Source organism: Rummeliibacillus sp. SL167 (genome assembly GCF_007896505.1).
Taxonomy (GTDB): Bacteria; Bacillota; Bacilli; order Bacillales_A; family Planococcaceae; genus Rummeliibacillus; species Rummeliibacillus suwonensis.
Genome location: NZ_VCBM01000004.1, coordinates 1 through 230,686 on the forward strand (window position 1 = coordinate 1; position 230,686 = coordinate 230,686).

The window sequence follows — 230,686 nt, forward strand, 5'->3', positions numbered from 1 at the left end:
TTCGTCCTGAGCCAGGATCAAACTCTCCATAAAAGTTAAGTTTGAAAGCTCATTTGCTTTGCTAGCGTATCATCCGAAGATGATATCTATTTTATCTTTGTCACTAACGGAGGTTAGTGAACAAATTTTATTGATTAACGTCTTGCTTGTTCAGTTTTCAAGGTTCATATTTGCCGGTATTTCGGCAACTCATATATCCTATCATTTTCAATTTCTTTTGTCAATCATTTTATTGGAAAAGTTTTTCTGGAATTGAAAGGATTATGTATTGTTTTTTGTCGTATGTCTTAACGACATATATTAATATAACTTATCTTTTTCAATAAATCAACTGTTTTTTTGAAATAATTTTTTTATTTTTGATTCATCAATAACAAACAGTGCAATTCCAATGATTACAATAGCTCCACCCATTACCTGAGTAACGACTAAATGTTCATTGAATACAAAATACGCAAGAATAGATGCTCCTACTGGTTCGAACAAAATAGCTATTGAAATAACATTTGCTGACACCCATTTAATTGCCCAATTAAATAAATTATGTCCTAAAAGATTAGGAACAATCGCCAATAATGCAAACCATACCCAACTCATCATTGGATATGAGCCAAATGATTCTCCCTTAAAGAGGACATAAAAGAATAATGTAATAGTACTTGCTGTATACACAATGATGGTATATGTAGTAAGCGAAACCCTTTTCCTCACTTCTTGTCCAAATAACATATAACCTGTTACTAATGCACATGCAATTAGTGCTAATATATCTCCGTAAAACGCCATTCCACCAACATGAAAATCACCCCAGCTAATAAGTACGCTGCCTGCAATGGCAATCATTCCTGAAATAACTGTTTTATAAGCAATTGGTTCTTTAAAGCAAAAATATGTACCTGCAATCGCAAATAATGGTTGTAGTGTTACAAGAACCGTGGAGCTTGCTACAGATGTATAGCGTAGAGATTCAAACCATAGTATAAAATGAAACGCTAAAAAAATTCCGGCAACAATTGAAAAAATCCAGTCTTTCCTCACAATATTGAATATTTCTTCGCGAGAATACATTAAGAAAGATGGCATCATCAGCAACACTGAAAACAACATCCTATAAAAAGCAACTACTCCCGAGTCTGCATCCGCTAGTTTCACTAATATAGCAGATGTTGAAACGGAAATAACCCCAATTAGTATTGCCACTAATGGGGGGATTTTAGGCTTATTCATTCTCCCACCCCCAAAATCATATAGCACTTTTTTAAAACAAAGTTGTACAATACGAATATGTCATTGTCTATCATTTTTGCATTATATATATTCTATCGCAAGTTAAATTTACGAAAGGAGGAGATTTTTTGCATTCTTTGGTAGAAAATTCACTTACATACGAAACAATTATAAAGCTTGGTATTGCAGCTGCTTTAAGTTTAGCTATAGGGATTGAAAGAGAGTTAAAAAGAAAGCCGATTGGATTAAAGACCAGTCTCGTCATTGCAACATTTAGTTGCCTTTTAACGATCATATCCATTCAATCTGTGCTTAACGCCAAACCAATACCTGGTATTACTGTTTCGACGGACCCTCTTCGATTAGCAGCTCAAATCGTGAGTGGAATTGGTTTTTTGGGAGCAGGTGTTATTTTTCGGAGAGACAACGATAGTATTAGTGGATTAACAACTGCAGCAATGATTTGGGGATCTGCAGGTATTGGCATCGCTGTTGGTGCAGGTTTTTACCTTCAAGCGATAGCCGCTGTCATACTTGTTCTTCTTGGTGTAGAAGTAATTGCTCCTCTCTTCTTTAAAATAGGTCCTAAACGCCTGCACACAAAAGATGTTTCCCTTTTACTCCATCTGAAAGATGCAAATGATATCCAAAATATATTAAAATATCTTCATAACAACAACATGGAAGTGGATAATATTCGTATAAGGGATATTCGATTATCGAACAATGAAATGCAGCATCAAGTAAGGCTTAAATTTTCAGGATTATCAGCAAAGCTTGACACGCTTTCTCTATACAACGAAATTAAGAAACTTCCTTATGCAGAAGAAATAGAAATTGAAATATTACCTTAAAGGAGTTCATCATGAAAAATATGTGGAAACTTTTAAAAAACGGAAACAAACCCTCTCTACTCGCAGCATTTGTTAACTTATTTTTAGGCATCGTGAAAGCCGTTGCTTATTTCTTTACAGGAAATGTGGCCATGTTCGCAGAAATGATGCATTCACTTGGTGATGCAGCAAACCAATTCTTTGTATATGTTGGCTCTGCTCTTTCCAAAAAGGCTCCAACGCGACAATTTCCTAAGGGATTTGGACGTGTTGTAAATTTAGTTTGTTTAGGCGCCGTATTAATTGTTGGGATCTTATCATACGAAACGGTGTTAGAAGGATGGCATCAAATCCAACATCCTGCTGAATCTTCTAAGATGTGGATCAGCTTATTAGTATTAGGTATTGGCATTGTCATGGAAGGTTCTGTTTTATTAAAAGCCTCCACAGAAATTGCCCACGATGCCGGTATACAAGCCAACCCTATTACAGCTATTCCAAAAGCATTTACACATTTAGATAGCGCGAAACCTGCTACAAAATTAGTATTTATGGAAGACTTAGTTGCCACATCAGGCGGTGTACTTGCATTTTTAGCAGTCATCATTTCACATTTCACTGGCTTTTTGCAAGCTGAAGGAATAGCCTCTATTTTAATTGGTTTGATGATGTTCTATGTAGTTGGTGTCGTATTTTTAGAAAATGCACGTGGTGTAATTGGCGAAACAGATGAAGAAATGCTCAACCATATTGCTCATTTAGTTTTGGATGATCCGAACATCCACGATATTAAAAAGCTGGTTGTTCTAAAAGAAGGAGAATTCCTTCATGTTGAACTGATTGCTGAAATTGAACCTACATTAAGTTTTGCTTATGTAGATGATATCCGCGATCACTTAGTAGAACTTATACTTTCACAAAAAAATGTTTCAAAAGTTCACATCTCATTTGATGAGGATAATGGTGTTCAAGAATGGAAACATATTAGCGACAGACCTGAGGAATTAAAATAAATAACTTTGATGCGAAGAGAGATATTTAGAACTCTTCGCATTTTTATTTTTTATGATTGAATGAATTTCAGATTTATACCACAAACTATTTGTGGAGGTGAGATTTGATGAACGGTATACAAAGATTTGCTCTCTTTCTAACTATCATCGGAGCACTTAACTGGGGGCTTTTAGGCTTATTTCAATTTGACGTTGTAGCTACTCTATTCCGTGATGGTCAAGCTAGTTTTGGAGCAAGAGCCATTTATACAATAATAGGCCTAGCAGGGCTTATTTCTTTAGGTCTATTATTTGCACCAAATAGAACAGCACGACGTGTAACGAAAAAGGATAATGTTCGTCCACTAAAAAGTGTATAAGGTGAAACTTCATAAGGTGGGGGTTTCTTCATCCCCTACCGAGTGAATTGAACTAATGGGGATTTTATAGGCAGTCACCCCTTACTTATCCTTCGCTTTTACTTGAGGCTTAAAGCTAAAGCAGGAGACATACTGTCCGTTAGTGTACACTAAAAAACTGGAGAACATTATTTTGTCCTCCAGCTTTTTAAATATTAGCATTACACCCAACCTCTAAAACGCGATGCTTCAGCAGTTTTGCGTACACCTACCATATATGCAGCCAAACGCATATCCACATGACGTGTCATCGCTACATTATAAACATTATGAAAGGCTTCTATCAATTTCTTCTTCAGTTTTTCCGTTACCTCTTCTTCTGACCAATAGTAACCTTGATTGTTTTGAACCCATTCGAAGTAAGATACTGTTACACCACCAGCACTTGCCACTACGTCTGGAACCAATAAAATACCTCGTTCATGGAGAATTTTTGTTGCCTCCGTTGTAGTAGGACTATTGGCGGCTTCCACTACGATTTTGGCTTGGATACTATGTGCATTTTCTGCTGTAATCTGATTTTCAATGGCAGCTGGTACAAGAATATCACAGTCTAGCTCTAATAACTCTTGATTGGAAATGGAGTTTTCAAACAAAGTGGATACTGTACCAAAACTATCACGACGATCTAGTAAATAATCAATATCCAAACCATCTGAATCATACAATGCACCATATGCATCTGATATACCAATAACTTTTGCTCCCAAGTCATTCATAAATTTAGCTAAAAAGCTACCAGCATTACCAAACCCTTGGATAACAACTCGTGCATTTTTAATATCAATATCGCGACATTTCGCAGCTTCTTCAATAGCAATCGTAACACCTTGTGCGGTTGCACGATCACGACCTTGGGAACCGCCAAGTACAATAGGTTTTCCTGTGATAAAACCTGGTGAATTAAATTCATCAATTCGGCTATATTCATCCATCATCCAAGCCATGATTTGGGAATTAGTAAATACATCAGGAGCTGGGATATCCTTTGTAGGACCAACAATTTGACTTGTCGCTCGAACATAACCTCTACTTAAACGTTCTACCTCACCCATTGACATTTGACGTGGGTCACAAATGACACCGCCTTTACCACCACCATATGGTAAATCAACGATACCTGCTTTTAAAGTCATCCACATAGATAAAGCTTTTACTTCTTCCGCTGTCACTTGAGGGTGGAAGCGAACACCTCCTTTGGTAGGACCAACAGCATCATTATGTTGTGCACGATAACCTGTAAAAATTTTCACAGAACCATTATCCATTTTTACTGGTATACGTACTTCTAACATGCGTAGTGGCTCTTTTAAAAGTTCATACATAGCTTCGTCATAGCCAAGTTTTTGAAGTGCTTCTTTTATAACAGCTTGTGTAGATGTAAACAGGTTTAGATTTTCTGCCATTTAATTTTCTCGCCTCTTTTATTCTTAATAATGGTTAACATAGTAACTATTTTGCGTTCATTGTAACATAGTTTCTATGGCTGTGTTGACTATTTCTAATTATTTTTTAAAGACTTTCCTAATTTTATCCAACGCCCAATCCAATTCTTCTTTTGAAATGACCAATGGTGGAGCAAAGCGAATAACAGATTCATGTGTTTCTTTACATAATAAACCATATTCCATCAATTTTTCACAAAATGGTCGTGCTTCTATATTTAGTTCCATCCCAATAAATAACCCACGACCACGGACCTCCTTAATCGTTTCGTTTTCAATTTTTCTTAATTCTTCAATAAAATATTGTCCTAGTTTCAACGAACGTTCGGCGAGCTTTTCATCACGTAAAACGTTTAATGACGCAATAGAAACCGCACATGCCATTGGATTACCGCCAAATGTTGAACCATGAGAACCCGGATTAAATACTCCAAGGATTTCTTTGCTAGACACTACGCATGAAATCGGGAATACGCCACCACCTAACGCTTTTCCTAAAATATACACATCAGGATTTACATCTTCCCAATCACAGGCAAACATTTTACCTGTTCTCCCAAGACCTGCTTGAATTTCGTCCGCAATGAATAATACGTTATTTTGTCGACAAAGCTCACGAGCAGCCTTTAAATATCCAGCCGGTGGTATGATGATCCCCGCTTCTCCTTGAATAGGTTCAACAAGAAATGCTGCTGTATTTGGGGTAATAGCCTCTCTCAATGCTTCTAAATCGCCATAGTCAACAAGTTTGATACCTGGAAGTAGTGGTCCAAAACCACGGCGATATTCAGGATCAGATGTCAAGGAAACCGCCATCATTGTACGACCATGGAAATTTCCATTACAAGCGATTACCTCCGCTTTGTTATCTTCTACACCTTTGACATCATATGCCCAGCGACGCGCCGCTTTAAATGCTGTTTCAACTGCTTCTGCACCTGTATTCATCGGTAGCACCATTTCCTTACCCGTAACTTCACACACCAATTCATACCATGGACCAAGCTGATCGCTATGAAAAGCTCTAGAAGTCAAGGTTACTCGATCCGCTTGTTCTTTTAAGGCTTGAATGATTTTAGGATGCCGATGACCTTGATTAACAGCTGAATAGGCTGATAACATATCCATATATTTATTCCCCTCTGGATCCTTTACCCAGACGCCTTCTGCTTCAGAAATAACAATCGGAAGTGGCAGATAGTTTTTGGCACCATATTTATTTGTTTGGACAATGATTTTTTCGGAACTTGTTGATAACATTTAAACTTCCCCCTTGTGTTGTTATGAAGATAAAGTGAAACTCCATCAGTGGCCCCCACTGATGGTTAGCTGAACCAATCGGACTTTTACGGGCAGTTGTTTCCCCACCTATCTTTCTCGTTTCTCTCTATATCTTGAGACAGGAGTCTTACTGCCTGTTAAAGTTAGATAAAGTAACTTGATTATTAAATACTATCTTTGAACATTGTTGTCTTACTGCCCGTTAAAGCGGGATAAAGCCCCTTTACATGACATATGAATGATCACTCTTTATGACAATATAAGATCAAGGTTTCTATTAATAAAGCAGGCAAAATGAGAAAATTCTTTGCCTGCTTTATAGTCAATCTATTAAAGTGTTTCTGCTACTGATTTAGATTGCATGTGTAATAGCAAGAAATCTGGACCACCTGCTTTAGAGCAAGTACCGGACATATTGTAACCGCCAAATGGTTGATAACCAACGATCGCTCCCGTACAACCACGATTAATATAAAGATTTCCTACAAAAAATTCTTCACGAGCTTTTTCTATGTGTTGCCGATTGGTAGAAATAACTGCCCCTGTCAAACCATACTCAGTATTATTGGCAACTTCAATAGCTTCATCAAAATCTTTAACTTTAGAAATCGCAACGATTGGGCCAAAAATTTCTTCTTGCATTAATCGTGCATTGGGTGCTACATCCACTACTACTGTTGGGTTGACGAAATAACCGACTGAATCGTCTGCAGTACCCCCTGCCACAATACGGCCTTCCTCATTGGCTACTTCAAAGTAGCTTGTTACTTTTTTAAAGGCTGCTTCATCGATAACTGTTGCCATAAAGTGATGATAATCTGTTGGATCTCCAACTGTTAATCCATTTGTCAGCTCGACTACTCGCGCTACTACTTGATCGTAAACATCCTCTACAATGACTGCACGGGAACAGGCTGAACATTTTTGACCACTAAAGCCGAACGCAGATTTCACAATCGATTGAGCTGCTAATTCAAGATCTGCTTCTTTATCCACAACGATTGTATCTTTTCCCCCCATCTCAGCGATTACACGTTTAATCCAAAGTTGGCCTTTGTTTTGAACGGCTGCACGCTGATTGATGCGAAGTCCCACGTCACGAGAACCCGTAAAACTTACAAAACGTGTACGCGGATGATCGACCAAATAGTCCCCGACTTCCGCTCCTGAACCCGGTATGTAGTTTACAACTCCAGTGGGAAGTCCTGCTTCCTCTAAAATTTCTATAAATTTATAGGCGATGATTGGTGTTGTAGAGGCGGGTTTCAGTAATACTGTATTTCCTGTGACAACCGCTGCAACTGTTGTACCTGCCATAATCGCGAATGGGAAATTCCAAGGGGAAATAACAACACCAACACCTAGAGAGATATATCCAAATTGATTGTTCTCACCAGGACGACTTTGAACAGCTTTGCCATCCTTCAATTCAAGCATTTGTCGGCCATAGTATTCCATAAAATCAATGGCTTCCGCTGTATCTGCATCTGCTTCTACCCACGGTTTACCCGCTTCAATCGTCATCAGTGCTGACATTTCATGACGACGCCTTTTTGTAATAGCAGCCGCTTTGAAAAGAATATCCGCACGCACTTCAGGCTTTACCTTACTCCACGTTTTAAATGTTTCATCAGCAGTCTTCATTGCTTTTTCAGCCAGTTCTTGGTTTGCTTTTGACACATTCCCTACAACCTCCGTTTTCTTAGCTGGATTGTAGGATACTATCTTATCTTTTGTTAAAATACGTTCTCCGCCAATAATCAATGGATAATCTTTGCCAAGCTCACTTTGCACTTTTTCTAAAGCCTCTTGGTATGCTTGACGATTTTCCCCCTTTGAAAAGTCTGTTAATGGTTCTGTTGTATACGGAATCATTTCATATCCTCCCTTGTGATCGAAGTGCAAAAAATATTTGCATTTCTATATTGATTACACCTATAATAATGCAAAAGATCATTGCATTTTTCAAGTGCAATTATCAAAAAAATCTAAAAATTTTTCAGGTGATATAAATGAAAGGGAATAAAGAAAATTTATTACCGTTTTATAAATTCGCAACTGAACACGCTTCCGTTGGCATACATGCAGTGGATAAAAGTGGTAATACTATTATCTATAATGAAAAAATGATGGAGATTGAAGGGCTTTATCTCACAGATATACGTGATCGCTCGATTGTAGAACTTTTCCAATTTGAAAAAGAAGATAGCACTTTGCTTAAAGTATTACAAACAAAGAAACCCATCCAAAATATCAAACAAACATATTGGAATCAAAACGGACAAGAAATTACGACCATCAATGATACGTTTCCCATCATAGAAGAGAATGAGCTGATTGGTGCGATCGAAATTGCCCGAGATATTACAACATTAGAAAAACTCATGTATCAACCGCTGAGACGTTATGGTGAGTCGATTACATTCAATGTCATCACTGCAGTTTCTGAACCTATGCGCAAAGTAATTGAAACCGCTAAAAAAGCTGCTATTACTAAACTTCCTGTTTTGCTGATTGGTGAGTCAGGTACTGGTAAGGATTTAATCGCAGAAGCCATACATCATTCCGCAACTCCCGCCACAGAAAACTATATGACGTTTTTTTGTCATAAATCAGATGGATCGACAGTTGAGCGATTAAAAAAACACTTACATACAAATGACAGGAGTACAATCTTTTGCGAACGCATTGAATATTTGTCACTTGAACTACAAAAAGAATGTTTGAGATTGCTCGAAGAACATCGACAAGATTCACATCTCTTTATCGCAAGTATCGGCGGAGATCCTATTGACTTGATTGCATCTGGAGAATTATTAAAAGAGTTGTATTATTTCTTTGCAGCGGTTTCGATCAATGTTCCGCCACTACGTGAACGAAAAGAGGATATTCAGCCATTCGTTGCTGATTATCTAAAACGCTATGAAAAACGCTTTGGTGTAAAGTTAAAAGGAATGTCAAAAGAAGTGCAACAGTTGTTTATGAGCTATGATTGGCCTGGAAATTTAAAGGAGTTAGAAATTTTACTGGACGATGTGATGGCTTTAGTAACAAATGAAGAGGAAATTACTGATGAGCTATTACCACTCCATTTCAAATGGAAGTTGCAAGCATATAATGTTTCTGCAAAAAAAACTGATTCTTTTGTCTTTCAAAATGATAAAGAGCTTTTGCCACTTGATGGTTATTTAAGGAGAGCGGAAGAATATTATTTAAATAAAGTGCTTAATATGCATCATCATAATATTACGAAAGCTGCGGAAGCACTTGGTATGAGCCGACAAAATTTACAATACCGTATTCGAAAAATGAAAAAATAAAGTGAAACTTTAATCAGTGGGGTTTTCTTCATCCTCCACTGAACTAGAGGAACTCAGGTGAAAAGCGCCACGTCCTGTGACAACACCTGAGTGACCAACATCATGCCCGAACCAATCGGGCTTTGACAGGCAGTTTATCTCCAACCTAACTTCTTTCCTTTCGCTGAATTTTGAGGTGGGAGTATTACTGCCCGTTAATGCGGGATAATTTGTTGAATGAATATTTAGGCTTTATAGGTAGCCATTCCTCCACTTATCCGCCTTTACTTTTATCTAAGTCCTGAAGTGAGCTCTTACTGTCCCTTAATAATGTAGGATAAAAAAGTTTGTTTACAACCTGATTGCCCTTAAATTTCAACATGAAATTAGAGTAGTCTACAAACAAAAACTATTTCGTCAAAATGAGCGAAATAGTTTTTATTTTACTTAATACCTGATTCTTCAATCCAATCACGCAGTTTAACCTTTAATGAATTAAAACCTACAGAATCTTTTTCATCTACACGATCTTGAAGTGATTTACGAGGTTGTTGTAAATCTTTTCTTTTCATTGGTGGGCGTTCTTGCAAAGCACGGATTGATAAACTAATTTTTTTGGCATCTGCATCTACTTCAAGCACCTTTACTTGAACTACATCGCCGACATTCAAAAAATCAGTAATGTTCTTTACAAAACCGTACGTGATTTCAGATATATGCACAAGACCTTGTGTCGTTTCATCTAATGCGACAAATGCGCCATATGGCTGGATACCAGTAACTTTTCCTGTAAGCACATCTCCTACTTCATATTTTTTTGCCATTTTGCCCTTCCTACTTTCCGTTACTTCTATATACGCTTTTTCACGTAAATTATAGCATAGTCCTAAAACTCGGGCAAAAAATCACTGGGCAAAAAGTTATTTTTCCTAAAATGTTTCATGATTTTGATCCGGCAAAAATATATGATCATTTTTTGAATAAATAATATAAATATTCTTACTTTTTTAAAGAATACATAATTTTCTACTTCAAAACATGCTATAATATAAAAACACATCGATAAATCAATTTCATAAATACTTTTTGATTAAAAAATGCAAACGTTTTTATTTTTTACGTGAATCAATTTCACAATGCAAAATTCAGATAAAAAACACGAACATTTTAAATCAACATGAACATTAATATTCAGAAATTTTTGTTCCACTCCAGACGGCGCTTTCCACGGGCTTGGCTTCAATCTCCTCGGGTCGACACGATGTTGACCCCGAAGCCGTTGCCACAGGACGTGGCGAACTTAGGCTTTGTCCCTTAAATTGTTCCTGCGGGGCTTTCAGCTCAAGCTTTTCCCGTAGGACTTTGAATAAGCCTCCTTGAACTCACACCGCACGAAGAAAATGCGCAAGCCTAATCGAGGAGTCGCCGTCTTCCGCTCCACAACTATCAAATTAGTTATGATTAAATGTTCGTATTTTTTAAGAAGAAAATGATTGATGAAATTGATTCACGTACATTAGCATTCGGAATAACATCAAATTTTACATTATGAAATTGATTCAAATACGTAAATTTGAAGGGGTGCTTTATATATGATGAAAGAGAATCTTCATACTCAACTAAGTATGTTACGAAAAGAACGTAATCTTACTTTAGATGAACTGTCTTTAAAAGCTCGAGTAGGTGTTGAAAAATTGGCTCGATATGAATCTGGTGAAGATATACCTTCAGAACAAACATTATTAAAGCTTTCAAATGCCCTTGAGGTGCCAGTTTCTAATTTGTTAGATGGCATACCCAAACATGAATAAAAAAGAGCATGCTGTGTCCTAAAAGATGTTACTTTGAAATCTTTTAGGGCACTTTTTTTGTTGCGTAGGATTTGCTTTCTATAGAATACTGCTATTTCCAAACAGGAACTTGAGAAGTGAAAGGCGACAGCTTCTGTTGAAAAAAGCAAGTACATCGAGAGAACTCCTGCTAATTACTAATCCTTTCAAATCCGATTCAATCGTATCTCTTCCTTCATATTATTACAATATACATTTTGCCTCGAATTTGATTGCTAATAGTTTGTAAGATATATCGATACATTTCTCAATTGGAATCCATTGTTCAAATGATTGTTCATAAATAATTTGGATGACTTTTCCTAGTTCTGAAGGGTCATCGATATATTGTAATGCCGCCACAACATCCGCTGCCTCTGTATCATATGTAAAATCAGTCATTTCAAAAGGATTCCAATCTTCTAAAGTGTGTATGGCTTTTCTATTCATTTCAATACTTCTCATTCATTTTCACCTTATTGCTTTCCTATTATAATCGTTATGATAACATAATTGATAAAAAAGGAAAGAGGGATATGCTTGAACAACTTCGATTATGTAGAAAATAGAGTACAAACCAATTCTATCAAATGGGATAAAATCTCTTCTGCTTTTCACTTAAAAGAGGCAACAGATATACTCCCAATGTGGGTTGCCGATATGGATTTTTCAGCTCCTGAAGTTCTCATCGATTCGCTCAAAAAACGCCTAGATCACCCTGTATTTGGTTATTCTTTTGCAAGCGAGTCTTGTACAAAGGCTTTTACAAATTGGGTAGAAAAACGTCATGGTCTGCATGTCGAACCTAGATGGGTTTTATACCATCAAGGTGTTGTACCAGCTATAGCTTCCATTATTGAAACCTTTACAGAAGAAGGGGATGCAGTGCTTGTTGCACCGCCCATTTATCCTCCCTTATTTATAGTTCCCCAAAAATTAAAGCGCGTTGTGAAAGAATGCCCTTTACTTGAAAAAGAAGGTATCTATTCTTTTGATTTTGAAAACTTTGATGCCCTCACAAAAGATGAAAATGTGAAACTATTCATCCTATGTCATCCACATAATCCTGGTGGCATTGATTGGTCAGTAGATGTTCTCCAAAAAATTGTCCAAATATGTGTGAAAAACGATGTTCTGATAGTATCTGATGAAATTCATGCAGATCTAATGATAGATGGACATAAACATATGCCGCTTGTAAAAATAGCTGGAGATTTTCAAGATCACATCATTACTTGTATGGCTCCTACAAAAACATTCAATATTGCAGGTATTCAAGCAGCTATGATGATTGTGCCAGACAACAAAAAACGATTGCAATTGAAAAGAAATGCCAATATGCATGCGGCACTTGGACTATCCGTTTTCGCTATCACAGCCATTGAAGCCGTCTATTCGTCTAAAGGTGAGGAATGGCTAGATGAGCTATTGCCATATATCTCATCTAATATGGACCTAGTTATTCATCGACTGACTACATCGATTCCCGGCATTAAAATCCATAAGCCTCAAGCCACTTATCTATTATGGATTGACTATAGAGATACTGGATTGAAGGAGGAAGAAGTAATGGTTCGGTTACTCACTATAGGAAAATTGGCGCTTGAACCTGGAACAAAATACGGAGAGCAAGGCAGAGGTTTTTTACGTATGAATGTAGCTTGCGCACGTTCAACAGTTGAAGACGGCATAGATCGTTTTATCAAAGCCTTCAAAAATTGATAGATGATATTTTTATTCAAATCAATTTAAATGATATCCAACAAAACTTGGGGGATGTGTGACAGGCGCTGACTTTCAAAAATGCAATCGCACTTTCTTCATACGAATTTTCGTTTCGCATGAGGCAGCAGTATATTCTCCACTTCAAAATTGTAGTTAAAGGAAGGGAATAAAGAGCGATCAACGGTCTGTAGTTCTACTAACACATAATGTCAAATGAAAAACTTGTTGCCCAACGGAAGACAAATCGAGCTGTAAACTCTACTAACACATAATGCCAAATGAAAAACTCTCCCCTACTCTGAAAAGTTTTACTTTATCTGCTTTTAAACAAAAAAGAAATTCTCGCCTTCTAGACAAGGAGGCAAGAATTTCAAAACGGCTACTTATTATGCAAAGATTGTTTTTCCTTTAAAATTTTTTCTTCTAATTCTTTCGTTTTCTCTAAATCTTTTCTCGCTTTTCTTCTAAAAAAATTAAAAACAAGGATACATAAAACGAGGAGGATCGCCATTTCAATTGCTGCTGGAATATACTCTGATTTATCATCGGGAAAATATAGGAATTCGTTTAAAATCCAAAGATTCATGGTTCATACGTCTCCTTATTATTTTTCAATAACTTTAATTGCTTCAATCACTACATCTTCAAGAGGTTTGTCTCGGAAATCCTTTTCAACATTGGCGATTTCATCAACAACATTCAAACCTTCAACTACTTGACCAAATACAGTGTGTTTTCCGTCTAACCATGGAGTGCCACCATGTTCTTTATAAGCATCAATAACTTCTTGTGGGAAGCCAGCATCTTGCATTTGTCCAATCATATTGGCAGGAATTTCAGCCATTTGAACAATAAAGAATTGACTACCATTTGTATTTGGTCCGGCATTTGCCATTGAAAGTGCACCGCGAAGATTCATCAATTCAGGGGCAAATTCATCTTCAAAAGAATGTCCATAGATACTTTCGCCACCCATACCTGTACCAGTAGGATCACCACCTTGGATCATAAAATCTTTAATAACACGATGGAAGATGATTCCTTCATAATAACCGTTTTTCGCATGTGTTAAAAAATTCTCAACTGTTTTTGGCGCTTGTTCAGGGAACAATTTAATTTTGATAGGACCCAATGTGGTCGTCATTTCTACTAATACTTCATTGTCTGCTACTTCATTGGATAATTGTGGATACATCATTGCATCTCCTTTAAAATAATAATTTTATTCCCGCATTAACGGATTTGAAGAACTCATTCAAGATTCTACTACAACTAGACAAATAATGGGCATCATCCGAATGGAAAGACCGATTGGTTCGACTAACATATAGTGGAAGATAAAGAATCTTCCGCTATGTGAAGTTTCAAGCTACCGTGAAAAGTGATGCTATCGTCTTCTAGCGTCATGAGTATTACGAATATATTCTTTTCTTAACTATAACATACCGTCCTAGTCTAACATAAAGGACCATATTTTTCATTTACAAGACACACATGATGTACATTTCAATAACACTAGTACGCTAGTATATATCATAAAACAATACAAGGATATCCACCATTCTATTATACATTGAAATGGATAGCTCATTTTTGAAAAAGTTATGGCAAAATAGAGCATACTAAAGAATTCATACTGTTTTTAAAAGAAAAACCCTGAATTCTTTTAAAATATTCCTTTACTCTCACTCTCCTGATAAAAATGTGCTATTCTGTTAGTTGATAGTGTCATTTGCTATCTATACATAGAACTAAAGAGGAGGATATTTTTGAGAAAAGTAGTAGGCAGCCTTATCATAATTTGTAGTCTTCCTCTGCTATTTTTTCTTTTTGAAAAAATTTCAACAGAATTACAAACGGCTAAAGCCTTTGAAAAACAATTTACAGCCAATGTTCAATTAGATGATCCTAATGTGATGGTCCCTACTATTCTTAGGGATCGCCATCAAAAAGTCTTTTCGGAAGAATACACTGAATGGAGAAAACCATTAGAACTCGCTGATATTCCTAAATTTGCGCAGCAACTATTCATTTATAGTGAGGATGAAGACTTTTATCAACATATAGGTTTTGATTTATCCGCTATTGCTCGAGCTTTCATGGCAAATAATACGAGTGGAGAATCTTCACAAGGTGGTAGTACAATTACCCAACAACTTGTTCGTATGCGGTATCTATCTACAGAAAAAACCTATGAACGCAAAATGCTTGAGATCTTCTACTCTTATGAACTGGAACGCAAAACGACTAAAGATGAAATTTTAAATATGTATTTAAACGAAATGTATTTTAGTAATGGTACCTATGGGATAAACGGTGCCGCAACCTATTATTTCAATAAACCTGTTTTCCAATTATCCAAAGCACAGATGGCATTTATAGCAGCTATTCCTAATAATCCATCACTTTATGATCCATTAAGACATTTCAAGTATACAAAAAAAAGGCAAGAACGTTTAATTGATAAATTAGTGGAAAAAAATGTTTTATCTAAAAGTGAAGCTGATAAAATTAAAAAAGAAAAAATTATCATCAAATTGAAAAAGAAAAAGCAATTGTATCCCGCTTATAGCACATATGTGATGAATGAATTTCGTTCACTTATCGCAACAAAAGAGGGTTATCAAAACCAGTTACGATCTGCTAAAACAGCAAAACAAAAAAAGGCTATCCAAGCAAAATTTGCTAAACGTATCAATCAATTATTGAGGCAAGGTCTAACCATTGAAACGGCATTATCGCCAACAAAACAGGCCGCTGACAAAACGAATATCGATCAGATTTTGACAAACAGAGGGAAATTACAAGCCTCTGCTGTTGTGATTGATAACAGCAAGCGAGAAATCATTAGTATATACGCTGGGAAAGGCTATCAAAAATATGATTATAACCGTGCTTTTCAGGGTTATCGTCAACCTGGTTCGGCTTTTAAGCCTTTAATAGATTATGCCCCTTACTTCGAAGAAACGAATGCCACCCCCCAAACATATGTGAGTGGTGCACCTTTCTGTAAGGAAAACTATTGTCCCGAAAACTATAAAGGTCAAATCATTGGAAATGTAACCATCCAACAAGGTTTCCGCAACAGTTATAACACAGTAGCCATGAGATTGTTCGATCATATTGGGATAAACAAGGCGTTTTCTTACTTAAAACCATTTCAATTTGATGCATTAACCAAACAAGATCGTACCTATTCTGCAGCAATTGGCGGATTGACTCATGGGGTTACAACAGCTGAATTAGCTGATGCTTATACAAGTTTTATCGATGGCGATTATTCCCCTGCCCATACAATACGCAGTGTAAAAGATAGCCATGGAAATGTCCTTTATAAATGGGGCAAGCAGTCTCGACAAGTTTGGTCCACCAGTACTGTGTCGCAGATCCGCTTCTTAATGTCTGATGTTGTTCAGCATGGTACAGGTGTCGGCATACATATTAATGCCCCTTACGTTGGTGCCAAAACAGGAACAACAAATGATTACCGTGATTACTGGCTTGCAGGTTTAACCAATCGTTATACCGCTGCTGTATGGATTGGTTTTGACCGACCACAAAACATGGAAAGTCTTGAAGATGCCAAGATCCATCATCGTATTTTTTCAAGTATTATGAACAACTAAACGAACAGGTCATATGAAAATAAAGTGAAGCTTCCATCAGTGGGGGTTTTCTTCATCCCCCTACTAAGCTAGAGGAACTCAGGTTAAAAGCGCCACGTCCTGTGGCAACATCTGAGTGACCAACATCCTGCCCGCCCGAACCAATCGGACTTTTACGGACAGTTGATCCCACCTATCTTTCTCGTTTCTCTCTACATCTTGAGGTGAGGGTCTTACTGCCCGTTAAAGCGGGATAAAAATAGTATGCTAGGGATATCCCCAGCATACTATTTTTGATATGCAGGTAAAATTGGAGAGAGGATCATGTACATTCTGCCCTGCATCAACAAATCGTATGAAGTTTTACTAAATCTGTGTAAAAAACCTTTTCAAGTATGGGCGCAATCGCTTATGAAAGTTTATTTTGAAAACGGTAAGCTGGAGACAATCCCATTATACAGTTTAAATACGACATAAATGATCAATGTTAAAAGGACAAACCATATGACAATTTCAAATAGCATCACACCAACCGTAGCACCTAATGTCATATAATTACTCAGCTTATAAATAACATATACAAAATAAATAAACGTCGTAGCCATAAAAATAGCGAGCAAGATCCAAAACGATTGAATCCCCGCCGCTGAGGCTAATGCCCCGAAGAAAAAGATGACATTCCCACCGCGTGCCTCATGTACTGTTTTTCCATCTAAATCTTTTGAGAAAAAAAGCATCGCAAGCTCATGAATGGTCTCTCCGATCAATTTCAATGCTGAGAATAGCATGAAATAACATAATGCAAAGATAATCAATAAAAAGATTCGCATTTGTATTTCAGATAAAAATTCTCGCATTCCCGAATATACGCCAATAGATTTGAATAGTTCAATAGATTCTGTCACCGTATATAAGCCAAACGTTAAACTAAACAAAATAATTGTGATTAATGGCAAATATCCGTAGATATATGGATTTTTCATTACTAAAATTCCTCTTTTTTAATAGTATTTCCTATTACATAATAGCTAAAAACAATGCTCACTATCAAGAGCAATCGAGTAATATATCCTAGTTACAGGAAAATTTCTAGTTTAAGCGAGAGCAATTCAAAAAGCCTTTACCCAAATTGAAGTAGGTAAAAGCTTTTTTATTTTACCAATAAGGTCTATATGGTGGATAGAATGGTCTTCTATAAAACGGGGGATAAAATGGTCTTCTATAATAATTATACGGTGGAAATGGACGAAATGCTGATCCGACTAATCCTCCTAAAAAGCCGCCTACGAATGGTCCACCAAATCCTCCAAACCCTCCACCATATGGATATGAATAATATGGATACATCGTCAACCTCCTCTCGCTCTATCCTATGTCAAGGAAGTGAGCTAAAATAGGAAGTTGCCTATTATTTTAAATCTTCCTGTGCTAAACGTTCGACAAATGTAGCAAGTGTTCGTACCATTACCCCTGTACCGCCTTTTGGTCCTAAATCATAATCGCTCAACGCATCTGAAGTACCTGCAATATCTAAGTGAATCCAAGGTGTATCTCCTACAAATTCACCGACAAAGCCGCCACCAAAGATCATATGTCCATCACTACCTGGAGAATTGTTCAAGTCAGCTATATCACTTTTACGGATACGTTTTTTATCATTTTCTGTTAGAGGCAATTGCCATACAAATTCACCTGTTTCAGCAGATGCTTTTAAGAACGCATCAAAAAATTCCTGATTATTTGTTAAAGCGCCTGTTTTGTCATAGCCGAGTGCTGTAATCACACCACCAGTCAAGGTAGCCAGATCAATCAAATAATTTGCACCTTGTTGTTTCGCATAAGTAACTGCATCTGCTAAGACTAAGCGCCCTTCAGCATCCGTATTTAAAATTTCAACCGTTTTGCCGCTATAGGTCGTAATGACGTCATCTGGTTTAAAAGCACCGCCAGAAATCATATTGTCTGTCGATCCGATTACCCCCATTACATTTTTGTTTGGACGTAATTCACCGATAATTCGCATTGCCCCTAAGACCGCAGCTGCTCCGCCCATATCACCTTTCATCCCTACAAGACCTGCTTTCGATTTAATGGAATAACCACCTGTATCAAACGTTACTCCTTTACCGACAAAGCCAATGACATCTTCCCAATTCTCTTCCCCCTGATATTTCAAAGTAATCATACGTGGTTCTTCTTTAGAGCCTTTATTGACAGCGAGGATCGCCCCCATTCCGAGCTCTTCAAGCTGTGCTTTATCTAAAATTTCAACCTCAAAATCATATTGTTTCGCAAGCTCAACAGCATACTCTGCTAATTTAGAGGAAGTGAGCATATTTCCAGGCTTATTGATCAATGAGCGCGCTTCGTTTACTGCAGTAGCATAGATTTCCCCAACTTCAAAACCAGCTGCAATCTCTTCTATATCTTGATGGGTGATGAAGTTCACTTCTTCTAGCGCAACTTCCGCCACATTTGATGTTGTTTTATAATTTTCCACTGTGTAAGCGCCCATCATAATTCCCTCAGCAGCCATGATAACCGCGTCAGATGCAGGGATCTCTTCTGTTTCAAATGAATCCACCCACAAGGTCATCGATACTGTTCTTGTTTTTTGAAGTGTCTTTCCAACTAATCCAAATGCTTCACGTAGTGTATCAGGTGTTAACGTTTTACGATTTCCTAAACCGACAAATAGAAGTCGTTTTACTTTTGCTTTAGACGAATATACGGGAATCTTCGTAATCGCCTTTGCAGTTGTTTGAATATCTCCATCTTTAATCCATTGTTCAATTGGTTGGCCAAAGAATTCTATGAATTGATCCCAATTAGCCATATTATTTTGGTTTTTGGATACACCGACGATTAAAACATCTGTAGCCACTGAGTCAAAATTCGGGATATTTTTATTGATATACATTGTTTTACCTCTTTTCAACCTTATTATCATTATTATATCAAATTCATTCGATACCCAAAGGATTTAAAACCATTTAACTTAGAAGATGATTACTGATTGCCTTCTGTGCTATAGTAAAAGTAAGTATCATATAGTGTTGCGTCAAGATTTTTGGAATAATCGAATGAAAGATCTCCATTCAAAATCTTGTTCCAATACCAAAAAAGCTGAATAGATTAAAAGTAAAGGCTGAAAGGTGCTGATTATGATGGAATTTTTTCACAATACCCCTTTGATCGCTGCATTGCTCGGTATTTTAATCGCACAATTTGTGAAAATCCCTATTCATTTTATTGCAACAAAAGAAATCGATTGGAAACTTTTCACCTCAACTGGCGGAATGCCAAGCTCTCATTCAGCAGCCGTTTCTGCTTTAACAACGGCCATTGGATTCGAATCCGGGATATCTTCTCCATTATTTGCTGCTTGTATTATTTTTTCGGTTATTGTCATGTTTGATGCAACTGGAATTCGTTATCAGGCAGGACAACAAGCAATCGTCATCAATCAAATGCGCAAAGACTTTCAAACCCTCATCATGATGACCAAAGAATTTCCCGATAAAAAACCTGAAGAAAAAATTGAAGATTTAAAAACCTTATTGGGTCACCGACCTATTGAAGTTTTTTTTGGCTGTTTAACAGGTATACTTCTTTCCGTTGTTATTTATATTTAGAATTTCCTGTTTCATAGCTGTACATATTCCTTCCAAAGAAAAAAGTAGTGAGGTAAACACCACTCACTACTTTTTTCTCGTATTAACAAACTGTCAAATTCTCACTTCAAAACATAAGAAAACACGGGTTGCTAAGCAGAAGCTGCTGTCTGCATAAGCCCGATTGATTCGACTAATACACAGTGAGCAATAAAAACCCCCGCGCTGCGTAAAGCTCCATTATGTCAAAACATTTGGTAACCCATTTTGCGTAAGATTTTCATCACTATACCGGAAATAATAGCTCCTACAAGGCCACTCGCAAGAATAAGAATATCCGCAGGCTGTAATGATACTAATTTATGTCCTAAAGCAGAAAATGCCGTCCCTGCTTTAAAGAAATAATCTAGGAAACTAACATCGTCCACAATAAAAATGACTACAATAGGATACAGAATAGCCATAAACCATGTAGATCGAAGCAACATATTCAATAAGAATCCAATTCCAAAGAACATGACTAAAAAAATTAGCATGGATAGGATTAATTGGATAATAGAAAATCCACCAGTCATATGTTCGAAACCTCCATATTCTCTCACATAAGTGTAACTGATTGAGGCAACGCTTTCAATGACTAGGTATGTTTTTCTATCAGTTTGTCGAAAATCTGTCAACTAGAAGAACAATTTATAATCAGTATAGCCAAATATATTATCTCGATCCATGCCTTCCAATGTTGCTGGTCTTGTTTTTAATGGCAAATCTACTAATTGAAGCAATAGCAGTGATGTACGCGGATCTTCTTTTAATGCCTGTGGAGACATCCAGCATGCTTCATATAATTCATCTAGTTGAACTTGAATTTGCTGCTCTTGTGTATGAGCGGTTAAATAAAAAACGACCATATTATCACTAATATCATATTTGATAACACCGGTTCTTAAACCTAATAGTCCCTGCATAGAAGCCTTAATCCCTGTTTCCTCCAATAATTCACGTTGACAGGCTTGATCAACGGTTTCTCCAGGTTTCACAAAACCAGCTGGTATCGACCACATACCATCTAATCCGCCATATCGTTTCATCACAACTAGCCATTCACCATTTTCGTTTTCGACTAAACCAGCTACACCAAGCCAAACTCTTGTACGTTCTTCGCTTTTTATGTAAATCACCTCTTCATCTAAGTATTTTTGTTTTCCTATATCTTATTTCATCCATTAGTCCTGTGTGATGAAGTATGTTTAGCTAAGAAAAAACCTCTTTAATCCATATTATATGAACAATATATTATGAATCAAAGAGGATATTGACGATCCAAATTCACAATTTTAAGGTCGTTATCATGTGTATTTGAGATCCTATACATATAATTTATAATCAATCCTATCTATTGACATTCCAAACTTATTTTACTCACTTGCTCATCAGCATTCTTCTGGTGTACCAGCATTCTTCGCTGTCCTAAAAGAGCTTCCACATCCACATGAGGCAATGGCATTCGGATTGTCAATGGTGAATTAGAATACATACTTCAAAGAATGGAAAATGTTGATTTATCAACGTTTATAAGTATTTTATAGGATTATTAATCACAAATAAGAATGTAAATTGCATTCTCTCGTGATTGTAAATGTTGTTAACTTATTAGTACCATTATAGTGAAAGTTATTATATTTGTCTATTATACTTATTTTTGCAATTTATAAATCAACAATCCATTTTTAGTATTATCAATACCAATACATGTTAAATTTGTATCTTTATAATTGATTGTAGAGTTTACTGTATACTGTTGTCTAATAGCTTCATTATCTTGTATAGTCAAATAAATGACATCATCTAATTGATTAACTGCTTGATCAGATGTATTACTAAAATTAATCTGCTCAACAATACAAGCATACTCGCCATCAATGACAGTTTCATATTCATAGACAGGTCTATTCAAATCATCATAACCAATCAATATTTTTTCTTCGTGACTTGTGACAAGATGCCAATTGCATAATCTGCATTTAACTTTATACTTATCATATCTTTTAACTTGCTCATCGTAAATTGTAATGTATGTATGATTATCTATTTTAGCATATGCCCCTTGTACAATTGGCTCAAGACTATGTATATATTTTGTATCAAATTCTTCAATTATTGGATTTGTTACTAATACTTTGCGTTCTACATCATCTATAAGTACATTTTGACCAACATTATCAATTAAAAATTGAACATCATCAATCATTTTTGAATAACCCCCTTCCATATTTTGACCTGAGGTACTGATTCGGTACTTCACCCTATCTTAATCATTAAATAGCATAAAAAATGAAGTATCATTCGTATTATTTTCCTCATTTTGCAACTTATCTATTTTAGCTTGTAGTTGATCAATGCGAGCCATTAAATTTTCATGGTACTGACTTACTGTCATGTCATCTAGTTTATAATCTTTCATTGAATTAGGATTGTTAGCAATAGATTCTAAAATTGATAATGCAGTAGCATAGATTTTACGCTTATTGCTGATTGAATTAGATTGATAGACTTCTGTCGCCATTAAATCATTTTCATCTAAGTAAATTTTGTACTCATCATCTGTTAATGTGATACCCTTTACTTCCATTTTTAAACGTTCAATATTTAACATTATTCATTCTCCTTTCTTAAGAGTAGACATTTTGTCGTTTCTACAATAAAAAACAGAGTTGCATTATACAACCCTGTCATAGATAGTTAATGTTATTCTAACTCTTTTTGATTCTTAGTATCATATTTTTTCTTCAATTTTTTTACATCAGTTGGTAAAGTTATAGATAACTCTTCTTTCTTTTGTTCAAATTGGTTATATAAATCATTGATATTTCGATTAAACTCAAGCAATGATCCAGATGGATATAATGCCTGATCTAACATTTTAGAGTATATTCCATATATTTGTTTTAATACTTTATAAGATTCATTATAATCGTCTGGGGGATTTTGTAGTGCTTTCATCATATTTCTTATTTTCTTTTGACCGTTTTTACGTTCTTTTACAGTACCATTTTCTGACAAAATATCATGATATGTAGTTAATTGCAAATTAAAATCTCTTCCATCGTCTATTGCATCATTCCAAACATCTGAACTTCCATCTGCTACAATACTAGCTAACAAAAATTCCAATTGAATTTCCGCAGAAGTTTTTGCTAGTTTTTTAGCATATTTTTCTTTCTGATCTTGTTGATACTTATACCAACTATAACCACCACCTCCAATGAATGCGATAGTAACAATTATTATAGTTGATATTATTAAACCTTTTTTACTTTTGCGTTTAGAATGGTATTCTTGATAGTCCGTATTCTCCACTATATCAACTCCTTATAATTAAAATTATAAGTAATTAAGGATAATATTGTATATTAATAATTTGACACACAATAAAAAATTTTTTCGTGTGTATGTAAGATGACTTGCTAGAGCCATTTTATAACAAATAGAGTGATTGAATATTACTATAAACTACAAATAGTTACTATATTTTAATGTATATATTTTATAAAATAAGCACCATTTTAATGTATATTGATGTATATTATATTCACTTTAGCTTCCGATAATAAAAGATTATGTCAACCAAATTTTTACATAAACGCTTTAATATCAACGTTTTTAAGTGATATATAATTAGGGTTATATATCACTTTTATACATTGCGATTATATCAACGTTTATAACCTGCACTATTTCATCATTTCCCAAAAATAATGTATAAAATGAAGTGAATTAGAATAGTAAATAGTTGATTATTTTATATAGGTCAATATTCCTACTTCTCATTATATGGTAATTAATGGTATGAAATTCAAATTAAAATTGGACTAAAAATAAGAGGAAAATGGACAAAAATCGGTATTATTTATTGCTAAAATTGATACAGCGTTATTATGCTTACAAATTAAGGCTATAACAAGGAACGTGCAAGATAGCATTATACTATTCACACTATTCCCCGTCATATCAACATTCCTTCTTAATTATTTCCCATTCATTTATTCATTATTTCCCGCTGTTCCATTTCCATTCTCAACTACATTACTATTATTCTCAACTGTACTTTTATGTATTCTTTCTAATTCCTGTACACTGTCATTTATATATGGTGACTTCTCTAATACGCTTTCTAAACTCATAGATTTCATTTCATATAACGTTTTAAGGTTATTAATCACTTCTGTATCATTGCTAGGAACATCATATGAGAATTGAATATCTAACGTTTCAAACTCATTATCTGTAAAGTTTTTACCTAAATAACCTAATAAGATACGATACTTGTTAAGTCGTTCCTCGAATCCATCTCTCAAATAGTTCTCATTAATTTTAGCCTTCACATTTGCCAAACTGAATAAAATTCTAATAGAAACTTCTGAAACATTTGCTATTTCTGCTTTGTTCATAGCCACAGCAGGTGTACTACTAATAGCAAATAATGTTTGTATTAATTTATCATATAAAGCATTAAACGCTTCAACATCTAATTGAATACTTGCAAACTTAAACTCTGAGCCATCATCTAACTGTACACCTTGACCAACAATATTAGTTGCTATGCCATTACCTTTTAATTCTTGACCACTTACAACAGGAATAGGATTCATATTCTTATATACAGTATCAGTAAACTTAGATAATACATTCTCAATCTCATCTAATATGAATATCCAATCATCTAACTCACTCTTACCTTTTGTATGTGATAGTTCATTATCCGTCTTATAGATGATAGGCAACCCACTTAGATTAGAATACTCACCTACAAGATATAACTCTGTACCTTCATTAGAATACGAACGTACAACATCTTTCTCATAGACTACATAATACGAGATACCATCATTCACATAAGATTGTACAAATGCTAACAACTCATTGTTATGATCGTAAATTGGATAACCTTCTTCTGTATCAATGATACGTGACTTAATCTTTCCATCTTGTATATATAGATACTCGTATGCTTCACCATAACTCAATAAGTTGTGTAGGATTTTAACATTGATTCTGTCCATCTTACCTTTGCGATTAATCTCATTGATGGCTTTAACTACTTCTTCTTTGCCTGTATACACAACTGGCTTACTCAATAAGAATGACTTTTGAAAGTTAAGTAACGTTTTAGCATAACTCACAACAATTTTACGGGGGTTATAAGTCTTACCGTTATATTTATATGCAGGACTATTTAAAATAGCATGTGTACCGTTTAAATACTCTTTTTTACTATGTATATCTTGTACTCTCATTTGTTGCGTTGGCTCTGATACTAACTCTACAAACCAATCATTTTTATTTTTATATTTTACTTTTATATACTCGTCTAAATTCAAATCGAATCACCTCTATTATTAATTTTTTCTATTTTATCTACTCGACTTTCTAATTTTGCTAAACTTTGATTAATTCCATCTAATGCAATCGCTGTCTTTTCTTGTGATTCGTTACTTCTTTCTAAATGATTCATCAATTTAGATTCTCGTTTCTCAGATTGTTTCATGACATAAATTATCATATAAATACATACAATTGCCCATACTGCTTGACTTGTTGCAATATCTGTTAATACTTTGATGTCCAAATAGCCACCTTCTTTCATTATCGATTAGGAGGACAGAACAAAATTGTACCGCCAAAAATTAATAAAACTGATGTGAATAATGTTCCTATCAGTTTTATAGATGATATCCCCAAAAGTGGGGTAATGAATTTCTACTTTATGTACTAAATATTCTTAGATTGAGTTAGCGATAGCAATGTATCTTTTATAGTGTCCTGTTCTGGGACACCCTTGGTTAATAAAATTATGGGTGAACAAAACGTTACCCCAGGTCAAAAAATTAAATAGCTACATAATATTTATTCTGTTTCATTGCCTGAATTGCCATTGCAGTTGAAATGACCAAATCATCATGATTATTATTTCCCTTTTTATTTCCCATTTTCCCATTTACATCTTGAAATATTTTCATTTCGTCCAACGTTTCGAGAGAATGTATTAGTATCAAATTACATTCAAAATGTTCTTTCATATCGTTTACAATAATCGGCTTCGATACATTAGTCGTCATAAAGCCCAACTGATATACCTTTTTACTTCTTTCGTTAAATATCTTTTGTTTTAGTAAATTCTCATATCCATATTCTTTTCTCAACTTTTCTAGTAAGGGCAGACCATAACTGTTTCTTTCTACTGCTAAAAAGGCATAATTAAAATACCTACCTAAATCATTCACTACTTGAGCGAATTCGTAAACTGGCACTTTATTTGAATAGAATACTGCACATTGCTCCCCATCTGCATTAAATATACTAATTGTACTATTATCTCCCCCAACCCCTGACGCCACGTCTATACCGCCAAAATGACGCATTTTAGCAATCGGAAAGTTATAAATAAACAATGACTTATTCAAATATTTATGTAGAGTAGACGGTAATTTTTCTTTGACTTGCTTAATATGTATAGGTTTCTTTGCATGATTAAATCGAGTCAATATTTTATCTGTATCAAATACACTAATATTAGATGTACTAAAAGCCACTTCAGGAGTAATAGGGAACTCTCTATTCCACTTTTCTAAACTATTTAAGGTTATATAGTATCGTCTATACATCAATTGTCTATATGTACAGTTATATTTCTCTTTCAATTCTATTTCATCTTGCTCTAAGTCGTTATAACTCATTCTTTTACCCTTATTATTAACTTTAAACCATTCTTCGGCTTCATCAAAACTATGCTTGAATTGTTTCTCGTACGCTTTAGCTAGCCATGAATAGAAGAAAGGTTTCCATACACTATCTGTTGTCCTATATGCTTCCATAAACAACTCTTGATAATAGTTAAAGCCCATTGCTGTCGACTCAATGATAATCGAACTATCAGGATTTTTTGCTAATGCTGGGATAGCAGTTGCTATTATTTCTTCTTGAACGTTTTTAGGATATTTAGCCATTTCTGACAGATGTATAACTTGAAATGTATTTCCTGAAATGCTGTCTGTTCCTTCTGCTGTTGCTACAACAATTCTACTACCATTTACAAAACTTAATTCATCTCTATTATCAATAGTCGTTTTTGGGAATATATCAAACTTATCAAATGGTAACGAATTATACATCTTTTTTAATTTACGCAATAATGATTGTGTAACCTTTCCATTATGCGTCATCATCAAGTAAGATGTATCTGCTTTAGTCATAGCACTGTACAACATATAAGCTAGTGACAGCGTTGTAAAGCCTATTTGTCGCCCTTTTAGTATAATATTAAACTTTTCCATTTCATCTATGAATTGTGATTGCTCAGGGTTCAATACAAAAGGTACACTCTCATTATCATTATTAATAATCTTGATAAAGTTTTTAGCATATAGTTTAAAATCATTTGTAATCTTATCTAACTTTTGTTTTTTTGTTAAAGTCATACAACTACACTTCCAAACTTAATCCGTCATCATCTGCAACCTCATCCACTTTTGTAAAGTATTGTTTAGCTAATTTTGATTGTTGTTGTAAATCTTTTTGTAATTGTATAAATAGTTTAATACTCTTTTCATCACCTTTTTTGGCTTGTTCTGATACAATTTTATAAATGTCCTCATAGTCTTGTATCGCTTTAGTATTGAGATATAGCGTAACTAACATTTTATATTGATCTGTTTTTTCCCATCTGTAAAAACTGTTCATTGTTTGACGCTGGACTGATTTTAAAAACTGTTCTTCTGTTTTGAGCGGTTTAGACTTATCAAAAGCTAAATCAGGGAATTTATACTTAAAGTACATAGCATTTTCCCATCTCACTTGTTTAAGCGCTTCTTGTATATTCATGATTTTATCATCTCCAATTATTTTTTAAAATTAAAAATCTCACTGCCGACTTTTCGACCGTGAGGTAGTTTATCTATCTTAGTTAAATTTAATTGACTTTTAAAATAGGTCTGCTCATGAGCAACCCCTAATTGAGTAATAATATTGGTGGAAGGGGGTGAGCGTAGCGAGGGGGAAACGTTGACATAGCGGAACAAACTTGTTTGTGTAGCCTATGTTTCCCCCTATATTACTACTATTATTAGTTGATTATTAATTTAATAAAAGTTCAAAAGATTGAGTTGTACAGATAAAAACCATCTGTCCAACTTGTTCAGCAATAAATTGCTTCACATAATTAATTTCTTATTGACTTTAACTCTACAATTCAACTATAATTAGCCTATACATAAACCAATCACATTTTTAAAAAGGTGACAATTTTGGTGTCAAGCTCTTATAAGAGGTTCACATCAATTTTGTCACCCCTCTATTTTATGCAATTCAAATTATCTCATAGCTATTTTTTAAGCCACGAAATAATTCTAATTGTATCAGAAAAAAAGTTAGACATTTTAAACTATTTAGTAATATTTTATATATAAATACTTTGATTTGTCTAACTTTTTTATCAACTAAATAATTCTAATTGTATTAGCTAATTGATTAACCGAATATTTCTTCCCAATCTCTATCTGTAACATTAAGTTGCTCAAGTATTTCATTATCATTTGTTGATTCTACTTTTTTAACAGTTACATCTTTTCTAGGCTTACCAAATGCTGTAGGTGCTTTTTGTTGCTTAATTTGTTTTGGTTGTTCTTCAACGATTTCTAATTCAGTTTCAATGTCCATTTTCTTCTTATTCTTTTTCTTATTGTCAACTCGGCTTATTAATTTATCCATATTTTCCTTGTGAATTCTTATAAACTTTTCAATTTCATCAGGTTTCCAACTATTTAGGATAAAATGTTCAAAATTAAAGCCACCCTTACCATTTCTTTTTCTATAAGATGACATAAAGTAATATCTATTCATGTTATATATCATCTGATTGACATAGTCTTTATCAAAGCCTAAAAATTTAGCCATTTTAGCAATTGACATCCAACTTTTATGCTCTTGATTTTGTGACCATTTAACAATCAAACAGTACAAAGCATAGTATTTTTCATTCAACCCTTTATCCTCATACAATTGAAACAAAGACAGCGGAACAAATATATAATACTTATTATCATCTTTTTTAAAATCTTCAATAGGGAAAGTATCAATAGCAGTAATGATAAGTATATCTTTATCCTTAATATTACCATTTTCATCTATTAAATATTCCCAGCGTGATACATTTTCAAGTTTAATAATTTTAGCGTTTTTCATTTTCTTCAACAACTCAAATATTTCATCAGTTTTATATTTAGTAACCTTTCTCAACATTGAGATAGATGTGATAAATGTATGTTCATTTTCCTGATTATGTATTCTAAACTTGTATAATTTAAAGTATAGATTTAAACCTTTATATGTAATTTTCTCATATACATTTTGCTTTCTATCTGATTGATCGAACCATGCTGAATTAATTTTGATTGAGTTGAGTGTGTAATTAAATTTCATAATTGATTACCTCCAAGATTATATAGATTAAATTATAGTTGAGTAGAGTATAGTTGATTTATTTCTAACTCCACTTTTAAAACTTTTTAAAATGGGAATTGTAAACTTATTAAATTATATATTCTATTAACTTAGTTAATTATATCCCTTATATTCTCAAAATATCATCAGAATTGTATATAAAAGTGTACCCATTTAGTAAAATATCATCAACCATATTTTTACATAAATCGTTGTAACCGTTGGGAGAGTAAGGCTCATAGCACTTTTATAATTGGTGCGTGGTATATCCGATATTTGACGAAAATATCATCAGAATTGTATATAAATATGTACCCATTTATTAAAATATCACGATTTTTGTAAAATATCAATACCCATTTAGTAAAATATCATCAAATATTTTTAAAATACTTATATATCAATACTTCAACGTGTCGGCAAAAAATCAAAATATCACTGAACGTATTTTTTATGTTGAGTAAATATCATGATTTTTGTAAAATATCAATGTAATTGTTTATATTCATTTAATGCTTTTTGTAAATCATCATTTTTGTAAAACATACTGAAAGTTTTATCTGTGTTAGGATTCTTTGCAATAGTAATATATTCTAACATTTTAGTATCGTGTAAATATGTAAATAATTCTTTATTATAGCAAAAGAAAAATTGTGTCCTATCCATTCTAATTACCTCTTTCTTATTTAATAGTTATAAAGGGTGGCAAATTACCACCCCTATTGTTATGTATGTATTCCTATAAGTATGTAAATGAAGCACTATTCTTACTCGTATAAGCTAACGATATAACATTATCAGGTAAACGTTCTTTATTAATATCATTTATGTGTCCAACTTTACATTCTTTAATTAATTCAAATTGTTGATCGGGAATATATAGTTTCCAATTCAAATATGGTTGAATGGCTTTTAAATCAATATTTGTTTCAAGATAACCATTGTCATTGATATGTATGTTTGCATTTAACTTATATTCTTCTTGAAGCTCATAAAAATAGGATTTTGGTCGTTGTTCTAAAATATCGTACAACTCACTAAATCCCATTAATTCTAACCAATCTGTATGTATGTTCTTGAAAAAGCTATTACTTGCATAATGACCTTTAAAACTAGAATCAACTGCAAGTATAATTTCCTTACCCAGTTGAGTTTTTGGAAGTGGAATATCATAATAAGCCATAATCAACATTAATGTGCTGAAAGGGTATTTCTTATAATAACTTTTATCAGCGGTTATTCCCTTGTATAGATTCATATTAAAGCAATTAGGGTTATACTTGCTACTATTAAATTGTTGGCTTAAATGATTGTCAAATGTGCGAAAATTTTTAATAAAAGCCATATCAACACCTATTATTTTATTTCCTGTTTTCTCAATTCTATAGAAATTTTCAAAGTCAAAAAAGTAATTTGGTTTCCATTTTCCACCTGTTATATCTTCTAACAGATTGCATGATATTGAATTATCACTATCAGTACCAAATATCAAATCTCGTTCTAAATTTAATTCTTCAATTGTCCATTTTGAAGCTTTATCTTTATAGTATTGTTTCATAATGTTAGCAAGAGTAAAATTCTCCTACTAATTCTTCTTATCTCATAAATATCCTAATAACCACATTCCCAAAACGGTAATGAGAAATGTTTTCTCCTTGTATATCCTCGGTAAAATTTTATTAATTATCATCAATTAATAAACCGAAGTCACAAGAAGAAAGTAGTTATATCGAATTTTGTATAACCTCTCACGTTTTACACCTCGATTTCTATATTTTTAGATTTAATAATTTTCAATGTAATTCTTATAACGTGAATATAATTTGTCATTCCATTTATAATGATCATTCTCAAATATACTTATGTATGCTTGAGTGACTTCTAAATGACTAGCCACTTCTCCTTGTGGTATTTTTTTGCGTTTGCGTAACATGATTAATTGCTCCTTTTCTGTAAATTTCATACTATTTTCTCCTTTTTGATTAAAAATATAGGGGGTCTGCGCATTTTTGAGCAACCCCCTTTTTTATGTATTATTCAGTTACAGTTAAAACGGCAACTGCTTTTGGTGATCCTACTTTTAATGAGTATTCACCGACAATTTGCCCTTTTGTAGAGTCTCCTGTTTTTGCTAAACTTTCAAACGTAGCTTCACGCAATGCAACGGGACGTACATAAGCATCGTTGAAGAATACAATTTTATCAGATGGAACATGTTTAGAAAGTACAAATTTAACGTTACCGTAGTTTGTAGCAATTTCATCAACTAATAGACCAAAAGAAGTGGTTACGTGTTGATAAGAGTAACGATCTTTGTAAATTGCATCTACTTGTTCTTTTAAATCAGCGTTGATAAGTGCATATACTTGTCCTTCTGATAAGTTTTGATCCCACAATTTTCGCATTGCTTGTTTAATTGTATCTTCTGTTACAGTGTTTGCAACTGTTACTGCATTGTCAGCGTCTGCAAACGAAATAATACCGCCCATATGACGGATAAAATCACCTGTAGAACCATCTGCTTTTAGTCCATTGATTAATTTTGATTCCAAATTTGTCTTGAGTTCAAGTAATCGGTCAGCCACTTCTTCGCTGAATTTTGTAGATTGCATTGCTTCCGCTGTACCTGAAATAGATACCGCTTTTTTGAAAATTTCAAGAATATTTGTGATTTCACGTTTAGTTGATTGTTGAAATACAGTAGTATCTCCACCTTCCACCGCTGAAATATCTGCTGTATTATCTAAAGTTTTTTCTTTCCAAGTGTAAACCGTTGATAATGCTTTTTCGACACCTTTTGACAACAATAAAGAAGTAAATGGTGTAGCTTGTACTCCAAGTAATGCCAATTCATTGCTCAAAGAAATTTGTTCAGTTTCCGTAAAATTTTGTGATGTAAACATATTAATATCAATCTCCATTCTAATTTTTAATTTTTTATATATTGAAAAAGGTATCTATTATATAGACACCCTTCACAATCCAATTTTATTTACCAAATAACTTACTAAATTTTGCACTAATCATAGATTGAGCGTCTTTTTTTGATTGTGCTTGTTCATATTCAGTTGTACTTGTTGTACCCGAAGGCACATAAGAATTATTAATCTTGTCTTGCTTATAGATTTCTTGTAACAACTTAATAGATGAATTTAATTCATTCATATCTTGCACATGAGTAAACAGCGGTGCAAATTGTCCAAATCCATTCTCTTTAAGAGTTAAAGTTACTTCTTTATCAAATAACTCTTTTTCACGCTTTTTAAGATTAATTTCAGCGTCTGTAGGCTCTTGTGGTAGTTTTGCTTGTAATTCCTCTAACTCGACTTTCAAAGCGTCATAATCGGCTTTAGATACCGTTTCAGGTGCTTCATTCTCAACGACATCTTGTCTTTCAGTAGTTTGATTTACTTGTGTATTTTCTTCCATTTTGTAACCTCCTAAATAAATTTTAGTTTTACAATATCTCTCGCAAGTATTGTTTTATCGTTATAATAGCCTTTAAATTCAAATATAAACTCGCTCAAATTGCTGGACGGAGTATAATCATAAAAATAGACACCAACATTTTGCTTGTCGCTGTCTGTAATAGATATTTCTTCAATTTTTGTTTTGTCTGAGTTATAAATCGTCAAAGTAATATTAGATGGATCTATACTCTGGTTATCAAAATTTTTAAAATGTACTTTTAATCGTATTGTATCGCCTTGTAGCATCAAATCACCTCCATTTTTGAAGGATTAATAATATAACTTAACTCGGACAAATTGTCCGAGTTAAAAATTGTAGAGTTATTTTCTATTGCTAACACTTTCCCCAAAATTGGGGAATCATTAACAGGATAAAACGTAGCAACTTTACTAAAAACAGGATTCATATAGCTATCAATTTGACGTGTAGCTTTATTTAGCGTTATATGGCTCTGTAAGACGTTTGAATAGAAAGAGGATAGATAACACTCTACACTTCTTAAAACGCTTCTACGAATGCGTAAGCTATCAAATATTGGACGTGTGTAACTTTTTAACTCAATTGTTGATTGTTTACTATTCGACAAATTAGAGTGTATAGATGATAGATAACTATTTACATTGACAGTTTGACGATTAATTGGCTCTTTCTCTATTTCAAATACTCTTAATTCAGGATATTCATTCATATACCATACATTTGTAAAATCCCAATTTTGATAAGTAGATTGAGTTTGCATTTGTTGTGTAGTTTTACCCACTCCACCACCCAACGAATTGCTCAATCCGCTTGTATCAACATCCCAGTAACTATTGTTTACAATTGTATTAAGGTCACTACTAGTAACATAGCCGATTAAGCCGCTCGCTGTATTATGATAATTACTTACATGTCCTCTGCTATAGCAATTTGTAATAGTAGACACATTACTTGCTCGTCCAATCAATCCACCTACTCCGCCATTTGATGATGATGTGCTTGTATTACTACTATAAACTGTGACAGCACTATAACAATTTGTAATAGTGCTATTATTAGTAGTACCGACTAAACCGCCCGCGTAAGAAGTCGCTGAATTGATTTGACCAGTTGTATAACATTTTGTAATAGCAGAGTTGATTGCTTGAGCGACTAACCCCCCTGTCAATCTAGCGTTAAAATTAACATTTTCAACTGCAACATTTTGAATTGTTGCTCCGTCTATCAATCCAAACAATCCTACATTTGTTGTCGAAGTATTGTTATAAGTTAAATTTGATATTTTATAACCTTTACCGTCAAATGTACCTAAAAAACGATTAGTAGCATCGCCGATCGGAATCCATTCAAACCCATCCATATCAATATCATTTACTAACTCATAATCACCAGTAAGATTATTATTAATATCTTGTAACTCTTGTGCTGTACTAATTAAAATAGTCATATCAACACAACCTTACACTAAATGCGGTACTTCGATTGTATGTATTACTGTTAATTCGTCATTTTCTGACTGCATTGTAAAGTTGTCAAACGATTCCTCGCTCAAAGCATTGCCATCTGTAGCAACATTATAGATAGCACTTTTAGCAAAAGTAATTGGTGTCGTAATATCTGCATCGCTACCTTTAACCACTACTGTAATTTTGACATTGTTTCCTTCAATAGTAGAAGTAACTCTACTATCTGCACTAGATAATCGTAAAATTGGATTAGATTGATCGTCTTGCAATTCAATATACTTCCAATTATTTAAAATGTAATTACGTAAATCTGCATATGCATTAGTTGTTATTTCTGCCATTACATTGACATCTCCTTTTTAATTTGATTAATAGTTACTAAAATGTGTTTAATCATTTTCTTGTTATCTCGTTTAATTTTACACTTTTTAAATAGTGTAAACATGAGTCATCATCCTTTGTTTTAATTTGTTTTATAAATATAAAAAGCCACTCTATATAAGAGTGACAAATTACCTAATTTTATTTAAAAATATAAATAAAAAAAAGAAAGTAGGAGAGATGCTACTAATAACAATAACATCTCAACTAAATTAAATTAAATTGAAGGATTTTAGAAGTGAGAACATCTCACGTCTAGGAATAAAAAAAGGGAGTATGATTCCCCATTAAAATATAAATAAAAATTAATATCTTAATGCGATTCATACTCCTTCCATATATATGGTTTGCAGTCGAATCTTGAAGTCGTTGGGAGAGTAATGCTCAATAGGTAGTAACTACGGTCTAGTTATGTCTTTTTTTATTATATTTATTATATTTTTCTTCCATTTTTATGATTGCATTAGTACGTCTCCCTTAGAGACAATTATCTAAAAATTCAGAAATATTATCTAAACTATTGATTTTATTGAGTTTTGAGGACTATGTAATTTTACAGTTGTTTCTTATCAACTATTGAAACTGTTGGGAGAGTAAGGCTCGTCATCGTTTTCTATTTTTGGACATTCTTGATTTTCTTTTGCTTACTCCTTCCATATATATGGTTTGTAATCGAATCTGAACCCCCTACTCCCACAAGGGATACGAGAGTTTTATAAAAGTGGTTATTTCTAATTTGATTTTTGTTTATCAATTTGGCATAAAGCAGAGCAGGAATTGAAGGCTTGGTGCGAAGTTTGTCTGCCTTGTTTGCTACAAAACTAAAAAATAGAATCGTAGAAACAAAGACAGACAACTCATAGCATAAAGCGTCACAGTGTATTGTGAGTATTGTATGCTCTCATTCAGTTGCGTGTATCTCTACACAACAAGTCTACTTTCTACTTCTGCCCCCAAAAGTTTGTATATGTCTTATATAAGCGATTGTGCTTATACAAGTAAATAGTTATCCTGCTAAAGAGGAACTCACTAAACATATACTCTATGACTTGTCCTACAACGTCCGTAAACGTTCAGACCTTCCACTCCTATCCGTTCAATTGGTCGATAGCACCATTCACGTACTGTCACGAATGAGAAAATGACATATTGTACGCTAGACTTAATTATTGCAGTAGCTAAGTCATAACTTGACCAGTTTTGTTTAACGTCCAGTTAATGGGCAACCTAGACGAACTACACTAAAAAAGTGCGAATTTAATACAACCACTTGACCTCATTTTTTAAAAATGTTAAAGTAGTTATATAAACACTTATGCTTGTTGGGCGATTAGTGTTAGTTTTATTCAGTTATAGAGGGAAAGTGACTGTAATCACTTAACCCTCTTTTTATTTGCTTATTTTTTATAGCGTTCTTCAACTTCTACTTTTTTGTTATCTAATATTGTTGCAATAGCTTGTAATTGTTCTTGTGATAGTGATACTTCTTGTAAATCATGTTTAAGTTCGTCTAAAATCATCTGACAGTCGCAAACAGAAGAAAAAGAACTAATTGAATATGATGTATATGATTTCATTTTTTGTTACCACCTTTGTATAAAGTGTTTACGGGAGAAAAAGTATCATGTGATTTTCTTAAATCATCTGTATCCATTTGTATATATCTTCGCATTGTACGTATATCAGACCACCCACCCATTTTTTGAAGTGTAAAAGCATCACATCCATTTAATGTCATTTTTCTTGCCCATGTATGTCTATAGACGTGAGCAGTAACTTTCTTACCTTCAATTCCTGCTTTTTCAGCATAATACTTTAATCGTTTATTAAAATGATTCTGACCTAATGGCTCTCCCCATTGAGATAAGAAAATTCGATCAGTTGTAAAATGCTTTTTATTTTCTTCAATTAGTTGTAAGAGTAATTTAATTGAATGAGCAGAAAGAGGAACATATCTAGGTTTTCTATTTTTATTCTTATCTCCGCCTAGTGTAATAAATCTAGTTTGAAAATCTACATCAGTAATTCTCAAGCTAAGTAATTCCCCTGCTCTTAATCCACAATCTAAAAGTAAAGTCATTGCAACATAATCACGAAATCCTACATAATCACGCAAGTTCGGTTGTTTAAATACATCCCTCACTTCTTCATCAGTTAAACAGTTTGTAAGGTCAATATCTTGCTTTAATAAACGAACATTCTGCATAGGATTAAATGCAATTAATTCCTCACGTTCAAGGAAGTTGAACATTGCTCTATATACTCTTAATCGAATATTGATTGTTGTATCTGATAACCCTATCCCTTTATCTCCTTTAATGTATTTATGTCCATCATATTTTGGGGCATCATACTTACAATAATTAATGTAATCTCTAAATATCTGTGGTGATAATTCATCAACTGTTTCAATCTCATAGTTTTCATTTAACCATTTAACGAAATAACCCCAATCCTTACGATAATCTCTCAATGTGCGTTCTCTTAACCCTTCTGCACTCTTACCTGATACAACTAAGTCGATAGCTTGTTCAAATGTTAATTTTGGATATACCTTTTGGTTAGACATTTTGCCTATTGGAGTACGCTTTCTCTTTTTTAAGACCACAAAAAAACCTCCTCAATTCATAATGTTTTAACGAACATTTACGAATTAAAGAGGTAGAACACAATCCAATTTCACAACTTTTAGGGTTGTTATTATACATTTTCAGGGTTGTGTACATTCACATTTTTCCTTGTAATTTATAATCCTATCTATTGACATTCCAAACTTATTTTACTCACTTGCTCATCAGCATTCTTCTGGTGTACCAGCATTCTTCGCTGTCCTAAAAGAGCTTCCACATCCACATGAGGCAATGGCATTCGGATTGTCAATGGTGAAGCCGCCACCCATTAGAGATTGTTTAAAGTCAATTTTAGTTCCTTGAAGAATGGGGGCATCTTCGCTTGATACGACAATTTGTAAACCATGTTCTTCAAAAACCTCATCATCTTCTTGTTTTTCATGATCAAAGACCATCGCATATGAAAGGCCGCTACAACCGCCACCTTTTATGCCAACACGTAAATAAGAACCTTCTTCTCCATTGTTACGCATCATTTCTTGAATATGAAATGCTGCAGCTTCTGTAATATCAACAACTTGTGTCATCCGAGTCACCTCTTTCCTATATCCATCATAACAAATTTTTTAATGTTGCGTAAAACAACAAATCCTCACAAAAAAATCAATTTTATTCTCAACTCTATATGATATAATTTTCCTATAATCATTATAGGAAACGGGGTTAATTTTATGGAAGTTTCTCCCTACTATGAGAAGCAAATTGACTGTATACATTGTAAGAAAAAGTTCAAATCTATGAAAGTAAGATCGAATTTTGTTAAAATCAAAGAAACAGAGAGCGACTTTCATCCAATCTATGAAAACGATGTGAATCCTTTGCTTTATAATGTCTTCGTTTGTGAACATTGCGGCTTTTCATTCACAGAAGACTTTTCGAAATATTTTGCTCCGGGAATAAAAGAAAAAATCGATGAAAAAATATCTTCACATTGGAAAACACACGATTTCTCAGGGGAACGAACCATTTCTGATGCACTACAAGCCTATAAACTAGGACTTGTATGTGGAAATATAAAAAAAGAAAAACATATTACCTTAGCTGGACTTGCACTTCGCACAGCATGGTTATATCGATCCATTGGCGATGAAGAACAAGAAAAGCGGTTTATGGAGATTTCGCGAAATCAATATATTGACTCCTACTCTGTGGAAGATTATAAGGGAACTTCCATGACAGAAATCCGAGTTATTTACCTAATTGCCGAGTTGTCTCGCCGAATCAATGAGCGTGATCAAGCCATACGCTATTTCTCAAAAGTCATTGAAATGCAACGAAATTCAAATGAAGTAAAAATCATCGAAATGGCAAAAGAACAGTGGCAACAAATGCGAGATGAAAAAGAACGCACCGAAGAATAGGGACTCTAGCATTTTTATAACTATAAAGAGGCATTTTACACAGTGATCGTTTTTTCCTCCCTCACTGTGTATTCATTGAAACAATCAGAATCTTTATAAGTATAAAGGACAAAAGAATCGTTGGATAAAGAGAAGCTTCCATCAATGAGGGTTTTCTTCATCCCCCACTGCTGGTTAGCTGAACCAATCGGGCTTTTACGGGCAGTTGGTCCCCCGTCTATCTTTCTCGTTTTTCTCTAAACCTTGAAGTTGGGGGCTTACTGCCTGTTAACGCGGGATAAAAAAAGGCTGTACCTTCCAATTGCTTTACACAATTTTTGGTCAGCCCATTCGATTGTATTAAAAAACTTGTTCTACTTCCACAACACCTGGTACTTCTTCTAAAAGTGCACGTTCAATACCTGCTTTTAAAGTAATGGTTGAACTTGGGCAGCTACCACATGCGCCTAACAAACGTAATTTCACAACACCATCTTCTACATCTACTAAATGGCAATCCCCTCCATCACGAAGAAGAAATGGGCGTAATTTATCTAATACTTCTTGTACTTGGGCTTTCATATCTGAAACAGATTCTGTCATACTTATCGACTCCTTTCCTTAAAATTATTATAATGTCTATAAGATAAAAAATCCATTATAGAATGCGGAGGTTGATCGATCATGGCAAGTAATTCCGTGTCAATCGAAATATACGGAGCCAATGTGCACTGTGCAAGCTGTGTGAATGCACCATCTTCAAAAGATACTTATGAATGGCTTCAAGCCGCAATTGACCGAAAATATCCAAACACGCCTTACAATATCACTTATATCGATATTGAGCAACCAATTGAGAATGAGCACCATGCGAAATGGGCACAACGAATCTTGAATGATGAATTTTTTTATCCCCTCGTATTGATTAATAATCAGGTGATAGGAGAAGGGTATATACAGCTAAAACCAATTTATACAGAACTTGAAAAGCTTGGCTTCCAATCCGTTTAAACGGTGGAAGCCCTTTTATTGATTCATCACAACTCTATTTTATCAAACTATACTCGAACTGCTTCAATTTGTAGAGTTTGCAAAATCTTCTTTTTCATACTTGCTAATTCCTCGCTAGCCCTGTCCCTTGGTCGAGGCTCATCGATAACAAATTCACGTTCCACCTCGCCAGGTTTTCCAGATAACAAGATGATGCGGTCACACAAGTAAAGTGCCTCATCAATATCATGTGTAACAATAACAGTCGTCACTTTTTCCTCTTGCCAAATATCGAGCATCAAATCTTGTAGCTGCATTTTGGTGAAGGCGTCTAGGGCACTAAATGGCTCATCCATTAATAATAATCCAGGTTTTGCCGCAACTGCTCGTGCGATAGAAACACGCTGAGCCATACCACCTGATAATTCCTTTACATATAAATTTTCAGCTCCACTAAGCCCTACTTGCTTCAATAATTTTTTGGCTAACTCATTATTACCTTTTGGATCTCCCTTTAAAGTAAAGGTGACATTCTCTAAAACAGTTAACCATGGGAATAATCGGGCTTCCTGAAAGACAACCCCTACCTCTGGATGTGGTCCATTGATCTTATCACCTGCAATGACAATATCGCCATTATAATCTTTATCAAGCCCCGCAATTGTACGTAATATCGTACTTTTTCCAGATCCACTTTTACCAATTAAGCCAATCGTCTCGCCTTCATTCGCATAAAAAGATACGTTTTTTACCCCGTTTTGATTATCGAATATACGCGATAATCGTTTAACCTCTAGTACCATTTATTAGCCTCCTATCACACTATTATCTCGCCATTTCAATACACGATCTTCAACAAGTTTAATAAGCCAATCTGTTAATTTTCCAACAATAGCGAACAAGATAATACTGCCAATGATCAAATCAGGAGCGGATGAGTTTTGCCCAATCACCAAGAGATAACCTAACCCCTTGCTTGCCCCCATTAATTCGGCAGCAACGACGAACATCCATCCTAACCCTAAGCCGCTTCGAAGACCTGTAAAAAAGGAGGGGAGGCTTGCTGGTAAAATAATACGCCTAACCAGCTCATAATGGCTAAAACCCGCAACCTTTCCAACTTCTATTAGTTTACGATCCACATTTAAAATGCCGCTGACAACGTTTAAATACACTGGAAAGAATACACCGACTGCAATCAAGCTAATTTTGGAAGGCTCTCCGATTCCCATCCAGAGGATAAATAATGGAACCCATGCAAGAGATGGAATTGATTTAAATGCCTGAATCATCGGATCAAAAATACGCTCAGCCTTACGGTAAAAACCGACAATCGAACCAAGCACCACAGCCAGCACCGTACCGATAAATGAACCTACAAATACTCGATATACAGTTATCCCTAAGTGTCCCCAAAGTGTCCCATCTACCGCCAATCCTTGAATTGTTTCAATAACCGCTAATGGAGATGGAAGTTGATAAGATGACACTCTTCCTGTCGCTGTTACAAAAATCCATAAAACTAACAAAAGAACAGGGAGCAATAAGCTTAATGCAATTTGGGTGACTTTTCGATTTGATTTTTTCTTTTTTGTAGGCGTTTCATCCTCATATGCGATTGATTGTGAAAGCTCGACCATTTTTTTCGCCATCTAAATTCCTCCCTATTGCTGAATTATTTTTTTCGCTAAAGATGGATCAATCAGATCATCCGTTGTTCTTTTCACATCGACATCTGGCTTGATCACTTTCGATTTTTGTAGCACTTCTCCAGCTGCATTTAACGCGTTCACTTGATCCTCTCCCGGAATCGGATGGTCAAAATTAGTACGTTTTAGTTGGATCTTTGCTGTATTTAAATCAATTTTCGCCTCTTTCGCTATGATTTCTGCCGCCTCATCCGGATTCTCTTGAATCCATTTGCGTGCCTTTTCATATGCCTGGATAACTTTCTCCACCGCTTTTGGGTGTGCTTTTTTAAATTCTTCTCGTACATTTAAAAAATTGTATGTGTTGAATGCTGTATTTCGATAAAATAACCTAGCATGGGCTTCTTGCTCCGCAGTTGCCATGATCGGATCAAGTCCCGCCCAAGCTACAACGTCCCCTTTTACTAAGGCTTGATAACCGTCATTATGTTGTAGATTTATATATTGAATATCTTTTTCCGTCAAACCTACTTCATTTAATGCACGTAACAAGAAAATATAAGGATCTGTCCCATATGTTGCTGCTACTTTTTTTCCTTTTAAGTCCTTAACGGTTTTGATCGATTTATCTAATGTAGCCAATGCCGTCCATTCCGGTTGTGATAAAACATATATATTTTGAATCGGTACCTCTTTGGATTTGGTTATTAATGTTGCTGCCCCTGCGGCTGAACCAAAATCAATACTGTTACTTGTTAAAAATTCTAATGCCTTATTACTTCCTTGACTTAATGTCCACTCTACTTTTACATTGTCTTTTTTAAATTCTTCTTCTAACCAGCCAAATTTCTTTAATACTAAACTAGTCGGAGAATAATAGGCATAATCTAAACGCACTGTTTTTAATTCCTCATTTTTAGCCGCTTTGCCATTACCACATGCCTGTAATACCCCAACAACTAGCAATATGAATGTTAATAATAAAATATTCGTTTTCTTCATACTAAACCTCCAAATAAATCACAAATTTTCTGTAAAATTCGAATTTTTCATTTTTATAATGTACCCATAATGTTATTATTACAATTCTTATTTGTCAACTATGCATTATTAGTTTTAAAGCATTATTCTATTTTATCTAAATTAAAAAACATCCAGAACATTATATTCTGAATGTCTTTGAATATTTAACAGATTAGAAATCAGATGTATTGATTATCCAATTTTGTCCATAAATATATAGTGTATTCGCTGATTTCCGCTATGGCTTACTCGTTTTCCTGCGGGCAAGCCTTCGCTGCAATTTACATAAATGGAGCTAAAAATACATGGTTTTTTATAGATTATGTTAAATATATCTCCTGATTTCTGCCTGATCGACACACTTGATTAGAAATAGAAGTAATATGTATTCAAATATTATTTACGTAAACAAATCCTATTACAATCTTCATCTTCTCATTCTCTTTTTCTTTCATTCATTTCTCTTATAAACGGAAATTCAATGATTTGATGTTTATTCGTTATTGGATTTATACATTGATTTTTTGTTTAGGATCATTCATCATTGGATTGTTTTACTATCGTAATATGGGATTTCTGAATCTAACAGATATTGGGCTAAGTATTCGATTCATCCCAAATATTCTTTTTCTTTCTTCTTTTTTATTGTGTATGATTTCCTTAACAAAAAACGCTTATTTTGGTCTTTTCATGACTTTAACTTATTTTATAGGAGATTTGCTATCAGATGCTCGATTATTTAAGATCTTTTCACTAGGGGCAAATACCAATAATTTTCTTTACAATACTTCTCTTACATATTATTTGGCAAATAGACTGATTTTGGTCGTTCTTTCCATTGTTTTTCTATATCTTGCTTGTCGCAATCGACGTATCAGATAGACAGACACGCGGCAGAATAGGATCTTACCAATGATGAAATTGATCATCATTTTTTTAGAAAAGTCCTAGAAATAAGAAACATTTTCTAGGATTTTCTACACTATTTAATACAATGGTTTTCCTTTCTTACTATCACTAAGCATCTTTTCATATATTTCATTTGCCTCTAAAATTTCCTCTGTTATTTCATCATCATCTTCTTGATCCATGTATTTTAAACTTTCTACATCTCTATTTGTATGTGACATAAATTCCATAAAGCCTTTTACAATAGCTTGTTTTAGTTGATTCGATGGAATCCAGGTTGTTTTGTGATTTCCATAAATTAATCTTAAATTTTCTCCATTAGAATCTCTTTCTAGATATGTAGATACCATTTCACCATCATATGCAATAAATGATTTTTTAGGGTGCATCTCCCCTAAAACGCTTTTTAAATAAGATAGCCATGTCAAATGGATATTATCTGTATAAATATGATTGACAAACAAGCCATCATCAATATATAAATCAACCATTCCTCTAATAAACCCAGCATCTCTATAATAACTTTCATTATATATTTCGAAATGTCGATCAGTAGCTAAATCAAGTAATTCAAAATCATCATCATTCTTTGGAAATGGATTGTATACCAATGTTTTAAAATAAACTTTCATCAAATATATTCACTCCTATTTTTTAGATACAGGATAAAATGTAGTGATTGTTGCGGATTTATGATTTTTTGTAGGCATTAAAATAAGTTTATATGTGATTCCATGAATTTTTTTATACACCTCAATATTCTCCCCATACTTCAGCCTTTTATTAATTTTCTTGGAATTTGCATTAATGGTTTGTTTAATATAATTCTTTATAGTTTTTATTGATAGCAGGCGTGTTGATTATCCCATTTAATCCATAAAAATAGGGTAATTCGTTGATTACAGCGAAGGCTTGCTCGACTCCCTCTTAAAATGTTGTTATATCAACGTTTGCTAGAGTTTTTTCGTGTAAAAAAATTTTTTCTTGGCCAAGATAGAGTGCGAACTAGTTTGATATTTCCATTTGTTTAAATAAATAACAATGTTAATGTACGCTATCCCTCGGGAAAAGCGAATAGATGAGACCCTGCACGGAGCGCAAGCGAAGGAAGCGGCTCAGCGTTCGCCCGCAGGAAAGCGAGCAAGCCGTAGCGGAAATCAACGAATACCTAATATTTCTATGGATATAATTGGATAATCAATACGTCTGATAAAATATTTAAAAATTACACTTTTAAAATATAAATTTCATATTAATTTTAACGAATTAGCAAAATCATATTCAAAAATAACAAAATATTGCATTTATTTAATATAAAAATCAAAATACCAATAATTTTAATTATTAAATAGATAGCATATACATAATTTGTAAATTATTGATTGACCCTTAAAAATAATAATGTTACCATTAATTTGCAGTAATAATTGTAATTACATTGTAATTTTTGAAATTATATAGGCATGCATATATAATTTTGCTAATATTTTTAAATATTACTGTAATAAATTTTATAATAATAGGAGGGTTTCATCATGTCTTTCAAAAAAATATTAACTTTTGGTCTTTCCATAGCGGTATTAGGAGCTTCTGTTTCAGCTGAAGCAACAACTTATATTTCTAAATCACTTTCTGGTACAAATGCAGAAAGCGGATACAAAGTATTAGGAAATGGAACAAGATACTTAAAAGGAACCGGTACCTATGGAACAGGAAACGCCTATGCCATGAGAATAATTCCTTACTTTCCAGATGAAGCAGTAGCAAATTTTTCTATAAAAAAAGGAGCCACTGGAAAAACTTCTTTCCATGCTAATGCTACCAATAGTTCTGGTAACAATCAATCCTACTATATTCGTTGGTATGGTAACTCTTCAAATTCTAGTGCGAATTTAAAAATTACTGACTAACTATTTAATGTCTATAAATTGATACAGTAGCACGATGGAAAGATTCTTCTTTTCATCGTGTAATTAAGAGAGGAGTTAGCCATGCTAAAATCCACTTTCTATTACTCAAAAGTTTTGCTAAAAAATCCGCTTTTTCTTTTTCTTATCCCATTTTTAATAGTTATGCTTTTTTTCACAAAAGAAGCGTTCAGCACTTCGATCTTTGATTTTGTAAAACATTTTTATTATGGTTTTATTATTGTTAATCTATTTTTCCTAATTACAACCACTACCACTACGAATAAAGATTTTGAGATACATAATTATTTAGAACGAAATCCATTGAAAAAGCAATATACGATTTTATTAGCCTCGTTTTGGATAAATATAGTTCTTTTATTCATTCCTATCCTATTTATTGTTTGCTTTCAAAGTAATGATTCGAATTTTTATATCATGATGAGAGGAATCTTGCATTTCTCAGTCTTATGGATTTTAACAAATTTGCTATCTGCAACAATGGGGACCACTATAGGTAGCATACTAAAGAATATATGGGCATTACCAATAGCAATTGTTAGTTATAGTATTTTTATATGGCGATCTATGAGCGATGAAAACAATGCCATTCAAAAAATGTTCAATATTTATGATGACAATATTAGAATCGTATCCAATAACATATTAGGTGTCATCTTTAATGTTCCCTATGTACTTGACAAACTATTCATTGTATTATTGATTTTTCTATTCATCAGTTTTGTAGGGTTTTATCGTCAAACCAAAAAGCGATTCCTCTATTTAGCTATTGGATTAGGATGTATTGGAATAATAGGTTTGAATGCCAACTATTTGAAGACATCCGAGCAAATTTTTACTTCTCAATATCCAGATGTGAAAGCACAATCATATAAAATCATTTCTTATGATATGGATATTGATTTTTCAAAAAATTTTAAAAATCAAGCAACCCTTCATCTAAAAATAGAAAACAACATCGACCATATTGTCTTATTATTGGATCAGGTGTTTCATATAAAAAAAATAACGATCAATCATTTACCTGTTTCCTATTCATTCACTAACCATAAACTTATCCTTCATACTTTCCAAAAAAAGGGTGATGAGGTGAAAATTGATATCCTCTATGATGGTCACTTATTTATGAATAATGATGTAGGAGCTCCTACTTTTTATGTCACAAAACAGGCAATCAATCTACCAGGGAATATCTTCTATTGGTATCCAACTGTTCCCACAATAGGAAAAAGTCAATTTACCATTAAAACGAAAAGCTCAATACCGCTTTATACAAATTTACAACAAAAAACATCTAGCCTTTATGAAGGGACTACTAATTCTATTTCTTTTGTTGCAGGAGAATATAAAAAAATCAATCATAACGGCAAAGCGTATATCATTCCGAAAGTAACTGATTTTCATCGATTCACTGAAAATCTAGATGACATGCTGCAATCTCTTTCAAAGAAAGAATATCCAAAAGAGGAGCTTGCGAACATAAAAGCTGAAAACTATCAAAAGGTCATTGTTGGTTTTTGGCCTGGATATGAGCGATACGTTTTTTTGAACAATGATACGCTCTTTGTAAATGGATTAAATTTTTAGACGGAGGAGTGTTATGATGACAAATCAATTAGTTGTTGAAAATCTATCCTTTTCATATGGAAAAAATACAATTTTACAGGATGTATCGTTTACTTGTAGTGATGGAATTATCGCATTATTAGGGAATAATGGTGCCGGAAAAACGACTTTACTCAATATTTTAACAGGATTAAAACAAGGGGAAACAGGGAAAATCCACTTAAATGACATTGATTTAGCACACGCCAAGGAATATCCAATTCATTTAGTAGGTTACTTACCACAGCAATTCGATATTTACGATAACATTACGGGGTATGACTTTTTGTCACATGTTTACGATACAAAAGGGTTCGATCATCATACCAAAAAAATTGAGATCGATGAAGTCATCGAAAAATTTAATCTAGCAGCTGTCATCCATAAAAAATTCAAAAGTTATTCAGGTGGGTATAAAAGAAGACTAGGGATTGCGCAGGCCGTCCTAGGAAAACCGTCCCTGATCATTATTGATGAGCCTACTGTTGGATTAGATCCTGAGCAACGGGCAGAGTTTCGAAATTATCTTTTTGAAATCAGTCATCATGCTATTACCCTTATTTCAACTCATATTATTGAAGATGTCGAGTTATTCAGTCATAAAATTCTCATATTGAAAGATCGACATATCGGCTATGACGGTTCCATCGATGACATAATAGCAGAAAGTAAACAGCATATTCATTCAATGGAAGTCACACTAGATCAATTTGTACAATTAAAAAATCAATTCACCATTATTGAACAAAAAAGAATGAGTTCAGATAAAATCCGCATTCGATATATTCAAAAGGATGAGGAACATGTCGTGAATCATCCAGAAAAGGAGATCTCATTAGAAAATGCTTATATCTATTTTCAAAAGAAATAAAACAGTGAGAGAGCATTATTTTAAAATATACGATATAAAAGGAGCTAAGATTAAATTAACCCTATCGATTTTACTGATTATTTTCATCTATTCACTCTTGAATCCTGCGATTTCAGGATATCTTTCTTCGATAAAAGAGCAAATAGCGTTAAAAAGTGTCGATCAATTATTCGATTATACGATTCCATTATTATCGGCTCTTGTTATTTTTCTTGTTTTTTATAATGATTACAAAAATTATACGTATCAGTTTTATATGTTTTTAAATAAACGGAAATTCAATGATTTGATGTTTATTCGTTATTGGATTTATACATTGATTTTTTGTTTAGGATCATTCATCATTGGATTGTTTTACTATCGTAATATGGGATTTCTGAATCTAACAGATATTGGGCTAAGTATTCGATTCATCCCAAATATTCTTTTTCTTTCTTCTTTTTTATTGTGTATGATTTCCTTAACAAAAAACGCTTATTTTGGTCTTTTCATGACTTTAACTTATTTTATAGGAGATTTGCTATCAGATGCTCGATTATTTAAGATCTTTTCACTAGGGGCAAATACCAATAATTTTCTTTACAATACTTCTCTTACATATTATTTGGCAAATAGACTGATTTTGGTCGTTCTTTCCATTGTTTTTCTATATCTTGCTTGTCGCAATCGACGTATCAGATAGACAGACACGCGGCAGAATAGGATCTTACCAATGATGAAATTGATCATCATTTTTTTAGAAAAGTCCTAGAAATAAGAAACATTTTCTAGGATTTTCTACACTATTTAATACAATGGTTTTCCTTTCTTACTATCACTAAGCATCTTTTCATATATTTCATTTGCCTCTAAAATTTCCTCTGTTATTTCATCATCATCTTCTTGATCCATGTATTTTAAACTTTCTACATTTCTATTTGTATGTGACATAAATTCCATAAAGCCTTTTACAATAGCTTGTTTGATTGCTTCAATTGAAAAATACTCTGTCTTTTGATCATTATAGACAAAGCGTAGCATCTTTTCTGTTGGATGTTTTTCAAAATAAGTTTCTACAAATGGACAATCATAGGCGATATAAAACTTTTTAAAGTTTTTCTCTCGTTTTAATAAATAGGTGTAGGAACGCCACGTCATATGTAAATTTACAGTCTCGATTGGTTTTGAAAATATTTTTTCATCGATACAAAAATTAATTGTACCAGGAACATATCCAGAATAACTATAATACAATTCATTATAAATTTGAAATTCTTTATCATCTCTACAATTTACATAATTTACACAATTTATATATTCATCATCATTATCCTCATAAAACGGATTAATATAATAAGTTTCAAATGTAATATTTTTCATATTTTTATCCTCCCTAATAAAAACTTTAATTATAATTATTGTTTATTTTCTTTTTTCTTAGAAGATACTGGATAAAATGTTGTTACCGATCCCTTTTTATTTGTTCCATTGGAATTTAAAACTATTCGATAAGTGACTTTATTTATTTTTTTCGTAACAGAAATATCAACTTTGTATTTTAGATTTTTTGAAATTACTTTTTGATTGTTGTTAATTGTTTGTTTTATATAATTTTGGATGGTTTTGATTGATAAATCTGGATCAAAAAAAGAATATTCTGTTTTACCTATACCATTCCAATATTTAGGATGATGTTGTTGTAAAATATGAGTCAATTTATTTTTAGAAAGTGTAATCGATTTTGAACTATTTTATACGAATATTTAATTCAAAAAAAGATGTTTAAAACGTGCGAGGATTGAGGGAAATAGCCTATCTATTTGGAAGAGGCAGATTTCAAGAGACCGTTGTGAAAGGAAATGGATTCATAAAAAACAGGCTAGAAACATTGATACATCAACGTTTCTAGCCATCGTTTACCCGTTGTGGCGTTTGTACATCCACAGTAGCCCGGATTTCATCAAGCGTGCGATTCTTCCAGTGACAGTTGTATCTGCTAAATAGACGAATCCTTGTTTTTTACCAAGGGCCCCCATAAAGCCTTTTAACTTGATCTCTGGCATCTTTTCCGGTAGTGGTTGATCGCTCCAACGTAATTTTAAGACTTTGACAATGAGCTCTGCTTGTTCTTCAGCAAGCTGTGCACTCGGACCGAATTGGGATGCTGCGCAATCTCCCACAACATAGACATGTTCGTCATTTGGAACATTCATATATTGAGTGATGGCAACTCGCCCATGATCTAACTCTAGCCCTGTATCTCGTACAACTTGTACTGGTTGAATACCCGCAGTCCAAACGACCGCATCCAATTCAATTTTTTCTTCGTGATTATAAAGGACATACTCTTCTACTTTTGTGATATTCGATTCTGCGATGACTTCAACATCGTGATTGTCAAACCATTTCTTAACGTATTTACTCAAGCGTTCTGGAAAATCTTTTAAAATACGCGGTCCACGGTCAAATAGCTTGATCTTTAAATCGGCTCGACTTTCCCGTAATTCACTTGCCAATTCGATCCCGCTTAACCCTGCACCTACTATGCCAACAGTTGAGCCTGAAGGTAGGCCTGCTAATCCATTGTAAGTAATTCGTGAGTTCGCCATTGTTTGGATACCATAAGAGAACTCTTTTGCGCCTGGTACTCCATGATAATTGTCTTCACATCCAAGTCCAATGACCAAATCATCATATTCAACCTTTGTGCCGTTATCGAGGAGAATTACTTTATTTTCTAAATCAATTTTGGTAATTTCCCCATATACGGTTGAAAGTTTTTCATTTTCAGGAAAACTAACTCGAATTTCTTTTTCAGGTGTCGTTCCAGCAGCCAATGCATAAAATTCTGTTTTCAAACTATGGAATGGTGTACGATCCACGAGCGTAATTTGTACATCTTCTGGAAAATTATCTGGCAATAAGCGAAGTAAAATACGCATATTACCATAACCACCACCTAATAATACTAATCGTCTCATCATAATCTCCCTTATTAACAATTTTGTCACAATCATTCTTTCATTAATGAGTATAGCTGATTGTGAGAACTTTCACAATATGTTTGTGATAAATTTCACAAATCAAGTAGAAAGTTCATCTAAGTAGAAGAATTGACGAATAAAAAAAATAATAGTAGCATTCGAAGGGTGAGGTGACGTTTGATGAATCCACTTGTTGAATTTTGCGTCAGCAACTTGGCTAACGGCTCCCAAGATGCATTAGAAGTGCTAGAAAGGGACCCTAATATAGATGTATTAGAATATGGTTGTTTAAGCTATTGTTCTAGATGCTCTGAAAAATTATATGCACTCGTCAATGGAGAATTTGTTGAGGCCGATACGCCAGAGGAATTAACGAAAAAAATTTATCAATTCATAGAAGAAAATCCTTTGTTCTAAGAATAGAAGATAAAGCTACTACAAGGCAAAGAGCACAGCATGCTTTTCAGCTAGCATGCTGTGCTCTATTTTCTTCATAGGCTGATTTTATTTTTCAGATGGTCCGATATCATTCTATCCATTCTCGTAAGGAGTCTATCGTATATGTTGGTGGTCTATCTTTTGCTAGAACTTCCTTTGTACGTGTAACACCTGTATTGACATGTAATGTATCGATTCCATAATGAATCCCTGCAAGAATATCGGTATCATAGTTGTCACCTATCATGAGCATTTCTTCTTTTTGTAAATGGAATTGTTGCTGAATGATTTCAAGCATATAGGGTGCTGGCTTGCCTATATAGATCGGGGCAATATCTGTTACATTATGGATCAGCTCCGCCATTGCCCCATTGCCGGGTGCAAATCCATACTCGGTTGGAAACTTTAAGTCACCGTTCGTTGCAACGAATGCTGCTCCATTTTCAATAGCGTAACAGGCATCCGCTAACATTTGATACGTTATCTCTGTATTCATCCCTTGCACTAGAACGTCTGGGTTATGGTCGACAATTTTCATCCCTACTTCAGATAGCGCTTGTCTTAGTCCATCGTCACCTAGAACTTTGACGTTCTTATGGTCAAAGTGTTCGGAAACGTATCTTGCGGTAGCAATCGCAGAAGTCATAATATGATCGCTCTTTGCTTCGATCCCCATTTTATGCAATTTACTCTGTACTTGGATACTAGTCATCTTTGCATTATTCGTTACAAAGAAGGGCTCGGTCCCTTGCTGCTGCAAGTAATCAATAAATTCTTTTGCTTCGGGTACAGGTTTCAAACCTTTATACACGGTCCCATCGAGATCGAAGCAGTATGCTTTATACTTCCTCATGATTATTCCTCAGGGAGAAATGCAGAAACAGGTCCCAACTCGTTGACTAAATAATTTTTGACACAAGGAGAAAATTCTTGAATAGTCGTTAAATGAGTATTTAAAACATCGACTACTTCCTCATCGTTCACTTCTAAAATATCGCGTACAAGACCGCGGCGAAGGCCAATCAAGGTTTTTAATGGGCGATCCATTTCAGTTGTAATTACTTTTTCATCCACTAAAATATCGATAATATCCTCATAGCTGCCAGGATCACGCATAATGAATCCATCAATCATTGAATTGCCGACATCTATAATGGCTTCTATTAATATATTTGCAATACGTTCTGCAGCTAATTTATGCACATCATCTATTAACCAATCCTCTGTTTGTTGAAAAGTATTCATAAGAGAATCCATATATTCAAGATTATTGATAATTTTTTTTCGATCAACAAAATACATTTTGTTTCCTCCATTCGAATTGAAAAGGTTGATACTTTATTCTCCTCTATAGTACCATAACTTTAGAATCGGAAGGGGTTATGAATAATGGATAGATTTTTCTTATATGATGAGCTAGAAGAAAATAAGGCAAGATTCGTCAGTTTTATGGGTGAAAACCAACGTTATGATTTAGCTGTTATACAAAGTGCACGCTTTTATGGAAAAGTGCTTGTTTTAGATATGCAACATAATCGTTTTGCAATTATAGGAACAGATGATTTAGATGAGCCAGGTTATTTAGAAGAGGTCTACAAACGACCACCTGAGGAAGCACAGGAGATAAGAGAATATTTGTATGAATTACTTGGATGAGTAATGTCTATATTCTCTCTTTCTATTCCGATTGATCACACTTTTGACTCAGAAATCGTGATTATAACAAAGAGGAAAAACTCCTTCATCCATATAAAAACATCGAGTGGAGGCAACTTGAAGCCCTACTCGATGTTTTAGGATATTCTAATTATTTAGTTGAAATACTTTTTACATCAAATTTTCCGACTCATCTATCCAAGAAACGTTCTCTTCTTCAACCTTATTTTCTGCCATACTCACCGAGGGAACATCGCTCACAGTTGCTTTTCCCACTTTCTTCAATACAAAATAGGAACAGCCAAAGTTGCAATACTCATATAGATAGTCCTGTAATGTGCTAATCTTTGTATCAAAAGTGGCTTTTTGATTTTTATCTTCATAGAAGCCTTTTAAACGAAGCTGACCATATCCCCAGTCCCCAACGATATAATCATATTTAGATAAAATATCGCTAAACCGATTGTTGAAATCTTCATTTTTAAATCCATCTTTTACATTCTCAATGATTTCATACATTGATTGATCTGCAATAATCATTTGATCACCATCCATCTGTTATTGGTGATTACGCATTTTCCCAATACACTTGCTTGTGTTTAGCTGCTTCATTCACCTGTTCGTCTGCATGATAACTACTACGAACTAATGGACCTGCTTCACAATGACTAAAACCCTTAGACATTGCTATTTTACGAAGTTTGCCAAATTCCAATGGAGAATAATATTTTTTCACTTGTAAATGTTTTTTCGTTGGTTGTAGGTACTGACCAATCGTCATAATATCTACATTATTTGCGCGTAAGTCATCCATTACTTCAATAATTTCTTCTTCTGTTTCGCCAAGGCCAATCATTAAGGATGATTTTGTCGGAACATCTGGCTGCATTTCTTTTGCACGGCGCAAAAATTCTAAAGAACGATCATATGTTGCACGTGCACGGACTCTTGGCGTTAACCTGCGTACTGTTTCTATATTATGATTCAAAATATCTGGCTTTGCATCCATTAAGATTTGTAGATTTTCTTTGACTCCTCCCATATCAGAAGGTAAAACTTCAACGGATGTAAATGGACTTTTACGACGAATCGCGCGAACAGTCTCTGCTAATACACTTGCGCCACCATCTTTTAGATCATCACGTGCTACAACAGTAATTACAACATGTTTTAGATTCATCAGTTGTACCGAATCAGCCACACGTTCGGGTTCTGCTAGATCAAGTTCGGTTGGAAGACCTGTTTTAACTGCACAAAAGCGGCATGCACGTGTACATACATTCCCCAAAATCATAAAAGTGGCTGTACGACGTGCACCCCAACATTCGTGAATATTTGGACATTTTGCTTCCTCACAAACCGTATGTAAATTTTTGTCGCGCATTAATTTTTTTAAACCTTTATATTCTTCGCTTGTATTGAGTTTAATTTTTAGCCAATCTGGTTTTCGAATATATTCTTCTTTTGTTGGTTTACGTGATGTCACGATAAGTCACTCCTATCAATTAGGTAAATGAGTAAATCCCCTACTGTTGTCAATTTAACATATTCAAGGTTTTCTCTCAACCTTGGGTTACTCACAAATGGCATATATCCTAATTATTATCTGATGATGGTGTCTGAGATGATGGTGTTTGTGATTGAGGTGTCTCCGGTGATGTGGTTGAGGAATTAGGTGGTGTCGCTGGCAATGGGACTTCGATTGATGGCTGAGTGGATGAAGCATCACTAGAATAAATATATGGAACATTTCCCTTTAATAAGGTTATAGCTACAGGGATTTTTTGTTCAACTTTCGCCGATTTACTATCAAAAGGTACGATTATTTGCACATTCACAGTTGTAAGTACACTATATTTGACCGCAGCATTATTAATACCAAACTCGTGAATATCCTCTTCTACATTAATTTGTACATTGCCAATAACATGAAAACGAATCGGAATCTTGGGGCCTAAATTTCCAAGTAGTGGCATACCTGTGGCCAGACCAATTGGTACATAAAAAACGATTCCCCCATCTTGCTGCATGGTATCTACATCATATTCAATGTCTCCATATTTCGGAAGATGGTCTAGATTGCCTCTTTCTGCTTCTTCTAAATGTGATTGTACAAGCGTTTGGGTTTCAGCCATAATTCGATTAATGATTTCCGTATTCAACTTTGTATCCACCAAGCTTTGGCTTTCTCCATCGCCTACACTCTCTATTACCTCATTGCTATCAAGAACATTGGTTGTACGAGAATTGATTGCTTGCCTGATCACATAAGAGGCTATTTTATTGGTTTCAACTTCTGCATACTGCATAAGGGTTGGCTTGAGTTGAATATTAATGAAATAAAAAAGCAATAGAACACAGCTGAAAAGACCAACCAAAAAGACAGGCAATAATTTTGATCTTTTAAATAGTGACTTTCTTTTTTTCATTAATCGCAAAAAGATACCTCCTAATCATTTATATGATTAGGAGAGCGTCATTATTCGACTGGCGCTAAGTTAAGTATTCGACTTCAACTTTTTCGACTGATATATCTATTTCATCCGCTAAGAATATTTCATAGGTAGCCTTTAGCAATTCACCGTTTTCTTCAAATATTCGAACCCAAGGTCTCTCTGTATTTTCTTTATTTTGCTTACAAACAATCCCTCTACGTCCATCTGATAATAATACAACAGTACCATTAGGATAATAACTTACACAACGTTTAAGAGCATTTACGACCTTCTCGTCATATAATGTACCGCTTCCTTCTTTAATAATCTCCATTCCATCTGAAGGAAGCATTTTTTTACGATATACACGATTAGAAGTGACTGCATCAAATACATCTGCTACAGCAATAATTTTGGCATATGGATGAATTTCAAAATCAAGTAGTCCTCTAGGGTAACCACTACCATCTAATCGCTCATGATGCTGAAAAGCACAATGCGCAGACAATAGTGAAATAGTATGTAAATTTCTCAAAACATCAAAACCGTATTTGGTATGTAATTTCATGATTTCATATTCCTCATTTGTCAACCGACCAGGTTTTTTTAGAATTTCTTGAGGAATCATCATCTTTCCTACATCATGAAGGATTGCACCAATACCGATTTGGCGGATTTCAACGGCATTATAATGCATTTCCTTCGCAATCGCGATAGAGTAAATGGCAACTTGTAGTGAATGTTGGTAAATATAATCGTCATAAAGAAAAGCGTCACTTAATACCGTTAAAATTTCATGGTTACTTGTAATATTATCCAGCAGATCATCAATAATCGCAACAAAATGTTTAGACTGCTGATCTAAGCAATAAGTAATATCTTTTCCCTTAAGTTTTTTTAGCTCGTTAAAAGATGATACTATCCGATCGATTGCATGTTGGCGCACCGCTCTAGGCATCACTTCTTTAATTTCAATATCTGTTGAAATACTATCATCGATATATACATATTGCACACTCAGGTCTTGCAATCTCTGGATAATCTGCTCTGTTACTTTTACACCTTTTTGTAGTAATGGTCTACTAGCTTCGTTCCAGATTGTCCTGCCAATCACCATATCTATCTGTAATACTTTCGTTGAAATCAACCGCATAACTTTTTCCCCAATCCGTTTAAGAATCAAAATGCCTAAAGGATGAATTTAATGATTATCATTTTTATTATAAAGTTTTCCATATGACATCAGAATATCACGTAAAAATTGTGGTAACAAGTATGTTTTTGGTAAATTTTTAAACTCTGGAAAGAAATAACCGAACGTAAACATATCTAGCGTCACTAACTTGTAAACTTTTACATTACTGGCTTTCTCACCATTAATAATCAATTCTCCTGCTGAATTAAGGGAACAACCGTATGTCAAAATTTTACCAAGAACTACACCTCTAAATCCTAATCCTTTTACCTCATTTCTCGGCCACTCAATGGATTGCTGGGCAAGTTCTAATGTTTCTTTAAGCTCTTTACCTGTCAATTCGATCACACAAGCATTAATCGGATGTGGCAAGCATTGATGAACATCGAATGCTGTGACTGTACCCTTAGGAATATCTTTTAAAAAGATACCCGCATTGAACATCGCACAATCCGCTTTCGAAAACTGCAACAATCCTTTAGCAAAAAAGCGAGATAGCGCAGAGTGATGATACCATTCTTTATTTAAATAGTGATCTGCTTCAAATACTGGATGACTTAAAAGCATCTTCCCTTTTTGAAATAATTCTGATTCCAATTTTTCTTCTTCATCAACAGGAGGCAGATCAGAAGTTCTATACAATTCAGTCTTTTTAGAAACGATTTTATTGGTTTGATCATCAAATTGAATCTCCGTATGACCTACAAAGAATCCAAATTTTCCACCACCCGTTAACAATGTATCTCCCACCAATTTGCCTTCATATAAAACATGATGTGTATGAGATCCAAAGATGACATCTATTTCAGGACATTGTATGGCTAGCTGCTCATCCATATGAATACCTAAATGTGACATGCAAAGCAATATGTCTACGAAAGGATGGATTTCCTTTACCACATTTTTTAGTACAGATAATGGCTCTTCAATTGTCCACCCCAGTGGTTCGTAATATGTCCGAAATTCTGCAGTTGCAGCAATAACACCTATTTTTGTACCTTGTGCTGTTGTATATATTTTGAACGGCTTTGCCCATTCAGGATTTTTATTTTCAGTTTTTAAATTTCCCACAATCACATCAAACTTCGCATCATGATACAACTCATTCAAATCGGCTTTAGATAATGTAATTCCCTCATTGTTACCAATCGTGACTGCATCATATTGCGCGTCATTCAACATCTGTATATTCCCCTTACCAGCTGTTGCCTCTGTATATACATGTGAGCGGTCCATAAAATCACCGATATCAAAAATATAGCAACTATCGCCTACCTCTTTATGCCATTCTTTGCGTTCAGTCAATAATTTTTGAATTCGTGGCCAATAACCGAAATGGCTATGCACATCATTTGTATGATATAAATGAATTGTTTCTAACATGAAGACACCTCTCTAAGCTTAGAACAATCCCTCGTAAATAGAGTGTATTCCAAGTAGCAATAATATAATTCGTAATGTAAATACCAAGGTATTTGAATTTATTCTTTTATTGAAAGCGGCACCTAATTTTGCACCAATATAAGCACCCGGTACAACTGGAAGTGTGTATAACCAAGGTACGTGTCCAAGATAAATATGGCTGATCGAATTGACGATGGATGATAAAAATACCATGAACATAGCCGTTGCAACGGCAACATGTGGTGGAAATGCAAACAAAATGATCATAGCTGGTACAAGCATCGATCCTCCGCCAATTCCAAATAATCCGGATACCATCCCAATAAGAAACGTCAGTAAAACAGCAAACCAAATGGGATAACCGTATATATACTCTTTATCGTCTTTGGAATGATAAAATTGTTGTTTCTTACCATGTTCTACAAACCAATTGATTGGTTTCATATGGTCACGAACAAGTAATATGATCGCTAAAATAATCAGTAATATACCAAAGTATAGATTAAAAGAGGGCAAATCTATGCCCTTATTCATATAAGCACCTACAATTGTTCCTGGCGCACTCCCTAAAAAGAAGATAAAACCACTCTTATAATCAACCATTTTTGCTTTCATATATGATAATGTAGACGCCAATCCAGTTGCAATCATCATGATGACAGAAAGACCTACAACCTTTTGTGGTGTTAAATCATCTATCATTCCAAGCGTTGTACCGATAAATAATGTAGCAGGAATTAGAATGGCACCGCCTCCTAGACCGACAAGTGCACCAATTACCCCTGAGCAAACACCAATGACTGCTAGTAAAATATATTCCATCACTAATCTCCTTCAAATAAATCCAATTGTTTTGGAGATAAATATTGATACTCAATACCAAGCATTTTCTGCAATGTCTTTGCGTTTCCTGCTGCATGATGATCTGAATTATTATTAAATAATACATAGACCTCTTTTGCTGTGTTTTGCAATTTTTCTACCACTTTCTTTAATCCTATTAGTTCTTCATCTGTGTAATTATATAAAAATCGAACCTTTCTCCATTGTTCGTTATTTCCAGGATTATGCCAACCATGTATATTTCGCCCATGAATTCGAAGTAAAACTCTGTCTCCTGTAGGAATTGGCACTAAAGGCACTGACCCTTCTCCTGCCTGCGGTTCATCGCAAACTGTATGAAAGAGTTGCTGCTCTCTTAAAAAGTTCAATGTTCCTTCCATAAAATCCTCGCTATACCAAGTGCGATTTCGAAATTCAATAGCAACAGGGAAATTTGCAAGTTGCTGTTTAATGTAACGGATATACTGAACATTCTTTTGCTGGCAGTCAAACCACGGCGGAAATTGGACAAGTACCAGCGCTAATTTTCCAGCCTCCTGAAATATATGTATGGATTCTCTAAAAGCTTCGAACATTTTTTTAGCACTTTCATAGGGATTTTCCTCGCGCAAGTGCCCTGTCATTCCTTGATATGCTTTCACCACAAATTGAAAATGATCAGGGGTTTCTGTTATCCATTTCTGAACATTGGCTACGGAAGGGATGGAGTAGAAAGAAGTGTCCAATTCAACTATCGGAAAGTGACCACTATAATCAAATAGTTTATCTCTAGATGCTGAAGGTGAACGATATAGACTTGGGTGATCACTCCAACCTGTCAATCCTATATAGATCATGATTCTCCCTCCTGTTTGTTAAGTACATCCATCATATCATAGCTACGGGGAGGAACTATATTGTATTGCATTGAAATCGTTTCAAAAAAGAAAGATTTTCAATAATAGGAATGAATCCATTTCCTAACTCACAATCTTGATGAAAAATGATTTATGAAATGGATTCGAATACTATTCCAAATTTATATTTAACACGCACTAGCCATTCATATAGATCCCTCAAATTTATGCGCACCAAATAAAAAAGAGATATAACTGCAAATAATACATTGCCGTGTATATCCCAACTTATCAATTAATCACTGTTCCAAAACCGATTAAATAACCATCCAAATCGCGAATCGCAAATTCTTTTAACTTTTCACCATCTATCTCTCTTATTTTCGGATAATAGGCGAAAAGAGCACCTTTGTTTTTTACTTTTTGGAATAATTTATCTAATCTTTCTTCACTCTCTACATAACTAAAAACATTCCACAAATTCCGATTAGGCTTGACATCTTCGATTTTTTCTGCTTGTACTAACTTGATAGCTAGTCCACATTCTTTCTGAAAAAAGATGCCTTCAATCTCCTCACAACTTAATACAGTTTGATAAAAGAATTTAGCCAATTCAATATCTGAAACAAGCAGCACACTTACAGATGATAGTAAATGCATAAGAAACGCTACACCTCATTATAAAGAGTTCACATCTTCGTTCTGAGAATTATCAGAACAATTTTTTAACTAATTCATAATAACATGTTTTTATTGATTAATATACATTTTTTATAAAAAATGCTAAAAAACCCGAAAATCATAATTCATGATTTTCAGGTTTTAGGAAAATGGAATAATGAATGGCTTCTAACCAATAGCCTCCTCCATTTCGAATTTGATCAATCGATTCATTTCGACAGCATATTCCATAGGTAGTTCTTTTGTGAATGGTTCGATGAAGCCCATGACGATCATTTCGGTTGCTTCTTGTTCAGAAACACCGCGACTCATCAAGTAGAATAATTGTTCTTCTGACACTTTTGAAACTTTTGCTTCATGTTCAAGAGCAATTTGGTCATTCATGACTTCGTTGTATGGAACTGTATCAGATGTAGATTGGTTATCCATAATCAACGTATCACATTCAACATTAGCACGTGCATTGGTTGCTTTTTTACCAAATTTCACTTGACCACGATATGTTACGTTACCACCATGTTTTGAAATAGATTTAGAAACAATGGTTGAAGAGGTATTAGGTGCTAAGTGAATCATTTTCGCACCTGTATCTTGGTTTTGACCACGGCCAGCAATAGCGATAGATAAGGTCATACCGCGAGCGCCTTCACCTTTCAAGATACAAGCTGGGTATTTCATCGTCAATTTAGAACCGATATTACCATCTATCCATTCCATTGTAGCGCGTTCTTCACATGTTGCACGTTTTGTAACTAAATTATAAACGTTGTTTGCCCAGTTTTGAATCGTTGTGTAACGGCAATATGCATCTTTTTTGATGAAGATTTCTACAACTGCACTGTGTAGTGAGCTTGTTGTATAAACTGGTGCAGTACATCCTTCAACATAGTGTACGCTTGCACCTTCATCAACAATAATAAGAGTACGTTCAAATTGCCCCATATTTTCAGAATTAATACGGAAATAGGCTTGTAACGGTGTTTCAAGTTCAATACCCTTTGGTACATAGATGAATGATCCACCAGACCAAACAGCTGAGTTAAGGGCCGCGAATTTGTTGTCATTTGGCGGAATTGCTTTACCAAAATATTCTTTGAAGATATCTTCATTTTCACGAAGAGCGGAGTCAGTATCTTTAAAGATAACGCCTAGTTTTTCAAGGTCCTCTTTCATGTTATGGTAAACAACTTCTGATTCATATTGAGCAGACACACCAGCAAGATATTTTTGTTCCGCTTCTGGAATACCCAATTTATCGAAAGTTGCTTTGATTTCTGCTGGCACTTCATCCCAAGACTTTTGAGTTGCTTCAGACGGTTTTACATAGTAAGTAATCTCATCAAAGTTAAGTCCAGATAAATCGCCACCCCATTGTGGCATAGGTTTTGAATAGAATATGTCTAATGATTTTAGACGGAAATCCAGCATCCATTGTGGCTCATTTTTCATTTTAGATATTTCTTTAACGATTTCAGGAGTCAACCCACGTTCTGTACGAAAGATCGATACGTCTTTATCATGGAAGCCATACTCGTAATCGCCAATTTCAGGCATTTTTTTAGCCATTTTTTCTCCTCCATTCTAGATTTTCATCTATATTATAGGTTTGCTTCTTTTATACCCTTTTCCATTGCTTTCCAGGAAAGTGTAGCACATTTAATACGTGCCGGGAATTGTGAAACACCAGATAATGCTTCTACATCACCTAAGTCTATTGAATCATCATGTTTATGTCCAAGCATCATTTCTGAGAAGACATGTGCCAATTCAACAGCTTCTTTTGTTGTTTTGCCTTTAATCGCCTGCGTCATCATAGAAGCAGAAGACATAGAGATGGAACAGCCTTCGCCTTCAAATTTCGCATCTACAACGACACCATCTTCAACTTGTAGAGATAAATGAATACGATCCCCACAAGTTGGATTATTCATATCGATTGACACATTAGAGTTATCAATAACACCTTTATTGCGCGGTTTTTTATAATGATCCATAATGACAGAACGATATAGTTGATCTAGTTTATTCATTGACATCGGCAAAATACTCCTTCGCAGAACGCAATCCTTCAATAAGTCGAGCAACGTCGGCTTCCGTATTATAAAGATAGAAACTTGCTCGCGCTGTTGCTGTACATTTAAGCCATTTCATCAATGGTTGGGCACAATGGTGTCCTGCACGTACAGCAATACCTTCCATATCGAGTACTGTTGCAACATCATGTGGATGGATACCATCTATGTTAAATGTAACAAGACCAGAGCGCTTTGTAGGATCTTGTGGACCATAGATAGATACCCCATCTATTGCATTTAGTTGCTCAATCGCATAACGAGTTAAGTTACGTTCATGTTCGATAATCGCATCCATACCTATTGTTTCTAAGAAATCAATCGCAGCACCTAAGCCGATTGCTCCAGCAATATTAGGTGTACCCCCTTCGAATTTCCAAGGTAGGTCAGCCCATGTTGACTCATATAAGCCAACTGTACTAATCATTTCCCCACCAAAATCGATTGGGCTCATGTTTTCTAGATGCTCTTTTTTACCATATAACACACCAATACCAGTTGGCCCGCACATCTTATGCCCAGAAAATGCCAAGAAATCACAATCTAAATCTTGGACATCTGTATGAAAATGTGGCACACCTTGAGCACCATCCACTATCATCACTGCACCATGTGCATGCGCTATAGCTGCAATCTCTTTGATAGGATTGACAGTACCTAAAACATTTGAAGCAAAAGCAATTGAAACGATTTTAGTGCAATCTGTAATCGCTTCTTTTACTTGATCAATTGATAGTGTACCATCAGGATTCATGTCAATATATTTAAGTGTTGCATTTTTTTCTTTTGCTAATTGTTGCCATGGGATTAGATTGGAATGGTGTTCCATGTAAGTAATGACGATTTCGTCACCTTCATCTACATTTGCACGACCGAAACTAGCAGCAACCATATTTAATCCGTTTGTAGTACCTTTTGTAAAGATAACTTCTTCAGCTGACTTTGCATTAATAAATTGGCGGACTTTTTCACGCGCTCCTTCATAAGCATCTGTTGCGCGGTTTCCTAATGTATGCACACCTCGATGGACATTAGAGTTATCGTATTCATAATAGTGTTTAACAGCTTCCAAAACCTGTGTTGGCTTTTGTGATGTAGCTGCACTATCAAGATAAACGAGTGGGTGTCCATTAACTTCCTGATTCAGAATTGGAAAATAGCTTCGAATATCTGTTTTCATCATTAGCGCACTTTCCTTTCAATGATCTCTGTTAATTGCTTCCTAACACCTTCAATAGGTAACTGATTAACAACTGGGTTAAGGAACCCATGTATAATTAATCGTTCAGCTTCTGCTTTTGAAATACCTCGACTCATTAGATAATATAGTTGCACAGGATCAACGCGACCTACTGAAGCAGCATGACCTGCTGTTACATCATCTTCATCGATTAACAGAATCGGGTTAGCGTCGCCACGAGCGTTTTTGCTTAACATCAGAATACGTGATTCTTGTTCAGCATCTGCTTTTGTTGCACCATGTTCGATTTTACCAATACCATTGAAAATACCACGAGCAGAATCCTTCATAACACCATGGATTAAGATATAGCCATTTGATGCTTTCCCCCAATGTCGAACTTCAGTAGTGAAGTTTTGACTTTGCTCTCCACGACCGACGACAACAGATTTTGTATCTGCATAAGAGCCGTCACCTTTTAGATATGTGATATTTTCTGAAATCGTATCACTATCATTCATCAAACCTAACGCCCAATCGACTTTTGCATCACGATGTAAAATAGCTCGGCGATTGACATAAGTCGTGAAACCTTTAGCTAGAACATCAACGGCACCAAAAGTAACGTTAGCATTATCATTTACGATGACTTCAGCGATAATATTCGCTTGCCCTTTCGCTTCATCAACAGTAGAAAGATAGTTTTCTACATACGTAACAGAGCTATTGGCTTCTGCAACAACTAATACATGGTTAAATAATGACGCATCCTCATTATCATGTAGAAAAACAGCTTGTATCGGTTCTTCCACAATGACATTTTTAGGAATGTATACAAATACACCACCATTGACTAATGCTGCATGTAAAGCAGTTAGTTTATGTTGGTCTATTTTTACACCCTCCGTCATAAAATATTTTTGAACTAAATCACTATGTTCACGGGCTGCTGTTAAAATATCCGTCAAAATGACACCTTTTGAAGCGAGCTCTTTCGATAATTGTAAGTATGCTGGTGTATTATTATGCTGAATATAAATATTGTGTTGACCTTCAGCATCAACAATTGCCTTTACTTCTTCGGGAAGTTCTTCAAGACTAGCATATGTTGAACTTTCAACTGTATGTGCAGGGAACTCTGTAAAATTCCACTTTTCAACATTTGTTTTATCTGGTTTTACCATTGGTAGCGTTTCTACGTCCGCTAATGCACGTTCACGAAGCTCAGTCAACCAACTAGGTTCATTGTTCGCTTCAGAGAAAGAGCGTACATCTTGAGCGGTTACTGCTAATTTTGTTTCAACCGTCATGTTTGCTCATCCTCCTTTATTATGCTTCTTGTCCTGATGTTTCTTCTTCGTCTTCGATCCCTAATTCTTTTTTAATCCAGTCGTAACCTTCAGCTTCTAGTTTTTCTGCTAATTCAGGACCACCAGAACGAACTACTCTACCTTGCATCATGATGTGAACATGATCAGGCGTAATATAGTTAAGTAAACGTTGATAGTGAGTAATCATTAAACAACCAAAGCCTTCACCACGCATAGCATTAATCCCTTTTGACACTACTTTTAAGGCATCGATATCAAGACCAGAGTCAATTTCATCTAGGATTGCAAATTTAGGTTTTAACATCATCAATTGAAGAATTTCATTACGTTTCTTTTCGCCGCCTGAGAATCCTTCGTTTAAGTAACGTTGACCCATTTCTTCAGGCATTTCTAAAAATTCCATTTTGTCATCTAGTTCACGGATAAATTTCATAAGAGAAATCTCGTTACCTTCTCCACGACGTGCATTGATAGCTGAACGTAAAAAATCAGCATTTGTTACACCAGAAATTTCTGATGGGTACTGCATGGCTAAGAACAGACCAGCTTTTGCACGTTCATCCACTTCCATTTCAAGAACATTTTTATCGTCTAAAGTGATAGAACCTGAAGTAACTTCGTATTTTGGATGTCCCATAATAGCGGACGCTAAAGTGGATTTACCTGTACCATTTGGCCCCATTATTGCATGAATTTCGTTTGTATTGAGTGATAAGTTAACACCCTTTAAAATCTCTTTCCCGTCAATAGCAACGTGAAGATCTTTAATGACTAATGTTGACATTCTATTACCTCCGTTTAATTCAGTGAATGAAATGCATAACCATTTCTAATTTAATATCATTCTAATTTTAGCTTAAAAAAAAATCGTTTGCAAATCATTTGAAAATGTTTCTCAATTTATTCTAAGGATGCTTTATATATAATCTGAAACTCATTTAACACATTATTTCTAAGTATTAATTGAAAATCCATTGATTTTCAATAAAAGATTTCTAATTGAGAATCGATTTCACTACAGAAACATTAAAAACATCATTTTTCAGATATTTTATATACTCAAACGTTATGTACAACTCACATAATTTAACAGGCCGTGTGTTCTAATATCAAGATGTACTAACGAATAGAGATTATTGTATGATAACTGCTTATAAAGATGAAGAAAATTCCTAGCAAAATAAAAAAGGCTATCTTCCTTATTTAACATTTCCTTCATCAAGGAATGCCTAAATTAGAAGATAGCTTTTATTATTTATCAAGCGTGTTGATTATCCAATTTTTTCCACAAAATATAAGTGTATTCACTGGTTTTCGCTACGGCTTGCTCGCTTTCCCGCGGGACATTGAATTGACTTCATCGAATCGACACCGCACGAAGAAAATGTGCATGCATTTTCGAGGACTCGAGCAAGCCGCAGCGAAGATCTACACAAATGGAGCTAAAAATATATGGTTTTTTAGAATTTCGTCCAATTTATTACCTATTTTTTCCTAATCAACACGCCTGATTATTTATATTACAAATACATGTACTAGTGGAATTATTGAGCTATTGCTTGTGTACGAAGAGATTCATTGACACTTTCTGCCACACTTCTACCTTCATTTATAGCCCAAACAACTAAACTTTGACCACGTCTTGCATCACCTGCAGCAAAAACATTTTCCACATTTGTTGCAAAATTAGTTGTTCTTGCAGCAATACGGTTATTGGTGATTTTGACACCGAATTGTTCTGCAACACCGTGTTCGGTACCCTCGAAACCAATTGCTACAAATACATAATCTACAGGCCAAACCTTTTCAGTTCCTGGTAATTCATTGAAGTATACATACCCTTCATCACTAATGACTTTTTCCATTTGGATGGTATGCAATTCTTTTACATGCCCATTGCTACCCGCAACAATTTTCTTGGTTTGGATACAATATTCGCGAGGATCACGACCGTATTTTGCATTTGCTTCTGCATAAGCATAATCCAATTTATAGACATGCGGATTTGTTGGCCATGGATTATCAGCTGCACGATGTTCAGGCAATTGTGGATGCTTACCAAATTGAAATACAGATTTACAATTTTGACGAAGAGATGTAGCAACACAGTCAGCACCTGTATCACCACCACCAATAACGATCACATTTTTGCCTTTCATATCTAAAAATTGACCATCTTCGAAATTGGAATCTAGCAAGCTTTTTGTAGTAGATGTCAAATAATCCATTGCTAGAACAACACCTTCAGCTTCACTACCTTCTATACGTAAATGTCTTTGCTTTGTTGAACCAGTGCAAAGAATGATAGCATCAAATTCTTTTTTCAATTCATCAGCTGTTACGTCCTTACCAATTTCCGTATTCAAGATAAAATGAACGCCTTCGTCTGCAAGCAATTGCACGCGTCTTTCGACAACTTTCTTATCTAATTTCATATTCGGAATACCATAAGTAAGTAAACCACCTGCACGGTCAGATCTTTCGTACACAGTAACAGAATGACCATACTGATTCAGTTGGTCAGCAGCCGCTAAGCCAGCAGGACCTGAACCAACGATAGCGACCTTTTTACCTGTGCGATGTTCAGGAATACGAGGTGTTATCCATCCATTTTCAAATCCTTTATCGATGATTGCACGTTCAATACTTTTAATCGAAACTGCAGGATCTGATATGGCTAATGTACATGATCCTTCACATGGCGCAGGACAAACTCTTCCCGTAAATTCTGGGAAATTATTCGTTAATAATAGCCGATCAAGGGCTTCCTTCCATTTTCCATGATAGACTAAATCATTCCATTCAGGGATTACATTATGGATCGGACAACCCGCGGCAGAACCACGGATCTCCATTCCCATATGACAAAACGGTGTACCACAATCCATACAACGTGCACCTTGGATTTGAAGAGCTTCGTCAGTTAATCGTGAAGCATATTCTTTCCAATTTTTGATACGCTCTAGTGGTGGCTGTTCTTTCCCTTTTTCTCGACTATATTCCATAAATCCAGTTTTCTTCCCCATCTAGAACCCCTCCTTATTTATTGGAAAGCACTAAATCCTTTTTCGATGAATTGATCAAAAATGCTTTCATCGTTGCTTGTTCTTCTGACAATCCTTGTGCTTCAAATTCACTAATGCGGCCTAACATTCTCTTATAATCTGTAGGGACTACTTTGACAAAGTGGCCTACATAATCTGACCAGTTCGTTAAAATTTGTTTTGCTTTTGTACTTTCAGTGTAGTGAACATGTTTTTCTAGTAATTGTTGGAGAATCGCTTCATCCTCTTTAGAATGAACGCTCTCAAAACCAATCATTTCTTTGTTACATTTGTCTTTGAAATCTTCAGCATCTTGAGGCAACACATAAGCAATCCCACCGGACATACCAGCTCCGAAGTTTTTACCTACATCACCTAAGATCACTACTCGACCTCCAGTCATATATTCACAACCATGATCACCGATACCTTCGACCACTACATTAGCGCCACTGTTACGAACGGCAAAACGTTCTCCTGCACGACCATTAATATAGGCTTCGCCGCTAGTTGCACCATATAAGCATACATTTCCGGCAATAACATTCGTTTCTGCTTGTCCTCGTACCGGTGAGCTAACCACAACTTTACCACCGGACAACCCTTTACCGAAGTAATCGTTTGCATCACCCTCAACATGCATTAACATTCCTCTTGGGATAAATGCACCAAAGCTTTGACCAGCTGAACCCGTAAAGTTCAATGTAATGGTATCGTCCACAAGTCCTCTCGCACCATAACGTTTTGAAATTTCACTACCAACGATCGTACCGACAACTCGATCTGTGTTCTTGATAGGATAATGTAGTGAAATTGGTCTTTCTTCTATAATAGATTCTTCTACTTTACTTAAAATTTCACGTAGATCAAGCGATTCATCAAGTTTGTGATTTTGTTGTACTTGTTTTGTTCTTGGTCCTTCATTTTGATGTAGGAGCGCTTCTAAATCTAATTGACTAGCTTTCCAATGTTTTTTCGCACGCTCACTTACCTCTAATACATCTGTACGTCCAACCATTTCTTCAAAAGTCCTAAAACCAAGTGTTGCCATATATTCTCGAACTTCTTCTGCTATAAACATCATAAAGTTCACTACATGGTCTGCTGTACCCATGAATTTTTTACGAAGTTCAGGGTTTTGTGTAGCAATACCAACCGGACATGTATCTAAATGGCAAGCACGCATCATGACACAGCCAAGTACGATCAATGGAGCAGTTGCAAAGCCGAATTCTTCTGCACCAAGTAATGCTGCCATTACAACGTCTTTCCCTGTCATTAATTTACCATCTGTTTCAAGCGTTACACGATTACGAAGTCCATTTAACATTAATGTTTGATGAGCTTCTGATAATCCTAATTCCCATGGAAGACCTGTATGCTTGATACTTGTTTTGGGTGATGCCCCAGTACCACCATCATAACCGCTAATAACAATCACGTCTGCTGCACCTTTTGCTACACCAGCAGCAATTGTACCGATCCCTGATTTTGCTACGAGTTTCACACTGATACGTGCGTCACGGTTCGCATTTTTCAAATCATGAATCAATTCAGCCATGTCTTCGATTGAATAAATATCATGATGTGGTGGTGGTGAAATAAGTCCTACACCTGTTGTTGAACCCCTTACATCAGCAACCCAAGGATAAACTTTATTGCCTGGAAGTTGACCACCTTCACCAGGTTTTGCCCCTTGAGCCATTTTAATCTGTAACTCACTCGCATTGACTAAGTAATGGCTCTTAACGCCAAATCGGCCAGAAGCAATTTGTTTGATCGAGCTTCTACGATTATCACCATTTTCGTCCGGTACAAAGCGACTTGGATGTTCACCACCCTCACCGCTATTACTTTTGCCTCCAATTCGATTCATCGCGATAGCTAATGTTTCATGTGCTTCTTGACTAATTGAACCGTAAGACATAGCCCCTGTCTTGAATCGCTTAACGATGGATTCAGCAGACTCTACTTCTTCTAATGGAATCTTATGTTCCGTCTTTTTGAAAGTTAATAAATTTCTCAAGAAGCCGATTTGTTCTTCATTTGCCATTTCAGTGAATTGATGGAACAAGCCAAAGTCACCATTACGTGTAGCTTGCTGTAATGTATGGATCGTTTTTGGATTGAATGCATGATGTTCTCCTGAACTTCTCCACTGGAAGTTGCTACCTGGTGGTAAAACACGTTCAATGGACTGAACTGCTTCTTCATGTTTTTTCAGAGCTTCTTTCGCAATGGTTGGTAAATCGATACCACCTAGTTTGGATACAGTTCCAGTAAAGTATTTTTCAATCACATCTTTACTGATTCCAACGGCTTCGAAAATTTGGGCTCCACGATAACTTTGAACTGTTGAAATTCCCACTTTTGACATTACTTTAACGACACCTTCTGAAGTTGCCTTTGCGTAACGTCGAACAGCTTCTTCGTAACTGTAGCTGATATGTCCATCTTCAATAGCTTTTGCCAAAGTAGCAAAGGCTAAATAGGGATATATCGCATCTACACCATATCCGATCAATGCAGCATAATGATGTACTTCTCTTGTTTCACCTGTTTCAACAATGATACTTACTTTTGTACGTTGCCCTGTTTGTACAAGATGTTGATGAACACTACTTGCTGCAAGTAAAATAGGAATGACAGGTGTGTTTACGCTTAATGATTTATCAGACAAAACAAGTAGCTGAACACCTTTTTCAATCGCTTCATCTGCCTCTTTTGCTAGTCTTGCCAAATCTTTTTCCAAATCTTCTGACATTGCAAGATCAATAGTAGTTATATCAAATTGCTTTTGCGCTTTTAACTTTTGGAATTGACTATTCGTCAACACAGGTGTTTTTAAAAAGATGCGATGACAATTTTCGGCAGTCGGATGCAATAGATCACCTTCTGCACCAAGAAGAGTCATTGTTGAAGTCACAATATGCTCACGAATCGAATCAATTGGTGGGTTTGTTACTTGAGCAAATAATTGCTTGAAATAATTGAATAACGATTGTGGTTTATCAGATAGGACTGCTAATGGCGCATCATTTCCCATTGAACCAAGCGGATCTTTTCCTCCAACCACCATCGGAACTATATATTTCTGAACATCTTCATGCGTATAACCGAACACCTTTTGTCTAAATAATAGGTCATCTATTTTTTCCGGTCTTTCTTCTGAAGGCTCAACCACAACAAGGTTTTCTTCTAACCATTTAGCATATGGTTTTGCCTGTGCCATTTCAGATTTTAATTCTTCATCTGAAACAATCCGTCCTTGTTCTAAATCAACAAGCAGCATTTTCCCCGGACTTAGTCGTTCTTTATAAACAATGTTTTCTTCCTCGATATCAACTACACCAACTTCTGATGAGAAAATGATGTAATCATCCTTTGTGACATAATAACGTGCAGGTCGTAAGCCATTACGATCCAATATCGCACCAATTTGTTTTCCATCCGTGAAACAAATAGCCGTTGGTCCATCCCAAGGTTCCATTAGACAGCTTTGATATTGATAAAAAGCTTTTTTCTCAGCGGAGATATGCGGATTTTCTGTCCATGGTTCAGGAATCATCATCATCGCTGTTTGGGCAGGTGTACGACCAGCTAACACGAAAAATTCAAATGCATTATCTAACATCGATGAATCACTACCATTTGGATCTGTAATTGGTAGGACTTTTTCAAGATCTTCTCCGAAAGCTTCAGAAATAAATTGTTGCTCACGCGCCTTCATCCAGTTAATATTACCTCGTAACGTATTAATTTCACCGTTATGAATAATATAGCGATTAGGGTGTGCACGTTCCCAAGATGGGAAAGTATTTGTACTGTAACGTGAATGGACCATAGAGAAAGCTGATGTGAAGCGTTCATCTTGTAAATCTAGATAAAATTCTACTACTTCTTCCGGTGCTAATAGACCTTTAAATACGATTGTACGGCTTGACATGCTTGCGCAATAAAAATCTTTATTTTGTTTTTTTGCCCATAATTCTGTTTGTTTCCGAATCAAATACAACTTTCTTTCAAAAGCAAGAGAATCATTTGTATTTACAGCCTTTATAAACACTTGACGAACAACTGGAGCCGTTTCTTTGGCAATGTCGCTCAATGGTTCAGGATTAACCGGTACAGTACGCCAGCCAAGTAATTCTTGCCCTTCTTTCACGATGAAATCATTTAGTTTCGTTTCAATTTCTTGTTGCACTTTACTGTTTTTATCAAAAAATAACATTCCTACTCCATATTGTCCGACAGCAGGTAATGTCCAATCTATACAAACTTCGCGGAAAAAGGCATCCGGGATTTGAACCATTAGTCCAGATCCATCTCCTGTTTTGCCGTCACTTCCGCGTCCAGCTCTATGATCTAATCTACATAACATTTCTAAGCCTTTCATCACGATGTCATGTGTGGGTCTACCCTGCAATTGTGCGTAAAGTCCAATACCACATGCATCATGCTCAAATTGTGGAGAGTATAAACCTTGTGCTGTTGGAATTTTGTGAAATGTCATACGATTCCCTCCTTTATATATAAAAAGTGACTTAAATATATTTTAGTTTTTCAAATTGATATAAACAATATATAATTTGGATAGGATTAATCTATAAAATAGATAAATAGGAGATGACATGGCGTGGAACTAAGACAATTAAGATATTTTGTAGCAGTTGCTGAAAGAGAACATATCTCTGAAGCTGCGGAAAATTTACATGTAGCGCAGTCAGCTGTTAGTCGTCAAATCGCCAATTTAGAAGAAGAATTAGGTATCGAATTGTTTGAAAGAGTAGGTCGTAACGTAAAACTAACACCGATTGGTAAGACTTTTCTTGAGTATACAATCGCTGCGTTACAAGCCATTGATTTTGCTAAAAAGCAAGTTGATGAATATTTGAATCCTGAAAAAGGGACGATAAAAATCGGTTTCCCTTCAAGCTTGGCAAGTTTTCTTTTGCCTACCGTCATTTCGGCATTTAAAAAAGAGCATCCAAATGTTTCCTTTCACTTAAGACAAGGTTCCTACCGATATCTCATTAATGCCGTCAAACAACGTGAACTAAACTTAGCCTTTTTAGGACCTGTTCCTGCAAGAGATGACGCGATCAATACTAAAATACTGTTTACAGAAAATATTGCGGCTCTTGTGCCCGCATCACACCAGCTTGCCACAAAAGAAGAGATCCAATTAGCAGACCTGCGTAATGAAGGATTCGTGTTATTCCCAGATGGGTACATCTTAAACAAAGTAGTGGTAGAAGCATGTAAATCTGTTGGCTTTAGCCCCAAAATTAGTTCAGAAGGAGAAGATATGGACGCTTTAAAAGGTTTGGTGGCAGCAGGCATAGGCGTTACGCTCCTACCGGAAAGTGCGTTTTACGATTCGACTCCTCGGCGCACAAAAAAATTAGCTCTTGTTGAGCCACCATTTACACGTAATGTTGGTGTGATTTATCCTGTTAATCGAGAACTAGCACCATCTGAAAAAATTTTCTTGAATTTTGTGAGTCAATTCTTTACTAGGTTATCTCAATTCAAATAAAATTCACGTACCATCATATCATATTCAAGAATAAATCTATGTGAAATCATTATATATATTTTTTGAAAAAAATAAAATTCTATACGTAAACATTTTTTCTCTTGTCCCGATCCAATTGACCATCATTTTTTTTGCATATGGATTACAATCATTGATTTTTCCATAAACCGGCATAAAAAATTTATGTTTCTAAATACAAAAAGACGCTAAAACAAATAATGTTCTAGCGTCTTTTTCTCTTGCATTGATAAGCGAGAAGTTCCAACCGCAAGACTTAAGTACAAGCAGACAATGAGACATACAAATCACTGCCTAGAAAAGTCTTTTGTTTCAAACTTCACTAACACATAGAAGAAAATGAACACCACTATGTGAAATTTTATTTTGCTTATGCTATTAATTATTTAGATACTGGTACTACTGAACCTTTCCATTCTTCATTGATAAAATCTTGAATTTCTTTTGAATGTAATACGTCTACTAATTTTTTCACTGCTTCATTATCTTTGTTTTCTTTCTTCACAGCTATAACATTCACATATGGAGAATCTTTATCTTCAAGAGCAATTGCATCTTTTGTTGGGACTAACCCAGCATCGATTGCGAAGTTAGAGTTGATAACAACTGCATCTCCTTCTTTGTTTTCGTACATTTGTACTAACATTTCAGGGGCAGTTTTTGTATCGATTTTTATGTTTTTAGGATTTTTAGCAATATCTTTGATTTCAGCTGATGCTTTATCAACGCCATCTTTCAATGTGATTAAACCTTTAGCTTCTAATAATGTCAAAATACGACCTTGGTCAGCTACAGAATTACTGATAAGAATAGTTGCACCCTTTGGAAGATCATCTAGAGTTTTATATTTTTTAGAATAAATACCGATTGGTTCAATATGAATACCTCCAGCATTTACAAAGTCATATCCATTATCTTTAATTTGTTGTTCAAGATAAGGAATGTGTTGGAAATAGTTTGCATCTAAATCACCAGAATCAAGATCTTTGTTTGGTAATACATAATCTTGATATTTTTCGATTTGTAAGTCAACGCCCTCTTTTTTAAGAATTGGTTGCGCTTTTTTAAGAATGACAGCATGTGGTGTATTAGAAGCACCTACTACCAATTTTGTTTCTTTTGCATCTTTTTTTGAATCGTCAGAAGCAGATTTATCATTGCTTCCGCAAGCTGCTAAACTTAATGCTAGTGAAGCTGTTAGGATTCCTGCTATTAGTTTCTTCATAAAATAACCTCTTTTCTATTTTTTCTCTATGTGAACGTTGAAACAACGTATACACCAATTATCGTTTATCCGTTTTCGATGTGATGAAATCCCCGATAAATTGAATGATAAATACAATGATTAACACTAATATGGTAGCGACCAAGGTTACATCGTTACGACTACGTTGAAACCCATCCATAAATGCCAAATTGCCTAAACCACCTGCACCGATTACGCCTGCCATTGCGGTGTAGCCAACTAATGCTACCGCAGTGACCGTAATACCAGAGATTAGAGCTGGCAGAGATTCTGGTATTAAAACTTTCCAAATGATTGTCCAAGTTTTTGCCCCCATCGAGCGAGCGGCTTCAATAACACCCTTATCGATCTCACGCAAAGCAATCAGAACCATCCGAGCATAAAAAGGTGCGGCACCGATAATCAAAGCTGGTAAAGCTGCATTGGCACCACGAATAGTACCTAATAAGAATTTTGTAAATGGAATTAAAAGAATAACTAAAATGATAAATGGAATAGATCGGAAAATGTTAACAAATGAACCTGTTAATACATTGACAATCTTATTCGCCCAAAGCTGTGTTGGACTTGTTAAAAACAATACAATCCCAAGAACTAGTCCTAAAATAAATGTAAGAAGTGTGGAAACAGCTGTCATATAGATGGTTTCTCTAGTAGCTTCCCACATCATTTCCCAATCGACATTCGGAAAGAGATCATTCAGCATTATTGATCACCTCCGATTTAATGCCTTGTATATCTAAATATTGAATAGCTTTCGCTACATGATCTGTATCGCCAACAATCCGGACAATTAATGTACCATAAGGTCCGCTCTTCGTAGGTGAGATATTGCCGTGAACAATATTCACGTCAACATTGAACTCACGTATTAGTTGTGAAATAACAGGTTGTTCTGTTTTAGAACCTACAAAGAATAACTTAATCAGTTGATCATTTGGATAATCTTCCAGCATTTGTGAAATAGATTCTTTATGTCCTGCTGTTTCCGTTACTTGGGAAACAAATTTTTGGGTGATTTCTGCTTTTGGAGATTGGAAAACTTCGAGAACATTTCCACGTTCCACAATCTTTCCTGCTTCCATTACTGCAACGCGATGGCAAATCTTACGAATGACATGCATTTCATGAGTGATTAATACAATGGTTAACCCCAGTTTTTCATTGATACTTACAAGTAAATCTAAAATTGCATCCGTCGTTTCTGGATCAAGAGCTGACGTAGCCTCATCACAGAGCAATACTTCTGGATCATTGGCCAATGCTCGAGCAATCCCCACCCGTTGTTTTTGACCACCAGAGAGTTGAGATGGATAAGATTTTTCTCTTCCTTTCAAACCAACTAGCTCGATTAGTTCAAGCACCCGTTTTTGACGTTCTGCTTTGCTAATACCCGCAATCTCTAATGGAAAGGCTATATTTTCTTCTACTGTTCTTGACCATAATAAGTTGAAATGTTGGAAGATCATACTTATTTTATGACGAGCATTTCGAAGTTCTTTTCCTCTTATCGCTGAAATGTTTTGTCCGTTTACAATAACTTTCCCTGATGTAGGTTTTTCTAAACCGTTGAGTAATCGGATCATTGTACTTTTCCCAGCGCCGCTATAACCGATAATGCCAAAAATCTCGCCATCATTTATTGATAAGTTAACATCATTAACTGCAGTAAGATACCCATTAGCGGTTTTGTATTTTTTTACGACATTTTCTAACTGAATCATTATCAAAACCACCTTCTATTTTTAAGCGACTGACATGTGAATGTAACTATACATTTGTTTGTCGAATTAGAAAAACTATTTCATTCTTAACCTTGTCCATATTTAATATATTGCTGATATTCCTCAACAGCCCGCTTGCTCCTGCGGTTACTCGTCGCAGAAAGAATTTGCTCCTGCGGTTACTCGTCGCAGAAAAAACATGCTCCTGAGACCGCTTATTGCAGAAATGGCTTCACCGTAAGATCTATACAATTTCTTGCAAGAAGTCGCTACCTTTCACTCAAGTATGAGTGTATCAGCAATGTTCTATGTAGGAGTCCAAAATAAAAACCCTTCTGCAAGACTAACAGAAGGGTTCACGTGCAATTACGAAACCGTTCTCTCATCTCCCAAAGTTGTTCACTTTGCGTGAATTGGCACCATATCACATTGTGACGGTTGCCGGGCTTCATAGGGCACTTCCCTCCACCACTCTAAATAAGACAACGTAAATAATTATTTAATTTATGTCTGTTACTTTACCACTCTATGTTAGCATCGTCAATCTTTTTTCTGAAATTTATCAAATAAATATAAAACAGATCGGAATGCATAAATTTTATCTTCTATTTCCCCATTTTTTGCAATCAATAAACACGGAACACTTTCAATCTCATAATCAATAGCTATCTGTTTAATATAATTGATATTTGCTTTTCCTATTGGAACATCTGGAAAAGTTTCTTCTATTATTGCCATCATTTTAGATGCAATTTTACATGTACCACACATCGGGGTATATAAATAGAAAGCGCATAATGATTGGCTTTCCTTTGTACTCTCCCATTGTTCAATAGACCATTCTTGCATGATATGTCATTCCTTATTCTATAAGATAAGCTGGGTTTACTTTAAAATTCGCAGCTAATAATATTCTAGCTAAATATTTTCTCGGTGTCGCTTCAACTTGTTTATATAAAGTACGCGTTCGTAAAAAGTATGCTTCTGGATATTCTTTTTTCATCAAAGCTCGTAAACAATCACCTGAATAATCTTCATCAAAAAAAGCATACAAATCATATTCTTCATAGGGGTAAATCAGTTCTTCAAGGTTACTTGCGCTAATAGTTCCATTTGTACAAAGTATCGGAATATCTTCTGCTAATAAGGGTTGAATTTGCAATTTATCTTGCCTACCTTCTACAATAAGCACTTTATCAGACATGCTAATCACTCCTTACAGTTTTGTCCCGCATAAACAGGCAGTAATCTTATAAGGGTTGCTCTCTGGAATAAAGTGAGTAACTGCCTGTATATGCCCGACTGGTTCAACTAACTCTCAATAGGCTAAGAAACACCCATTGTGACAAGTTTCACTTTGTCCCGCATAAACAGGCAGTAATCTTATAAGGGTTGCTCTCTGGAATAAAGTGAGTAACTGCCTGTATATGCCCGACTGGTTCAACTAACTCACAGTGGGCTAAGAATCGCCCACTGTGACAAGTTTCACTCAATCCAACTTGAAATTGTACATAAAAACGCCAACACAAAAGTGTGGCGCCTCTATAGTAAAAATTATTCTTCGATTAGCTCTTTATATTGATCAGCTGTTAGTAATTTATCGATTTGAGAACTATCCGTAGGTTCTATTACAACCATCCATGCTTTTTCATATGGTGATTCGTTCACGAATTCTGGACTATCTTCTAATTCCTCATTGATTTCAACAACTTTTCCTGAAACCGGCGCATAAATTTCTGATACAGTTTTGACAGATTCAACACTACCAAATGGTTCGTCTGCTACTACTTCGTCCCCTACTTGTGGTAGTTCAACGAACACGATATCCCCTAGTTCTGATTGTGCAAATTCTGTAATACCAATGCGTACTTTACCTTCATCTATTTTTACCCATTCATGCTCTTCTGAATAACGCAAATCTGCTGGTATGCTCATTATTACCCCTCCAAATATGTATTAATATTCACTTTAATTTTGACATATTCCCTATACAAAAACAAGCTAATTCCTTTACTATTTCCATGTGTTTTCAAAGTCATCTTCTTTAAAGCCCAACGTAATTCTTTGTCCATCAGTCACAATTGGTCTCTTAATAAGCATGCCATCTGAGGCTAATAATTCAAGCTGTTCTTCATCTGACATTTCTTTTAGACGATCTTTTAATTGAAGCTCACGATATTTTTTTCCAGATGTATTAAAAAATTTTTTTAAAGGGTACCCACTTAATTTCCAGTAATTCGTTAGTTCTTCTTTTGTGGGTGCTTCTTCTACAATATGTCGTGCAGTATACTCAATGCCATTTTCATTTAACCATGCTTGCGCTCTTTTACATGTCGTACACTTGGGATAGTGAATCATTTTGATCGTCATATGGATGCTCCTTTTTTTACGGTTTTTTATTGTTTTCTTTCATTGTAGTGTGACAGCCGTGTACAAGCAAGAAATCCGATCACCATTTATCATGACCGGATTTCTAGTTTTTATGCAAATTTTATACATTAAACCGTATACTTTTCTTCAGCAATCAGTTTTAAAGAAGCTTGACGTTTTTTCACGATCAAATTATATGGAGTAAAACGTGTCAGTTTACGCAATGCAGATAGTAGCATGCGTGCTTCGTCACCTTCTACAGAACCAATAATTGTTTCTTTTGCTTCTTTTTCGATTTCTGCAAAAGCCTCTTGTACGAAGATCTCTGTGTACAAAACTTTTTGTGCCGATTTATCGAAGCCATCACGCGCAAGTGCCTTTTCCGTGCGGAGAACAACAGATTCTATTGCGAATAATTGATTGGCGATGTTGGCAATATTCACTAAGATTTCTTGTTCTTGCTCTAGTTTTTGACCAAAACGTTGTACTGCTGTACCTGCTGCTAGTAATGCAATTTTTTTCGCCATTTTCACTAGATGTTTTTCTTGTGCTAATGGTTCATCCCCAATTTCTTCTGGCACCAGCGATAGCAATTCCGCTTGTAAGCTTTGCGCCTGTTGAAGAAGTGGTAATTCGCCTTTCAAAGCTTTTTTTACAAAAGTTCCAGGAACGATTAGACGATTGATCTCATTTGTTCCTTCAAAAATACGGTTGATACGAGAGTCACGATAAATACGTTCAACTTCGTATTCCTGCATGTATCCATAACCACCATGTAATTGCACGGCTTCATCTGCTATATAATCCAACGTTTCAGAACCGAATACTTTATTGATCGAACATTCAATTGCATACTCAGCGATTGATGCTGCAACCGCTTTTCCGTCATTCTTTTCTTTTTCATTTAACTGACTCATACGATCCTCGAAATAACCAACCGTACGATAGATCAAAGATTCTGAAGCATATAATTTAGAAGCCATCGTTGCTAGTTTTTCTTTTGTTAGATTAAAGGATGAAATGGGTGTTCCAAATTGTTGACGTTGATTCGTATAGGCTATCGACAACTCAAGCGCGCGTTTTGAAGCCCCAATCGTCCCAACCCCTAGTTTATAACGGCCGATATTGAGAATATTGAAAGCGATAACGTGCCCACGCCCTACTTCACCTAATAGATTTTCCACAGGTACAGCAGCATCCTCAAAAATAAGCGTACGTGTTGAGGAAGATTTAATCCCCATTTTTTTCTCTTCCGCACCAGTTGATACACCTGGATATGAACGTTCTACGATAAATGCTGAAAATTTATCGCCATCTACTTTAGCATAAACAACAAAAACGTCCGCAAATCCTGAGTTTGTAATCCATTGTTTTTCACCGTTTAAAATATAATGAGTTCCTTCTGCATTGAGTTTAGCTGTTGTCTTCGCACCTAAAGCATCCGATCCTGATCCCGGCTCTGTTAACGCATATGCGGAGATCAGCTTACCTGAAGCCAACTTAGGAAGGTATTTGCGTTTTTGGTCTTCGTTACCGAATAAAACAATTGGAAGTGAGCCAATACCTACATGCGCACCATGAGTAATCGAAAAACCGCCAGCACGAGACATTTTTTCAGCAATTAAGGCTGAAGAAATTTTATCTAATCCTAGACCATCGTATTCTTCAGGAACATCGGCTGCTAGTAGCCCAAGCTCCCCAGCTTTTTTCAATAAACGAACAGAATTTTCAAATTCATGATTTTCTAATTTATCAACAACTGGTAGTACCTCGTTTTGTACATAATCTTCTGTTGTTTTAGCAATCATTTTATGCTCATCTGTGAAGTCTTCTGGAGTGAATACACGTCCAGCATCAATATCTTCTGTTAAAAAACTGCCACCTTTAATAAGTTTTAAAGTATTTTCTGCCATTTTAAATTCTCCCCTTTGTCTGATGAATTTTATCTCTCATTAACAAACACTAAGACCTTCATAAAACTAGGAAACAAGCGGGCGTTAAGTACCCGTAAAAACCTGATTGGTTCATTAACAATCGGTGAATGTATTAAAAAAACCTCATTCTATAAAATTTCAAACACGCCAGCTGCTCCCATGCCGCCACCAATGCACATCGTAACAACACCATATTTTTTACCTTGGCGCTTTAACTCATGGATTAGTTTAATCGTTAAAATCGTACCAGTTGCACCCAGTGGATGCCCTAAAGCAATGGCACCACCATTGACATTTACCTTTTCTAAATCAATTCCTAATTCACGTACAACTTGGATCGATTGGGATGCAAAAGCTTCGTTGATTTCCCATAAATCAATATCTTCTATGGATAATCCGGCAATCTTCAAGGCTTTGGGTACTGCTACGATTGGTCCGATTCCCATCACTTCTGGTGGCACGCCTCCGACTGCAAACCCTAAGAATTTTGCCAATGGTTGAAGCCCTTCTTTTTCCGCTTGTTCACGGTTCATCACAAGGACTGCTCCCGCACCATCTGAAGTTTGTGAAGCATTTCCTGCTGTCACACTTCCTGTTACCGAAAATGCAGGACGTAACTTAGCTAGTGTTTCAACAGAAGTACCTACCCGAACCCCCTCATCCATCGCGAAAGTAAGTTTCTTGACTTGCGCTTTATTATTTTCATCTACATAATGCTTTTCCACTTCCACTGGGACGATCTCGTCAACAAACTTGCCTTCTGCAATAGCTTTAGCGGCACGTTCATGTGATCGAACAGCAAAGGCATCTTGATCCCCTCTTGTGACACCATATTTCTTCGCCACTTCTTCTGCTGTATGCCCCATACTCATGTAATATTGTGGTGCTTCTTCTGCTAGCTTGGCATTCGGGCGAATAACATTACCCATCATCGGCACCATACTCATCGATTCAATACCACCAGCAATAATGACCTGTGAATGACCAAGCATAACTCGTTCCGCAGCATACGCAATGGATTGTAAGCCTGATGAACAGAATCGATTGACGGTAATAGCTGGAATAGTATCTGGCAAACCAGCTAATGCACCAATATTTCTCGCCACATTCATACCCTGTTCTGCTTCGGGCATCGCACAACCTATGATTAAATCATCTATTGGCCCTTCATATCCTGATCTTTTTAATGTCTCCTTAATAACCAATGCCCCTAAATCATCCGGTCTAACGGTTGCTAATGATCCTTTTTTTGCCTTGCCAATTGGTGTTCTTGCACCTGCTACGATTACGGCTTCACGCATATGATTTCCCCCTTTCACTACACAAAAACTAATTGCGTAATGGTTTTCCTTTCATCAACATGTGCTGCATTCTCGCTTGTGACTTTGGATGCTGTATAAGACTAATAAAGGCTTCTCTTTCAATATTCAAAAGATATTGTTCATCTACGAATGTGCCATATGGAACATTGCCACCTGCGATCACATAGGCCAATTTTTTAGCAATATATAAATCATGTTCGCTGATAAAACCTGATTGCAGTAAGTTTTGCGCTGCAAGTAATAACGTTGCATAACCTGGTTCCCCAACAACCGGCACTTTTTCACGTACAGGAGGCTTATAACCAGCTTCTGCTAAGGATAAGACTGCTTGTTTTGCATCATATAATTGATGATCTGGATTGACACTGATACCATCTGTAAAGTCTAAGAAATTATTTTCTCTTGCTTCTTCCCCAGACGTTGAGACTTTTGACATTGCGATCGATTCAAATACTTTATTGGCGATCGCTTGCAAGTCAATATCAACGCCTTTTGGTAAACCTTTTATATGTTTGATATAGAGTTCTTTGTTGCCACCACCACCAGGAATGAGTCCAACCCCGGTTTCTACTAAGCCTATATAAGTTTCCGGAGAAGTCTGAATATGTGCTGAAGGCAAGCAAATCTCTGCGCCCCCTCCAAGTGTCATGGCAAATGGTGCTGTAACGATCGGCTTATTGGAATACTTAATACGTAATGTGCCCTGCTGGAATGTATTCACAATATGATTTAATTCAAAAATATTATCATCTTGTGCTTCCATTAAAATCATGGCTAGATTTGCGCCGACAGAAAAATTTTTGCCTTGGTTGCCAATTACCAGCCCTTTGTAATCAGAGTCATCTAACAAATCCAAAGCATAGTTTAAAATTTGCATCACATCTAAGCCAAGTGCATTTGATTTTGAATGAAATTCTAACAACAATACTTGATCACCGAAATCTATCAAACTAGCACCCGCATTACTTTTTAAAACGCCATGCTTTTTCTTATAACGTTTTAAATCAATTACTTTTTCATTGAACGGAACCTTCTTATATCCCGTTCCATCAAAATAAGCTAGTTCTCCATCAATTTCCGAGTAAAAGCTTGTGTTTCCCTTATTGAGCAATGCTTTTGTCAATGCAGGGATTTCATATCCCTCTGCTTGCATTTTTTCTACAGATTCTTTCACACCGATAGCGTCCCAGATTTCAAATGGCCCTTGCGCCCAACCAAACCCCCACTTCATCGCATTATCAATGGCAACAATATCGTCTGCAATTTCGCCGACTAACTGTGCCGAATAAATAAGAGTAGGTGCAAATATACTCCAAAGTAGTTCCCCTGTACGATCTTGTGCATATGTTAGCGTTTTCACTTTAGCAGCTAGACCTTTTTGCTGTTTGGCTATTTCAATAGAAGGGGTTTTTAATTGTTTAACGGGTTCATATTTGAATGTATCTAAATTTAGTTCTGTGATGTCCTTTCCTTTTTTCAAAAAGAATCCCTGACCTGATTTTGCTCCTAGCCAGCCGTTATTGACCATCTTTTGAAGATATTCAGGAACTTCAAACACCTTTTGTTCATCACCAGTTGTATGATCGTAAACGTTTTTAGCAACATGGACAAATGTATCTAAGCCGACCACATCTAATGTTCGGAGTGTTGCCGATTTTGGTCGTCCAATCAATGGACCAGTGACAGAGTCTATTTCACCGACTGAATAACCTTTTTCTTTCATTACCTGTAATGTCACCATCAGACCGTACGTGCCGATGCGATTGCCAATAAAGTTTGGTGTATCCTTTGCCAGTACGACCCCTTTTCCTAAACGCTCTTCCGCAAATTGTCGCATAAATGTGATCAATTCTGGTAATGTATCTTGTGCTGGAATAACTTCTAATAACTTTAAATAGCGTGGAGGGTTAAAAAAATGTGTACCTAGGAAATGTTTTTTTAAATCTTCAGAACGACCTTCTATCATTGCATTGATACTAATACCTGATGTGTTGGAACTAACGATTGTACCAGGTCTACGTACCCCATCGATTTTCTCAAGCAAATTTTTCTTAATAGCAAGATTTTCTACTACAACTTCAATAATCCAATCCACGTCTTTTAATTTTTCTAAATCATCCTCTAAGTTACCAATCGTCATAAGGTTTAGACTTTTCTTCGTTGTCAATGGAGCTGGTTTTTGTTTCAGCAATTTTTGCACTGCATTAGCTGCAAAACGATTTCTCACACTAGAATCCTCTAAGGTTAGCCCCTTTGCTTTCTCTTCCTGTAAAAGCTCTTTTGGAACAATATCGAGCAGTAAAGTTGGAATTCCGATATTTGCTAAATGGGCGGCAATACCAGATCCCATTACACCTGAACCAATAACAGCTGCCTTTCGAATGCGATAAGTCATGAACAAATCCTCCCTTAACTTTTGAATGAATGTTCATTCATTTTATAATCAAAAAAATAAAGCTCCCTTATATGGAATTCATTTTAAACTATTTTATAAATTTCCGCAACGAAAAAATCTAATTCTTACAGAAAAACGTCCAAAATAGCTATATTAATAGATATATTTGCTGGAATAGTGCATGTAGATTTTTTTGCAAACAATTTACTAGCGCTTAAACCCTATGAACGTGTAGACTAAAAATAAGTAGGAGGGATTTATAATGAAATCAATAACAACTGAAGAACAATTTAATGAAGTGATCGCATCCTCTCAACCAGTGATTGTTAAATTCTTTGCTGGATGGTGCCCTGATTGTTCACGTTTGAATATGTTCATCGATCCAATCATCGAAGAATACAATCAATACACTTGGTATGAAATCAATCGTGACGATTTTCCAGAATTAGCGGATAAATATCAAGTATTAGGCATTCCAAGCCTTTTAATCTTCAAAGATGGTGAAAAGCTTGCTCATTTGCATAGTGCAAATGCAAAAACACCACAAGATGTAACGACTTTTTTAGCAGCACAAAAATAAGCTGACGGAGAAGAGCCTGCCGATTTGTTGGAGGTCACTGAAAAACGATAGCATCACCTTTTATAGATACGATCCATTTTTTATGAACCAAAAAGCGGATTTTATCATGTTTGGGAGATGAATGGATTTTCTCAGTGTTCTCGATTCGTGGCAGGCTTTTTCTTTAAAGCAGATTAAACATTTTAGAATGATGTCTGGGGATTTATGATTTTTTTATAGTTTTTGAACTATAAAGTAAAGCTTCCATCAGTGGGAGTTTTCTTCATCCCCCACTGATGATTAGCTGAACCAATCGGGCTTTTACGGGCAGTTGATCCCCTACCTATCTTTCTCGTTTTTCTCTAATCTTGAGGTGGAGGTCTCACTGCTCGTTAACGCGGGATAAAATATCAAGCGTGTTGATGATCTAAATTCATCTATATCCATATATTTCAAATTAAAATAATAGATTACAAAGATTTTATAATTGCGCTCCATATGTGGGGCTTTACTTTTTCCTAATCAATACATTTGCTGCTTTTCGCTTCGAAACAGCCATCTTTTACTGCCATTTATAAAAGGAGGACACTGAAAAAGTCAATGCATCTTCAAAAAAATGATAAAAATAATCTTTTTTAGTTCATAAAATTAAAGAAAAGATGGATTTTTATCAATGAAAATAGAGATTCTATAGTTTTTCAGTGGCCTCTTATAAAAGAAGGGGGAATTTTATGCGTGTTGTTTTGCCCGTCAAGCCACAATCTCAGTATGCAACATCGGTTCATAAAAATTACCAAAGCTCTGCTTGCGGTCCTACGACTGTATTTGTTTTACTGCGTTATCTTCAGCCTACATCCCAGCAAAAGAGCATCAATCAACTCTATCAATTACTTGGTTGTACAAAAATCGGTTTGTTTTCATATCCCCTCATTCGCAATTTGAAAAAACTTCTTGGTCCCGCTTATAAGGTTGGCAATTGTCGTCTACATGATGCACTTCTTGAACTGGAAGCAGGTCGTCCTGTTGCGATGAAATTTGATCGGTATTTTTCTCTTCATTTCTTCATTAAGGGAGATTTCAATTATCATTGGGTACCACTCATTGGTTTCGAACGTACAAATGACGATATTATTTTAATCATCCAAGATAATGGTAGCCCTACTCGAGATAGTATGACTCGAGAAATCTCTTATGAAAAAAATCGTAAAATCCTAAGCTTCATCAAAGTTGCTCCAAAATCATCGCATCAATGATTGAGCATGACGAGAAATCAACGAATACCCTTCCATTGTTAATTGATCAAATTTAGAACGGTCCCAAATAGGCAATGCACAATCATCAATCGCCGCATCGATCGGCACATTTGTGTGGATACGCGCTAATTGTAATGACAGCTTTAACATATCCTCATTTTCCTGAATCTTGCTACGTTGTGCAGGCTTTAATTCGTCAAGCGCCTGTAAAACGCCATCTACGGAGCCATAAGATTGAATCAGTTTTAGTGCGGTTTTCGGTCCAATTCCTTTAACACCCGGATAACCATCACTTGTATCACCCATAAATGCTTTGACATCTGCAAATAATGACGGCTCGATCGCATATTCCTCTTTAAAGCGTTGATCTGTATATATGTTGTATTCCGTATATCCTTTTTTTGTTAAGGCAATTGTTGTGGAAGGATTCAACAATTGAAGCAGATCTTTATCACCACTAACTACTGTGATTTTCGCTTCATCCTTCCATTTGTGAATAATGGAACCAATGGTATCGTCCGCTTCCATTCCTACTGTTCCAAAGTTTTTCCAGCCAATCATTTCTGATACTTCCCGTGCCATATCAAATTGCGGCTTTAACTCATCTGGCGGTGCTGGTCGATTTGCTTTATAGCCATCAAAAAGTTCATTGCGGAATGTATGAACCCCCATATCCCAACAAACTGCTAAATGCGTAGGACGTACGATCGATTGTGCACTCAAAACATGTCTTGCAAAACCTTGTACACCATTTGTAGGCGTACCATCTGCTTTTCTAAAATACTGATGCATAGGCGCCGTTGCAAAAAATGAACGGAAAAGAAGAGCCATGCCATCAATAACTAATATATGAGGTTGTTGAGTTTCCAAAGTAAAATTCGCTCCATTTCTAAACTAGTACTCACTATTATAACAAAAATAGATTTCAATAAAAGAAAGATCATTAAAAAGAATCTTCTTTTATAATAGAAGAGGTCTATTCGCTCTTTCGGAGGCTTTATTCGCTCTCTGTAACGATTTATTTGCTCCTTCAACAATTCATGTCTTTTACTGGGATTGATCATCTCACTGTTTATCCCGATGATTAGATTTTTCGGGCATCTTCTGTTCAATAAAGGTCAAACAAAAACACGAATGCCATTTTTTTCGACATTCGTGTAGCTATTTTAATTCTATTTCATGAAAAAATAATTGTCTCCTAAATCTATTATAATCCCATCCAACTTATCATATATTTTCCATTCAGCTATACCAAAATTTATATTTACGCAGCTTCAAAGATCGTCATTCATCATTAAAAAGCTATTCATAGTCAATCGTGATTTCTAATTTCATCTCCACATTGCCGCGAACAGCTTTGCTGATCATGCATGTCTCTTCAGCTTTCTCAGCAAGGCGAACAATTTGTCGCTCTTCTTTTTCTGTATAATCACTTGGGATCACAATTCTTGGCTTATGGGTAATTTTTACATAGGTCAAAACACCATTTGTCACATCAACAATCCCCTTAGAAACCATCGTCAATTTTGTTGGTTTCAGTTTAGCTCTTTCAAACATGCCAGCAAGCGTAATGATATAGCAAGTCGCCGCAGCACCAAGCAACATTTCATCTGGATTTGTACCAATTCCTGGTCCATCCATTTCAGGAGGAATGGACACCTTTGTTTGAAGTTGTCCTGATGCGATTTCTCCTACCGAATTCCGTCCACCCGGCCAAGATGCAGTTAAAGTGAAGATATGTTCTGCCATTTTGAAATCTCCCTTTCTAATTAGCGAATGAAAAATACTTCTCTGTCTTGGGATCAAATGCAAAGCGTTCAATCTTTTTATTTTTCTTTATAGTAATAATGTATACTTCTTGTCCATTATAATCTACCATTGTTTGCCCAAACACTCGATCTTTCACAACTTTTCCACCCTCTGTTCGATGGATAATTTCCGTTGCATCCTCAACATTAAAAGTAGGAATATGACTTTTATAAACAAATGGCGCTATGACTAATAGTCCGTAAGCAACCATGATTAAAATAGTTTTTTTTCGAAAATTGCTTACTTCCACCAAGAAAAAGTAACTGATAAAGAAGAAAACATTCCCTACCACCACATATGTGATCATATCGTCTAACCCATCAATAAATAAATAATCTTTTCCTATAAAATAAAAGCATAAGATTTCAATGACAGATACCACTAAAATTCCTTGCAATAAACGTTTTCGTTTGTTCAAATTCAGTTCACCTCATAATACTTATCAACAGGATTATTTAGAGTAGTGACTCTACTTCTTTCCTCTCTGTTCAAACAGATTATGCCATACTATCATAACATAATACATATACACTGTTTACATAAAAGACGGTACTAAGGATTCGATTGTTCCAAAAAACTTCATCACAATAAGCAAACCTCCCTAAGGCAAGTTAAAAATGGATGAGAATACGAAGTTGAAAAAGCTTCTATAAAGAGAGAAGAAACCACTGAAAAACTATAGCATGACCATTTTTATTCCATGAACTGAAAAAGCTAATTTTTATCATATTTTTGAAGATAAATTAACAGCCGTTTTGATTATCTAATTTTTTTCTAATCAATACACCCAATAAATTGACTTTTCAGTAGCCTCAAAAAAGATGAGTTTCTTTATTTATTACTATATGTAAGTTGGATTCAACAGGAAATCCATATGCATGTTGTCATTTTCCTCTGTGGGATGAGTCGGAACCTATTATGCTTTTACACCCATACTTATCCTCACTTATGTCTTGAAGTGGAGTTCTTACTTCCTGCCCATGCAAAATCAAAGGAAATGATTCAATTATATCCAGTTTCTGATGAATCCTGTATATAAAATATATCATTGTCAAATACTAAAAGAAGAATGGCTTTACAAGAACATCTTTAAAGATTTTTCCAATTATAAAAAGCGTTCAAGCCGTTGGTATATCAACATTTATAGAGGGAGGACATAAAGTGACTGAAAACAGGACTAGATACCCAAAATTTCATTTATTTTTATTATTCATCATAATAGCAGTTCTCGTTTGGTCACTGATTAAGCCGCATCGTTATTCTAGTTGGGCAGCAGAAGGGATTCCCGTTGTCATCGGGTTAATCATTGTGATTGCCACATATCGCAAATTCCCACTGACTACACTTTCTTATATTATTATCACTATCTTAGCCATTTTAGAATTTATCGGAAGCCACTATACTTTCTCAAAAGTCCCATTATTCGATTGGATCAAGGACGAGTATGATTTAAAAAGAAATAATTATGACCGATTTGGACATTTCATAAAAGGAATGGCTGTAATCATTGTTAGAGAAATCATCATTCGAAAAACGCAAATTCAGAAGGGGGCTTGGCTATTCCTTTTTAGCTTTAGTATTTTAATGATGATTGCTGCTTTGTATGAAATCATCGAAATGCTTTCCTATAAAATCGCGAAAGGTACTCAAATAGCAAAAGGCTTTTTGGGGATGCAGGGAGATCGTTGGGATTCAGAATGGGATATGACAATGGCTTTACTCGGGACAATTGTTTTCTATATTCTTTTTGCGCGATTGCATGACAAGCTCATAAAAAGAATGCAAAAGAAGGATGATTAACCGCTCTAAAAAGGAGTTATTTCTTTAATAAAGAAACACAATTGTTCAACATTTGTTGTTTCTATACGTTGTTTTGCCTATATATTTTATCCGCTCTATATGTACTGAAAAACATGAATATTAGTGCAAGAAAAACAAAAAATACCCAGTAATCATTATTGCTTGAAGCCAATATGATGGACGTCACCGCAAATAAAGTGAAACTCCTGCCGTGGGATTTCTTCCACTACGGCTGGTTAGTTGAACCAATCGGACTTTTACGGGCAGTTATTCCCCCCACCTATCTCTAAATTTTGGGCGGGGTCTTACTGCCCGTTAATGAGGGATAAATTCGAGACGATGAACCCAAACATTGTCTTAAAATCTTTAAGTATTAACCAATTCATTTCACTTTTCATCTCCATTTCAATTTAAATTATACAATTTTTAACACAAAAATTCTATTTTCGCACTTGGATAATCTAGATCAATTCATAACATTCGACCTTTAAATTTAGATTATTCTTAAAATTTTTCATCTAAAAAATGGAGGAACTATGCATCGTAAATTTATCTAGCTTCATCATATCGGCATTCATTATTTTTGTTGGATAGTTCGATTGGCCTCTACATAATATACGCGCTTTTCCTCACTCTTACTTATATAAAGTCCGTTTAATTGCTTTTCAAATCCCACACCGCCATCGATGCCGATTAACCCATCTGTGCTTTGCCAAATGGAAGAATCCTGGTTGCCTCGTATCTTAAATGTAGGTGTATGTCCAAAAATGATCTTTTTTCCTGTGTTATTGGGAACTTGAAAAAACTCTTCCCGAATCCATAACATATCTGCTTCGCTTGAATCATTCCAGTGCGGCAAATGTGGATTAATACCAGCATGCACAAATACATATTCCTCCATCGTGATATAGACAGGCAAATTTCGAATAAATTCGATTTGTTCCGAATACTCTTCTTTTATTTTTTCTGCGACCAATACTGCATCCGTATATTCATCAGGAGTTATGCTTAATAGGGATTGAATCGTTTTACTTCCTGTACCGAGCATATAGGCCTTCCCTAGCAATGGGTGCGTGAGAAAATCTAAAAACAATTCTTCATGATTTCCTTTGATCGCCATCGCTTTCCCTTGCCCAACTAACTCCATTACATAGTCCAAAACTTCTTTTGATTGCTTCCCTCTATCTATGTAATCCCCAAGAAATAAGATCAGCCCATTTTTATGATATTCCAACAACTTCCTAAGTTCATCATAATGACCATGAATATCCGATATAACAAATACATCTTGTTTAGCTATCATTCTAGTTTCCAATTCGCTCACCTCGAAGTTTCCTATAATATTTAGTACTTATTATACCTTTTCTAGCTGCGAAATTTAATCTTTGAGCATTGAATAAGTCATTAGCTGAATTTCTTTATATTCAATGAAACATACTTATTTTACAATAAAAGGAATATATGCATCTTCTGTGATACATAAATCCTTCAGCAATCCTGTTCAATTGAAAATAGGTTTGGAGTCGAATTTTGGAGCAATAAATTTAAACTCCACTCCTATGTTCGTCAACGCTGAATGGCTCTAAATGTGATTAAGAACCCTCCTGCAACATGAGTAACAAAAAATACTTCCGATTTATGAACTATAATTATAAAATGAATCCACCTACTTTGACTTGATCAATCATTCAGTTTTTTTCTTCTGCAATTTTTTCACAAATAGATCCAACTATGTATTCTCTAGGTGTCAATTCTTCTAAGTCATTATTTTCGACTAAATCTTCAATCGCCATCCAGACAGAGTTCCATATTACAGTTTTTTCATACTTTTTATAAGGGTGGTTCATATCTCTTTCCTCTTTCCTCATCTTATCCTTCTTCCCATCAGATTAAATTTGAATTTCATTAAAACCCATTAGTGTATGTCCTCACTAAAGAAAACAATATCATCTATTTTTATAATCAAAATGCCTTCTACTTGAAACGCGGAAGCGGCACTAGCTACTCTTTGTATATCATTTTTAGTCGATGTGAACTTATATCCAAAAATTATGTTGTAGGTTGTACTATCCATATTTCTCCTTATTCTTGTAACATATCAACAATGATTCGTCGAATTGGTATAGCGTTTAAACTTTATATCCATAATACTTCTCCTGTTTAATGACCCAAACGTAGTTTTCATTAGCAAGCGAGCCATTTTTCTCTGCGAAGATATTTTATCATTCTTCATTAAAATTGAATTGAACACCAATTGGCAGGCTAACCATTAAATCTTTTATATTTGATAAGCTATTACTATTTGACAATACTAATATAGCATCTCCATCTATATCTACATCTATATTTCCTAATCAACACGCCTGAAAAATAATAATCGCGATGTTTCTACATTTATTTCTTCGTCTGATTCATCATCGGAACAATAGGAGAATTGAGTTAGCGTAACTTAGCTTTCATTTTTTATCATATATTCCTCTTTATAGCCCATTAAAAAATTGCTTAAATAATAATTCATCTGCTTCACCATGTAACTCTATAGTTTGAAATGATTTTCATGTAAATATTTCGTGATAGTAGAGGGGATCCATCATATAATGTGTTGGCCCGGTGAGATGGTCATGTCATAAATTACTGCATTAAGTAAGCTCTTGAAAAGGTTTATATAGTCCATTATAACGGTTAAGGTTATGTTACTATCTAGAAATAAATGTAAAATAGAAGGGGTGCAATTAAAAGAGTCAATACGATTCTTCTTTTCAATTATTATTGTAGGTTTCATTTAACAAATGATTTAGACTATTTGTATCACTTAAATCAGTAGTATTGGTATAAATTCTTATTCCTATATCTGAAAGTAAATAAGTTGTTGCTTCTGGATCTAACTCAAAACATTCTTGAAAATGAGATCCATACCCCATACTGTACGTAATAATTTTATAAAGAGAACTTTGCTGACAATAATTGTGTGGGTGCCTGTCACTTGAACTTTTGGAATCTAGTGTCTGGGAAAGGGGGTATGGCATCTAATCACCAATCTTTTTCATCTTCCTTCCAGTTTTCTTTCATGTCGTTTAAATAATTCCAAAAAAACTCTAAAAAATTGCTAGCTTCTTCGGAGTCATAACTTCCGCTATCAACATCCCATGATATTAACGGACATTCACTGTTATTCATCTTATTGGTATCTAAACAATATGCGAAAGCATCTACATCAACAATTACCACAATTCCATCAGATAGACCATAATATTTTTTATACTCTTTAGTAGTCTCTACTACTGATGCTCCTACAAAATCATAGCCTAAAATATCTATACTAAAGATTCCACCTGACCCATATTTTCTTAAAAACCATTTGTAACTTTCAGGTAATATAACATTAAGCTGTCTTTCAATGAAATTAATCTTTTCCTCATCAATACCTCCAGTAAAATCTTTTTCTTTACGAAATTCTTCGATAAATTTCTCGACAGTGATAAAGTCCATATAATTCGCCTCACTTGTTTTCCATTTCGAATTGTTTAGCTCTCCATTTCAATATCTATCTCGAAAGTTATCATATTGAGTTTTTAAAATTGGATCGTTTCTAAAACTTTCTCCATTTTCTTTTAAACCATGTAATATCTTACTATATTCTTGATGCAGGCTTCCAAGTATCTCTACCATAGACCCCGGCTCATCTTGAATCAAATGATGCAAGTTAATCTTTGTACCATCTTTTGCATAAGGGGCCTTTCCTTTCTTCAGTAATTCAATGTTAGTCTCTCCTTTCCGAGTGATTTGATTTAAATCTAAATCTTTTAGTGTATAAACCCTTCTATCAATATCTTTTATTTTACCCTTAGCTTTAACTTTCCCTTTTATTTCGACAGCATTGTATTTATCACTCAACCATGGTACTGATATGCTTTTTCCTATGAATGGTACTCTGCTTGTATTAGAAACTTTTTGTGCTTTAGAAATCAACTGATCTCTCAAGCCAACGCTATTCACCGTATTATAAGGCACACCCCCTGCGTTCACACCAACTAATTGGTGTTGGGGCGCATAGGGATATAGGTTGAGTGTCGGGATTTTTTGGGCTGCGCCTTTTACCTTGCTGACGCCTACTTTTGCAGTGGCTTTGACTGTGGTCATTCCTGTCTTCGTTACAGCGCCTAATCCTTTGGTGCCCACTACGGATAATCCGAGGGTTCCTAATGCGTAGGTGGCACGTGAATAGGAATTATACCACTCACCATATCTCGTTCATATGAATCTAATTAATATAAACAAAATTTAAAAAGCCTTCAATCTTTGTAGAGATTAAAGACTTTATTTGCAGCTTATTTTCGGAATTGCTTGAGTGCTTAGCATCAATCTTAGTATCTATTCTGTTAACATATTTAGAAATTCTTCAAAGCTATTACTTATAATATATGTTACAGGATTTAAATCTGAAGACTCTTCATGATTCCAAACGCATACAATAGGCTCTTCAACATTTTTGCGATAGTCTAAGCAAACAAAATCACCTGCAAATAAGACAGCTATTGGTAGTAGTTCAGTACCTACTAAATTTTCGTCAAAAACAATTCTTTCGTCTAATTGAGTTCTGACTACTCCAATATCGTAATACTCATCATCTCTTTCCCCAGTTACTTTTAAAATACATAAAAACCTATCAATTGCATAAATATGATTATTACACTTAAAACTATCCTTTATAGGAGTACCACCATTATATTTTTTTATAAATTCTTTATACGTCTCTGGCAAATTAATTCTCCACTTACCTTCCTTTTCTGAAAGCAAAGTATCATCCGGCAAGGGATAAATTATTGATTTATCCTTAAATTCCATTTCTATACCTCCTCAATATATTATTATCTTGGAGCATCGGCCCACATACCTTTTGTCCTTCCACCATTATGAGGTGTAATTGTGTGGGTACCTGTCACTTGAACTTTGATATAGAACTTACTGGAGTTACTCATATTCTCTGTATAAAAAATGAACTATTCGTCACTGAGTATCCTCACCAACAAAAAAAGGAAGCTTGAAAGCATATTGCCATTCAAGGTTCTATGAAGCTAAAAAAGGAAATAAATTAACTACTAAGTAATTTTTTGTGCTATCCCATGATGTCAAAAATAAACTTGATATTATCTTACAACATCACTTGAAAGTATCTCTCCATTAATTGGATTTAATGAGAACCTTCTGCCGTAAAAATCAGACACAAAAACATCAGTACCATTCACCATTAGGTTTTCAAATGGCAACTGGTTTTTTACAGGGAAAACATCACCAACACTCTGAATACGCCACTTTATTTCCCCATTTTTATTAATTCCAAATACATTATTTAGATACATAATGTTGTTAGGTATTTCAAGTAATACGATTAAAGTGTCATTTACTTCTACTACATAGCGTATATCGTGGTCAAAAACTATTTTATTATTTTCTACTACTAGCTCGTTATCATATTGGCTAAACTTTATCGACAATTTATTCACTCCTCGTATATTGTGTGGGTGCCTGTCACTTGAACTTTAAAATGGTGTTTAGAAAGTTATCTCAACTTCAAGAAAGTCACAACCAGTAATGTTATTTTTTTCAATTAATTCTTTTACTAATTCAGATATAAATATGGGAATTTCATCATTCTTTAGCTTAAAAATATGTTTACTATTTATTTTATTCTCAATTAACGCATATTTGGTGATATCATAAAACTTTTTATCATCCAATTCAAATATACTATACGTTGAATTTTCATAGTTAATAGCGTCAACTACATTTATCACATTTGCTACTGAATATCCAACTATCGAACTATCGTTTTCTTTATTTTTAATATTTACTGACAAAAATTGCATCCCATCTTTATCTATCTCGTTTAATATCATTTGAAACTGTGGAGAAATTATAAACCATGATAAATTATTATGAATATAATCTGGTATATGACTACCTTCAATTGGATTATAATGGAAGGTTATTTTTTCATCCCAATTACTAATTTGCTTTCCTTCTGATAATTCATATTGTTCCCATCCCAAGGTGTTTTCGCAAGTACAATATACCTCATTTTCATCAGAATAGTCTTTTAGCAACTTAAAGTATCTCATTTCATTGTTTCCTCCAATAATCTTTATATAGCATATCTGGATTTTCTCTAACTTTCTGCTTTAACTGTTCATATAATTTCAAAAACTTCTCTTTATCTCCTTTTGCAATTTTATCAAATGTCCTTAATCTTTCTAGAACATACTCATGATAAGCATTGGGATGCCTTCCTTGATGAGGGAGTAATTCTTTATTCCAATTGTGTGGGTGCCTGTCACTTGAACTTTTGGAATCTAGTGTCTGGGAAAGGGGGTATGGCATCTAATCACCAATCTTTTTCATCTTCCTCCCAGTTTTCTTTCATTTCGTTTAAATAATTCCAAAAAAATTCTAAAAAATTGCTAGCTTCTTCGGAGTCATAACTTCCGCTATCAACATCCCATGATATTACCGGACATTCACTGTTATTCATCTTATTGGTATCTAAACAATATGCGAAAGCATCTACATCAACAATTACCACAATTCCATCAGATAGACCATAATATTTTTTATACTCTTTAGTAGTCTCTACTACTGATGCTCCTACAAAATCATAGCCTAAAATATCTATACTAAAGATTCCACCTGACCCATATTTTCTTAAAAACCATTTGTAACTTTCAGGTAATATAACATTAAGCTGTCTTTCAATGAAATTAATCTTTTCCTCATCAATACCTCCAGTAAAATCTTTTTCTTTACGAAATTCTTCGATAAATTTCTCGACAGTAATAAAGTCCATATAATTCGCCTCACTTGTTTTCCATTTCGAATTGTTTAGCTCTCCATTTCAATATCTATCTCGAAAGTTATCATATTGAGTTTTTAAAATTGGATCGTTTCTAAAACTTTCTCCATTTTCTTTTAAACCATGTAATATCTTACTATATTCTTGATGCAGGCTTCCAAGTATCTCTACCATAGACCCCGGCTCATCTTGAATCAAATGATGCAAGTTAATCTTTGTACCATCTTTTGCATAAGGGGCCTTTCCTTTCTTCAGTAATTCAATACGACTTAAGTTCGGTCGCTCCTCCTAACACCGAACTTTTAATGTTTTATAATACACTCTTCAATGCTTCATTAATCATTTCTTCAAAGCCGTTATATTCCTGAACAATATCCCCACTTGGCTTATCTAGTTCAAAAAACACATCCTTATCTATATCCATACAGTACCAAGAAATACTTGAATCTCCAAAAAACAAATAATTGTTATCCCATTCCCTATCTCTCCAAATTTTATTTGCTCCGATAAAACCATTATTTTTATCATTAGGTTGAGCATTGTAGATAACTAATCCATTAAATTCTAAACCATCTACTTTTTTTAATAAATTTTCGTATTCTTTTATCCATAGATCTTCACGTACATTTTTTGAAATCCACTTTTTTATGGATTGAATATTTTTATCACTTGCAGGTAACATAATGGACTTTCCATTTTGATTTTTAATTTTCTCAATATCTTCTAATAATTCTAAAACCATATTTTCACCTCTATTTTTTAGTTGTTGGGTTATAAATCCTTCTGGGATTGGCCACTTAATATTTATTGAATCTTCAACATTCAAGCCTTTAGTCAAATCTTTTTGTGAATTAGTAAGAACTTTATGGTATGGATCATTTTTAATTAGTATTAGATTTTTAAAATCATTTGTTCCTCCATCATCTAAAGGAAGTTTATGATGAATCTGATATCCATCTGGAACCAATCCCTTTTTTAGATTTTTAACATCTGTTTCTAGAATACCTGTCTTTATGAGTTGTTTAATTTTTTTCTCATTGCTGACTAGATCTTGTAGAAAGTTTTTTCTAACAGAACTATTAAATTTATTTCTCAATTGTTTAAATTCTTCTCGATCACGCTTAGTATAGATTACTTCTTTTTCAAAGATGTCCTTTAGCAATACTTCTTTACCTTTTAATTTACCCACATGTTCAGCATTCTTAGTGATACTTACCTTATCGCTACCCATCGTCTCCACTTTCGCCATAGAAATCAACTGATCTCTCAAGCGAACACTATTCACCGTATTATAAGGCACAATACCTGCGTTCACACCACCTAATTGATGTCGGGGCGCATACGGATACAGGTCGAGCGTCGGGATTTTTTGGGCTGCACCTTTTACTTTGTGGACGCCTACTTTAGCAGTGGCTTTGACTGTGGTCATTCCTGTCTTCGTTACAGTGCCTAATCCTTTGGTGCCCACTGCGGATAATCCGAGGGTTCCTAATGCATAGGAGATCCATTGGGCACGTGACTTGGCATCTCCATTGATGACATCCCGTTCAAATGCTAATGAATCCATTTAAAATAATTCGGATTTAAAAAGCCTTCAATCTTTGTAGAGATTAAAGACTTTATTTGTAGCTTATTGTCAGAATTGTGTGGGTGCCTGTCACTTGAACTTTACTTCTTATATATTTCATATAAATCTAATAATTGTTTTCCAAGTTCGCTATTAAAATCCCACGAATCTGTAATAGCTCTTGGATATGATGGAATATGACTTTTGCTTTCAATCATTAGTTCTATATCTTTATAGAAATTTTTAAGTTGACTTATCGTTCCATCTTTACCTTGACCTAATTCATGAGCTTTCATTTCACACTCTAACTCCATTTTCACTTTTTCAGCTTCATTTATAAAGTTTACGGTTTTATTAGGCTGTCTAGGTTCGTTATATACCATTGTTCTACGCCTCCAATATATTGATTTCCCATTTGAAACTGCGGACCTGCTTTTCCTTTAATTATAATTGTGTCTGGTTTAACTTGCCATTGTTGAATACCTGTCATTCTGTTCCAATCTGGTGGAAGTGCTAAATTACTTCTGTTAACTTGTGGTGAAAATGTTTCAAACAAATATCTTCCTCTTGGATAGGCATTAATATTATCATAAAATCTTAATCCATAAGTATTTGAACCTGCAACATCAAGCCTAATTGTACCGATTTCAAATGATTCTAATGTAGTCTTTCTGAATTGACGTGGTACTTCCTTGTGATTTTAAATATTCTGATGCTTGTTTTACCCCAATGTATAGATCATTAAAGTTACCCTTACCGCTACCTCTCGCCTCCATCTTCGACATAGAAATCAACTGATCTCTCAAGCCAACACTATTTACCGTATTATAAGGCACAATACCTGCATTTACACCAGCTAATTGATGTTGGGGCGCATACGGATACAGGTCGAGCGTCGGGATTTTTTGGGCTGCACCTTTTACTTTGTGGACGCCTACTTTAGCAGTGGCTTTGGCTGTGGTCATTCCTGTCTTCGTTACAGCACCTAATCCTTTGGTGCCCACTACGGATAATTGTGTGAGTGCCTGTCACTTGAGCTTTACCCCAATATAAGGAACATGCAAAAAAGGATGTCACCACGATGGAGACATCCTCTTTCCATATGTGCTTAATTAGTTAGAGTTTCAACTGTAGGAAATCGCCAAATCTAGGTTGGCAATCGGCACTTGATCTTGCTAAGTTGGCGAAGCCTATTGGGATTTAATTTAAAATCCGTATTAAATCGTAATTTTTGTATCTTTTGTTTCGCTTTGACTGCTGATCTGTGTAGATTAACTCCTTTTCGACGAGAGATTTTAATGCTGTACGAGCGGTATTTTGAGAAATACCAAGTATATCTGAAACCTTTGCTGCAGTCGTATTTGGATCTGTAAATGTGTACATCCAAACTTTTTTTAGAATCTTTACCGCATTTATTCATTCCAACTATTGCTAAATTTTCAGCTAAATCTAATTTTCGATTTATTTTTTCAGCCATTCTTTCGCAAGCATTTCACATTTTAAAAGAACTATTCTGTTGAAATTCACAACTCCTCATGGATTTTACACAGTCATTCATCTAACAATTGGATATTTTATCATTTTGAAATACTTTAGAAGCCCTAAATCTATTTCCCACTTTCTCTCCTGTTTTGTTCAAATAGTAGATGCATAAGACGCTAAATAATCATATACATGAATACTCTAACTAATTCACATTTTTTCAGGTAAAACAATGTACCATCTTTTTCACAAAGTATACAATGGACTTGAGAAATCATGGCGTTATTTCACTTTTATTAGATGGAATCGAGTCTAACATCCCGCTTCCCTCTTTCGCGAATTTTTCTTCAGGTGCAGCAACATTAATTTTGTGACGAGCCCAAAAGAAATAATAAATGGACGCTAAGACAAAAATACCGATGGAAACAAAGAAAATTGTAATATTTGAAAAACAGCTTGCAAAAATCGCAATAACACACAAAACTACAGAAATAATAGGTGTAAATGGATAAAGTGGCGTTTTAAAGCTTCGTGATAAATTCGGCTCTTTTTTTCGTAAAATGATGACTGATAAATTCATCGTAATATAAGAAATTAAAGCCCCGAACGTTACGATCAAAATTAGATCATTTGGATTGAACAACATGATAAGAGCCAGACCGATTAAACCCGGTACAATAATGGCCATATAAGGAGTTTGCCGTTTCGAATGAACTAAAGACAAAAACTTCGGTAAATAACCTGCACGTGATAAAGCAAATACTTGTCTGGAATATGCTAGCATTACACCTGAAAAACTTGCAACTAAACCAACAATTCCAATAGAAGCTAGTACTTGTGCCAGCCAATATGAATTTCCAAATACCGCAGCTATGGCAGCAGGAAGTGGATTATCTGCCGTTGACATATCTGCAATACCGGCAAGACCAATGGATACTGTTGTAGTGAATAAAGATAAGACGAGAAGTGTCATCATACCTGAAAGCAGTCCTTTTGGCATGTCCCTTTGTACGTCTCGAGTTTCTTCTGCTAACATCGGAAGCATTTCAATTGCTAAAAATAGCCACATGGCATATGGAAGTGCAGCCCAGATACCGCTAACCCCTCTAGGAATGAAAGAACCGTCAACTTTTCCTAAATTATTGAGATTAATTTGTGGTAATCCGACAAAATACATTAGAATCAATAATCCAACAGCAACAAATACTAAAATCATTTCTAATCTTGCATACTCTTTCAATCCAATAATATGAACAGCCATGAAAAACGCATAAACAATTGCAGCAGCCACTAATGTAGAAATTTCAGGGAATAGGAATGAAATATAAGCACCGATCCCAATTGCGATAGTTGGTGCAGCAATAACATATTGTAAAACAACACCGATCCCTGTAATAAATCCAATATAAGGTCCCATTGCTCGACGCGCAAATGCATAAGGACCACCTGCATGGGGGATCACAGTTGAAAGTTCAGCAATGCCAAGTGACATCGTTAAATACATAAGTGCCATGATAATCGTCGCGATCAACATGCCAACATATCCAGATTCTGCTAAGCCAAAATTCCATCCAAAATAGTTTCCAGAAATGACAATTCCAACGCCAATTGCCCAAAGATGTATAGGTGTTAATGTTTTTCGTAAAATAATTACTTCATCTTTTTTAGTTTCCATAGCGCATCCCCCCTAATTGATGGAAGCTGTGATTTATTAAATATTCGTCAACTAGGGGATCTGTCTCAAAGGTAAACTGTTCATCCAGTTGTTGCGTGGTTTCATTATCACGTGAACCAATCCATGCAATCAGTTGCAGGCGGCGCATTAACACAAATGTTTCAATCATCGATTTATCTGCACTCGTTAATAGACGTTCTTTTTCATAGCCCTTAATCCAAGCGGAAATTAACTGTGGGGTGTGTCGCAAATGTTCGATAAAACTTAAAGCGGTTGCTAAATCATATAAATACCAACCAAATCCACAATCATCAAAATCAATGACTTTTATACCATCTTCTGCAACGAGTAAATTAGCGAGTCGAAGATCTGCGTGAATTAAGCCATATCGCATTGTTGACTTTCCATAAACCTTTAATTTTAATTTGATAAGCTCCACTGCGAGGGAATACTTTTCAATTCTCGAATCTGTTAGTCCTTTTCCATCCTGCCAACGTCCCCATTTAGGATGATCCCCGAGAATCATTTCTTCGTCCCATGACATGCGATCAAAAGTATTGTAGTACACCGCATTTTCAATACTATGTTTGTGCATTTTTGCCGTAATCTGACCAAGTAGCTCAAATTGTCGGAAGATTTCGGTTCCATTTTCATTAGGTTTGGATCCGTTTAAAAATGTAAATAATGTGCTATAATAAATTTTGTTATCAATTTTGTGTTCATTAACGTAAGCACCGTTAATTGTTTGAATTGGTAACGCGACTTGAATTGGGGATTGCTTAGCAATATTCTGAATATAAGCAATCTCCGCCTTGATCTGATGTTTTTCATGATAAAAAGGTCGATTGACTCTTAAAATATATTTTTGACCGGAATCATTGTAGGCTAAGCAAGTGAAATTCTCAGAATAGTCCAAAAATTTCAAATGGAACCCTTTGAGTTCTTTATAAAGCTCCATGGCTTCTTCTGCTACGGTTTGAAATCTTTGCAACTCTGAATCGACTTCAAATACTGTCATATACTCACCTCATTTTTATTTCGTAAATGCTAGTTCCTTAACTGTTTTTTTGATACCTGCCTCGACTTTTGTTAGTAGTTCATCACAATATTCCTTTGTACATAGTAAGCCTGGTTTAAATTGTAATACTTTTGTATCAAGCATTGAATAAATTGCCCAAACACCTTCATTATATAAATTTCGCATTACATCTTTCGCACTGTCCTCAAATTTAAATTCAAGTCCCATCACTACTCCGAGTTGACGTATTCCGACAAAGAAATCCGGGTATTTTTGTTGAATAGATGTTAAACCCTCTTTTAAATAATTCGCGACAAAATGAACATTTTTTTCGACCTCATCGCTGGCTGTTAACTCCAATACTTTCATTGCCACTGCACAGCCAAGTTCTGCACCGCCAAAAGTGGAAATGTGTGCGAGTCCATCTTCGTGCATCCACCCGCCCACTTGCTCACTAACAATTGTTGCAGTAATCGGATAAATACCGCCACTTAATCCCTTCGCCGTTACCAAAATATCCGGATTTACGCCATAATGTTCAATACCCCACATCTTTCCGGTCCGCATAAGACCTGTTTGTACTTCATCTGCAATATATAATGAACCATATCGTTCACATAATGCTTTCACTTCTTTTAAATAGTTGGGTTCCGGTAAGGGGAAACCATAAGTTGCCGGGATGGTTTCAATAATTACAGCGGCAACATCTTCATTTTTCAATGCTTGTTCCATTGTCTCTAAATCATTAAAGGGCACATGAATAAAGTCTTCAGGATTACCTTCACTTAAAAAAGGTTTCGAATAGCGTTCATTCCCAAGTGATACTGCCAAACCCGTATGACCATGATAGCCGTTTTTAATAGAAATAAACTTTTTTCGTTTTGTTGCATAGCGTGAACATTTTAAAGCAGTGTCTATAGCCTCGCTGCCTCCGGATGAGAAAATTGTGTATTTTAGATTAGAAGGTGTTAATTCAACTAGTCTTTTAGCAAGCTGTGCCCTTGCAGTAGAAGGAAAATGGTGATTTCCAATATCATAATATTCTGTTGCTTCAACTAAAGCTTGAATAATCTCAGTATTACGATGGCCCAGGTTGTATGTTCCCCCATTTAAATGTAAATCCATCATTTTCTTCCCATCTACATCATAAAAATAGTAACCTTCTCGTTTGCCCATAATTAAGTCTATTCCATCATTCAGCCATTGCTTTGTTTTACCGGGATTCCAGTAATGAATACTATCTTCAAAAGTCTGTTTTTTCGTCATATTAAAATTCATTATCTACACCTCATTCGATTCAATCTGCAATTAACAATTCAATATTATTTACCCTTAAATATTCATTCCATTGTGTAGAACAAGGACTGTCAGTAACCATGATTGAAATATCTTGTACATTACATATTTTCACAAAGGAAGAAACACCAATCTTTGAGTTATCTGCAATTAAAATTGTGTTATCTGCACGTTCAATCATTTTGCGACAAATCATTGCTCCTGGAATATCATAGTCCGTAATGCCGTCTTTTTTTGTAATTCCACCAGCTGGAACAAAAGCTTTATCTGCTCTTAATTGCTCAAGCATTTGTAAAGCAAAAGGTCCACTGGAAAATTCTTGTCTTTGATTATATTCACCTCCAAGGAAAATAAAATTTCCTTTAAATGCATTTCCAAAAAGATTGACTATTGGAAATGAATTGGTAATGACAGTTACATTTTTTACGGTAACATAGTTGAGCAATTCATATGCCGTTGTACCATGTCCGATAAAAATAACATCACCTTCTTCTATAAGAGATGCTGCTTTTTTACAAATGGAGCGTTTTTCTTCAATGTTCATTAACTGTTTTTGATGAAATGTTTTTTCAATTTTATCTTTTGATGTAATAGCACCGCCATATACTCTCGTTAAAAAACCTTCCTTTTCTAGACGATCCATATCCCGGCGTATCGTTTCCCCTGAAACCTTTAACATTTTTTCTGCATCTGTTACTTTTATTTTTCCTTGTAGTTGCAACATTTCTAATAGTAAGACTTTTCTCTCTTCAAAAGATAATGACATGCCGAATCCTCCATCCATAAAAAACAACAACAATCCACAAAATTAATCTGTATTATTGTGGATTTATATAGATTTTAAATCAGAGATCTTTCAATGTCAACTTAATTAACACAACAATCAACAAAAATATAAAATTTTATTTTATTAGAGCTATAATGTTATAAAATATAACATAACGTGTTATATTTTGAATTTGGAAACTATTTAGTGATAGCACCTAGGCTAAAAAATCTGGTGTCACTATGTTTTCCTTTGTATATTCGAATAACATATGGACAGAGCAAAAGATGGTTTACAGCTATTCATCAATCTTCTTCTTTTTTAATGGGAAGAATCTAATATTGCTAGTAGCAAGAGAACTACAAGGACAGAAACAAATTGATTCAGCGGAAACCGTAGAGTACTTATACGCAGATTTGAATTGTGTGGGTGCCTGTTACTTGAGCTTTTAAAAATCTGTATTTGAATCTGAAAATATCAACAAGTTTGTTTTGACCAGATAGAAGTCTTGAATTTGAATAATCAGGTTCACCTTTCTATTAACCGTTTCTGGCAATCTTGTTCTAGGATCACCTATTTTTCATCATCTCTATAGAATCACCTGATCTCTCACCCCAACACTATTACATATCTTCGAATAGCACCTTTGAATCACTCATTTGGCGGCGCTTTTTCGTAAACTAGCCATGCTCTGTCATTCGATTAAATCGATCACAGTCTAAATACCCTCGATCAAACACGTACATGCATTCTTTGTTACCGATAAAGATCTGTAGTGGCCCCATAATCATTCGCATTGGTGAGCTTCTTCAGGATATGAACAACCTTTTAGTCTTCCACATCAAGTAAATAATCATAAAACTCTTCATGTAAAGCGCCATTCATTTTCAATGACTTATTGTGCTTCTCTGCTATTAAATCAACTGTATACTTGTCTGCTAAATCATCTCCGCCATCTACCATCACTAATATTGAGTGAAGGACACCTTTTATTAGTTCATTTAATACTCTCTCATATGCTTCTTTTTCTTCATCATTTTTTAATAAACATTGTAATTTATGGTACTCTTCTTCATAATCAGACCAAATTAAGTCAGCGTTTTCATCTAAACTTTCTACTGAAGTTTTCACCCAATAATCCTTAATAGATTTTAAATGCTCAAATAATTGCTTTTTTTCTTCCACTGAAACTCCTCCTATTTATCGTACCAGTATCTTCTATATTTACTTTCAATGGTATCTGCGAAATCCATTATATCTTGAGAGGTAGGTGTTCTACCTAGCTTCTTATCCCATTTACTCCATTCATTTGTTATTTTTGAATGTATTTTCGGGTCAATTTCACCTTCATGAACAGCTTCCATTACACCAAAATCTACTTGGGCTTCTCCTTCTGGATGTTCTAAACGTTCATATCCTTTTGATTTTGCATCTTCCCTTGCCGTTCTACAATCAGCTATAAAGTCGCAGACTGTACGATAAGAGCCTAAGAATCCCATAGTTACTAAAGCCTCATACATTTGTTTATTTGTTCGTCGTAGCTTTCTCTTTATTTTAGAATCTTCCTCTAACCAATCGATAATAATTTCGCCCCATCGTTCTTTATACATCATTCCTTTTTTTATTATCTTCTTTTCTTGAGGAAGTTGATCTTCATCTCCATACTTCTTTGCGGTTCTCCAATTTATTGATAAAGTATCCGCTATTTGGCTAATAGATAAACCTTTTTCATTTCGTAATGTTTTGATACAATTAATTTCAGACATTGCTAGCATCCTTTCATACCTCCACTGTTAAGATTCGACACCTTTACAGTAGAGTGACTTGGGGTGGCTGGCAAGTCTTTTTTTATGGCACTAAAAAAAGTGCGGGACTCTGCACAAATATGCTGCATAAGTCTGCACTTTTATTTTGCAATAAACATGTGTGGATGCCTGTCACTTTCAACTTATGTAATCCATTGCTAATATTTCTTTTTATTCTTCAGTGTCTTCATATAAATTATCCAAGAATTCATCAATATTATTTGCTAAAAAATACATATTACTCATATCATCGGGTTCTTCTGTTTCTTGCTCATGATTCAAAAAATAAATCTTATCATAATAAGGATCCTTTGTCCCTAAACATACAACATTTCCTGATGGGTCATCTCCAATTGGAATAAATCCTAATGGTAATCTTTCATCCATTATATCTATAAAATCTGTCAAATTATCATACATATCGCCAATACCATAAAAAACATTCAAGACACTTGGTCCTTGTTCATTAGATACCATAAATAAATTGGGTATTACTTTTCCCCCATTCCATTTTAGTAAAAAGCTCTTATATAGTTCTGTCAGTTTAACATTATTTTCAATTTCAAATTTTTCTATTTGTTCTAACGAAAGATTATCATGTGAACCAAAAATTTTCGCCATATATATCCTCCTAATTATTTTCCATTAACAATACTAACTCCACCTGCATGAGTAAATTCTCTATGGACCTTTTTATCAACAAGAATCATTGTTTTTCCATCTTGATGATGATATGCCCAAGTATACCCCTTCAGGCGCTTCATTTAAAGAAGCAGCTGGCGGATCAGAATCTTTATTCAATCCCGCCTTTATATTTGCGTTTTTATAATCTAAAGGACGATTTGTAGGACTTGCAATTTCAATTTCTACAGGCTTAATAGTTGGATGTGAATATTCGGCAAAGTCTGGATAACCATCAGGATACCTTACAGTCTGTCCCTTCTTATTTGTATATACCCAAGTTCCATCTTCATCTATCTTCATAGTCCACCCTTTTTTATCCACTTCTCTGGAACAGGCTCATATAGCGGCTTAGTAGCAAGCTGTTCCTTTACAAATTTTACCTCTAAAGTATCCTTACCAGTGCCTCTTCCCTCCACTTTCGCCATAGAAATCAACTGATCTCTCTCAAGCCAACACTATTTACCGTATTATAAGGCACAATACCTGCGTTCACACCAGCTAATTGATGTTGGGTGCATAGGGATACAAGTTGAGTGTCGGGACTTTTTCGGCTGCACCTTTTACTTTGTGGACGCCTACTTTGGTAGTGGCTTTGGCTGTTTTTGATACAGCATCTAATCCTTTGGTGCCCACTGCGGATAATCCGAGGGTTCCTAATGCGTAGGAGATCCACTCGGCACGCGACTTGGCATCCCCATTGATGACATCCCGCTGAAAAGAATCAGCGATGGATTTCGAAAGATGATCGTACGTTTCGATGGGATGAGCAATGGCATCCATTGTCCTTTCTATTGTTTTTACGGGATGAGTGGCGAAGTCAAATATGCCTTTCACAAAATCTTTCCCCGCTTTAAGGAGACCCTTTGAGATGCCCTCTGCGGTTTCCAGCATAGTGACGATTTGTTTTTGGTCATCATCGAGATTTTCGATGCCTATTTCTTTCGCGATTTTTAGATATTCACTTGGCGTGGAAGCTTTTGCGAGTTGGGGTCACATCATTAAGGTGGTTTTAATTATATTGCTTTTAACACTTCATCTACAGAATTGCTAAACATATATTGTGTGGGTGCCTGTCACTTGAACTTTCTAAAACATAATCCTGAATCCTACTGAACTCTTATACTAATTAAGACATTTCCACTTCAGTAATTCCTATTTTTTACCTCTTCAAACCAAAAATTGAAAATATCATCTGGTAAAAGCTCTTCGTCATTTGAATAAACTAAATCATATCTATATTTTCCTTTTAAACTATTCTGCTTCACATTATAATGTAACTTTATCTCTGTAGGCATTTCTTTTCCATATTCTTTACATTTTTCATGAATTTTTTCTAAATTTTCAAGTCCAATATCTAAAACAGCTTCTTGCCTTTGTTCAGAGGTATCATAAATCAATGCTTTCTTACCTATCGTGCTTGTGCTATTTACTGCATCATTTAAGTTATGCTTAAAAACAAATTGACTGTTTATTTTAAAAAATACGTCAAAAACATACATTTCTGGCTCATAGGAACAATAAATGTAAATATCCTCCGCTTTATTTTCAACGTATTCTAAACAAATAGCCACCATATCCGCTTGTAATTCAGAAAAATAATCTTCAAATACTTTACTCAAGTCTATCACCCCTAATTTTTTAATCTTACTTTCTTAATAACACCATCTATATTATATTTTATTTCAAAGTTTGTCGGCCTTAATCCAGTTCTGTCATAATTGACTTTAACATTAACGGAAACCTTCTTCCCTTCTTCTATGGCTGTAGCCCATTGATTTTCTAACTTCTTGTATTTACTCAAATTCACATTACTTGATTGAGATACAAGATTATCTAAATCTGGAGAGCCCCCAAACCTATCACCAGCTAAATGTCCAGCATGGTCACCCGTTTCTTTTCCAGGCGTGTTTGATTTATGTGGTAATCTACTATCTCTTTCTGTTAATTTTAAATCATCTGCATTAAACTCTTTAAGTCTCCCCATATTGTCAGTTTCATATAAATACTCATATTCTCCTACTTTATACTTAACATTCGGTTTCAAAGCACCATCCGTACTCATATGACTTCCTTCTCTAATAACACCATCTGTAATCTTATCTGTTTTATTACCCGTACCCTTAATACCGCTACCTCTCGCCTCCACTTTCGCCATAGAAATCAACTGATCTCTCAAGCCAACACTATTTACCGTATTATAAGGCACAATACCTGCATTTACACTGGCTAATTGATATTGGGGCGCATACGGATACAAGTCGAGCGTCGGGATTTTTTGGGCTGCACCCTTTACTTTGTGGACGCCTACTTTGGTAGTCGCTTTGGCTGTTTTTGATACAGCCCCTAATCCTTTGATGCCCACTGCGAATAATCCGAGGATTCCTAATGCATAGGAGATCATCTCGCTCGTGAATTGGCATCCCCATTGATGACATCCCTTTCAAATGATAATGAATCCAATTAAAATAATTCGAATTTAAAAAGCCTTCAATCTTTGTAGAGATTAAAGACTTTATTTGTAGCTTATTGTCAGAATTGTGTGGGTGCCTGTCACTTGAACTTTAACCTGTATTCATTTAGCTACATCCATTTACCTCTATCTATACCAATTAATGTATTACATCTTTCTGCTATAAATTCAATCGCTTTATATAACGCCCTAAAATCAACAAAACACGCATCTTCATCAATCTCAATTGATAATTGTTGTTCATTATTGATAGACTCTATTTCAAAATAGAGATATTTCATCCAACCATTTATCCCACGATAATGTAAGAGAAGTACCGATTATTAAACTATCTAGCTGTCCTACCCTAGATATATTTACTCCTTTTTCCCACATAATATCTACTAACTCATCTACTTTAGGTAGACAATTCTTATCATTTACTTTTAAAAAAATTTCATAATACCCTCCTCGTTATTCAACCAATCTACAGCTTTTTGTAAATTCTTTAAAAGTTCTTGTTTCTGACCTTTGGTTAAGTTTAATTCTTTGAGTACCTGGCACCAAAATTTTACCAGTCTTCGGAACATTGAGTGCTTGATATCAAAATTAACTAAAAAACCTTCAAAAGAGGACCATTAATTTTCTTTTGAAGGTTAAATTCATTTTACTTTAATCCTACTTTTACCCCACCATCATGAAATATTTCAATAACATATCCCGAAGATGGTGAAAATATCCATGTATCAAAACTTACAGCAGTAACATCATCTATAACTTTAAATACTTTATCTAAAGTAGATTGAATTATTGGTAATGTCCCTTCATCCCAAATCACGTAAACAATATTACTGTATTCATTTATATTCTGGTGTAAAAAGGAAATTATCTCATCAACTGTATTCACTTCAACATGATCAGGCACTTTCTCCCATTCAATACGCCCCCACTCAGCAAATGGAAAAGAGCTTTCAAAATTGCTTAATATTTGCTCTTTATTATTATCACAAAAGACATGTGCATCTTCACCTAGCGCTTCAGTACACTCATCAAATAAACTCATCTAAAGTCCCCTCATTTATTCAAATTTTTTAATAAAGATTTAAAAGTACTTTCGTTACCCTCAAACGGGATAGCGATTTTTCGGGCATTAACCCCTTTACCCTTACGAAAATCTTCAATATTTATATGCGTTCCCTTATCAGGGTCATAATCTAATCTCCATCTTACTTTCCCATCAGCAGACTGTCTACCAACAACTTGACCATATCCAGCACTTGACTTAAGAGTACCTGTATATGGCTGTGAGTTTGGGCCTAAATCCCCAATAAGGTCTAACGCCTCATTCCTAGCTTGTTCATATGTTTTGACCTTATCTAATACTTGTTCTCCTTTTCCTATACCCTTAGTACCCGTACCGCTACTTCTCGCCTCCACCTTCGCCATAGAAATCAACTGATCTCTCAACCCAACACTATTCACCGTATTATAAGGCACAATACCTGCATTTACACCAGCTAATTGGTGTCGGGGCGCATACGGATACAGGTCGAGCGTCGGGATTTTTTGGACTGCACCTTTTACTTTGTGGACGCCTACTTTAGCAGTGGCTTTGGCTGTGGTCATTCCTGTCTTCGTTACAGCGCCTAATCCTTTGGTCCCACTACGGATAATCCGAGGATTCCTAATGCGTAGGAGATCCACTCGGCACGTGACTTGGCATCCCCATTGATGACATCCCGTTCAAATGCTAATGAATCCAATTAAAATAATTCGGATTTAAAAAGCCTTCAATCTTTGTAGAGATTAAAGACTTTATTTGTAGCTTATTGTCAGAATTGTGTGGATGCCTGTAATTGTGTGGGTGCCTGTCACTTGAACTTATCCTTCTATTTCTAGTATCAAACTTTCTAATGTTAAAATATCTTTATTAGCTTCATTGTTTAATACTCTTACTTCTTCGATGTATAATTTAGCTTTATTTACTACTTCTGTTTTGAAGATTTCATAACTAACTTGCTTATCTTTCCAATACTGATGAATTAGGTTAGGCATTTCTTTTGTTTCTATTGCTCCACTTCCTTCAGGTTTATCAGCAGTAACCTTACTTATTTTCACGGTATTTTCTTCTCTTATTAGCTCAATCCAAATCTTAGGTTTTTCAATATCACTGATTAAAACATAACTTTCAGTTTTCAAAATTAACACCGCTTTTAAAAAATAATATAACCACCAATAAACAGAAACTGAAAATTCATCAATATCTTCTGGGATAAAAATACCGTAAGTTTCATTATCAATTTCAAATTGGAAATATCCATCTGCTCCATTGAGTTCCATTTCTTCTACACTATCATTTTCAAATATTTTAAAACTAATTTTAAACATCATTTTCTCCCTTATTTCGTCATTTTTCTAATATCTTCAACTGCAAATTTATGTCTTCCATATATACTCCCGAATTGACCATCTGGATGAATAAATACATCTATTATTTCTCCACCTATTTCATATGTCAAATTCCCAGTTTTCCCTTGATTTTTCAAATCATTATATGCAATTTCAGCATATTTATTTATATCCTCTTGACTCCACTTTGGATTAAAGAAACTAGACTCTAATTTATCAGCCAATTGAGAATCGGATAAATATTTAGATTGTTGCTTTATAGATTCAATATTATGCTTATTAATATGCTTTTTATTTGTTGAACTTAAAGGATACTTTATTTCAGAATTACCCGTACCCTTAGTACCGCTACCTCTCGCCTCCATCTTCGCCATAAAAATCAACTGATCTCTCAGCCCAACACTATTCACCGTATTATAAGGCACAATACCTGCATCTACACCAGTTAATTGGTGTTGGGGCGCATAGGGATACAGGTTGAGTGTCGGGATTTTTTGGGCTGCACCTTTTACTTTGTGGACGCCTACTTTGGTAGTGGCTTTGACTGTGGTCATTCCTGTTTTTGATACAGCGCCTAATCCTTTGGTGCCCACTACAGATAATCCGAGGGTTCCTAATGCGTAAGAGATCCATTCCGCACGTGACTTGGCATCCCCATTAATGACATCTCGCTGAAAAGAATCAGTAATGGATTTCGAAAGGTAATCGTACGTTTCGATGGGATGAACAATGGCATCCATTGTCCTTTCTATTGTTTTTACGGGATGAGTGGCGAAGTCAAATATGCCTTTTACAAAGTCTTTACCCGCTTTAAGGAGACCCTTTGAGATGCCCTCCGCGGTTTCCAGCATAGCGATGGTTTGTTTCTGGTCATCATCGAGATTTTCGATACCTATTTCTTTCGCGATTTTTAAATACTCATCTGGCGTGGAAGCTTTCTCAATCTAATTAAAATAATTCGAATTTAAAAAGCCTTCAATCTTTGTAGAGATTAAAGACTTTATTTGTATCTTATTTTCAGAATTTTGTGGGTGCCTGTCACTTGAACTTTTAAACTGTAACCTTGTGTTTTAATTTACACAATTCTTTGGACTTGACTTGGCTTCTTTTACTGTGGTCATTCCTGTCTTCGTTACAGCATCTAACCCTTTGGTGTCCACTACAGATAATCCTAAGGTTCCCAATGCGTAGGATACCCACTCGGCACGCGATTTCGCATCCCCATCGATGACATCCCACTGAAATGCTAATGAATCCAATTAAAATAATTCGGATTTAAAAAGCCTTCAATCTTTGTAGAGATTAAAGACTTTATTTGTATCTTATTTTCAGAATTGTTTGAGTGCCTGAAATTGTTTGAATGCCTGTCACCAAAACTTCAAAGGCACTTAGCCACAATCAAGGTAATAGAATTCATTTAAACTATTTAAATATTTTTATGTGCTCTTTATGCAAACATCTGTTATAAAATTCCAATTAGCTATTACTATCTATTTCTTCTATGAATTCTAAAAACGAATCTTGTAGTTCTCCCTCTGTATCAATAGAATCAAGCAGTAGTTTTGGTTCTAATGAACAACCTTTTAAAGTTGAGCTTCCATCAATTATTCCTAGCATGTTTGAAATGGTATCAATCATGGTTTGTTCAATTACCGTCATTAATATATCTTTATTTTCATCAGATAAACTATTGTAAAAACCAATAGCTTCTTTCCAATAACTATCTGTTTTAGGAGTAACAATCGTTGTCTCATACAAATTTTTGTAAAGTTGAAGGTTCTCTTTAACTACAGACTCATAAAGTGACTTAACAAAAATTTCATTCATATTATTTCCTCATTTCTGGATACATTTTTTTATTTAACTCAATAAGTTCTTTTAACTTTGAATTCGGCATGTCATCATAGACTCTTCTAAGTTCCAAAATATCTCTTGCCAATAAATGTCTAGGATTATCTATTCCTTTTGTACTTCTTGAAACTATTCCATTAGGCCCTTTAATGGTGTGACCCACCTTTGGAACATTTATTGCAGGTGCAGTATTTAAATCATAATTATCTACTAATTTCTTCATTGCTGCCTTCTGTCCTGCGTGATGTGCATCAAGTCCCTCTACTCCTTTAATATCTTTATAAGCTCCAACTTGATATTTACCCGTACCCTTACCATTCCCCTTCGCCTCCATCTTCGCCATAAAAATCAACTGATCTCTCAGCCCAACACTATTCACCGTATTATAAGGCACAATACCTGCATTTACACTGGCTAATTGATGTTGGGGCGCATACGGATACAGGTCGAGCGTCGGGATTTTTTGGGCTGCACCCTTTACTTTGTGGACGCCTACTTTGGTAGTCGCTTTGGCTGTTTTTGATACAGCCCCTAATCCTTTGGTGCCCACTGCGGATAATCCGAGGGTTCCTAATGCATAGGAGATCCACTCGGCACGTGACTTGGCATCTCCATTGATGACATCCCGCTGAAAAGAATCAGCGATGGATTTCGAAAGATAATCGTACGTTTCGATGGGATGAGCAATGGCATCCATTGTACTTTCCATTGTTTTTACGGGATGAATGGCGAAGTCAAATATTCCTTTTACAAAGTCTTTTCCCGCTTTAAGGAGACCCTTTGAGATGCCCTCCGCGGTTTCCAGCATAGTGACGATTTGTTTTTGGTCATCATCGAGATTTTCAATGCCTATTTCTTTCGCGATTTTTAGATATTCACTTGGCGTGGAAGCTTTTGCGAGTTTCTTTTGCAGTTCTTCGATGCGATCCACTTCTTCTGTCTCTACTCTTGAACAGGTACTTCCCACCTCATCCTTCAACCAGCTATCTAGCTGATACTTGCTTAATGTGCCGCTTGTATAGTTTTCTAGTTGCAGCTTTCCACTCTTCATCTGCGCTTGGATGCCATCTATGTAGTTTTGCATATTCGACACATCATTGGATAATTCTTCAAAAGCTTTACTTTGATTGTAATCAAATCGGTGAACTTTTTCTACTGTCGTCTGAATCTGTTTTTGAGCGTCCGTCACTTCCTCCAAAAAAGAGGCATCATTTAATGACGGTGTAGCCACAATATCTTGGATGGAAAGAATCGTTTGATTGGCCTCATCTGTAAGATTGATGGTACGATTGGCTGTGTTTTGGAGGCTATTTTTTAAGTCTTCTGTTAAAAAAGCTTCGTCAATCCGGCCATTTTTGGCGGATTCTAGCTTTTGTAATTCATGGTCCATAGCTTTTAGTTGACGCTCATAATCTTCTATAAAAGCTTGGTAATAGGAGATAAATGGCAGGTGTACTTCTTGATAATAGGCTCGAATTGCCTCCCCACTTTCTCCTTTAAAAGCATCTTCTAGCGCCAGTATCCCTTGTACCGCTTTTTCAATCGCCGCCATCTCAGTTTGTTTATTTTTTAAGGACTTGAGCGTTTTCTCGATGCCATTCTGTAAACCTGCCACATCTAGTACTTTTGTAATAGCGATCCACCTTCCTTTACGTTTCGTTCAACTTAATGTCGTTTTGTGTTTCACTGAGCGTTAGTTAAAGCAACCGCTATATCTACCACTCTATAACTATTTCATCATCATTTCCTATCTATTCAGTAACTATCTTCCATTAAAATAAAGTATATTGCATGTTAATATTTATCAATTATACCATGTAAAAAACATACTATTAAGATTATTTTTGCCTATTTATATCAATACAAAATAGGAAATATAAACTAATTACTGGTACCTATATCTAAGGCTATCTATAGAAAAAATCCTTAACCTCTGAAGAGATTAAGGACGGATTTTGTAGCCTATTTTTTGGATTGTTTTGGTGTTTGGCACTTGGAGTCTTATAGTCTATCAATAATTTTTAATAGTTCTAAGTATAAATTTCTTAAGCACATCTCATCACTACCCTTTAAGATGCAAGTTTTTCAACATCACAAGTGTTTTTTTATCGGATCCACCAATAGGATAAAAGTTTAACTCTGAATAAAGTTTATATTTTGGAAATTCTAAAACCTTTTGATCTTTTGAAGGATTAATAGGATTAATCGCAATAACGAGTATCGTATCAAACATAAAATAGCGGCAATCCTCTATAAATCTCTTTAAAATATCTTTTTCCACTTCTTCACTTTCAAATTCTTTTTCTATAATCACTCGATCTAAAGTGATTAATTGACTTCCATCAAGTAACTGCTCTTCTGTCAATTCTGATAGCATATACAGTTCATCTCCGCCGATGGCATCCGAAATTATTTGAAGATCTATCAAAGACATATCCGTTGTAATAATTAAAGTGAATTAAACCAATTTTCACTAGGTCTTCTTCTGTAATCAACGACACTTCTCCATGTCCATTCATCATATCTAGCTCTTCATCTTTTCGAAACGAAAATGTTATTTCGATATCTTCCACATCCAAAAACCCAACACCCCTTTCCTATTTCAGCAAAACTAAAAATACTATTAAATGAGATTCCTTTTGATTTACTAGCTATTTTCAAATAGTTCTTCATATCTAATGCTTTCAAAATTTCTCCCCATCAAACGGTTGCTCTAATCCGAAACGCCAAGATCCCTGCAATCACTAAGAAGATGAAGGCGACGATGAAGAATAGGCCATTTGCGAATAGGCCGTAAATTGAGATTAGGATAAGTCCGATGCCGCCGATTTTATTGAATTTCCATGTGATGAATCCTAAAAAGATGGCTAGTGCGGATAACCAGAAAACGGTTGCGCCGTCATTTGCCATTGCTTCTTCTCCGAATCCTGCTCCAAAAGCGGTTACTAGAAAGCCGCTTGCTAACCCTGATAATCCACCTAAAATGGCTAGTACTGCTACCCAAACTTTCATGTTTCTTTCTTCCCTTCTAATTGGTTAAAACTTTTATTTTAATTCTGAATTTTTGAGTTTGAACTTGATTTCGGCATTGTTTTTTAATGAGAAAGATGGTTCATAATATAATTCGTATTCAGTGGAGCTTGGGACATCGAAAGCAATTTTCCCTGTCATTGTTTTTCCTTTTTTGACTTCTCCGCTAAAAGTGTAGTCGAATCCAAAATATTCTTCATGCATATTGCCTTTTGCATCTGAAATGGTGAATTCTGTGTCATCTACAAAGCCATTATCCGAGCTATTATTTTTAGCACTTACTTCGATCTCCAAAACCTTTCCTTTTTCAGGTTCGGAATATTCGGCTGGCTTTACAAATTTTGCAGAAATTAATTGTATTTCCATACCATCAACAGAAACTGTATCGCCTATATGATAAAATGCCGGCGCTTTTTTCTGTTCCTTTTCAGTCTTTTTTTCACTTTGGTCCACTTGTTTGACCTCAGCTTCACCGCAAGCAGCTAAAATACCCATTAATAACGCAGATACAACAACCAATTTTATGATTTTACTCATATACTTGCCTCCTAATGTTTGAAAAAATTTTTAAGGATAAATAGTACATATTTTATATTTATTTACATTAAAATAAAAAAGGAATCCACACCTATTCACATTTCTAAAAATGAATCGTTTATTATTCATTTTGCTAGTATGCATTTTTCATCCCTTTTTTAATTATTTTCAGATTCCTCCATTACATGATGAGTATTTTTTAAATATGCACTCCATCCTTCTTTCATTATTCATCCTATCAAACGTTAGGGACAGATTATGTCCATCTTCTTATTGCTATCAATTTTTTCTTACAAAATTTATATAGATTAGTAGCCTGTCTATAAAAACTAGTGGATTTTCTCATTCATAAAATTCTATTGTTCCTCATACAAATCATGCATTTTTCTAATAGTTTGGGCTATCGTTTCTCGAAAATGTGCGGGTTCGAGTACTTCTATATATTCTGCTTGGCTTAATAACCACATCTTGATGCCTTCCCCGAAGACTTCTGCTGTAAAGTAAACGCCTGTGGCATCTTGCTGAATAATTTTTGCGGTTGGCAGTCTGTCTAATATGGCTTGTGGCGACCAGCCCGTATATCTGAATTTGATATGTAATAGTTCCCCGCTGTACATGAATTGAACCCTTTTTTTGAATTCGCCTTCTTGAAAGCGATCGCTATAAGGGACTTTAAACTTTGTGGTCAGTATTGTAATATCCTCGATTCGATCAACACGATAAGTTTTTGGAAAATCGAGATCTTCATTTGCTTCATAAGCGATGAGATAAAAATAAAATTCTGAAAAAATGAGACCCACTGGTTTCAACATTTTTGTTTTGGCAAGATCTTCATTTTCCTTTTTATACGATACTTGAATGACATTTTTAGTATCAATCGATTTTCCTAACTCCCAAAGTGTTTCAAAGATCGATTTACTATTTTGCAGGCTTTCATATAAATATTTTTCATTGCTGATAATACTTTCAATTAGTTTTTTGTTTTCATTGACAGATAAATCGAGTAAGCGATCAATAATTTGATGCATTTCCTCCTTTGGAAAAGCTCTTGAATCCATTAAGATTTTAACGATTGCCAGCAGCTCCTGGGATGAAATATATTTGGGTTTTTGACGATTGATAAAATAGTATTTTTCTTTTCGATTAAAATCTAAATAACTTCCAGGATATTCAATCCCTAAGTACTCTCTTATATCATCAATATCTCGTTGAATCGTTTTTTCACTTACATTAAATCGAGTGGCTTCATCTGACTTTCTAAAGAATTTTCCACTTTTCAATTTATCGAAAAGCGTTAGTAAGCGAATATTTTGTTTATTCATTTTCTCACTCATTCAATCACCTTTTATCCTATTTTTGTTATAGACCATACCGAATTTATTAGCATGTGATATTTTCCTAAATTTCTAGCATACTACCTCATATAGTTCCTAGTATCTATTCTAATATATGTAAATAATGATAGGTTCGTCAATGGGCTTTTGGAATTTTTTGTTTGTTCTATTTATTAGGATCATAGGGTTGTTTTATAAAATAGAATTGGTCGAATCACCCGTTCGTTGAATACTTGAAATAAAAATTGAATGAAGTGAGGACTTAAATTTTCTCATTCGTGGATAAAATTCATTTGGGCGTGGATTGGCATAGGTTTTCCATGGATTGGACTGTTTTCTTCGTGGATTGACATCGTTTCTCCGTGGATAGAACTGTTTTTTTCGTGGATTGGCAGCATTTCTCTGTGGATAGAACTATTTTTTGACGTGGATTGGCAGCATTTCTCTGTGGATAGAACTATTTTTTGACGTGGATTGGAATAGATTCTCCATGGCTAGAATTATTTCTCTGTAGACTGGAAGGGGGGCTTTCATGGATTGGATTGCATTTCTCGTGGATTGGACAAATTTAGTTATTCATCTGCTTTCTCTTTTGTCAATAAATCACTCTCTACGTGATCCATAATGGGCATTAAGCGTTCTAAATCATGTGCGCCAATATTTAAACAACAAAAAAGATAGAGCTTTGTGCCCCATCTATTTTTGTTATGCGACTAATAATTAGCTGAAAAAGTTTTCAAACAGAAATGTCTTTGCTTATTTTAGCTAAAATCTGTCCTACCCACTTCAAAAATTAGGCTTATATATGCAGTAAAATCTAAATGCAGCATTGATAATAATTTCTAAATAACCTACCCCATATAGACATTTTCGCATGTGCCAGCGGCTGGCTCATAAAAACAATGATTTTTAAACTGGCCTGTAAAAGGTTGACCATACCATGTTGGCGGGCATGGTGCATATGGATTGAAGTACCAGAGAGCATATTTGGCTGGATGATCTCGCCAATAATCCAAAGTTTGTCTTGCTAATCTTTGTTCATTTGGCCTTGCCCTTTGATAAAATGAATTCCCCTTCTGGACCGCTTCAAACGAATAATTTCCACCTTGAATCTGAAAAATGACATCATCAATGGACCTTAAATTTTCAAAATCCAAACAATTTGCAACAAGGCGATTGACGATCACATTGCCAACGTACAACATTCCTTGATTTCCTTCACCCTCTGCCTCTGCTCTCATCATCCTCGCGACTAAATCCACATCTGAATTTCTGTATTTGACTCTTGGCATCTATTCACCTCAAATCTATACTATGAAATAAAAACAAAATTGATGTCATTGCGAATGTAGAAGCAGTATACATAATATTTAAGTAACTTGATCAAGCGTATCAGATTTGCATGGGCATCAAAAAAGCAGTGGTATACACAATATTTAAGTGACACCCCTAGACTACATCCCGATTTCATTTAATATGCCTTAATAAAATAAATGCTTCAAGTATGGTTATGCTTATTTAGGATAGTAGAGATATTGGCGAAGACAAACATCTTTGTGTGTTAAAGTTTCACCTTTGAATCGAAGCCAAATTTCGTCATCTGCCATGACACCATGTGTTTTTTGAACAATCGCCCAACGATTATAGCTATTCAGACCAAGCGAAGCCAATAATTCATCTGCATTTGCCCGTGTAGGAGGAAATACGCGCCATTTTAACCAACGCTCCATTTCTTCAAGAGAAATATGTCCTTCCATATTCGGAGAAAACTGTTTATTAAAATCATGAATATAATTGATGACATATGGAGAACCACCATCTTTTGGTTTCAGCTCTACATGAGCAATTACCTTATCCATCCACATCACATCAAACGTCATGTAATCAATCATTACGATCATCTCCATCTATAAAGTGAAACTCCATCAGATCAGTGGGGATTTTCTTCATCCCCCGCTGATGGTTAGCTAAACAATCGGACTTTTACGGGCATTTGATCCCCCATCTATCTTCCTCGTTTCTCTCTATATCTTGAAATGGGGGTCTTACTGCCCGTTAAAGCGGGATAAATAAGTGAGCAAAAGCCGGATTTCGCAATTGTGCAAGCAACACCTCTTTCGCCCTGCCAAAATCTATATCTGTTTCCTCTAACTGCTTTAATAATTTTGCTTTATCAATGAATGGTTCGCCTGTGTAAAGCCTTAATTGTTTGGAGAAAGAAGAGGTCAAAGGTTTTGCTTTTACTTGGCGAATTAAAACGCTAATAGGAGTCCCTATTTTGTAATCTTTTTCATCGGATAACAAACTTAGTCCATTATCAAAAATTGGAGCAAGTTGCCACGAGTGATGAATAGGATCATAAAGGAATAAAATATTATTCGTATGACGGTCTTCGTTTAAGATCAATGCATCGAATGCGAAAAGTCGCGCAATATCTTCCCGTACATTCATCCCGGTAAATTGCTCCACTTGACTCATCAATTGTTCAAACTTTCGTGTTGCAGACTCTTGACTATTTAAAATAGCATCTGTTGATGTAAAGTTCCTTTCAAATAAATGTTCTAATGTTACTTCTTGTAGTTTTCCTCGGAAGTCGTAAGAATAGCATCCTTGTTGTCTTGTTCCATCAGGTAATTCAATTTTACAAGGATAATATTTCACATAATTATTTGAAGATAGTGTAGAACATTGAAGAATGAGAGAGGCTAAAACTTCTGCTTGTCCTTCATATCCACGTGTATTCTGTTTAATCCACCGTTCTTCAAGTTGCCATTTTGATTGGTTGCCTTTACTCGACGTACTAATAATTTGAACAGCATTTGCTGGAATTTTGATAATTTCCATTGAAAACTCCTTTCTCTCATTTTATAAATTCTGTTGATTTGATTTTATCATAGCTAAATTATAGAAGAACACAAACAGCAAGCAAAACAACAAAATTATCCATTAAAGGATGCTGAAACACACTACATATTTTTACATGTTGATTATCTACCAGAAATGAAGTGTCGTTAAATATAAAGAGAGGCGAAAAAATGCTTTAGCTCAATTGATGGTCACAATTAACAATGTACATTTAAAAAATGCTGATTTACTATGTATTCAAATTTATATAATCTGTTAATGAAACACCCTGAAAATACGGCAATAGGTACCAATATTTAGGCTATTACAAAATCACACTTTTACAAAAAGAGAGATGACTTTTTGCCTCTCTCTAAATAGATTTTTTTATTAAATTCTTTAGCGCCTCAAATTCGTCATTCGATAGTGTAATGCCCTTCCCCATTTTCTCCTTATTTGGCGCCCAATCTCGTAAATCGTATTTAGGCTCTTTGCCATTCCAGCTGATGACATTCAACTCTTTGGTCCATCCTTTTGCTGATTCGGAAAGGACTCCAATATGTTCGACTATTTCAAATTTGATATCTGCCATGCCTTCAACACCTCATCTATGAACAGCGGTTCGTATATTCCACTGTTCTTTTTCGAATTTAATCATTTTCAATCGTACCATATTCTTTTTTAATCGCTTATATCTAAGAAGATAAAGTTTTATCAGTCGAATCATTTTTATCCTTAGCATTTCTGTTATTCAATGGTTATTCGCTTATTAGTCAGTTTAGTTCCATCATTTCTACTATTTTTTCGGTATGATAGGTACCCAAAGTTCATGTCTTGGTTTATGTTTGGGCGGATAATAGCATTCTATGCATGGCAGATCAGCAAGTTCGTATCCGGAAGTAGGCACCCATTCGGAATACAGTCTTTTCCACGCTTCAGGAATATTCGGGAAAACAGCCCATGTACTTTTAGGAATAATTAATGTTTCCAGATCCTCTGGAGATTCACCATCATAGCGAACACCCATGAAATAAGTAAAATGTTCATCTGTAATTGCTGCTTCTTTTCCACAAACGCCTAAAAGGCTTTTAAGCATACATTTAGGATTTTCCCATGACATGTCTATCAGTTTATCCATCAATCCATCTTTTCTAGCAGTACTCCAAAGCGTTGGGATCGTTTTAAAGGCTCTACTTGTTTTTACTGTTTTCCCTTTTCCAACAATTCTCAACTCAAAATCTACATTTTCAATCCTATATTCCATTTCTGTATCTCCTTTTATAGATATTTGAAAAGAGATCTTCGGAAAGGCTTTTAAAGACGTTCCCATTTCACGGGCAGCAGTTGGTGTTAAACCATGCGTCTTTTTAAACGCTCTTGTAAAAGAATCAACAGAATCATATCCGTATTTCATCGCTATATCCGTAATAAGGTGATTACTTTTTTGTATTTCAAATGCAGCCAGCGTTAAGCGTCTTCTTCTAATATATTCGGAAAGTGATATTCTTGTTATAGAAGAAAACATTCTTGAAAAATGATATTCCGAGCAGCAAGCGATTTGTGCTATTTTCTTATAATCCGTTTTTTCTTCCAAGTGATCTTCAATATAATCTAACACCCTATTCATTCTTTCCAGCCATTCCATCATTTTATCTCCTTCAACCTATACTATAAATAAAACAAGGACTATTCATCCGACTTTTCATGCCTAAAAAAATCGGATGCATCAACGATTAATAAAATGCCAGTCACCAATACAATTTAAGTCTACCAAATGTATCATTTCTTCATCAAAATAATATCAATTTGTTACTTAAATTATTCAGGTAATTGGCACCTATAATTATTACGCCCACTGTTTCTTTTTACTTAAATTCATATGTACTTTTCAATAACTGAATTTATTTTTTCAGGCACTGCTTTTAGCTATTTAGATGACTAGATCCCCACATTGACTAATTTTTTATCGACGATTTCATAATGGGCAGTTGCAACGTTTTGAATAAAGGTCTGATCATGAGAGACAAACAAAATGGTTTCCTCATATCCCAGCATCATGCACTCTAAGGCTTGAATCGTGGGTACATCTAAAAAATTCGTTGGTTCATCTAATAGTAAAATATTGTAGCATCCTAAAAATAATTCACAAAGACGTAGACGAATAGCCTCTCCACCGCTCAATTCCCATACATGTTTTTCAAGATCACTGCCTGTAAATTTCAATTCATATAGTACTGAATATAACAACGTTTCATCATACTCTGAACGGTTTTTTACAAAATCAAAAACTGTTTCATTATCCTCAAATTGATAACTCATTTGGCGGAAGCAACCGAATTTCACTTTTGGTGAGATGACTAAACCATCCGCACGACTTTCTATCGCATTCAATAGCGTCGTTTTTCCGCTCCCGTTCTTCCCAGTAATCGCAATACGCTCACCTAAGTTAAATTGAAAGCTCGTTTTTTCAAGTACATTGCCAAGTGACCAGTGATTTGCTAAAATCGGCACTTTGTTGTGCAATGCAAGCTGTTCTGTTTGGGTGGGGAATCGTATCGCTGCTTTTCGAACAACAGCCTCAACATCCTCAAGTTGCTCAATACGGCGTTCCATAGCCCTAGCTACTTTGTGCATATTTTTTTGCACAGTATCTTTCGATTTTCTAGCTGACAATCGATCTGGTGACATTCCTTTTGCTTTTGCCTTCGACTGAGTAACCTTTGCGGCCTTCTTTACCTTTTCCTGCACAGCCTTTTCAAGTCTCGTCTTTTCCTTCAGATATTGCTCATGTGCAAGCTGCTGTGACTCAAGTTCTCGTTGCTTTTGTACTTCATAATCACTATAATTTCCCTTGTAAATATGCACATGACCATCACATACCTCCCAGATCATCGTCACAAGCGTATCTAATAACGCACGGTCATGACTAACAACAATGAGTGTACCGTAATAATACTGTAACTCCTCTTGAAGCCATTGAATCCCCTCCACATCCAAATACGTTGTTGGTTCGTCCATTAAAAGTGACTCTTGATACGTATTAAATAGTTGTGCAATCTTGAGACGAGTCTGCTCACCACCACTTAATCCATCATGCTGTGGAACATGAAGACGACTTAACCATTCTTGCTCAACCGGCATCGCTTTCGGAGGTTCCTTTTGTCCTAAATATCCAAAGCGTACGGGTCTTGTAATATGACCAGCTGTTGGTTCAATAACACCTGCTAATAACTTCAATAAAGTGCTTTTCCCTGCCCCATTTTCTCCTACAATACCAATACGATCCATTTGGTGTATCGCCAAATAATCAATTGACAAAATAGTCTTTTCAAAATACGTTACATCTACATTTTCCAGTTTAAATTGTATATCCACCTAAGGATTCCTCCAATCGTTGCCCTATATCATGCGTTGGTCAACGATGGATATCAAAAGAATAATAATAGTTGCACGCCCATCATCCTCCAAAAAAAATACTTTGGAAGGCAATAAAAAAGCAGGTCGCATCCACAAAAATGTAGAAGTTGCCTGCTTTGACAGCGACGAAAAAACGTCATCCATAAAAAGGATACGCCTCGCTCAGCCCATCTTCGCAAGCACAACAAAAAAGCCTCCACATTTTGTGAGGTCGCTTTCTTATTGCGATACTAGCGTAGACGGATACTGTGCATGAACGTACCCTCCTCTCCTATAAGTTACCTTCAGTATGGATAGTTTACGAAGAAAATGCAACTATTTCCTTTAGACGTCTTGATGGCTTTATACTCAGATCACATTCAAGTTTATAAAAAGGCTAATTCTCGTTCTTCATCCACTATTCCTTTCACTTATCTATTTCTCTTGAGTGCTTATTATTCTATACCCACTTTTTTGGGAAAAATTATATCTCAAATCAAAAGGATACTCTAGAAGTTTTTAGGATCACCATGGTTTGTATAATTTATCTACATTAGTTTTATTCCTTTTTTATAATATCTTCTATTATTTAATCTTCTACTCTTGTAGAGGCCTAATACTGAGGATGATAATTTTTACTTTCCAAATCAAAAAACTTTTTAATCACTAGTTCTTACAATCTAAGATCAAAAAGTTTTTTGAGCTAATGTATTTTCAAATATTTGTTGTAATAAACTTGTATCATATATGGAAAGTTTCATGGCTTTTAAGTATATTGATGATTCTAATTTTGTATAGTCCCAATAATAACCTTTCTTTTTTGCTAAATATTGAATAAATATACGTATAGTTCTACCATTTCCTTCACGAAATGGATGTAGTAAATTAAGCTCTGCTTTGTAATAGCTTAAACGTTCTACTGCTATTGCTTTAGTAGACCAAGTATTTTCTTTATTCATTTCTTCAAAGATTTCTGTGGCACAAGATTCAATATATTGAAATTAGCAAAATCTAGTTGTTTCTTTAATTAACTGAACATTTCTTACTTTTCCTGCAAATTAATAAATATCTTGAAACAGATGTCTATGTAGATCTAACAATCCCTCCATTGTTAATCCTTTAATAGTATAAATCCCGACTTCAAATTCTAAGGCACGAATAGAAAAAACAAATTGCTCTGCTTTTTCCAATTGCTCCAGATTATCAATTCCAAGTATGTTTTGTGCTAATAAGTCTTGTTCATTTTCTCCAAAATTATATTTTGGCATCCCATAATGCCTCTTTAATTACACTTAGTGTAATTTTTTTATTACTATTTACGAGATCAATAGCCCTTTGTGCCAATTCAGAGTTGATAGAAAAATTTTCTAACATTAAATTCTTTTTAACATGTTGATAGGATTTTGATTGCATTGTTATTTTGTTCACAAGTTTTCCCTCCCATATTATAGTTAAAAAACGTCCGATTTTCATCGGACGTTTTTATTTATGGAGACGGCGGGAGTATATTAACCATGATAATATTTTATATCAAAGGATAACAAACCCCGTCATATCGCCATTCTAACGTATCGAATTTTCTCGTTTGAATTATATAAATTTCACTTTTTGTTACCACAAAATCATCATTTTATCCATCATTGTAGACCGTCTTTTTGGCGGTCTTTTTTAAATTGCATATTTCCTCTGATTACAATTTATAGTATTTTTGTACTAAGGAGGGATTACATAAAAATGGATAATCAAATAGAAAAAAGTAAAAAACATCACGTATAATTTTAATTGGTTGCTTGTCTCCAATTCTATTTATTATCATCATAGGGATTGTTGTAGCTTCTTGTACGAATAATAAGAAAGAAGTTAATTATTCAAAGCTTAATAATGAAAATCTATCTGCTGCTATTAATAATTCGGTTGGTGATACAGGGCACGATAATAAAAAAAGAGTTATTAAAACCAAAGTGGATAGTAGCAATTATGTCATGTTGAGATTAAATGCAGATGCTTCTACGGACGCAAAAAAAATTCTGTATGATACCAACGATGTTATGAAAGAATTGAAAAAATTTAAAAATGCGAAACAAATAACTATCTGGTGGTATGAGACCGCAATTGACGATAAGGGAAACAAGTCAGAGATTCCAGTTGTTAAAGTTAGTATGGATCGTGATTCAATGGACGATATTGATTTTGAAAACTTCCCAATAGAAAGTTATGAAAAATATTCAAAAGATTATTTTGTTCATCCCTCATGGAGTATTAAATAAAGATCACCAATTAAGGTGGTCTTTATTTATTCAATAAAAAATAATGGAAAAATTTCAAATAAACATTAATAAATCTATTGATTAACATGTTATAACACGTTATTATTAATATATCAAAAGGAGGTGAACAAATGGAATACTTAGTAACAACAATAGCCGTACTTACCAGCTTAGTCCCACTTCGAAAAATCTGGCACAATGGAACGAAGAGTAAACAAGAAGCTGAAAAGATACGGCTAGAAAATAGAAAAATGAGAAGAGGGGGTTAATCCCCTCACTCATTACTAAGTATACCATAACCGTCATGAAAATCTTTTTTATAATGCTGGCAATCATTTGGATCGCTATACTTCTTTTACAAGTACGCGTGTGGTACTACAAAAGTCAAAAGAAAAAGTTATTAAAAGAACGTGAAGAAATTTTGCGACGAAAGGATATGGATGATGGAAATTGATCATTATATGACTCCAACTGAAGCTGCTTTCCGGTGGGGACTTCCTACATCAACAATGCAAGAGAGATTGAAAGGCCGTACCAATAGAATGGCTGTGGAATTACAGCAAATGAAAGAGGAAGGTTTAATTAAGTACTTTAAACTTCCTAATGCAAAACGCGGCGAATGGATTATATCCGTTAGGGCGATGGAAAAATGGTATGGACCTGAACCTAAAAAGTAAAAAATGAGCCCCTTACCACATAGGCGAGGGGCTCATTTTTACTTTTTATGAGCGGCGTATATTTTGCATTGTGTTGCCTTTTCTAAAAAAGAAAATGTGTTCTTTTGTTTCAGAAGACCAGAGTAATGACTTCAGCCAATTAAATGAATCTATGCTATTCTTCGAACAAAAATACATAAATCATTTTGAGATTTATAGCCTTCTATTCCTCTAAAACCTTGTTTTGTATAAAATGTTTTTAATTTTGGTTCGTCTTCACATTCAAGATAAAAAATTCTACCCCCGGTAGCTCTATAAGCATTCATCATAGAATCGGTTGCCATCTTTAATAAATCAGCTCCACATACTGAACTAGTAGCTAAAGCATTCTCGGAAAAATTTTTACCTAGTTGTCCTAATAAATAACCTTTTATTTCATAATTTTCACTATCCGTTTTATGACCAAACCCCATAAGTTTTCTTTTTAATGAACTACTAAATTTCGCAAAATTTCTCTTACTAATTACAAGAGGTTTATTTGATAACGAATAGTATCCGACCAAAACAGGAATACTTTTATATGTAGAGAAGACTAAATATGTACGTGCAATATCCATTTTTTCAAATTCTATAGCTTTATGGTGTAAAAAATTTTCAACGTCATGAACCTTTTCTGGATCTTTACATGGGCGTGAACAAAAAGTGAGGAGGATTTGACGAATCTCCTCCTCACTTCTACCTGTATTCAAAACGTCTTTAAGCTGTACTATATCTAAAGCCATATACTATCTACCGACGAGCTCCCAAAAAGGCATCCATTAAATTGTTAATTTTAGTCGTACTTCTTACTAAATCAACTTTTTGAGATATAACGTGTTCACTCGTCTTCGAATTCTCAATTGCACTGACAATTTTTTTGCCTGACTTTGCCGTGAATTTAAAATCGGTAAGAAAGCTTTGAGTCGCCATTGCTATCACCCCTGATATTATATTATGCTCACGCAGACAACTTATACACTTCATTTTTATTTATGACTAATCATTTATAACTAGTCTGTTTTAAACTTTTCTATACTTTCATTAAACAACTTTTGTTACATTTATGCAATAATTTTCTTTCGTTTTCTTTCGTTTTCTTTCGTTTTCTTATACTATCCATATTTTGCAGATTATACTGAATCCATTGTTAACATTTATTTATATTTATGGTCTTTCAAGTACCTCAATAATCTCCCTTTTCAACTTTCGCAATTCCTCACTAAGCCGTTGCAACTCTTCTTTAATCTGCATGATTTTTTCTTCCATCCACTACACCCCTGTATAGACGTCATACAACTTTAGTTCTATATAATAAGTATTATATCCTCTTTTTATGTATGTAATACAAGACTTTTATCTCATTTTACATATATATTTTTACTTATATTTACTAAATTTGCTTAATTTATATTTATTTTTTAGTTAATATTGATATTAAAATAAAGTAAAGGAGAATTATGAATGAAAAAAGCGATAAAAATTATTATGGCTAGTATATTTGCATTGGCAATGTTTTTCTCAACATATCAAATTCAAAAACCAGTGAATAAAGAATCCCAAAAAGCAAGCACTATATCTTTTAACAAACAAACTGCAGAAGCAAAAGGGTTATTCCCAATTTTCAAGCCAAAACCTAAGCCAAAACCAACACCCAAGAAGAAGAAGAAGAAAACAAAAGCTCAGCTCTATAAAGATGCAAAAAAGAAAGTGATTAAAGTTAAAGGTAGAAATTCTACATATAAATATTCAAAAAAACTAAGAAACCTTCCTAGTAAAGTTAAAAAAGGCTATTCTTCAAGAGATCTATATAAAGATGGTAAGCTAAATACTAGAAGATATTATAAAAAGGATGGTAAGGCCGAAGTAGATATACATTATACAAACCACGGAAATGCCAAAAAGCACCCAAAAGTTCCACATCGTCATGACTGGGGATATAATTCTAAAGGTAAATGGGCAAAGAAAACTGAATGGTATTAGGAGGGATAATATGGATGAAAAAGTTTGGAAAGAATTTAAAGAAGCCATAGAAGAAGGGCAAGAATTAGCATTCGATTATAAAGATGAAGAATGGTGGATTAGTAGAGTACCTGAAGAAAAAAGCTTTCTACTCACACGTTCAAGAGATTCCTACACTCAGGCATTTAAAACTGCAGAAGAACTCTTCAAACATGGGATAATTGATGGAAAACCATTTATTGAAAGAATAAAAGATTTATAATTAATTATTAAGAATTTATATAAAAGACCAGGTACCCATTTAAATGTGAGTCCTGGTCTTTACTTTACACTTTTTCAACAAACTCTTTATTGGCAGTGATATATAAACCAGATTTGGTTTTTAATTTATATACTGATCCATACTTGATCACGTCCACAATCGTATATTTAGTATTTTTTTTGCAAACTTCAACTCGATTTTTTTATCAAACTTCACTTTTTTGTATGCATAACAGTCTTTTTTGATACGATATAAGCCTGTGCCACTTTTATAATATGAAGCTTTAGATGATTTACGAGCAGTTGTCACTTTTTTCTTGTATCCAAGTTCTGCAGCAATCACTTTCCCAATGGCTTGACATAAATCCTCGAAGTTTTTATGATATGCATCTGCATCTTTCTTAGATGTTACAAAGCATACTTCTAATAAAATGGCTGGCTTTGAGGTATTGCGTAAAAAGTATAACTCTTTGCGCTCTTTTGCCCCTCGATCAACGATTCCGAGTGCATTGCTCATTGCTTCACTCATCTTAACTGATAAGCTACGAGCATCATAGTACAAGCATTCAGATCCAGTTGCACTTGCAGAGGCACTATTAAAATGAACACTAATATCCAATGAGCGTGATTTACTGTTGTGATAGTTTACGATATTATCTAAATTTCTTTGTTGAGTAATTGCAGAAGTTTCATGGTATTTATAACCCGCACCATTGTACTGAGTAGTCAAGATCGCATATACTCGATTGACTACTTTTTTTGCTTCGTTATGTTCGTTTAAGATACCTATAGCCCCACTCACTTTGTCCCCATGCCCTGAACTGATTACGAATTTTTTTGTCATTTTTTATCACTCTTTTCATCATCGTTTTCATCGTGTAATTGGGAAAAGGCATCTTTGATAAACTTTGGTGTTTTAATCCCCAATTGGCCTAAATTTTCGATGAAGCTAATACCTTCCATACCAATTAAAAATAGAATCATAGCCGTTCGCATAAAGTGTCCACTTTCTGTTACTTTGTCCATTTGTACAGCCACAATGACCATCAAAATCATGGCCGTCTTTTTCAGTAATCCTTTAAAAGCAACTCTGGAATCGACATTTTTCTTAACTGTATAGGCTGCAGATAAACCTAAAACATAATCAATTCCCATAATGATTGCTAACGCGATCACTAAATCATCAAGTCCTCCTACTAGATAAGTAAGAGATGCGATTAAACCACCTACGATAGAGTTATATAAAAAATGAAGCCCTTACCTACACAGGCGAGGGGCTTTTATCTACTTATTTCAACTTGATTTTTGCTTTTAATGGACTAAAGCTACTTTTGTTATTAAAAATAAACTATTTCTTCAAACTTTTTGTCCAATGCTATGCACAAAATCAAAGCTAATTTAGCTGATGGGTTAAATTGCCCAGTTTCGATTGCACTTATTGTTTGTCGTGACGCACCCACTTGAGAGGCCAATTCTTTGCGTCAATGCCGCCTAATCGCTCATAAATATCGAGCATTCATTTATTCTCTTCTGGCATATAGCACCTTCTTTTCGAAGCGTAAAAGGCTTCAATTTTTGTATAAGAAAAGCCTCCACAATTACTGTGGAAGGCTTTCAAATAAAGCTTTTATTAGTAAATCTTTTGATATTACATTTGCTTTTATACCTTCGCTTAAAAGTGAAATTAAATATTCTTCTCCCAAGTCTAAAGGTCTTGGTACGAAATTCTCTTTTCCATTTGCATCCTTTTTGTAATAAGAGAACCTTATTTCTTCTGTTTCTTTATCTTTAACAATTATTTTCTCTAACGAATAAACAGAATTACCTTCCTCTACTTTTGCCTGCTTAAGTAAATCGCAGTAATCTGTTGATCTTATCACTTCGGTCATTGAATCATCCTTCCTTTTGAATAAAATTTTAAGCATATATTATAAATTTCAATCAAAAGGAGAATTCACCTTTAACAAATTTCCACTATTTTTAATAAAAATAACGCTAGTCGATTGACTGCGTTTGTGTCGCATCAGGTTCCTAATGTGTTAAAAAAGCATGAAACCTTTTCATTTTCGTACGTTCTCCATTATATAATAAGCTAACAAAGGAGGTTTTTAATGTTTAATTATAATGAATACAAAATCACCATGCTAAGAAAAAGTGATCTTACTCAGGAGGAGCTTAATCTTGCGGAAAATTATCCAATAATCACAAAAGGCGAAAAAACTTCACCATATTACTTATTAAAAATCAGTGATCTTGACCCCATCAAAGTATTAAATGATTCTAATACTCCATTAAAGAAAGCAAGGCTAGAAGGTTGCAGAATCTTAAATGAACAATTCGATTGTCCATTGATAGGTAAAACGTTCAAAAGTATTTGCTTTACAAATTACGATAGAGAGAAAAATCCACAATCATCATACTTCAAGTTAGAAAAAAGATAGAGAAGGCTTCACACCTATTCTACTCAACAGTACCATTTGCCACTTCAGTTACTACTTCTTTTAAATTGAATAATGTTGGCACTTGTTCCAATTCATAAGTGCCAGTCAATACTAGACCAACCCACACCTTTACAGCCCACTGTTTTTTGTGAATGTCATGAAATCACCACCTTTCATTGGAAAATATAGTTTTAAAGCAAAATAAAAACGCCTAAGCACTTTAGACGCTCATTGCTTCGATTAATGTAGTTAATTCTGCGATGGCTCCTGCCTGTTCTTGCAACTGTTTCTCATATAAGTCTAATTTGTTTTTCATGGTTGTCATGTCATCAACTGGTTCTATCCAATTAGGATTGAGTGAAAAAACAATTGATGTATCATAACAGTATTTTAATGGTTGTATATTTTCTGGTATTGTATCTACTAAGACATAATCTTTCACCAAAGACTCTGCAATCGCCATTGAATCATTATTAATCATACATTCCCGTTTTCTTAATGATTAATAGTATCAGAAATAGCCAATACTTCACTCTGCTTTCCTAAAACAACATATGCCATAATGCTATCCCCTCTTATTAATAATTTGGTGTATAAATCTTTATTTTCTCACGCTGGGATTTGTTTTCTTTTGAAATCCCCCAAATAATTTCACTGCTAAATGTAATTTTTTTATTCGATCTTTCGCAAAGTGGTACTTTTTAAAATATAATCTAGGTTTAAATATATTTTTGACGCACATATTTCGTTAATCGTTAATTATAGAAAAAGTATCAAAACCCTTATACCCTTATATATAGGATTTTTTTGTAATTAGATAACTGATATCTCTAGAAAGACTCCCCTTTATCAATAATGGATTCTGTTTACAATGAAATAAAATGCACTTCAAGGAACTATTTAAACTATTTTTCAATTTCGTTTTATCACTAGTTCCTTCTTTGATATCTCTATTAATTTCTAGAAATTCTTCTAGCATTAAGTTTATACTATCATACCTTTTATCCTGTAAGACTTTAGTAAAAATATAAGAATGTTGTGGATCAAAGTATTCTATTACTTTACTTATAAAATACCTTTGACCACCTAACAATTTTGCATCTTCCATAAAATTTACCTCTTGATTAATTTTCTAAATATTATATCATAGAACAACATTGAATGTAGTATAGATGTATGGACACACTCTAGTTAAATTAATATGATAGAACAAACGAGAGGACGTGTCCGGAATATGAAACAAAAACGATACAACCACGAATTTAAACAAACAGTAGTAGAGCTTTATCGCTCTGGTCAGTCGTAAAGGATGCCCTTATGACAATGCTTGTATTGAATCTTTTCACGCAACCCTCAAAAAAGAAGAGGTTTATAGAAAACGATATGCAACCTTTGAAAATGCAAGAATCGCCTTATTTCAATATATCGAAGGTTGGTATAATCGGAAACGAATTCATAGTGGAATTGGTTACCTCACGCCAGATGAATTCGAAAAGATATGCCGACACTTTCGGCGTAAAAACTAAGGCGGCTGATTAACCACCCTTCCATATTTTTGGGGCGCAACTTCCATGAATTATCCGCTTCACATCTCAAGTAGGCGGTCAAAGGCTCTTTTCACTTTGACGGGCTACATGGGATGTGGAACACTCCAAAATGGAGGTTGCGCAGAACAAAAAAATAAACTTTTATGTGTCCAGAAACTTGACGTAGATCCACATATTTAATTTTATTGACAGTTTTTAAATAGAGATATATAATTTAATTAGATATTTGGTATCATACTAAACATAATTGAATAAACTAATAATGCAAAGAACGGACATGGTATAGTGAAATGGGTCAATTATTGATTCCCTTATTATACTATGTCCTTTTATATTTATCCCTCACTTAATTATGCCGTTTTGACCTACACAAGACATCTGCTATCTAATCATAATTTGTACTTCTGCATTCTGTTGATAAAACTCCACAACTCAAATAATTCCTATCCCTTTGAAATATAACATTTCATTAATATTATGTATAATTTAATACATTCGCTACAGTGTCAACTTTGAATATCTCATCTATCCCTTCATTAAATTGATTTGCAATATAATTGCGAATTATTTCTTCGGTTACTGTTCCAACTGTCGCACAAAAATAGCCTCTCGCCCACAAATGTTGGCCCCAAAATCTTTTTTTGAGTTCAGGAAATTCATCCTGTAGCAGTCTTGAGGATCTTCCTTTCAAATATTGCAGAATTTTACTCGGCGCCATACTTGGTGGACATGCTAATAACAAGTGAATATGGTCTTTTCCAACACTTCCTTGTATGATTTGAATTCCCCTAGTCTCACAACCTTGCCTGATTAATTCCCTTGTTCTATATGCAATATTTCCATGAAGCATTTTATATCTATACTTGGTTACCCAGATCACGTCATACTTTATATCATGAACTGTATGACTGTTTTTTCGATATCCGTCCATACTTCCTCCCCTCTTTTAAAGTATGGATATCTTAATGGAAGGCTAAAAGCGGATACCGTCTAAAGACGGTGGAGTGAGACCACGCATTTGGAAATTAAATCTACAGATTTCACCTCCTCCGGTACTGCGAAGATTCCGTGTTTACGATTATTTTTAACCATACAAAAAACCTCCTAAAAATTTTTAGAAGGTCATGAACTAGTACTATAAATAGTAAAATTTTATTGGGATAAAATAAAAAGAGGGAAATTTCGCAAGAGTTCAACTCCCGTTCAATATCCCTCTCTTTGTAATCGTTAATATGACTGCGATTAGCAGTCTCTCTTGTATGGAGACGGCGGGAATCGAACCCGCGTCCAGAAAGCGCTAGTCTAAACGTTAGTACCTCGGCAAAGCTAGCGGTAATATTAGCGGTAATATAACGTGCAAATGGTCGTACCTTTCGCATACTCGGTACAATCGAACTTCTTATGTTTAATCATACGGTATATTTCATTAAAAGTAAAGGCGGGAATTACCCGAAAACAACGACTGTTGATTCGTAAAAAACTGCGACAGCTTCGTCTATTACTTGTCCGTACTGTAGACCGGATTAGCCCCCGGAATTAAAAAAATATTACGCAAAATTTTACCCCCCGAGATTAAAAAATATTATCCGCAAGTGGTGGAGCTCAGACGACAGCCCTATGACGGTCGGCGCTTGAGGGGATTTTACGCAAAAAAAAAAAAGACAAGCGCCATTACTTAGCGATTGCCTTCTGCTTTCCTTTTTGCGCTTTCTCTTTTTAAAGTTGCGATTGAAATTCCGGTAATGTCAGCGACCTGCGTAAAGCTATGCGTTTCTTTCAGCTTCATTGCATGATCGAGTTGCTTGCGTGAATACTTTGGCTTTCGTCCATCTTTATAACCTTCGCGTTGTCTCGCAACTTCGCGTCCTGCTTGCGTTCTCTCAACAATCATATCCCGCTCAAACTCGGCAAAGCCAGCGAGCATTGTCAGCATTAGACGGCCCATTGACGTATCTTCTACAACGCCCATATTAAGTATGTGCACGCGTATGCCCTTAGCGAAAAGGTCCCGTATAATCGTTATTGCATCCGTAGCTGAACGAGCAAAGCGGTCTAGCTTAGTTACTACGATAGTGTCTCCGCCTTCTACTACGTCCAATAGCGCTTGGAACTGCGGGCGCTCCTTCGTTGTGCCGGTATAGTGCTCAGCATAAATAGTTTCGCAGCCTTCTGCCTTTAGCTGGCGTTCCTGTTCATCTAGCGATTGATGTAGCGTTGATACTCGCGCATATCCGTACTTAGTCAATGACACCGTCTCCTTTAGTGATACCGATATATGATACCGTTTGATATACCGATAGTATCATGTTGCGTTATCGGTGTCAAATACTTTAATATATGATACCGTTTATGCGATTGAGCCCCCGAGTTTTCACGGGTAGGCACACGCCAGGCGTCTCGAGTAGGTGAAATAAGCGTAAGCCCTCGGAATTGCTTTATTTCGGAAATTACCGGAATGAGCCGGATTAGTATATGGTTCTCTTTCGTAGACTAACGAAACCCCAGCGATAAATGATATAGCGAGTATTAGCGAAGGATGGCGCCCTTATGTATTAATGCGTTGTATTATTAATGCTAATCGTCGTAAGAGCTTTGCTCGTCGACAAGGCTCGCTCTTTGTAGAGCCTTTTACTATTCCGCCATTAACGCTTAATCTCAAAGGCTAACGCCTTTCATTTCACTACGTTCAATGAGCTAGTTGTATATTACCGCTTAAAAAGTGCACATAAATGCTACTAGATATATTTAGTAACAAGTGTGTGCATTTTCAACTAATCCGGAGCAATAAAAAAAGAGGCACAACCGCAGTTATGCGATCATGCCCGTTGTAATCCGTTCTATTTCAATGTAGCTCGTAATGCCTCGATATTTGCCGCCACATCTTCCGCCTTGACTTGCGTTTTTGACTGTTCGCTATTAATCGTAACGCTATCCTTCAATGCGCCAGTCAATTTGTAATAAAGCTCAATCGCCTTAATCGAGCCATTGCCGTTGTTTGACGTTCCTTCGATTAATCGCATAAGCTGGCTGTCTACAATCTCGCGCTTACTTAAAAGCATTTGATTCGCCACTAGCGTCTTATACTCATTAAATGCCGGATTGTCCTTGCGATAGTTGTATAATTGGCGCGCTGAGACGCCTACTTCTTCCGCAATATCCTCTAGTGTCCGCTTGTTACCTTTCGGCGCAAATTGGTTCTCAACTAATAATAAAACTGCGTGCTGTTCTTGCGCTGTAAGTAGCGCCTTTAATTCTGATTCTGTTCTCATACTATCGTTCCCCTTCCGCTAATCTGCTCCACTCTTTATTCTCTGCAATAATCGCGCTATAGTCGTATTCAAAGCACTCAAAACCCTTAGTTTTAGCGATAATCTCCGCTAATGATTCAGTCAGATAGTTTGCCTCACATAATGGAGTGAAGCCCCGTCTAGCGTTCTCCGCTTTATCACGGATTAGGCAATGCAAAGAGGCTGATAACAATATACAATCGCCGTCTACGTTTTTATAGCGCCAATAGACTTCATTATCATGTAGCGAATCCATTCGCATGGCTACGCCTAGCAAGTCAATCCAGCGCTCTATTTTCGCCACAATTTCGGCATCCGAGCGCAAGTCCGGAAATTCGTTTGTCTTTAGCAATAAGTCGGCAACTGCGACAATAAACTCGGTTGCTTCGTCTACTACCATGGCGGCTGCATTGGCGCAAAGCTCCGGATCAATCCGCTTTTGCTTAAGCATACAGTAGCCCCGTTCTGCGTTTACCTTTTCAAGGTCGCGAGTGACTTCCGCTAGTCTGCGCTTTATTTTTTCAATGTCGATGTCCATTTTATCGCTCTCCTTTCGTCATTAAGCTCCTCGTCCTGCAGCTGAGTAAACTTTACTTGCCAATACGCTTGCTATCGCTTCAATATCGCTTTCCTGACGAACATTGAACGTATTACCTGTAATCAATACACCGCCATTACCGGAGTCGTACGTCTTAGCTTGTTCTGCTGTAAGAATTTTCTCGTTAGCATGGAGCCTTGCAACATATCCGTCATAAGGTACACGGTTAAGTCCGCCTTTATGACTGTGTCCTGTTAAGTTCAATCCGCCATAATTCTTCGGCGCATAATTGACCATTGAGCCGAGTTGCGGATTGCTTTTCGATATTTTCTTAGCCGGCGCTACTTCCGATGCACCCCAATTTACTTTAGGTATGATTGGAATATTTACGCCAGGAATCTTGTTAATTGTGCCAATAAGCGCATTGATTTTGCCGATTACGCTATTTACTGAGTCTGCTGCGTTTTGTTTAATGGATTTCCAAACGCTTGACCATACGGTTTTTACCCTGTTCCAATTTTTGTATAGCAAAATTCCGGCAGCAATAACAGCGCCAATTGCGACGACTATCCAAGAGCCTGGGAACAACATCATAGCGAGCCGTACCAACGTAAACGCCTTTCGCACAAAGCCGACTACCTTCCATAATCCCCGGAACACCTTAACGCCAGCACCGACAACCGTTGTAATCGTTGAGAATAATCTGACTAGAAACGATAGCGATTTAAGTCCGACAAATGCGATGGCGACGCCTTTTGCAACGCTTGTAATCGTTCCCCAGTTGTTTTGGACGTATGAAGCGAATTTAACGGCGTATTCGGTCGCTTTTGTAATAGCTCCACCTATTTTTACGTTCATTGTCTGAGCGAACTTATCAAATGCCGGGCTATTTATCTTCGCGAGTACATCATCAAGCGCCTTTCCTATGCCTGAATTCCCGTCAGTTCCCATGTTCCGAAAGACCGAGCTCATGCGTTCTTTAACCTGATTCCACTTCGCCATGGTTGTCGTCCCCATCTTATCCACGGTCTTATTCGTTATACCGGCTTTATCGAGGTACTTTTGGATTCCCGCTAATTGGTCCTCAAAGCTGAGTTTTTTCAGGTCGTTGACTACGGATTTTGGCATCTCGAATCGCTCAGCCATTGATACTCCGTCACCGGACGCTAACTCTTTCATAGCGTATACAGCGCCTTGAAGCCCCTGCTCAGGATCCATAATGGATAATTTCTCCGCAACTTTCCACGCTTGTTTAAGTGCCGGTAAATCCTTAGTTATCCCGATAAATGCCTTCGAGCTGCCCATCATATCGCTAGTGTTCATAATCGGACTGTCTTGCGCCATTTTTTGAATCATAGCGTTGTATTGATTCGATAGTTTCTTATCATCGAACATAGCCTCGATTAGCACGGAGCTTTGCTCGAATTTCATGGCTTCTCCGATTGTAGATTGGAACAATTTCGCAGCTGAAACCGCACCTCCTAGCGCTAAAGAAACCTTTCCAACTGCGCTCGTAACGCTGTTCATCCCGCTTGTACCGTGCTTCCCTACGTCTCCTATTGCCTTGCTTAGACGCCCGGAGTTTTTTGCGGTTGTGCTAATAGCGCGGTCAACGTTCTTTAACTGCTTGCTGAGCCGGTCATCCAAGCGTAGTATCGCTTTTAAATCTATTGCCATTTCTTCATCCCCTTTTCTGCATGATAAAAGCCGTCATTGCAGCGTTTTCTCTCTTTCGCTACAAGCGGACGGCTCTGCATTCATTTATACAGTTTTTGTATTTCTTTCTGCGCTGCTTCCATAAACCCCCGTGCTTTAAGCGTCTGCCAAACGCTTTTCTTATCTTGCGCCTTTTTTAGCGCTTTTGCAGCCCGTAATACTAATGCAGCTGCGATATAGACCTGACTGTCGCGCTTAATCTCCTTGACCGCTGGCATTGCGTCTACCATTCTTCTAAGCGCCAATTCGTCTCGAAGTCCACCGTTTAAAACCGGCAAAAACGTTTGTTGTAGTTCATTGATTTTCTGTAAATCGTCTAGTGTTGCCATGTTATCGCTCTCCTTTCGTCAAATAAAAAAGCGCCCGAAGGACGCTATTCTCCATCTGTATCTACATTTTGTATTTCTTCTAATTCTTTTTTAGCTCGACTATAAGCAACGCGATCCTCTAACCGCCCTGTCTTACGAGCCTTATCCGCCAGTTGCTCGAGCTTTTCAGCTGTCATTGTCTCCTCAACCGGATTCTCCATATACTTCCGCTTTAATTTTGCGAATAAAACACGAGTGCCATCATCTCCGGAGCTCCGTGCTATATCACGAGCTAGTTCCATATCTTCCGCTGTAATTTCTTCGCCAAGCTCTAGCTTTTGATTTAACTTAGATTGTTGGTAGCGTAAGTTTGTTACTAACATTATTTCGCCCCCTTAATATCTTTGATTGATGCGATATAATTTATATTTTCTTTCTTTAACCCACTACCGTCGCCACCTATTAAAGCGTTATAGTCCTCGGCTAATACATTCATATAGCCTTTTGCGGTATTGACGCCGGGCTTTCCGTATACTTTAAATTTGCTAATTGGATTGTGGATCATATAAAGCGAGCTAGTTTTACCCAGCAATTTGTTTTGACGAGAAATGCCTTCTAATTCTTCGATTTCACTGTTGTATAACGACTTAACCTCTCGGTAATCGAGTAATGCGGAATAAATAAGGTCCCGCGCTAACTCTAAGCGTTCCTCAATAGGCTTAACTTGCTGTTCTGCGATTTCATTTGTGAACGATTGATTCCACTCGTCTACAAGCGCCACCGTATCGAAATCAGGCTTACTTATAGCGCTTAACGCAAGACTAGTATCGCGGGCTGCCTTTTCGTATGCCGCCTTTGCTTCATCTACCTCAGTATCTAATTTAGCGAGTTCTGCTGTGGCGTCCTTGCCAGTTCTTATTGACTCGGTGAAGGCTTTCTCATAGGCTTGCGTTGCTTTTTGGTACGCGTCTTTTGCCTCGTCTAATTTAGCCTGTTGCTCATCCACCTTAATGCTGTACTCCTCGTTTTGTTTTTGATATTGTTCTAATGGTTTAAATTGTAATTTTTTAATTGTCATAGTCATATCGCTCCTCAAATTTTGTTGTTATTTTCTTAGTTTGCGTATATAAAAAAGCCATCCACCGCGGAGGCTTTGGCTTTAGATTAATTCCGTATATTTGCATTAGCTCGCTTTCTTGGCGCTTAATAAAGCGCTCTGTTGACGTTAAATCGCGCTTGTAAACAATGTCTCCTAGCTGATTTTGTACGATATACGCATATAGCGCCTGTGTGCTAGTCTCCGCGTTATCGACTTCGTAAAGGACCAGCTCGTCTACAATATCCGAATAACTCGTAAAAGGACGGGCGACTGTCGAAACAAGCTCGTTATTAACGTAAATAAGCATAGCGAGCATCGGAACGCCCTGTAATAGTTCGACGTTTACCTCAGCGAATCGCTTCATATCACTGAATGACCTTCGTTCTCTAATTCTTTAATAAACCATTCCTTATAACGATGACGCTCTAGTAACTCGTCAGCATCTCCAGCACAAGTTTCTACCCGTAATGACTTTACTTTCTCTAATGTCTCAGCGTTATACGCGATTAATCGGGCGATACTATAAGGAGCTTCCTTATATTCTTCCTTGCAAACCTTGATACGTGCCATTCTATCTACTCCCCTTCAGGTCAATTTTAAGCTCAACGTTTACCTCAGCAAATCGCTTCATAGTATCGAGTAACCTTCCGCCTCTAGTTCCGCGGTCAATTCTTTCATCGTTCTTTCAAGTAACTCGCCCGGCTCCTCGTTAATATGTTCGCGTTCTAACACTCGCACCACTTCGCCCGTCTCCGCATCTGCCACAATGCACCGGCAAGTAGCATAGCGTAAGTCATGGGCGACACTATCCGCATATACACGAAGTATCATTTAATCACCGCCCTTATAATGTCCTTGACGGTAGGGCTAGCGATGATGAACGCCAGCTCTGTCGCGGTTAAGGTGTCTCTATCGACGTCTATCGCTATTTGCTTAGTGCCAGCGTCAATATAGAGCTTATTAGCAACGCGGTCATGGTAAAGATTAACGTTAGTCATATCGCTATCTCCTCCCCAAATCGACTTGCAACTCAACGTCTAGCAGGTCCAAGCGCTCAGCGGTCCGACGGCTCATATTGCCTTTGCGGTCGATAATATCCTCAATAAAACGCTTTGCATTGGTAGCGTATATAACTAAAACCTTGCCCGGCGCTATCTCATCAGCCATCTGTTCAAGCGCTAAATTGACGGCTAGAGGCGCTCTAGTTCCCTCGTATAACGTCCCAACCTCGATTATCTCGGTCTTATTGGCATATGTGAACGTGATATAAGTGTCTGAGTCCGTACATTTAGCGCGTTCAATAAATAAAGTCGCTGTTATTCGTTCTTTGGTGATTACGTCGGCAACGTCTTTTAGCCAGTCGTCTGAGTGCTTAATATCGGATGATGTTTTACGTGGCATTAGATATATTCACCTCCGAAAAATACGGAAAACGCTATTAATAAAATTCCGCAAGTAAAGTTAGTTATCATTGCTATTTGTTGGATTAAATCTACCATTCTCAATCTCCCTCTCTTTATCAATCTCAATTTCTATTTTTAGCTACTTTGCTTTACAGACTTAATGCTGCAAGCACAATCACTTAATGTATCTTTTAGCATTACTGCAAGACGTTTACCACTTGTTTCAAAGCTTTTTAATTCTGCAACAAATGAAGAACTATTACTATAAATATCTAGCTCAGCGCCTTGATGATCTCTACAAAAGTAAATCAGCTCCTTATATAAGGGGAATATCGCGTTTGTATTTGTGTAATAGCTACTAGAAGTTCCTTCATCGCTAGTAACTGTCACCTCGCGTTTTTGATTATCAATTGTTCTAATTTTTAATGTAACTTCCATTTGACTTCGCTCCTTCATTCATATATAATAATTTTAAAATGGCGTATGTTATGCTTTTTTACGTAAACTAGCTAAAAAAGAATCGCCGAACTTCTCTTTAATCTCGGCGTCGGACATATCGCTTAATTTGTACGTTGTTACTTTACTACCCACCGCGCAAGTTGCTTCGCGTTCTATCTGCTGTTTCCTAATAGCACGCTCACGACTTCGTCTATTAGGCTTAGTTGTGCGCTCCTGTACGCTAATTCCAAACACTCGCTCATGATCTTTATATTGCTTGTCCATGTGCTGTAATGTACGTGATTTATACGCAAGGACTGGCAAATAAGTACCGTTAGCGTATAGCTTTGACGTGCGCTTGAACTCTTTTCGAGCGTTCTTTTCAGCTTCGGCACATTCCGGACAGCAGTATTTTTGCTTGCCGTTTGCCGGTCTAAATCCCGTTATACAAAAGCGATGCGCGCACTCTTGATACTTAGCAAAGATATGCGGAGCCTTAATGTGCTCTAGCGTTAGCATTGAATATCCGCCAGGCTTAACTCTAGCGTATTCATATTCTAGTTGGCGCCATTCTTCTGCCGAGCGTTCTTGTATCTCGAGCATTTCCGCTTTGCGTTCGATGTTTAGCGCTACACTATCGAGCATTGAGCCAAAATATTCGAGCTGCTTACGATTAATACGATCCGCGTCAACTTTTGAGTCTAGTGCTTTGTAAATCTCGCTTTCTATTTCTTCCGCTAGTTCTTCAAAGTCTGTCATTCCCGCAAGTGTATATTGGTGTTTTAATTGCTTGATACGCTCATAATCACACTTGACTACTACATGCTTTTTCTTTTTTAATTTCTCGGCTACATTCGTTTTCAATCTCAATCTCCCCTTGCAGTTTATTAAGGTACGTGTCGCTCGCTGTCATAAACGCCCTCGCGTCCTTTGTTTGTGTGCTTGCTATAAAAAGCGAGTCAATAATACTTAGCTCGCGTTCTATTGATTTTATTAAAGCTGCATAGTAGCGTTTTAAGTTGGTGCGCTTGCTAATCATTTTTAAGATGTCGCTATATGCTTTATGTGCGTCACCTAGCTCAATTTGCGTCTTAACAACGTTTAGCTCTCTCGTTGCCTGTAAATAGTTTAAAACCATCATTCTTGCGCCTTGTAGCGCCTTCCCTACTGCCATCTCCTCGCCCCCTTTATTCTCACTATTAACGAGGATTTTTACCCTTTAAACCGTTGTATTACTGACTTTATGCGCTTTTAACGAATGAAGTTTTTTCTTTAGTGATGCTGTATAATTGCATTGCCTCTATTACTCTAGGATTCTTTAATTCTTTAGCGAAAGTATTACGGTGAATATCTAGCGCCTTTTGAATCGACGCCCCTTTTACCTTAGAGCCTTCCGGCATTTCCGCAAAGTATTTAATAATGGCGTCTGCTTTCGTTTCTTTCCCCGTTAAGCGTTGTACCGGGACAAACTCTGATACTTTAGCGCCAGGATAAGAGCCGATTAAGTGTTCTAGCATAGTGCCGGATTTATTAAATACGTATATATCGACGTTCTGCTCTTTACGACTTGCGCGAAGGCGATTAGTTTCTTGCACCATGTTCACCGCCATATCAATATCGCGATATTCGTTGACTATTTCCTCTTTAAATACGATGCCATGCGCTTTGTTTGATTCATATTCTCCGCTAATCTCAATACCTAAGCGATCGCCTGCGACTGCTTGCGTTGTAGATGAATAGTAAGCGGAGCCTTTGAATAAGTTGCCGACGTAAACGGCTGTATCTGCGGCAGTATAAGCATTAGAGCCTCGACCACCGTCGAAATGCTTCATTATTACGTTTTCACCTTCTAGCAACTTAGCGAGCGTATCTTTATGCGTTTTATATGTTACGACTAGCGTTGGCGCCTTCTTCTTGCGTGCAATCTCCTTAATCATATCCGCTATGCTTTGCAATTCTTCCGGCTTATTGGTTAATGAAGCGCGGGATAGATTGTAGGCGTCGCATACGTGGAAAGTAACGTTTTCGTATGTCGGCATTTCTTCCGGCATTGATAAATAAAAGTCATTCGTTACATAGTCGGGATCCTTTGAGCCGGTCCCATCTAAAATGAACGTATTAAACAGCGTATATTGATAGTGGACTATTTGCGTTGTTGAAACAGTGCCGATTGTATTCTTTAAATCGTACATACCGCCAAATGATACAATACGCTCAAAAGCTCTTAATAGCGCCATTTGTTCGTGTCCGTGTACCATTGCATAGTCACGCTCCATAACACGCGGAACTCGATAGCCGGGCTTAATTGCCGGAAACTTACGAGCTGGCATTTCTTCGCCACTTTCGAGAATAGTGCGGATTTCATTAACGAGCTCTAGCGTTTTAACATAATACGGCGCAAGTTTACCATTACGAGCTCGACTAGCCTCTTGTACATCCGCTAAGAACGTATTTAAGTCGCGAGTCGTTAATGCGTGATTGATAACTAGCGATGGCTTTTCGTCGATTAAGAGTAGGCGACGCGGAAGGCTATGCCTTAACGCGTTAGTAAAATCCATAAAGTTTCTTAGCTTATTTTTAAGCGTTTGTAACTCAAATTGCTTCGTCGTCATGACTACTACGTTATAGTAAACAAAATTGTTAAACTGCTCGGCGTATTCTTCGCGAGTCATAGTCTCTCTATCGAAACCTCTGATTGCGTAAGCATATTTACCGTTTACTACGTCGCCATTTATTTCTTTAACTAGTGCGTTTACATCTTCTATGCGTTCCTTGACGACGAGAGCGGAAAAATGATTGTGTTCCCGGCGACACATATTACGAAGAAATACGCCTAACATTGTAGACTTACCGAAGGCAGGCGGGGCAGCGATAATGACCGGCTTATCAATTGTTTGCGTTTGTTGCCATGTGTAGAATGTATTAGTGACATATTCCGTTTCAGATTCTGTAGGCTCGGCGCCATTGCTCTTTAGTTTGCATTTCCACTCGACTGCCATTTCGCGAGCCATTTTACGTTTATCAGTGTCAATATTTCCGCTAAGTTGTAAAGGCTTGCGTGTCTCTCTTTGTAATTCAGCTAATGTATTCGTCAATTTCAATCTCCCCATTCTCATAGTTCCGACGTTGAGCCGGATTAGTATATTGTTTTATTTCTTACAGGTATTTAATTCAGCGTTGAATATATATATAAGAAGCGTCCTAGCGGTAAGTAATAATATTCCCGCCTGTCTATTAACGCTAATCGTGTGAGAGCTTGCTCGAACACAATGGACGCTCTTGCACTTTGTCCATTCAAGTAAACCGCTCATAACGCCTAACTTTAAAAGACTAGCATTCGAGCAAAGACCGCTCTCATGCAGATGTTTTATATTACCGCTTAAAAAGTGCACATAAATGCTACTAGATATATTTAGTAACAAGTGTGTGCATTTTCAACTAATCCGGCACCAAATGATAAGCTCGTGCCTTTCTTTCTAGTGCATCTTTCTCAGCTGCCTTAACGTCAAATAGCGCCCTAGCCTGTCGCTCCACTGGCTCACTAATATCGCAATAATTCCCTTCAATTTGCGCCACATATGAACGACTAACGCCGAGTAACTGCGCTAGTGACTTCTGAGATAATCCATAGTAATTTCGAATGTGTTTTAAGTTCAATTACTTCGCTCCCCTTTTAACTTTTTGTTAGTAATGTGATAAATAAAAAGAATGGCGATGATCGCCTTCTAATTTATAGGACAGACATTTCAGCGTTTTTATAAGTACCCGCTAGATAGTCGTATCTCCTCGCTATATATAATACAAAGCACGCTAATTATTGCGGTAGGTGTGCTATTTCCCTTTTATAGGTGAGCAGAAACGCATTTGTAAGGTTAATCTGAGAGCAATTTCTTTTGTTCACACTAAAGGATACAATTTTGCCAATTTTATCACCGTCCTATAATGTATAGATACAAAACGGCGTAAATTGGTGTAGTTAAACGTTAAATAACCGGCATTGACACGTTTATGCTTTCTCACTTACTAGTCTACGTTTTACGCCATTTTGGCGGTCATTCCCGCGTATAGGTGCATTTAAAGGCAATTCCGCGCCTACCTCTTATAAACGCTAACCAACGCCTTTAAGCTGTAAATTCCGCGTCGATAATGTCTCCCGCCTGCACATCCTTAAATTCCGCAGCAAACTCCTTCAACGCTTTAATACTGTCGCGATACTCTTGCTGAGTTATGACATCTAGCTGCCCGATTGTTCCGCTATAATGCTTCATAAAGCTGTAACGCTTAATCATGTCGCGAATAGTTTTATTTAGTGCGATGACTGACGTTGTTAGATCGTCTTTATTTGTTGCTCGGACTCTATCAGATTCAGGCTTAATCGGCCCATAAGCGTCTTGATATTCGTCTAGTTGTCTTTGAATACAATCCGCTCTCTCCTCTGACTGCGCCAATGATTTCTTTAATTGCTCTAGCTCTCGCGTTGTCATATCATCGACTTTCTTCGTTTCTCCGCTCGGTAGCACGTGAGGCTTCTCGATAACCTCGCTAATGTCGTCAACTTCGCTAGCAATTTGCGATAACGTCAGCAACTTTGTAAAAGAGAAATGCGTCAGCTCCGTCGCTTTTGTTCCAAGTTCATCGAAAACCTGTATAAATCGTTGTGCCTGGCGTGGCTTTATATCAATAGTGTTGAGCCACTTCGTCCATTCACCATGCGCCAAGTCGTTCTCCTTAACGTGTTTCAAGCGCCTGCCGATTTCAAAAATAGCTTCTCCGGCTTGTTGTTGGTATGCGTTGATCTCGGATTCAATTGTTTTTAAATCTAGCGTCAAATTCGCCATCGCGTTCACCCTTTCGATTATTTTCGTAACTTTTTCCACTCATTACTTCTTATACATTCCGCGCAGAAAAATGGGCATATTTTTATAAACTTTTTTAACCTCCTACTCACTAGTACGAAGTAAATTTCGGTTTAACACACTTTTTCGCAAAAAAATAAAAAAGCAACCGCAGCAATACGGTCGCTCAATCGTTATTCTTCTTTTCTCTTTAAATCTTCTAATTCTTTAAGGAGTTTTTTGTACTCGCGCAAATCAACGTAAGAATCACCGTTAAACCAATGAACCTCTACACCATTTACACTTTTCTCACAGCCAATCCATTTATTTTCCATAATTTCGCCTCCTAAATAGTAAAAGAGGGTTAGCCGCTAAGCCTCCGCTCTTTACTTTTAATCTCGTCAATTTAATGCTTTCAGCGTATTTCTGCTTACTCACCATGAATTATAGGCTCATCCGTTTGCCGACGTCTGAATTACGTTCGATTGTTACGCCAATAACGATCAATTAGATACCTCCAAATGTATCGACTACCTACTTTGCGCTGCAACGCACGACTGGCGTTATGTTGCCATCCGTTTCGCGCTTTAGGATCCGCCTAATAGCGCACGTTATTTTAGATAATAGACTATAGGTTTATTTTCCGCCGCCACTAGTAGAATGCGCCTAAACATCCGCAAAGATTAATTCTTATGCTGCAAATAGCGGTTTAGTATTTGATACGTCAATCTTTAAGCATCCTAAGCGTGATTTGCGTGATACTCCCGGGCAAAGTTCCGCGAATTGTTCCGGAGTTACGTTGATTACTTCGCCGGTTTCGATGTTGTAAATGTTATACCAGCCTACGATTGTTTTTACATATTTGATTTGCATAATTATTGCCCCCTATAATAGTGTGATTAATGCTATTAAAACCATTGCTGTAATTCCGCCGTAGAACCATAAAGCGTCATGAAGTGAAATATGTTCTTCACAGAAAAAGTAATAGTTAATTCTTTTCATATATCCCCCTATTGACTACAGAACGTGACACCTTTACAAAAAAAATATGGTGTACTATTGTTCCGATTTATTTATATACTAACTATAACACCGTCACGAATCGTAGTCAACTACAAAACGTGACAATTTCAAAAAAACTTTATATAATTGTTCTAGCAGAAAGGCGGTGCACATATGCACGTACGTAGTGACTTAAAGGCAATAGTTGATAAAAAAGGATGGACTATTCGTGAGTGCGCAAGGAATTGTAATTTACAACCGGAAACCGTGCGTCGATTGTATAACGATACAACTATGCAATACCAACGTGAGTCTCTCGCTAAACTCTGCGAAGGCTTAGACGTTGGAATATGCGACATATTGAAACTTGAAAAAGACTAGCGGTGATCGTTGGTCTTTTTTAGATTGCAGTATATGCCCCAAAATCACGAATAGCTTTATAAATGATATTTCTGCTAATTCCGCCCGTGTGCGCTCTAGCTGGCGTTCTTTTATTTCAGCATTCTTTCGCGCTGATTCCGCCAATGATTCGGCTTGCTTTCGCTTTTCCTCTGATAGCTGAGCTTGCGTTTCTAGCTCCTGTATGCGTTGCCTATACGCTTTTAAAGTATCAATCTTACCGTCAAGTACTTCCGCCTTAGCTTGCGACTTAGCTATCGTTGATTCTGCGGAAGGTTTCGCTATTTCATATGCTAACCCTTTCGGTAACTCCTCAAATGTTTCTATAGCACTCTTGGAGTTCAATCGTTGAACTTCGGCGAAGTAGTAAATATAGTTATATACGCTTGTCTTCGTAAATCCCATGCTACGGTACCACTTCTCAAAAACACCGTCGTATCTACTTCCCGCAAGTTTATCCTGAGCCTCTTTCAATTCTCTCCCTAGCTCAGATTGAGCCTTTCCGACAATCTCGCGCATATTCGATTCTTTCTATGTATTTTAGCTCTTTTATCTCTTGCTTTTTCTTTTGAACTTTGGCATTAAGCTGATTGCTAAGCTTAGGCTCACGGTGCAAAGTTCGCTTGCCTTGTCTAGCGGAATCAAAAAATATGAATCTACTAAACAAAGACAAGCGACTTCATTAAGCGTCATGTAAGTTGAGTTATCCGTATGCCCCTATTAGTCGCGACTCTTTCGAATCCAATCGCCTACAACGCCTGTTCATTCCCTTGGCGGTTACACGCGTCTTTATACGCCGATCATGGCAATATAAAGTTAATAGCTATCCGTCTTATGCGGAACTCACTAAACACGCTTATATGGCGATTGCAGCACGTACCGTAATACGTAATGCCTCCCACTCCTGACCGATTGTGTGCGTCAGCCACATTCAGCTACTAAGCGCAATAGGGAGCGCTCGTATTGTAGCCTACGCTTAATTATTGCGACGGCTAAGCGATAACCTTCCAGGGTTATATTAACGACGAATTGGCTGGCGAATCCTCGTCGAACTAATCACTAAAATAGGCGTACTTAAATAAGCCTTTTACTTGTCATTTTTTGAAAAAGGCGATAAAATAGCATTAAATACACTTGTGCTTGTTAGGCGGTAGTGTTAGTTATATTCAGTTAGAAGTCGGTAGGTGTTAGCGCACTTACCGGCTTTTTATTTACAAATAATCACGCAAACTATTCGCAACTTCCTCTTTATTTAAATCGAGATACTGAGTCGTAGTTGATAAATCTTGATGTCCGAGCGCTTTACTAATTAGAGCTACGCTGGCGCCTTTATTGAGCAAATTTTTAGCAAATGCTCTACGTATGGCATGTGCGTTGATATTCTTTAACCCGTAAAGCTTTGCGTATTTCGATAATTGCTTAGATATAGCGTTTGAAGATGAGTCACTGCGATTTATACCGAGACCATTCTGAGTAATAAAAACATAGTCATGGCGTTTTTTATACTTCCTACGTATCTTTGCATTTTGCAGAATAAGCGTTTGTAACATTTCCGCTAATTGCTCGTCTATAGGTAGTTTTAAATAATCGTGATTCTTTAGGACTGCGCCTTCTAAGTTAAGCATTTTATTATCAAAGTCGATATGACGCTCCCTCAACTCGCCAAGTGTTCTAATGCGGATACCCGTCTTATACATAAGTAAAATTGCAACTGTATCGCGAAATCCAATAAACGTGCTACGATCAATTAACTTTAGTAAAACCTCTATATCGCTTTCTTTCGCTGCCGGCTTTACTTGCTTGTCTATTTTTATTTGAATATTCTTCCAAAACTTATACTCAACCCAGCGATTATCGAAGAACCTACTTAAAACAGCTTTAATCGTTTTCAAACGCAATAGCTTAGTAGTCTTAGCGACATTTATATCGTTCAAATAATCATAAATACTATCCGCGTTAATTTCCTCGACATAAATTAAGCCTGTGTGCTCAACGAAATCATTGAATACATACGAATAACTTTCGATGGTTCGCGGTCTACTTCCGGTTATCTCCATTTGACGAAAGATGATATTTAGCGCCTTCTCAATCGTTAAAGAATCACGCCTATCCTCATTTGAATTTAGCGCGACATCAGCAAAACGTTGATCTACAGCAAATACGCCATGACGCCGATTATTTTTAGCCAAAACAAAAAACCTCCCAATCCGTTAAGATTAGAAGGTCGATTGTATAGCTTTATCGCTTGCGTATAGAAAACGTATAAAGCTCCGAGTATTTAATTACCGTTAATATACCGTGCAAATGACGGTATTTTTAATATGGAGACGGCGGGAATCGAACCCGCGTCCAGAAACTCTGACACTTCAGCTACTACGCGTGTAGTTTGTCTATTTGCAATTCGTGCAGCATTATGCCGACAAACAGGCGTCCTGTGCACTAACCTTGGAGTCTCCTGCTATAGACTAAGGTGGCATCTATAACCGTATCCCACTGAAGTTGAGCCTCGTTCCCGCTACATGGGCGATAGAGAGAGGAGGCAGCTAGCAGACTAGGCTGCGAAAGCTAAATTGTTGTTTTGTTTGCCAGTTATTATATAACTTCCGTTGGTGACGAAGCCGAGACCTCCGACGCGCAACTCAAGCTCAGACCATCCCTGTCGAATCCGTAACGTCCCCTTAATATCGAATTTTTATCCGCGGCGTACTACTTCGTCAGCTTCACTCGTTCACATCCTCACGTACTTTAGTACGCTCCGGTGTTCTCTCATTTGCTTCCTCGTATTACTTGCGTCTAAAAATTCTCCTGTGAGGAGTTCGTAAAGATGTATCTCGCTCAGCAAGGACGGATTTTTATATACGGGATCGTATACACACAAATCCATTAAGGTGCTGATTGCTCAGCGTTTCGGATCAGTATGATTGGCATACTGTGAACTGGCTTAATTGCTATAGCTAAAGTATATGACAAATGGAGTCATTCTTCAAGTGGTATATATTAGTATTGATTTTTTGCTTTGACAGCACGTGCCATTTCGCGTTTGGCTTCTTTTTTCTTTATATCCGCACGTTTGTCGTAGTTTTTCTTACCTTTTCCTAGACCAATCAATAGTTTTGCGTAACCATCTTTTATGTACATTTTAAGCGGTACAATTGTATAACCATCGCGTTTGACATCTATGTTCAATTGCATAATCTGCTTTTTATGTAGCAATAATTTTCGGGCGCGAAGTGGGTCGTGGTTGAAGATGTTTCCTTGTTCATACGTACTGATGTGCATATTGGAGATCCACGCTTCTCCGTTACGGATCAATATAAAAGAATCTTTTAATTGAACTTTTCCTTTACGAACAGATTTGATTTCTGTACCACTTAAAACGATCCCTGCTTCGATGGTTTCTTCGATATAGTAATCGAATCCTGCTCTTTTATTTTGTGCTAAAACTTTGCCTGTCCCTTTTGGCATATCGATTCACCTCTTCACAATAGGGTCGAGAAGAGTGAAAGACTCTTCTCTTATCTTTTCTTTCTGCGGCGTTTTTGTTGTTTCTTAGCGATTCCTTCATAGAACGCTTTTTTACCTTTTCCATTTTTGCCAGCAGTCTTTCTTTCCTGTTTACGTGTTCTACCGTTTACTTTTGGTCCACTTGGTTTATATTTACGTTTCTTACTGTTTTTGTCCTTTTCCCCTCTATCATGATTACCACTTCTAGATTTTGCACGAATAACCACTGGTGCTTGACGGCGAGTACGAGGTTGGGCTTTTGGCATCCCAACAATTTCAAAATCAATGGAGGATTCCTCAATATTCACTTCTAGTACACGAATTTCTACCTCTTCTCCAATGTGGAAGATGCGTCCTGTTTTTTCGCCAATCATCACCATTTGACGGTCATCAAAGTTATAATAATCATCCGTCATATTGCTGATATGCACTAAGCCTTCGATTGTATTTTCTAACTCGATAAACATCCCAAAATTCGTAATGGAACTAATGATACCTGTGAATGTTTCACCAATTTTATCAGCCATATATTGAGCTTTTTTCAACGAATCGGTATCTCGTTCCGCATCTACTGCACGGCGTTCACGATTGGAGGTATGCTCAGCGATTTCATCCATGCGAGCGCCCCAATAGCTAATGGTCTTGGCACTTTGATCACCATTGATCAAATACGTACGGATCAATCGATGAACGATTAAATCGGGATAACGTCTGATGGGAGAAGTAAAATGTGTATAAAAATCGGTTGATAATCCAAAGTGTCCTAAACATTCTGGGCTGTATTTTGCTTGCTGCATTGATCGCAGCATCATGGTCGAAATCACAGGATACTCCGGTTCATCTTTCACAGAATCTAAAATTTCCTGTAAGGCCCTTGGTTCAACTGTTTTTCCTGTACCCCGAACAACTAATCCAAAATTCGTGATAAACTCAAAGAACCGCTGTAACTTTTCTGGTTTTGGTTCTTCATGTATACGATAGATGAACGGTAGGTCCATGCGAAAGACATGTTCTGCAACTGTTTCGTTCGCAACTAGCATAAATTCTTCTATGATACGTTCCGCTACAGTTCTATTACGCAGAGCTATATCAGTCGGCCAGCCATTTTCGTCGACGATCACATAGGATTCTTTAAAATCAAAGTCAACAGCACCGCGTTTCATACGGCGATTATTAAGAATTTTGGCTAATTCTTTCATATCTTCAAACATAGGCACAAGCTGTGCATAGCGTTCTTTTAATGCTGCATCGTCTTCTTCTAAAATTTTATAGACATCTGTATAGGTCATACGTTCTGTTGTGCGAATAACACTTTGGAAAATCTCATGATGAATAACTTGTCCACTTCCATTGATAACCATTTCACAAGAAAGTGTTAAGCGATCAACTTGCGGGTTCAAAGAACAGATTCCATTGGAAAGGCGATGTGGAATCATCGGTATAACACGATCCGTCAAATATACACTTGTTCCACGATCATACGCTTCTCGATCTAAGGCAGAACCATCTGTTACATAATAGCTCACATCCGCAATATGCACGCCTAACTTATAAGTGCCATCCTCATTTTTGGTGACCGTCACAGCATCATCCAAGTCTTTAGCTGATTCTCCATCAATGGTCACAATTGTTTGATCCCGTAGATCTCTGCGGCCCTCTCGATCTTTCTCAGAAACTTCATCTGACACTGCACCTGCAGCATCTAATACTTCTTGTGGAAAGTCAACCGTTATATCATGCTTATGAATAATCGATAGAATATCTACACCTGGATCGTTTTTATGACCTAATATTTTCGTTACGATCCCAGTTGCAGAACGGTGAGTACCTGGCCATTCCGTGATTTCTGCTACTACCTTATGGCCATCCATGGCGCCTAATGTATTTTCTTTGGCAATAAATAGATCCATTGATAATTTCTTATCATCTGGTACAACAAATCCAAAGCCTTTATTTGATTGGAAAGTACCTACGACTTTAGTGGTTCCACGTTCAATGATCTTGATAACAGCACCTTCACGTCTTTCTCCAGAAGATGTATTGGATACGCGGATAAGCACTCGATCCCCATTGACAGCACCATTGATTTCTGTTGGAGGAATAAAAACATCATCCATGCCTTCCTCATCAGGCGCTACAAATCCAAAGCCTTTACTGTGACCGATAAAACGCCCTTGTAAATAATTCATACGTTCGGGTAAACCATATCGATTTGTACGCGTACGGACAACATCACCTTGTTGTTCAAGCTTTACGAGCGTTTTTACAAGTTGCTTGAACTCTTCCGCATCCTGAAAACCGAATTGTTCTTCAAGCTCTGCAACTGTTAAGGGCTTATATGCTTCTTTTCTCATAAATTTCAATAATCTTGCTTCTAGTGTCGACCCTTCTAAATCCATCATTCTTCCCTCCTTCTATTAGCATTTGCAATCAGTGCTTTTTTACTCATGCCAATCAAGTGATTCTAAAAAAGCGTATATATCTTCATGCAATTTTTTTCGTTCTTTGTCCAATGTAATCACATGACCAGATTCTTCATACCATTTAATATATTTTTCATGTGACTCTGCTTGTTCATAGATATACTCAGCAGATTTTATATCAATAACGGTATCTTTTCTTCCTTGTACAACAAAGAGTGGCGCATATATTTCATCCACATGTTCTCTTACTTCATATACGAACTCTCGTAATTCAGTTAATGATGGCATTCCCATTTTTTTGATATATGCCAAAATCGCCTCAGACTCTTCCTTGCTTTTGCCAAATTGCTGATTAAACCGTTCTGCATATTGAATGACACCTTCAAACATTAAATCGGTTGATCGCATCGACATCGGTGCACACATTGTTATAATTCCCTTAATTGGATAAGAATAACCTAATTTTAATGAAAAAACACCACCAAGTGATAATCCAGCAACGGCAATCTCTTTATATCCAGCATTTTGCAATTTTTGATAGCCATCAAGTACACTTTGCCACCATTGCTGTGGAGTTGTATGTATGAGTTCTTCCGGTGGCACACCATGTCCTTTATAATGTGGGGCTAGCGATGTATACCCTTTTTTCTCTAAAAACCGTCCAAGCATACGTACATCCGCTGAATTTCCAGTAAATCCATGTAACAGTAAAACAGCTCTAGGCCCAGCCTCGAAGAAAAATGGTTCTGGTAAAATAGGGTTCATGATGTTGCCTCCTACTTAATAATTGAATAGCTTAACAGGCATGTTCCGCTCTCAATCAATCCCTTGTTAAAAAGTTAGACGCTTTCAAGTTGTATTAAACCTTTGGAGATCCTATTAATGCAGGTTCAACAGGTGTCATAAAGCACCATTAGCTAACTTTTTGAAATGAACGCCTTCATATCTAATATTATAAAGCAAAATATAGAAAACGCCTAACCAACAGTGGTCAGGCGGCTTTTAGTGTGCATTAGATTTTTGCGATTGCTATAGCTAGTACAAAGAATAAAATCGATAATACTACAGTAATACGATGTAATATTAAATCTACTCCTCGAGCTTTCGTTTTTCCAAAAAGTTGTTCAGCTCCTCCAGAGATGGCTCCTGAAAGACCAGCACTCTTACTAGATTGCAACAATACCACGATAATCAATGCTATAGCCACGATAAGAAGTAAAGCCATAATCGCTGCATGCATAATGTTCCACCTCCTGATTCGAAACATCACAATAGTCTTATCTTACCAAAAACTGTACGTAATAACAATGAAGTTATACATTTAATCCGTTTTCAAGCCATGAAAGTGAAAATAGTTTTCTTTGTCCTCACTATGTATTCGTTAAGCTTGAATCAATCGGGCTTTAATAGGTAACCAATCTCATACTCATCTCTGCTTGTTACTTGCATCTTAAAAGAAAATGTCATTGAAAAAATCATCAATTCCTCTGCGATAAAAATCCGTTTTTTCAATCATGAAAGAAAAGATAGATTTTTATCAATCGCCAGAAACCTTGGGAGCAACACGATGTTGGTCATGAACCTGTTGCCGCATGGACGCGATGCTCTTAGGCTTTAAACTTCTATTCCCCCAAGCATTTATACCTGCTGAATCAAGATAAAAATGGCGATATTATTGAATTTCAGTAGCTTCACATCTTCATGTAATAGGTGCTTACCACCTGTATATATAAGATCAATTACACACTTTTCTATTATTTTATCATTTCTTATGTATTTTGACGATAAAAAAGTCTAATCAACACAATTAATCGGTCATTCCACTCTTTTCTCTGGCTGCTGATAAGGTGAAACTTCATCAGTTGGGTTTTCTTCTTCCCCACTGAACTAGAGGAACGGAAGCGAAAAACGCCACTTCCTGTGGCAACACCTGAGTGACCAACATCTTGTTGGCCCGAACCAATCGGACTTTTACGGGCAGTTGGATCCCCACCTGCCTTTCTCATTTTTCTCTGTATCTTGAGATGAGGGTCTTACTGCCCATTAAAGCAGGATAAGGATAAAAAAAAACGCTATTTCCCTTACAAATTATAAGGAAAATAGCGTTTTATGATACGTACTATAGTTGAAATAACACTACCTGAAAATCACTTTTCTTTCATATTCATTAGCGTATTAGCGATGAATATTATAGAAAGATTGAATACCATTAAATTGAGCTGTATCAGACAATTGATCTTCGATGCGTAGTAATTGGTTGTATTTTGCAACACGGTCTGTACGAGATGGTGCGCCTGTTTTGATTTGTCCAGCATTTGTAGCAACTGCGATATCTGCAATTGTTGTATCTTCTGATTCACCAGAACGGTGAGAGATGATCGCTGTATAACCTGCACGTTTGGCCATTTCGATAGCATCTAAAGTTTCTGTTAAAGTACCGATTTGGTTTACTTTCACTAGGATTGCATTACCAACACCTTCTTCGATACCGCGAGATAATTTTTTCGTATTTGTCACGAATAAATCATCACCTACTAGTTGTACACGGTTGCCAATGCGTTCAGTAAGTACTTTGTGACCTTTCCAATCGTTTTCATCTAGACCATCTTCAATAGAGATGATTGGATATTTAGCAGTAAGTTCTTCGTACCAAGCAACCATTTCTTCAGAAGTTTTAGCAACGCCTTCACCATCTAAGTGATACTTACCATCTTCATCTGAATATAGTTCGGATGATGCGACATCCATAGCGAGCATAACTTCTTCGCCTGGTTTATAACCGGCACGTTCAATAGCCTTCACAATTGTAGACAATGCTTCTTCATTAGAAGTTAAGTTTGGTGCAAAACCGCCTTCATCTCCTACTGCTGTGTTATGGCCTGATTCTTTAAGAACCGCTTTTAAAGAGTGGAAGATTTCAGCACCCATACGAAGTGCATGACGGAAAGACTCAGCACCAACAGGCATAATCATAAATTCTTGGATATCAACGTTATTATCAGCGTGTTCGCCACCATTTAAGATGTTCATCATTGGAACTGGGAGTTGTTTTGCGTTGATCCCACCAATATATTGGTAAAGTGGTACTTCAAGATAATCAGCACCTGCACGAGCCACCGCTAAAGAAACACCTAGAATAGCATTTGCACCTAATTTACCTTTGTTTTCTGTACCATCTAATTTAATCATCATTTCATCGATTGATACTTGATCAAGAGTTGAATAGTTTCCAATTAGTTCTGGAGCAATGACGTTATTGACATTATCAACTGCTTTTAAAACACCTTTTCCAAGGTAGCGAGCTTTGTCGCCATCGCGCAATTCTACTGCTTCATATTCCCCAGTAGATGCACCAGATGGTACGATGGCACGTCCAAATGCGCCGGATTCTGTATATACTTCTACTTCTACTGTTGGATTACCGCGTGAGTCTAATACTTCACGAGCTTGTACATCTGTAATAATTGGCATTGTTTAACTCTCCTCAGTTTAAAATAATGGTTTTCCTGTCATTTCAAGTGGTTGTTCCACTCCTAATAATTTTAACATGGTAGGAGCCAAATCGGCTAAAATCCCTCCATTTCTCACCACAATATTTTCTTTTGTGATGATAACAGGGACTGGGTTTGTTGTATGAGCTGTCATCGGTTGACCATCTAGTGTGACCACTTCATCTGAATTCCCATGATCGGCTGTAATAATCGCTGCTCCCCCTTTTGCAAGGAGCGCATCCACTACTTTTCCAAGACATTCATCTACTGCTTCAATCGCTTTAATAGTAGGTTCTAACATACCACTGTGGCCCACCATATCAGGATTTGCAAAGTTTAAGATAATGCCATCAAAGCGATCTGCTGCAATTGCTTCAAGAAGTGCATCTGTCACTTCATATGCACTCATTTCCGGTTTTAAATCATACGTTGCAACTTTTGGAGAATTGATCAAAATACGTTCTTCTCCTGGGAAAGTTTTTTCACGTCCACCACTCATGAAGAATGTCACATGAGGGTATTTTTCTGTTTCTGCAATACGTAGTTGACGAAGATTATTTTTGGATAAAACTTCACCGATTGTATTTTTCAAGTCTTCGTCTTCAAAAGCAATTTCACTGATGACTTTATCGCTATATTTTTTAAATGCGATAAACTTCAAATTTTGCGGATGGTTTTCACTTAATGTAAAGCCATCAAATGCAGGATTCGTAAAAGCTGTTGACAATTCGATGGCACGGTCTGGACGGAAGTTGAAGAAAATCACCGCGTCATTTGATTGAATCGTTGCAACTGGTTTACCATCTTTTTTAATAACAAATGGTACAACAAATTCATCTGTTACATTATTTGCATAAGATGCTTCAACACCTTCTACGGCAGAAGATGCCTCAATGCCTTGTCCATCTACTAATACTTTATAAACTTTTTCTTCACGATCCCAACGATTATCGCGATCCATTGCGTAGTAGCGACCACTGATAGAAGCGAATTGTCCTACACCGATCTCAGCCATTTGTTTTTCTGTTTCTTCAATATAGCCTATGGCTGTTTTTGGTCCTACATCACGGCCATCCAAGAATCCATGAACATAGACTTCTTCTAGCCCTTGATCTTTTGCTAATTTCAATAAGGCAAATAAGTGTGCGTAGTGACTATGCACGCCACCGTCAGATAAAAGACCCATAATGTGCAGCTTTGAATGATTTTGTTTGACATGTTGAACAGCATCTAACAAAGCTTTGTTTTGAAAGAAATCGCCATCTTTGATCGCTTTATAAATTCTGGTCAAGCTTTGATAAACAACTCGACCGGCACCGATGTTTAAGTGTCCTACTTCTGAATTGCCCATTTGTCCACCTGGAAGACCGACTGCTTCTCCTGATGCTGTTAATGTGTTATGAGGAAAAGTGTTCCAAAGACGATCCAAATTTGTTTTTTTTGCTTGCGCTACTGCATTCCCAAATACTTCATCGCGTAAGCCTAACCCATCTAAAATGATCAATGCTACTGGTTTATTTGGCATTTACCCCAGCCTCCAATAATTTTAAGTATGAATCTGGTTTTAAACTTGCTCCACCAACTAGAGCACCATCAATATGCTCCTTCAATAATAATTCTACTACGTTTTCTGGTTTCACACTACCACCATATTGGATGCGAATCAATTCTGCAGCAACATCGCCAGCTATTTTTTCTACTGTATGACGAATTTCTTTACATACTTCGTTTGCGTCATGAGCAGTTGCCGTCTTACCTGTACCGATTGCCCAAATCGGTTCATAGGCAATCACAGTCTGAGCAATTTGTTCGGTTGATAATCCTTTTAAAGCCGCTCCTACTTGAGAAGAAACTTTGACGACTGTATTGCTTGCTTCACGTTCTTCTAATGTTTCGCCAACGCAGACAATAGGAATTAAGTTATGAGCAAAAGCTGCATGTACTTTTTTATTGACTTTTTCATCTGTTTCATTGTCATATTGACGGCGTTCTGAGTGACCTAATATAACGTACTGAACATCGATATCTTCTAATTGTGATGGGCTTATTTCACCTGTAAATGCCCCTTCGTTTTCATAGTGCATTGTCTGAGCACCGATTGCCAAGTTTGACCCCTCAGCTTCTTTGACAAGAGAGGGTAAAAATAATGCTGGTGCGCAAATAACGGAATCTACACGATTTGCAGCTGGTATAGATGATTTTACCGCTTGTACAAAGTCAACTGCTTCAGATAATGTTTTGTACATTTTCCAGTTACCCGCAATAATTGGTTTACGCATTGTGAAAACCTCCATCTAAAAATTATTTATCATTTAGTGCGATAACTCCAGGCAATTCTTTACCTTCCATAAACTCAAGAGAAGCGCCGCCACCTGTTGAAATGTGATCCATTTTATCTGCTACTTGGAATTTCTCAACTGCCGCAGCTGAATCACCGCCACCAATAATCGTGTAGCCCTTCGTTTCTGCCATTGCTTCTGCAACACCTTTTGTACCATTTGCAAATGCATCCAATTCAAATACACCCATTGGTCCATTCCAAATGATCAATTTTGAATTTTTGATGACCTCTGCATATTCTGCAACTGTTTTGGGTCCGATATCCAATCCCATCCAATCACTTGGAATTTGATCGATATCGACAGCTTTTGTTTCTGCATCATCGGAGAATTTATTCGCTACAATAGCATCTACAGGCATATGTAGTTTTACACCTTTTTCAATAGCTTTTTGGATACACGATTTGGCTAATTCGATTTTATCTTCTTCTAATAATGATTTACCAATATCATAGCCTTGTGCTTTTGTAAATGTATAAGACAAACCGCCACCAATGATTAAATGATCCACTTTGTCTAATAAGTTTTCAATTACAGTTATTTTGTCTTTTACTTTGGCACCGCCGATAATTGCGGTGAATGGTCGTTGCGGATTTGATAGCGCTTTCCCTAAAACTTCGATTTCTTTTTCCATTAAAAATCCTGAAACCGCTGGTAAATATTTTGCAACACCAGCTGTCGTTGCATGTGCGCGGTGAGCAGTACCGAATGCATCATTAATATAAAAATCAGCTAAAGCGGCAAAGCTTTTAGCAAGTGCTGGATCGTTCTTTTCCTCACCTTTATGGAAACGAACATTTTCTAATAAAACGATATCGCCATCCTTCATCTTACTTACAGCTTGTTCTACGGTTTTACCAACAGACTCATCTAGTTTATGGACGGGTTTTCCAATAAGCTCAGCAAGACGTTTTCCCACTGCTGTTAATCGCAGTTCCTCTTTCACCTCGCCTTTTGGACGTCCAAGGTGACTAGCTAAAATCACTTTTGCCCCTTTTTCAACTAAGTAAGAGATCGTAGGAAGTGCTGCTAAAATTCGAGTGTCGTCCGTGATTTTACCATCTTCCATAGGGACATTAAAATCTACACGTACAAAAACGCGTTTTCCTGTCACATCGATATCTTTCATCGTCATTTTTTGATACATCATCGTGCCTCCCAATTGTTCATACCTTATCAATTATTATAGAAAATAAGCATCATACTTCACTTATATTATGATAAAACAAATATAACCACTTCCATGTTTCAGATCATATTGACATTACCGCCACTATAGATTGTTATGTAGAAAAACTATAATGTCAAATTATGATGTTATGATCAATAAAGCACTTACTTATTTCATAAAAAAAGGAGAAGTACAAAACCGCTTCTCCTGTTTTACCCTTATTCATTATATACGTATAAAACCTATATTGCTACGTTTTTTGAGTTACAAATCTTGTTTAACCATGTATTGAGCCAAATCAACTACGCGAGTGGAATAACCAGCCTCGTTATCATACCAAGCTAGTACTTTTACAAGATTTCCTTCAAGCACCATTGTGGACAAACCATCAATCGTAGAAGAAGCAATATTGCCATTATAATCAATCGAAACGAGTGGAAGTTCTGAATAGGATAAAATTCCTTTTAATTCATTTTCGGCAGCTTCTTTTAATGTAGCATTCACTTCTTCAACAGTGACTTCTTTTTCTAATTCGACGACTAAGTCAACTAAAGACACGTTTGGAGTAGGCACACGAATAGCCATACCATCCAATTTTCCTTTAAGTTGTGGCAAGACTTTGGCTACCGCAATAGCAGCTCCCGTAGTAGTCGGAATCATAGATTGAGCAGCAGCACGAGCCCGACGATAATCTTTGTGCGGGAGATCTAAGATTTTTTGGTCATTTGTGTAGGAGTGAACAGTTGTCATCATGCCACGTCTAATGCCAAATCGTTCATCTAACACTTTGGCAACTGGAGCTAAGCAGTTCGTTGTACAAGATGCATTTGATACTACATCATCTGTTTGAGGATCGTATTTTTCATGGTTGACCCCCATTACATAGGTTGGCATATTTTTTCCTGGAGCAGATACGATAACTTTTTTAGCTCCCGCTTCTATATGTTTGTGTGCTGCTTCATAGCTAGTAAATCGCCCTGTAGATTCAACGACTATATCAATATCTAATTCTCTCCATGGAAGTTTTGCAGGATCTGTTTCCGCATAAACACGAACATTTTGGCGATCAACTACTAAGTAATCGCCTTCAGATGTTACCTCCGCATCAAATGCACCATGAATGGAATCATATTTTAAAAGATGTGCAAGCATTGCTGCATCCGTCAAATCATTTACAGCAACGATTTCAATATCTTGTCGTTTGATAGCTGTACGAAATACCAATCGTCCAATACGCCCAAATCCATTAATCGCTAATTTTAATGTCATCATCCATACCTCCATGAATCATAATGTTATTGTACTAATCGAAGCATTTCTTCGGCAGCAGCTGAATCTGTTATTAAAACAGATTGTTTTGCCCCGCGTTTAAAATAAGAAAGGATGGCTTTTGCCTTCTTTTTCCCGCCAGCTACTGCAAGAATACTTTTACATCTATTTACTTGCTCTAGCTGAATCCCAACCGTGCGAATCCTTTGCACTATATTGCCCTGCTCATCGAAATAATAACCAAAAGCCTCACTGACAGCACCATTGGCAAGCAATGCTTGTTTGACTTCTTCACTTGATCCGCGTCTTACTGCCATTTCTAAAGCAGAACCGATACCGTGAATAACGACATCTGTTTGATCATAAAGCCGTATCATCTCCTGAACGATTGGCTCCTGAACCATTGCTTGATAAGCCGTATCGCTTAAATACTCTGGTAAATATAAAGTGCGATATTGATTGGCTGTATGATTGGCAAATGTCGCCACAATAGTATTCGCTTGTAATCGCATTTCAACTCCCATACCGCCTCTAGCAGCGATAAAATTCAAGCCCGTTAAATTTTCTGAAGGTGTAAGACTCTCAGCTATAGCCGCCATTGTACTGCCACCTGTTACAGCAATGATTTTGCTATGCTTTGCTGCTAATTCCAGTTGTTTTGCCGCTTCCCTCCCCAATAATGATTTGATGGAAGGCACCTCATCCAGATTACCATCTACAATGATCACTTTTTGAATTCCAAGTATACGAGTTAACTGTTTTTCCAATATAGGTAGATCTGACCATTCATAAACAAGTGGTCTTAAAACTTCTAATACTTCCATTCCCAGTTCAGAAATCCTCATACCAGAACGATCGGCTATGATTAAACCTTGTTCACGTAGTAAATCCGTTTCTTTACGGATTTCCCGCTCCGCTACAGCAAGTTGATCTGCAAGCCCCCGCCTTCCTATAGGTCCTAGCGTATCGATCATTTGCAAAAAGCGATATCGAGTATGAAGAAGCTCAGACATTTCAGGCATTATTTTCAATTGTGCTTCCAATAATGTAGCCATGTCATTCATTCTCCTTTTATGGGGCATTTTTTATCCCATATAATCATTTTATGTCCCACATGCTGCAAAAAAATATTTCCTACGCCCAGTATACAATTCTCTATTATTGGTTGCAACAAAATTTCACTTGAAAATAAGCGTAGAAAAAATACTCAAATCGGTCTTACTTAGAGCGGATTCCTTCTAACAAAGTAACATAATCTAAAGCACCATACTGAATAATCTGCCCATCTTTTTCAACAACAGGAATCATCAGCATGTATTTTTCATGAATGGCGTCATCCTCTTCAATATTGACTTCTGTCATTTCAAATGGGATATCTTCGCGTACTAAATTAAGCGTTCTTATTCCTTCTTCACAGAGCTCGCAATTGGGTCTTCCATAATAGATAATTTCCATCACTGATACTTGCCGCCTTTCTTAATAACAACATCCAGTTTAAGGATGCATGATCTTCTTATGTATATGATTACCTTCATTGTGGAACAGCTATTATCAGTGTAATTGTATTTTCAGGGTTTTTCAAAAATTTTCTCTTTGTATCCATTTCATCATATAGAATTTACATCAAAAATAATGATTCATTTTTGATGTTTCGCTCCAGACAGCGCTTTCTGTCATTTATTATCTCCTGATTCAGTATAATAAAACGCAAAATTTTGATTTAACATCCAAAATGCTTTTTGGAAAATTTTTCACATGCATTAAAATGGCTTCGCTGAACATACTAATTTTGCGTGACAAGCGCGATATAAAAAAAGGAGGTCCTATTTTTGCAACAACAACCACAAAACCAGATGAAAAATGATCCCATGTATCATGTAGATTCAGCAAAATTTAATCATGGTGGACATGAAATAATGGACTTGCATGAAGTATTGGGTGCAATGATCGGCGGTCTAAACCAATGTGTGTTATTGCGTGATCAAATTCAAGATAATGAATTGCGCAACATTGTTGATCGTCAGTATAAATTTGCACTAGATGATTACAATGTATTGGTGGAATCATTTAAAACTGGTAAAGATCCTTCTCATCCATCAGGTCATTATGAAATGACTGAGAATAACAAGTTTACTTTTGGCGTACAACCTGGTCAACCGAAAAAACCAATTACACAAGCCAGTGAGATAAACGATGAAATTATTTCAGGATATATCCTTAGCTGGCATAAAGGGGCTGCAGCACTTAAAACAGCTGCGGCACTCGAAACAACAAACCCAGTTGTTCGTCGTGTATTGGCTGATTCGATTCCAAACTGTATCGAAATGGCTTACGAAATATCTATCTACCAAAATCGTAAGGGCTACTATCAAGTTCCACAATTATCTTCTCAAGATACAGTAACCATCACTAACGGTTTTGCTGAAGCTACAACAGGGACTACTCATCAACCTTCCCGATTCAACTAAAAATACGCAATAAGGGATGTTCTAAAAAGTCCTATTCAACAAAATAATGCTTCGCCTGTTAGTAAAAAACTGCTCATTCTAATTATTAGAAATGAGCAGTTTTTTCGATGAAAGCGAAGCAACAAGATATAGATTATTATTTAAATCAATTTTATAAAGTGAAACTTTAATCAGTGGGGGTCTCTTCATCCCCTACTGAAGTGGAGGAACTCAGGTTAAAAACGCCACGTCCTGCGGCAACACCTGAGTGACCAACATTTTGTTGACTTAAACCAATGGGACTTATACGGGCAGTTTATCTCCCACCTAACTTCTTTACTTTCGCTGAATTTTGAGGTGAGAGTATTATTGCCCGTTAATGCGGGATAAATCTGTTTTTAGTTTCAAAATGCGAATATTTAAATAATAATGGTAACTTATACTTATCATCCAGATTTTCATACGGATACTTTAATTATTGAAGAGACTCAATGTTTGCCTCTGTTACTAATTTTTGCTGTTGTTTTTCCCACACTTCATTTAATTCAGAATCAGAAATACTTGCATTCTTCACTTTTTCTGCGTCAAATATTTTTTGTTTCAATTTTCCAATTTTTAATGCCTGTTGATAAGCTGGAATTGCATACTGATTCCAATACTCGTCTTCTGTAATACCTAAAGCTGCAATATAATCCTTAAGAAATTGTTGTGTTTGTGGGTCTTGTGCTTCAGCAACAGCCTGTTTCATCTCATCAGCAAATCTTTTTGCTTCATCTTCAGTCACATTCAGCTTTTGCTTATCTGCTTCTTGTTCTGAAACAGCTTCTTTAATGAATTCAGCTTTGATTTGCTCATCACTTAAAACTTGTTGACCATTATTTCTTTGAATCACATTTTTACTTTCTTTAAAAGCAAGAAAATCTTTGTTTGAATATGTTTTATTATTAATCTTTAAAAAGGGTTTCTCTTGCTTAGATTCTCCATTTTGGTGTTCTTGCGCTAAACTTGAAAAAACATGTTGACTCACCGTCTGATCTGCTTTTGTATTTGAAGAAAAATAAAATACAGCAGAAAAGCCAAGCCCTATAATTAAAGTAGATGCCACTAATATTTTTTTTGATTTCTTCATACTTTAATCCACCACTCCTTCAGTTGTATCTCCTGTATAAGCAGCTGGTGTTGTGCTAGAACTAATATACGTAGCATAACCAACAGCTTTATACGTACTAGAATCAGCCAAGTTAGAATTAGGTTCACCGGCATTTAAATCAGTTAAATCACTTGGGTTTTTATAATAGCTTGGGCTCAAAGGTAATGAATGTGTAGTTCTGTATTCACCATCTTTATAATATTTTATGTTTCCGGCATTCACTGATGCATTAAATGGTAATTGTGCTCCTCCTGGAACAGTTGTATACATTGATTCGTAAGTAATATATTTGCCAAGATAGCTTACTACAATATCCATTTTCATAGTTATGGCTAGTGCAAAGGGAACCAGTACAGTTCCTGATGCAGCATATACAACAAATCTTTCCGTGTCATTAGAAGTGTTGGTATGAGTTGATGCAGAGGCTAAGGTTGGTAGAGAAAAAGTAAGTACAGCTACTGAAATTAGGCTTAATATTTTAGATTTTAATTTCAAAAATATCCCTCCTTCTTTTATATACTTCTATTATTTGCCTAAAGTTCAAAAAAATAAATAGTTCGAATTATCTTATTTTTTACATTAAATAACATATTTTTTATATAACATTAATATAAAGTAATATTTAAAATGAATACCTTCTTTTAGAAATCATACTAGAAGTATATAATAATGATTAAATGGGGTGATGATATGAAAGACGAAAAAGAGGAAAAGAAATCATTTAATGATGTAATAGACCATCTTCATAAAATTGAGGGGAATGTTACTGCCCCTACAGATGCAAAACTTAAAAATATGCCAAAGCCTATTAAGTACATTGGTTACTTTATCATTTTTTTCTTCGTCATTACATTTTTACTGATTTTTATTTTAAATTTAGTGCAATAAGAATAAGAGGGAAAAGGCTTTTTTGAAAACAAATAAGCAAAAAATATGTATGATTGCATTTTTGCAATCAACTATGATTCATATTGTCTAAAAAGGCATCCAGAATAAATACTACTCTGAATGCCTTTTGTGTTTTTATAAATTAGGTATCAATCAAATAATGAACCATAACTCTCTTTACGTTTCAAGAGCTTTTCCTTATTATTTTCCCGGTTGTATTCTATCTTTTATACTAACTCTTTTTAGGAATAATGAAAGAATTAATGCAACGCCTGAAATAACTGTTGCTACCATAAACGTATAATTAATGCCATCTAATAAAGCGGTTTGTGTAATATGTGCTTTTAATTGAGCAAGTTGTTCCGCTGTTGGGGAAGAAGGCGTTTGACCTGCTTCTGCAGCGGCCTTTGCTGCTTTTACAGCTTTCGCTTTTGCGGCAGCTGCTAATTCAGTCGCTCTTGTTTTAATATGGTTATCCATAATTGTGACAAGAATAGCTGTACCAATTGCACCTGATACTTGTTGAACCGTATTATTAATGGCGGTACCATGTGGATTTTTATCCATTGGCAATTGATTCAATCCATTTGTCATAATCGGCATCATAACCATAGACATACCAAACATACGAACAGTATAAACTGTAATAATATAAGTATATGAAGAATCTACTTGTAATCGAGTTAAGAAATAAGTTGAAATCGTCATGATACTTAAACCAGTAAATGCTAAAATGCGCGGTCCAATTTTATCAAATAATTTACCGGTAATCGGTGACATGATGGCCATCACGATTGCACCTGGCAGCATCATCAAACCTGCATGGAAAGGAGAGATTCCGCGAACTTGTTGCACATAAGCCGGCGTTAAAATCATACCTGAAAACATAGCAACTGAGATAACCATTGATACGACAGAACCTAATGCAAACATCGGATATTTATAAATTTTCACATCTAGTAATGGTTCATCCATCTTCAATTGTTTCATGATAAAGATCACTAATGTAACAGCACCGACTGCTATTGTGCCATATACCCAAGGACTATCCCAGCCTTTGTCACTCGCAGCGCTAAAGCCATATAAAAGCCCGCCAAAACCAATTGTTGAAAGAACTAAAGAAGTATAATCTAAAGAAACTTTACGTGTTTCCATTACATTTTCTAATTTCCAAAAACCAAATAATAGACTTAATACGGCAAAAGGAATGATCATTTCAAAAAGCATACGCCAGCTATGGTGTTCTACAATGTAGCCTGATAATGTTGGACCGATTGCCGGAGCAGAAATCATGACTAATCCAAACATCCCCATGGCAGAACCACGCTTTTCAATTGGAAAACTTGTCAGCATGACATTCATCAATAATGGTGATAATGCTGCTGAACCGGCAGCTTGAACCATACGTCCCGCAATTAAAACCCAGAAGTTTGGAGCGGCAGCTGCAATAATCGTTCCTATTGTAAATAGAGACATTGCTGCGATAAACAAAGAACGGTTTTTAAATTTCACAACAAAAAAGGCTGAAGCCGGTATTAAGATTCCACTTACAAGCATAAAGCCTGTCGTTAACCACTGTACTTGTGAATAAGTAACATCGAAATCCTTCATAATTGTAGGCAATGCTACATTCATCAATGTATTATTTAAAAAAGCAACAAATGCACCGACAAATAAAATAGCAATCATTGCATAAGGTGGTTTTTTCAAAGTTTCGTTTCCCATAAAATTTTCCCTCACTCTTTCTATAAGATTATCTTTTTATAGCGGTGATTTATATTTTATACCGACAGTCCAATTTTTTCAATCAAAAAAATTCAATATCTTTAAAACGTTGATATAAAAGCATTTATAGGTTAGAATGATAGTATAAATTATCGGAAAGGTGACAATATGAATACGCGAAAAAGAAAAGTATTAGACGTTGCACGTAGCCTATTCATTGAAAAAGGATTTCATGAAACTTCAATCATAGATATTATTCATGAAGCACAAATTTCAAAAGGAACTTTTTATAATTACTTCACTTCCAAAAATGAATGTTTAATAGCTATATTGCAAGAAAGCCGCGAAGATGCTAGTAATCGTAGACATGAGTTGATCTTTGGTCAAGATCCAAAAGACATTCATATTCTTGCAAAACAAATAGCCGTACTTATGCATATTAACCGTGAGCAAAACCTATTGCAAATTTTTGAATCCATTTATCATTCAAATGATGATGCGATCAAAAAAGTAATTATGAAGCATCATCTCCAAGAACTCGAATGGCTTTCTTCCAGATTGGTCGAAGTATATGGCGAGGAAATTAGTTTCATGAGCTATGAATGTTCTATACAAGTTTTTGCTATGATTCAACATACGATTCGTACACTATTTGCTGCAAAAGAACACCATGTGGAACCAGAATCTGTAGTAATGATGGCACTTCGAAATATTGATGCGATCATTCCGCGTATGCGAGAAACAAAAGAAATCCTAATAGATGCTGCAACTATTCAATATATAAAAAACAGTGTAGACCATACAGTAGTAGATAAGGATATGATTATCCACCAACTAAATGGTTTTATCGAAGGTTTATCAAAGGCTGATCCAAAAGATGGCACTGAATACGCAAGTTATATCTTAAAGGAACTACAACGGGAAGACATAAAACTATATGTGATCAAAGCACTTCTTACCCCTTTCCGTAAAGCATTTTCTAATACCGCTCATGCAGCTGAAGCTAGAGAAATCGCCAATTATATCTGGCATTTGATCGAAGTTGAAAATCATAAACTAGAAGGGTAAAGCAAAACTCTAAGACAGAGGAGGATTTTCTTCCATTTCTATTGTGAGTTAGTTAAACTGATCGGACTTTACTGGTAGATATCCTCAAAGCATATCCTTTGTTTGCTATTTGCTTCTTGATGTGGGAGCATTGTTGTGTAGACAGAACGTCCTCGAGAACTTCAAAAATAAAAGGCACGAATATTGTTCAGTCAATATTCGTACCTTCTACTGTTGAAGCTGTTTGTTTCCAATAAAATCTTTTCTAATGATACTTGATATCGCCCGTCTCATTCTTTATTATTAGAAACGTTTAAAAATTCTATCTTCCCATTTACCTTAATTTTTTCCCAATTGTTTCCTTCAATGATTTTCTACCTGAATTTACCTTAACCTTTACATGAATATTTCGAATTGAATCATCTGTTAATTTGATATCCCCACCCTTTTGAATTTCATTCCACTTTTTAGCTTCTTTTCTATATAGTTGGTTAGACAGTTGATAAACGTCAGCATCGATATTTAATCCTTCTTCATAAGTCTTTTTAATTTGTTTTTTAACTTCTCCCTCTATTATTTTTTGTACTTCAGGCTCTGAAATATTTCCTTGGAATCCACTGACGATTGCGACCATTTCCACATTAATATCAAACTTTACATCCCCATTCGTATCAATTGGCTTTATTTTCACTTTATTTTTTTCAAGGACAACAGAAAGACGTTTTTCTTCATTTCCGCTTGAACTATTTGGCTTTAAATCTATACTGATTCCAGTTCTTATTGTTTCATTTGAAAGCCACTGTAGTCCGCTTATCTGCTCGTTAGTAAGAAAACCTTTGAAAGAATGTGGTGTAACAATACCAATACCATTTATCGCTGTTTCTGTATTAGAACCCTTCTCTGACTTCCAGATTTTAGTAAGTGTTACTAAAGGAAGTCTTACTTCATAATTGGGTTCATCAATACTCACGATTAATTTCCTAATATTTATCGGTTCGATGAAAGAATATTGTTTATAAGAATTTAATGGATCCGACAATTTAGACAATGTGATGGCTTTATTTAGTATCGGTTTTGTCAGCATAACATCTTTTATAGAATCTCTTGTCGCATACACCCAAGTTTGGTACCGTGTATCATTAAAACGAGTAAAGGTGTTCATGATATCACTCACCTTTCCAGCATGCAATACATCCTCAGAAAAAACAAGATACGTAAGATGCCCCCAATACAATTCTTCATCTAATGATTGGTATAATTTAAAAAATGCTTCATTTAAAGTTTTTGCATTGGCATGTCCAATTTCTGCTTGTATAATATCTGGATTAGGTGGCTGTTCAGATTTCGCAATGCTGGCAAAATCGATCAGTTGGGCATATAAGTGATACTCATCATCTTTAAAATCTACACCAACACCATAAATATAAAACATTCTCCCCGCTTCTTTAGAATCCCAACAGCCCGAGAGAATGACTGTACACAGTATCAAAAGCATTACCAGTTTTTTATTCATCTTTTTTAACCTCTTTACGTCTTGTATCATCTTGCGTCTTTAACATGCTTGGACGTTTAGAATATTTTTTGGCCGGCAATCGGAATAGCGATTTTGCTATGGTTGCCCAATTCAATTCTGTTGCTATATTCATGTAAGGAACACCGAATATACGTATTTTTGATAAATAAATGAGTATAAAAAATACGGATGCAAAAAAGCCGAATAGTCCAAAGAATGTAGAAAGTATAATCGAAAAAATACGCAATACACTGACAGCCGTTACAATGGATTGATTGACTAATGTAAATGATGCAATAGCGGAAGTAGCCATAATGACGACCATTGTGGCACTTGTCATCCCTCCTCGAATAACTGCATCCCCGATAATCAGTCCACCTACTACACCGATCGTTCCACCTAGTACGGTTGGAAGCCGTAATCCCGCTTCACGGAATAATTCAAACATCCCAAGCATCAAAAACATCTCAAGTGCTGTCGGCAAAGGGAGTCCTGTATTCGCTTGTACAACAGTGGCTAGTAATTGAAAAGGTATCTGATTTTGATGAAAAGTGGTTAAAGAAAGCCAAAAAGCAGGTAGAAACGTAGCAACTAATGTGCCGAATATTCGCATTATACGTTCGATTGAACTGAATAATGGGGGATATTCATTATCTTCGCTTGTCTTTAATAATAAGAATAAATTAACAGGTAAAACAATGGCATAGGAAATACCATCGACAAATATAACAAAACGTCCTCTAGACAGAGCTTGAGCCGTATTATCTGGTCTCCCTGTATATTCATGGCGCGGAAAAAGAACAGCACTCTTATTGATATTTTCCATAAATACGTCGCCACTAAACACAGTATCTGTATCCACTTTTTTTATCTGTTCCTTTATGCCATTTAAAATTTCTTGATTCGCAATATCTTCAAAATAAAGAAGAGCTACTTTCGTTTTGGAACGTTTCCCTACTTCAAATTTTTCCACACTCAACGAATTGGTAGGCAAACGCTTTCGCAGTAAAGCAATATTGATCGATACGTCCTCGATAAAATTATCTCTTGGTCCTTTGACAGTAATTTCTGTACGTGTTTCTTCAGGCGTACGATTGGGCTTTTTTTCAACATTACTTGAAAAGAGCAATGCTGCTTCTTCAAAATAGAGCAGGACAGAACCTGTATATACAAGTGAAATGGCCTCCTCTTCCTCATTTACTTTTTTTAAGTCTGGAACATATAACCTTGATATGATTTGTTCTTCTAATGGTTCATCGACCAAATGACTACATAAAAAACCAACACGTGGGACGATCACTTCATTTAATAGCTGCTGATCGATCATTCCTTCACACAAGATTAGATGTATTGTCTGTTCTTGAAATGTATACTTTTGAAATTTTACATCCGCAGAATTCTTAAACAAATCCTGTAACACACTCAGATTTATTGACTTTTTGTTTGGCTCGATGGCTGTTCACCACTTTTCTTATCATTTTTATCTTTTGAAGATGATTTTTCTGGCATCCATGCAACAACTGCAAAGAATACAGATAGAAAGAGAAAGAAGAGAACCGTACTAATCAAGAAATAATGCTCATTCCATTTTTGAAAAATATTATCTTTTATAAGAAATAACGATAAGCATACAATCATGAATGGTGGTGCAAGCCTAGTCCAAACTTGTTTTTTATCTTCAGCCATATTCAAAATATCTGAACAAATATATAGAAGAAATCCTACTCTTATAAATGTCCCCGTTAACCATTGGTAAATAGAGAAGAAATCGATATGTTCGATAAAACGCCCAATTGTTGCTAGACCCCATTCTTCATATGCCGGATATCTTTGCTTTGCTGCTTCAACTGGACCAAACTCTGTAATCGCACCAATAAGCGGACCATCTGTTAATCCTACTAGGATAACTAGCATCATTGCAAAATGATACCATTTCATACGTTCTTTGATATGATGCTGAAGAAAAAGTAGGATTAGTAATTCAATAAAACCAGAAGTGGGATAGATCATTCCTTTAAGGACCGGTTTAAATCCATGTTCAAACATGGGTAATAATAATTCATAATCTTTCATCTTTATATTGACAAATGAAACAAAAAAGCCAAAAATGATAACGGCAAATAAAACAAATGTGTTAACGATTGCAATGGTTTCCACGCCTGAAGTAGCAAGATAAAAAGTAAGTATGACATAAACGATTAACAAAAAAATCATTGGTGTCTTCGGTAAAAAAGCGGAAGATATCCAAAGTAACGTTTCTCTCATCGTGAACGCAGCCAAAAGGATTAAATAAAAAGCCGTAATATACAAAATGATAGAAGATCCAACTTTTCCTATTTTTTGCTTTAACCAATCATTTAAAGGTTGCTGTTTAGATTTATTATGGACATAAACCAAAAGAAACAACCATATAAATGATGCAAACATTCCAGCTAAAACCGATGCCCAACCATCTCTTCCAGCCGCCTTTATAATGGATGGAATAATGGTTACATGATTTTTTAAGCCAATGAACGTCATTACCAATAATAGGGTGTGCAGTATACTAATGGATCCAGTACTCTTCATTATAAAAACCCTCTAACATTTGTTGATAAGGTGAGTTTTGACAAAAATTTAGGATAATATAAGTAAATAATGAAAACAATCCATTCGTAAAAACATATTGACTTGAGGGGTTTTTGGCGGTCTTAATACAATAATTTATGTAGATGAGTCCGTTTCATCATGCGAATCTGAATGAAAATAGTTTATGTAAATGATCCATTTCATCACGCGGGATCTGGATGAAAATAGTTTATGTAAATGATCCATTTCATCACGCGGGATCTGGATGAAAATAGTTTATGTAAATGATCCATTTCATCACGCGGGATCTGGATGAAAATAGTTTATGAAATTGATATGGTTAGTTAATAGGGGATTTTTTTGGGAGAAATCGTTTTTAATGCAATTATCCATTTGTAAAAACATCGTTGCTTTTTCCTTCAAAAAAAGAGAGAGAGCATGTGGCGAAATACATGTTCTCACTCTTTTTTACCAGTAAAATATGCTGTTGTTTCCATTTATTATTATACTATATAACCAACCGGTTGTAAATATTTTCATGATGAATAGGTTGATAATCTTTTATAGAGAGTTTAATAAAGTCTCTTCATCTAATTAACATATTTATCGCTTAACATTAATGTTGCCACTTTCCTTCTTTCTTTGTTCCTTTACTGATTCTAAAATTTCAATATACGTTAACTATATAATCAAAATCATACTTTTCTTCTCACTCTTTCCATCCTTGCTAAGATATTTAATACTAATAATTCTAATTAGAAGATGTTCAGCGTATACCGTTAATGGATACATTCGCGATATCCATTTATCCGCATCTTTCATAACAATCAGCACATCCTCTCTAATCAATACGTTGTTACTTTTTTGGATATTTTAGTTAAATAAATGTGGGATTTTTGTGTCTATACTAAGTAGATCTTCCCCATTTTTTATAGTAAAAATAAAACCTCCTCATGTCAGTGAATTTTGTTAAACTCACTTTTTTTGAGAAGGCGAATAATATAGGCAAATTTTGGAGATTATTTAGAGGAGTTCTATGCTCCGTTGTTTTCTCCTTGATACCTATAAATACTTGTGTATCGAAGCTTGTAGTCAATTTTATGTATGCCCCCGGAGGGAATCGAACCCCCAGCCTAAGAACCGGAATCTTATGTTTTATCCATTAAACTACGGAGGCAAAAAGTATTTGCGACTTATCTATTATACAAATTAAATGGGAACAATTCAATAAGAGAAAAAAACAATCGTAATATTTGACCTTTATTGACCATTATGTGTATGATAAAGTTACAGCTGAGATAGATAAACTTTCAGCGTATGAACACGAAATTACCTTATTAATTTGAGGAGGCTATTTACATGAATTTAATCCCTACAGTTATTGAGCAAACAAATCGCGGTGAACGTGCCTATGATATTTACTCACGTTTATTGAAAGACCGCATCATCATGCTTGGCAGTGCCATTGATGACAACGTAGCAAACGCTGTTGTATCTCAATTATTATTCCTAGAAGCTGAAGATCCAGAAAAAGACATCTACCTTTACATCAACTCTCCTGGTGGTAGCGTAACAGCTGGTATGGCTATCTATGATACCATGCAATTCATCAAACCAGACATCCAAACAGTTGGTATGGGTATGTGCGCATCAATGGGTTCATTCCTTCTTACAGCAGGCACAAAGGGTAAACGTTATGCATTACCAAACTGCGAAGTCATGATTCACCAACCTCTAGGCGGCGCACAAGGTCAAGCAACAGAAATCGAAATTGCTGCAAAACATATTTTAAAAACACGTGAAAAATTAAACGGCATCCTTGCTGAACGCACAGGCCAACCAATCGAAGTCATCGCTCGCGATACAGACCGTGATAACTACATGACTGCTGAACAAGCAAAAGAATACGGCCTAATCGACCACATCATGGATCGCAATGAATTAAAAAAATAAGATAGGCATTTTCAAAAACAAAACGGCAAGACTCGTTTATTCAGAAGAGTCTTGTCGTTTTTTTCTGCGTGAAAGGCTTTTTGTACAGAGTTTTATATGAAAAGTTATTTTGGATAGTTAAAATGATCGTTGGTTTTGACAGTTGCATGGAACAATCTTTAGAAGAAAATCGAGTGAGTTCTTTTAGATTGGTTATGGGAGAAGAAAAGGAGAGAAGGTATAAAAGAAAGGAAGGAGATGGAAAGGAAGACGTAAATAGTTTTAAACGTGGATACAATTTGTTGTTTCGTGGATTGAATAGGGTCTTCCATGGATTGGAGGATGTTTTCCGTGGATGGAACCTTCTTCCCCGTGGATTGGGTCCCTTCTTCCGTGGATTGGACCTCTTCTTCCGTGGATGGAACCTTCTTCCGTGGATGGAACCTTCTTCCGTGGATTAGGACTCTTCTTCCGTGGATTGAGTCTCTCCTTCCGTGGATTGAGTCCCTCCTTCCGTGGATGGAACCTTCTTCCGTGGATTGAGTCTCTCCTTCCGTGGATTGGGTCCCTCCTTCCGTGGATTGAGTCCCTCCTTCCGTGGATTGAGTCCCTCCTTCCGTGGATGGAACCTTCTTCCGTGGATTGGGTCCCTTCTTCCGTGGATTGGACCTCTTCTTCCGTGGATTGGGGCTCTCCTTCCGTGGATTGAGTCTCTCCTTCCGTGGATTGGGGCTCTCTTTCCGTGGATGGAACCTTCTTCCGTGGATTGAGTCTCTCCTTCCGTGGATTGGACCTCTCCTTCCGTGGATTGGGGCTCTCCTTCCGTGGATTGGGGCTCTCCTTCCGTGGATGGACCTCTCTTTCCGTGGATAGAACTTCTTCTTCCGTGGATGAATAATTTCAAGCACTATCAATTTCAAGAAATCGGTCTTTTTTCTTCTAAAATGAAAAAAGCGGCTCTCCCAAAGGGGAACCGCTTCGAAATTACATTATACTCTTTTTACGGCGACCACGATAAATAGCGTAACCACCTAAAAGAACTAATACAAGTCCCATTAAGCTTGCATATAAAGAGGTTTGAACTCCTGTTTGAGGTAATTTTACTAAGTGATAATCACCATCAGGAAGTCCTTCCACCACGATGTTGCCATCTTTGTTGACTTTCAAACCACTTGCAATGGTTTTACCGTTTTCGTCAACCAATTTATAGACATCATCTTTATATTTATGAGCATGGTCTTTATCTGTTACTTTGAAAGTAGCACTATTGTTACCACTTTTTGATGCTTTGTTATTGTTAGGAGATGTTGTGTCTTCGTCCTTGTTTTTGTTTGGTGTTTTGCCATTTCCTTTGTTGTTATCATTTTTAGGATCTTTCGGCTCATCCACTTTCACATTATCAATGACGATATTTGGACCACATTCGCCTTTTTTCACAGTAAATGTGATTGTTCCTGACTGTTCTTCATAACCTGATGGCGCTTTTTGTTGAACTAGTTCGTAAGTACCTGGTTTTAGATGAGCAACCGTAATTTTACCGTTACTATCTGAAGTCACAGTAGTCACTGTTTTGCCATCTTGATCTTTTACAACAAAAGTAGAAGAACCTTTGACAACTTTTCCTGTTTCTTCATCTTTATTGATAAAGACAACATCGCATTGTTTCGGTACATTTTTAACAACCACTACTGTGTTTTCACATGTACCATCTTCTTTTGTTTTCACAGTGAATGAAACATCCGCAGATTTCTCATAACCATTTGGTACAGAAGTTTGTACTAATGTATAATCACCTGCTACAAGCCCTTTTACAATGATTTTTCCATCTTTATCAGAAGTAGCATTTTCAGCAACGACTTTTCCATCTTTATCTTTAATGGTAAATGTCGCACCTGCTACCTTGATATTCGTAGCATCTGCATCGATCACTGTAATATCTACAGGACATGTTTTTGGATCATTTTTCACCGTTGAGATCGTTACAGTACATGTTCCGTTATCATTTTTCACTGAGAATGAAATCGGCTCTTTGTTAAATTCATAACCAGCTTTCGATGATGTTTGAACAAGTTGATAATCGCCCACTGTCAATGCAGGCAATGAAACCTTCCCAGACGCATCACTTGTTACAGTCGCAACGGTCACACCATTTTGTTTTATCTCGAATGTAGCATTTCCAATACCATTGTTCGTTTTTGAATCCACTACGTTGAATTCGATCGGACAAGTCGGTGTTGGTGGGATTGGGTAGTTTTTCACTGGAATTAATGAAGTACAAGTATCTGTTGACACAACAAATTCTTGAGGACTTGCAGCATAATATCCAGCTGGTGCTTTTGTTTGTACTAGTTTATAAGTACCTGGGCTTAAGTCTGGAACATTTACTTTCCCATCAACCACTTTAAGACCTGTTGCACCTGCTACATCATCACCATTTGAATCAACTACTTTAAATTCAGCTTGGTTTGCCAAATCTGTAGCTTGTTGACCTGTTGCACCGACTACTTCGAAATTAGCGAAGGTGTCGCATTTTTCAATTGTAACGGGTATTATTTTTTGACATGCATCATCAAAATCAGTTGTGTTGAATGAAATATCATCAATCTTGACATAGCCATTCGGTGTATCTGTTTGAATAATCTTATATTCACCATCTGGAAGCTTATTCAACGTTAGCTTATTTGTTGCATCAAGTGTTAAATCTTTTAACTCATTATTCTCTTTATCTTTTGCTATATCGCCATTGCTATCCACTACTTTGAATTTAGAGCCGTTCCGGAATCCTGCCATATCACTTGGATCAACAGCATTGAAATTCACCGTCACTGTGTTACATAGTTTTGAGTTTTTGACAACGATATCTGCTGTTGTACAACTTCCTTCAACTACTTTAAAGTCTGTTGGTTTAGCAAAAGTATCATAGCCACCATCTGGAAGTTTTGTTTGAACTAATGTGTAGTCTCCGGCTGGTAATTGTGGTGTTACAATCTTACCATCACTACCCGCTTTGATATTTTCAACTACTGTGTTTCCATTTTTATCAGTTATTTTATACTCTGAACCTTGAAGAACTGTTTCGCCATCTTTGTTGATGAAGGTTGTTGAACAGCCTGTAGGTGTTTGTAAATAGTTCTTAACAGTTAAATCAACTTGATTAGGAATCAATGGATTAACAGTATCTCCTGAAATCGCTACACGAATAGCCGATTTTCCATTGATGATTTTGGTTAATGGAGTCGAAGTATCTTGATTACTTACATATCCACTTGCATATCCATCACCCGTGTAACCATCCCCAAATGTTTTATATCCATCTGGTTGATTCTCTTCAGTTAAGTAATAATAGCCTGTAGGAAGTGTCTTTGTAAACGTTACTTCACCATTAAGATCCGTTGTGGCTGTATCAACAGTATTATTTAATTCATCATATAATTTAAAAGTAATGCCGCTTAAATCTTGAACTTTCACGTCTACACCATTTGATGATTGAGCAGCAATTTTATGAATTTTGAGTTTTGGTTGATAATTTAACCAAGCTAATGCTGTAGAATAGCCAATTTGAGCTTTTGTTAAAGTATAACCACTTTCTTTTACAGATGCATTTAAATCTGTTGCAGAAATTTCTGCTGTATTCGTTGGAAAGTTAAGCTCAGCTTTCGGATCTCCCGTATAATTGGAAGAATACGTTAATGTATAGCTACGCGTAATGTCTCCTAAATATAATTCAAAGCTTTTACCATCCTCGTTTGGTACAAGAATCGCTGTATCTTCAGCTACACTAGTTGGAGCAGTAGCTTGTTGTGTAATCGTAATATCTGTTGAGCTTGAAGTAGTAGGATGTTCATCGTCAGTATAATCGGTTCTTGTCAACTTAAATGAATCTAATTTAAGAGCCATATCACCTGTCGCACTATCTTCTATTTTTACGTTATTTAAATTGGATTGTGAACGGTTAATAAGTACTTTCCAATTATGTTGTACCTTTCCCGTACGGTCTGTATATTCTTTTTCAACTACTTCATCGCCATAATTTAAACCTGTTGGCGTAGAATCTAGTATTATTTGAGACGTATTATCCCCTTTAAATTTTGCTGTATTCGTATACGTAGATGCAGCGTGAATTAAATCTGTGTTTACTTTTGTCTTATATACAATTTGGTAAGCACTATTAATGGTACCTGCTTTTGATAAAGTAAATTCCTTACTTGTATCTTCAAATCCTGAAGGTGTCCAATCACTAGTTACATCATTTCCTCGACTAATAACACCTGTTTTGGAATCAACACTAGCATCGTATATTTTTAAGCTACCAGCAACATAGTTTTGATCACCATCAATTGTATCTATTAACACAGGATTTGTAACCGAGTTCGCGTAGTAATTGACATTTACAGTCCATGTAATTTCCTTCGTTTTTGGATTGTATACACCCGATTTATTCCCATCCGTATCTGCTTCTGGTGTCAAATTATATTGAGATGAGCCAATTGAAACATCTGTTTTTGTTACATCTTTAGCTGTTGTATAATCAATCGCTGCACTATTTTTAAGTGTTGTACCTGCTCCTACAAGATTATACCCTGTTGTATAAGTAATCTCGGTGTTAGGTTCGATTTCTTTACTTGCTGAAAACTGAATCGTAAATCCAATTTCTTTGTCAGCTCCATCTTTTGTTTTAGTAACAGTTGCACCTGAATCATATGTTGCTAATGGCTGACCATCTACTTGAATACTACTTTCATCAAGTGTTAGATTTCCTGTAACATACGTATCCGTTACTGTGACACCTTTTAGATTCCCTACATTGGTAGCTGTATTTAATGTGATTTTCCAATCAGCTGTTTTATTGACATAGTCAACACCATCTGGAACAGTTGATTTAACACCTGCCGTGTTGTATAAAGACAAGCTAGCCGTATTAGTAGTTGTCCAAACGCTGCCAATAGTGGCTGTATTGGTAATGTCGCCACCTGTTATGACATCATCAGCTGTTGTCGTATATTCAATGACATAAGCTTTATTTGTTGCTGGTACAGAGATGCTTACTTGTTGTTTATTGCTATCAGTAGGATTAGGAATTTGTGATTCCACTGTAAAACCAGAAGCACTTATGTCTACTTCTGCCCCTTTCTCAACATGTGCACTACCATCACCATTTGTCGTTAAAGTTGCATTGTATATTTTTAAATCCCCAAAAGTAAATCCTGTATTAAAGGTATCAACAATGGTTTGTGCAACTAAGTCACGCTCGTTAATATTGTATTGAATTTGCCAAGTAACAGTTTGAGTACTAGAGTCATATGCTACCTGTTTTTTTACATAAGGTACATTGTGTTTTATTGTGACTTTCCCTGAAGATTTCTCTAAAATCGTTGAATCATCTGATTTTACCATTTTAGCTGTATTAGCTTCAATGGTATTTGGTAAGCCACTACCATCACCATATGCATTCGTATCATCTACTGTTGTTTTCAAGACAATTTCATACTTATCGGATGTAATACCACCTGTACGTTGTAAAGAGTATGTTGTACCTGTACCATTATCTTCCCAATTCGCTTTATCATCAAAAGGCTCTGTACTAAATTCTCCTGTAAACTTGTTGTAGTCATATTTTTTAACCGAAACAATGGAGTCCTTTGATAAACCTGCTGGCAGTTCATCCAATAGTTTCGCAGCATTTTCTACTCCAGAAAATATGATTTTATATTGAATTTCCTTGGTATCAAATGATTTTCCACCATTATCCGCTGTTTTACTCATAGCTGGAGCTGGTTTTGGTGCTTCTTGCAACTGTACATCAACATCTTTTGTTGCACCACCTTGAATAGGGTAGTGAATAGTATAAGGAGTCTCATCTATACTTTCAGCAAACCAGCTTCGGAATACTAGACCACCAGATGAACCTGCTGGAACATCTTGATTTACTTTAAGTTTTACAGTACCGTCTGTATTCCAAGATAGATCACCCGTTACATCTGTTGCTAAAGTTACATCAGTACTATCTCCCTGTTTGACATACGTTCCAGTTGGAAGGGTATAAGTAAATTCAGTTCCAGCTGGGACTGCTTCAGGAAATTCAAAACTCACTAATACACCAAAATCATCTGTAATTTTAAATTGATGATCAGTTGGCAATGGATCTGCTGAATCAATTCCAGAAGTTAATTGAATATCTGTAATATAATCAGCTAAAGATGAACTGATTGCCAGTTTTTTCAAAGCTTTTGTTTGCAATTTAGCTTTGGTACTTTCATCAGATTTCTCTACTTTATCCTCAGCAGCTTTTGCCTTTTCTTCTGCACCCTCATTTTTCGCAAGTTTTGAAGCTTGTGCAATGAGTTGTGTTAATGCAGCTTTTCCTGCTACAAGTGATGAATCTACTTGCTTAACTTTCGCATCAGCCGCATCAATGGCAGCCTGTGTTACACCTTTAGCCAGTTGATCCTTTGTTGGGGTGAATAGGGCATTCACCGCTACGAAAGCTCTTGCCAAGTCGACTTTGTGTTGTAAGTCTTGTTTGACTTGGTCGTTTGTTACTTTGTGGACGGTTACTTCTACTGTGTTGATATGCCATTCCGTAACATCTTTTGCAAGGGCTGTGTATTGGTTGTTTGTGAACAGTGAGTCCACTGCCTGCTTAGCTTCTTCCTCCACAGCCTTACTACTATCTTCGTCCTGAGCAGTTGCATTGGTTGGTGTGGATTCTTTGGTGTTATCCGCTTCTGTACCAACTTGGGTTTTGGTGTCTGTTTGAGTGGTTGCGGTATTATCGTTTGTTGCCGCAAACGCACTCATAGGCATCAAGAATCCAGAAGAAAGTACTTGGAGCACGAGCATGAAGGCCATCAGTGTTGCACTTAGTTTTTTCTTCACGTATGTCATTTCCCCTTTCTATTAACTTGTTTAAGCTAAAATCGCAAAGGGAAATCGAACATCTTCTATTTAGTTTTTCAATGTTTTATCCCTCCGATCAGCTTATTTCATAAGATTTGAAAAAAATTTTTTACTCCCATTAATTCCAAATCTTTTTCATTGGGAATATATCACCATCAATATATTCTTTCAAATTCTCCCTTATCCTTATGTATTATAATAGAACTATTCATATAATACTTTATTGACTTATATGTATGTTAAATGATATTTTTTTGATATAAAAAGAGTTTTATTATTCGTTTTTAAAATTCGCTTATTTGTATCTCGTATATAAAATTCAGCAACAAACTATCTTTTGTATAACAAAAAATGGGATATATTTTTCTTTTTCATCATACTTTTATTGAATTATACCTAGAAACTCGAATACTCTATTTTATTTCCTTCTTATTTTATTATTTTAAAATATTAAATGTATTACAAATACACTAACTCACACCATTACTTTTCTATCATTTTCAAAAAAAAATTCAAATTCACGAAAATATCACATTCATTGATATATAAATATTTAAAAAGCATCATACTGTTTAGATTATGTTTATTTTTTGTTCAATATTTGTTCAGTGCAATAATATAAAATATATGTTTAAAATGTTAAATAGCTATTCAAATATATTTTATGCATTAGTCAAATTATTTTTCTTCTTCTCTTATTAGAATAAATTTTCCAGACGAATAGTAAGCACTTCTTAATCCTCTACTACATTTAAATCCATCAGTTTTTTCTTAAAACGATCGCTTCAGTACCACTACGATTGAGAATGATCAACGATTTTCTATACAGAATTTTTCAAACACAAAAAAGCGCTGAGGAACAATCTTATCGAGTTGCTCCTTAGCGCTTTTTATCTATTTAACTAATCTTCGTTTTCAATTATTTTAACCAGTTTTTCTAATACTTGTTTTTCGTCATTACCTTCTGCACTTAAAATAATAGTAGTTCCTCTTGCAATCGCTAAGCTCATGATCCCCATGATACTTTTTGCATTTACTTTTTTATCGTCTTTTTGAAGGAATACGTCAGCCGAATGACGATTCGCTTCTTGAACGAATAATGCCGCTTGTCTCGCTTGTAATCCTGATTTTAGTTTGACTTTTACTTGTTTTTCTACCACAATGGATCCTCCCCTTTTAAGTTAGAACAGTTTGAATGAAATGAACATATAAAGTGAAACTTTCATCAGTGGGGGTTTTCTTCACCCACCACTGATGATTAGTTGAACCAATCGGGCTTTTACGGGCAGTTGCTCTCCCGCCTACCTTCTTTGCTTTCGCTGAATTTTGAGAGAGGTGTATTACTGCCCGTTCAAGCGGGATAAAATCCATCTGTTATTTTGAATCCTTCTTCATCCCAAAAGAATCAATGAAAACTTCACACAGTGAGGGGGTTTTTTCATCCTCCATTATGTATGAGTGAAACAATCAGGCTTTTTATCCCCCATAAAATGATGGGGGACTTGCCGCTTGTTGATACGGGATAAAAAGATGATTTTTTACAACTTACATGGTTTTATCTTAATCATTAAATTAAACTTTTATTTTTTCGCCATTTCTGAGCGCATCGGCAATTTCGTCGATTTTGCGTAAACGATGGTTGACACCTGATTTACTTACAACGCCTGTTGATACCATCTCGCCAAGTTCTTTTAGTGTTACTTCTTGATATTCTACCCGTAACCGCGCGATTTCACGTAGTTTTTCTGGTAATTGATCGATACCGATCATGTTATCGATATAACGGATATTTTCAACTTGACGAATCGCAGCACCAATTGTTTTGTTCAGATTAGCCGTTTCACAGTTAACTAAACGATTGACACTATTTCGCATATCTCGTACAATCCGTACATCTTCAAATTTTAGCATGGCTTGGTGAGCACCTACAAGGCTTAAGAAATCTGAAATCTTCTCAGCTTCTTTTAAATACGTTACAAAGCCTTTTTTGCGTTCTATCGTTTTGGCATTGAGTTCAAAGCAATTCATTAAACTCATTAAGGCTTCTCCATGCTCTTTATATAAAGAATAAATTTCTAAATGGTAGGAAGAAGTTTCAGGATTATTCACAGAGCCACCTGCTAAAAAGGCTCCACGTAAATATGCTCTTTTTTGATCTACCGTATCGGTCAACTCTTCTGCGATGGCATGATCGAATAAAGAATTACCAGAAAGAATATATAATTCCTCCAATAGCTCTTTTGCTCCATCACGCACGCGGCAAATATACACATTATTTTTCTTTAGCCGCATCTTTTTACGTACTAATAATTCAATTCGATGCTGATATAATTTTTTCATAATGGTATACATTCTACGAGCAATCGCTGCGTTTTCAGTTTGCACATCAAGACTTATTTGGTGATTAGCAAAGGACAGAGAACCATTCATTCGGATAAGGGCAGATAGTTCTGCTTTCAAACTCGCATCTTCTGCTTCAACTTGAGTAAGTTCTTTTTTCGTTTCCGAAGCAAATGACATTTCGATTCCCCCTCTCTTCAATAATCTATTTTACGCTAATTTGACCACGATTGCTTCTTTTGTTGATAGTTTGTCGCATATTCTACTATCCATGCAGCAACTCTATTGGTTTCATGACGAATAACGCCATTATGGATCGTAGCAATATCTTTTTTCACAACTTCAAGCCCCATATTTTCTAAGCGTTCCACATCAAATTTTACAGGTTCTGCCAACTCTTTACTATAGGCTTCCCGGATCGCTTTTGGCACTTCCTCTTTGTTGATGAGTATCGTTTGGATAAAATCCTCACCAACGTGATCATAAAGCGCTTGCACATGATCAGCAGCTGTATAGTTTGAGGTCTCGCCTGCCTGCGTCATTAGATTACAAATATATATTTTATGCCCTTTTGCTTCTAATACTGCATTTTTGATTCCTTCTACCAATAGGTTTGGCAAAATGCTAGTGTATAGGCTTCCCGGTCCAATAATAATGATATCTGCATTCAAGATGGCATTGACCGCTTCTTGTAATGGCTGTACATCTGCTGGTGACAAAAATACTCGCTTGATCTTAGTGTCGAACGTTGGAATTTTCGACTCGCCTTGTACAATAGTGCCATCGTCTAATTCAGCTAATAACGTAATACGTTGATTGGCAGCTGGTAAAACTTTACCATGGACATTTAACACACGACTCATCTCACGTATAGCATGTGAAAAGTCCCCTGTTATTTCTGTCAATGCTGTTAACATTAGATTTCCAAGTGAATGTCCACCTAATTCTTCTTTTCCTTTAAAACGATATTGGAACATTTCTTCAACTAACGGTTCCACTTCTGAAAGTGCTGCAATAACATTGCGAATATCTCCTGGCGGCGGAATCGCAAAGTCATCACGGATCCGTCCCGAACTTCCACCATCATCGGCAACTGTTACAATAGCAGTCAAATCTACTGGGCATTTTTTTAATCCCCGCAGTAATGTTGAAAGCCCTGTACCGCCACCAATAATGACTATTCTCGTTTGACTTTTTGGCATTAAGTTATCCCTTTCTTTTGGCAATATCACGATGTGTAATCACTGTTGGTGCATATTTATCTAGGTGGTTACCAAAGTATTCCGCTAAAGTGACAGAACGATGTTGACCACCTGTGCATCCAAAGGCAATGACTAACTGTGTTTTCCCTTCTTTTTGATACAACGGTATCATAAATTCAAATAAATCCATCAACTTTTCAATTAGAGCTCTTGTTTCATCATATTTTAATACATATGATGAAACTTCTTCATCTAATCCGGTTTTCGAACGAAGTAGTTCAATATAGTATGGATTTGGTAAAAAACGTACATCAAATACTAAATCCGCATCGATCGGCATACCGTGTTTAAATCCAAATGACATCACATTTACGGTGAAAGTACGAGATTCCGCGTCTGAAAATTGGGCAATAATTCGTTGGCGTAATTCTCTCGGTTTCATACTTGATGTATTATAAATAAATTGGGCACGTTCCTTTACATCTGCTAATAATTCACGCTCACGCTTGATCCCCATAAGAGGTAAGCCATTTTCAGACAATGGATGTGAGCGGCGAGTTTCCTTATAACGTCTGACTAATGTTTCGTCATCAGCATCTAAAAATAAAATCTTTGTGGCAACAAGATCTTCTCTTTCAATCTGATCTAATGCATCGATTAATGAAGAGAAAAAATCTCCCCCTCGTAGGTCCATTACAGCTGCAATACGAGAAATTTCTTTTTTAGATTCTTTCATTAAATTTAAAAAAGTTGGCAGTAATGCTGGGGGTAAATTATCTATACAATAAAAACCTAGATCTTCAAAACTTTGAATAGCTACAGTTTTCCCTGCTCCAGACATTCCCGTTATGATAATTAACTCGTTCACTGACTGTGGACTAGGCATTCTTTCCATCCCCTTCGCACGACATCTGAATTTTTTCCTCTAACAATTGAAAATCCTCTGTATATGTAAAAGTTCCATATTGTGTACCTACTGATTCAACTGCAAATAATAAATTCGTGCGATCACCTTCTGCCATAGGTAAATGTTTTAGATTTTCAATCGGGTGCCACTCTAATACTCCTTCACGGGTTTCTTTATAGGGTATCCCTTGCAGATCTTCGGCTATGAAAGTGAATAACATCCATTCATTCACCACTTCTTCTCCACGTTTTATAACCATTGTGTAAATGCCCTTTAGATGTGGCTTAATGGCTGTAGCGCCCGTCTCTTCTCGAAATTCACGACTTGCCGCTTCGAAAATCGACTCTCCGCTTTCAATCTTTCCACCTGGTGCAACATACCAACCGCGTCGTGGTTTCTTCAACAAAAGCACTTGGTCGTCTTTTTTTACTAATAAATTGGCGATTCTTTGCACACACGACACCCCATTTCTAACAATTCTTATCATATTTATTATACCGTTTTCAACTACTTGAATCCAAAAGAATAATCTAAAAACACAAATTCTCCTATTGCTATAAAGTAAAACTTCACTCAAGGGATGTTTCTCCACTGAGTATTAGTTCAACCAAATCGTGCTTTTACAGGCAGTTGATCCACACATCCTCTGCTTTTTACTTGAATCTTATGCGAGACTATTGGATACTTCCTGTTCATGCGGGATAAAGTGAAACTCCATCAGTGTGGGGTTTCTTCATCTCCCACTAAAATAGAGGAACTCAGGTTAAAAGTTCCACGTCCCGTCACAACACCTGAGTGACCAACATCCTGCCCGCCCGAACCAATCGGACGCATGGGGCAGTTGATCCCCCACCTTTCTTTCTCGTTTTTCTCTAAACCTTGAGGCGGAGGTCTTACTGCCCCTGCCCGTTAACGCGGGATAAAAAAGAGGTTGCTTCCTACGGTCGAGAAAACCGACAGAAACAACCTAACAATATTTCTATTTAAAAGGGGTTATTACATTCTTCACTATACACAATCTTTGTTGCAGGTTAATAACAACTGTATTAAGGAATTATTAAATTGAATTATTTTACAGGAAATTTTCCTTTTAGTTCTTCCACATAATGCTGAGCGGCTTGTGCTGCGATACTTCCATCACCAGTTGCTGTAACGATTTGACGTAACGTTTTATCGCGAACATCACCCGCAGCATAGATACCCGGAACAGCGGTTTCCATTTCTGCATTCGTTTGAATATAACCAGCTTCGTTTAAAATGCCTAGATTTTTAAAAGGTTTTGTTAATGGAAGCATACCAATATATATAAATACACCATCAGCTTGGACCTCTTGTTCAGTATCATCTACAGTAGAAACAAGAGTTACACTACCTACTTTCCCATCTTTTTCGTGGATTTCTTTTACCGTATGGTTCCAGATAAAATCTATTTTTTCATTAGCGAACGCACGATCTTGAATAATCTTTTGAGCGCGTAATTGATCACGGCGGTGGACGATTGTTACTTTATCTGCAAATCGTGTTAAATATATTCCCTCTTCAACCGCAGAATCTCCTCCACCAACAACGATTAAATTTCTATTCTTAAAGAATGCACCATCACATACAGCACAGTAGCTGACACCACGACCACCAAGTTCTTTTTCACCAGGTATCCCCATCTTTTTATACTCTGCACCTGTAGTGATGATAATAGCACGTGCCTTATATTCTTTTGAACCAGCTTTTATGGTTTTATATTCTTCCCCATCGATAATTTCAGTAACATCACCATAAGCGTATTCTGCCCCAAATTTTTTCGCATGGTCGAACATTTTGGTCGACAATTCTGGTCCTAAGATGGATTCAAAGCCGGGATAATTTTCAACCTCTTCTGTATTCGCCATTTGTCCTCCAGGGATCCCTCTTTCTAACATTAAAGTAGAGAGATTACTGCGTGAAGCATAAACTGCAGCAGTCATGCCTGCAGGACCAGCACCGATAATTACAACATCATAAATTTTTTCTTCTGACATGTCTGTTCCTCCTAAGTCGTATCAGTTCATTTTGCTTTAATCTTAGAGGATTGCCATTGTTTATGACAAGATATCTGCTTATGAATCCACAAATCACTTATCAAAAAGAGGCAAAAATTGTATCAATTCGTTCACATATTTTGTCAATGTAACAGTAGAAATGCCATAATAATCTGCTACTTCTTTTTTGGTAATATTCTTTAGACGAGATGATTTATACATATATTCAGTTGCAGCTGCAAGCGCATTCGGATTTTTGAATGGATAATCTTTATCCAGTGCACGCTCGCATAAAACGAACCACATTTGAAATAAAAAAGTATCATTCAATTGCAGCGGCTTAGCCTCACCATACAAAATTTCAGCAACCTCCGCTGAACGCAGAAATGACTTTAATGTGCGATCATTATCTAGAAAATTGCGATCTAATGTATAGGCTAAATATAATTTTTCGATGGGCGTATAACGGTCGATCTGAACCCAACTGGGATGAGCAAGGATTTCTTGTTGATAAGGGGATTTTCCCAATAAAAATATCCCTAATAACCGTTCGCTTCTATATTTACTTTCTAGCTTTTCAACAATAAAATTCCGATTTTTTTCAATTGAATCTGCTTGAAATTGATTGTGCTCAATCGTCCAAGGTTCATAGCCTATTTTATCAGGAGCAATCTCAAGTAGCTTATCCCATATCATTCTTGCTTCTTCTTCAAAGCCTAAAAAATACGCTGCATGAGATAACCAAAAATAATAGCCTGTATCTCCCTCAAAACCATGTTTTTTCATACTTTTCAACCATTTATAGGCTTCTTCATAACGACCGATCAATGCTAATGTTGCCCCAAGTTTATAGCGTTGCTCAAAAGAGTATGGACAAAGTTTGACCAGTAACGCTGTTAACGCTTGTAATTCTTCCTCATCCTTCTCGTAGTAAGCCATAACCGTTAAATTACAAAGCGCATGCAAGTTTCCAAAATTTTTTTGCAATAGTTGATGCAACAAGGCCCTAGCTTGTTCGGAATCGCCTTTATAAAAATAGGCGAGAGATAAATTATTGTAAGCTGCCCAGAAGTCAGGATAGTCCGTAATGATATTCTCTAAAAGTACGATTGCTTCATCGAGCTTACCTTTCTCCATCAGTTTTCTTGCCTTTTCTTGCAGATAAATGGCTTCTTGACTCACCGATTTATCAGAAGGAACATCACCCACCACGGATGAAGCAAAGTCTATAATATCCATTGCTTCATCTGCATACTCCCCCATTTCATCAAGGCGCAAATACTCCTCTGCAAAATATTTTGCATCTTCCATGAATCCGGCTTGAGCAGAGCCTTCCGCTAAAAACAGCAAGATTTCAGGCTCATTTGGATCGATCTCGTTTGCTTTTTTCAATAACTCTAACGCATGGGTGAGGCGACCCGCTTCCAATTCAACAATGGCATATTGTAACAATATCAATGAATCCTCTGGGTTAAGTTCAGCCGCTCTTCTCAAATATTTAAGTGCTTTTTCTACTTGATCACGATTCAATGCTTGTACTGCTTTTTTATAATAAAATTCACCATTAGGAATAAAGAATACAACATTTTTTCGAGTATTTTGTTCACTATTCATATCCTATAGTTTTCCTCCAAAAATAATAAGGAACGCTGTTGTACGTTCCTTAGACATCGTATCTAATATTATATCATAAATCAGTGCTTTTCATGACGTTTTTGCAAAACACCCAAAACTTCGTACAAATCTAATTTTTGTTCCTGTAAAAGTACTAGTAAGTGATAAATTAAATCCGCTGCCTCCCATTTTAGTTCTTCGGCATCGCGATTTTTAGAAGCAATGACGACTTCTGTTGCTTCTTCACCAACCTTTTTACAAATCTTATCTACACCTTCTGTAAATAGGTAGGTTGTGTAGGCACCTTCCGGCATTTTTTCTTCCCGATCTTTAATAACATTTTTCAATGTTTCTAAAATGTCGAGAGAGCCTATGGATGATTCTTTTTCTTTGATCACTTCACTAAAGCAAGAAACGGTCCCTTTGTGGCAAGCTGGACCATTTGGTAAAACTTCCACTACCAACGCATCTTGGTCACAATCCACACGCAATGCAACCACTTTTTGCGTATTTCCACTCGTTTCTCCTTTATGCCAAAGTTCTTGTCTCGAGCGGCTGAAGAACCATGTTTCACCTGTCTCAATTGTTTTTTCTAAAGATTCTTTATTCATATAAGCTACCGTTAATACTTCTTTTGTTCTTGCATCTTGAACAACTGATACAATTAAACCGTTTTCGTCAAATTTTAAATTTTCAGTCATCTCACTGCTACTCCTCGCTGTTTTAAACTTGCTTTTACTTCTGCAACACTTGTTTCTTTATAGTGAAAAATTGAAGCGGCCAATGCTGCATCCGCGTCAATATCATGTAGTACTTCATAGAAGTCATCTACTTTACCTGCACCACCGCTTGCAATGATTGGCACATTAACGGCCTCACGAATCGCTTTCGTTAGTGGTAAATCGAAGCCATTCTTTTCCCCATCTTGATCCATACTTGTTACAAGCAATTCTCCTGCACCAAGTGCAACAGCTTCTTTTGCCCAAGCTATCGCTTTTTTTTCTGTTTTATTTCTTCCTCCATGTGTGTAAACCATCCATGTGCCATCTTCTTCACTCCACTTTGCATCAATGGCAACGACGATACATTGTGCGCCAAAATAATCAGAGCCTTCCTTAATCAGTTGAGGACGATTAATCGCAGAAGAATTGATCGATACTTTATCAGCACCAGCACGCAATAAACGCTTCATATCTTCTAATGTTCGAATACCACCACCTACTGTAAATGGTATAGCAAGTGCGGTCGCTGTTTTGCGCACAACATCAACCATCGTTTCACGCCCTTCATGTGAAGCAGAGATATCAAGGAATACAAGTTCATCTGCACCTTGTTTGTTGTAAAATTTAGCTAATTCTACAGGATCGCCTGCATCTCGTAGAGAAACGAATTGTACTCCCTTTACGACACGGCCTTCTTTGACATCTAGACATGGAATAATTCGTTTCGTTAACATTATTCCGCCTCCCTTAGTGCCTCTTGTAGTGTAAAACGGCCTGCATATAACGCTTTGCCAATGATGACACCGCTGACAGTTGAGCTTTGTGATGCTTTTTTAACTTTAGCAATATCTTCTAATGCACTAATCCCACCTGAAACAATGATATGAGCGCCAGTTGCCTGCGCTAATAATAGATTTGCTTCAATATTGGGGCCAGCTAGTGTTCCATCCGTTGCAATATCTGTAAAGATAAAATATTTTGCACCCGCTTCTGCAAAAACTTTCCCTACTTCAATCGCTGATTGATCAGAAGTTTCAATCCAACCATGTGTCGCGACCATACCGTCTTTAGCATCTATACCAATGACAATTCGTTCAGAACCAAACTCTTTGATAAATCCCTTTACAAGTTCTGGTTCACGGATAGCCAGACTACCAATGATCACACGATCCACACCATTTTCTAAATAATAACGAACATCTTCTTCCGAACGAATCCCTCCGCCGATTTGAACCTTTAGAGGTAATTCCTTTGCAACCCGAATGACTTCATCCGCATGTGCACGTTTACCATCTTTGGCGCCATCCAAATCGACCATATGTACATAACTTGCGCCTGCCTCTGCAAAACTTTTTGCCATTTCAAAAGGTGAATCCGCATAAACGGTTTCTTTGGCATAGTCGCCTTTGAATAGACGAACACATTTGCCGCCTCTCATATCGATAGCTGGAAAAATTTGAATGGAACTCATAAAGTAGCTACTCCCTTCTCAACTGCACGAAGCCAATGTTGGAGTAAATAGACACCACATTCGCCTGACTTTTCTGGATGAAATTGCATGCCTGTCACATTCCCTTTTTGCACAATCCCAGGGACTCTCACATCGCCATACTCTGCATATGCGATTAAATCTCCCTCATCCATTTCTGTTGCAAAATAAGAATGGACAAAATAGACATAACGTTCTTCTGGTAATTGGTCTAACCATGTTGGGGATTTGGCAAATTGCAAATCATTCCACCCCATATGTGGTACTCGGTAGGATTTTCCTAAAGAATCTTTTCCTGAAAATTGTTTGATATACCCTTTAAAAATCCCCAATCCTTGCCAATGACCATTTTCTTCACTTTCTTCAAATAGCAGTTGCATGCCTAGACAAATACCAAGAAGAGGCTTGTTAGTTGCTACCACTTTATCAAATAATGCTATAAGCCCTGTATCATGAAGCCTTTTCATGGCATCCTGAAAGGCACCGACCCCCGGCAATATAAGCGCATCACATGCTAACAAGCTTGTTTGATCCGCGGAAACAAGCACTTCGCAGCCTAAACGCTTAAGAGCTTGCTCCACACTAAAAAGATTGCCCATACCATAATCAATGACGCCGATTTTCATGTTAACAACCCCTTCGTTGATGGTACTTTTCCTTTCAATCGTGGATCGATTTGCACGGCATCATCTATTGCTCTCGCTAAGGCTTTAAAGATTGCTTCTATAATATGGTGCGTATTATGACCATAAGGAACGATAACATGGACGTTCATCCGTGCTTCCAATGCAAATTTCCATAAAAATTCATGTACAAGTTCCGTATCAAATGTACCAACTTTTTGGGAAGGAATTTCTGCACGAAATTCTAAATGTGGACGATTGGAACAATCAATGACAACTTGCGCCAATGCATCATCCATTGGTACAAATGCATTTCCATAACGTTTGATACCTTTTTTATCACCAAGAGCTTCTTTGATTGCTTGACCAAGTACGATCCCTACATCTTCGGTCGTATGATGATCATCAATTTCTGTATCGCCATTCGCTATGATTTGGCCATTGAAAAGACCATGTTTCATAAAAAGATCGAGCATGTGGTCCATAAATGGTACACCTGTGTTAACAGTTGCTATTCCTTCACCATCCAGATCAATTTCAATCGCAATTTGTGTTTCATTTGTCTTACGTTCTATTTTTGCGTAACGTGCCAAATTATTCCTCTCCTTTATCCCAGCCCCTTGATTCCACTGCTCTTGCATGTCCTTCTAATCCTTCAAGTCTTGCTAGGCGGGCAATTTTGGGTGCATTGTCAGACCATGTTTTTTCTGTATAGTAAACGACATTTGTTTTCTTTATGAAATCATCGACATTTAACCCGCTTGCAAAGCGCGCTGTACTATTCGTTGGTAAAACGTGGTTCGTTCCGGCAAAATAATCGCCAACAGGTTCAGAGCTATAGCGTCCTAAAAAAATCGCTCCGGCATTATCAATTTGTTCACTAACTTTCTCTGCATTTTCCGTGACAATTTCTAAGTGTTCAGGTGCTAGTTGATTAATCGCTTTTGTTGCTTGTTGAATAGATTCAGCAATATAAATATGTCCAAAATTCTCCACAGATCGTCTAGCAATTGCTTCACGAGGAAGAGATTTCAACTGTTCTTCCACATGCATTTGTACATTTTCAGCTAAGCGTTCACTCGTTGTAATAAGAATTGGACATGCCATTGGATCGTGCTCTGCTTGTGATAATAAATCTGCAGCAACTTCATCCGCATAGGCTGACTCATCTGCAATAATCGCAATTTCACTTGGTCCTGCAATCATATCGATAGCGACTTCTCCAAAAACTTCGCGTTTCGCTAATGCCACGAAAATATTCCCCGGTCCTGTAATTTTATCTACAGCTTGAATTGTCTTCGTCCCATATGCAAGTGCCCCAATAGCCTGTGCGCCGCCCATTTTATAAACTTCTTCGATTCCTAAGATAGATGCTGCCGTTAATACAGCAGCAGGTAATTGACCGTTTTTATCACTTGGCGATGCCAGTACGATTCGTTTAACGCCAGCCACTTGAGCTGGAATAACGTTCATTAGAACAGAAGATGGATAAGCTGCTGAACCGCCGGGAACGTATAAACCGACAGAGGCAATTGGCAAAATCCGTTGTCCTAACCAAGAACCATCTGCTAGTTTCAACTTATAGCCTTCACGTTTTTGTTGTTCATGATATAAGCGGATATTGGCAGCTGCTTCGGTTAAATCTTGTACTAACTGAGGATCTAATGATGCGACAGCTTCATCCATTTCCTGTTGTGTCACTCGTAAACTATCTGGTGCAAAACCATCCCATTTGAGACTGTATGCTTTAACAGCCTCGTCTCCTTTTTCACGAACATCTTTTAATACTTGGCGTACCGTTTTTAATTGTTCTTCATTACCACTTTCCAAAGGTCTTTTTAATGAAATATCATCTGTTAATACTTCTATTTTCATAGCAAATCCTTCTCTCATTTTACACATTTTTTGAGGCGCTTTACTAAATCTAAAATTCGTTCGTTTTTCATCCGATAGCTCACAGGATTAGCGATTAATCTTGATGAAACATCTGTGATGAATTCATATTCCACAAGCCCATTTTCTTTTAATGTTTGACCAGTGGATACAATATCTACGATTCGATCTGCAAGACCAATCATCGGGGCCAACTCGATTGAACCATTCAATCCAATGATTTCTACTTGTTCTCCTTTTTCGCGATAGTAATCCGATGCAACGGTTGGATATTTTGTTGCAATACGAGGTGCAATTTCGTTCAAGGTTGTATTTGGTAATCCCGCAGATGCAATATGACATTTACTAATATTCAAATCTAATAATTCATGTACTTCACGATTTTGTTCAAGCAATACATCTTTTCCGGCGATGCCAATATCCGCCACACCATGTTCTACATAAGTGGGCACATCCATTGGCTTTGCTAAGATAAAGCGAATTTTCTCTTGTGGGATTTCAATCATTAATTTACGTGACATTTCAACATTCTCTGGTAATTCAAAGCCTGCCTCGATCAGCATTTCATAGGCTTCCTCGAAAATACGTCCTTTTGGCATAGCAATTGTTAACTCATTCATGGACGTTACCCCCTTGTCCAATCCGTACAATTTCAGCAAAATGATTTTCAAATGCTGCTAGATTTTCTAATCCTTCTATCGATTGCAAGGTAGTACGTTTTCCTTGTGCCCGAAGTTTTTCAGCTGTTTTCAGTGCTTCAGCCAACTGTGTTGCTACGAACAGTACAAGTACTTCGTTTTTTTCATCAGACTGTTGCGGGATCACTTCTAATAGATGGTCTACTCGTAAGCCAAAACCAATAGCGCTAACTTCTGTTCCAAATACCTGAAGTAAACCGTCATATCTACCACCATTACCAATTGGAAAACCAGAGCCGGTTGCAAATACTTCGAATAGCATCCCTGTGTAATAATTCATATGACTTGCTAAAGTAAAGTCGAACGCAATGTATGAAGTGGCATCTGCAATTTCCAATATCGATGCTAGCTGTTCCATGTAGATAAAGGCATCTTTTTCATATAAATATTTTGCAATTTCTCGGATACTTTTCATCTCTGTTGCATCTTCGATAAATGATAATAATGTTTTTTCTTTTTCAGCTGGTAGATGATAAGAAATGACCGCTTCCTCAAAACCGACAATATTCTTGCGTACCAATAAGCTATGTAATTCCTCAAATTGTTTTTCATCTTGAACATTTTTCTTAATGATGGCGTCCAAAATACCAGCGTTTCCAATTGTGATCTTAAATTCTTCGATTCCTAACGCTTTTAGCAAATGAATAGCCGTTAAAATGACTTCCGCATCTGCATAGACGGAAGAATCTCCGATAATCTCAATGCCCATTTGCTCAAATTCTGCTGGACGACCACCTTCTAGTTGCTGTGCCCGAAAAACACTTGCAAAATAAGCTAAGCGTAATGGAATTTTCTCTTTTAATAATTTTGAAGTCGCAACACGTGCAATAGGTGTTGTCATATCTGGACGCAACACTAATGTATTTCCTTGACTATCAACCAGTTTAAATAGCGAAGAATCAACAATAGCAGAAGCTTTACCAATAGTGTCGTAATATTCAAGTGTTGGCGTTTGGATAAAATCAAATCCTCTTAAGCGAAGAAATTCACGTCCTGTTTGTCGAATAATCTCCTTCTTTTCAAAAATCTTTGGAAATGTATCGCGCATTCCAAGCGGTTTTTCAAACTTTCGAATTGGTGACATTATTACACTTCCTAATCTATATACTTTAACGTGCTAGAGTGATGATGTATGAAAGTATTCTATAATAAGAGAAACATGAAGTCAAGTGTTCTAAGAAAATATGTGTATATGTTATGATTTTTTAGAATTAACTGATTCTTTTTCAGCTATTTCTTCCTTCGTATAAATGATCCTCATAGGATTGCCGCCAGCAAATGCCCCAGCAGGGACATCCTTATTCACTAATGTCATTGCCGAAATAATGGCATCATCTCCAATCATGACACCGGGCAAAATAGTCGAGTTGGCACCAATCATAACCCGATCGCCGATCACAACATCTCCTAGCCTATACTCATCTACTAAATATTCATGCGCAAGGATCGTTGTATTAAAGCCAATGATCGTATCTTTTCCCACTTTAATGCGTTCTGGAAACATTGTGTCTGGTGTTACTTTTAATGCAAACGATGTTTTTTCACCAATCTCCATTTTTAAAAATGTACGATAAAGCCAATTTTTAACTGCAAGAAATGGCGTATAACGAGCCATTTCAATAATGATGAAACATTTCACGACTTTCCAAAAAGAAACCGTTTTATATATTTGCCAAAGTGATGTTGAACCTCTTACAGGGTATCTTTCCGTTCTACGCATAGCATGCTCCTCTACGATTTTTCAGATCAACATATAGTATTGATCCAATTTAGCTGCATTAAAAGTTCTTTCTCTCAACAAATAAAATAGACCATTTATTCTCACACACGCATTCTTCTTCCTAAAATGCCATGCAAATTATCACCACGATAAAATACTTTTTTCTATACACTTTGTTCTTTCTAATGATCTAGGCTCTAAAATAGTTTTGACATATTTCACTCTATCCATACTTATGATAACTTCGGGCAAGTTCTTCATCTTTGATAAGCGGCCATACGATTTCATATTCGCCATGCTGTTGAAAATTTAGATTTATATATAACAATGAATCTACCACTTGCTTCTTGAAAAATCACTTGTCGAAAATGATTTGATTCGATTCAAAACGATAGATGGAATCATGTCGGCTTTTGTGAATTTCCCGGGAAATTCAGGCATGAGTATATGCCTATAAAATTGGAATCACTCTCTTTGAACCCGATTGATTCAACTATCATGTTGAGAGATGAAGAAAACTCACACTGCGTGAATCTTCACTTTATCATCTTTCTTTCATAAAAAATAATCAGCACTATCATTACAAACTCTAATTAAAATCTGAAACAGCATTAATAATTTCCTGCTATTAAAGGAATCGCCGCATCACTATGGAAACTTAAATTCTCTAAATCTATTATCCAAAGCAATGTCGGCGATATACTACAAATTTATAGCTGACTTAAATATGAATGCTACTGTATCCTATTGTTTCAAAATGCCCCATTAAAGACACGGAAACACGCAAGCGCATTGATCTTTCTATTGATCCTTATATTGAACAGGTGGTTTAATATTTAATCGACGGTAGATTAGGATAATAACACCTAGCACAAGGCCCACTAGTGACACAATCTGTGCCATACGTAAATCACCAATTAGTAAACTATCCGTTCTCATCCTTTCAACAAAGAAACGGCCAAATGAATACCATATAATGTAGGTTAAGAAAATTTCCCCTCGTTGTGGGTTTACCTTTCGAAGCACCAATAAAATGATCAATCCAATTAGGTTCCAAACAGATTCATATAAAAATGTTGGATGATGATAGAATCCATTGACATTCATTTGTTCAATCAACCAATTCGGTAAATGTAGATTTTCTAAAAACGAACGCTCTACTACACCTCCATATGCCTCTTGGTTCATAAAATTGCCCCAACGACCTATAATTTGACCTATAATAAGTGACGGCGCTAATATATCTGCTATTTTCCAAAAACTAATCCCTCTTTTGTGGGAGAAAATAATCGCTGTCACAAAGGCACCAATAAGTGCACCATGTATGGCGATACCCCCATGCCAAATCTGAATGATTTCATCGGGATGTGCTGCATAATATGGCCATTCAAAGGTTACATAATAAATTCGGGCACAAATAATAGAAATAGGCACTGCCCAAATCAATAAATCCGTTAATATCTCTTCATTGAAACCTCTTTTAATCATTTCTCTTTGCCCTACAAAATAAGCAATGATAATTCCACAAGCAATGATGATTCCATACCAACGGACTGATATGGGGCCAAGTGTAAATGCTACTGGATTAATTGCCATTAAAATTGAATCCATAATAATCTCCTTTCGCCTCTACGCTATAACTGTTTTCATCTAGAATTCGTCATTTCCTTCAATGACGCTATCCAATCTGCGTGAAAACTCTTCTGCAGCATTTACGCCTAAATTCTTTAAACGATGATTCATAGCAGCCACCTCTATAATAACCGATAGATTTCGACCTGGTCTTACGGGAACTGTCAACTTTGGTAACTCTGTATCGATGATTTTCATGGTTTCTGAGTCCAACCCTAAACGGTCGTATGTTTTTTCTGAATCCCATGTTTCTAGATCGATGACTAGTGAAATTCGTTTATGTTTCCGCACGGCGCTCGCACCAAACAATGTCATAATATCAATAATGCCAATTCCTCTAATCTCAAGTAAATGATCAATCAAAGGTGGTGCATTACCGACCAGCGTACTTTCACCCTCTTGACGAATTTCAACGCAGTCATCTGCCACTAAACGATGTCCCTTTTTGACAAGTTCGAGTGCAGTTTCGCTTTTTCCCACTCCACTCTTCCCAGTGATTAAAACACCAATTCCGTATATATCCATCAATACGCCATGCACTGCTGTTGTTGGCGCTAAACGACTCTCTAAATAATTTGTCAATAAACTTGAAAACCGAGTAGTTGTCAATTTTGTTGTCAATACAGGTACATGATGTTCTTCGGAAGCTACTATTAAAGCCTCTGGAACTTCCATATCATGTGAGATGATGATAGCCGGGGTTTCTTGAGAACAAAGCTTATTCATCCGATCGAATTGTACTTCTCTTGATAACATTTCAAAAAATGATAGTTCCGTTTTTCCTAAAAGTTGTACCCGTTTTGCAGGATAATGTGTAAAGTAGCCTGCCATCTCAAGCCCCGGACGTGAAATATCACTCGTTAAAATATGCCGTCCGATTCCTTCCTCACCACTTATTAGCTTCAGATTCAATACTTCCATTACATCTTTCGTACAAACCTGATCCAAAGGCATCATCATACCACCTTTCCAATAAACATAAAATAATACTCAACTTCTGAGATTTTTTTATCCCGCACTGTATAAGTTGAATGGGGTGTTATTTACAGCAATTGAGCTTTTCTACTGAATTAAGATAAAGTGAAGCTTCCATCATTGGGGGTTTTCTTCATTCCCCACTGAAATAGAAGAACGAAAGTGAAAAGCGCCACGTCCTGTGGCAACACCTGAGGGACCAACATCTTGCCCGCCCAAACCAATCGGGCGCATGCGGCAGTTGATCCCCAACTATCTTTCTCGTTTCTCTCTAAACCTTGAGATGGAGCCTTACTGCCCGTTAACGCGGGATAAAACAATACGAACATATTTTAGCATAAATTTAAGTATGGGACACAATCGGTTAACTTACTATGTAAAATCATTTTCTTTCAATAAGATTCAACAAGCCGAGTAAGACTTTCCTTACTCGGCTGTTATGATTTGATCCAATGAAAAAACTAGCTTTCCCCTCATGAAAGCTAGTTTTAAAATATTATTTTTGTTCAGAAAGCCATTTTGCAACAGCATTTACTTCGTCATCGCTTTGTAATCCATTGCTTGGTTTTGCAGGCATTTGCCCTTTACCTTTGTTTAAAACATCTTTGATTTGATCTTCTGATAATTTAGAACCGATTTTTGTTAAATCCGGTCCCATAGCACCAGTTAAATCATTGCCATGACATGAAATACATTTTTGTTTTGCAATTGCTTCACCGTCAGCTGTCGCTGTTTCATTTGTTTTTTCTTCCGTTGCCGTGTCATTTGTTGTGTTATCGGTTGTTTCAGTTTTTGTGTCGTTATTATCTGCTGCGTTATCATCATCATTACCTCCGCAGGCTGCTAATACTAAAGCAGAACCGAATAACATTGCAAGTAGAACTTTTTTCATGGTAGACCCTCCTATAAAAATTTGTAATAGCTTACATAGTAAGTATAACAAATTCAATAACAAATTAAACCGCCAGAAAGTAGAATATTTGTGACTGTTTTACGCTAACTATGAAATACCATCAGACCATTTGTTTGCAGCTTTAAATATTTCAAAAACATCATCTATATTTATTTGTAATTCATGTGCAATATCATTGACTTTTTCAAAATCCATTCGTTCTAAAGCGATGGCCAATTGTAGATAGGGTTGCATGATTGTTTCATTACCTAATATGGTTTCGGCTACTTCTTCCGATAACGGCAATTGTATCAAAATACTGTTGATTGGTCTTTGTAATAACGCATCGATCAATGAAAACATGCCTACTAAAAAGTATTCGGAAGTATTTCTTTTTCTATTGTATTTTGCCAGCAATTCACACATTTTAGCTCTGCTCAATGAAATTTTCACAAGCTCATTGAACGTACCAGCCGGCTTACATTTTTGTGATTCACGATATGTCAGTATGTAAATCCATCTTTTCAAATCCTCTAATCCCAAATGGAGTATTGCTTGTTTAATTGAACGAATTTTTGACTTTGAACGTTTTGATGAAGAATTGATCAATTGCATAAGTTTGTATGATAAAGCAACGTCATGCTCGATTCCCTCAGCAATATGATCGATATCAGGTTCTTCCGCACGTAATAATGCAATCACACGATAATATTGTAATAGATTAGAAGAAATGTCACTACCTCGAATGATTTGTGGCTTCATAAAGAAATAGCCTTGGAATAAGGTATACCCTTTCTGAATGGCCTCTTGATATTGTTCCCTTGTTTCAACTTTTTCTGCAAGTAAAATAATATGAGGAAATGAATGTTTAACACGGTCTTCAATTTTCTTTCTCTCTTCATCTGTAGAAATAAAGAAATCGACTTTAATAATATCTATATAAGGAAATAAATCATCATAAATATGATAATAGTCATCTTGCATAATGAAATCGTCTAGAGCAAATCGAAATCCTTTCACTTTAAGTTCTTTTACACGTCGTATCAATGCTTCAGTAATTGGAATATCTTCGAGAATTTCAATGACGACTTGTGTTGGATTTAGTTGATCAATAATATCACTCATCAATAAATTTTCAGTAAAATTGATAAAACAAGGTTTGCCATTCGTCAATTCTTCAAACCCAATAGAAAAGTAAGAATTGACAATCACATCAACTGTAGCCAAATCTGAATCAATTTCTGGAAATTGATTACTTTCAATACCGTTTCTATATAATAATTCATATGAATAGACTTGTTCTTTAGTATTAAAGATTGGTTGTCTCCCTATAAAGATCTCCATTTGTGTTCTCCTTCATACATTATTACTATTATTATAACAATTTTCGGAAGATGTTGTTGAACTATTTTAACATTTTCAGCATTTTATATAGTAAAAAAAGAACTTTTATCATTTGGATTCAATGCCAAGATTTGTACTTGATATAATGGATATATTTATTATCCTATTTTTACCATAAAATATAGGGAATCTATTGTTTTCCGCTACGGACTGCTTGGCTATGAATACAAATACCCTCTTTGAAAAAAGGATTTATTGAGATCCCTGAAACAAATAAGAGAACCCCCAGACAGTGGGCATTGCTTGATCCTTCACCGTATGGAAGCTTTGCTTTACAACAAAAAAGGATATTGCAAGATAAATTTCTAAGCAATATCCCTAAGCATTATTATTTTTCTTCTGCAAAAATTGTTTTCCATTCATCACGTTTGGCAAGCATTTCTTTTGCTAATTCTTTGGCTCCTTCTAAACTATGGCTTGCAGCCCAACCGCATTGGACTTCGTTACAAGCAGGTACTTCAGTCGCATTCAGTACATCCTTAAAGGTTTTTTCAATAATATCTAGCACTTCATCATAATCTGTATGATTTATAAGGGATAAATAGAAGCCTGTTTGACATCCCATTGGACTTAAATCGACAACATGATCTGTGTGATTACGAATATTCTCCGCCATTAAGTGTTCAATCGAATGTAATGCTGGCATATTCATATGCTCTTTGTTAGGTTGTTTGAAGCGAATATCGTATTTATATACTTCGTCTCCATTAATCCCTTTTTTAACACCTGCAAGACGGACAAAAGGCGCTTGAACTTTTGTATGATCAAGATTAAAACTTTCCACATTTAATTTTTCCATTGAGCAAATCTCCTTTTATATTAATATACATTTATTCTAACATTTTTGAAAATATTTATATCATTAGCAAATCTATTTTTTAAATTTTGCTCTTAGCATGCCGACGATGGCTGGTAAAACCGATACAACGACAATAGCTAAAATAACGGTTGAAAAGTTATTTCTTACAAATGGGATATTGCCGAAGAAATAACCGCTGAATACACCAACTAATACCCATAATAATGCTCCTGCGACATTATAAATGATGAAATATCTATAATGCATTTTACTTGCGCCAGCTATAAATGGAATAAATGTCCGGATCAATGGCATAAATCGTGCAATAACAATCGTTTTGCCGCCATATTTATTAAAAAAATCTTGCGCCTTTTGCATACGTTCTTTATTGACTACTCGTCCTAAAAAACTATTTTCAGGAATTGACTTACCTATCTTATGCCCTATCTCATAGTTTAAGGAATCCCCAATAACAGCAGCGACAAAAAATATAATGATTGATATCCACAAATTTAATGCACCTAAAGAAGCTAATGCACCACTTGCGAACAATAGCGAATCACCTGGTAAAAAAGGCATGATGACAACGCCGGTTTCAATAAATATGATTAAAAATACAATCCCATATGCCCACCCATGATATTGGGAAACAATCTCTGTTAAATGCACATCAATATGCATGATAAAATCAATCAAACCTTTTACAAAATCAATCATTCACTACACTCACAATCTTTCCTTATTATATTCATCATACTGTTTTATCGCTTTTCTGTCACGAAACAAAAATGGAATACCAGACGTGTTGATTATCCAATTATATCCATAGAAATATTAGGTATTCGTTGATTTCCGCTACGGCTTGCACGACTCATGCGGGCGAACGCTGGGGGCAACAGGATGTTGGTCACGGAGTCGTTGCCACAGGACGTGGCGCCCTTAGACTCCGTTCCTTAATCGCTTGCGCTCCGTGCAGGGTCTCATCTGCTCGCTTTTCCCGCTGGACATTGAATTTACTTCCTGTATCCACACCGCACGAAGGAAATGCGTGCATTTTCGAGGAGTCGAGCAAGCCTTCACTCCAATCTACATAAATGGAGCTAAAAATACAGCATTTTTTAAAATGGTACCAAATATTTATCCCAATTTTTTCCTAATCAACATGCCTGATGGAATACTTTAATTGTAACGATTCGATGAGAGGTAAAGTTGCTAGTTTTAATACATTTAAATCAATTTCATAATGCAGAATACAGATAAAAAACACGGACTTTCGATATTCAGATTTGTGTGTTCCGCTAAAGACGGTACTCTCCACGTTCTTGGGCTTCAATCCCTCGATTCAACACGATGTTGCCCCCAAAGCCATTGCCACAAGACTTGGTGAACTTAGACTTTGTCCCTTAAAACGTTTCTGCGGAGCCGTGGGGCCATTCGCTCTCTCGGAGGATTTATTGGCTCTCTTAGGGACTTTATTCGCTCTTTCCGCAGGACATTGGATTGTCTTCACCGAGTACTAGCAATTCATGTTTCACACAATAGAGGCTTTTCATCCTCAACTGGTAGATAGTCAAACCAAACGTATGTATACTAGCAGCTGTTTCCCTGCTATTTCCTATATTTTGTCATCAACACGCCTAACATAGGATAGCAACTTGTCCCAATACATTTTTCATATTAGCGGCAAATTTTACAATTATGAATCATATATTATAGCACAAAGTGAAACTTCACTCACTGTGAGCTTTCTTTATATTCATTCGATACTCCTTAAATCAGTCGGGTTTTTACTGGCAATTGTTCTTTCACTCAACCTTTGCTCAATACTTGCATCATGATGTAAGAGCCTTACTGTCTGTTAATGAAGTATAAAAATGTTATATCTATTAAAATGTAATTATTCAGAATATTTATAGCGTTAGAGTCTTAAATCCTTTTTTATTATCTGTTTTTTGTGATACCATTAGAAAGTTGCAATTGAATCTTATCACATCGAAGGGGTTTTTTATGACGAACAAGAAATCACAGCTCCAAAGAGGTCTAGAGTCGCGACATATTACGTTAATGTCGCTTGGTGCTGCCATAGGAGTCGGATTATTTCTAGGTTCTGCAGGAGCGATTCAATTAGCTGGTCCTGCTATTTTAATCGCTTATCTTCTTGGCGGTATCGTCATTTTCATTATTATGCGTGCGCTTGGTGAATTGGCAGTTGAAAACCCTGTCGCAGGTTCCTTTAGTCGCTATGCTAAGGATTATTTAGGACCGCTTGCTGGATTTATCACTGGGTGGAACTATTGGTTTCTATGGATTGTGACCTGTATGGCTGAAATAACTGCCATAGGTATTTACATGCAATTATGGTTCCCAGGTTCACCAAAATGGATGTGGGCACTTGCAGCACTTGTTATGATGACTATTGTTAATCTAATTGCTGTAAAAGCATTTGGCGAATTTGAATTTTGGTTTGCTTTTATCAAAGTTTTCGCAATCATCGCTATGATTGTGGTGGGATTAGGAATCATCTTGTTTGGGATCGGTAATGACGGCATTGCTATCGGATTTTGTAATTTATGGAGTCACGGTGGATTTATGCCAAATGGGCTTAAAGGCATACTCATGTCATTGCCAATTGTCATGTTTGCCTATTTAGGAATTGAGTTGATCGGGATTACTGCTGGTGAAGCAAAAAATCCTAAGAAGGTTATTCCTCATGCGATTGATACAGTGCTCTGGCGGATTTTAATATTTTATGTTGGTGCATTAACAATCATTATGGCCATCTATCCATGGAACGAAATCAATACAAACAACAGTCCATTTGTCTTAATGTTTGATCAAGTTGGTTTAAAATATGCTGCAGGTATTATCAACTTTGTTGTACTAACGGCTGCATTATCAAGCTGTAATAGTGGGATATTTAGTACAGGCCGTATGTTGTTTAATCTTGCCGAGCAAGGTCAAGCACCTGCTATTTTCAAGAAAATAGGACGTGGTGGTGTACCGACGACCGCCATTATCGCATCGGCATTTGTTTTATTAATAGGCGTTATTTTAAACTATTTTGTGGCAGAGAAAGTGTTTATATGGGTCACCAGTATTTCAACTTTTGGTGCCATTTGGACTTGGCTTATTATTTTAATCAGTCAAATAAAGTTCCGCCAAACATTATCTAAAACACAAATTTCAAACCTTACTTATAAAGCATTTTTATATCCACTTGGCTCATACTTTGCTATTGCATTTCTGCTTTTAGTTGTTTTCCTGATGGGAGTATTTCCAGATACAAGAATTGCACTAGAGGTTGGACCGGTTTGGATCCTTTTATTAATTATTTTTTACTATACAAAATATAAAAAAGCATAAAGTGAAACGACACACAGTTCTGTTTTTTCTGATTTCTTTGTTTTTTACTGAAATCTTAAAATGGGTTCTTAACTATCTGTTGATGTGAGGTTCGTAAAAATTTATCCATCCAGCATGATCGGTAAGACAAGTGTCGACAAAAGATATTGAGAGAACATCTCTTAATATCTTTTGTTGTTTTTGGCTGTAAAAAAAGACTATAGGCAAAATCGAAAAGTGTCGAGTTCATCTATAGTCCATATTTCGATAACATTACTTTTTCTATCAATTACGCACGCGACAGGGCTTGATTTTTTAAATTGCGACGTAGAATCTTGCCAGTTGCATTCTTTGGCAATTCATCTAATATGATGATTTCTTTTGGACATTTATATTTGACTAAATGTTCTTTGCAAAATGCATGTAATTCATCCACAGTAGTAGATTTTTCTTTTAATACTACATACGCTAGAACCGCTTCACCTAAATTCGGATCAGGGATTCCTAAAACTGCCGCCTCTAAAACATTTGAATTTTTATAAAAAGTTTCTTCTACCTCACGTGGATACACATTATATCCGCCTACAATAATGATATCTTTTTTGCGATCCACAATATAAAAATAGCCCTCTTCATCCATTCTTGCTAGATCGCCAGTATATAACCAGCCATCACGAATTGCTGCCGCCGTTTCTTCAGGCATTTTATAATACCCTTTCATAACATTAGGCCCTCTGACAACAAGTTCTCCTACTTCGCCAACAGGCACCTCTTCTCCCAGCTCATTAAACACTTTATTCTCAACATTGACGATATTTGTACCGATCGACCCCGGTTTTCGTTCGCGATCTAGCGGATTAAAACATGTTACTGGTGAAGCCTCGGATAATCCATACCCTTCTGACACTCTAACCTTAAATTTCTCTTCAAAGTTATGAAGTAAGGAAACCGGCATGGAAGATCCTCCTGAAACGACTAGACGAAGTGATTTTAAATCATTCGGATCTCCTTCAGAAAATTGATACAAAAAATTGAACATGGTCGGTACACCGGCAAAAACAGTTGGCTGAAGTTCCCTGCCAATTCTAAAAATTTCCTTTGGACTAAAATGTGGTACAATAATTAGTTGCGCTGAAGCTAATAAAGGTGCATTTACAACTACCGTTAGCGCAAATACATGAAACACTGGTAATGTTGTAACCGCACGATCATCTGCACGGATCTGTAAATATTTCGCAATATCCCGTGCATTTGAATATAGATTCTTATGCGTTAGCATTGCGCCTTTTGGATGACCTGTAGTGCCAGATGTATACAAAATAATGGCTGTGTCATCTTCATTCATCATCGTTGGTTTTACTTCTGGTTTTGTTTGGATCAGTAATTGATGAAAAGAATGCACTTTTTCCTTAACATTTGATGGCAGCGCTTGCATTTTTTCAAACGTATCAGGTTTTGTTTCACAAACTACATAAGAATGCACATCAGGAAATACCTGTAACCCCACTTCTACCAAAGGTAATAAAGCATCTAAAATAATTGCTGCTTTCACATCACCATTTTGGACAATGTATGTAATCTCATCTGTTGTATAAAGTGGATTGATAGGTATAGCTGTCGCGCCAATCCTCATTGTTGCATATAAAGAAATGATAAAATGTGGTGTATTGCCCAATAAAAAAGCAACATGATCCCCTTTTTCCACCCCTAATTCCTTTAATGCAGTTGCAAATCTAGAAACTGAATCCTCAAACTCTTTGTAGGTCGTATCCTTCCCCATAAAATGATACGCCACTTTGTCTGCTTGTTCTGTAGATGTCCTATAAACCTCTGAAACTAAATTCATATTCTCAACCCCTTTGTAAGAATAAAATGAATGGCGGTTCATTTTCCATCCAAATACATTATACAAAAATTAGAAATATAAAACAACAGACAGCCGTTTTAGCTATCTGCTGTTTTCATTCATTCTCAATGCTTTCAGGCGTGTTGATTAGGAAGAAATTAGGGAATATTTTTGATATAATTCTTAAAAAAACATGTATTTTTCGTTTCATTTATGTAGATTGGAGAGGAGGCTTGCTCGACTCCCTCTTAAAATGTTGTTATATCAACGTTTGCTAGAGTTTTTTCGTGTGAAAAAATTTTTTCTTGGCCAAGATAGAGTGAGAACTAGTTTGATATTTCCATTTGTTTAAATAAATAACAATGTCAGTGTACGCTACGCTAAAGCTAATTGGAAATGAATTAACTCTATTGCCATTATTTGATGCACATTAGATCTCTGCGATGCTTATGATGACGTACCCTCCCATGTCTCTTGGCGTCTAGCGCGTACATTCCTTCGTTCGGTCTATCCATAAGGCAGAGGCGGCTGGTTTGCTCCCGCTGGGAAAAGCGAGACAGTTGAGACCCTGCACGAGCGTAGCGAAGGAAGCGGCTCAGCGCTCGCCCGCATGAGTCGTGCAAGCCGTAGCGGAAATCAACGAATTCTCCCTATCTTCATGGATAAAATTGGATAATCAACACGCCTGCAATGCTTTTATTCTATATGAACAGGCAGTATCATCTCCATTTTCATATGGCTCTTATATGGGCTAAATAACGCCAACGGATTAGGTAGAAGTAACACAATTGCACACATGTAATAGCTGCTAATACAAGGAAAATCTCTCGTATTATCGATAAATCAGCAATTCCCTTCCAAAATACTTGTAATGCCATAAATGCAAAGGTGCTATGTAACATGGCTAATCCCCAAGGTAAAAAGAATTGTGGGATCAATTGACTATTGACGATTTTGCGTAATTCCTTATCTGTAATCCCCATTCTACGCAATGCATCAAATTGTTTTTTATCTTCTTCTAGCCCTGCGTATAGTTTAAAGTAAATAAAGCTCCCTGAAGCAAGGAAAAAAACGGTAGCAGCCAATAAGCCGATAAATAATAACAGCGCAAAGGTTGAACGTATAAAGGAATAATCCAACCCCGGATTTTCAAAATAGAAAGGCAGGTCGTTTTCATGATTGGTCATATACGCTTCTGTCATTAAAGCATCTAAATTTTGACCAATATCTTTTGTTTTCGTCCACTCAGGTACAGAAAATACAAAGATATGATTCGTAGACTGCTTGGCATTAGCGCCTACCATTGGCTCTTTAATCAACCGGAAATCTTCATCACTGACCACTATGACGTTTGTTCCAAGTTCAGTTGGTGAAAATAGCACCTTTGGATATACCTTATTAATAGATAAAGGGATGCTGTTTTCCTGTAAAACGGTTGTCACTTTTTTCCTTTTCAATTCATCAATGGAATCCATTGAATAGGGTAGGAACATTGCTTCACCCGCTTTCAAGCTGACTACTGGATAGCCAAACACAAGTGCAAGTCTATTAATATCTGTTTGTGTTAAAATCTTTACCGTTTTTTGTGTATTGGAGGATGTTTGACGTTTTACATCAAATTTATATAGATGATAACTAAGCCCTTTATCCTCTAGTTCATCGATTAATCCAGATATATGGTCTTTCTCATATGGATTATCTAATTTACTCGAATACACTAATCCTAAAGGGTTCAATTGATGATATTGGTGTGTAAATGTCGACATTGAGCTTAAAATGCCAACGGCCAAAAAAGCCAATGTAGAGACCATACACGAGATGAAAAACATTCTAGAGTTTTCTCGCATAACAGATGAAATTTTAGCCATTGAAACGATCCGATATTTATGCCAATACCATTTTCTATGTTTACGAATTTGGAATAATATGAAAGGAACAGAATCTGTAAAAAATAAGTAGGTTCCTATCATAGCAAATGGCGGTATCAACGTTACAAATACGACAAGATATTCTTTATTAATATTTGCCGCCATCACATACGCTGCAACTAACAATAGTAATCCTGCAATTCCTTTCCACACAGAGTATTTCGCTATTTGCTCATTGTGCCAGTATCCTCTCAGCAGACTAACTAAATTATCATCCTTGATAAACATGACACTGACAAATGAAATAATGATATATAGACTCGTAAACGTTACAATGGTCAACGCAAAAGGCTTCCAAGAAAAGTACAATGGCAAACTATCAATTTGCAAAATTTCTCTTACAATCATAAAGAAAAACTTTGAAAATGCATAACCAAAAATAATTCCGACAACAATTGCAGCAAACCCAATGATCATGGTTTCAAATAAAATCAGCTTATTGAGTTGTCTCTTTTCCATCCCTAAATGAAGTAAGATTCCAAATTCCTTAGAACGTGCCTCTAAAAATGCCCGCATCGAATAAAACAAAAAAAACAATGTAAAGAGAACTAAAATGACTTCCGCGACAAACATTCCTTGAAAGGCAATCTCTCGCAGAAATTCATCTTCCACTCTTGGATGAAACATCAGCATAGAATAGATGAAAAACACCATAACGGATGCCACACTAGATATAAAGAATGTCGCATAAATACGACGATTTCTTATCACATTACGGAAGGCGAACTGTCGAAAAGTCACCGACATGACCTCCTAGTAAGCTCAACACATTCAAAATCGCTTGGAAAAAGGTTTGGCGGTGATTATCTTTATAAATTTCATTAAAATATTCTCCATCCTTGATAAAAAGAACACGATCACAATAACTAGCTGCAATCGGATCGTGTGTCACCATTACGATTGTTGTGTTTTCTTGCTTATTAATCCTGCCCAATAAGCCAAGAACGTCTTTAGATGAATTAGAATCTAAATTGCCCGTTGGTTCATCTGCTAATAGCAACGAGGGCTTATGAATGATCGCTCTGCCGATTGCTGTTTTTTGAGCTTGTCCTCCAGATATCTCATTTGGGCGTTTTTCAAGAATATTTTCAATACCTAACTGATGTGCAACATCCTTAACCCTTGCTTGCATCGTTTCAAGATCCTGATCATCAAGTGTTAAAGGCAAAACAATGTTTTCTTCTACCGTAAGCATTTGAAGTAAATTAAAATCTTGAAAAACAAACCCTAGCTGACGTCTTCTAAAATAAGCTAAATCGTTTTTCTTTAAGTCATGAGGTTTTATGTCATTTATGATAATCTCACCTGATGTTGGAGTATCAATGGTGGAAATCATATTGAGGAGCGTTGTTTTCCCACTCCCTGATGGTCCCATCACTGCTAGAAATTCACCTTTTTCTACTTCAAAGCTGAGTTGGTTGATCGCACGATGTGTAACTTTTCCTTCATATACTTTCGTTACGTCTTGAATTTTTAAAATCGACATATATGATTACCTCAATTCTATTAAGAATGCTGGAAGGTTACCCGAATCGATGTACCTTGTCCCACTTCAGATTCTATTTCCAATTGATGACCGAGTTTATCACAAACCTCTTTCGCCAAATATAGCCCCATACCAGTCGATTCACTCGTTTTGCGGCCATTTTCACCCGTAAAGAATGCTTTTGTTACCCGTTTTAAATCAGATGGAGGAATTCCTATTCCTTCATCTTTAATCGTCAGTATCACTTGCTTATCCTTGACTACCGCAGATAAATACAATTTCTTACCGTCTTCAAAAGTATATTTTACTGCATTGGTGATAAATTGCCCGATGATAAACTTCATCCATTTAGGATCTGTAGGTACGATACAATCCTCTGCGATATCAATACTAGGGTACACATGATTCGTGATGAATAATCGTTTATTTTCATTGACAATCGCACTCACTAATGGACGTAATGCTACTTTTTCAATTTTCATATCCTCTTCAAAAGTATCTAGACGTGCATTCATCAAAACGGTTTCAAGACCATGCTTTAGCCGATCCACTTCTTCTTGGACACTGACTTTATCCAACTCTCCATCTTCTTGCAGGAGGAGTTCTAGCACACTAATCGGTGTTTTCATTTGATGCACCCATTGATTCATAAACTGAAGATGACGATTTTGTTGTGCATATAACGATTGAGCTTCTAGTTGGTAAATTTTATATAATTCGTGAATATACTTTTCTGTTGCAATATGTTCCGGGGTTTTTGCATTTTTTTGTAATGCATCCTCCATCGACTTAGGAAGTTGAAGTATTTTTTTATAGTATGATTGTTGCATAATATAACGTATACATAAAAAAGTAATCGTTAAAATCAGTGAAATAATAATAGAATAAATGGCCGTATCAACATTACGGAAACCATCTAACCAATATAATAAAAGAATAAATAACACAAGAAATATATCAAAAACAATGTAGCCACTATGGTCTTTTAAAAAAAGTTTAACAGATTCCATTTGTTATTGCTCCTCTTCACACAGAACAAATCGATAGCCTGCACCACGCACTGTTTCGATAGTAGATCGAACATGATAATCCGAAAGCTTTTTACGAACACGCGTCATATTGACATTTAATGTATTTTCATCTACAAAAGCCTGATCATCCCATAGTTCTTCTAATAATTTCTCGCGTGATACCACTTTTGGTGCTTGCCTCATCAATAATTCTAAAATGACGCATTCCTTCTTCTGAAGGGGGATTTCAGCATTCTTTGTATGTAACTCCATACGTTCAAGAAATAATTGTAGCTGACCTTGTTTGATTGTTCTTTCTTCTTGCTTGGTCGCATATTCTCCATAGGATCTTCGTAAATGACTTTTAATCTTTGCCAAAATGATTTCATAATTGAACGGTTTAGTGATAAAATCATCTCCGCCATTCTCTAAAGCAAAAATCTGATCCATTTCACCAGATCTTGCTGAGATGAAAATGATTGGACAAGTCGTCAACTGTCTTAGCTGACGACACCAATAATAACCATCATACGAAGGTAAGTTAATATCGAGCAAAACAAGATGAGGATTGAACGCTTGAAAGTCTTCAAGAATATTATCAAAGGATTCCACTGTCTTTACATCATAGTGATACTTACGTAACGTATCCGCCAATAATGTTGCGATTTTTACATCATCTTCCACGATCAAAATCCGATGTATAACCATTCTGTCACCCTCCATCTTTTATGTGCATTGCACATGGAACTAATAAATCAGTTTGATAAAGTCTTCTTTTGAAACGCCTCCAAAGTATGTAGAAACATCAATATTTTGGATAGCTTGAGAAATCTCATGAGGCTCATATCTTTTACCCTTCAGTGCATTTTCGATATCTGCCATATCCCCTACACCAAAGAAGTCACCGAAGATACGTACTTGTTCCATCATACCCCTGTTTACTTCTAAACGTAAATCGATAAATCCAGAAGAGAATTTCTTCGTACGTTGAACATTAAATTTCGGCGATTGACCGTAATTCCAATCCCATTGTTGATAACGTTCTTCAGATAATTTGTGTATATGGTTCCAATCTTCTTCTGTTAGCTCGTAATATTGAATATTCTCTTCTCCGCTAAAAACGGATTTTAATATTTCCATTTTAAATTCCTCGATCGTAATAGGTTCTTCCATGAAATTTGCAATATTTGCTACACGAGAACGAACGGATTTAATCCCTTTTGATTCGATTTTTTCTTTTTTCACCTTTAATGCAGCCACAACTGAATCTATATTAGAATCGAACATTAGCGTACCATGACTAAACATACGTCCTTTTGTAGTGAACATAGCATTTCCAGATATTTTACGTCCCTCTGCAAGAATATCATTTCGACCAGATAATTCAGAATCAATGCCTAAATTTTTCATCGCATCTACTACAGGTTGTGTGAACTTTTTAAAGTTCCGGAAAGATTCACCATCATCTTTTGTTAAAAAGCTAAAATTTAAATTTCCTAAATCATGATAAACAGCCCCACCCCCAGATAAACGACGAACAACAATAATATTATTTTTTTCCACATAATCTGTATTAATCTCTTCAATCGTATTTTGGTTTCTTCCTATAATGATTGAAGGTTGGTTGATATAAAAAAGTAGATAAGAATCTTTTTCAACATTTAACGTTTTTAACGCATACTCCTCAATCGCTAAGTTAATGCGTGGATCAGTGATTCCCTTATTATCAATAAAATACATATCTTTCACTCCTAAAATATAAGTCATCCATTATTTTAACTTAAAATTGAAATTTTGTATTGACATATGTGTCCGTGTTATAATACAATACACAATAAAGAAACAGTAATATAACAGAACCGACAAGGAGGGATTCTCTGTGTTAGAAAATGTTGTCGAGTTTTTCAAAAACTTACCTGACAAACACTGTTCAGAATGTGGTGAAAAAATCGAAGAACAAAGTGAGTGCTACACTAACACTTGCGAGCATTGTAACAGCCTTTAATCTTTTCCTAAATGTTTCATAAAAAATCCATTTAGTTGATTACTCACTCCTCATCACTGTCCGAACCGCAGATGATGAACTTATAAGTAAATCGCTTACACAAAAAAGCGGGAAGAGCCTGAACAACTCTTTCCGCTTTTTTATGTGCTCACTAAGTATGAAAGTTGTGTTTGATAACAATCATTAGCAATTTCCTATATAGCCGAGACCTAGACCTATAATAAGAACAAATTTTTAAGCTAGAGGATGTTCACAAAGTTGATACAATGGCTAATACATCATTAAAGAGAGATTATTTTCCCCCAAACTACAAACTGAATTATTTTATATATTGATTGACTTTCGGCATAATTTCTAACGCTAATAATTCAATAGACCGAGCAACCGTTTCAAATGGCTGTCCTCCAATGTCTAATTGTGCTAAAAACCTAGTATGTTCAAATAACTCATGTTGTTTCAGGATTTTCTCAACGATCTCATCTGGACTTCCTACAAATAGCGGTGTGTTGGGACTCGTCGCCTTTTCAAAATCTTCACGATCCATATGAAAAGCCATACCGTGTTGTTTATTGACATTTCCCCAATAGTTTCTATAATAAGCATAAAATTCATCACGAGCTTTTTGACCATCCTCCGCAAAAAAGCCATGACCAGTTATAGCCACTTTATAGTTTTCTATTGGATGTTTTGCAGCGATAAATTCTAGTTTATAAGCTTCGATCAGTGGAAGAAAATACTGTGGATTTCCACCAAGTATCACAAGTGCTAAACCTGTACCAAATCGTCCGGCTCTCCTCGCGCTTTCTAGTGTTTCCCCAACACCGATCCATGTCGGGATTTCCTTTGTTGCACGTGGAGAAATTTCTGCATTCTCTAATGGTGCTCGAAAATTACCGTGCCAGCTGAGCCGTTCTTCTTTATTTAATCTTTGCCAAAGCTCTAAATGTTCTTCAAACAATTCATCATAATGCTTGATGTCGTAGCCAAATAAAGGAAAAGATTCGATAAATGCCCCTCTACCAGCCATGATTTCAGCACGACCATCAGAAAGTAAATCTAATGTTGCAAAATCTTCGTATAATCGAACTGGATCAACTGTACTTAATACAGTTGTAGTACTGATTAACTGAACATTTTTAGTTTGCTGAGCAATAGCACTTAGTATAACTGGGACAGAAGAAACCGCATAATCTAAACGATGATGTTCCCCAACCCCAACGATTTGTAATCCTAGTTCATCTGCCAATTTTGCCGCTGCTAGTATTTCTTGAATTCGTTTTTTGGCTGATACTGTTTTTCCAGTTTGTGGATTAGTTTCAATATCAGCTAATGTATATATGCCAAACTCCATGATATCCCACCTCTATTTTCTCTTTTACGATTGTTCTATAAACATTCTATGTTCAAAACGCTCAAAAAAATGACTTCTTTTAGCTTACTTTTAGTAACTAACTTTATTTTAGTTATTAAATTATGTCAAGTAACTTAAATGATAAAAAAAGACCAGAAAAATTTCTGGTCTCAAATTTATAAGCGAATCCATTTTATCTTTTTTATTATTTTGCTTCTGCTTCTCTTGAGTGGCGTTTTGTATAAAGTAATACAAAATAGCCGCAGCTAATCCCTAAGAATACGACCATATATATGAATAAGATTCCACTATTCATACCAAAGAAGCCCATATCACCTGTTGAAATAGCCGCTTTGAAGCCTTGAACTGAATAAGTCATTGGTAAGAATCTATTAAATCCTTGTAAAAATTTCGGTATCACTTCTAATGGGAATGTACCTGCACTTGTCGTTAGTTGAAGTATAAGAATAACAAGAGCTAGGAATCGTCCTGGATTATCAAATAGCGAAACTAACGCTTGGATCAAAGCTAGATATGCATAGCTTGTGATTAATACCATCAAGATAAATGCTCCCACATTAGCAACTTCGATTTTCAAGGCAAATAATGCGATTATAACAACGATTAATGATTGGATTAAACCAACCACTGCTAATATAGCCGTTTTGCTTGCAAACCATGCGAAGCCATTTTTAGGTTTTATCGCTGGTTCCACTAATGGGAATACAATAGAGATTAATAATGCGCCTACAAATAAGCCAAGTGAGATAAAGTATGGAGCAAATCCTGTACCATAGTTTGGTACCTTGTTGATTTCTTGTTTCTCTACATCAACAGGCTCACCGACCATATCATATGTTTTTTGGGTTGCATTGACACTTGATGCTGTATCATGTGCATCTGCTAATTTTCCTTGTAGCGTGCCGGCTCCATTTTTCAATTTTGTTGTACCATCTGCAAGTTGTTTTGAACCATCCGCAAGTTGTGAGGCTCCACTTACTAATGATTGTGTTCCGTTATTTAATGTATTTAAGCCAGTTGCTAGTTGTCCTGATCCTGTTTGTAATTGTCCAAGACCAGTTACCAGAGATTGAGTACCATTACTTAATGTGCCTAGGCCCGTTGCTAATTGACTAGATCCATTTTGTAATTGTCCTAAACCGCCATTAAGCGAAACAAGACCTGTATTTAATTTTCCAGCTCCCGCATCTAATTTTTTGGCACCTTCTACGGAAGCACTCCATTTAGAAGCTAGTTCTTTGGTGCCTGCTGCCAATTGCTTTGTTCCAGGGGCTAATTGGTTGGCAACAGATGTATTCATCTTATCTAAATTTGTCGATACTTGCGCAGCGCCCTCTTTTAAAACTGTTAAATCTTTTGAAGTAGGTGCATTCATGTTGGCAACACTTTGATTTAGTTGTGTAGTACCAGCACTTAGATTGTTTGCACCTTCGTTAACATTAGTAGCGCCTGTATTGATAGCTGTTGCAGTTGCAAGTAATGCTTTTTCTTGCTCTTCTGGAAGATTCATCGCTTTAATTTGGGTGATTAATTGTTCTGTTCCGGCTGCAAGCGACTGTGTCCCTTTTGTTAAATCAGTTGCGCCACTATTAAGACTGGCAACACCCGTTTGTAAAGATGAAATTTGTTTTGGCATTTCACCTAAACCATCAACTAATTGTGAAACACCTGCTGATACTTGACTGGCACCCGGAGCCAATTTACCTAAACTAGCACTTAATGTACCAACGCTAGTATTTATTTGTTGCGCACCATTATTTAATGCATTGATTTTCGTTGTATTCCCTTCAAGTCCAGAAACAAACGTTGCCGTTCCCTTTTTTAAATCAGCTGAACCTGTTTGTAATTGACTGGAACCGCTTTTAGCTGATTTGATACCGTTTTGTAAATCTTCAGAGCCTGTTTTTGCTGATGATGCTCCATCATTTAATTGACCAGCCCCTGTTGCCGCTGAATCAATACCATTTTTTAAATCATTCGAGCCTTTTGCTGCTGATGTTACCCCATCCGCTAACTTTGTTGCACCATCTTTGGCAGATTGAATACCATCATTTAATTGATTGGCTCCTTTATCAAGCTTACCAGCACCATTTGCTAGTTTACCTGCACCATCAGCGGCGTCTCCGAAACCATTCCCCATTTTCTTTATGTTAGCGAATAATGTTTCGGCATAAGTTGCTGATACTTGTTTGTTTACCTCTTTGCGGACCAATTCTACTGCTGAATTACCAATTTGCCCACTTAAGAAGTTATAGCCTTCATTTGGTTTATAAATAATTTTCATTTGTTCAGGATTGTCTTCTAGTATAGAACTTGCATTTTTTGAAAAATCTTTTGGAATGACAATTTCCATATAGTAATCACGCTTTTCCAATCCTTTACTTCCTTTATTTTGCGATACTTCTTTAAATTTAAATTCTTTGCTATCGATTAAATTCTTTATAAGATCGTCACCAAGTTGCTTATTCTCACCGTCAATTGTGGCACCTTCGTCATTATTGACGACAGCCACTGGCAGTTGATCTAAGTGTGCATAAGGATCCCAAAATGCCCAAAGGAACATACCAGCATAAATGACAGGGACAAATAAAACAGCAATTATAGCAACTAATATTTTTTTAGAATGAAAGATTTTGCTCCATTCTGCTTTAATCACGATTTACTCCTCCTTTAAAACTAAATGACTAATTTCGTCAATCAGTCATTTTTCTATAAAAAAAGACTCATGGTAAGAGACCTCTTAAAATAGTATTGCGAAACAATGCTGCGATTCTTTCTTCGGATAATTCCGAATCATGCGTTGCACTCCAATCAGCTACAAATCCAATATACGCTTTAAATAACAGATATGCTACAAGTTCTGAATCACAGGGACGTAATTCTTTCTTATCGATAGCGATATTTATTTTTTCCGCAATATAGGAGACAATTTCTTTTTCCACACGCGCCAACATTGTTTTAACAGTAGGTGTACGAAGTTCTTTTTCTTCTTCTACTAATTTCGCATAAAGTTGGTGTACTTCTCTAAATTGTAAGATTTTCATGAGAACATTATGTGCATTTTCTTGAAATGGACAATTCGGTACAATTTCTTTTTCTGCTGCCAATATCATCTCAGAAATCATTCTAAGGACAATTTCTTGAAAAAGGATTTCCTTATTTTCAAAAAAAGTATAGATTGTACCTTTTCCAACGTTTGCGATTTTCGCTACTTGATCCATTGTTGTTGCTTTGTATCCAAAAAGGGAAAAGGATTTGTATGCTGCTTCTAGAATCTCTTGTTTCCGGTCCATGTTGGTTCTCACCCACTTTCGTCTTATAAAAATGACCAAAAAACCTTTTTGGTCATCTGGTCATTTATTTTACACTAATCACTTTTTAGTCGCAAGTTATTTTTATCTCGAATAACAGGCAATCATATCCCATCTTCAAAAATCCAATAAAAGCCAGAGAAATGGAAGAACAACTGCCTGTATATACCTGTTTGGTTCAACTAACATCCTATAAGGAAAGGAATTCCCGACTAGATGAAATTTCACTCTATCGATTAATGATCATCTTTTGCAGAATCGTCCATATCCATATTCATGCTTCCATCATCCGTGTCTTTTTTAACTTTGCTCATATCGGGATTTCCTGCAATGATTTTTTGTTTCGGCATGGTGTGTAAGCCTCGAGCTGTTGTATGTGCATACATATAATAAACACCATCATGATCAAATTTAGTTGTTGCCTGATAGAGACCGTCCTTGTCTAATTTTCCTTCAAACATTTTGCCATTATCACGGTCACCTGATTCCCAAACTTCAAATTTTACTTCATCAGCATCATCTACATTTTTTCCGCCTTGTGTCACATGAGCAATCAATTTTACGTCTTTTCCAACTTCTACTTTTTCAGGTGTTTGGATATCTACTTTTACTTCAACCGTAGTTCCTTCATTTTGCGATGTCGAATCATCTGTTTTAGATGTATCTGTATTGTTACAGCCTGCAAGTACCCCTGCCGCTACCGCTAAACTAATTAATACTTTTTTCATGACTAAAACTCCTCTAATATTGGTATTTGTATCGTCACAGTCGTTCCGATACCTAATTCGCTGTTAATATGCCATATTCCTTTATGGTATTTTACAAGTTGATCCACAATAGATAGCCCTAGACCGCTACCACCATCACTTCTACTACGAGCTTTATTGACTCGATAGAATCGTTCAGTTATATGCGGTAAATCTTCAGTTGGAATTCCCATACCATGATCTTGTACTGTAATAATGGCCATATTCTCTTCTCTCTTTGAGCTTAGAATCATTTCAGTTCCTTCTTCAGAATAGCGAAGAGCGTTTTCAATTAGATTGATCAAAATCTGTTTTATTTTTTCCTCATCTGCGTTAATAATAATTTCCTCATCGATTTCTGCACGTATACGAATTGCTTTCCGACTTGCTTGTTGCTCTGTAATTTGCACAACTTCCCGCATTGTTTCAGCCAGTGGTAACGGATATAAAGTGACGGATTCCGTTTGATTGACAGCTCTTGATAACTGTAATAGCTCATTTGTTAATTTTTCTAATCGATTTGCTTCACGGACAATGAGAGATATGGTTTCTTGTTTTTTGGATTCTTCGATAAAACCGTGCTCCAATGCTTCACCATATCCTTTCACATAGCTAATCGGTGTTCGCAATTCATGGGAAACAGTAGCTAAAAATTGCTTCTGCGCTTCATCTTCTTGCTGAATCGAAGTAGCCATTTTATTGAAAGTTTGAGAGAGCTGACCGATTTCATCTTTAGATTTCACTTCAACGCGTGTTTCATAATCCCCCTCCGCCATTTTTTCTGCTGCGTTTTGTAATTCTTTTAATGGTTTCATAATATGCTTGATACCTTTAAATACACCAAATCCGATCAAGAAAATAAAAATGGCTGCACTGCCTAATAAGATAAAGACTTCTTTTGAAGCCATTTCTGTTATTTTGGCAAGTGGGAAGTAAATATAGATAATGCCTTCCAATCGCTGTTGATCTGTCAATGGAATAATCACTGAGATCACTTGACGATCAAAGCGCTTCTCATAACCTTTTTTGGTAATCGTTTTCCCCTTCAAAAGTTGCTGTCTTTCATCTGCGCCGATTAATGTATCATAGTCGATATCAAATGGTACACACGCACTTAGTTCTCTAGGATTTCGGACTGCAAAGACATTCATGTTGGAGTACTCATTATAGTTTTCAATCTTTGCGATGAAGTCATCTGTTACTTTGCCGCCTGTATACATTGTTGACAACTTTTCGCCAATTTCAACCATTGAATTTTCAGCGTCTTTCACATAAAGCCCTTCATAAAGGAAGTCTGTAAAAACATACATAAATAATACGGTAAGCGCTAAAAAAGCCACAATTACTGTCCAAATTCTAGTGGATAATTTCTTCATTTTGAAACCTCAAATCGATACCCCAATCCCCAAACTGTTTGTATAAACTTTCCCGCCTCATCACCTAATTTCAAGCGTAAAGTTTTAATATGTGTATCAACGGTTCTTGTGCCTCCACTATAATGCAAGTCCCAAATAATTTCTAATAGTTGATCGCGCGTATAAACAACGTTTTCATTGTTCATAAATAAACGCAAAATCTCAAATTCCTTTAACGTTAATGGGATTACCTTTCCTTGTACATAAACTTTCCGCGAAACATCGTCTAACTCAATAGGGCCCTTAACAATCATTTTTTGAGGCTCTTCTATAACTTCTCCTTCAGTTCTACGAAGTACAGCCTGTATCCGTGCTACTAGCTCTGATGATGAAAAAGGTTTTACAACATAATCGTCAGCACCCATCGTTAGTCCCTTTACCTTGTCCTCATTCGCATCCTTGGCTGTCAAGAAAATAATCGGTACAGCAGTAACTTTTCTCATTTCCTTACATACGGTAAAACCATCCATTTGCGGCATCATGACATCTAAAATCACTAAATCCACATGCTGTTCTTTTAATAGTTTAAGTGCTTCTTGCCCTCCATTTGCTTGAAGTGATTGAAATCCAGATTGGCGCAACATCACATCAATTAAATTTCTCATATCTTGTTCATCGTCTACGATAAGTATTTTCGTCATTCTTCTTTCCCCCTTACAAGCAATTGGAAAGGCCCTTTATCTACATTGATCTTTTTAACTATTTTACCATTTTGCAGAAAATATACATGATGATCGTCATAACCAGCCACTACTACATAATCTTTAAATAGATTTACAGTAAATGGATTAGCACCAACTTCTGTTTTACGCAGTACTTTACCATCAAAACTTACTTCCGAAAGTGCACTATCCCCATGACTGATCACATAGACCTTATGATCGTTTTTGTCAAATCCAACTGGCATCATCGGTAATTTTATCTGCGACATTTTCTTTCCATTGTTTAGATCAAAAATATCGACTGTGGAATTTGGTTTAATCCCCTCACCATGTCCTCCTATCCAGAGTTGTTTGTTTTCAACGATCACCATACCATTTGATGATTTTTCGATAGTCCAATTTTTTACCGGCTTTAATGTATCGACTTGCAAAATTGATAATGTTGTATCTTTATAATTGATAACATATAGTTGTTTGTTATAAAGCATCATTGACATAGGATAATTGCCTACTTTTTGATCCTTCAGTAATTTTCCATGTTCATTATAAATTTCGACTCGATTGGTTTTCCCGTTCGCTAAATAGATTTTTTTATTTTTCTCATCATAAATAGCATTCGTAACACCAAGTCCTGTATCAATTGTGTATACCTGTTTTCCTGTCGATAAATTGTAAACAACAGCTTTTTTTAATTGGAACCCATAAAGCAGTACATATTGATGATGAATCAATGTAGCACCAGTATACCCTTCCTCTAATTTCCACGTTGTAAATACTTTTCCTTGTTCATTGATAAAACTGATTGATGGTGCTTGTATATTAACGGATGCGACAAAATCTTTCGTTTCAGGGATTGCAGGATATGTAGCTTCCTGACAGCCTCCCAGGATCATTGCAAAACTTAATATAAATAGAGTCCAAATTTTTTTCCAACTCACAAGCATCACCCCTTTTCTATTTTACTTTGTATTTGTGAAATATTAATGAAATATATTTAGGGAGATTGTGAACAAAGAATAGCGTTAATCTAACAATACAAATACACTTGTTCATTTTTATGTACCAAAGCAAAAAGGCACGAATGTTATGGAACAGCATTCGTGCTTTTTAATGTTCTAAGTTATTTTGCAGAAATCCCCTTTTGGGAACAACCTTGTTCTGTTTGGAAAATCGATGCCAAAATTTCTGACGCTGCATTTTCTCCCTGTAAGATACAATCGGTAAGACCAATACCTTCGTAAGAATTCCCGGCAAGACAAATCTCCGGATATAACTCACGTAATTCTTTTCTAGCCTGTTCCACCTTTTTTCGATGCCCTATTGTATAAGTTGGCATCGCATCTTTAAAACGAGACACCACTGTATGAATGGGCTTTCCATCAACTTTAAGAATACTTTGCAAATCCTGTAGTACAACTTTTTCAATTTCTGAATCAGATAGCTCAACAATGGACTCATCACCTGTACGTCCAACATAGCTTTTAAGTACTTCATAATTTTCAGGTATCATCTGCGGCCATTTTCGATGGATAAGGGAACAAGCAGTAATTGAATATTCACTATTTCGAGATACAAAAAAACCATTCCCATCAAACTTTCTCTTGATGGAGTTTTTAGGAAATATCATTGATACAGTCGCAAATGTATTGACAGGTATATCAAGCAAACTTTTCAAAATTCCTTCCCGTGCAAATAATTTCGTCGCTGCTTGATGTGAGGTTGCGACAATTACCCCATCAACAGGGATAGGATTTTGATTGTTTAATAATACCATCATACGATTCTGAACTTTTGAGATTCCTTCTACCCGAACACCCTTGTAAATAATGGCACTTTCTAATGATTTCTCTAAAGCAGTTATCAAGCTTTCTAAACCGCCCCTTAAAGTTCTACAAGTCCGATCCATACTACTCTCTTTTAGCTTGGCTGAACCTTTTTGAATGCTCCTGATCACACTACGGTGTTTCTTATAAACCTCAGCTAAATTAGGAAGCATTTCATGTAAGCTTAGTTGATCAATATCACCTAAAAAAGCTCTAGTTAACACGGGTTCGATCAAATTTTCAACCATTTCCTCCCCAAATCGTTTACGCAAAAACGCTCCTAACGACTGATCTTCACGCATGTTGGATGGAGGTAATAGCAAATCGCAGACAGCTCTAAATTTACCGCTCCATGAGATAACATCAGACTTAGCAAAAGGAATAATTTCAGTCGGAATTCCTAAAACTGAACCTTTTGGTATAACAGAAAGTTGATTATTTACAGCGACATAAGTTTTTCCAGGAACATTGCTAATCAGCTGATCAGCAATACCCAATTGTCTTGATAAATCTTCAATTACTTGATTTTTGTCAAAAAAGAAATCTGGACCCCGCTCAATGATAAAGCCATTTTTTCGTAATGTTTGAATCTTACCACCTAGTCTGTGAGTTGCTTCAATCAGTACGATCTCTAGTGGTAACTTCTGATTCCTTGCCTGTTGTTGCAAATAGAACGCAGCTGTTAAGCCCGTAATCCCACCACCGATAACGGCAACCCTTCGCTTTTGTTCAGTCACATCAATCATCACTTTCTATTAGGCATGAGCTAATGTTTTTCGCACAACATCTGCCAAAGCGCCGATAAATAACGGATTGTCATTTGGCATTGGAGGGCGATGGTATTTTGCACCTAGTTCTTTACATACTGTTTTACATTCATAATCATTATCATAAAGGACTTCTAAATGTTCTGCTACAAAGCCAACCGGTGTATAAACAAATGAACGATAACCCTTATGATGATATAAATCACGAGTTAAATCTTGAACGTCTGGACCAAGCCATGGATCCTTTGTTTGACCAGCAGATTGCCAACCAAATTCCATATTTTTTACGCCAGTACGTTGCTTAAGGATGTCAGCTGTTTCATGTAACTGATCTGCATACGGGTCACCCATTGCAATAATTTTTTCTGGCAGTGAATGTGCACATACGATTAAGCATGCTGTTTCGCGTTCTTCATCAGACATAGCGTCAAATTCTGCATTAATTTTTTCTGTCCAGTATTGAAGATATTTTTCTTCCTTGTACCAACTATCAATCGTATGAATGGTTAAATCACCAAGCTCTTTTGCTTTATCCGTCGCACGAATATTATATGATTTTGTTGAAAAAGAAGAAAAATGTGGTGCCAAAACAAGTGATACCGCTTCTGTAATGCCATCCTTATGCATTTGTTCTACTGCCTCTTCGATAAAAGGAGCAATATGTTTTAAACCAATATATAATTTATATTCAACTTCATCTTGTATTTCATTTAAACGTGCTTCTAATGCTTTCCCCTGTTTTTCAGTTGTTTCACCAAGTGGTGAGATTCCTCCAATTGCTTTATAGCGTCTACGCAAATCTTCAATATGTTCATCACTTGGGCGATGCCCGTGACGAATATGTGTATAGTAAGGAATTAAATCATCATCGGTTTTTGGTGTTCCGTACGCCATCACTAATAGTCCGATTTGTTTTTTCATTTTAAATCACCTCAGAAAGTATTATGAATGCGTCTTTATTTTTTTCGCACTATATTCATGTATAAATGATGTTAATCGTTTTAAAACTTCTGGATCAACAGATGGGAATACTCCATGCCCCAAATTGAAAATATGTCCTGGCACTTCTAAGCCCTGATCGATAATTTCTTTTGCACGAGCTTCAAGAATTGACCAATCTGCTAATAATAATGTAGGATCTAAATTTCCTTGAATAGGCTTTGTCACACCTATTGCACGTGCTTCTTTAATAGGAAGACGCCAATCCAATCCAACAACATCTACAGGAAGATCCTGCCAATCTAATACTAAGTGACTTGCACCTACGCCAAATAAAATCATCGGCACGCCTTCATCTTTCAATTCATTAAAGATACGTACCATAACAGGTTTGATAAAGATGCTGTAATCACGTTGGCTTAAAGCACCAACCCAAGAATCGAAAATTTGAAAGGCTTTTGCACCTGCTTTGATTTGTGCTTTTAAATCAGTAATAATCATGTCTCCAAGTTTATCCATTAAAACAAACCAAGCTTCTGGTTGCGATACCATAAATGATTTTGTTAATGCATAGTTTTTGGAAGGACCGCCTTCAATCATGTAACTTGCTAAAGTGAAAGGCGCTCCGGCAAACCCGATCAAAGGAACATCCAATTGTTCTTCGGTTAATAATTTAATCGTATCTAGTACATAAGGAACATGTTCCTCTGGATCAAATTGACGAAGATTTTTAACATCCTTTGCCGAGCGAATAGGGTTAGAAATAATAGGACCTAGTCCACCTTTAATCTTCACATCTACTCCCATACCATGCAGTGGTGTAACGATATCTTTGTATAAAATTGCTGCATCCACACCGTAATTTTGTACTGGTAAATAGGTCACATACGCACATAATTCAGGCTGATGTGTTATTTCTTCTAATGAATATTTTTCTTTAATCTTACGATATTCAGGTTGTGAACGACCTGCTTGTCGCATATACCAAACTGGTGTGTAGGCTGTCCTTTCACCTCGTGCTGCGCGTAAAAGCGTATCATTAAATGTTCCCATGAACAGTAAACCTTCCTTTCATCAATTCAGTAAATCCTTAATTCGACATTCATATCCATTGTTCATAATAGACGTTTCTTTAAGAGTTGTATAGTTCAACAATCTGATTGTTAAAAAAATGTATAAAATGATGACATCTTTTTGACAAGTGTCTAATTATGATTTTTTTTAATTTTAAGGATATACTATTATTGACTTTCTTTGGCAATATTTATACAGTTCGTTATATACCTGAAATAAAGTGAAACTCCATCAGTGGGGTTTTCTTCATCCCCCACTAAAAAAGAGGAACTCAGGTTAAAAGCGCCACGTCCTGTGGCAACACCTGAGTGACCAACATCTTGTTGTCCCGAACCAATCGGACTTTTACGGGCAGTTGATCCCCCATCGTTTCTCTCTACATCTTGAGAGGTCTTACTGCCCGTTAAAGCGGGATAAAGTAAATTTCACATACAGTAGTTCATGCAGGATTGAATTCATGAATGTTTTCTACTGAATTTACAATAGGAGGAATTCTTATGTATTTATATTTAACTTCTGGAACACCAGAATTTATGGAAAACTTGCAAAAAAAATATTCAAAAGAACATATGATTGTTTTATATGGCGAAGGGAATACAGTTCTTCTCCATGAATCCGACAAAAAAAGTGTCTTTACGACTCCGAGAAGTTATGAAATTCTTGGGAAGATCAACGAATTAGGCGAGCATGGCTTTTTCGTCATGAATTATATCCCTGTTAAAAGCGATAGTCGAAAATTATTTGAAGACCGCTTTTTAGATACCATTCGCTCGATCGAAAAAGAACCTGGTCTGGTCGCCTTTCGTTTACTAAGACCATTGCAAGATGAAACCTATATTGCGCTTACTGAATGGACTGGTCCTCATTCATTTGAAGCCTGGAAAGCATCGAATACCTACAAAATTGTCCATGAAAATGAAAACACTAATGGAGTCGACCGCAATAATATATTTACAAGTGCCCCTTATGTTAAAACATTTGCAACAAAACGCCCAGAAGATGAAAATGCATAATTTTCTAAAAGTCGAGTGATTTACTCGGCTTTTTTTGTTATACTCTATTTACATAAATATGAGTAAATTAATAAGATTACTTATATCTAGTTTTTTCATTTTAGACAGACTTGTGGTATTAAGTCAAGTATAGGATTGATAAAAGCTAGAGAAGAATTTCTAAAAAAGAGCACAAGAAACTAAACTTCAGAAAAAACAAACACTTGTTCTTATTTCTGAAGCTATCTTGAAAGGATATCAAAAGCAGTGGTTAGCTTTTGATTTACACACTCCTTTCTGGCATGTAGAGTTGGTGGTTGCGTAGTAGCACATCCACCAGACGCACTAGTTTTCTCGCAGTTAAGACAAGGGCTCTTTTATGTTTGTATTTCGGAACTTCATCATATTTCTTTAAATAATACGAACGGTAAGTAGCTTCACGAAGTTGTACAGAGTTGGCAGCTTCAACCATGTAATAACGAAGATACTGGTTTCCCGTTCGTGTCAGGGGTGTTCGTTCCGATTCAAAATTTCCAGATTGCGATTTTTTCCAGTAAAGACCGGTATATTTGGCTAATTGGGCTTCATTTTCAAAGCGTTCTATTTGTCCAATTTCCGCGATGATTCCTGCCGCGTATACGATGCCAATGCCTGGAACACTTGTTAAACATTTGGCTTCTGGAATAGCTTCGAATAAGGCGGCAATGCTTTTTTCTAACTCTTTGATTTGCTTTTTCAAGGTTTGAATCAATCGCACATAAGTGGCTAATACAACGTCTACAGAGTCTTGAACAACCTTACCTAGCCGGTAGGAATCACGTATGGCTTTCTTAATGGTTTTCGCTAATTGTTCTGGGTCACTAAAGCGGCCTTTCCCCTTTTTCTGAAGAAGGGTAGCGAGTGATTCCAGTTCCATTTCTACGATTTCGTCCAACGAAAGGGAGTCTGAAAGTATTTCCATCATCGTTGCACCAAAAACAGACGTATTTAACTCTTTCGATAGTGTATTACATTTGTAGTAAAGGTTTTCCAGAAAGTGTTGTTTACATTCTGTTAGTTGGTGAACGAGTTGATATCTGGAGCGTGTTAAACGTTGAAGGGCAACATATTTTTCCTCTTTGATAAGAGACTTATTATAACGCCCAATGCGTAAAAAATCGGCAATTCGAAAAGCATCTATTCTATCGGTCTTATCTTCTTCAAACAATCTTTTATACCGATGGATGGCCTTTGGATTTTGCACGACTACTTCAACATTTAAGTTCTTCAGTTCCTTATCTTCTGCTAGAAACATGGCAGGGTGGAAACTGTAGATGGAAGTAGACTCCATGCCAATGACAATTTTTTCATAATGGTACAACTGCTGAAAATGGAGAACATTTTCCTGAATGGCACTGGCCCCATTCACATCATTTGAAAGACAGATTTCTTTCAAAACGGT

General features: G+C 36.1%; 241 protein-coding genes, 1 tRNA gene, 1 other RNA gene, 4 pseudogenes and 1 riboswitch (1 of these 248 cut by a window edge). Of the genes and pseudogenes, 36 read left to right on the forward strand and 211 right to left on the reverse strand.

Annotated elements, in window-relative coordinates:
* Positions 1-327 precede the first annotated feature (327 nt).
* Complete coding sequence (locus FEZ13_RS15285) at positions 328-1,227, reverse strand: DMT family transporter (protein WP_146553403.1); 900 nt, start codon at positions 1,225-1,227, stop codon at positions 328-330.
* 128 nt (positions 1,228-1,355) lie between these two features.
* Between FEZ13_RS15285 and FEZ13_RS15290 the strand changes: the two genes are divergently transcribed.
* The 3 genes from FEZ13_RS15290 (at position 1,356) to FEZ13_RS15300 (ending at position 3,432) form a co-directional block, all read left to right on the forward strand.
* Positions 1,356-2,081: an MgtC/SapB family protein gene (locus FEZ13_RS15290; protein WP_146553404.1), complete on the forward strand. Its 726-nt coding sequence runs from the start codon at positions 1,356-1,358 to the stop codon at positions 2,079-2,081.
* A gap of 11 nt (positions 2,082-2,092) precedes the next feature.
* A complete protein-coding gene (locus FEZ13_RS15295) occupies positions 2,093-3,073 on the forward strand; it encodes a cation diffusion facilitator family transporter (RefSeq protein ID WP_146553405.1) in 981 nt (326 codons plus the stop codon).
* A gap of 107 nt (positions 3,074-3,180) precedes the next feature.
* A complete protein-coding gene (locus FEZ13_RS15300) occupies positions 3,181-3,432 on the forward strand; it encodes a DUF378 domain-containing protein (protein ID WP_146553406.1) in 252 nt (83 codons plus the stop codon).
* A gap of 200 nt (positions 3,433-3,632) precedes the next feature.
* On the opposite strand, the gene FEZ13_RS15305 is transcribed toward FEZ13_RS15300, so the two are convergent.
* The 3 genes from FEZ13_RS15305 to pruA all read right to left on the reverse strand — a co-directional run bounded on the left by FEZ13_RS15305 (position 3,633) and on the right by pruA (position 8,072).
* Positions 3,633-4,877 (reverse strand): Glu/Leu/Phe/Val family dehydrogenase, encoded by a 1,245-nt coding sequence (locus tag FEZ13_RS15305; RefSeq protein WP_146553407.1) that lies wholly within the window; start codon positions 4,875-4,877, stop codon positions 3,633-3,635.
* Between the two features lie 99 nt (positions 4,878-4,976).
* Entirely contained in the window at positions 4,977-6,176 is a 1,200-nt protein-coding gene (locus FEZ13_RS15310) for an ornithine--oxo-acid transaminase (RefSeq protein ID WP_146553408.1), read from the reverse strand.
* 351 nt (positions 6,177-6,527) lie between these two features.
* On the reverse strand, positions 6,528-8,072 hold the full coding sequence (gene pruA / locus FEZ13_RS15315) for an L-glutamate gamma-semialdehyde dehydrogenase (RefSeq protein ID WP_146553409.1): 1,545 nt from the start codon (positions 8,070-8,072) through the stop codon (positions 6,528-6,530).
* 137 nt (positions 8,073-8,209) lie between these two features.
* Here pruA and FEZ13_RS15320 point away from each other — a divergent pair, with 137 nt between their 5' ends.
* The gene (locus FEZ13_RS15320; RefSeq protein WP_146553410.1) at positions 8,210-9,517 is read left to right on the forward strand and encodes an AAA-type ATPase lid domain-containing protein; all 1,308 of its coding nucleotides are present in this window, start codon (positions 8,210-8,212) and stop codon (positions 9,515-9,517) included.
* A gap of 9 nt (positions 9,518-9,526) precedes the next feature.
* On the opposite strand, the gene FEZ13_RS20220 is transcribed toward FEZ13_RS15320, so the two are convergent.
* Positions 9,527-9,661: a hypothetical protein gene (locus FEZ13_RS20220; RefSeq protein WP_255473208.1), complete on the reverse strand. Its 135-nt coding sequence runs from the start codon at positions 9,659-9,661 to the stop codon at positions 9,527-9,529.
* 278 nt (positions 9,662-9,939) lie between these two features.
* Entirely contained in the window at positions 9,940-10,320 is a 381-nt protein-coding gene (yugI, locus tag FEZ13_RS15325) for a S1 domain-containing post-transcriptional regulator GSP13 (protein ID WP_146553411.1), read from the reverse strand.
* Between the two features lie 768 nt (positions 10,321-11,088).
* Between yugI and FEZ13_RS15330 the strand changes: the two genes are divergently transcribed.
* On the forward strand, positions 11,089-11,307 hold the full coding sequence (locus FEZ13_RS15330) for a helix-turn-helix domain-containing protein (protein WP_312753343.1): 219 nt from the start codon (positions 11,089-11,091) through the stop codon (positions 11,305-11,307).
* 222 nt (positions 11,308-11,529) lie between these two features.
* Here FEZ13_RS15330 and FEZ13_RS15335 read toward each other — a convergent pair whose 3' ends face one another.
* Positions 11,530-11,790 (reverse strand): DUF1871 family protein, encoded by a 261-nt coding sequence (locus FEZ13_RS15335; protein WP_146553412.1) that lies wholly within the window; start codon positions 11,788-11,790, stop codon positions 11,530-11,532.
* Between the two features lie 75 nt (positions 11,791-11,865).
* Between FEZ13_RS15335 and FEZ13_RS15340 the strand changes: the two genes are divergently transcribed.
* Positions 11,866-13,047, forward strand: a complete 1,182-nt coding sequence (locus FEZ13_RS15340; RefSeq protein WP_146553413.1) for a MalY/PatB family protein — start codon at positions 11,866-11,868, stop codon at positions 13,045-13,047.
* A 382-nt stretch (positions 13,048-13,429) separates the two neighbouring features.
* Here the strand turns inward: FEZ13_RS15340 and FEZ13_RS15345 are convergent, their stop codons facing one another.
* Together FEZ13_RS15345 and FEZ13_RS15350 are read right to left on the reverse strand one after the other, a co-directional pair.
* Positions 13,430-13,636, reverse strand: a complete 207-nt coding sequence (locus FEZ13_RS15345) for a hypothetical protein (RefSeq protein ID WP_146553414.1) — start codon at positions 13,634-13,636, stop codon at positions 13,430-13,432.
* A gap of 18 nt (positions 13,637-13,654) precedes the next feature.
* Positions 13,655-14,245 (reverse strand): peptidylprolyl isomerase, encoded by a 591-nt coding sequence (locus FEZ13_RS15350; protein ID WP_146553415.1) that lies wholly within the window; start codon positions 14,243-14,245, stop codon positions 13,655-13,657.
* Between the two features lie 574 nt (positions 14,246-14,819).
* On the opposite strand from FEZ13_RS15350, the gene FEZ13_RS15355 reads away from it, so the two are divergent.
* On the forward strand, positions 14,820-16,676 hold the full coding sequence (locus tag FEZ13_RS15355; protein ID WP_146553416.1) for a transglycosylase domain-containing protein: 1,857 nt from the start codon (positions 14,820-14,822) through the stop codon (positions 16,674-16,676).
* A gap of 398 nt (positions 16,677-17,074) precedes the next feature.
* Here the strand turns inward: FEZ13_RS15355 and FEZ13_RS15360 are convergent, their stop codons facing one another.
* The 3 genes from FEZ13_RS15360 to FEZ13_RS15370 form a co-directional block, all read right to left on the reverse strand.
* Positions 17,075-17,638 (reverse strand): YufK family protein, encoded by a 564-nt coding sequence (locus tag FEZ13_RS15360; RefSeq protein ID WP_146550721.1) that lies wholly within the window; start codon positions 17,636-17,638, stop codon positions 17,075-17,077.
* 172 nt (positions 17,639-17,810) lie between these two features.
* Positions 17,811-18,002, reverse strand: a complete 192-nt coding sequence (locus FEZ13_RS15365; protein WP_146553417.1) for a hypothetical protein — start codon at positions 18,000-18,002, stop codon at positions 17,811-17,813.
* A 61-nt stretch (positions 18,003-18,063) separates the two neighbouring features.
* A complete protein-coding gene (locus tag FEZ13_RS15370) occupies positions 18,064-19,575 on the reverse strand; it encodes a leucyl aminopeptidase (protein WP_146553418.1) in 1,512 nt (503 codons plus the stop codon).
* A gap of 247 nt (positions 19,576-19,822) precedes the next feature.
* Here FEZ13_RS15370 and FEZ13_RS15375 point away from each other — a divergent pair, with 247 nt between their 5' ends.
* Positions 19,823-20,290, forward strand: coding sequence for a divergent PAP2 family protein (locus FEZ13_RS15375; protein WP_146553419.1), 468 nt, complete (start codon positions 19,823-19,825; stop codon positions 20,288-20,290).
* 224 nt (positions 20,291-20,514) lie between these two features.
* On the opposite strand, the gene FEZ13_RS15380 is transcribed toward FEZ13_RS15375, so the two are convergent.
* The 21 genes and pseudogenes from FEZ13_RS15380 to FEZ13_RS15480 form a co-directional block, all read right to left on the reverse strand.
* Positions 20,515-20,844, reverse strand: a complete 330-nt coding sequence (locus FEZ13_RS15380; protein ID WP_146550725.1) for a YuiB family protein — start codon at positions 20,842-20,844, stop codon at positions 20,515-20,517.
* A 102-nt stretch (positions 20,845-20,946) separates the two neighbouring features.
* Positions 20,947-21,447, reverse strand: a complete 501-nt coding sequence (locus FEZ13_RS15385) for an NUDIX domain-containing protein (protein WP_312753347.1) — start codon at positions 21,445-21,447, stop codon at positions 20,947-20,949.
* Positions 21,448-21,699: 252 nt separating this feature from the next.
* A pseudogene (locus tag FEZ13_RS15390) lies at positions 21,700-21,792 on the reverse strand (iron-sulfur cluster assembly accessory protein); the annotation flags it as partial.
* Positions 21,793-21,962: 170 nt separating this feature from the next.
* Positions 21,963-22,571, reverse strand: coding sequence for a hypothetical protein (locus tag FEZ13_RS15395; RefSeq protein ID WP_146553420.1), 609 nt, complete (start codon positions 22,569-22,571; stop codon positions 21,963-21,965).
* Between the two features lie 6 nt (positions 22,572-22,577).
* Entirely contained in the window at positions 22,578-22,922 is a 345-nt protein-coding gene (locus FEZ13_RS15400) for a hypothetical protein (RefSeq protein ID WP_146553421.1), read from the reverse strand.
* A 92-nt stretch (positions 22,923-23,014) separates the two neighbouring features.
* On the reverse strand, positions 23,015-23,626 hold the full coding sequence (locus FEZ13_RS15405) for a hypothetical protein (RefSeq protein ID WP_146553422.1): 612 nt from the start codon (positions 23,624-23,626) through the stop codon (positions 23,015-23,017).
* A gap of 683 nt (positions 23,627-24,309) precedes the next feature.
* Positions 24,310-25,647 (reverse strand): phage portal protein, encoded by a 1,338-nt coding sequence (locus FEZ13_RS15410; RefSeq protein WP_255473209.1) that lies wholly within the window; start codon positions 25,645-25,647, stop codon positions 24,310-24,312.
* The gene (locus tag FEZ13_RS15415) at positions 25,644-25,895 is read right to left on the reverse strand and encodes a BhlA/UviB family holin-like peptide (protein ID WP_255473210.1); all 252 of its coding nucleotides are present in this window, start codon (positions 25,893-25,895) and stop codon (positions 25,644-25,646) included. The genes FEZ13_RS15410 and FEZ13_RS15415 overlap by 4 nt, the downstream gene beginning before the upstream one ends.
* A 259-nt stretch (positions 25,896-26,154) precedes the next feature.
* Positions 26,155-27,744, reverse strand: a complete 1,590-nt coding sequence (locus FEZ13_RS15420; RefSeq protein ID WP_146553424.1) for a terminase large subunit — start codon at positions 27,742-27,744, stop codon at positions 26,155-26,157.
* A 4-nt stretch (positions 27,745-27,748) separates the two neighbouring features.
* Entirely contained in the window at positions 27,749-28,147 is a 399-nt protein-coding gene (locus FEZ13_RS15425) for a hypothetical protein (RefSeq protein WP_146553425.1), read from the reverse strand.
* Between the two features lie 645 nt (positions 28,148-28,792).
* Entirely contained in the window at positions 28,793-29,743 is a 951-nt protein-coding gene (locus FEZ13_RS15430) for a hypothetical protein (protein WP_146553426.1), read from the reverse strand.
* Positions 29,744-30,503: 760 nt separating this feature from the next.
* Positions 30,504-31,322, reverse strand: a complete 819-nt coding sequence (locus tag FEZ13_RS15435) for a hypothetical protein (protein ID WP_146553427.1) — start codon at positions 31,320-31,322, stop codon at positions 30,504-30,506.
* A 225-nt stretch (positions 31,323-31,547) separates the two neighbouring features.
* Complete coding sequence (locus FEZ13_RS15440; RefSeq protein WP_146553428.1) at positions 31,548-31,727, reverse strand: helix-turn-helix domain-containing protein; 180 nt, start codon at positions 31,725-31,727, stop codon at positions 31,548-31,550.
* 70 nt (positions 31,728-31,797) lie between these two features.
* A complete protein-coding gene (locus tag FEZ13_RS15445; protein ID WP_146553429.1) occupies positions 31,798-32,667 on the reverse strand; it encodes an SU10 major capsid protein in 870 nt (289 codons plus the stop codon).
* Positions 32,668-32,752: 85 nt separating this feature from the next.
* A complete protein-coding gene (locus FEZ13_RS15450) occupies positions 32,753-33,193 on the reverse strand; it encodes a hypothetical protein (protein ID WP_146553430.1) in 441 nt (146 codons plus the stop codon).
* Between the two features lie 11 nt (positions 33,194-33,204).
* Positions 33,205-33,480, reverse strand: a complete 276-nt coding sequence (locus FEZ13_RS15455; RefSeq protein ID WP_146553431.1) for a hypothetical protein — start codon at positions 33,478-33,480, stop codon at positions 33,205-33,207.
* Positions 33,480-34,574 (reverse strand): GLUG motif-containing protein, encoded by a 1,095-nt coding sequence (locus FEZ13_RS15460; RefSeq protein ID WP_186725947.1) that lies wholly within the window; start codon positions 34,572-34,574, stop codon positions 33,480-33,482. The genes FEZ13_RS15455 and FEZ13_RS15460 overlap by 1 nt, the downstream gene beginning before the upstream one ends.
* Before the next feature lie 99 nt (positions 34,575-34,673).
* Positions 34,674-35,021, reverse strand: a complete 348-nt coding sequence (locus FEZ13_RS15465; protein ID WP_146553433.1) for a hypothetical protein — start codon at positions 35,019-35,021, stop codon at positions 34,674-34,676.
* Positions 35,022-36,458: 1,437 nt separating this feature from the next.
* A complete protein-coding gene (locus tag FEZ13_RS15470) occupies positions 36,459-36,638 on the reverse strand; it encodes a hypothetical protein (RefSeq protein WP_146553434.1) in 180 nt (59 codons plus the stop codon).
* Positions 36,635-37,669, reverse strand: a complete 1,035-nt coding sequence (locus FEZ13_RS15475) for a tyrosine-type recombinase/integrase (protein ID WP_186725948.1) — start codon at positions 37,667-37,669, stop codon at positions 36,635-36,637. Before FEZ13_RS15475 ends, FEZ13_RS15470 begins: the two co-directional genes overlap by 4 nt.
* Positions 37,670-37,855: 186 nt before the next feature.
* Positions 37,856-38,218 carry a HesB/IscA family protein gene (locus FEZ13_RS15480; RefSeq protein WP_146550726.1) on the reverse strand — a complete coding sequence of 121 codons (363 nt, stop codon included), beginning with the start codon at positions 38,216-38,218 and terminating at the stop codon, positions 37,856-37,858.
* Between the two features lie 144 nt (positions 38,219-38,362).
* Here FEZ13_RS15480 and FEZ13_RS15485 point away from each other — a divergent pair, with 144 nt between their 5' ends.
* Positions 38,363-39,052, forward strand: coding sequence for a DUF2225 domain-containing protein (locus FEZ13_RS15485; RefSeq protein WP_146553435.1), 690 nt, complete (start codon positions 38,363-38,365; stop codon positions 39,050-39,052).
* Between the two features lie 339 nt (positions 39,053-39,391).
* Here FEZ13_RS15485 and FEZ13_RS15490 read toward each other — a convergent pair whose 3' ends face one another.
* Entirely contained in the window at positions 39,392-39,634 is a 243-nt protein-coding gene (locus tag FEZ13_RS15490) for a NifU family protein (RefSeq protein WP_146550728.1), read from the reverse strand.
* Between the two features lie 81 nt (positions 39,635-39,715).
* Here FEZ13_RS15490 and FEZ13_RS15495 point away from each other — a divergent pair, with 81 nt between their 5' ends.
* Positions 39,716-40,042, forward strand: a complete 327-nt coding sequence (locus FEZ13_RS15495; protein WP_146550729.1) for a YuzD family protein — start codon at positions 39,716-39,718, stop codon at positions 40,040-40,042.
* 47 nt (positions 40,043-40,089) lie between these two features.
* On the opposite strand, the gene FEZ13_RS15500 is transcribed toward FEZ13_RS15495, so the two are convergent.
* The 4 genes from FEZ13_RS15500 to FEZ13_RS15515 form a co-directional block, all read right to left on the reverse strand.
* Positions 40,090-40,824, reverse strand: a complete 735-nt coding sequence (locus FEZ13_RS15500) for an ABC transporter ATP-binding protein (RefSeq protein ID WP_146550730.1) — start codon at positions 40,822-40,824, stop codon at positions 40,090-40,092.
* 3 nt (positions 40,825-40,827) lie between these two features.
* Positions 40,828-41,673, reverse strand: coding sequence for an ABC transporter permease (locus FEZ13_RS15505; protein ID WP_255473219.1), 846 nt, complete (start codon positions 41,671-41,673; stop codon positions 40,828-40,830).
* Positions 41,674-41,685: 12 nt separating this feature from the next.
* On the reverse strand, positions 41,686-42,672 hold the full coding sequence (locus tag FEZ13_RS15510) for an aliphatic sulfonate ABC transporter substrate-binding protein (RefSeq protein ID WP_146553436.1): 987 nt from the start codon (positions 42,670-42,672) through the stop codon (positions 41,686-41,688).
* Positions 42,673-43,679: 1,007 nt separating this feature from the next.
* A complete protein-coding gene (locus FEZ13_RS15515; protein ID WP_146553437.1) occupies positions 43,680-44,237 on the reverse strand; it encodes a hypothetical protein in 558 nt (185 codons plus the stop codon).
* Positions 44,238-45,137: 900 nt separating this feature from the next.
* Here FEZ13_RS15515 and FEZ13_RS15520 point away from each other — a divergent pair.
* From FEZ13_RS15520 to FEZ13_RS15535, 4 genes are all read left to right on the forward strand, one after another.
* On the forward strand, positions 45,138-45,512 hold the full coding sequence (locus FEZ13_RS15520; RefSeq protein WP_146553438.1) for a hypothetical protein: 375 nt from the start codon (positions 45,138-45,140) through the stop codon (positions 45,510-45,512).
* 450 nt (positions 45,513-45,962) lie between these two features.
* Positions 45,963-47,117 carry a hypothetical protein gene (locus FEZ13_RS15525; protein WP_146553439.1) on the forward strand — a complete coding sequence of 385 codons (1,155 nt, stop codon included), beginning with the start codon at positions 45,963-45,965 and terminating at the stop codon, positions 47,115-47,117.
* Positions 47,118-47,133: 16 nt separating this feature from the next.
* A complete protein-coding gene (locus FEZ13_RS15530; RefSeq protein ID WP_146553440.1) occupies positions 47,134-48,006 on the forward strand; it encodes an ATP-binding cassette domain-containing protein in 873 nt (290 codons plus the stop codon).
* Positions 47,978-48,688: a hypothetical protein gene (locus FEZ13_RS15535; protein WP_146553441.1), complete on the forward strand. Its 711-nt coding sequence runs from the start codon at positions 47,978-47,980 to the stop codon at positions 48,686-48,688. The genes FEZ13_RS15530 and FEZ13_RS15535 overlap by 29 nt, the downstream gene beginning before the upstream one ends.
* 104 nt (positions 48,689-48,792) lie before the next feature.
* On the opposite strand, the gene FEZ13_RS15540 is transcribed toward FEZ13_RS15535, so the two are convergent.
* From FEZ13_RS15540 to FEZ13_RS15550, 3 genes are all read right to left on the reverse strand, one after another.
* Positions 48,793-49,365, reverse strand: a complete 573-nt coding sequence (locus tag FEZ13_RS15540; protein WP_146553442.1) for a hypothetical protein — start codon at positions 49,363-49,365, stop codon at positions 48,793-48,795.
* A 35-nt stretch (positions 49,366-49,400) separates the two neighbouring features.
* Positions 49,401-49,700, reverse strand: a complete 300-nt coding sequence (locus tag FEZ13_RS15545) for an EndoU domain-containing protein (RefSeq protein ID WP_186725949.1) — start codon at positions 49,698-49,700, stop codon at positions 49,401-49,403.
* A 201-nt stretch (positions 49,701-49,901) separates the two neighbouring features.
* Positions 49,902-50,966, reverse strand: a complete 1,065-nt coding sequence (locus tag FEZ13_RS15550) for an NAD(P)/FAD-dependent oxidoreductase (RefSeq protein WP_146553444.1) — start codon at positions 50,964-50,966, stop codon at positions 49,902-49,904.
* Between the two features lie 183 nt (positions 50,967-51,149).
* Here FEZ13_RS15550 and FEZ13_RS15555 point away from each other — a divergent pair, with 183 nt between their 5' ends.
* Positions 51,150-51,386, forward strand: coding sequence for a YuzB family protein (locus FEZ13_RS15555; protein WP_146553445.1), 237 nt, complete (start codon positions 51,150-51,152; stop codon positions 51,384-51,386).
* 109 nt (positions 51,387-51,495) lie between these two features.
* Here the strand turns inward: FEZ13_RS15555 and FEZ13_RS15560 are convergent, their stop codons facing one another.
* Both FEZ13_RS15560 and FEZ13_RS15565 read right to left on the reverse strand, forming a co-directional pair.
* Positions 51,496-52,260, reverse strand: a complete 765-nt coding sequence (locus FEZ13_RS15560) for a TIGR01457 family HAD-type hydrolase (RefSeq protein WP_146553446.1) — start codon at positions 52,258-52,260, stop codon at positions 51,496-51,498.
* Between the two features lie 2 nt (positions 52,261-52,262).
* Positions 52,263-52,709: a DUF86 domain-containing protein gene (locus FEZ13_RS15565; RefSeq protein WP_146550738.1), complete on the reverse strand. Its 447-nt coding sequence runs from the start codon at positions 52,707-52,709 to the stop codon at positions 52,263-52,265.
* A gap of 87 nt (positions 52,710-52,796) precedes the next feature.
* On the opposite strand from FEZ13_RS15565, the gene FEZ13_RS15570 reads away from it, so the two are divergent.
* Positions 52,797-53,063 carry a DUF3055 domain-containing protein gene (locus FEZ13_RS15570; protein WP_146550739.1) on the forward strand — a complete coding sequence of 89 codons (267 nt, stop codon included), beginning with the start codon at positions 52,797-52,799 and terminating at the stop codon, positions 53,061-53,063.
* 171 nt (positions 53,064-53,234) lie between these two features.
* Here the strand turns inward: FEZ13_RS15570 and FEZ13_RS15575 are convergent, their stop codons facing one another.
* The 15 genes from FEZ13_RS15575 to gltB form a co-directional block, all read right to left on the reverse strand.
* Complete coding sequence (locus FEZ13_RS15575) at positions 53,235-53,603, reverse strand: YutD family protein (protein ID WP_146550740.1); 369 nt, start codon at positions 53,601-53,603, stop codon at positions 53,235-53,237.
* Between the two features lie 28 nt (positions 53,604-53,631).
* A complete protein-coding gene (gene lipA / locus FEZ13_RS15580) occupies positions 53,632-54,549 on the reverse strand; it encodes a lipoyl synthase (RefSeq protein ID WP_146553447.1) in 918 nt (305 codons plus the stop codon).
* Between the two features lie 109 nt (positions 54,550-54,658).
* On the reverse strand, positions 54,659-55,492 hold the full coding sequence (gene yunB, locus FEZ13_RS15585; protein WP_146553649.1) for a sporulation protein YunB: 834 nt from the start codon (positions 55,490-55,492) through the stop codon (positions 54,659-54,661).
* A 64-nt stretch (positions 55,493-55,556) separates the two neighbouring features.
* Positions 55,557-56,651 carry an HD-GYP domain-containing protein gene (locus FEZ13_RS15590; RefSeq protein ID WP_146553448.1) on the reverse strand — a complete coding sequence of 365 codons (1,095 nt, stop codon included), beginning with the start codon at positions 56,649-56,651 and terminating at the stop codon, positions 55,557-55,559.
* 48 nt (positions 56,652-56,699) lie between these two features.
* Complete coding sequence (locus tag FEZ13_RS15595) at positions 56,700-58,076, reverse strand: bifunctional metallophosphatase/5'-nucleotidase (protein WP_146553449.1); 1,377 nt, start codon at positions 58,074-58,076, stop codon at positions 56,700-56,702.
* Positions 58,077-58,094: 18 nt separating this feature from the next.
* Positions 58,095-58,919: a sulfite exporter TauE/SafE family protein gene (locus FEZ13_RS15600; protein ID WP_146553450.1), complete on the reverse strand. Its 825-nt coding sequence runs from the start codon at positions 58,917-58,919 to the stop codon at positions 58,095-58,097.
* A 2-nt stretch (positions 58,920-58,921) separates the two neighbouring features.
* Positions 58,922-59,776 (reverse strand): DUF72 domain-containing protein, encoded by an 855-nt coding sequence (locus FEZ13_RS15605; RefSeq protein ID WP_146553451.1) that lies wholly within the window; start codon positions 59,774-59,776, stop codon positions 58,922-58,924.
* Between the two features lie 291 nt (positions 59,777-60,067).
* Complete coding sequence (locus FEZ13_RS15610) at positions 60,068-60,436, reverse strand: VOC family protein (protein WP_146550746.1); 369 nt, start codon at positions 60,434-60,436, stop codon at positions 60,068-60,070.
* 189 nt (positions 60,437-60,625) lie between these two features.
* Complete coding sequence (sufB, locus tag FEZ13_RS15615) at positions 60,626-62,023, reverse strand: Fe-S cluster assembly protein SufB (RefSeq protein WP_146553452.1); 1,398 nt, start codon at positions 62,021-62,023, stop codon at positions 60,626-60,628.
* Positions 62,024-62,055: 32 nt separating this feature from the next.
* Positions 62,056-62,493, reverse strand: a complete 438-nt coding sequence (gene sufU, locus FEZ13_RS15620; RefSeq protein ID WP_186725950.1) for a Fe-S cluster assembly sulfur transfer protein SufU — start codon at positions 62,491-62,493, stop codon at positions 62,056-62,058.
* On the reverse strand, positions 62,480-63,712 hold the full coding sequence (locus tag FEZ13_RS15625) for a cysteine desulfurase (protein WP_146553453.1): 1,233 nt from the start codon (positions 63,710-63,712) through the stop codon (positions 62,480-62,482). Before FEZ13_RS15625 ends, sufU begins: the two co-directional genes overlap by 14 nt.
* Positions 63,712-65,019, reverse strand: a complete 1,308-nt coding sequence (gene sufD / locus FEZ13_RS15630) for a Fe-S cluster assembly protein SufD (RefSeq protein WP_146553454.1) — start codon at positions 65,017-65,019, stop codon at positions 63,712-63,714. The genes FEZ13_RS15625 and sufD overlap by 1 nt, the downstream gene beginning before the upstream one ends.
* Positions 65,020-65,038: 19 nt before the next feature.
* Complete coding sequence (sufC, locus tag FEZ13_RS15635; protein ID WP_146553455.1) at positions 65,039-65,824, reverse strand: Fe-S cluster assembly ATPase SufC; 786 nt, start codon at positions 65,822-65,824, stop codon at positions 65,039-65,041.
* A 760-nt stretch (positions 65,825-66,584) separates the two neighbouring features.
* On the reverse strand, positions 66,585-68,066 hold the full coding sequence (locus FEZ13_RS15640; protein WP_146553456.1) for a glutamate synthase subunit beta: 1,482 nt from the start codon (positions 68,064-68,066) through the stop codon (positions 66,585-66,587).
* Between the two features lie 13 nt (positions 68,067-68,079).
* Positions 68,080-72,597 carry a glutamate synthase large subunit gene (gene gltB, locus FEZ13_RS15645; RefSeq protein WP_146553457.1) on the reverse strand — a complete coding sequence of 1,506 codons (4,518 nt, stop codon included), beginning with the start codon at positions 72,595-72,597 and terminating at the stop codon, positions 68,080-68,082.
* Between the two features lie 123 nt (positions 72,598-72,720).
* Here gltB and gltC point away from each other — a divergent pair, with 123 nt between their 5' ends.
* Positions 72,721-73,623: a glutamate biosynthesis transcriptional regulator GltC gene (gene gltC / locus FEZ13_RS15650; protein ID WP_146553458.1), complete on the forward strand. Its 903-nt coding sequence runs from the start codon at positions 72,721-72,723 to the stop codon at positions 73,621-73,623.
* Between the two features lie 400 nt (positions 73,624-74,023).
* On the opposite strand, the gene FEZ13_RS15655 is transcribed toward gltC, so the two are convergent.
* The 10 genes from FEZ13_RS15655 to FEZ13_RS15700 all read right to left on the reverse strand — a co-directional run bounded on the left by FEZ13_RS15655 (position 74,024) and on the right by FEZ13_RS15700 (position 84,632).
* Positions 74,024-74,866, reverse strand: a complete 843-nt coding sequence (locus FEZ13_RS15655) for a MetQ/NlpA family ABC transporter substrate-binding protein (RefSeq protein WP_146553459.1) — start codon at positions 74,864-74,866, stop codon at positions 74,024-74,026.
* 58 nt (positions 74,867-74,924) lie between these two features.
* Positions 74,925-75,593, reverse strand: a complete 669-nt coding sequence (locus FEZ13_RS15660) for a methionine ABC transporter permease (RefSeq protein ID WP_146550755.1) — start codon at positions 75,591-75,593, stop codon at positions 74,925-74,927.
* Positions 75,583-76,611, reverse strand: coding sequence for a methionine ABC transporter ATP-binding protein (locus FEZ13_RS15665; protein WP_146553460.1), 1,029 nt, complete (start codon positions 76,609-76,611; stop codon positions 75,583-75,585). The genes FEZ13_RS15660 and FEZ13_RS15665 overlap by 11 nt, the downstream gene beginning before the upstream one ends.
* A gap of 379 nt (positions 76,612-76,990) precedes the next feature.
* Positions 76,991-77,095: riboswitch (SAM riboswitch) on the reverse strand.
* 56 nt (positions 77,096-77,151) lie between these two features.
* On the reverse strand, positions 77,152-77,460 hold the full coding sequence (locus FEZ13_RS15670; RefSeq protein ID WP_146553461.1) for a thioredoxin family protein: 309 nt from the start codon (positions 77,458-77,460) through the stop codon (positions 77,152-77,154).
* Positions 77,461-77,473: 13 nt separating this feature from the next.
* A complete protein-coding gene (locus tag FEZ13_RS15675; protein WP_146553462.1) occupies positions 77,474-77,815 on the reverse strand; it encodes a toprim domain-containing protein in 342 nt (113 codons plus the stop codon).
* 350 nt (positions 77,816-78,165) lie between these two features.
* Positions 78,166-78,546 carry a glycine cleavage system protein GcvH gene (gcvH, locus tag FEZ13_RS15680; protein WP_146553463.1) on the reverse strand — a complete coding sequence of 127 codons (381 nt, stop codon included), beginning with the start codon at positions 78,544-78,546 and terminating at the stop codon, positions 78,166-78,168.
* Between the two features lie 78 nt (positions 78,547-78,624).
* Positions 78,625-78,981, reverse strand: coding sequence for an arsenate reductase family protein (locus FEZ13_RS15685; RefSeq protein ID WP_146550760.1), 357 nt, complete (start codon positions 78,979-78,981; stop codon positions 78,625-78,627).
* Positions 78,982-79,109: 128 nt separating this feature from the next.
* Positions 79,110-80,894, reverse strand: a complete 1,785-nt coding sequence (locus FEZ13_RS15690; RefSeq protein WP_146553464.1) for an acyl-CoA dehydrogenase family protein — start codon at positions 80,892-80,894, stop codon at positions 79,110-79,112.
* Positions 80,895-81,043: 149 nt separating this feature from the next.
* The gene (locus tag FEZ13_RS15695) at positions 81,044-82,216 is read right to left on the reverse strand and encodes an acetyl-CoA C-acetyltransferase (RefSeq protein WP_146553465.1); all 1,173 of its coding nucleotides are present in this window, start codon (positions 82,214-82,216) and stop codon (positions 81,044-81,046) included.
* A 28-nt stretch (positions 82,217-82,244) separates the two neighbouring features.
* A complete protein-coding gene (locus FEZ13_RS15700) occupies positions 82,245-84,632 on the reverse strand; it encodes a 3-hydroxyacyl-CoA dehydrogenase/enoyl-CoA hydratase family protein (protein WP_146553466.1) in 2,388 nt (795 codons plus the stop codon).
* 262 nt (positions 84,633-84,894) lie between these two features.
* Between FEZ13_RS15700 and FEZ13_RS15705 the strand changes: the two genes are divergently transcribed.
* A complete protein-coding gene (locus FEZ13_RS15705) occupies positions 84,895-85,212 on the forward strand; it encodes a thioredoxin family protein (RefSeq protein ID WP_146553467.1) in 318 nt (105 codons plus the stop codon).
* Between the two features lie 710 nt (positions 85,213-85,922).
* Positions 85,923-86,444 carry a C39 family peptidase gene (locus FEZ13_RS15710; protein WP_146553468.1) on the forward strand — a complete coding sequence of 174 codons (522 nt, stop codon included), beginning with the start codon at positions 85,923-85,925 and terminating at the stop codon, positions 86,442-86,444.
* Here FEZ13_RS15710 and FEZ13_RS15715 read toward each other — a convergent pair.
* The 3 genes from FEZ13_RS15715 to FEZ13_RS15725 all read right to left on the reverse strand — a co-directional run bounded on the left by FEZ13_RS15715 (position 86,430) and on the right by FEZ13_RS15725 (position 88,671).
* Positions 86,430-87,275: a 5'-3' exonuclease gene (locus tag FEZ13_RS15715; protein ID WP_370467724.1), complete on the reverse strand. Its 846-nt coding sequence runs from the start codon at positions 87,273-87,275 to the stop codon at positions 86,430-86,432. The genes FEZ13_RS15710 and FEZ13_RS15715 overlap by 15 nt on opposite strands.
* A 471-nt stretch (positions 87,276-87,746) precedes the next feature.
* Positions 87,747-88,193: an OsmC family protein gene (locus tag FEZ13_RS15720; RefSeq protein WP_146553470.1), complete on the reverse strand. Its 447-nt coding sequence runs from the start codon at positions 88,191-88,193 to the stop codon at positions 87,747-87,749.
* Between the two features lie 16 nt (positions 88,194-88,209).
* The gene (locus FEZ13_RS15725; protein ID WP_146553471.1) at positions 88,210-88,671 is read right to left on the reverse strand and encodes a hypothetical protein; all 462 of its coding nucleotides are present in this window, start codon (positions 88,669-88,671) and stop codon (positions 88,210-88,212) included.
* A 743-nt stretch (positions 88,672-89,414) separates the two neighbouring features.
* Here FEZ13_RS15725 and FEZ13_RS15730 point away from each other — a divergent pair.
* Positions 89,415-90,053 (forward strand): DUF2238 domain-containing protein, encoded by a 639-nt coding sequence (locus FEZ13_RS15730; protein ID WP_146553472.1) that lies wholly within the window; start codon positions 89,415-89,417, stop codon positions 90,051-90,053.
* 577 nt (positions 90,054-90,630) lie between these two features.
* Here FEZ13_RS15730 and FEZ13_RS15735 read toward each other — a convergent pair.
* The 48 genes and pseudogenes from FEZ13_RS15735 to FEZ13_RS19690 all read right to left on the reverse strand — a co-directional run bounded on the left by FEZ13_RS15735 (position 90,631) and on the right by FEZ13_RS19690 (position 126,471).
* Positions 90,631-91,377, reverse strand: coding sequence for a metallophosphoesterase family protein (locus tag FEZ13_RS15735; RefSeq protein ID WP_146553473.1), 747 nt, complete (start codon positions 91,375-91,377; stop codon positions 90,631-90,633).
* 364 nt (positions 91,378-91,741) lie between these two features.
* Positions 91,742-91,921 (reverse strand): hypothetical protein, encoded by a 180-nt coding sequence (locus FEZ13_RS15740; RefSeq protein WP_146553474.1) that lies wholly within the window; start codon positions 91,919-91,921, stop codon positions 91,742-91,744.
* A 1,162-nt stretch (positions 91,922-93,083) separates the two neighbouring features.
* Positions 93,084-93,542, reverse strand: a complete 459-nt coding sequence (locus FEZ13_RS15745; RefSeq protein WP_146553475.1) for an SMI1/KNR4 family protein — start codon at positions 93,540-93,542, stop codon at positions 93,084-93,086.
* A gap of 48 nt (positions 93,543-93,590) precedes the next feature.
* Positions 93,591-94,232 carry an HNH/ENDO VII family nuclease gene (locus FEZ13_RS15750; protein ID WP_146553476.1) on the reverse strand — a complete coding sequence of 214 codons (642 nt, stop codon included), beginning with the start codon at positions 94,230-94,232 and terminating at the stop codon, positions 93,591-93,593.
* Between the two features lie 192 nt (positions 94,233-94,424).
* Complete coding sequence (locus FEZ13_RS15755) at positions 94,425-94,898, reverse strand: SMI1/KNR4 family protein (protein WP_146553477.1); 474 nt, start codon at positions 94,896-94,898, stop codon at positions 94,425-94,427.
* Between the two features lie 302 nt (positions 94,899-95,200).
* A complete protein-coding gene (locus FEZ13_RS15760) occupies positions 95,201-95,548 on the reverse strand; it encodes a DUF7957 family protein (protein WP_146553478.1) in 348 nt (115 codons plus the stop codon).
* Positions 95,549-95,605: 57 nt separating this feature from the next.
* Positions 95,606-96,172: an imm11 family protein gene (locus FEZ13_RS15765; protein ID WP_146553479.1), complete on the reverse strand. Its 567-nt coding sequence runs from the start codon at positions 96,170-96,172 to the stop codon at positions 95,606-95,608.
* Between the two features lies 1 nt (position 96,173).
* A complete protein-coding gene (locus FEZ13_RS20525) occupies positions 96,174-96,431 on the reverse strand; it encodes an AHH domain-containing protein (RefSeq protein ID WP_146553480.1) in 258 nt (85 codons plus the stop codon).
* 4 nt (positions 96,432-96,435) lie between these two features.
* On the reverse strand, positions 96,436-96,894 hold the full coding sequence (locus FEZ13_RS15775; protein WP_146553481.1) for an SMI1/KNR4 family protein: 459 nt from the start codon (positions 96,892-96,894) through the stop codon (positions 96,436-96,438).
* Positions 96,895-96,904: 10 nt separating this feature from the next.
* Positions 96,905-97,158, reverse strand: a pseudogene (locus FEZ13_RS15780) (HNH/ENDO VII family nuclease); the annotation flags it as partial.
* 52 nt (positions 97,159-97,210) lie between these two features.
* Complete coding sequence (locus FEZ13_RS20225) at positions 97,211-98,467, reverse strand: YrhA family protein (protein WP_146553482.1); 1,257 nt, start codon at positions 98,465-98,467, stop codon at positions 97,211-97,213.
* A gap of 101 nt (positions 98,468-98,568) precedes the next feature.
* Positions 98,569-98,850: a hypothetical protein gene (locus FEZ13_RS15790; RefSeq protein ID WP_146553483.1), complete on the reverse strand. Its 282-nt coding sequence runs from the start codon at positions 98,848-98,850 to the stop codon at positions 98,569-98,571.
* The gene (locus FEZ13_RS15795) at positions 98,811-99,023 is read right to left on the reverse strand and encodes a hypothetical protein (protein WP_222434428.1); all 213 of its coding nucleotides are present in this window, start codon (positions 99,021-99,023) and stop codon (positions 98,811-98,813) included. Before FEZ13_RS15795 ends, FEZ13_RS15790 begins: the two co-directional genes overlap by 40 nt.
* Positions 99,024-99,114: 91 nt before the next feature.
* On the reverse strand, positions 99,115-99,432 hold the full coding sequence (locus FEZ13_RS15800) for a hypothetical protein (RefSeq protein ID WP_146553484.1): 318 nt from the start codon (positions 99,430-99,432) through the stop codon (positions 99,115-99,117).
* 235 nt (positions 99,433-99,667) lie between these two features.
* Entirely contained in the window at positions 99,668-99,850 is a 183-nt protein-coding gene (locus tag FEZ13_RS15805; RefSeq protein ID WP_146553485.1) for a helix-turn-helix domain-containing protein, read from the reverse strand.
* A gap of 373 nt (positions 99,851-100,223) precedes the next feature.
* Entirely contained in the window at positions 100,224-101,624 is a 1,401-nt protein-coding gene (gene eat / locus FEZ13_RS15810; RefSeq protein WP_146553486.1) for an ethanolamine permease, read from the reverse strand.
* Entirely contained in the window at positions 101,614-102,642 is a 1,029-nt protein-coding gene (locus FEZ13_RS15815; protein ID WP_146553487.1) for a phosphotransferase enzyme family protein, read from the reverse strand. The genes eat and FEZ13_RS15815 overlap by 11 nt, the downstream gene beginning before the upstream one ends.
* Before the next feature lie 15 nt (positions 102,643-102,657).
* Positions 102,658-103,920, reverse strand: coding sequence for a class-III pyridoxal-phosphate-dependent aminotransferase (locus FEZ13_RS15820; protein WP_146553488.1), 1,263 nt, complete (start codon positions 103,918-103,920; stop codon positions 102,658-102,660).
* A gap of 19 nt (positions 103,921-103,939) precedes the next feature.
* Positions 103,940-104,704: a DeoR/GlpR family DNA-binding transcription regulator gene (locus FEZ13_RS15825; RefSeq protein WP_146553489.1), complete on the reverse strand. Its 765-nt coding sequence runs from the start codon at positions 104,702-104,704 to the stop codon at positions 103,940-103,942.
* An 828-nt stretch (positions 104,705-105,532) separates the two neighbouring features.
* Positions 105,533-105,889, reverse strand: coding sequence for a histidine kinase (locus tag FEZ13_RS15830; RefSeq protein WP_146553490.1), 357 nt, complete (start codon positions 105,887-105,889; stop codon positions 105,533-105,535).
* A gap of 11 nt (positions 105,890-105,900) precedes the next feature.
* Positions 105,901-106,470, reverse strand: a complete 570-nt coding sequence (locus FEZ13_RS15835; RefSeq protein WP_255473223.1) for a hypothetical protein — start codon at positions 106,468-106,470, stop codon at positions 105,901-105,903.
* Between the two features lie 210 nt (positions 106,471-106,680).
* Positions 106,681-107,130, reverse strand: a complete 450-nt coding sequence (locus FEZ13_RS15840) for an SMI1/KNR4 family protein (RefSeq protein WP_146553491.1) — start codon at positions 107,128-107,130, stop codon at positions 106,681-106,683.
* A gap of 14 nt (positions 107,131-107,144) precedes the next feature.
* Positions 107,145-107,273, reverse strand: coding sequence for an HNH endonuclease (locus FEZ13_RS20230; protein WP_255473224.1), 129 nt, complete (start codon positions 107,271-107,273; stop codon positions 107,145-107,147).
* Positions 107,274-107,489: 216 nt separating this feature from the next.
* The gene (locus tag FEZ13_RS20235; protein WP_255473225.1) at positions 107,490-107,618 is read right to left on the reverse strand and encodes a hypothetical protein; all 129 of its coding nucleotides are present in this window, start codon (positions 107,616-107,618) and stop codon (positions 107,490-107,492) included.
* Positions 107,619-107,691: 73 nt separating this feature from the next.
* Positions 107,692-108,027: a hypothetical protein gene (locus FEZ13_RS15850; protein ID WP_146553492.1), complete on the reverse strand. Its 336-nt coding sequence runs from the start codon at positions 108,025-108,027 to the stop codon at positions 107,692-107,694.
* 308 nt (positions 108,028-108,335) lie between these two features.
* Positions 108,336-108,812, reverse strand: coding sequence for a DUF600 domain-containing protein (locus FEZ13_RS15855; protein WP_146553493.1), 477 nt, complete (start codon positions 108,810-108,812; stop codon positions 108,336-108,338).
* A gap of 11 nt (positions 108,813-108,823) precedes the next feature.
* Positions 108,824-109,594, reverse strand: a complete 771-nt coding sequence (locus FEZ13_RS20240) for a DNA/RNA non-specific endonuclease (RefSeq protein WP_255473226.1) — start codon at positions 109,592-109,594, stop codon at positions 108,824-108,826.
* A gap of 179 nt (positions 109,595-109,773) precedes the next feature.
* Positions 109,774-109,944 carry a hypothetical protein gene (locus FEZ13_RS19685; protein WP_186725951.1) on the reverse strand — a complete coding sequence of 57 codons (171 nt, stop codon included), beginning with the start codon at positions 109,942-109,944 and terminating at the stop codon, positions 109,774-109,776.
* A gap of 365 nt (positions 109,945-110,309) precedes the next feature.
* Positions 110,310-110,705 carry a CDI toxin immunity protein gene (locus FEZ13_RS15865; protein ID WP_146553494.1) on the reverse strand — a complete coding sequence of 132 codons (396 nt, stop codon included), beginning with the start codon at positions 110,703-110,705 and terminating at the stop codon, positions 110,310-110,312.
* A gap of 11 nt (positions 110,706-110,716) precedes the next feature.
* Positions 110,717-111,268 (reverse strand): hypothetical protein, encoded by a 552-nt coding sequence (locus FEZ13_RS20530; protein ID WP_370467720.1) that lies wholly within the window; start codon positions 111,266-111,268, stop codon positions 110,717-110,719.
* A gap of 255 nt (positions 111,269-111,523) precedes the next feature.
* Complete coding sequence (locus FEZ13_RS15875) at positions 111,524-112,030, reverse strand: hypothetical protein (protein WP_146553495.1); 507 nt, start codon at positions 112,028-112,030, stop codon at positions 111,524-111,526.
* An 11-nt stretch (positions 112,031-112,041) separates the two neighbouring features.
* Complete coding sequence (locus FEZ13_RS15880) at positions 112,042-112,902, reverse strand: hypothetical protein (protein WP_146553496.1); 861 nt, start codon at positions 112,900-112,902, stop codon at positions 112,042-112,044.
* 219 nt (positions 112,903-113,121) lie between these two features.
* The gene (locus tag FEZ13_RS15885; protein WP_146553497.1) at positions 113,122-113,310 is read right to left on the reverse strand and encodes a hypothetical protein; all 189 of its coding nucleotides are present in this window, start codon (positions 113,308-113,310) and stop codon (positions 113,122-113,124) included.
* 217 nt (positions 113,311-113,527) lie between these two features.
* Positions 113,528-113,878 carry a transposase gene (locus tag FEZ13_RS15890; protein WP_146553498.1) on the reverse strand — a complete coding sequence of 117 codons (351 nt, stop codon included), beginning with the start codon at positions 113,876-113,878 and terminating at the stop codon, positions 113,528-113,530.
* A gap of 1 nt (position 113,879) precedes the next feature.
* The gene (locus FEZ13_RS15895; protein ID WP_146553499.1) at positions 113,880-115,517 is read right to left on the reverse strand and encodes a T7SS effector LXG polymorphic toxin; all 1,638 of its coding nucleotides are present in this window, start codon (positions 115,515-115,517) and stop codon (positions 113,880-113,882) included.
* A 447-nt stretch (positions 115,518-115,964) separates the two neighbouring features.
* The gene (locus FEZ13_RS15900) at positions 115,965-116,279 is read right to left on the reverse strand and encodes a hypothetical protein (protein ID WP_146553500.1); all 315 of its coding nucleotides are present in this window, start codon (positions 116,277-116,279) and stop codon (positions 115,965-115,967) included.
* A gap of 323 nt (positions 116,280-116,602) precedes the next feature.
* Positions 116,603-116,914 carry a hypothetical protein gene (locus tag FEZ13_RS15905; RefSeq protein ID WP_146553501.1) on the reverse strand — a complete coding sequence of 104 codons (312 nt, stop codon included), beginning with the start codon at positions 116,912-116,914 and terminating at the stop codon, positions 116,603-116,605.
* A 33-nt stretch (positions 116,915-116,947) separates the two neighbouring features.
* On the reverse strand, positions 116,948-117,469 hold the full coding sequence (locus FEZ13_RS15910) for a DUF4352 domain-containing protein (protein WP_146553502.1): 522 nt from the start codon (positions 117,467-117,469) through the stop codon (positions 116,948-116,950).
* A 356-nt stretch (positions 117,470-117,825) separates the two neighbouring features.
* Positions 117,826-118,791: a helix-turn-helix transcriptional regulator gene (locus FEZ13_RS15915; RefSeq protein ID WP_186725952.1), complete on the reverse strand. Its 966-nt coding sequence runs from the start codon at positions 118,789-118,791 to the stop codon at positions 117,826-117,828.
* A gap of 863 nt (positions 118,792-119,654) precedes the next feature.
* On the reverse strand, positions 119,655-120,095 hold the full coding sequence (locus tag FEZ13_RS15920; RefSeq protein WP_146553504.1) for a cell wall hydrolase: 441 nt from the start codon (positions 120,093-120,095) through the stop codon (positions 119,655-119,657).
* A gap of 222 nt (positions 120,096-120,317) precedes the next feature.
* Positions 120,318-120,695 (reverse strand): hypothetical protein, encoded by a 378-nt coding sequence (locus FEZ13_RS15925; RefSeq protein ID WP_146547595.1) that lies wholly within the window; start codon positions 120,693-120,695, stop codon positions 120,318-120,320.
* 163 nt (positions 120,696-120,858) lie between these two features.
* Positions 120,859-121,647: a HipA domain-containing protein gene (locus FEZ13_RS15930; RefSeq protein ID WP_146553505.1), complete on the reverse strand. Its 789-nt coding sequence runs from the start codon at positions 121,645-121,647 to the stop codon at positions 120,859-120,861.
* A gap of 373 nt (positions 121,648-122,020) precedes the next feature.
* Positions 122,021-122,239, reverse strand: a complete 219-nt coding sequence (locus FEZ13_RS15935; RefSeq protein WP_146553506.1) for a YdbC family protein — start codon at positions 122,237-122,239, stop codon at positions 122,021-122,023.
* Between the two features lie 204 nt (positions 122,240-122,443).
* Positions 122,444-123,292: an AraC family transcriptional regulator gene (locus FEZ13_RS15940; RefSeq protein ID WP_146553507.1), complete on the reverse strand. Its 849-nt coding sequence runs from the start codon at positions 123,290-123,292 to the stop codon at positions 122,444-122,446.
* A 293-nt stretch (positions 123,293-123,585) separates the two neighbouring features.
* Entirely contained in the window at positions 123,586-125,022 is a 1,437-nt protein-coding gene (gene abc-f / locus FEZ13_RS15945) for a ribosomal protection-like ABC-F family protein (protein ID WP_146553508.1), read from the reverse strand.
* Positions 125,023-125,729: 707 nt separating this feature from the next.
* Positions 125,730-126,035 (reverse strand): Fic family protein, encoded by a 306-nt coding sequence (locus tag FEZ13_RS15950; protein ID WP_370467725.1) that lies wholly within the window; start codon positions 126,033-126,035, stop codon positions 125,730-125,732.
* Between the two features lie 66 nt (positions 126,036-126,101).
* Positions 126,102-126,311, reverse strand: coding sequence for a hypothetical protein (locus FEZ13_RS15955; RefSeq protein ID WP_146553510.1), 210 nt, complete (start codon positions 126,309-126,311; stop codon positions 126,102-126,104).
* Positions 126,298-126,471 carry a hypothetical protein gene (locus FEZ13_RS19690; RefSeq protein ID WP_186725953.1) on the reverse strand — a complete coding sequence of 58 codons (174 nt, stop codon included), beginning with the start codon at positions 126,469-126,471 and terminating at the stop codon, positions 126,298-126,300. Before FEZ13_RS19690 ends, FEZ13_RS15955 begins: the two co-directional genes overlap by 14 nt.
* 353 nt (positions 126,472-126,824) lie before the next feature.
* Here FEZ13_RS19690 and FEZ13_RS15960 point away from each other — a divergent pair, with 353 nt between their 5' ends.
* The 3 genes from FEZ13_RS15960 (at position 126,825) to FEZ13_RS15965 (ending at position 127,987) form a co-directional block, all read left to right on the forward strand.
* A complete protein-coding gene (locus tag FEZ13_RS15960) occupies positions 126,825-127,310 on the forward strand; it encodes a Vmc-like lipoprotein signal peptide domain-containing protein (RefSeq protein ID WP_370467726.1) in 486 nt (161 codons plus the stop codon).
* A gap of 131 nt (positions 127,311-127,441) precedes the next feature.
* Complete coding sequence (locus FEZ13_RS19695; RefSeq protein ID WP_186725954.1) at positions 127,442-127,579, forward strand: hypothetical protein; 138 nt, start codon at positions 127,442-127,444, stop codon at positions 127,577-127,579.
* A 171-nt stretch (positions 127,580-127,750) separates the two neighbouring features.
* Positions 127,751-127,987, forward strand: a complete 237-nt coding sequence (locus tag FEZ13_RS15965; RefSeq protein WP_146553512.1) for a helix-turn-helix domain-containing protein — start codon at positions 127,751-127,753, stop codon at positions 127,985-127,987.
* Between the two features lie 149 nt (positions 127,988-128,136).
* Here the strand turns inward: FEZ13_RS15965 and FEZ13_RS15970 are convergent, their stop codons facing one another.
* Positions 128,137-128,748, reverse strand: a complete 612-nt coding sequence (locus FEZ13_RS15970; RefSeq protein ID WP_146553513.1) for a GNAT family acetyltransferase — start codon at positions 128,746-128,748, stop codon at positions 128,137-128,139.
* Between the two features lie 7 nt (positions 128,749-128,755).
* Positions 128,756-128,935 (reverse strand): hypothetical protein, encoded by a 180-nt coding sequence (locus FEZ13_RS15975; RefSeq protein WP_146553514.1) that lies wholly within the window; start codon positions 128,933-128,935, stop codon positions 128,756-128,758.
* 531 nt (positions 128,936-129,466) lie between these two features.
* Between FEZ13_RS15975 and FEZ13_RS15980 the strand changes: the two genes are divergently transcribed.
* Both FEZ13_RS15980 and FEZ13_RS15985 read left to right on the forward strand, forming a co-directional pair.
* Positions 129,467-129,985 carry a hypothetical protein gene (locus FEZ13_RS15980; protein WP_146553515.1) on the forward strand — a complete coding sequence of 173 codons (519 nt, stop codon included), beginning with the start codon at positions 129,467-129,469 and terminating at the stop codon, positions 129,983-129,985.
* A 10-nt stretch (positions 129,986-129,995) separates the two neighbouring features.
* Entirely contained in the window at positions 129,996-130,226 is a 231-nt protein-coding gene (locus FEZ13_RS15985) for a hypothetical protein (RefSeq protein ID WP_146553516.1), read from the forward strand.
* 64 nt (positions 130,227-130,290) lie between these two features.
* Here FEZ13_RS15985 and FEZ13_RS20535 read toward each other — a convergent pair whose 3' ends face one another.
* From FEZ13_RS20535 to FEZ13_RS16005, 5 genes and pseudogenes are all read right to left on the reverse strand, one after another.
* Entirely contained in the window at positions 130,291-130,383 is a 93-nt protein-coding gene (locus FEZ13_RS20535) for a DUF5776 domain-containing protein (protein ID WP_222434429.1), read from the reverse strand.
* Entirely contained in the window at positions 130,374-131,069 is a 696-nt protein-coding gene (locus FEZ13_RS15990; protein WP_146553517.1) for an N-acetylmuramoyl-L-alanine amidase, read from the reverse strand. Before FEZ13_RS15990 ends, FEZ13_RS20535 begins: the two co-directional genes overlap by 10 nt.
* Positions 131,066-131,458, reverse strand: coding sequence for a phage holin family protein (locus FEZ13_RS15995; protein ID WP_146553518.1), 393 nt, complete (start codon positions 131,456-131,458; stop codon positions 131,066-131,068). The genes FEZ13_RS15990 and FEZ13_RS15995 overlap by 4 nt, the downstream gene beginning before the upstream one ends.
* Positions 131,459-131,562: 104 nt before the next feature.
* Positions 131,563-131,700, reverse strand: a pseudogene (locus tag FEZ13_RS16000) (helix-turn-helix transcriptional regulator); the annotation flags it as partial.
* Between the two features lie 123 nt (positions 131,701-131,823).
* Positions 131,824-132,114: a hypothetical protein gene (locus FEZ13_RS16005; RefSeq protein WP_146553520.1), complete on the reverse strand. Its 291-nt coding sequence runs from the start codon at positions 132,112-132,114 to the stop codon at positions 131,824-131,826.
* 222 nt (positions 132,115-132,336) lie between these two features.
* On the opposite strand from FEZ13_RS16005, the gene FEZ13_RS16010 reads away from it, so the two are divergent.
* Positions 132,337-132,666 (forward strand): hypothetical protein, encoded by a 330-nt coding sequence (locus FEZ13_RS16010; protein ID WP_146553521.1) that lies wholly within the window; start codon positions 132,337-132,339, stop codon positions 132,664-132,666.
* Between the two features lie 220 nt (positions 132,667-132,886).
* On the opposite strand, the gene FEZ13_RS16015 is transcribed toward FEZ13_RS16010, so the two are convergent.
* Both FEZ13_RS16015 and FEZ13_RS16020 read right to left on the reverse strand, forming a co-directional pair.
* Entirely contained in the window at positions 132,887-133,108 is a 222-nt protein-coding gene (locus FEZ13_RS16015; protein WP_146553522.1) for a hypothetical protein, read from the reverse strand.
* A gap of 348 nt (positions 133,109-133,456) precedes the next feature.
* Positions 133,457-133,774, reverse strand: a complete 318-nt coding sequence (locus tag FEZ13_RS16020; RefSeq protein ID WP_146553523.1) for a hypothetical protein — start codon at positions 133,772-133,774, stop codon at positions 133,457-133,459.
* Between the two features lie 190 nt (positions 133,775-133,964).
* On the opposite strand from FEZ13_RS16020, the pseudogene FEZ13_RS16025 reads away from it, so the two are divergent.
* Positions 133,965-134,192: pseudogene (locus FEZ13_RS16025) on the forward strand (integrase core domain-containing protein); the annotation flags it as partial.
* Positions 134,193-134,688: 496 nt separating this feature from the next.
* Here the strand turns inward: FEZ13_RS16025 and tnpA are convergent.
* From tnpA to FEZ13_RS16110, 20 genes are all read right to left on the reverse strand, one after another.
* Entirely contained in the window at positions 134,689-135,144 is a 456-nt protein-coding gene (gene tnpA / locus FEZ13_RS16030; RefSeq protein WP_146553524.1) for an IS200/IS605 family transposase, read from the reverse strand.
* Between the two features lie 744 nt (positions 135,145-135,888).
* Positions 135,889-136,458 (reverse strand): recombinase family protein, encoded by a 570-nt coding sequence (locus tag FEZ13_RS16035; protein WP_146553525.1) that lies wholly within the window; start codon positions 136,456-136,458, stop codon positions 135,889-135,891.
* A gap of 592 nt (positions 136,459-137,050) precedes the next feature.
* Positions 137,051-137,482 (reverse strand): phBC6A51 family helix-turn-helix protein, encoded by a 432-nt coding sequence (locus tag FEZ13_RS16040; RefSeq protein WP_146553526.1) that lies wholly within the window; start codon positions 137,480-137,482, stop codon positions 137,051-137,053.
* Between the two features lies 1 nt (position 137,483).
* On the reverse strand, positions 137,484-138,038 hold the full coding sequence (locus FEZ13_RS16045) for a hypothetical protein (RefSeq protein WP_146553527.1): 555 nt from the start codon (positions 138,036-138,038) through the stop codon (positions 137,484-137,486).
* A gap of 21 nt (positions 138,039-138,059) precedes the next feature.
* On the reverse strand, positions 138,060-139,715 hold the full coding sequence (locus FEZ13_RS16050) for a phage tail tape measure protein (RefSeq protein ID WP_146553528.1): 1,656 nt from the start codon (positions 139,713-139,715) through the stop codon (positions 138,060-138,062).
* An 80-nt stretch (positions 139,716-139,795) separates the two neighbouring features.
* On the reverse strand, positions 139,796-140,083 hold the full coding sequence (locus tag FEZ13_RS16055; RefSeq protein WP_146553529.1) for a hypothetical protein: 288 nt from the start codon (positions 140,081-140,083) through the stop codon (positions 139,796-139,798).
* A 44-nt stretch (positions 140,084-140,127) separates the two neighbouring features.
* Positions 140,128-140,445, reverse strand: a complete 318-nt coding sequence (locus FEZ13_RS16060; protein WP_146553530.1) for a hypothetical protein — start codon at positions 140,443-140,445, stop codon at positions 140,128-140,130.
* Positions 140,445-141,140, reverse strand: coding sequence for a hypothetical protein (locus FEZ13_RS16065; protein ID WP_146553531.1), 696 nt, complete (start codon positions 141,138-141,140; stop codon positions 140,445-140,447). The genes FEZ13_RS16060 and FEZ13_RS16065 overlap by 1 nt, the downstream gene beginning before the upstream one ends.
* A complete protein-coding gene (locus FEZ13_RS19835) occupies positions 141,130-141,525 on the reverse strand; it encodes a hypothetical protein (RefSeq protein WP_222434430.1) in 396 nt (131 codons plus the stop codon). Before FEZ13_RS19835 ends, FEZ13_RS16065 begins: the two co-directional genes overlap by 11 nt.
* Complete coding sequence (locus FEZ13_RS16070) at positions 141,522-141,731, reverse strand: hypothetical protein (RefSeq protein WP_146553532.1); 210 nt, start codon at positions 141,729-141,731, stop codon at positions 141,522-141,524. Before FEZ13_RS16070 ends, FEZ13_RS19835 begins: the two co-directional genes overlap by 4 nt.
* A 257-nt stretch (positions 141,732-141,988) precedes the next feature.
* Complete coding sequence (locus FEZ13_RS19700) at positions 141,989-142,159, reverse strand: hypothetical protein (RefSeq protein WP_186725955.1); 171 nt, start codon at positions 142,157-142,159, stop codon at positions 141,989-141,991.
* A gap of 4 nt (positions 142,160-142,163) precedes the next feature.
* Positions 142,164-142,562, reverse strand: coding sequence for a hypothetical protein (locus FEZ13_RS16075; RefSeq protein WP_146553533.1), 399 nt, complete (start codon positions 142,560-142,562; stop codon positions 142,164-142,166).
* Positions 142,563-142,699: 137 nt separating this feature from the next.
* Positions 142,700-143,002: a hypothetical protein gene (locus tag FEZ13_RS16080; protein WP_146553534.1), complete on the reverse strand. Its 303-nt coding sequence runs from the start codon at positions 143,000-143,002 to the stop codon at positions 142,700-142,702.
* Positions 143,003-143,050: 48 nt separating this feature from the next.
* On the reverse strand, positions 143,051-143,866 hold the full coding sequence (locus tag FEZ13_RS16085) for a hypothetical protein (protein ID WP_146553535.1): 816 nt from the start codon (positions 143,864-143,866) through the stop codon (positions 143,051-143,053).
* On the reverse strand, positions 143,808-144,176 hold the full coding sequence (locus tag FEZ13_RS16090) for a hypothetical protein (RefSeq protein WP_146553536.1): 369 nt from the start codon (positions 144,174-144,176) through the stop codon (positions 143,808-143,810). Before FEZ13_RS16090 ends, FEZ13_RS16085 begins: the two co-directional genes overlap by 59 nt.
* A 67-nt stretch (positions 144,177-144,243) precedes the next feature.
* Positions 144,244-146,097 (reverse strand): hypothetical protein, encoded by a 1,854-nt coding sequence (locus tag FEZ13_RS16095; RefSeq protein ID WP_146553537.1) that lies wholly within the window; start codon positions 146,095-146,097, stop codon positions 144,244-144,246.
* Positions 146,098-146,440: 343 nt separating this feature from the next.
* Positions 146,441-146,659 (reverse strand): helix-turn-helix domain-containing protein, encoded by a 219-nt coding sequence (locus FEZ13_RS16100; RefSeq protein ID WP_146553538.1) that lies wholly within the window; start codon positions 146,657-146,659, stop codon positions 146,441-146,443.
* A gap of 464 nt (positions 146,660-147,123) precedes the next feature.
* Positions 147,124-147,879: a DUF3102 domain-containing protein gene (locus tag FEZ13_RS16105; RefSeq protein ID WP_146553539.1), complete on the reverse strand. Its 756-nt coding sequence runs from the start codon at positions 147,877-147,879 to the stop codon at positions 147,124-147,126.
* A gap of 152 nt (positions 147,880-148,031) precedes the next feature.
* The gene (locus FEZ13_RS19705; RefSeq protein WP_186725956.1) at positions 148,032-148,172 is read right to left on the reverse strand and encodes a hypothetical protein; all 141 of its coding nucleotides are present in this window, start codon (positions 148,170-148,172) and stop codon (positions 148,032-148,034) included.
* A 355-nt stretch (positions 148,173-148,527) separates the two neighbouring features.
* Positions 148,528-148,710, reverse strand: a complete 183-nt coding sequence (locus tag FEZ13_RS16110; protein ID WP_146553540.1) for a hypothetical protein — start codon at positions 148,708-148,710, stop codon at positions 148,528-148,530.
* A 303-nt stretch (positions 148,711-149,013) separates the two neighbouring features.
* Here FEZ13_RS16110 and FEZ13_RS16115 point away from each other — a divergent pair, with 303 nt between their 5' ends.
* Positions 149,014-149,220: a helix-turn-helix domain-containing protein gene (locus FEZ13_RS16115; RefSeq protein ID WP_146553541.1), complete on the forward strand. Its 207-nt coding sequence runs from the start codon at positions 149,014-149,016 to the stop codon at positions 149,218-149,220.
* Here the strand turns inward: FEZ13_RS16115 and FEZ13_RS16120 are convergent.
* The 15 genes from FEZ13_RS16120 to FEZ13_RS16190 all read right to left on the reverse strand — a co-directional run bounded on the left by FEZ13_RS16120 (position 149,176) and on the right by FEZ13_RS16190 (position 164,890).
* Positions 149,176-149,757, reverse strand: coding sequence for a hypothetical protein (locus tag FEZ13_RS16120; protein ID WP_146553542.1), 582 nt, complete (start codon positions 149,755-149,757; stop codon positions 149,176-149,178). The genes FEZ13_RS16115 and FEZ13_RS16120 overlap by 45 nt on opposite strands.
* Before the next feature lie 692 nt (positions 149,758-150,449).
* On the reverse strand, positions 150,450-151,427 hold the full coding sequence (locus FEZ13_RS16125) for a tyrosine-type recombinase/integrase (RefSeq protein WP_146553543.1): 978 nt from the start codon (positions 151,425-151,427) through the stop codon (positions 150,450-150,452).
* A gap of 130 nt (positions 151,428-151,557) precedes the next feature.
* Positions 151,558-151,916, reverse strand: a transfer-messenger RNA (tmRNA) gene (gene ssrA, locus FEZ13_RS16130).
* Positions 151,917-152,235: 319 nt separating this feature from the next.
* The gene (smpB, locus tag FEZ13_RS16135; protein WP_146547589.1) at positions 152,236-152,703 is read right to left on the reverse strand and encodes an SsrA-binding protein SmpB; all 468 of its coding nucleotides are present in this window, start codon (positions 152,701-152,703) and stop codon (positions 152,236-152,238) included.
* A gap of 50 nt (positions 152,704-152,753) precedes the next feature.
* Positions 152,754-155,141 carry a ribonuclease R gene (gene rnr / locus FEZ13_RS16140; RefSeq protein WP_146553544.1) on the reverse strand — a complete coding sequence of 796 codons (2,388 nt, stop codon included), beginning with the start codon at positions 155,139-155,141 and terminating at the stop codon, positions 152,754-152,756.
* Between the two features lie 42 nt (positions 155,142-155,183).
* The gene (locus FEZ13_RS16145; RefSeq protein WP_146553545.1) at positions 155,184-155,930 is read right to left on the reverse strand and encodes an alpha/beta hydrolase; all 747 of its coding nucleotides are present in this window, start codon (positions 155,928-155,930) and stop codon (positions 155,184-155,186) included.
* A 247-nt stretch (positions 155,931-156,177) separates the two neighbouring features.
* Positions 156,178-156,405: a preprotein translocase subunit SecG gene (gene secG, locus FEZ13_RS16150; protein ID WP_146547586.1), complete on the reverse strand. Its 228-nt coding sequence runs from the start codon at positions 156,403-156,405 to the stop codon at positions 156,178-156,180.
* Positions 156,406-156,934: 529 nt separating this feature from the next.
* Positions 156,935-157,171, reverse strand: a complete 237-nt coding sequence (locus tag FEZ13_RS16155) for a hypothetical protein (protein ID WP_146553546.1) — start codon at positions 157,169-157,171, stop codon at positions 156,935-156,937.
* A 169-nt stretch (positions 157,172-157,340) separates the two neighbouring features.
* Entirely contained in the window at positions 157,341-158,636 is a 1,296-nt protein-coding gene (gene eno, locus FEZ13_RS16160; protein ID WP_146547584.1) for a phosphopyruvate hydratase, read from the reverse strand.
* A gap of 18 nt (positions 158,637-158,654) precedes the next feature.
* On the reverse strand, positions 158,655-160,181 hold the full coding sequence (gpmI, locus tag FEZ13_RS16165) for a 2,3-bisphosphoglycerate-independent phosphoglycerate mutase (RefSeq protein ID WP_146553547.1): 1,527 nt from the start codon (positions 160,179-160,181) through the stop codon (positions 158,655-158,657).
* On the reverse strand, positions 160,171-160,935 hold the full coding sequence (gene tpiA / locus FEZ13_RS16170; RefSeq protein ID WP_146553548.1) for a triose-phosphate isomerase: 765 nt from the start codon (positions 160,933-160,935) through the stop codon (positions 160,171-160,173). Before tpiA ends, gpmI begins: the two co-directional genes overlap by 11 nt.
* 22 nt (positions 160,936-160,957) lie before the next feature.
* Complete coding sequence (locus tag FEZ13_RS16175) at positions 160,958-162,142, reverse strand: phosphoglycerate kinase (RefSeq protein WP_146553549.1); 1,185 nt, start codon at positions 162,140-162,142, stop codon at positions 160,958-160,960.
* A gap of 288 nt (positions 162,143-162,430) precedes the next feature.
* Positions 162,431-163,435 carry a type I glyceraldehyde-3-phosphate dehydrogenase gene (gap, locus tag FEZ13_RS16180; protein WP_146553550.1) on the reverse strand — a complete coding sequence of 335 codons (1,005 nt, stop codon included), beginning with the start codon at positions 163,433-163,435 and terminating at the stop codon, positions 162,431-162,433.
* Between the two features lie 26 nt (positions 163,436-163,461).
* Positions 163,462-164,490: a sugar-binding transcriptional regulator gene (locus FEZ13_RS16185; protein ID WP_146553551.1), complete on the reverse strand. Its 1,029-nt coding sequence runs from the start codon at positions 164,488-164,490 to the stop codon at positions 163,462-163,464.
* A 163-nt stretch (positions 164,491-164,653) separates the two neighbouring features.
* The gene (locus tag FEZ13_RS16190; RefSeq protein WP_146553652.1) at positions 164,654-164,890 is read right to left on the reverse strand and encodes a glutaredoxin family protein; all 237 of its coding nucleotides are present in this window, start codon (positions 164,888-164,890) and stop codon (positions 164,654-164,656) included.
* A 374-nt stretch (positions 164,891-165,264) separates the two neighbouring features.
* Here FEZ13_RS16190 and FEZ13_RS16195 point away from each other — a divergent pair, with 374 nt between their 5' ends.
* Positions 165,265-165,903 carry a spore coat protein gene (locus FEZ13_RS16195; RefSeq protein WP_370467721.1) on the forward strand — a complete coding sequence of 213 codons (639 nt, stop codon included), beginning with the start codon at positions 165,265-165,267 and terminating at the stop codon, positions 165,901-165,903.
* Positions 165,904-166,357: 454 nt separating this feature from the next.
* Here the strand turns inward: FEZ13_RS16195 and FEZ13_RS16200 are convergent, their stop codons facing one another.
* Together FEZ13_RS16200 and FEZ13_RS16205 are read right to left on the reverse strand one after the other, a co-directional pair.
* Positions 166,358-167,011, reverse strand: a complete 654-nt coding sequence (locus FEZ13_RS16200) for a hypothetical protein (RefSeq protein WP_146553552.1) — start codon at positions 167,009-167,011, stop codon at positions 166,358-166,360.
* 3 nt (positions 167,012-167,014) lie between these two features.
* Positions 167,015-167,527, reverse strand: coding sequence for a hypothetical protein (locus tag FEZ13_RS16205; protein WP_146553553.1), 513 nt, complete (start codon positions 167,525-167,527; stop codon positions 167,015-167,017).
* Positions 167,528-167,701: 174 nt separating this feature from the next.
* Here FEZ13_RS16205 and FEZ13_RS16210 point away from each other — a divergent pair, with 174 nt between their 5' ends.
* Positions 167,702-167,920 carry an amino acid transporter gene (locus tag FEZ13_RS16210; RefSeq protein ID WP_255473227.1) on the forward strand — a complete coding sequence of 73 codons (219 nt, stop codon included), beginning with the start codon at positions 167,702-167,704 and terminating at the stop codon, positions 167,918-167,920.
* 201 nt (positions 167,921-168,121) lie between these two features.
* Here the strand turns inward: FEZ13_RS16210 and FEZ13_RS16215 are convergent, their stop codons facing one another.
* Complete coding sequence (locus tag FEZ13_RS16215; RefSeq protein WP_146547575.1) at positions 168,122-169,645, reverse strand: DHA2 family efflux MFS transporter permease subunit; 1,524 nt, start codon at positions 169,643-169,645, stop codon at positions 168,122-168,124.
* 168 nt (positions 169,646-169,813) lie between these two features.
* On the opposite strand from FEZ13_RS16215, the gene FEZ13_RS16220 reads away from it, so the two are divergent.
* Positions 169,814-170,713 (forward strand): TetR/AcrR family transcriptional regulator, encoded by a 900-nt coding sequence (locus tag FEZ13_RS16220; RefSeq protein ID WP_146547574.1) that lies wholly within the window; start codon positions 169,814-169,816, stop codon positions 170,711-170,713.
* A gap of 313 nt (positions 170,714-171,026) precedes the next feature.
* Here FEZ13_RS16220 and FEZ13_RS16225 read toward each other — a convergent pair whose 3' ends face one another.
* The 4 genes from FEZ13_RS16225 to FEZ13_RS16240 form a co-directional block, all read right to left on the reverse strand.
* Positions 171,027-172,205 (reverse strand): Ger(x)C family spore germination protein, encoded by a 1,179-nt coding sequence (locus FEZ13_RS16225; protein ID WP_186725957.1) that lies wholly within the window; start codon positions 172,203-172,205, stop codon positions 171,027-171,029.
* Positions 172,198-173,613 carry a spore germination protein gene (locus FEZ13_RS16230; RefSeq protein ID WP_255473228.1) on the reverse strand — a complete coding sequence of 472 codons (1,416 nt, stop codon included), beginning with the start codon at positions 173,611-173,613 and terminating at the stop codon, positions 172,198-172,200. The genes FEZ13_RS16225 and FEZ13_RS16230 overlap by 8 nt, the downstream gene beginning before the upstream one ends.
* Before the next feature lie 20 nt (positions 173,614-173,633).
* Positions 173,634-174,773, reverse strand: coding sequence for a GerAB/ArcD/ProY family transporter (locus FEZ13_RS16235; RefSeq protein ID WP_146553556.1), 1,140 nt, complete (start codon positions 174,771-174,773; stop codon positions 173,634-173,636).
* A 1,105-nt stretch (positions 174,774-175,878) separates the two neighbouring features.
* Positions 175,879-175,950 (reverse strand) — tRNA-Arg (locus tag FEZ13_RS16240).
* Between the two features lie 182 nt (positions 175,951-176,132).
* Between FEZ13_RS16240 and clpP the strand changes: the two genes are divergently transcribed.
* On the forward strand, positions 176,133-176,726 hold the full coding sequence (gene clpP, locus FEZ13_RS16245) for an ATP-dependent Clp endopeptidase proteolytic subunit ClpP (RefSeq protein WP_146547570.1): 594 nt from the start codon (positions 176,133-176,135) through the stop codon (positions 176,724-176,726).
* Positions 176,727-176,884: 158 nt separating this feature from the next.
* Here clpP and FEZ13_RS16250 read toward each other — a convergent pair whose 3' ends face one another.
* The 24 genes from FEZ13_RS16250 to FEZ13_RS16370 form a co-directional block, all read right to left on the reverse strand.
* Complete coding sequence (locus FEZ13_RS16250) at positions 176,885-177,625, reverse strand: hypothetical protein (protein WP_146553557.1); 741 nt, start codon at positions 177,623-177,625, stop codon at positions 176,885-176,887.
* 64 nt (positions 177,626-177,689) lie between these two features.
* The gene (locus FEZ13_RS16255; RefSeq protein ID WP_186725958.1) at positions 177,690-183,581 is read right to left on the reverse strand and encodes a SpaA isopeptide-forming pilin-related protein; all 5,892 of its coding nucleotides are present in this window, start codon (positions 183,579-183,581) and stop codon (positions 177,690-177,692) included.
* Positions 183,582-184,504: 923 nt separating this feature from the next.
* Complete coding sequence (locus FEZ13_RS16260) at positions 184,505-184,762, reverse strand: HPr family phosphocarrier protein (RefSeq protein WP_146547567.1); 258 nt, start codon at positions 184,760-184,762, stop codon at positions 184,505-184,507.
* A gap of 412 nt (positions 184,763-185,174) precedes the next feature.
* Positions 185,175-186,122: a DNA-binding protein WhiA gene (gene whiA, locus FEZ13_RS16270; protein ID WP_146547565.1), complete on the reverse strand. Its 948-nt coding sequence runs from the start codon at positions 186,120-186,122 to the stop codon at positions 185,175-185,177.
* A gap of 35 nt (positions 186,123-186,157) precedes the next feature.
* On the reverse strand, positions 186,158-187,144 hold the full coding sequence (locus FEZ13_RS16275; RefSeq protein ID WP_146547564.1) for a gluconeogenesis factor YvcK family protein: 987 nt from the start codon (positions 187,142-187,144) through the stop codon (positions 186,158-186,160).
* 4 nt (positions 187,145-187,148) lie between these two features.
* Positions 187,149-188,030 (reverse strand): RNase adapter RapZ, encoded by an 882-nt coding sequence (rapZ, locus tag FEZ13_RS16280; protein WP_146547563.1) that lies wholly within the window; start codon positions 188,028-188,030, stop codon positions 187,149-187,151.
* Positions 188,023-188,505, reverse strand: coding sequence for an 8-oxo-dGTP diphosphatase (locus FEZ13_RS16285; RefSeq protein WP_146547562.1), 483 nt, complete (start codon positions 188,503-188,505; stop codon positions 188,023-188,025). Before FEZ13_RS16285 ends, rapZ begins: the two co-directional genes overlap by 8 nt.
* A 613-nt stretch (positions 188,506-189,118) precedes the next feature.
* Positions 189,119-190,066, reverse strand: a complete 948-nt coding sequence (gene trxB, locus FEZ13_RS16290) for a thioredoxin-disulfide reductase (protein WP_146553559.1) — start codon at positions 190,064-190,066, stop codon at positions 189,119-189,121.
* Between the two features lie 93 nt (positions 190,067-190,159).
* Complete coding sequence (locus FEZ13_RS16295) at positions 190,160-191,680, reverse strand: tetratricopeptide repeat protein (protein WP_146553560.1); 1,521 nt, start codon at positions 191,678-191,680, stop codon at positions 190,160-190,162.
* 80 nt (positions 191,681-191,760) lie between these two features.
* The gene (hisIE, locus tag FEZ13_RS16300) at positions 191,761-192,381 is read right to left on the reverse strand and encodes a bifunctional phosphoribosyl-AMP cyclohydrolase/phosphoribosyl-ATP diphosphatase HisIE (protein WP_146553561.1); all 621 of its coding nucleotides are present in this window, start codon (positions 192,379-192,381) and stop codon (positions 191,761-191,763) included.
* Positions 192,378-193,136 carry an imidazole glycerol phosphate synthase subunit HisF gene (gene hisF / locus FEZ13_RS16305; RefSeq protein ID WP_146547558.1) on the reverse strand — a complete coding sequence of 253 codons (759 nt, stop codon included), beginning with the start codon at positions 193,134-193,136 and terminating at the stop codon, positions 192,378-192,380. The genes hisIE and hisF overlap by 4 nt, the downstream gene beginning before the upstream one ends.
* A complete protein-coding gene (gene hisA / locus FEZ13_RS16310; RefSeq protein WP_146553562.1) occupies positions 193,136-193,873 on the reverse strand; it encodes a 1-(5-phosphoribosyl)-5-[(5-phosphoribosylamino)methylideneamino]imidazole-4-carboxamide isomerase in 738 nt (245 codons plus the stop codon). Before hisA ends, hisF begins: the two co-directional genes overlap by 1 nt.
* A complete protein-coding gene (gene hisH / locus FEZ13_RS16315; protein ID WP_146553563.1) occupies positions 193,870-194,517 on the reverse strand; it encodes an imidazole glycerol phosphate synthase subunit HisH in 648 nt (215 codons plus the stop codon). Before hisH ends, hisA begins: the two co-directional genes overlap by 4 nt.
* A complete protein-coding gene (gene hisB / locus FEZ13_RS16320) occupies positions 194,514-195,107 on the reverse strand; it encodes an imidazoleglycerol-phosphate dehydratase HisB (protein ID WP_146553564.1) in 594 nt (197 codons plus the stop codon). The genes hisH and hisB overlap by 4 nt, the downstream gene beginning before the upstream one ends.
* A 1-nt stretch (position 195,108) precedes the next feature.
* Positions 195,109-196,389 carry a histidinol dehydrogenase gene (gene hisD, locus FEZ13_RS16325; protein WP_146553565.1) on the reverse strand — a complete coding sequence of 427 codons (1,281 nt, stop codon included), beginning with the start codon at positions 196,387-196,389 and terminating at the stop codon, positions 195,109-195,111.
* 14 nt (positions 196,390-196,403) lie between these two features.
* A complete protein-coding gene (gene hisG, locus FEZ13_RS16330) occupies positions 196,404-197,027 on the reverse strand; it encodes an ATP phosphoribosyltransferase (RefSeq protein ID WP_146553566.1) in 624 nt (207 codons plus the stop codon).
* On the reverse strand, positions 197,020-198,189 hold the full coding sequence (locus tag FEZ13_RS16335; protein ID WP_146553567.1) for an ATP phosphoribosyltransferase regulatory subunit: 1,170 nt from the start codon (positions 198,187-198,189) through the stop codon (positions 197,020-197,022). Before FEZ13_RS16335 ends, hisG begins: the two co-directional genes overlap by 8 nt.
* Positions 198,190-198,300: 111 nt before the next feature.
* Positions 198,301-198,825: an acyltransferase gene (locus FEZ13_RS16340; protein WP_146553568.1), complete on the reverse strand. Its 525-nt coding sequence runs from the start codon at positions 198,823-198,825 to the stop codon at positions 198,301-198,303.
* 801 nt (positions 198,826-199,626) lie between these two features.
* Positions 199,627-200,436 (reverse strand): prolipoprotein diacylglyceryl transferase, encoded by an 810-nt coding sequence (lgt, locus tag FEZ13_RS16345; RefSeq protein ID WP_146553569.1) that lies wholly within the window; start codon positions 200,434-200,436, stop codon positions 199,627-199,629.
* Positions 200,437-200,475: 39 nt separating this feature from the next.
* Complete coding sequence (gene hprK / locus FEZ13_RS16350; protein ID WP_146549853.1) at positions 200,476-201,405, reverse strand: HPr(Ser) kinase/phosphatase; 930 nt, start codon at positions 201,403-201,405, stop codon at positions 200,476-200,478.
* A gap of 523 nt (positions 201,406-201,928) precedes the next feature.
* Complete coding sequence (cccB, locus tag FEZ13_RS16355; RefSeq protein ID WP_146553570.1) at positions 201,929-202,324, reverse strand: cytochrome c551; 396 nt, start codon at positions 202,322-202,324, stop codon at positions 201,929-201,931.
* 108 nt (positions 202,325-202,432) lie between these two features.
* Positions 202,433-203,668 carry an EAL and HDOD domain-containing protein gene (locus FEZ13_RS16360; protein WP_146547548.1) on the reverse strand — a complete coding sequence of 412 codons (1,236 nt, stop codon included), beginning with the start codon at positions 203,666-203,668 and terminating at the stop codon, positions 202,433-202,435.
* A gap of 388 nt (positions 203,669-204,056) precedes the next feature.
* Positions 204,057-204,527 carry an S-ribosylhomocysteine lyase gene (locus FEZ13_RS16365; protein ID WP_146547547.1) on the reverse strand — a complete coding sequence of 157 codons (471 nt, stop codon included), beginning with the start codon at positions 204,525-204,527 and terminating at the stop codon, positions 204,057-204,059.
* 72 nt (positions 204,528-204,599) lie between these two features.
* On the reverse strand, positions 204,600-205,241 hold the full coding sequence (locus FEZ13_RS16370) for a DedA family protein (RefSeq protein WP_255473235.1): 642 nt from the start codon (positions 205,239-205,241) through the stop codon (positions 204,600-204,602).
* A 131-nt stretch (positions 205,242-205,372) separates the two neighbouring features.
* On the opposite strand from FEZ13_RS16370, the gene FEZ13_RS16375 reads away from it, so the two are divergent.
* Together FEZ13_RS16375 and FEZ13_RS16380 are read left to right on the forward strand one after the other, a co-directional pair.
* Positions 205,373-205,621: a hypothetical protein gene (locus tag FEZ13_RS16375; protein ID WP_146553572.1), complete on the forward strand. Its 249-nt coding sequence runs from the start codon at positions 205,373-205,375 to the stop codon at positions 205,619-205,621.
* 913 nt (positions 205,622-206,534) lie between these two features.
* A complete protein-coding gene (locus FEZ13_RS16380; RefSeq protein ID WP_146553573.1) occupies positions 206,535-207,890 on the forward strand; it encodes an amino acid permease in 1,356 nt (451 codons plus the stop codon).
* A 268-nt stretch (positions 207,891-208,158) separates the two neighbouring features.
* On the opposite strand, the gene FEZ13_RS16385 is transcribed toward FEZ13_RS16380, so the two are convergent.
* From FEZ13_RS16385 to lplA, 6 genes are all read right to left on the reverse strand, one after another.
* Complete coding sequence (locus FEZ13_RS16385; protein WP_146553574.1) at positions 208,159-209,715, reverse strand: fatty acid--CoA ligase family protein; 1,557 nt, start codon at positions 209,713-209,715, stop codon at positions 208,159-208,161.
* 731 nt (positions 209,716-210,446) lie between these two features.
* Positions 210,447-212,384, reverse strand: a complete 1,938-nt coding sequence (locus FEZ13_RS16390; protein ID WP_146553575.1) for an FtsX-like permease family protein — start codon at positions 212,382-212,384, stop codon at positions 210,447-210,449.
* Complete coding sequence (locus FEZ13_RS16395; protein WP_146553576.1) at positions 212,356-213,129, reverse strand: ABC transporter ATP-binding protein; 774 nt, start codon at positions 213,127-213,129, stop codon at positions 212,356-212,358. Before FEZ13_RS16395 ends, FEZ13_RS16390 begins: the two co-directional genes overlap by 29 nt.
* Before the next feature lie 20 nt (positions 213,130-213,149).
* Positions 213,150-214,139, reverse strand: coding sequence for a sensor histidine kinase (locus FEZ13_RS16400; RefSeq protein ID WP_146553577.1), 990 nt, complete (start codon positions 214,137-214,139; stop codon positions 213,150-213,152).
* Between the two features lie 3 nt (positions 214,140-214,142).
* Positions 214,143-214,847: a response regulator transcription factor gene (locus FEZ13_RS16405; protein ID WP_146547540.1), complete on the reverse strand. Its 705-nt coding sequence runs from the start codon at positions 214,845-214,847 to the stop codon at positions 214,143-214,145.
* A 39-nt stretch (positions 214,848-214,886) separates the two neighbouring features.
* Positions 214,887-215,879 (reverse strand): lipoate--protein ligase, encoded by a 993-nt coding sequence (gene lplA, locus FEZ13_RS16410; protein ID WP_146553578.1) that lies wholly within the window; start codon positions 215,877-215,879, stop codon positions 214,887-214,889.
* Positions 215,880-216,018: 139 nt separating this feature from the next.
* Between lplA and yhfH the strand changes: the two genes are divergently transcribed.
* Positions 216,019-216,144, forward strand: coding sequence for a protein YhfH (gene yhfH / locus FEZ13_RS16415; RefSeq protein WP_146547538.1), 126 nt, complete (start codon positions 216,019-216,021; stop codon positions 216,142-216,144).
* Positions 216,145-216,463: 319 nt separating this feature from the next.
* Here the strand turns inward: yhfH and FEZ13_RS16420 are convergent, their stop codons facing one another.
* The 10 genes from FEZ13_RS16420 to hemE form a co-directional block, all read right to left on the reverse strand.
* Positions 216,464-217,495 (reverse strand): LLM class flavin-dependent oxidoreductase, encoded by a 1,032-nt coding sequence (locus tag FEZ13_RS16420; protein ID WP_146547537.1) that lies wholly within the window; start codon positions 217,493-217,495, stop codon positions 216,464-216,466.
* Between the two features lie 205 nt (positions 217,496-217,700).
* Positions 217,701-220,172 carry a YhgE/Pip family protein gene (locus FEZ13_RS16425; RefSeq protein ID WP_146553579.1) on the reverse strand — a complete coding sequence of 824 codons (2,472 nt, stop codon included), beginning with the start codon at positions 220,170-220,172 and terminating at the stop codon, positions 217,701-217,703.
* Positions 220,173-220,239: 67 nt separating this feature from the next.
* Positions 220,240-220,809, reverse strand: a complete 570-nt coding sequence (locus tag FEZ13_RS16430) for a TetR/AcrR family transcriptional regulator (RefSeq protein WP_146547535.1) — start codon at positions 220,807-220,809, stop codon at positions 220,240-220,242.
* Positions 220,810-221,063: 254 nt separating this feature from the next.
* Entirely contained in the window at positions 221,064-221,555 is a 492-nt protein-coding gene (locus FEZ13_RS16435) for a FixH family protein (protein ID WP_146547534.1), read from the reverse strand.
* 2 nt (positions 221,556-221,557) lie between these two features.
* On the reverse strand, positions 221,558-222,949 hold the full coding sequence (locus FEZ13_RS16440; protein WP_146553580.1) for a sensor histidine kinase: 1,392 nt from the start codon (positions 222,947-222,949) through the stop codon (positions 221,558-221,560).
* Positions 222,946-223,629: a response regulator transcription factor gene (locus FEZ13_RS16445; protein ID WP_146547532.1), complete on the reverse strand. Its 684-nt coding sequence runs from the start codon at positions 223,627-223,629 to the stop codon at positions 222,946-222,948. Before FEZ13_RS16445 ends, FEZ13_RS16440 begins: the two co-directional genes overlap by 4 nt.
* Positions 223,626-224,588, reverse strand: coding sequence for a YncE family protein (locus tag FEZ13_RS16450; protein WP_146547531.1), 963 nt, complete (start codon positions 224,586-224,588; stop codon positions 223,626-223,628). The genes FEZ13_RS16445 and FEZ13_RS16450 overlap by 4 nt, the downstream gene beginning before the upstream one ends.
* Before the next feature lie 182 nt (positions 224,589-224,770).
* Complete coding sequence (hemG, locus tag FEZ13_RS16455; RefSeq protein ID WP_146553581.1) at positions 224,771-226,210, reverse strand: protoporphyrinogen oxidase; 1,440 nt, start codon at positions 226,208-226,210, stop codon at positions 224,771-224,773.
* 18 nt (positions 226,211-226,228) lie between these two features.
* Positions 226,229-227,161, reverse strand: a complete 933-nt coding sequence (gene hemH / locus FEZ13_RS16460; protein ID WP_146553582.1) for a ferrochelatase — start codon at positions 227,159-227,161, stop codon at positions 226,229-226,231.
* Between the two features lie 21 nt (positions 227,162-227,182).
* The gene (hemE, locus tag FEZ13_RS16465) at positions 227,183-228,232 is read right to left on the reverse strand and encodes a uroporphyrinogen decarboxylase (protein WP_146547528.1); all 1,050 of its coding nucleotides are present in this window, start codon (positions 228,230-228,232) and stop codon (positions 227,183-227,185) included.
* 518 nt (positions 228,233-228,750) lie between these two features.
* Here hemE and FEZ13_RS16470 point away from each other — a divergent pair.
* Complete coding sequence (locus FEZ13_RS16470; RefSeq protein ID WP_146553583.1) at positions 228,751-229,266, forward strand: antibiotic biosynthesis monooxygenase family protein; 516 nt, start codon at positions 228,751-228,753, stop codon at positions 229,264-229,266.
* A gap of 262 nt (positions 229,267-229,528) precedes the next feature.
* Here the strand turns inward: FEZ13_RS16470 and FEZ13_RS16475 are convergent, their stop codons facing one another.
* Positions 229,529-230,686: the 3' portion of an IS110 family RNA-guided transposase gene (locus FEZ13_RS16475; protein WP_146551745.1), read on the reverse strand. 69 nt of this gene lie beyond the right edge of the window; the window shows 1,158 of its 1,227 coding nt (coding positions 70-1,227); the start codon falls outside the window, past its right edge — the gene reads right to left on this strand; the stop codon is at positions 229,529-229,531.

Excerpts from the sequence above, each read along its gene's own strand:
- sufD (WP_146553454.1), bottom strand. The coding sequence starts at position 65,019 with ATGACGGTTGAAACAAAATTAGCAGTAACCGCTCAAGATGTACGCTCT.
- hisH (WP_146553563.1), bottom strand. The coding sequence starts at position 194,517 with ATGAAAATCGGCGTCATTGATTATGGTATGGGCAATCTTTTTAGTGTG.
- FEZ13_RS16360 (WP_146547548.1), bottom strand. The coding sequence starts at position 203,668 with ATGGAGATCTTTATAGGGAGACAACCAATCTTTAATACTAAAGAACAA.
- FEZ13_RS15800 (WP_146553484.1), bottom strand. The coding sequence starts at position 99,432 with ATGACCACAGCCAAAGCCACTGCTAAAGTAGGCGTCCACAAAGTAAAA.
- FEZ13_RS15710 (WP_146553468.1), top strand. The coding sequence starts at position 85,923 with ATGCGTGTTGTTTTGCCCGTCAAGCCACAATCTCAGTATGCAACATCG.
- FEZ13_RS16420 (WP_146547537.1), bottom strand. The coding sequence starts at position 217,495 with ATGGAGTTTGGCATATATACATTAGCTGATATTGAAACTAATCCACAA.
- FEZ13_RS15455 (WP_146553431.1), bottom strand. The coding sequence starts at position 33,480 with ATGCTACAAGGCGATACAATACGATTAAAAGTACATTTTAAAAATTTT.
- FEZ13_RS20525 (WP_146553480.1), bottom strand. The coding sequence starts at position 96,431 with ATGCCATACCCCCTTTCCCAGACACTAGATTCCAAAAGTTCAAGTGAC.
- rapZ (WP_146547563.1), bottom strand. The coding sequence starts at position 188,030 with ATGCCTAGTCCACAGTCAGTGAACGAGTTAATTATCATAACGGGAATG.
- FEZ13_RS15460 (WP_186725947.1), bottom strand. The coding sequence starts at position 34,574 with ATGGATGGGTTTGAATGGATTCCGATCGGCGATGCTACTAATCGTTTT.
- hisIE (WP_146553561.1), bottom strand. The coding sequence starts at position 192,381 with ATGACTGAAAATTTAAAATTTGACGAAAACGGTTTAATTGTATCAGTT.
- FEZ13_RS16185 (WP_146553551.1), bottom strand. The coding sequence starts at position 164,490 with ATGGCTACATTATTGGAAGCACAATTGAAAATAATGCCTGAAATGTCT.
- hisG (WP_146553566.1), bottom strand. The coding sequence starts at position 197,027 with ATGAATGAGTTAACAATTGCTATGCCAAAAGGACGTATTTTCGAGGAA.
- FEZ13_RS20230 (WP_255473224.1), bottom strand. The coding sequence starts at position 107,273 with ATGAAGCGCCTGAAGGGGTATACTTGGGCATATCATCATCAAGATGGA.
- FEZ13_RS16115 (WP_146553541.1), top strand. The coding sequence starts at position 149,014 with ATGCACGTACGTAGTGACTTAAAGGCAATAGTTGATAAAAAAGGATGG.
- FEZ13_RS15520 (WP_146553438.1), top strand. The coding sequence starts at position 45,138 with ATGTCTTTCAAAAAAATATTAACTTTTGGTCTTTCCATAGCGGTATTA.
- FEZ13_RS16430 (WP_146547535.1), bottom strand. The coding sequence starts at position 220,809 with ATGGACCGGAAACAAGAGATTCTAGAAGCAGCATACAAATCCTTTTCC.
- FEZ13_RS15610 (WP_146550746.1), bottom strand. The coding sequence starts at position 60,436 with ATGCATTTACTATCATCTGTAAGTGTGCTGCTTGTTTCAGATATTGAA.
- FEZ13_RS15890 (WP_146553498.1), bottom strand. The coding sequence starts at position 113,878 with ATGAATGAAATTTTTGTTAAGTCACTTTATGAGTCTGTAGTTAAAGAG.
- FEZ13_RS15790 (WP_146553483.1), bottom strand. The coding sequence starts at position 98,850 with ATGGTATATAACGAACCTAGACAGCCTAATAAAACCGTAAACTTTATA.
- FEZ13_RS15495 (WP_146550729.1), top strand. The coding sequence starts at position 39,716 with ATGGCAAGTAATTCCGTGTCAATCGAAATATACGGAGCCAATGTGCAC.
- FEZ13_RS15425 (WP_146553425.1), bottom strand. The coding sequence starts at position 28,147 with ATGAATATACAAGAAGCGCTTAAACAAGTGAGATGGGAAAATGCTATG.
- FEZ13_RS15335 (WP_146553412.1), bottom strand. The coding sequence starts at position 11,790 with ATGAGAAGTATTGAAATGAATAGAAAAGCCATACACACTTTAGAAGAT.
- FEZ13_RS15975 (WP_146553514.1), bottom strand. The coding sequence starts at position 128,935 with ATGGCGACTCAAAGCTTTCTTACCGATTTTAAATTCACGGCAAAGTCA.
- sufB (WP_146553452.1), bottom strand. The coding sequence starts at position 62,023 with ATGGCTAAAAAAATGCCTGAAATTGGCGATTACGAGTATGGCTTCCAT.
- FEZ13_RS15360 (WP_146550721.1), bottom strand. The coding sequence starts at position 17,638 with ATGAAAAATCCATATATCTACGGATATTTGCCATTAATCACAATTATT.
- FEZ13_RS15505 (WP_255473219.1), bottom strand. The coding sequence starts at position 41,673 with ATGGCGAAAAAAATGGTCGAGCTTTCACAATCAATCGCATATGAGGAT.
- FEZ13_RS19835 (WP_222434430.1), bottom strand. The coding sequence starts at position 141,525 with ATGAAGCGATTCGCTGAGGTAAACGTCGAACTATTACAGGGCGTTCCG.
- gcvH (WP_146553463.1), bottom strand. The coding sequence starts at position 78,546 with ATGAGCATACCAGCAGATTTGCGTTATTCAGAAGAGCATGAATGGGTA.
- FEZ13_RS15825 (WP_146553489.1), bottom strand. The coding sequence starts at position 104,704 with ATGTCATTATCTTTTGAAGAGAGAAAAGTCTTACTATTAGAAATGTTG.
- FEZ13_RS15540 (WP_146553442.1), bottom strand. The coding sequence starts at position 49,365 with ATGAAAAATATTACATTTGAAACTTATTATATTAATCCGTTTTATGAG.
- FEZ13_RS15835 (WP_255473223.1), bottom strand. The coding sequence starts at position 106,470 with ATGTCTGAAATTAATTGTATCAAAACATTACGAAATGAAAAAGGTTTA.
- FEZ13_RS16215 (WP_146547575.1), bottom strand. The coding sequence starts at position 169,645 with ATGGGAAACGAAACTTTGAAAAAACCACCTTATGCAATGATTGCTATT.
- FEZ13_RS15555 (WP_146553445.1), top strand. The coding sequence starts at position 51,150 with ATGAATCCACTTGTTGAATTTTGCGTCAGCAACTTGGCTAACGGCTCC.
- FEZ13_RS19705 (WP_186725956.1), bottom strand. The coding sequence starts at position 148,172 with ATGGAAAATAAATGGATTGGCTGTGAGAAAAGTGTAAATGGTGTAGAG.
- FEZ13_RS15560 (WP_146553446.1), bottom strand. The coding sequence starts at position 52,260 with ATGAGGAAGTATAAAGCATACTGCTTCGATCTCGATGGGACCGTGTAT.
- FEZ13_RS16200 (WP_146553552.1), bottom strand. The coding sequence starts at position 167,011 with ATGAAGAAATCAAAAAAAATATTAGTGGCATCTACTTTAATTATAGGG.
- FEZ13_RS16235 (WP_146553556.1), bottom strand. The coding sequence starts at position 174,773 with ATGAAGAGTACTGGATCCATTAGTATACTGCACACCCTATTATTGGTA.
- FEZ13_RS16145 (WP_146553545.1), bottom strand. The coding sequence starts at position 155,930 with ATGAACCCTATTTTACCAGAACCATTTTTCTTCGAGGCTGGGCCTAGA.
- FEZ13_RS16120 (WP_146553542.1), bottom strand. The coding sequence starts at position 149,757 with ATGCGCGAGATTGTCGGAAAGGCTCAATCTGAGCTAGGGAGAGAATTG.
- FEZ13_RS15720 (WP_146553470.1), bottom strand. The coding sequence starts at position 88,193 with ATGGCAGAACATATCTTCACTTTAACTGCATCTTGGCCGGGTGGACGG.
- FEZ13_RS15905 (WP_146553501.1), bottom strand. The coding sequence starts at position 116,914 with ATGAAAGTTTGGGTAGCAGTACTAGCCATTTTAGGTGGATTATCAGGG.
- FEZ13_RS20240 (WP_255473226.1), bottom strand. The coding sequence starts at position 109,594 with ATGATCTCCTATGCATTAGGAATCCTCGGATTATTCGCAGTGGGCATC.
- FEZ13_RS16340 (WP_146553568.1), bottom strand. The coding sequence starts at position 198,825 with ATGCGTAGAACGGAAAGATACCCTGTAAGAGGTTCAACATCACTTTGG.
- lgt (WP_146553569.1), bottom strand. The coding sequence starts at position 200,436 with ATGGATTCAATTTTAATGGCAATTAATCCAGTAGCATTTACACTTGGC.
- FEZ13_RS16155 (WP_146553546.1), bottom strand. The coding sequence starts at position 157,171 with ATGAGAAAGGCAGGTGGGGATCCAACTGCCCGTAAAAGTCCGATTGGT.
- FEZ13_RS15595 (WP_146553449.1), bottom strand. The coding sequence starts at position 58,076 with ATGTTAGAAACAATTCATTTATATCATACAAATGATGTGCATAGCCAT.
- FEZ13_RS16470 (WP_146553583.1), top strand. The coding sequence starts at position 228,751 with ATGTATTTATATTTAACTTCTGGAACACCAGAATTTATGGAAAACTTG.
- FEZ13_RS15485 (WP_146553435.1), top strand. The coding sequence starts at position 38,363 with ATGGAAGTTTCTCCCTACTATGAGAAGCAAATTGACTGTATACATTGT.
- gap (WP_146553550.1), bottom strand. The coding sequence starts at position 163,435 with ATGACATTAAAATTAGCGATTAATGGATTTGGGCGTATTGGACGATTG.
- FEZ13_RS16220 (WP_146547574.1), top strand. The coding sequence starts at position 169,814 with ATGAATACGCGAAAAAGAAAAGTATTAGACGTTGCACGTAGCCTATTC.
- FEZ13_RS16405 (WP_146547540.1), bottom strand. The coding sequence starts at position 214,847 with ATGGTTATACATCGGATTTTGATCGTGGAAGATGATGTAAAAATCGCA.
- FEZ13_RS16005 (WP_146553520.1), bottom strand. The coding sequence starts at position 132,114 with ATGACCGAAGTGATAAGATCAACAGATTACTGCGATTTACTTAAGCAG.
- FEZ13_RS16055 (WP_146553529.1), bottom strand. The coding sequence starts at position 140,083 with ATGGCAACACTAGACGATTTACAGAAAATCAATGAACTACAACAAACG.
- FEZ13_RS16440 (WP_146553580.1), bottom strand. The coding sequence starts at position 222,949 with ATGAAGAAATTATCCACTAGAATTTGGACAGTAATTGTGGCTTTTTTA.
- FEZ13_RS15510 (WP_146553436.1), bottom strand. The coding sequence starts at position 42,672 with ATGAAGAAAACGAATATTTTATTATTAACATTCATATTGCTAGTTGTT.
- FEZ13_RS15605 (WP_146553451.1), bottom strand. The coding sequence starts at position 59,776 with ATGATCTATATAGGATTGACAGGTTGGAGTGATCACCCAAGTCTATAT.
- FEZ13_RS16380 (WP_146553573.1), top strand. The coding sequence starts at position 206,535 with ATGACGAACAAGAAATCACAGCTCCAAAGAGGTCTAGAGTCGCGACAT.
- FEZ13_RS15640 (WP_146553456.1), bottom strand. The coding sequence starts at position 68,066 with ATGGGGAAGAAAACTGGATTTATGGAATATAGTCGAGAAAAAGGGAAA.
- FEZ13_RS15435 (WP_146553427.1), bottom strand. The coding sequence starts at position 31,322 with ATGAAACAATACTATAAAGATAAAGCTTCAAAATGGACAATTGAAGAA.
- hemE (WP_146547528.1), bottom strand. The coding sequence starts at position 228,232 with ATGGGAACATTTAATGATACGCTTTTACGCGCAGCACGAGGTGAAAGG.
- FEZ13_RS15470 (WP_146553434.1), bottom strand. The coding sequence starts at position 36,638 with ATGAAATCATATACATCATATTCAATTAGTTCTTTTTCTTCTGTTTGC.
- FEZ13_RS20225 (WP_146553482.1), bottom strand. The coding sequence starts at position 98,467 with ATGGATTCATTAGCATTTGAACGGGATGTCATCAATGGAGATGCCAAG.
- FEZ13_RS16045 (WP_146553527.1), bottom strand. The coding sequence starts at position 138,038 with ATGGACATCGACATTGAAAAAATAAAGCGCAGACTAGCGGAAGTCACT.
- FEZ13_RS15600 (WP_146553450.1), bottom strand. The coding sequence starts at position 58,919 with ATGGAATATATTTTACTAGCAGTCATTGGTGTTTGCTCAGGGGTAATT.
- FEZ13_RS15820 (WP_146553488.1), bottom strand. The coding sequence starts at position 103,920 with ATGAATTTTAATATGACGAAAAAACAGACTTTTGAAGATAGTATTCAT.
- trxB (WP_146553559.1), bottom strand. The coding sequence starts at position 190,066 with ATGTCAGAAGAAAAAATTTATGATGTTGTAATTATCGGTGCTGGTCCT.
- hisD (WP_146553565.1), bottom strand. The coding sequence starts at position 196,389 with ATGAAAATAGAAGTATTAACAGATGATATTTCATTAAAAAGACCTTTG.
- FEZ13_RS16295 (WP_146553560.1), bottom strand. The coding sequence starts at position 191,680 with ATGAATAGTGAACAAAATACTCGAAAAAATGTTGTATTCTTTATTCCT.
- hisF (WP_146547558.1), bottom strand. The coding sequence starts at position 193,136 with ATGTTAACGAAACGAATTATTCCATGTCTAGATGTCAAAGAAGGCCGT.
- FEZ13_RS15745 (WP_146553475.1), bottom strand. The coding sequence starts at position 93,542 with ATGGACTTTATCACTGTCGAGAAATTTATCGAAGAATTTCGTAAAGAA.
- FEZ13_RS15300 (WP_146553406.1), top strand. The coding sequence starts at position 3,181 with ATGAACGGTATACAAAGATTTGCTCTCTTTCTAACTATCATCGGAGCA.
- FEZ13_RS15530 (WP_146553440.1), top strand. The coding sequence starts at position 47,134 with ATGACAAATCAATTAGTTGTTGAAAATCTATCCTTTTCATATGGAAAA.
- FEZ13_RS15670 (WP_146553461.1), bottom strand. The coding sequence starts at position 77,460 with ATGCAAGAATGGTCTATTGAACAATGGGAGAGTACAAAGGAAAGCCAA.
- FEZ13_RS15980 (WP_146553515.1), top strand. The coding sequence starts at position 129,467 with ATGAAAAAAGCGATAAAAATTATTATGGCTAGTATATTTGCATTGGCA.
- FEZ13_RS15840 (WP_146553491.1), bottom strand. The coding sequence starts at position 107,130 with ATGGCGAAAATTTTTGGTTCACATGATAATCTTTCGTTAGAACAAATA.
- FEZ13_RS19695 (WP_186725954.1), top strand. The coding sequence starts at position 127,442 with ATGGAATACTTAGTAACAACAATAGCCGTACTTACCAGCTTAGTCCCA.
- FEZ13_RS15350 (WP_146553415.1), bottom strand. The coding sequence starts at position 14,245 with ATGTATCCACAATTATCCAATGAAGTAGCAGACAATGAAGTATTAGTA.
- FEZ13_RS15445 (WP_146553429.1), bottom strand. The coding sequence starts at position 32,667 with ATGTTTACATCACAAAATTTTACGGAAACTGAACAAATTTCTTTGAGC.
- FEZ13_RS15420 (WP_146553424.1), bottom strand. The coding sequence starts at position 27,744 with ATGACTTTAACAAAAAAACAAAAGTTAGATAAGATTACAAATGATTTT.
- FEZ13_RS15705 (WP_146553467.1), top strand. The coding sequence starts at position 84,895 with ATGAAATCAATAACAACTGAAGAACAATTTAATGAAGTGATCGCATCC.
- gpmI (WP_146553547.1), bottom strand. The coding sequence starts at position 160,181 with ATGCCAAATAAACCAGTAGCATTGATCATTTTAGATGGGTTAGGCTTA.
- rnr (WP_146553544.1), bottom strand. The coding sequence starts at position 155,141 with ATGGATTTAGAAGGGTCGACACTAGAAGCAAGATTATTGAAATTTATG.
- FEZ13_RS16210 (WP_255473227.1), top strand. The coding sequence starts at position 167,702 with ATGATTAAATGGGGTGATGATATGAAAGACGAAAAAGAGGAAAAGAAA.
- secG (WP_146547586.1), bottom strand. The coding sequence starts at position 156,405 with ATGCATGCAGCGATTATGGCTTTACTTCTTATCGTGGCTATAGCATTG.
- FEZ13_RS16065 (WP_146553531.1), bottom strand. The coding sequence starts at position 141,140 with ATGACAATTAAAAAATTACAATTTAAACCATTAGAACAATATCAAAAA.
- FEZ13_RS16400 (WP_146553577.1), bottom strand. The coding sequence starts at position 214,139 with ATGGAATCTGTTAAACTTTTTTTAAAAGACCATAGTGGCTACATTGTT.
- tpiA (WP_146553548.1), bottom strand. The coding sequence starts at position 160,935 with ATGCGTAAACCAATTATTGCGGGTAACTGGAAAATGTACAAAACATTA.
- FEZ13_RS15935 (WP_146553506.1), bottom strand. The coding sequence starts at position 122,239 with ATGGCAGATATCAAATTTGAAATAGTCGAACATATTGGAGTCCTTTCC.
- FEZ13_RS15940 (WP_146553507.1), bottom strand. The coding sequence starts at position 123,292 with ATGGAATGGCTGGAAAGAATGAATAGGGTGTTAGATTATATTGAAGAT.
- FEZ13_RS15880 (WP_146553496.1), bottom strand. The coding sequence starts at position 112,902 with ATGCTGGAAACCGCGGAGGGCATCTCAAAGGGTCTCCTTAAAGCGGGT.
- FEZ13_RS16075 (WP_146553533.1), bottom strand. The coding sequence starts at position 142,562 with ATGCCACGTAAAACATCATCCGATATTAAGCACTCAGACGACTGGCTA.
- FEZ13_RS15775 (WP_146553481.1), bottom strand. The coding sequence starts at position 96,894 with ATGGACTTTATTACTGTCGAGAAATTTATCGAAGAATTTCGTAAAGAA.
- FEZ13_RS16110 (WP_146553540.1), bottom strand. The coding sequence starts at position 148,710 with ATGCAAATCAAATATGTAAAAACAATCGTAGGCTGGTATAACATTTAC.
- FEZ13_RS16225 (WP_186725957.1), bottom strand. The coding sequence starts at position 172,205 with ATGAATAAAAAACTGGTAATGCTTTTGATACTGTGTACAGTCATTCTC.
- FEZ13_RS15345 (WP_146553414.1), bottom strand. The coding sequence starts at position 13,636 with ATGAATCTTTGGATTTTAAACGAATTCCTATATTTTCCCGATGATAAA.
- FEZ13_RS15740 (WP_146553474.1), bottom strand. The coding sequence starts at position 91,921 with ATGAGGAAAGAGGAAAGAGATATGAACCACCCTTATAAAAAGTATGAA.
- FEZ13_RS15900 (WP_146553500.1), bottom strand. The coding sequence starts at position 116,279 with ATGCTATCAGAATTGACAGAAGAGCAGTTACTTGATGGAAGTCAATTA.
- FEZ13_RS16050 (WP_146553528.1), bottom strand. The coding sequence starts at position 139,715 with ATGGCAATAGATTTAAAAGCGATACTACGCTTGGATGACCGGCTCAGC.
- FEZ13_RS15480 (WP_146550726.1), bottom strand. The coding sequence starts at position 38,218 with ATGACACAAGTTGTTGATATTACAGAAGCTGCAGCATTTCATATTCAA.
- hemH (WP_146553582.1), bottom strand. The coding sequence starts at position 227,161 with ATGAAAAAACAAATCGGACTATTAGTGATGGCGTACGGAACACCAAAA.
- FEZ13_RS15625 (WP_146553453.1), bottom strand. The coding sequence starts at position 63,712 with ATGATGAAAACAGATATTCGAAGCTATTTTCCAATTCTGAATCAGGAA.
- yugI (WP_146553411.1), bottom strand. The coding sequence starts at position 10,320 with ATGGCAAAAAAATATGAAGTAGGAGATGTGCTTACAGGAAAAGTTACT.
- FEZ13_RS16040 (WP_146553526.1), bottom strand. The coding sequence starts at position 137,482 with ATGAGAACAGAATCAGAATTAAAGGCGCTACTTACAGCGCAAGAACAG.
- yunB (WP_146553649.1), bottom strand. The coding sequence starts at position 55,492 with ATGAAAAAAAGAAAGTCACTATTTAAAAGATCAAAATTATTGCCTGTC.
- FEZ13_RS15440 (WP_146553428.1), bottom strand. The coding sequence starts at position 31,727 with ATGAAATTTACAGAAAAGGAGCAATTAATCATGTTACGCAAACGCAAA.
- FEZ13_RS16020 (WP_146553523.1), bottom strand. The coding sequence starts at position 133,774 with ATGGAAGATGCAAAATTGTTAGGTGGTCAAAGGTATTTTATAAGTAAA.
- FEZ13_RS15365 (WP_146553417.1), bottom strand. The coding sequence starts at position 18,002 with ATGTATCCATATTATTCATATCCATATGGTGGAGGGTTTGGAGGATTT.
- FEZ13_RS15370 (WP_146553418.1), bottom strand. The coding sequence starts at position 19,575 with ATGTATATCAATAAAAATATCCCGAATTTTGACTCAGTGGCTACAGAT.
- FEZ13_RS15675 (WP_146553462.1), bottom strand. The coding sequence starts at position 77,815 with ATGTCTGATAAAGTGCTTATTGTAGAAGGTAGGCAAGATAAATTGCAA.
- sufU (WP_186725950.1), bottom strand. The coding sequence starts at position 62,493 with ATGTCAATGAATAAACTAGATCAACTATATCGTTCTGTCATTATGGAT.
- FEZ13_RS15815 (WP_146553487.1), bottom strand. The coding sequence starts at position 102,642 with ATGACAGTATTTGAAGTCGATTCAGAGTTGCAAAGATTTCAAACCGTA.
- FEZ13_RS20235 (WP_255473225.1), bottom strand. The coding sequence starts at position 107,618 with ATGGCGAAAGTGGAGGGAAGAGGCACTGGTAAGGATACTTTAGAGGTA.
- FEZ13_RS15320 (WP_146553410.1), top strand. The coding sequence starts at position 8,210 with ATGAAAGGGAATAAAGAAAATTTATTACCGTTTTATAAATTCGCAACT.
- FEZ13_RS15690 (WP_146553464.1), bottom strand. The coding sequence starts at position 80,894 with ATGGCAGAAAATACTTTAAAACTTATTAAAGGTGGCAGTTTTTTAACA.
- FEZ13_RS15590 (WP_146553448.1), bottom strand. The coding sequence starts at position 56,651 with ATGCGGTTGATTTCAACGAAAGTATTACAGATAGATATGGTGATTGGC.
- FEZ13_RS15990 (WP_146553517.1), bottom strand. The coding sequence starts at position 131,069 with ATGACAAAAAAATTCGTAATCAGTTCAGGGCATGGGGACAAAGTGAGT.
- cccB (WP_146553570.1), bottom strand. The coding sequence starts at position 202,324 with ATGAAAAAAGTTCTACTTGCAATGTTATTCGGTTCTGCTTTAGTATTA.
- FEZ13_RS15875 (WP_146553495.1), bottom strand. The coding sequence starts at position 112,030 with ATGTTTAAAATTAGTTTTAAAATATTTGAAAATGATAGTGTAGAAGAA.
- hisA (WP_146553562.1), bottom strand. The coding sequence starts at position 193,873 with ATGAGTTCCATTCAAATTTTTCCAGCTATCGATATGAGAGGCGGCAAA.
- FEZ13_RS15310 (WP_146553408.1), bottom strand. The coding sequence starts at position 6,176 with ATGTTATCAACAAGTTCCGAAAAAATCATTGTCCAAACAAATAAATAT.
- FEZ13_RS15400 (WP_146553421.1), bottom strand. The coding sequence starts at position 22,922 with ATGTTAAATATTGAACGTTTAAAAATGGAAGTAAAGGGTATCACATTA.
- FEZ13_RS15925 (WP_146547595.1), bottom strand. The coding sequence starts at position 120,695 with ATGATTGATTACATGACGTTTGATGTGATGTGGATGGATAAGGTAATT.
- FEZ13_RS15285 (WP_146553403.1), bottom strand. The coding sequence starts at position 1,227 with ATGAATAAGCCTAAAATCCCCCCATTAGTGGCAATACTAATTGGGGTT.
- lplA (WP_146553578.1), bottom strand. The coding sequence starts at position 215,879 with ATGTATTTTATTGATAATAAGGGAATCACTGATCCACGCATTAACTTA.
- FEZ13_RS15430 (WP_146553426.1), bottom strand. The coding sequence starts at position 29,743 with ATGAAATTTAATTACACACTCAACTCAATCAAAATTAATTCAGCATGG.
- tnpA (WP_146553524.1), bottom strand. The coding sequence starts at position 135,144 with ATGGACGGATATCGAAAAAACAGTCATACAGTTCATGATATAAAGTAT.
- FEZ13_RS15985 (WP_146553516.1), top strand. The coding sequence starts at position 129,996 with ATGGATGAAAAAGTTTGGAAAGAATTTAAAGAAGCCATAGAAGAAGGG.
- FEZ13_RS15805 (WP_146553485.1), bottom strand. The coding sequence starts at position 99,850 with ATGTACACATTTACAGATCCAAATACGACTGCAGCAAAGGTTTCAGAT.
- sufC (WP_146553455.1), bottom strand. The coding sequence starts at position 65,824 with ATGTCAACATTAGTCATTAAAGATCTTCACGTTGCTATTGACGGGAAA.
- FEZ13_RS15295 (WP_146553405.1), top strand. The coding sequence starts at position 2,093 with ATGAAAAATATGTGGAAACTTTTAAAAAACGGAAACAAACCCTCTCTA.
- FEZ13_RS15970 (WP_146553513.1), bottom strand. The coding sequence starts at position 128,748 with ATGGCTTTAGATATAGTACAGCTTAAAGACGTTTTGAATACAGGTAGA.
- FEZ13_RS15550 (WP_146553444.1), bottom strand. The coding sequence starts at position 50,966 with ATGAGACGATTAGTATTATTAGGTGGTGGTTATGGTAATATGCGTATT.
- FEZ13_RS15755 (WP_146553477.1), bottom strand. The coding sequence starts at position 94,898 with ATGGAATTTAAGGATAAATCAATAATTTATCCCTTGCCGGATGATACT.
- eno (WP_146547584.1), bottom strand. The coding sequence starts at position 158,636 with ATGCCAATTATTACAGATGTACAAGCTCGTGAAGTATTAGACTCACGC.
- FEZ13_RS15765 (WP_146553479.1), bottom strand. The coding sequence starts at position 96,172 with ATGAGATACTTTAAGTTGCTAAAAGACTATTCTGATGAAAATGAGGTA.
- FEZ13_RS15380 (WP_146550725.1), bottom strand. The coding sequence starts at position 20,844 with ATGACTGGTGGATTTTCTATTATCCAATTAATCCTATCCATGCTAATT.
- FEZ13_RS15910 (WP_146553502.1), bottom strand. The coding sequence starts at position 117,469 with ATGAGTAAAATCATAAAATTGGTTGTTGTATCTGCGTTATTAATGGGT.
- FEZ13_RS16060 (WP_146553530.1), bottom strand. The coding sequence starts at position 140,445 with ATGTTAGTAACAAACTTACGCTACCAACAATCTAAGTTAAATCAAAAG.
- FEZ13_RS16080 (WP_146553534.1), bottom strand. The coding sequence starts at position 143,002 with ATGGAAGTTACATTAAAAATTAGAACAATTGATAATCAAAAACGCGAG.
- FEZ13_RS19700 (WP_186725955.1), bottom strand. The coding sequence starts at position 142,159 with ATGACTAACGTTAATCTTTACCATGACCGCGTTGCTAATAAGCTCTAT.
- FEZ13_RS15965 (WP_146553512.1), top strand. The coding sequence starts at position 127,751 with ATGATGGAAATTGATCATTATATGACTCCAACTGAAGCTGCTTTCCGG.
- FEZ13_RS15570 (WP_146550739.1), top strand. The coding sequence starts at position 52,797 with ATGGATAGATTTTTCTTATATGATGAGCTAGAAGAAAATAAGGCAAGA.
- FEZ13_RS16385 (WP_146553574.1), bottom strand. The coding sequence starts at position 209,715 with ATGAATTTAGTTTCAGAGGTTTATAGGACATCTACAGAACAAGCAGAC.
- eat (WP_146553486.1), bottom strand. The coding sequence starts at position 101,624 with ATGGAAACTAAAAAAGATGAAGTAATTATTTTACGAAAAACATTAACA.
- FEZ13_RS15655 (WP_146553459.1), bottom strand. The coding sequence starts at position 74,866 with ATGAAGAAACTAATAGCAGGAATCCTAACAGCTTCACTAGCATTAAGT.
- gltB (WP_146553457.1), bottom strand. The coding sequence starts at position 72,597 with ATGACATTTCACAAAATTCCAACAGCACAAGGTTTATACTCTCCACAA.
- FEZ13_RS20530 (WP_370467720.1), bottom strand. The coding sequence starts at position 111,268 with ATGACCACAGCCAAAGCCACTGCTAAAGTAGGCGTCCACAAAGTAAAA.
- FEZ13_RS15500 (WP_146550730.1), bottom strand. The coding sequence starts at position 40,824 with ATGGTACTAGAGGTTAAACGATTATCGCGTATATTCGATAATCAAAAC.
- FEZ13_RS15685 (WP_146550760.1), bottom strand. The coding sequence starts at position 78,981 with ATGACGATCAAAATGATTCACTATCCCAAGTGTACGACATGTAAAAGA.
- FEZ13_RS15535 (WP_146553441.1), top strand. The coding sequence starts at position 47,978 with ATGCTTATATCTATTTTCAAAAGAAATAAAACAGTGAGAGAGCATTAT.
- FEZ13_RS16190 (WP_146553652.1), bottom strand. The coding sequence starts at position 164,890 with ATGGAAATTATCTATTATGGAAGACCCAATTGCGAGCTCTGTGAAGAA.
- FEZ13_RS16175 (WP_146553549.1), bottom strand. The coding sequence starts at position 162,142 with ATGTATCAAAAAATGACGATGAAAGATATCGATGTGACAGGAAAACGC.
- FEZ13_RS15930 (WP_146553505.1), bottom strand. The coding sequence starts at position 121,647 with ATGGAAATTATCAAAATTCCAGCAAATGCTGTTCAAATTATTAGTACG.
- FEZ13_RS15305 (WP_146553407.1), bottom strand. The coding sequence starts at position 4,877 with ATGGCAGAAAATCTAAACCTGTTTACATCTACACAAGCTGTTATAAAA.
- FEZ13_RS16445 (WP_146547532.1), bottom strand. The coding sequence starts at position 223,629 with ATGACGAAAATACTTATCGTAGACGATGAACAAGATATGAGAAATTTA.
- FEZ13_RS15665 (WP_146553460.1), bottom strand. The coding sequence starts at position 76,611 with ATGATTCAGTTAGAAAATGTCGTAAAAAAATACAAAACCGCTAATGGG.
- FEZ13_RS15375 (WP_146553419.1), top strand. The coding sequence starts at position 19,823 with ATGGAATTTTTTCACAATACCCCTTTGATCGCTGCATTGCTCGGTATT.
- FEZ13_RS15565 (WP_146550738.1), bottom strand. The coding sequence starts at position 52,709 with ATGTATTTTGTTGATCGAAAAAAAATTATCAATAATCTTGAATATATG.
- FEZ13_RS15920 (WP_146553504.1), bottom strand. The coding sequence starts at position 120,095 with ATGCCAAGAGTCAAATACAGAAATTCAGATGTGGATTTAGTCGCGAGG.
- clpP (WP_146547570.1), top strand. The coding sequence starts at position 176,133 with ATGAATTTAATCCCTACAGTTATTGAGCAAACAAATCGCGGTGAACGT.
- FEZ13_RS16395 (WP_146553576.1), bottom strand. The coding sequence starts at position 213,129 with ATGTCGATTTTAAAAATTCAAGACGTAACGAAAGTATATGAAGGAAAA.
- FEZ13_RS15330 (WP_312753343.1), top strand. The coding sequence starts at position 11,089 with ATGATGAAAGAGAATCTTCATACTCAACTAAGTATGTTACGAAAAGAA.
- FEZ13_RS16090 (WP_146553536.1), bottom strand. The coding sequence starts at position 144,176 with ATGGCAGTAGGGAAGGCGCTACAAGGCGCAAGAATGATGGTTTTAAAC.
- FEZ13_RS15700 (WP_146553466.1), bottom strand. The coding sequence starts at position 84,632 with ATGACTTATCGCATTCGAAAGGCAGCTGTTATTGGTTCAGGTGTAATG.
- FEZ13_RS15660 (WP_146550755.1), bottom strand. The coding sequence starts at position 75,593 with ATGCTGAATGATCTCTTTCCGAATGTCGATTGGGAAATGATGTGGGAA.
- FEZ13_RS19685 (WP_186725951.1), bottom strand. The coding sequence starts at position 109,944 with ATGAAATATCTCTATTTTGAAATAGAGTCTATCAATAATGAACAACAA.
- FEZ13_RS15465 (WP_146553433.1), bottom strand. The coding sequence starts at position 35,021 with ATGGCAGAAATAACAACTAATGCATATGCAGATTTACGTAATTACATT.
- FEZ13_RS15450 (WP_146553430.1), bottom strand. The coding sequence starts at position 33,193 with ATGGAAGAAAATACACAAGTAAATCAAACTACTGAAAGACAAGATGTC.
- FEZ13_RS16010 (WP_146553521.1), top strand. The coding sequence starts at position 132,337 with ATGTTTAATTATAATGAATACAAAATCACCATGCTAAGAAAAAGTGAT.
- pruA (WP_146553409.1), bottom strand. The coding sequence starts at position 8,072 with ATGATTCCGTATACAACAGAACCATTAACAGACTTTTCAAAGGGGGAA.
- FEZ13_RS15490 (WP_146550728.1), bottom strand. The coding sequence starts at position 39,634 with ATGACAGAATCTGTTTCAGATATGAAAGCCCAAGTACAAGAAGTATTA.
- FEZ13_RS15915 (WP_186725952.1), bottom strand. The coding sequence starts at position 118,791 with ATGAATAAACAAAATATTCGCTTACTAACGCTTTTCGATAAATTGAAA.
- FEZ13_RS15955 (WP_146553510.1), bottom strand. The coding sequence starts at position 126,311 with ATGCCAAAATATAATTTTGGAGAAAATGAACAAGACTTATTAGCACAA.
- smpB (WP_146547589.1), bottom strand. The coding sequence starts at position 152,703 with ATGCCAAAAGGGACAGGCAAAGTTTTAGCACAAAATAAAAGAGCAGGA.
- FEZ13_RS16275 (WP_146547564.1), bottom strand. The coding sequence starts at position 187,144 with ATGCCAAAAAGTCAAACGAGAATAGTCATTATTGGTGGCGGTACAGGG.
- FEZ13_RS16070 (WP_146553532.1), bottom strand. The coding sequence starts at position 141,731 with ATGGCACGTATCAAGGTTTGCAAGGAAGAATATAAGGAAGCTCCTTAT.
- FEZ13_RS16435 (WP_146547534.1), bottom strand. The coding sequence starts at position 221,555 with ATGAAAAAAGTATTAATTAGTTTAGCGGTAGCGGCAGGGGTACTTGCA.
- FEZ13_RS16365 (WP_146547547.1), bottom strand. The coding sequence starts at position 204,527 with ATGGAAAAATTAAATGTGGAAAGTTTTAATCTTGATCATACAAAAGTT.
- FEZ13_RS15575 (WP_146550740.1), bottom strand. The coding sequence starts at position 53,603 with ATGATTATTGCAGATCAATCAATGTATGAAATCATTGAGAATGTAAAA.
- FEZ13_RS15865 (WP_146553494.1), bottom strand. The coding sequence starts at position 110,705 with ATGAGTTTATTTGATGAGTGTACTGAAGCGCTAGGTGAAGATGCACAT.
- FEZ13_RS15715 (WP_370467724.1), bottom strand. The coding sequence starts at position 87,275 with ATGGCTCTTCTTTTCCGTTCATTTTTTGCAACGGCGCCTATGCATCAG.
- whiA (WP_146547565.1), bottom strand. The coding sequence starts at position 186,122 with ATGTCATTTGCTTCGGAAACGAAAAAAGAACTTACTCAAGTTGAAGCA.
- FEZ13_RS15695 (WP_146553465.1), bottom strand. The coding sequence starts at position 82,216 with ATGCGTGAAGCCGTAATCGTAGCAGGTGCAAGAACACCAATTGGCAAG.
- FEZ13_RS16335 (WP_146553567.1), bottom strand. The coding sequence starts at position 198,189 with ATGTCACCAATTCGAAAGTTTGAAAAACCGCTTGGAATGCGCGATACA.